Genomic DNA, 226,247 nt, shown 5'->3' on the forward strand with positions numbered 1-226,247 from the left:
GGGTTTTTCGACCTGCGGGGCCCCCTACGCCCACCCCCCCCCCGGGTGGGGGGCGCCTACCCCCCCCCCCCCCCCCCCCGCGGCGGCCGCGGGGGGGCCCCCCCCCCCCCCCCCCCCCACCGCCGCGCAGGCGATCGGCGGCTTCGACTACTCCCGGGCGCAGGTGTCCACCACCGGCCTGCAGGTGCCGTGGGGGCTGGCCTTCCTGCCCGACGGCAGCGCGCTGGTCTCCGAGCGCGGCACCGCCAGGATTCTCCAGGTACGCCCCGGTCAGTCCCCGGTTCGGGTGGCCACCGTCAACGGGGTGGCCGCCTCCGGCGAGGGCGGGCTGCTCGGCATCGCCGTGTCGCCGACGTACGCCCAGGACCAGTGGGTCTACGCCTACTTCTCGACGAGCAACGACAACCGGCTGGTCCGGTTCCGGCTGAACGCGCCGCAGATCCAGAACGTCCTCTTCTCCGGCGTGCCGCGGGCCGCCAACCACAACGGTGGCCGCATCGCCTTCGGCCCCGACGGCCAGCTGTACGTGTCCACCGGGGACGCCGGCAACACCGCCAACGCACAGAACCTGAACACCCCGGCGGGCAAGATCCTGCGCATGACGCCGAGCGGCGGCGTCCCGCCGGACAATCCCTTCGCCGGCTCCCGGGTTTACAGCTACGGCCACCGCAACGTGCAGGGCCTGGCCTGGGACGCGCAGGGCAGGATGTACGCCTCCGAGTTCGGTCAGAACACCCGGGACGAGGTCAACCGGATCGTCGCGGGCGGCAACTACGGCTGGCCCACCTGCGAGGGCGTCTGCGGCAACCCGTCCTTCCGCGACCCGATCGTCACCTGGTCGACGGCCGAGGCGTCACCGAGCGGGCTCGCGTACGCCAACGGCACGCTGTTCGCCGCCGCCTTGGGCGGGACCCGGCTGTGGACCGTCCCCCTGACGAGTAGCGGCGGGGCCGGGACCCCGGTCGCCGAGCTGCGGGGAGCCTACGGGCGGCTGCGCGCGGTCGCGGTGGGGCCGGACGGCTGGCTGTGGGTGACGACGAGCAACCGCGACGGGCGCGGCTCCCCGGTGGCCCAGGACGACCGCATCATCCGCATTCCGCCCACCGGCACGCCCTGAGGCATGGCGGTGGGCTCGGCTCACGTGCCTGGTGGCTGACGGCGCCCTGCGGGCGATTCGCGCGGACGTCAGTGCCCGGCGTGCTCCTGAGGCTTGGCCACCACCCAGGCCCGGGCGGAGCCCACCTGCCGCTCCAGGTCGGACAGGAGGGCGGCGAGGTTCTCGTGGTCCATGTACGCGGTCTGCTCGATGCTCGATCGGTGTGCCTCCACCTGCCCCGCCAGGCTGTTGATCTTGCTCAGGGTGTCGCCGAGGTCCCGACTTTCCTGCTGACTCAGATCGCACATGCCTTAACAGTAAATACAGTCCCTCAGGCCGTACATATGTCTGACAAGTAGGTTGTGCGTGTCCGAACGCTGAAAGGATGGGCGTATGCGCCTCGCCCGAGCCATCGTCTTCGCGGTGGTGTGTGCCGCCGTGTCGGCGGCCGGGCATGCCTTCGCGGGTGGCGCGGCGGTCGCGCCCGGCGTCATGGTGGTGGGCGGGCTGGGCGCGCTCGTGCTGGCGTACGTTCTGAGCGGGCGCGAGCGTGGCCCCGCGGTGGTGCTGGGCGCCACGGTGGGGGCGCAGGTATCGCTGCACAAGCTGTTCGAGCTGACCGCGCCCGGCACCGGGCACGTGCATTTCGCCGTGGGCATGGCGCTGGTCCACCTGACGATCGCCGTGCTGACGGGCTGGTGGCTGCATCGGGGTGAGAGCGCGTTCTGGCTCATGCTGCGCCTGTCGGGGCGGCCCCGGCTCGCCCTGCCGCGGCCGTTCCGCGCGATTCCCGCGATCGACCCGGCTCCGCCACGGCCGGCGCCGGCTCGGCGGGCGCCGCTCAGGCCGTCGGTCACGGGCCGGATCGCGACCGCGGAGCCACGGAGAGGACCTCCCACGAGGGGAGACACCGCATCGCCAACAAAGCTTCCCTCGTCATGGAGTTCACCTTGTCCTTTCTTCTTCGCAGAACCCTTGTGGCGGTGATCGGGTGCGGGCTGTTCCTGGCCGCTACCGCGCCCGCCGCGCTCGCCCACGACAGTCTCAAGAGCAGTTCGCCCGCCAAGGGCGCCACCGTGTCCAGCGTCGAGACGATCGAGCTGGAGTACTCCTCTCGCGTCCGCTTCCCGCTGGTGGTGCTGCGCACCGCCGCCGGCCAGCTGATCAAGCTCGGCGAGCCGCAGGCCGACGGGCCCAAGGTGCGGACCGCCGTGCCCGGCCCGCTGGCGGGCGGCTCGTACGTCATCGCCTGGCGGGTGGTCTCGTCCGACGGCCACCCGATCGAGGGCGAGATCCCCTTCACCGTGAAGGGGACCTCGTCCGGCACGACCGCGCCCGCGGCGGCGGCTGCCACGACCGCACCCGCCGCCTCGGCGCAGACCACCCGACCTGCCGCTGCGGCGCAGGGCGGGGGCGGCATCCCCGGCTGGCTCTGGGCCGGACTCGCCGCGCTGGTCGTGCTCGGCCTGGTGATCTGGCTGCTGTCCAGACGGACGAGCGGCCCCGGCGAGCCCGCCGGGCAACCGGACGCACCAGCCGAACCGGCCGGGCAGCCGGACGGCCCGGTCGGACGTACCTGACCGGTCGAACCGGGCCAGGCCAGGCAGGCCGGGCGGATCGGCCGCCCGGCATCAGGGCACCAGCCACCCCAGCACCGGCGTCGACTGCAGGAACACCAGCACGCACAGGATGAGCAGCAACACCGCGCTCCAGCCGATCACCCGGCGGAACAGGTTGCCCTCCTCCCCCACCAGGCCGACCGCGGCCGTGCCGATGGCCAGGTTCTGCGGCGAGATCATCTTGCCCATCACCCCGCCCGAGCTGTTGGCCGCGCCGAACAGCTCCGGCGGGATGTTCAGCTGGCCCGCCGCGGTGGTCTGGAGCTTGGCGAACAGGGCGTTGGCGCCGGCGTCCGTACCGGTGATCGCGACGCCGAACCAGCCGACGACCGGTGACAGGAACGCGAAGAACGCGCCCGCGCCCGCCAGGAACAGGCCGAGCGTCTGGATCTGCCCCGAGAACTGCATCACGAAGGCCAGGGCGAAGACCGACAGGATGGTGACGATGGCCCAGCCGAACTGCCGGATCGTCGCCCCGTAGGTCGCCAGGGCCGAGGCCGGACTGATCCGCAGCACCAGGAGCGTGAGCAGCCCGGAGACGAACAGCAGCGTCCCGGGGTGCGCCGCCCAAGGCAGTTCGTAGACCACGGGCACCGCCTTGCCCGCCGGGTTCACCAGGTCGAGCCCGGGCCAAGTGGGCTTGACGGTGAAGCCGGCGAGGAAGGTCTTGATCGCGGGGATCTGCGCGATGGAGAACAGCGCGATGATGATCGCGTACGGGGCGAAGGCCGTGAGCTTGTCGCCGGTGGTGTCGCCGCCGGGGCGGCCGTGGACGCGGACGAACGCGGGGTCGTCCACGGACCCGCCCGCGATCGGCGTGGGGCTCGGCGTGAACCCGACCGTCTCGGCCGGCTTCCAGATCTTGCCGAAAGCGACCAGCACGATCGCCGAGACCAGGGCCGCCGCGATGTCCGTGAGCAGATAGTTGACCTGCGACATCAGGATCTGCGTGGCGCCGAAGCTGACCCCGGCGACGAGCGCGGCGGGCCACGCCTGGCGCAGGCCGCGCCGCCCGTCGGCGACGAAGACCAGGATGAACGGCACGAGCAGCGCGATGAACGCGGTCTGGCGGCCCGCCATCGCGCCGAACGGCTCGGGCGGCAGTTCGGTGACGCTGCCCAGGATCGTGATCGGGTTGCCCATGCCGCCGAAGGCGACGGGCGCGGTGTTGGCGATGAGCGCGACGACCGCGGCGCGCATCGGCTCGAAGCCGAGCGCGATGAGCATGACCGCGCAGATGGCGATCGGCGAGCCGCCGCCGGCCAGGGCCTCGATGAGCGCGCCGAAGGAGAACGCGATGACGATCGCGGTGATCCGCTTGTCGTCGCTGATGCCCTGGAAGGCCCGGCGCAGTACGGCGAAGTGGCCGCTGCGCTCGGTCATCTTGTAGATCCAGATGGCGTTGAAGGTGATCCACAGGATCAGTAGCACCGCCCTGGCCGCGCCGTACACGGCGGAGTCGAGTGCCTGGCCGATCGGCATGCCGTACGCGAACGGCAGGACCGCGATCAGGAAGCCGACGACCAGGCCGGAGATGCCCGCCCAGTGGGCTTTCCACTTGAAGACGCCCAGCAGCACCAGCACCGCGAGCAGGGGCAGGGCGGCAAGGAGGGCGGACAGCCATAAGGAGCCGGTGGGGTTGAAGTTCTGCTGGTACACCGCGCGCCTCCGAGGGTTAGGCGTTCCATTGGATAGAACAGTGTTCCGTGTCTAGGATCGTAGGACGCGGATCAACCGGAGGGAAGAGATGGAAATACGGCATGCCACCGCACCCGATCAGATCCACCACTTCGGCACCGCGGAGCTCCGCGCCCGCTACCTCGTCGAGGGCCTGTTCGGGCCGGAGGTGGACGGTGTCTACACGCATCAGGACCGGATGGTCGTCGCCGGGGTGCGGCCGAGCGGGAAGGCGCGGCTGACGGCGTTCGACCCGCTGCGCTCGGAGCACTTCCTGGAGCGCCGCGAGCTGGGCGTGATCAACATCGGGGAGACGGGCACCGTGGAGGTCGACGGCGTGCCGTACGAGCTGGACCCCAAGGACTGCCTGTACGTCGGCAAGGGCGCGCGCGAGGTGACGTTCGAGCGCGGCACGTTCTACCTGGTCTCCGCCCCCGCGCACGAGACGTTCCCGACCACGCACGCGCGGCTGAAGGACGTGGATCCGGTACGGCTGGGCAGCGCCGGCGGCTCGAACGACCGGACCATCTACAAGTACATCCACCTCGACGGCATCCGCAGCTGCCAGCTCGTCATGGGCGTGACGGTGCTGGAGCCGGGCAGCATGTGGAACACCATGCCGTGCCACACCCACGACCGCCGTACCGAGGTCTACCTGTACTTCGATCTGCCGCGCGACGAGCGCGTCGTGCATCTGATGGGCCGCCCCGACGAGACCCGCAACCTGATCGTGGCCAACGAGCAGGCGGTGATCTCGCCGAGCTGGTCGGTGCACTGCGGGTTCGGCACCCGCAGCTACGCGTTCGTGTGGGCGATGGCCGGGGAGAACCAGGCGTTCGACGACATGGACCAGGTCGCGATCACCGAGATGCGGTGACGGATGGAGCCGTTCTCTTTGACCGGCCGGACGGCGCTGGTCACCGGGGCGCGGTCGGGGATCGGCCAGGCGATCGCGGTCGGCCTCGCGCGGGCCGGGGCCGACCTGATCCTGCACGGCCACCGCGACGACCTCGACGAGACCGAGCGCCAGGTGAAGCCGCTCGGGAGCGACGTGCGCAAGCTCGTCCTCGATCTGAGCGACCCGGCCGCGATCAGACCCGCGCTGGAGCCGGTCCTGGCCCGGCGCGAGGTGGACATCCTGGTCAACAACGCGGGCACGATCAGCCGGGGCTCGACCAGCCTGGACGACTGGCGCCGGGTGCTGGCCGTCAACCTCGACGCCGTGTACGTGCTCAGCCAGGCGCTGCTGGAGCACGGCGCCACGAAGGTGATCTCGATCGCGTCGCTGCTGTCGTTCCAGGGCGGCATCAACGTGGCGTCCTACGCGGCGGCCAAGCACGCGGTGGCCGGGCTGACCAAGGCGCTGTCCAACGAGTGGGCGCCGCGCGGCGCGCAGATCAACGCCATCGCCCCCGGCTACATCGCCACCGACAACACCACGGCCCTGCGGGAGGACGCGCGGCGCGAGCAGGAGATCAGGTCGCGGATCCCGGCCGGGCGCTGGGGCGAGCCCGCGGACCTGGCGGGCGCGGCCGTCTTCCTCGCCTCGCGCGCCTCCGACTACGTCACGGGCCACATACTGGTCGTGGACGGCGGCTGGCTGGCCCGCTGAGTATGCTTGATCGGGTGGACAACCGGCCGAGCACCGCCATCGACAAGGCGCTCTGGGTGCTGGAGGCCCTCGCCGAGCACGAGAGCGTGACCAAGATCGCGACGGCGACGGGCCTGCCCAAGTCGACGACCCACCGCATCCTGCAGTCGCTGGCCGAGCACGGCTTCGCCCGGCCCGACGGCACCGGCGGCTACCTGCCGGGCCCCAAGATCCTCACGCTGGCCGGCCGGATGCTGGCCCGCTTCGATCCGGTACGCCAGGCGTCGCCGGTGCTGCAGCGCCTGCACGACCAGACCGGCTACACCGTGCACCTGGCCGTGCTCAACGGCGACGAGGCCGTCTACGCCGCCAAGCTGGAGGGGCGCAAGCCCTACCAGATGCCCTCGCGTGTCGGCATGTCGCTGTGGCTGCACACCAGCGCGATCGGCAAGGCGATGCTCGCGGCCATGTCCGACGACGAGGTGGCGGGCATCACCACCCGCACCGGGCTGACCAGGCGCACGCCCGCCACGATCACCACCCTGGCCGCGCTCCGCCGCCACCTGGCGCGGGTGCGGGAGTGCGGCTTCGCGATCGACGACGAGGAGAACGAGGCGGGCATCCGCTGCGTCGGCGCGGCCGTGTTCGACCACACCGGGCACGTGGTGGCCGGGGTGAGCATCTCGACGCTGACCCACGAGCTGTCGGTCGACGACGCGCAGGAGCTGGGACCACTGGTCGCGGGCACCGCCCACGAGGTCTCCCGCACCCTGGGCGCGCCGATGGAGCTGCCTACCGCCTGAGCGGCTGCCCGTACAACCGGCCTCTAAGCGGCCCGGTGCTGCTCGTACAGCTGGCCGAGGCGGTCGATGCGCCAGAGCTGGCCGAGGACGATCAGCGTCGCGCCGAACACAGCGGGCCACACCTCCAGCGCGACCAGCCCCCAGGCCAGCAGCGCGAACCCGGCCGAGCCCACGCCGATGAGCAGGCGCTGCACCTTGCGGTGGTCGCCGGACACCAGCGACCGGTCCCGCAGCCACATCTTCTCGCCATAGATGCCCTTGGCCGCCCAGCTCGACGGACGCTCGACCGCCGGGAAGGCGTGCGGGTTGACGATCAGCCAGACGACGACCAGCGCCACCGGCACCAGCGACCACCAGCCGATCCACGTCCGGCTCCAGATGGCCAGCATCATCAGCGGGATCGCGGCGAACCTGGTCCAGACGCTCCACGGGTTGGCGTGCCGCTTCCACGCCTCGTCGGTCATCCCCACGGCCCGCGCGTATCTCTTCAGCACGCTCATACGATGAGCCCCCTTGCCAGCGTGTCGATGGTGGCGTCGAGCACCTGCTCGAAGTCGGGTCCGTACCTGTCGCGGTTGACCACCAGCAGGCCCGCGGTGCGCAGCACACCCATCAGCACCTCCGGCGGGACGTCCGCGACGATGACGCCGTCGCTCTGCCCCTGGGCGAGGTAGTCGATCAGCGGCGTCACCAGGTGCGGGGTGACCCGGGCGAGCTCCTCGGGGCCGACCCTGCGGGCCACCGCCGCCAGCTCGTCGGGGCGGGTGAGCAGCCGCCGGTAGAACGGGTCAGTGGTGAGCGCCTCGACCATGCCCCGCATGAGGCCGGCCAGCGCCGCCACACTGGGCGGCTGGTCGAGCGCGGCGAGGAGCAGCTTGCCCATCAGCGGCGCCCGGCGGACCATGACCTCCTTGTAGAGCTCCTCCTTCGACTCGAAGAACGCGTAGAAGCTGCCTTTCGCGATGCCCGAGGGGGCGACCAGCTCGTCGAGCGAGGTCTTCTTCAACCCTTGGGCGGCGAAGAGCTCTTCGGCGGTGTCGAGCAGGCACGCGGTGATGCGCGCCCGGTCGTCCGCCGTGAACGCCACGGCCATGTGAATCCCTATGACTGGTTCGGATATTCAGTCATAGCTTAACACCAGGCGGGTGTGCCGCTTGGCGATGACGACCATGCCGTCCGGCGCGGGGCCGGGGTAGGCGTCTATGCGCAGGTCGCCGGCCTCCGGGCGGCCCGCCGCGTCCCACGCCTGGACGTGCGCGGCCAGCTCCGCCGCCAGCCCGGCCCCGTCCGGCCCGTATCCGCGGGCGAGCAGCTCCTGCCCGGCCGCCAGGACGGCCAGGCCGTCCGGGCCGGTGAGGCCCACCGTCATGCCGTACCCCTGGGTGGCCACCGGGGCCCACGGCAGCCGCCCGGTCAACGCGCACCAGCGGGGCTCGTGCATCGCCAGCCACAGGCCGATCCCGCCGCCCATCAGCGACATCCGCGGCAGCGGCGGCACACCGGCGGCCAGCTCGGCGGCGGGGCCGTCCAGCATCGCCAGGACGTCGCCCACCTCGCGCGGCTCCGGCAGCGTGAGCATCAGGTCGGCCTCGCCGTCCAGCATGAGCATGACCTCGGGCCCGGCGGAGGGGCCGCGCATGCGCATGAAGCCGCACGGCTCCACCGACCGGCTGGACCAGTGGTCGCCCGCGTACTCCATGGCCACCGACACCTGCACGCCGCGCAGGTCGAGCGGCACCACGAGCCGGCCGCCCGGCGCCAGCTGCGCCAGCCAGGCCGGGGACAGGTCCCACACGCCGACGGTGGCGATCACCCGGTCGTACGGCGCCGCGTCCGGGAAGCCGGCCGCGCCGTCGGCGCACGCGACGACCACCTCGGGACATCCGGCGGCGTCGAGATGCCGCCGGGCCGCCGCGACCACGTCGGCGTCGATGTCGACGCTGACCACGCGGCCCTCCGGCCCGGCCAGGTACGCGAGCAGGGCGGCGTTGTAGCCGGTGCCCGCGCCGATCTCCAGCACCCGATCGCCGGGCCGGACGTCGAGCTGGTCGAGCATGATGCCCATGATCGCGGGCTGCGAGGAGGAGCTGATCGGCCGGCCCTCCTCGTCGCGTTTGGTGACGATGGGCTCGTCCCGGTAGGCCGCCGCCGGGTCGAACTCCGGCAGGAAGAGATGGCGCGGGACCAGGCGGAAGCCCTCCGCCACCCGATCGCTCACCTCCCCGCGCTCCAGCAGCTGGGCGACCATGGCCTCGCGGTGCTCGTCGAACTCCATATCCGACATGATCCCCGCGACCACCGCAGAAATGCCGGCAAAGATTTCAGGTCAGAGGGTTTGACCCGCTCGATGAGGGAAGGGCGGGGAGTTCATGTACGTCGATCGTGAGGAGGAGCCGTAGTGCTCACCCTGACAACTAACGCAGCTCAGGCGATTCGTGACTTGACCGCGTCTGCTCCTGAGCCTGCCCAGAGCGGCATCCGCATCTCGTCGCAGGGCGAGGGCGCGAGTTCGCTGACCCTGTCTCTGGCCAACGCGCCGGAGCCGGCCGACGAGGTCGTCGAGGCCGAGGGTGCGCGTGTGTACCTCGACCCGGTGGCCGCCACCGTCCTGGAGGACAAGTCTCTGGACGCGGGAGCGGACGATCAGGGCTCCGTGTCCTTCCTGGTGACCGACCAGCCCGCCTAGACGGGCCCTATCGGCCTGGCGGCCGGCCAGGCCGACCTGAACGGACCACCGCTGGTCCGGTATGACCGGATGTATCGGACGTACCGGACCAGCGGTCTGTCAGCCGTCGGCGAGCAGCTTGTGCAGGTAGTGGATCTGCTCCTCGCCCTGGAAGCCGCCGCCGCCCTCGTGCCCGTTCCACGGCCAGACGCTGATCTCCTTGGGCCCGCGCCAGTGGTTGTAGGCCGCGAAGACCGTGGAGGGCGGGCAGACCTGATCCATCAGCGCCACCGAGTAGAGCGCGGGCACCTGTCCGCGGGCGGCGAAGTTCACGCCGTCGAAGTACGACAGCGTCCGGAACACCTGCTCGGCGCTCTCCCGCCGGGTGGACAGGAAGCGGACGATCTCCTGGTACGGGTCCTTGTCGGTGATCTCCACGGCCCGGCGGAAGTGCGTCAGGAACGGCACGTCGATCAGCGCCGCCTTGATCGACGGGTGCAGCGCGGCCGCCGCCTGGGCGATGCCGCCACCCTGGCTGCCGCCCGAGGCGACGATCCGCGAGGCGTCCACGGCCGGGTGCGCGGCGGCCACGTCGACCGCCCGGACCGCGTCGGTGAAGACCCGCCGGTAGTAGTACTGGTCGGGGTCGAGGATGCCGCGGGTCATCATGCCGGGGGCCTGGGCGTTGTCGCCGCCGTACGGGTCGCCGGTGACGCCGGGGCTGCCCGGGTTGGCGCCGCCGTGGCCCCGGGTCTCCATCACGAACACCGCGTAGCCCACGGCGGGCCAGCCCAGGTGATCCTTCGGGAAACCGCGGCCGCCGCTGTAGCCGATGTAGTGCATCACGCACGGCACCGGCCCCTCCGCGCCACGCGGCACCAGGAACCAGCCATTGATCCGATGACCGCCCCAGCCCGCGAAGGAGACGTCGTACACGTCGACCGAGGCGAGCGGCAGGTCGTAGCGAGTGAACTCGGCCGCCGGGTCGAACTCGCGCGCCTCCGCCAGTGTGCGCGTCCAGAACTCGTCGAAGTCGGCGGGCTCGTCACGGTCGGGGAGATAGGAACGGAGCTGCTCAAGCGGCAGGTCGAACAGGGCCACGTAGGTCTCCAGCCTTGTAGAAGGGTGGTGCTATTTCATCGCATTGATAGGCGTTCGCGCTATTTGGGCCCCTCTACGGGGTTGACTGTGCTTTGACGGAGTGGTCCCATCTCCAGTTGTTAGGAAGCCTTCCTAACGAATTCGGCAGAAGGGCCAGCCGTGCACTCTCCAGCCCGGGCTCGCTTACGCCCGCTGATCCTGCTTCCCCTCCTCACCCTCCTCGCCGCCGGCCTGACCGCGCTGCCCGCGCGGGCGGCCACGGTCCGCTACGAGGCCGAGAACGCCACCGTCAGCCAGGGCGTGGTCGAGGCCAACCACACCGGCTTCTCCGGCACCGGCTTCGTCAACGGCGACAACGTCGTAGGCCCGTACACCGAGTGGACGGTCAACGCACCCTCGGCGGGCACCGCGACGCTGGCCATCCGCTACTCCAACGGCACCACCTCGGCCCGCACCGCGGACGTCTCGGTGAACGGCACCGTCGTCTCGGCCGGCCGCTCCTTCGGCACCACCGCCAACTGGAACACCTGGGCCACCTCCACGCTGACCGCGACGCTGAACGCGGGTGACAACAAGATCCGCGTCACCTCGACGAACGCCGGCGGCAACCCGAACCTCGACTACCTGGAGGCCACGGTCGCCGACGCCCCCGCCACCGAGTACCAGGCGGAGGCGGCCACCCTGTCGGAGGCCAGCGTGGCGACCAACCACACCGGCTACACCGGCACCGGCTTCGTCGACTACGTCAACGCCGTCGGCGGGTACATCGAGTGGAGCGTCAGCGTCGCCGACGCCGGCACCCACACCCTGACCTTCCGCTACGCCAACGGCACCACGGTGACGCGGCCGATGGACATCGCCGTCAACGGCTCCGTGGCCGCCGCCGGCGTGAACTTCGCCAGTACCACCAACTGGGACACCTGGGCCGACGGCCAGGTCACGGTCACCCTGAACGCCGGAGTCAACACGATCCGCGCGACCGGCACCTCCGCCAACGGCGGCCCGAACGTGGACCGGCTGTCCGTCAGCGGCTCCGGCGGCCCGGACGGCCAGGCGCCGAGCGTGCCCGCCAGTCCCCGCGTGACCGGCACCTCGGCCAGCAGCATCTCGCTGGCCTGGAACGACTCCTCGGACAACGTCGGCGTGACCGGCTACAAGGTCTACGAGGGCACCACCGTGGTGGCCACCTCGCCGACGGCCAGCGCCACGATCAACGGCCTGACCTCCGGCTCCACGCACAGCTACACGGTCACCGCCGTGGACGCGGCCGGCAACGAGTCCGGCCACAGCGCCACGGTCACCGGCACCGCCACCGGCGGCACCACCGGGCCCACCGCCGACCAGCTGCTGGCCAAGGTCACGGCGTGCAGTCAGATCTCCAACGGCAAGTACAAGACCGACTCCGACGTCAGTACGGCGACGGTGGCGGTGTGCGAGAAGACCGGCGCGGTGTTCTGGAAGGGGGACATGGACATCGACTGCGACGGCGTCCGCACGACGCAGTGCAACGAGGACACCGACTGCTGCTTCCAGAACGAGACGTTCTGCCAGACCACCTCCGACGGCCCGCTCAACGCGGCGCAGCTCGCCTACATGGTGGTGCCCAGCCCCAGCAGCACCTGGGACTACCGGACCAAGGGAATCGGCTGCGGGACGGTGGTGGCGATCGTCTACAACGGCCAAGTGGAGTACGCCGTCATGGGTGATACCGGGCCGACGGGCATCATCGGTGAGGCGTCGTACCGTACGGCCGCCGACCTGGGCATCAACCCGGACCCGAGCAACGGCGGCACCGACTCCGGCGTCACCTACATCGTGTTCACCGGGTCGGGCACCAAGGTGTCGACGATCGAGAACCACACCCAGGCCGTGAACCTGGGCAGGACGCTCGCACAGCAGTTCCTCAACAACAACTGAAACCGCCCGGCCGGGGTAGGGGCGTCCGGGTGAACGACCACGTGATCCGGATCCCGGACCCCCACCTCCGTCCCGGCCTCATCCTCGACACCCCGGCCGATCCGGCCGACTTCCTGCTGATCTTCGCCGACGACTCGGAGTCGCGGGTGCAGCTCGTCACCGACGACACCGGACGTCCCATGCTCCGGGTGGGCGGATACGTGACCACCCGGGGCGACGTCGTACAGGAGCGGGTGTGGACGGTGCGGGAGATGGCGCGCCGCGACGGCCACCTCCGGCTCCGGCTGGGGCGCTCGCTCCCCTGACGGCTTCTCGATTCACCCTCCCGCGCGGGTGGTTTCAGCTAGTTTCGGCCTGTGCGTACTTTTGCCAGACGAGCCGGCCGGCTGCTGACAGGGCTCGTGATCCTGGCGCTCTCCCCGATCCCGGGCCTGGCGGCGCTGGCCGGCATGGCGATGCTCGGCGCCGGGCCGGACGTCTTCACCGTGACGGGGCTCGCGGTGTTCGCGTCGGTGTTCTTCCTCGGCCTGCTGCTGTGCGTGCCGAGACCGCGCCCGGTCTGGGGGCGCTGGCTGCGGGCCCTGGTCATCCTGTCGGTGGAGGCCGCCGTGGTCTGGCAGGTCGCGGCCGCCACCCTGCACGCGCCGCCGGGCGGCCCCGCGCCGCTGGAACCGGTGGCCGGTCAGCGGGAGTGGCGGCTGGCGACGGGCTCCCAGCTGGCCTACGTACGGCTGGCGCCCAAGCGGGTCACGCGGCCGGAGCCGGTGGTGTTCCTGCACGGCGGGCCCGGACTGCCCGACCTGGCGGGCGACTCGAAGTTCCTCGCCGGGCTCACCGCCGACGGCTACACCGTCTACGTCTACGACCAGCTCGGCGCGGGCCGGTCCGAGCGGCTGGCGGACCCGCGCGGGTACAGCCTGCCCCGCGACGTGGCCGACCTGGAGGCGGTACGGCAGGAGATCGGCGCCCAACGGCTGATCCTCATCGGCCAGGACTACGGCGCCCGGCTGGCCGCGGCCTACCTGGCGGAGCATCCCGACCAGGTCGCCAAGGCCGTCTTCGCCGCCCCCGCCGCCCTCGACCGCCCGCAGGCCGCCTCCTTCTTCACCGGCCCGGACGTTCTCTCACCCCGTCTGCTCGCGGTCTACACGCTCCTGAGATCGAGTCCCCCGGCCGCCCACGCCTTCGCCGGAGACCGCGAACTCGAGCACGACCACGCCGGCGGCTACGCCCGGCTGGCCCAGCGCACCGCCCCCACCGGCCTGCGGCAGGGCCTGGCCGACTCGGCGGTACCGGCCCTGATCGTCAAAGGGGCCCGTGACCGGCAGGAGTGGTCGGCTGTGGACGGTTACCACGCCGCCCTCCCCCAGGCAGGCATCGCCTACCTGGCGGACGGCTCGTACCGGGGCAAGCCCTACCTGAGCACCCTGCGCGCCTTCCTGGCCGGCCGCCCGGTGCGTACGTACGACGGCGCCGGCCCGCCACCCGGCTACCTGGGCCCCCGCTGACGACTCAGGCTTTGGGACTGCCCGTGGCGCAGTGTCCGGCCTTGGCCCCCGCCACCTTCCAGTCGGCGCCGGGGAACGGCGACATGAAGTGCGTCAGCAGGTCCACCGCGTAGTCGGGCACCTGCCCGCCGGGGTCGAGCAGCGAGACCATCTGCGGGCCGTCCGCGCCGCGCAGCGTGATCGAGTTCGTGCCCTTGGCGGCGTAGCCCGGCTTCGCGTCGACGGTCAGGCAGGCCAGCTGCACGCCGGCCGCGCTGATCGCCTGCTTGGCGCCGATCCGGCGCATCCGCTGGTCATAGCGGCGCATGGCGAGCGAGGTGGCCGGGCCGATGCGGACCGCGTCACTGAAGATGTCGTTGCCGAGCTTCCTGCTCAGCTTGACGTTCAGGTTGACGTCGGGGCGCAGGTTCACCCCGCTCGCGGCGAGGGCGAGACGCCCGTAGTCGCCCTCGAAGCCGGGGGCGACATAGCCCAGCGCGGGCGGCGCCTTCATGCCGAACGGGATCTTGCCCGGCCTGACGCGCAGCCACGCCATGCGGCGGACGTCCAGCGACACGTCCTTGATGGTGCTCTTGCCGAGCCCGAAGGCGCCGCCGACCTGGTAGGACAGGAAGCCCGTGGTGTACGGGATCTCCTTGCTGACCGCGATGCGCTGTGGCGCGACCGGGTCGATGGCGAGCCCGGCGTGCACCTGGATCCGCCCCGTCGGCACCGGCTTGGACACCAGGTCGAGCGACTGGTCGGGGTTGAGCCGCACGGTGGTGTCGGCGGCCAGGTCGGTGACGGCGAGCGACACATCGCCCAGCTTCCCCTGCGGGTCGATCAGCCCGCCTTCCACGCCGAGGTGGCCGTCGAGCGTGTTGACGCCGCCCAGCGCCTTGTAGGTGACGGCGGGCATCCGCAGGTTCGCGCCGGACGCGTCCGCGTCCACGCCGAACCTGGCGGGCACGTCGCCGAAGCGCAGCTCGCCGGTGCCCGCCCCGTCCACGGTGACCTTCGCGCTGAGGCGCTTGACGGCCGCGGAGTTCGTCACCCGGATGCGGGTCTGCGCGCCATAGCTGCCCTGCACGGCGACGGCGGCCGGCACCGGGTCGATGGCCACATGACCGCGTAGGTTGCCCGCTTCGGCCAGCAGGTCCAGCGAGCCGAGCGTGGCGGCCGGCTCGATCCGGTAGTTCGCCTGCACGGCGTTGCCCTGTGTCACGTCGAACGGGCCGACGGACATGCTGGTGATCTTGGAAGGCAGCCCGGTGAGCGTGGCCCGCGCCTTGATCGGCACCGGTGCCAGGATCGTACTGGCCAGGTAGACCCCCAGCGAGCGGCGCTTGGGCGCGAATCCGGCGAACGTGAACGACTTCTTGGCCAGGTCGACCGTGACCTGGTCCGGCAGTCCTTGCACGTCGAGGTAGCCCTGGACGCCGAAGCAGCCGCGGTCCGTGCAGAAGGCGCCCGGCTGGCAGCCGGGAGATCCGGCGACGCAGCCGCCGTCCACCAGCGAGATGCCGCCGGGCACGGCCGGCACGGCGGCCATGTTCTTGAGCGCGCCCGCCTTGCCGAGCCAGGCACGGGCCGTCACGTCGAGCCGGGACCCCGAGTACGTCAGCGCGCCGCCGGCCGCCGAGACCGCCAGGCGGCCGGGCAGCGGTCCGAGCCTGCCCAGCAGCCCGAAGCGCAGGTCGCCCTGGGTGACGTCGGTGTCGAGGGCGAGCGTCTGCCGAGCCGCCTTGAAGTCGGCGGTGAAGCCCTGCTCCCCCGGGCTGAACTCGACCGCCGACAGGCCCTTGACCCGCACGCTCGCGTCGAGGTCGCCGGTGGCCTGGTCGTAGTGGGCGGCCAGGTGCGGCCCGGCGGGCGCCTTGGCGCCGTCGTGGTTGGTGAACGCCACGGCCGCCGAGCCGACCGGGCCCGACAGGCCGCGGAAGCGGTAGGCGCCGCCGTTCCAGGAGGCGTCGAAGCGGGCGGGCACGCCGGTCACCTCGGCGGCGGCGGTGATGTAGCGGCCCTGCGCGTTCGCGCGGGCCAGCGCGGAGACCGAGCGCACCGGGCCGTCCGAGGTCCAGGTCAGTGTCTTGGCGGCGGTGTCGGCCACCAGTTCGACGTGCTTGCGCACGCCGGACACCGCGGCCTGGACGTCCTCGCCCTGGGGCTTGGTGACGTAGGCCTTGTTCGCGTAGATCTGCACCTGGCCCAGCGTGGAGGAGGAGGTGATGTCGACCGTCGAGCGCTCCCCCAGCTCCCAGGCGGCCTTGACGTCGTCGTGCACGCCCTGGATGGTGCCGTCGATCGTGGGCCCCGACTTGGTGTCGGTGTAGGCGGCCCTGACCTTGTCGATCACGCCGCTGGCCTGGTAGACCGCCTTCCGCGCGGCCGGGTCGAGCGTCACGTCGACCTTGGCGGGCGTGTTGGAGATCTCCAGCCTGGCCAGGCGGGTGCCGTCGATACTGGCCGCGCCGAGGAAGGACCGGCCGCTGGAGCCGACCTCCAGGCGGGCGCGAGGCACCGCGCCGTAGGTGACGTCGAAGCCGGACAGGCCCGTCAGCAGCCCGGACACGCCGACGGCGTCCCCGTTCTTGATCATCGTGACGTGGCCGCCGCGCGGGCTGGAGATGGCGCCTTCATCGCGCTGCAGCACGACCGCGAACCGGCCGATCTTCGAGCTGGAGGTGTGCGTCACGCGGTGCTCGGCCAGGTCGTTCACCAGGCGGACCTTGGCGGGCAGGCCGCTGAGCTCGGCCCGCAGCACGGTCTTGGCGGCGGCCCGGTCGAAGTAGAGCAGCTTGGCCGAACCGGCCCGCGGGCGGCCCGAGTCGACCGTGAGGATCTGCTTGCCGTTCGCGGCGGTGTACGCGGCGGTCATGGACGGCGGGACGTCGCGGGCCTCGACGCTCGCCGCCCTGGCGAGAGCGCCGTCGCTGTAGACGTAGCTGTGCAGCTCGGCGTGGCGGATCGAGCTCGGGCTGCTGAAGCGGATCCGGGCTCCGTCCTCGCCCCGGGTCAGCGCGATCTTGGCCCTGGCCGGCATCTTGTCCAGCACCGTCTGGGTGAAGCGGCTGCCGCTGACGGCCAGCGCGTCGAGCTTGGCGGAGGCCGAGCTGGTGACGTCCAGGGTGGTCGAGTCAAGGTTCACGTCGACCGAGAGCTTCTCGGTGGCCGGCGTCTGGCGCAGGCTCACCACACTGCGGCCGGTCAGCCCGGCCACGATCGCGGCCGACGCGCCGGGGTCGGTACGCTCGACGCTCGCCTTCACCCGCTTGCCCGTGAGGTCAACGGTGAAGGTGCCCCAGTCGAAGCCGGACAGCGACGCGCCCCGGTGCAGCCCGTCGAAGCCGACCGACACGCGGCCGTCATACTCCGCCCAGACCTGCGCCTTGAGGTTCGTCTCGGCGCCGGGCAGCCGCCTGACCGCGAAGCCCAGCCCGACGGCCGAGTCCTTGGGACTGGCCGTGGGCACCAGGTCGGCGGCCAGGTCGGGCATGCCGTCGCCGGTGATGTCGGCGGCGGCGGGCACCCCCACGGGCCGGGAGACCGAGCAGGAGACCGGTACCGCCGCACTCTCCACGCAGAGCCGGTAGGACAGCGACGACGCGACCTTCTGGGCGGCGAGCTTGTCGAACAGCCCCGCGACCGGATTCTTCACCGCCAGCGTGGCCGCCTGGCCGGTATCGGGCAGCACCTGCTTCGGGTCGGGCCGCTTCGCGCCGACGCGCTTGGCCGCCTCCGCGGTGATCTCGTTGACCAGCGTGGGCCCGGCGGGCGTCGTCACCTCCGGCGCCTGCGGGCCGACGCTTTCGGCGCCCGCGTCCCTGCGGGCCAGCGACGGCTCCAGCGGCACGTTCACGGCGGCGGGCGCCGGCTGCCGCACGGCGGGCACCGGGCGGATCTTGGGTCTGGCCGCCTGTCTACCGGCCGCCTGTCTTTCCGACGGCCGCTCGTACGACAGCTGCTCGTACGACGGCGCGGCCGCCTGCGCGGCGACGGGCACGGCCACCAGGGCCGCGCTGGTCATGGAAGCGGAAACGAGCACGCGCATGAGGGCGTGCCATGGATACCGCACGGAACACTTACCCCCGAAGCGGTGCGATTTACCCCATCAGAAACATAGGTCACAACCCGACCACACTTCATCACTTACCGTCAAATTAGACCCAACATGGGGCCCCAACCTCGGGAAATGACCGGACGGATGTTCTGGTTCAGGTCAGGGCTTCTCCGCCACATAGGAGCGCCGGCGGGGCCACCAGCCCGGCACGGCCGCGCGGCACCTGTCGTGCTCGGTGCCGAACAGCCTCCGCAGCGTCGGCCTCGTACCACCGGACGAACGACGCCACGGGCAGCCACGCGCAATGCTCCGAGGGCGAGGTCTGGTTCGATGAGGGAGCAAGTCCGTTCAGCGGACTGGGCCGGACGATCCGCTGACAGCGGCATCCGCCAGGCTCAAAGGACTGAAGCGTCTGTTCCAGACCTCCCCGCGCACCTATCGCCGAAAATCGCACCTCCCATTCCGGCGAACTGCGCTCAAAACGATGGGCGATGGGGTGTTGTCCGAAAACGGCGTCACAGGACGCTTGAGGGCTCACTGATCACATGGCTGACCTGGTGGGGCTCTCAAGAGCAGCGGGGACTTTCCCCACCGATGCGAGGTGTTGCCCCCAAAAAGGACATAAGCCCCGACGACGGGCGCGAGCCTGCCCATTTTCGCGCCGCTCGCGTGACGCTGTGCCATCCATGATCAGCATCGGCGGCTCGCCACGAAGCCGGTCACCCCGTCAGTCCGGGCTCACGCACATTGCGCGGACCCATCCGGTCCATACTCCAGAACCTGGAGATTCCGCGACAACCACACACCACACCGCCTGATCGTCATCATGTCGCCTTGTCTCTGTCCTGGGGGCGGGGCGATTTCTGTATGCAGGTGCTCCTCCGTCGCGCCCTGTCGCGTTGCCGTGCGCGCGGTCGGTGGGCCCACTCCCGCAGATGTCGCAGGACGAGGTGGCCGATGCCTAGGCCGGCAACATGCCGATGGCTGACATCGTCGCCCAGTTCGCGGTGTGTGACGAGACCATGCGCCGGATCGCGGATGCGGCCGATTCGGGCCGCGATCGAGCAGAAGGCGAACCAGGCGGAGATCGCCCCACCGGTGACAGTGGCTCTCTCGGCGGTGGCGCGGATGGCCGAGCGGGAAGGGCTTGAACTCTTCAGGGGAATCGGCTGTCGTGGGATGTGGACCGGGCTCGCCAGCTGCGCGCCAACAGCAACTCCTACGAGCGGATCGCTCACGAGCCTGGTGTGGCCGCGCGGAGAACACGACCAGTCGAGATGGAGGCCGAGCCCGACACCTGGCAGGCCCTGGCTGGACGGGTGATCTCTGGACAGCGGCACACGGGGCCAGCAAGATGCCCCCATGGGTGAGCTCTGGGAGTTATGGACGCGCTGGCTGGACGGTCAGCAACTCACCGGTGCCACGCTGTGGGGCCAGCCTCTCTATATCTGGGGTCGCTTGGGGAAGGCGCTCCAGTTCCTTGCGGGCCTTACCGTCGTCCTCGATCTGATCGGGCCTGAGCCGCTGCGCGCATTCGGGCGGCGGATGAATAAAATCCCGCGAGTCGATTTTCTTAAGGAGCAGGCAAAAAAGCCACTGAATATCACTGCCAACCAATTCGTGTTGGTAATCCTAGCTTCCTTGCTGATCGCGACATGGCCACTGACCCAGTATACCCGGTCCGAGATTTGGCGATTTCTTTGGACGTCTCATCTCTGGATCGCCCTTGTCGTTATATGCGCAGGTATCACTGTTTGGGCAGCTCTATACCTCTTCGACGACGTTGAGGTCGACTCCTTGCCGGACAAGCTGATCCCTGCGCTATTTGCCGGTGTTGCGCTGACACCCGTCGCGGTCGTGTCTGTCCCACTCGTTCTCGCGATGGCGATTATGTGGGTAGTTACCGTCTACGGCGTCTTACTCCCGGTAAGTTTCACCTTGGCATTCCTCTTGGATCGGGCTCGGCCGGCGCACCCCGCTCGCTGGGCCGCAGTGCTGCTTTTTCTTGCCGGATTCCACTTGGACTTCCTTTCCTCCTGAAGAGCGGGGGGCCGCCGTTGTACTTGTGATCGGGAGCTTCTTGTGGTGGCCGGCCCTTCGGCGGAGCGCTGGCGGAGGCCGTTACAAGTCCGCCTGCGGGGGAGCCCCGGCGCTCCGCATCGTGGAAACCGAACCAAGGGAGGACACATGGCAGACGCGCGATGCCGAGCAAGGACGGCTTGTTCATCATCTGCAGCCCTGAGGTACAGCACGCTGGGATCGCGCATGTTGGAGTCACCGAGAAGCGGATCAGCGCCGCCGTGCGAGGATCACCGCTGGACGGCGCTGGCAAGTCCCGGGCGTTGAGCCGGGCCATTGCGGGCCGACCTCGCATTCTGACCGGCGACTGGGGCTTCCTGATCGGCGATCAGATCGGCTCTGGCCGGTCCTGCGTCGCCCCTCGGGTAGCCCTCCTCGTAGACCTGACGAGGGGGCCATGCTGGTCGTGGCAGGCGGACCTCTCGCTCCGGCGGGTGGGTGGCCGCTCCGCCAGGCATGAGCGACTCCCAGCGGCGGGCCATGACCAGCGACCCGCCCAGGCTGAGGAAGTGCGAGCCCGACACGCCGGCCAGAGTCAGAGTGTGCACGTAGGCCAGCCGACCGACGCCGGCGGCGACGATGACGCCTCACTCTCAGAGTGGGGCTACAGGTCCGAGGTGTGGTGGTGGCGCCGGATGTGCGCTGTAAAGGCCCGCATGTAGCCGGTCAGAAATTCGGCGGTCGACGGCACCTGGATGGCTCCCTCGTCGTCGATCAGTCCCTTGGTGAACTGGATGTAGGCCTCGGGCTGACCCAGCACCGGGGAGTTGGTGAAGGACAGGATGGTCTTGAGGTGCTGCTGTGCGACCGCGGTGGAGATCGGGCCGGGTGAGGTGCCGATGATCGCGGCCGGCTTGCCGTTCAGCACGTTGGCTCCATAGGGCCGGGTCGCCCAGTCGATGGCGTTCTTCAGCGCGCCCGGGATGGACCGGTTGTACTCCGGGGTGATGAACAGGAGGGCGTCGGAGGCTTTGATCGCATCCTTGAACTCCTGGGCCACGGCGGGGTAGTCCGAGTCGTGGTCGTGGCTGTACAAGGGCAGTTCGCCGATGGGGATCTCCGTGAGGTGGAGTTCCGGCGGCGCGAGACGGGTCAAAGCCAGCGCGAGCTTCCTGTTGATCGACTTCAGGGACAGGCTCCCGACGATGTAACCAACGGTGTAAGTCATTGCGTTTTCCTTTCGAGGTGTGAACTTGCCGCCGTCACCATTGACGGTCTGGCCGGTGATGAAGCCGGCGTTGGAAGAGTCGATAAAGACGACCGTGCCGAGAGGGCTTCCGGTCGCGTCGCAGGGCGCGGGTGTCGCGCTGCGCTTCCGGCAGCGCCGCGGGGAACGTCTTGCGCGCCTGTTCGGTAATGGCGAGGCCGAAGTGATCACTTTGGCGGTGATGTTGTAGCCGCCCGGTTCACGGGCTGGCGAACGGGCGAACCCGACGACGTCGGCCTTGGCCGCGACGCAATGCGTCTGGCCGTGCGACGTTGACGACCATGCCGGCATTCAGCGCCTCGTCGGTGGCATCGGTGGCGATGGCGCTGTAGCCGATGCGCGGTAAACGTCCGGCCAGGAGAGTTCCGCCGCCTTCGGCGGTTGCGGTGATGATTTGTTCGGCGTTCAAGATCTTTCCCCTGTGGGCTAACCCTCGACGAAGGTGACCGTCTCCCCGAGCGGCGCCCGGCCCGTACGGACGTAACTCACCGTGGTGTCTTCGAACCCGATGGACATGCCACAGAAGAGGATGAGCTCGTCCGAGGGCGACAGGGCCTCCGCGACGGTCTTGCGATACATCGACCACGCCATCTGCGGGCAACTGTGCAACCCTTCGGCGCGGAGCAGCAGCATGACCGTCTGCAGGTACATGCCGAGGTCGGACCATTGAGGCAGGCCCAGGTCGCGGTCGATGTAGCAGAACAGGGCGGCGGGCGCGCCGAAACAGTCCCAGTTCGCCGAAGCGGCCCGCTGGCGCGACTCCAAGTCGTCACGCGAAATGCCGAGTGCGCCGTAGCGCTCCTGACCGAAGGCGAATCGGCGCTCGCGGTACGGGGACTTCAGTGCGAGCGGGTACGTCTCGTACTCCCGCTCGTCCCAGGGGTCGCCTGCGGCCAGGCGTTCCCCGGCGCGCTTCTTGAGCTCGGCCAGCGGCTGACCGGTCACCACGTAGGCGCGCCATGGCTGGAGGTTCGAGCCGGACGGCGACCAAGCCGCGGCGGACAGCACGCGCTCCAGCACCTCCCTCGGGACAGGCCGGTCGGTGTATCCGCGCACCGCCCGTCGGCTCGTTACCGCCTCATAGACGTCCAAGGTCGCTAGCTCCCCACCTGCTCAACGTGTCTAACTTCGCTACGTTCACGACGGTATCATTCGTGACTGTATCATTCAATACTATATGACAAGAGATGTAAGCCCCGCGCATCGCGAGGAAGCTGACTCGTGAAGGAACCGACCACGAACATCGCCGTCGTCCACTAGCGCGCTACAGGAACAACTTCACGCCGGCCGACGCGGTACGCGCCGCCGCAAGGGCCGAGGCCGAGGTCCGCCTATGGCACGTCCAGGAACCCTCGCCTTCGGCAATGTCGCGGCCCGGCTCAAGGCGTTCAGGGATACCACGTCCGACTGCCTCTGGCGCCAGAACCTGCCGCCGACAAGGTCTACAGCGACCTCACCTCGACCGCCTCGCGCCACGCCGGGCAGGGGAACCGCCGTACAACTCGGTCGCCCATTTCGGCGGCATCCTCGCCACGCCCAACTACAGGGGACACGTGGCCCCGGCAGACCGTACTGCGCCGGCTATCTCGTGGGCGCGCTTACGCCTCGCCGCCTGCGGGATAAGCAAACCGGGTCAACAGATCTCTCAGCTGCTCGGGCCCGCCGGGCTCCAGTCCGGCAACCAGCCGCTCAGCCAGCGGCTCCGCCGCCACGTGGGCCGCATCGAAAAGCTCGACGCCCTGGGGCGTGATCTCCACCGCCCGCGCCCGCCGGTCCCCCGGAACGGGCTTGCGCACGGCGAGCCCCTTGCGCTCCAGGTCGTCCACGACCCGCATGATTCCCGCCTTGTCCGACCCCGTCGCCGCCGCCAAGTCCCGCTGCATCGTGGGCCCGCGGTCGACCAGCACGATCAGCACGGCAAAATGCCGCAACTCAATGCCGAGCGGTCGAAGCGCGTCTGCCATCACCGTGGCCGCGCGCCAGTGCGCCTGCCGAAGCAGCAAGCCGAGGGCGAAAGGCGAGGCATCCCCGGGGCGGTCGGTCGCACGCGAGACGGTGGTCGCGTGCGGAACGTCAGCGCTCATGAACCTATGCTACCAGCTATCATTTCATTCAATACGGTATCATTTGAGATTACTCAGCTGGCACGCCACCGGCCCGGCGAGCCGTCAACGGCCCCGCACGCTTAGATGAGCGCGTCGAGAAGGCGTTCGGCCTGGGCGAGGACAGCGGCGAGCACAGCGGCCCGGTCGTCGGCGCGGGCGATGAGCATCCCGCCCTCGCACAGCGCTCCGAAGATCAGGTGCGCGCGGACCGTCACGTCGCCGGGCGCGATGCCGCCCTGGTCGGCCGCCACCTCCAGGCCGGTGCGCAGCAGCTTGAGCGTGTGCTCGTACTCGATCTCCCGTACCCCGTCCCAGCCCAGGACGGCGGGCCCGTCGAGCAGGACGATCCGCCGCACCTCGGGCCCGGCGCAGGCCCGCAGGAAGGCCAGCGCGCCCAGCCGGACCGCCTCCCGGGGATCGTCGGTCCCGGTGGAGGCGGCGGCGATCAGCTCGGCCAGCCGCTCCTCCTGCCGGACGAACACGGCCCTGAACACGTCGGCCTTTCCGGCGAAGTGGTGGTAGACCGCGCCCTTGGTCATGCCGCTCTCGCGCGCGATGTCGTCGATCGAGGTCGCCGCGTAGCCGTCCCTGCCGAACAGCCGCAGCGCGGTCTCGATCAGCTCGCCGGTCGTCACCCTGGTCCGCTCGGCCTGCGTCCGCCGCCTCAATCCCACCTCCTGCGCCGCCTCAAACCACACAATCACACGAGGAGTGGCGGGATCGCCGGCTGGTGTCGCAGCGCGGTGGCCAGTTTCTCGAGAGCACGGCTCAGGGACGTCTGAACCCGGTGATCTCGCGGCCCCCGATGGTGGTCGGCCGGCTGGCGTCGGCCATCCGGTACCAGGCGAGCGCTCCCGCGGCCGCCGCCGGCGCGAACTGCGCGCAGGACAGGATCACCATGGCCAGCCGGGTGCCGAGGAACTCGGTGACGGGGCGCAGGGCGGGGTTGACCCGGGCCGCGATTCCGGCGCCCGCGATGGCGGCCAGGCTGACGGCGGAGAACGCCAGCGCGATGAGGTGGATCCGGTCGAGGTCCCGAACCGTATCGGACAGCGCGGCGGACAGGCGGCGCGTCCTCTCGGTCACATGGTTGCCCGCGGCGATGAACTCGACCAGCCTCAGGTCGGCGGAGTCCTTGGCGAGCCCGTCCCAGGACGCGGCGATGGCCTCCCGGACGGCCCGGGTGTCGTGTCCGAAGATCTGTCCGCAGTAGTAGGCGAGGCTGTCCCAGCCCGCGATCGCGCGGTCGATGTCCTCGTCCGAAGGGACGATCATGGAGGCCCAGGCGAGTCCGGCGGCTGCCGCCGTATAGCAGAACGCTTTGGCGTACGTCAGGTTCCTCAGCGTGGCCTGGCTCCGCTCGGCGAGCTTCGACAAGGCCTCCGCACGAAGCGAAGGGGACCGGTAGGTGTTCCGTACCCAGGCCTGGTCATTGGCCGCACGGAGCAGTGCCTCCTCCTTCTCCCATGCCACGCCGAACCGGGCGACCAAGCCCGTCGACGCGACGCCCGCGCCGCCGGCGAACGACCACGGAAAGGGCGTATCCAGACTATAGGGATCATGGTCCATGTAGGGTTCGGGAACCTCGGCGGGCTTCGCCTCCTGGGATTTGGCCACGGCGGCGAGCACCGTGCGGGCGCTCTCACTCTCAGCCGTGTTGTAGCCGTCCTCGGTCTTCTTCAGCAGGCCGGCCAGGGTCGTGGCCTCTTTGTCGCCGTAGCGGAACTCCTGCTTGAGGTCTTCCCAGGTGTTCATGTACTCCTGCCGGGCAGGCCACTCGCAGGCCGCGCCAAGGGCGAACATGTCGAGCGAGACCCGGTGTCCCGCGTAATAGCTCGTGCCCAGACCTTCCGCCGCCGACTCCAGGCTCATCTGGGCGTTCGCGAAGCCGCCCTTCCCGAAGGCGAATCCGTCACGAGCCATGTGATCATCCCATCGCGTAGCAACCGTCCCGCAAGTGTGATCACACGCTATCGGTTCGGGAAGTTGCGTCCGGACGGGAAAAGGTGTCGAGGAGCGACAGGCCCGCTGGCTAGCGTGGGCGCGTGCACAGCTACCTGGAGACCGGCCGCCTGACCCTGCGCCGCTTCACCGAGGCCGACGCCGACGACCTCGTCGAGCTGCACAACGACCCCGACGTGATGCGCTACCTCAACGGCGGCAAGGCCACCCCGCGCGAGGTGATCGTCGGCGAGACCCTGCCCGCCTTCATCCGCGGCGGCTTCTTCGCGGCCATCGAGCGGGAGACGGGCGAGTTCCTGGGCTGGTTCCACCTGCGGGCGCCCAAGGGCGGCGCCGAGGACGAGCCCGAGCTGGGCTACCGGCTGCGCAAGTCGTCCTGGGGCAAGGGGTACGCCACGGAGGGCTCGCTGGCCCTCATCGACAAGGCGTTCGGCGAGCTGGGCGCCCGCCGGGTCTTCGCCCAGACGATGTCGGTGAACCGCGGCTCCCGGCGGGTGATGGAGAAGTGCGGGCTGCGCTTCGTCCGCACGTTCTTCGCGGACTGGCCGGACGTCATCGACGGCTCCGACCAGGGCGAGGTGGAGTACGAGCTGCTCAGGCCGGATTGGGCGACCCAGGCGAAGCGCTAGGCGCTGAGCGCGGGCGCGCCGGGGCCCCGGCCGAGCAGCAGCGCGCCCAGCCACAGCACCGCCATCCCCACCGCGACCAGCGCCGAGTCGCGGCCGACCCCGAACATCGCCACGGCCATCACCACGACCCCGGCCGCGAGCACCACGGCGCTGAGCGAGGTGGCCCGCCGCAGCACCGCCATGATCCCGGCCAGCACCAGGAGCGCCACGAAGAACAGCTGGGCCCCCACCGAGTACACGACCAGGTCCACCCCCGGATAACCCCGCACCTGGTCGAACATCGCCCGCATCGCCGCCCCGTCCGCCGAGGTGAACCCGGCCACCAGGTCGATGACGAGCTGGACCACGTTCGCCAGGACACTGAACAGCGCCACCCCGGTCGCCGTCCACACCGCCGCCTTCTGCCGGCCGGTCGCGGGCGCCGCCATCCGCCGCAGCTCCAGCACCATGACGCCGAACAGCAGGAATCCCAGCAGCCACACGGCGTGCGCGGCCGTCCACCACGGACCGGGCACGAGGTCGCCGTCGATGGGACGCATGAGGAGCCAGCCGCCGAGGAACGCGGCGGGCCCGGCCGTGAAGGAGGCCCGGGCGAGGTTGTTGGTGGGGGTCATGACACCACGATCCCGCGCCACCCTCGCCCGCCTCATCGGTGATCACCCCTGACCTGTCCCTGGGAATCACCGACGCCACCTCAGGGCAGACCTGGTGTACTGGTCAGACCAGTCGCTAGGCTGGTCGGCATGACGGCATACGACGCGTTGTTCCGCCTCGATGGGCGGCGCGCTGTGGTGATCGGGTCCGGAAGCGGGATCGGGCGGGAGTCGGCGCTGGCGCTGGCCGCGCACGGAGCTGAGGTGGTCTGCGCGGACCTCGACCTCGCCGCCGCCGAGGAGACCGCGCGGCGGTGCGGCGGGGCGGCGCGCGCAGTGGACGTCCTCGACGCCGAGGCCGTGCGGGCGCTCGCCGCCGATGTGCCGGCCGACGTGGTGGTCTTCACCGCCGCCACGAACGTGCGCAAGCGGCTGCTCGACTACTCCGGCGAGGAGTTCGAGCGCGTCGTACGCCTGAACCTGCGGGCCTCCTTCGACGTGATCCGGGCCTTCGGCGCGGGGATGGTGGAGCGCGGGCGCGGGTCGATCATCGGGTTCGCGTCGATCCGGGCCTCGGTGACAGAGCCCGGCCAGGGCGTCTACTCCGCCACCAAGGCGGGGCTGGTGCAGTTGCTGCGCACCGCCGCCGCCGAGTTCGGCCCGCATGGCGTGCGGGTCAACGCGGTCGCGCCGGGCGTGGTCGAGACGCCGCTGACCAGGCAGATCAAGGACAACCCCGCCTGGTACGACGCGTACGCCGCCAAGAGCGCGCTCGGCCGGTGGGCCCAGGCGGAGGAGATGGCGGGCGCCGTGGTCTACCTGGCGAGCGACGCGGCGAGCTTCGTCACCGGCTCCGTCCTGTACGTGGACGGCGGCTGGACCGCCGTGGACGGCCGCTTCGACCCGCCCAACTGATGCCTCGGCTGGACTTCGGCCTGCCACCCTGCTCGCATGCCGTGTACATCCGCAGGGGGTGCCACCTGCTCAGCTACTGAGCGGCTCGTCAAAAGGCGGCTGCGGCCCCGGGGATGACCAGGTGCATCACGCTCTGGGGATGGTAGACGGCGAGCTGTCTCACTTGGCCGGTCTCCACGTTCACCGCGTAGGTGATCTGACGGTTGTCCCTCCAATGGTCTGACGGGGAGGTGGCGAGCGTTACCTCGGCCGCGTTCAGCCAGACGCCGAGGGTGAGCGTGCGACTGCCCTTCGGCAGACCCCGCATGGTCGCCGTCTTCTTGACTTTGCCGGTCCTGGCATCGAGCACGGTGATCGTGTCGTCATTTGAGTCCCGGGACTGAGCCCGCCGCAGCGCGGCCACTGCGGCGCCATCGGGGGCGAGCGCGCTGAAGCGTGTGTAGCTCTCGCCCACCGCGATGGGTGAACCGCCTCCGGTCAGAGGCATCACCCAGATCCCTGGCTTCTGCCCGTACAGCCCGTTCCGGGTCAAGGTCACGGTCGTGCCGTCGATGCTCCTGGGATCCCACCCGACCGGCAGGGGCATCGTGGTTCTTGCTCGCATATCGATGATCAGGCCGTCCTCCTTTTTCGACGGATAGCCGGTGAAGGCGAGGTACCGGCCGTCGCCGGAGAGCTCCAGGTGCGCGTTGCCGCCCAGCTTCGCTTCGGCGATGGCGAGGGGCGCGGTCTGCTCGGCGCCGCTTGCCAGGTCTCGTACCATGAACGTCATGGCCGACCGGCTGTAGTAGGCGATGATGCGCCCGTCGCGGCTGATCGCCAGGGGGTAGAAGTGCGGTCCGCTCTTCATGCCCAGCGCCTGCGGCAGGTGGTATGTCCCGCCGGAGCGAGTGACCACGCGCCACTCGCCGTTCCTGCAGTCGGGCGGGATAGGGCCGCCGACGAGGCAGAAGGTCCGGTAGGCGTGGCTGAGGGGCCCGACACCTCGGCTGGGCAGATCGGCGATCTTGCCGGTCTGCACCGCGACCACGGGCTTGTCGGCCATCAACGGCCCGATGCCGGGGAATATGCCCAGCGTGACGCCGACGAGCACCACCAGCCCCATCACGGCAGCCGACCCCGCGGCCATGCGGGTCCGCCGCCTGCGCCGGCTGCTCGTGATCGCCCAGTCGGCCAGGTTGAGGGCCGGGGCGTCGGCGGCCACATCGTCCAGCGCCTCGCGCAGCCTGCTCATCGGCGCACCTCCTCGATTTGGGCGAACAACTGGGACAGCTCGGGCGCGAGCATGCGCAGGCGGCCGAGCGCGTGGTGGGTCTGGCTCTTGACCGTGCCGAGCGAACAGCCGAGGATCTCAGCGGTCGCCCGCTCGCTGAGATCCTCGTAGAAGCGCAGGACGATCACAGCGCGCTGCCGGGGCGTCAATCTGGCAAGCGCTTGACGCATGATGATGCGATCGATCGAGGCGTCATCGTGAGTGTGTCCGCGCTCCGGCGGGTCGGTGCTGGGCGTCTCCGGCTGTTTGCGCCGTCGCCACGAGATGTACTGGTTGACCATGGCCTTGCGCGTGTACGCCTCGGGAATGCCCTGCCGTACCAGTCTGGGCCAGTGGTTGGCGACCTTGAGCAGGACGCTCTGCATCAGGTCCTCGGCCAGGTGGACATCTCCCGTGAGCAGGTACGCGCTCCGCGTAAGCGCCTGCTGGCGGGCGAGCACGAACTCGCGGAAGCCTTCATAACGATCCAAGGTGGATGATCTCCTCTCACCGGTTCTCACGCCCGTGAGAGGCAGAAAGGTTGGAACCTTGGCCCAGGGACAAGCGCTGACGATGCTCTTCAGCAGGTCGGTGCGGGCCCGCAAGGTGACCGTGTCAAGGGCGGATGATCGCCATCCGGGTGACGGTGAGCTCCTCGATGGCGAACCTGGGTCCTTCCCGGCCGGCACCCGAGTCCTTGACGCCGCCATAGGGCATGTTGTCCGCCCGGAACCCCGGCACCTCGTTGACCACCACGCCACCGGCCTCGATCCGGTCGATCGCGGCGAAGGCCGTGGCCAGCGAGCGGGTGAACACCGCGGCGTGCAGGCCGTACCTGGAGGCGTTCACGGCGGCGAAGGCGGCGTCCATGCCGGGCACCGAGCGTACGCACACCACCGGGCCGAAGATCTCCTCGTCCCAGGCGACGGCCCCGTCGGGCACGTCGGCGAGCACGGTGGGCGCGATGGCCCGCCCGTCGAGTTCGCCGCCGGTGACGAGCGTGGCGCCCGAGTCGCGTACCCAGCCGAGCACCCGCTCGGTCGCGGCCGGGTCGATCAGCGGCGCGACCCGGGTCCGCGGGTCGCGGGGGTCGCCCACCACCACGTCCTTCATCCGCCCGGCCAGCAGCGACAGGAACTCCTCGCGTACCGGCTCCTCCACCAGCACCCGCTGCACCGAGATGCACGCCTGCCCGGAGGCGTAGTAGCCGCCCCGCACCACCGCCGCGGCGGCGGCCTCCAGGTCGGCGTCGGTCGCCACCACGAGCGCGGCGTTCGAGCCCAGCTCCAGCAGCACCTTGGTGGGCGCCGCGCTCTTCGCGATGGCGTGCCCGGCCGCCGCCGAGCCGGTGAACGACACGGCCCCGATCCGCCGGTCGTCGACCAGCGTCCTGCCCACCTCGACGTCGCCGGTGACGAGCTGCACCCCCGACGGGGGCAGCGCGCCCGATTCGCGGAGCAGGTGGACGAGCCAGAGCGTCGCCAGGGGCGTCGCGGGCGCGGGCTTGACGATGACCGGGCAGCCCGCGGCCACCGCCGGGGCGATCTTGTGCGCGGCCAGCAGCAGTGGGTAGTTGAAGCCGGTGATCCCGACCACCACCCCGATCGGCCGCCGCGTCCAGAACCCGATCAGCCCCTCCCCCGACGGCAGCAGGTCAAGCGGCACGGTCTCGCCGTGCAGCCGGGCCACCTCCTCGGCGGCGGTGAGGAGCGTGACGAGCGTCCGCGCCACCTCGACCTGGCAGTCCACCAGCGGTTTGCCGGTCTCGAGTACGAGCAGGCGCTCGAACTCCGCGCGCCGCGCGGCCAGGGCGTCGTGGGCGGCCATGAGCGCGGCGCGGCGGGCGTGCGAGGGGAGCGCGGCCATGCCGGGAGCGGCCGCCAGCGCGGCCTCCAGGGCCTGCCGGGCCAGCGCGACCGTGCCGACGGGCGCGGCCGTCACCACCGAGCCGTCGTACGGGAAGATCACATCGGTGGTGTCCGCGACCTCGACCCACCCGTCACCCACGGGCAGCCCGTCGGGCCAGTCTCTGGACCAGTCTTGAAATGTCACGCTAGTTCCCCCAAGCGCTTGGAAACACGTCTCGATAGGCGGGCGCGCCGTCGCGGCCGGTGGCGGCGAGCATGGCGTGCGCCACGGCCCGGCTGAACACGTCGGCCCCGGCGGCGAGCACGTCATGCAGCCCGGCGGCCCCAGGCGCGTTCCGCCCGGCACCGACAGGTTCAGGCGTGCTCCCGGCGGCGCCTTCAGGGGCCGGGTGGGGGAAGGGGCGGGCGCAGGTCGAGAGGCCGAAGATGGTGTCGCCGTCGACCATGGTGTGGGCGGGTCTGATCGCCCGGGCCAGCCCGTCGTGCGCCACACCGGCCAGCTTGCCGCACTGCGCCTTGGTGAGCGTCAGATCGGTGGCCACCACGCCGATCGTCGTGTTGAACGAGGTCACCATGGCGCCCCGCCAGGCCGCCACCTCCTCCTCGCGGGGCTCGCGCAGGTGGTCGAACTCGCCGGGCAGCCCGTAACGGGTGCCGGACAGCCGTCCGCCCGCCGGGTCGAGCACGGACCCGACGGCGTTGACGACGGCCATCGCGGCCACGGTGACCCCCGAGGGCAGGACGACACTGGCGGTACCGATGCCGCCGGCCAGCCCGCCCGCCACGGCGCCGGTACCCGCCCCGACCGACCCGCTCACCCACGGGTCCGGGCCGTCCGGCCCACTCGCCCGCAGGTCCGCACCATCCGGCCCACTCGCCCGCAGGTCCGGACCGTGCGACCGGACGGCGGCGTCGTACGCCTCGGCACCCAAGCGGCCGTCCGGGACCGCGCGGAACAAGCCGCCGCGTCCCAGGTCGTAGATGACGGCGGCGGGCACGATCGGCACCACGCCGCCCTCCACCGGGAAGCCGATCCCGGCGTCCGCCAGCCGCTCCATGACCCCGCAGGCCGCGCTGAGCCCGTACGCGCTGCCGCCCGTCAGGACGATGGCGTGCACCCGTTCCACCAGGTTGCGCGGGTCGAGGAGCTCGGTCTCCCGGGTGCCCGGCGCGGCTCCTCGCACGTCCACCCCGGCCACCATGCCGCCGGGCGGCGCGAGCACGACGGTGGTCCCCGTGCGGTACCCGTCGCCCACCCGCTGGGCGTGCCCGACCCGCAGCCCGGCGACGTCGACCAGCGAGTTCGTCGCTCCGGCCGTCACGACGCGGACCGAGTGAGGAAGAGCCGGGCCGTCACGACGCGGACCCGGTGAGGAAGAGCCGGGCCGCCTCGGCGAACACGCGGGTGCAGCGCACGATCTCCGCCACCTCGACGTACTCGTCCGCCTGGTGCGCGATCCACTTGCCGCCGGGCCCGTACACGACCGACGGGATCCCGCCCCAGTGCGTCAGCACGGTGCCGTCGGTGGACCCGGGCACGCCGCCGTAGACGGGCGCGGCGCCCGTCACCCGCTGGTGCGCGGCGGCCAGCGCCACCACCACGGGGTCGGAAACGGGCACGTCCACCGGCGGCCGGTCCACCAGGATCGACACCTCGGCGGAGATCCCGTCGAAGGCGGCCAGCGCGGCCACCCGTTCGGCCACCACCTTGTGCTCCAGGCCGGGGATCGTCCGCACGTCGATGAACACCGACGCCGTCGCCGGGATGACGTTCACCTGCTCCTCGGTCCCGGCTCGTACCACGGTCGGCGTCACGTACACCTCGCCGAGGTGCTCGTGCGCGGGGTGCAGGCCCTGCAGCTCCGTTTCCAGCGCCCGCAGCGCCACCAGCAGCGCCCCCACCGCCTGGATGGGGTTGCGGCCGTGCTGCGGCATCGCGCCGTGCGCCATCTTGCCGGTGAAGTCGGCCCGCAGCCGCAGCGCGCCCTTGGCGACCGCGCAGATCTCCCCGGCCTCGGGCTCGGCGACGATGGCGCCGTCCACGTCGGCGGCCAGGCCGGAGGCGACGAAGTGGTGGGCGCCGAGCATCAGCCCCTCCTCGTCGGCCAGCGCGCACACCTTGATCCGGCCGGGGAACGGCCCGGCGAGCTGCAGGGCGCGGGTGGCGTAGAGGGTGGCGGCCAGCCCCGACTTCATGTCCGCGCTGCCGCGCCCCCACAACCGCCCGTCGCGGATCTCCCCGCCGAACGGGTCCACGGTCCATGTCGACAGGTCGCCCTCGGTGACCACGTCGGTGTGTCCCTCGAACATCAGCGTCGGCCCGTCGCCCCCGCCGCCCTCGACCACCGCCACCACGTTGGGCCGGCCGGGCGCGGCCTCGTCCACCACCGGCTCCCAGCCCCACTCGCGCATCTTGGCCGCGACCAGCTCGGCGGCGGGCCGCTCGGCCCGGCCGCGCGCCGGGTCGTTGGTGCTCGGGATGCGGACCAGCGCCTGGGTGAAGGCCACGACCCCCTGCTCGTCGACCTCGATCACAGCAGTCCCTCCAATGTCGGTACGGCCCGCAGCAGCGTCCGCGTGTAGGAGTGCCGCGGCGCGGCCCAGACCTCGTCCACGGGCCCGGTCTCCACGATCGAGCCGTTGTTCATGACCGCGACGGTCTCGCAGACATGCCGTACGACGGACAGATCGTGCGAGACGAAGACCAGCGTGAGGCCGAGCTCGTCGACCAGGTCGGCCAGCAGGTTGAGGATCTGGCCGCGGACCGACACGTCGAGGGCGCTGACCGGCTCGTCGGCGACCAGCACCTTGGGCCTGGGCGCGAGCGCGCGGGCGATGGCGATGCGCTGCCGCTGCCCGCCGGAGAACTGGTGCGGGTAGCGGTCGGCGGCCGAGGCGGGCAGGCCGACCGCGTCGAGCAGCTCGCTCACCCGGCCGCCGACCGGCTCGCCGAGCGCGACCAGGGGCTCGGCGACGAGGTCACGCACCCGCATCCGGGGGTCGAGCGAGCTCATCGGGTCCTGGAAGACGATCTGGAGGCTGTGCCGCAGGAACTTCAGCGCCCGTTCCGGCCGGCCGGTGATCTCCTGGCCGTCGAAGCGGATCGACCCGCTGGTGGGCTGGTCGAGCGCGCACAGCAGGCGCAGCAGTGTCGACTTGCCGGAGCCCGACTCGCCGACGATGCCGAACCGCTCGCCCCGCCCCACGGTGAGCGACACCTCGCGCAGCGCGTGCACGGCCTCGCCCTGCCGGGCGAGCGAGGTGCGGGGACGGCGGTAGACGCGGGTGAGGTCGCGGGCCTCAATCAGCGGGGTGCCAGCATGCGTGGGCATGGCCGTCTCCTGTCAGCGCCGGTTCGGTCTCGCACTTCTCCGAGGCGTACGGGCAGCGATTCCTGAACACGCACCCGCCGGGGAAGCGCCCGGCGGGCGGGACGCTGCCCTTGATGGTGGGCAGCCGGGTGCCGCGCGGCGTCAGCTTGGAGGCGGCCAGCAGGCCCTCGGTGTAACGGTGGCGGGGCCTGGTGAAGACCTCGCGGATCGGGCCGCTCTCCACGACCCGCCCGCCGTACATGACCAGGACCCGCTCGCACACGGCGGCGACCACGGCGAGGTCGTGGGTGATGAACAGCAGGGCGGGGGCGACCTCGGCGATGAGCTCCAGCATCTGCTTCTGCACGGTGACGTCGAGCGCGGTGGTGGGCTCGTCGCAGATGAGCAGGCCGGGCTCGTTGGCCAGGGCGATGGCGAGCATGACGCGCTGCCGCTGGCCGCCGGAGAGCTGGTGGGGGTAGGAGCGGGCGAGCTGTTCCGGGTGCGGGAGGCGTACCCGGTCGAGGAGTTCGACCGCGCGGGCGCGGGCCTCGGCGCGTGGCCTGCCGTGCAGCGTCATGACCTCGGCGACCTGCGCGCCGACGCGCATGAGCGGATTGAGCGCGGTCATCGGCTCCTGGAAGACCATCGACACCTCGCGCCCGCGCAGGTCCTTGATCCGCCCTTCCGGCACGCCGACCAGGTCGCGCTCGCCCAGCCGGGCCGTGCCCGAGGCCCGCACGCCTTGGGGCAGCAGGCCCATCAGCGACAGCGCGGTCAGCGACTTGCCCGAGCCGGACTCACCGATCAGGCCGACCCGCTCGCCGGGCGCGATGTCGAAGGACACCTCGCGGACCAGCTCCACCGCGTCGGCGCGGACGGTGAGCCCCTCAACGCTCAGCACGGATCCTCCTGAGCTTGGGGTCGAGATAGTCACGCAGCCCGTCGCCCAGGAGATTGAACCCGAGTACGGCCAGCGCGATCGCCAGGCCCGGCCACAGGGCCAGGCGCGGGGTGGAGAAGAGCAGTTCCTGCGACTCCTGCAGCATGCGGCCCCACGACGGGATCGGCGGCCGGGTGCCGAAGCCGAGGAACGACAGCGCGGCCTCGGCCAGGATCGCGATGGCGAACGACACCGACGCCTGCACGATCAGCATCGAGCCGATGTTGGGCAGCACGTGCCGTACGGCTATCGCGGCCCGGCGGCGCCCGGCGGCCCTGGCGGCGAGGATGTAGTCGGTCACCATGACCTGCATCGTGGCAGCCCTGGCCACGCGGGCGAAGGCAGGCACGGTGGCCACGCCGATCGCGATCATGGCGGTGAGCGTCCCGGCCCCGTAGACGGCGCCGAGCATGACGGCCAGCAGCAGCGCGGGGAAGGCGAACACGAGGTCGTTGACCCGCATGATCAGCTCCGACAGCCAGCCGCGCGGCGTCATCCCGGCGATCATGCCGAGGGGCGTGCCGATCAACGCCGCGATGCCGACGGCCACGATGCCCACGTAGAGCGTGGTGCGGGCGCCGACCATGAGCTGGCTGAAGGTGTCGCGGCCGAACTTGTCGGCGCCGAGGAGGTAGCCGCCACCGGGTTCGCGCAGCTTGTTCGAGGCGTCGACGAGCGTGGGGTCGTGCGGCGTCCACACGAACGACACCAGCGCGGCCAGGACGACGATCCCGACCAGCACGCCCCCGGCGACCAGCCCGGCGTTGACCCGGCCCCTCATCGCAGCCTCGGATCGAGCACGGCGTAGGTCACGTCGACCACGAAGTTGATCAGCAGTACGGCCACCACCAGCACCATCACCACACCTTGGACGAGCAGCAGGTCGCGCCCGGCGACGCCGTTCAGCAGCAGGTCGCCCAGCCCCGGGATGACGAACACCCGCTCGACCACGACCGCGCCGACGAGCAGGGTGGCCAGTTGCAGGCCGAGCACGGTGACCACGGGGATGGAGGCGTTGCGCAGGCCGTGCCGCCACAGGGCGCCCATCCGGCCCCGGCCCTTGGCGCGGGCGGTGCGCAGGTAGTCCTCGCGCATCACGTCGAGCACGGCGCTGCGGACGTACCTGGTCAGGACCGCACCCTGCACCAGGCCGAGCGAGAGCCAGGGCAGCAGCAGGCCGAGCAGCCACGCGCGGGGGTCCTCGGCGATCGGCACGTAGCCGCCCGACGGCAGCGCCTGCGCCTTCACCGCGAAGACGAACACCAGCAGGATGCCGGCCAGGAACGCGGGGATCGCGATGCCGACCTGGCTGGCCGCGCTGATGGCCACGCCGAGCGGATTGCGGTGGTGCACGGCGGCGAACGTGCCCGCGGGAACCGCGATGAGCAGCGCGATCGCCATGCCGCCGAGCACCAGCACCGCCGTCACGCCCAGGCGGTCGCCGATCTGCGGGCCGATGGGCGAGCTGGTCACGTAGGAGGTGCCGAAGTCGCCCTGGATCAGCCCGCCGAACCAGTCGGCGAACTGGGCCAGCGGCGGCCGGTCGGTGCCGAACCGCTCGCGCAGCGCGGCCACCGCCTCGGGCGTCGCGTTGACGCCCAGCGCGATCTCGGCCGGGTCGCCGGGCAGCAGCGCCATGAAGGCGAAGACGGCCACCCCGGCGACGGCGGTGCTCGCGATGAGCACCGCCAGCCGCTTCAGCAGGTACAGGATCACTGCTTGGCGAGGGCCGTGAAGTCGAAGGCCTCCGCGATACCGTTCTTCGGCAGCCCGGTGACGCCCTTCTTCGCCACGATCAGGTTGGGGAAGAGGAACAACCAGTCGGCCGCGGCGTCGTCGGACAGCAGCTTGGCGGCCTGCTTGAGGTCGTCGACCTGCTGCTGCTCGGTGCCCTCGTCGGCGGCGGCGAGCAGCTTGCCGTACTCCGGATTGTCGTAACGGAAGTAGTACGACTTGTCCGCAAAAATCCCCATATCGCGGGGCTCTACGTGGTTGATGATGGACATGTCGTAGTCGCCTTGCTTGAACACCACGTCCAGCCACCGGGCCGGGAACTCCAGCGGCTCGATGTCGGCCGTAATGCCCACCTGGGCCAGCTGGGACTTGACCACCTGCGCGCTCGCGACCGCGTAGGGCAGGTTCGGGATGCGCATCTTGACGTTGTACGTCTTGCCGCCGAGCAGTTCCTTGGCCTTGGCGACATTGAAGGGGTAGTCGCCGGTGCGGTCCTCGTACCAGGGGTCGGTGGGCGGCACCATCGAGCCGATCAGCTGGCCGCGGCCCGCCCAGGCGGTGTCGAGCAGCGCCTTGTGGTCGATCGCGTAGCGGACGGCCTGCCGCACCTTCTTGTCGTTGAACGGCGGGCGGCCGTTGTTCATCGACAGCACCACCTCGCCGTTCGTGGTGCCCTCGACCGTCTCGAAGCGGTTGGGGTCGGCGAACTGCTGCAGCGACTCGGGCGCCTGGACGCTGGAGATGACGTCGATGCCGCCGGTCAGCAGCGCGTTGTTCATCGCCGTGGCGTCCTTGAAGTACTTCAGTGTGACGGCCGAGAGCTTCGGCTTGGTGCCCCAGTACTTGGCGTTGGCGGCGAGCTGGATGGAGTCGCCGCGCTTCCACGAGCCGAGCTGGTAAGGGCCGGTGCCGACGGGCTTGTTGGCCAGGTCGGCGACGCCGGTGCGGCTGAACATCGCGCCGAGCCTGGTCGCCATCGAGTAGAGGAAGCCGTTGCTCGGGTGCTTGAGCGTCACGATGACGGTGGACTCGTCCTCTTTCTCGACCTTGTCCACCACGTCGAGCTGCGCCTTGATCTTGAGCTGCCAGTCCTTCTTCACCCGGTCCAGCGAGAAGATCACGTCGTCGGCGGTGAACGGGGCGCCGTTGGTGAACGTGACGCCCTTGCGCAGGGTGAAGGTGTAGGTCTTGCGGTCGGCCGAGACGTCCCACTTCTCGGCGAGCAGCGGCTGGATCTTGCCGTCCTGGTCCAGCTTGACCAGGCCCTCGTAGACGTTGACCAGCAGGGCCTGCGGGATCGCGGCGCCCTCGGTGGAGGTGAAGTCGAGGTTGGCCGGCTCGGCCACGAACCCGACCGCCAGTGACTCGCTCTTGGCGGCCTGCCCGCCGGTGCCGCCCTTCGATCCACCACCGCCGCCGCACGCGGCCGTGGCCAGCAGGAGACCGCCCACGGCGATCCAGGTGCCGATTCGCCTCATGTCTTACAGCCTCCTGGCTAGTGCACTGGTCGGACCAGTAGGCTACGCAGATTGCCAGTCCACGACGGCTCAGGTCAAGGGGGCTTCATGAGTGGTCCACGGTTCGAGCCCGTGCGTACCGTACGTGCCTACGAGCGCATCGTGGAGCAGGTCGAGGAGGCCATCGAGAGCGGCGCGCTGTGTCCCGGCGAGCGGCTGCCGAGCGAGCGTGATCTCATGGTCCAGTTCTCGGTGAGCCGCTCGACCGTCCGTGAGGCGCTGCGGGTGCTGCAGGCGCGCGGCCTGGTCAGGTCGCGGCCCGGCGACCCGCACGGCGCCGAGGTGCAGCCCTTCTCCCCCGCCGCGTTGCACAAGTCGATGACCACGCTGGCCCGGGTGGACGAGCTGTCGCTCGGGGAGCTGGTGCAGTTCCGCATGGTGCTCGACGCCTCGGCCAACCTGCTGGCGGCCCGGCTGCGTACCGACGAGCAGCTCGCGGAGATGGACGCCGCCATCGCGGGCATGCGCGCGGCGGTGGAGGTGGGCTACGACGAGTTCAGCGCCGCCGACATCGCCTTCCACGACGCGGTGGCGCGGGCCAGCCGCAACAAGCTCATCCAGATCTGCACGGACGTGGTCCGCTCGATCGTCCTCGGCCTGGTCTCCGGCAAGATCGCCGCCGCCGCCGACCGGGAGGCGCTGATGCGGCAGAGCATCGGGCATCACGAGGAGGTGCTGGCCGCCGTCCGCGCCGGCGACGGCCCGCTGGCCGCCCGGCTGTCCCGGCAGACGATGTACGACTATTACCTGGGATACGTCCCGGTAGATGAGCGGCCCGCGCTGCGCGCGCTGCTGGAGTAGAGACCGGGCCTCACTTGACAATGTCGTGACGCCCAGCAGGCGAGGTGTTACATATTCCGCAGCTCGTCCCACTGCCGGCGCCCGCCCGCCAGCCAGGTGCCGTGCAGGTCGTTGAAGACGTTGGCCGCGCGCACCCCGATCCAGTTCGGGGGCAGCAGCTCCAGCGGCAGCCGGGGGTCGAGCATCGGGAAGCGCCGCCACTCGTGGACGAGCCGGACCTGCGCAAGCAGCACCGGATCGCCCGGCTCGGGCCGCAGGCCGGCGAACTCCTGGATGAACTCCTGGTAGTGCGCCGCCAGGTCCCCCAGATGCCAGGCCTGCTCCACCAGCGTCCGCTCGGAGCCGATCCCCGCAAAGGGACCGTTGAACGAGAACACGGCCACGTCGAGCCCCAGCCCCTCGACCACCTGCTTGGCCTCGGCCTCGCGGGTGGCGTGCGGGCTGACCCACACACCGGGCACAGGGCTGCCGAATCCCGCCCAGGTCAGGCCGGTGCGCAACTGGTGGCGCAGCTCGCGCCGGGACTCGGGCACGCTCGCGATCAGCACCACCCAGCGCCCGTCCCACGGCTCGCGGTCGCGGCCGAACGCGTAGATCCGCTCGGCCCCCTCGGTCAGCAGTTCGCGGCCGCGCCGCGTCAGCGACCAGCGCACCCGCCGCCCGGACCGCGCCGACACGATCCACCCGTCGGATGCCATCCGCGCCAGCGCCTGCCTGGCCGACTTCTCCTCCACCCCGAGCCCGCCCATCACGTGCAGCAGCGCGGACGTCCACGCGGGCTCGCCGGACGGCAGCACGTACTCGCCCAGCACGGTCAGCAGCATCGACCTGGCGCTCGTCTGGTGGCGGCGGGGCGGCCTGGCCATTAACGCTCCTTACGCGGCGGGAGTCTGATTCAATGCTACAAGTAGTTGACGATGCATCAATTCTCTATAGAAGATTCTCGTACGGAGTCTCCCTCCCCGTAAGGACGACCATGTCATCCGAGTCGTTCAACGCCAGTCTCTATCTTGTGGATCGTCAGGTCGAAGCCGGTCGCGGCGAGCGCACCGCTGTCGCGGGCCCGGCAGGGACCCTCACATACGCCCAGCTCGCGGCCCGGGTCGGCGAGCTCTCCTCCGGACTGCGGGTGCTCGGTGTCCGGCCCGAGGAACGGGTCGTGCTCGTCATGTCCGACCGCCCGGAGACGCTCGTCACCATCCTGGCCGTCATGCGCATGGGCGGGGTCGCCGTGCCGCTGTCCACCATGTACAACGGTGCGGAGCTGGGCACGCTCATCCGCGACTCGCGGGCCCGCGTGGTGGTGGCGACCCCCGAGTACGAGGCGACGGTCCGGGTGGCACTGGCGAACGCCCCCGAGGTCGCCCTGCTCGTCCTCACCGGCAACGTGGGCCACCGGGCCGCCGATGTCGTCCCCGGGTCCGACGCGGATGCCGGGATCCCGGTGTGCTCGCTGGCGGACGTGGTGGACGCCGGCCGTACGGTGGCCGAGCCGTACCAGAGCTGGACGGATTCGCCCGCGCTGTGGCTCTACACCTCGGGCACGACCGGCGCGCCGAAGGCCGCCATGCACCGGCACGGCGCCATCAGGGACGTCTGCGAGACCTACGGCCGTGAGGTTCTCGGCATCACGCCGGACGACCGGTGCTTCTCGGTCGCCCGGCTGTTCTTCGCCTACGGCATCGGCAACTCGCTGTTCTTCCCGCTGTCGGTGGGCGCGACCACGGTGCTCGACCCCTTCAGGCCCACCCCGCCGGGGGTGGTCGCGCGGGTGGTGGCCGAGCGGCCGACGCTGTTCTTCGCCGGGCCGACGTTCTACGCGAGCCTGCTCGCCTCCGACGCCCCCGACGACACCTTCTCCTCGGTACGGCTGGCGGTCTCGGCGGGCGAGGCGTTGCCCGCGGAGATCTACCGGCGCTTCACCGAGAGGTTCGGCGTCGACATCATCGACGGCATCGGCTCGACCGAGGCCCTGCACATCTTCATCTCCAACCGGCCCGGCCAGGTCAGACCGGGCACCACGGGCACCGTGGTGCCCGGGTATGAGGGCAAGCTGCTCGACGACTCCGGCAACCCCGTGGCGGACGGCCAGCCGGGCCACCTGTACGTACGCGGTGACTCCATCGCCACCGGTTACTGGTGCCGGACCGACACCACCCGGCAGGTGTTCCAGGGGGAGTGGTTACGCACCGGCGACACCTACCTGCGCGACGCCGACGGCGTCTACCAGTGCCTCGGCCGCTCGAACGACATGATCAAGGCGGGTGGCATCTGGGTGTCGCCGATGGAGGTCGAGTCCCGGCTGCTGCTGCACGAGTCGGTCGGGGAGGCCGCGGTCGTGGCCTACACCGACGCGAACGGGCTGGAGAAGCCGGTCGCCTGCGTGGTGCCCGCCGCCGGGAAGACGGTGGACGCGGCGGAGCTCATCGCGTTCTGCCGCGACGGGCTGGCGGCCTTCAAACGGCCGCGCGAGGTGCTGGTCCTGGAGGAACTGCCCAAGACCGCCACCGGCAAGATCCAGCGCGTGATCATCCGTCAGATCGCCACCGACCTGCTGGGCAAATAAGCGCTCAGGCCGGGCAGTGCCGTTCGAGCCAGGCCAGCCCGCGCGCGGCCACCTCTTCCAGATGGCCCTCCATGGTGTGGTCCGCCCCTGGGATGACGTCCAGCCGCGAGCCGGCCGACAGTGACGGCAGCCGCTCCCCCGCCAGCCGTGCGCGAACACCACCACTGCGCCCGCCTCCGGCCCCTCTCGCTCGGCCGCCAGCCGTACCCGGCCTCGGATGTCAGAACGCGTCACGCAGCTCTCTCTTCAGCACCTTTCCGCTGGCGTTCTTGGGCAGTGACCGCACGAAGACCACCGTCTTCGGGGTCTTGAAGGCCGCCAGGCGTTCCCGCAGGAAGGAGGTCAGCTCGTCGGCGGTCAGGGCGGCGCCCGCGCGCAGGACGACGGCGGCCGTCACCGCCTCGATCCACCGCGGGTCGGGCACCCCGAACACGGCCGCCTCCGCGACGGCCGGGTGCTGGTAGATGGCCTCCTCGACCTCCCGGCTTGCCACGTTCTCGCCGCCGGACTTGATCATGTCCTTCTTGCGGTCGACGATCGACAGGTAGCCGTCGGCGTCCAGCACGCCCAGGTCACCGCTGTGGAACCAGCCGCCGCGGAACGCCTCGGCGGTCTTGTCCGGGTCGTTCCAGTAGCCGAGCATGGCGTGCGGGCTGCGGTGCACGATCTCGCCGACCACGCCGGGCGGCACCGGCTCGTCGTCGGCGTCGACGATCCGGGTCTCGACGTTCAGGGCGGGCCGGCCCGCCGAGCCGAGCCTGGTCAGCTGCTCGTCCGGGCCCAGGATGGTGGCCACGGGCGCCATCTCGGTCTGGCCGTAGAAGTTGAACAGCCGCACCCCCGGCAGCCGCGCGGCGATCTCCTTCAGCACCTCGACCGGCATGATCGACGCGCCGTAGTAGCCCTTGCGCAGCGACGACAGGTCGCGGCGGTCGAAGTCGGGATGGCGCAGCAGCCCGATCCAGACGGTCGGCGGGCAGAACAGCTTGGTCGCGCCCTCGGCCTCGATCGCCGCCAGGATCGCCGCCGGGTCGGCGCCGGGCAGGATCACGTTCGTGGCGCCGAGGTAGAGGCCGGGGGTGAGGAAGCAGTGCAGCTGCGCGCAGTGGTAGAGCGGCAGCGCGTGCACCTCCACGTCGGTGGCGCTCATCTCGCCGTCGATCACGCAGGAGGTGTACTGGGCGATCAGGCCGCGGCTCGACAGGGTGGCGCCCTTGGGTCTGGACTCGGTGCCGCTGGTGTACATGAGCTGGATCGGGTCGTCGTCGGCGATCTCCACCGGCGGCTCGGCGTCGTCCTCGTACGCCATCCAGTCGGTGACCGGCTCCCACCCGTCGGCGTGCCCGATCACCCCGCGCACCGCGACCCCGTCGGAGACGGCCCGCTCGGCCACGGGCAGGAGCGCCTGCTCCACCAGCAGGCCCGTCGCACCCGCGTGCCCGAGGATGTAGGAGACCTCCTCGGCCCCCAGCATGAAGTTGATCGGCACGGAGATCGCGCCCAGCCGGGCCAGCGCGAAGTAGGCCACCACGAAGGCGTCGTTGTTGTGGCTGAACACGGCGAACCTGTCGCCCTTGCTCACGCTCCGGGCGGCCAGCGCGTTGGCCATGCGGTTCGCCGCGCGGTCCAGCTCGGCGTAGGTCCATCGCGCCTCGCCGTACACGATCGCGGTCTTGGCGGGAGACCGCGCGGCCGAACGCCGCAGCAGGTCGCCGATGGCATGCTGGCGAGTCGTCATGCGCACTCCTCCGAACTTTGTTCGGTGATCCTAGCGAACGCGGAGGGCGCCCGCCGCAGGGTGCGGCGGGCGCCCTCAGATCACCACCGTCAGGTCAGCGGGCGACCTCCGGGCTGGGTGACGCCGTTGACCTTGAGCGTGTACGGCGCGTACTGGCCGACCTGCTCCGTCGACTCGTCGTAGGCCACCACCGCGACCACCGTCTGGAACGGCAGCATGGTGGCCAGCTGCAGCCGGTTGAGGCTGACGCTGGTCTTGCCGTTGGACTCCAGCTGCAGCGCCACCGAGTGCTTCTCGTCCAGGCCGATCAGCCGGACGTTCCAGTTCTCGACCGGAGTCGGGAAGACCTCGGTCGGCGAGTCGAACGGGTCGAGCGACGAGCCGTCGCTGACCGCGGTGGCGCCGACCGTGATGTCGTCGATCTTCCAGCCGCCCTCGTTGACCCCCGCGTCGCTGACGTAGCGGAAGCCGAGGAGGATCTCCTTGCCGGCGTAGGCCGACAGGCTGTAGCTGTGCGGCTCGAAGCCGGTCGTGGTGCCGTTGACCGCGGGGCCGAGCGGGCCCGCGACCGTCCTGTCACCGGCGATCGAGGTGTAGGTCTTGCCGCCGTCCGTGGAGACGATCACATAGCCGTAGTCGAAGCCCTGCTCCGCGCCGTACTTGGCGAGGAAGCGCAGCGTCGGGTCGGCGGCCGGGACGGTCACCTTGGCGACGGCGGCGGCGTTGGTGTTGCTGTCGTTGCCGGAGAACAGCACCGGGTTGCCCGCGCGGTCCGGGTCGTCGGAGACGACGGTCCAGGCCAGCGGGAGGGCGGGCAGCGTCTTGGCGCCCTCGAACGACAGCGAGCGCAGGTCCACCCCGCGCAGGAACGTGCCGTCCGCCTTCTGCAGCGGCACGTAGTCGGCGCCGTTGGGGGCGGCGCCTGCGGTCTTGTAGGTGGCCGGGTTCGCCAGGTTGACGGTCGCGTTCAGGCTGGCGGTCGTGACCCGCTTCTTGGGCACGCCCAGCATGACGCCCTTGGTTCCGCCGACGATCCGGTCGACCAGGGTGGAGGTCTGGAAGTCGTGGATCACCTGGTACATGTTCGTGACGCCCTTGGCCGCCAGCGCCGCCTTCAAGCTGGCCAGGCCCTGCAGCGCGCCGTCACGGTGCAGCGTGGACATGAACGCCGTGCCGTACCTGTCGTACAGGAACAGCATGAACGAGTACGCGTTGCCGTAGTCGGCCAGCACGCCGTTGGCGTTGGCGCCCTCGCCCCAGATGTTGAGGGAGTTCTCGGGCCCGCCGCAGTCGCGCGGGTTGGTGTTGTACGGCGTCTGGACGATGCCGAAGCCCTGGAAGCAGTAGATGTGGCTGTCGGTGCCGCGCTCGGACACGGTGGCCTTGGGGTTGGAGTAGCCCGTCAGCGTCATCGCGAGGTCCGACAGGCCCTCGTTCATCCAGGTGGTCTCGAGCGGGTCGGTGTAGTAGTGCGCCAGGTGCTGCCACTCGTGCGCGAACGTGCCCTCGTACTGGCGCGGCCTGGCCGGGCGCGAGGTGCACAGGTCGGCGGTCGGCTCGTCGGGCGGGTTCGCGCCGGTGCGGTGCGTCCAGTCGAACGCGTCGATCGTCATGACGTTGCGGTCGAGCAGCTCGTTGAACTGGGCGGAGAAGAAGCCCGCGATGTACGTCGGAGCGGCCGGGAAGCTGTAGTAGTTGTCGTCCCTGACGTTGTCGACCAGGGTGACGGTCTTGTTGCCGCCGCCGGTGTAGACGCCGCCGTTGCCGTTGGCGTCGGGGCCGAGGACGGCGTTGGTGCCGTCGCGGTCCGGCGGCGTGCTGAAGGCGGCGGTCTCCTTCGGGTACATGTTCGTGTCGAACTGGGTGACCAGGTCCGCCACCTGCGCGTCGGTGACCGTCGTGGACGTGGGGATCTGCGCCCGGCAGTCACCGGCGGGGAAGGCCAGGTCGTTGGCGACCCAGACCTCGATGTTGTTGCCCACGCCGCGCAGCGTGTAGTCCTTGCGGTAGAGCCTGCCGTTGAAGTCGTCCAGGCCCAGCCACTGCCGGACGGTGCCGACCGGCGGCGTGTCGGCGGCGGCCTTCGTCCTGGCCTGCGCCTTGGCCTCGTACTTGGCGGGTACCTTGACGGGCTTGCCGTCGAGCGTGAAGTCCTTGCGGGAAAGCTCCCGGATGTCGCTTGACGGCGGAGCCTTGGGATCGGCGTGCGCCGGGATAGCGGACAAAAGGGGTAATGCGAGAATAGCGGCCGCGATTCCGATGAATCGGTTGCGCGCCATGGAGCCCCCTAAGCGTGGTCAGTGAGGGTGACAAAATGTGACTATCCGATCAAGGGACCGGCGCGCAAGTAAGTCAGTTGCCAACAAAGCAGCAATGAATTCGTGCTCAGACGGCTGTCCGAGCGAGCCGCCGGTAGGAATCGAGCCGCCGATCCAGGTCGTAGCTGTTCATGGTCACCAGGACCTCGTCGGCGCCGGTGAGCTCTATCAGAGCCCCGAGCTCGATCTCCACCTCCTGCCCGGTGCCGTGGATCTGCCCCTTGCGCGACTCCTCGAACAGCGCCCGCTCCCGCTCGGTCATCTCCGTCGCCAGCACCCGCTCGGCCGGGGAGAGCGGCGGGAAGGCGCCGCTCGTACGCGATCGCGCGGTCGCCCACGCCTCCGGCACCTGCAGCAGCGCCGCCTCGCGGGCCGTCTCGCCGACCGCGACGTTCGCCGCCAGGACGACGTACGGCCGAGCCGCCCAGGCCGACGGGCGGAACCCGGCGCGGTACCGCGAGATCGCCTCCCGCAGCCGGGCCCCGCCGCCCCCGATCACCATCGGCAGCCCGTGCTCGGCGGCGATGTCCGCCCCCGAGCCCATGGCCAGCACGAACACCTGCGGCCGCAGCCCCTCGGCGGGCAGCGCGTGCACACCGGGATGCCCCCGCTGGTCCCCGGTGAAGTAGCCGAGCAGCTCCGCCAGTTGCCCGCCGAACTCGTCGGCGTCCTCCTTGCCGTGGCCCAGTGCCTTCCTGATGCCGCCGGTGAAGCCCACCGAGCGGCCGAGCCCCATGTCGACGCGGCCCGGGTTCAGCGACTCCAGCACGCCGAACTGCTCGGCCACCACCAGCGGCCGGTGGTTGGGCAGCATCACGCCGCCGGTGCCCACCCGGATCCGGTCGGTGGCCGAGGCGACGGCGGCGGCCAGCACGGTCGGTGCCGAGCCGGCCACCCCCGGCACGCTGTGGTGCTCCGACACCCAGAACCGGTGGTAGCCGAGCTCCTCCGCCTGCCGCGCGAACCTGATGGTCTCGCGCAGCGCCGTCGCCGGGTCGTGCCCCTCGCGGACGAGGGAGCGGTCGAGAATCGAAAGCTTCGTCACATATGTCGGCAACAGAACCGAGGCGTGGCTACTTCCGGTAGAGCCCGACCGACCAGCGGACCGGGCGGTTGGTGCCGCCGCCCCGCAGCGTCCACTTGACCTTGACGGTGGTCGTCCGATCCGTGGGATAGGAGAATTCGCTGACCGCCGAGGGGAAGGCGCCACCTTTCCATACGCCGCAGGCGCCCCCGCTGGCCTCCATCTGGCCGTCCGCCTCGAAGCTGAACCACAGGTCCCCGGCCAGTTCGCCGGTGCACAAGGTGTCGAAGCCGACCTTGCCTCGGACCTTGAAGGTGGCGGAGGTGTCCTGCGGCCAGACGCCGGTCTTCGTCTCCGCGAGCCGCGCCTTCCCCACGTGGTCCGGCAGGGTTTTGAGTTTCGCCGGCTTGACCGGCCGCGCGGGCGGCGTCCATTCGTACACGGCCAGTGCCCAGACGCCGCGGGTCTTCTTCTGCGGCACGCACTTGCCGTCCCGCACCGTACAACCCCAGCCGGTCGTGGTCGTGTCGAACGTGACCTTGAGCTCCGTGCCGCTCGTGGCGGCCGGCACCTGGAGCGGCCGCAACTGCATGCGCCTTGAGCACGTGCCGAAGTGGGCCGACGCGGGCCCGTCGGCGCCGATCGACGCTCTGGCCACGCTGGTGTCCGGCCCCGCGCAGACCGCTCCGACGTCGAGCGGTTTCCCGGAGAACGGGATCGTCACCGAGACCTTGGTCGGCCCCGTCCTCTTGATCGACGCGGTGGCGATCCGCCGGTACTTCGTGCCGTCCGCGGCGGTGAAGCGCTCCGGCAGGAGGCCCGCGAGCTGGGCGGCGAAGGTGGTGGGCTCATCAGCGGTCTCGAGCCGCGGCTCCGCCATGCCAGGCAGGAGAGAGAAACCCAGCGCGACGGCCGCCGCCACCGCGACCACCCCGCCGCCGCCCAGCGCGCGCCTGCGCAGGCGGATCCGGCGGATGCGGGCCCGCACCTGCTCGGGCCGGGCCGGGTTGGCGGGGGAGGGGCCGTCGCCGTGCTCGCGCAGGACGTCCCGCAGGTCGGGCAGGGTCATCGGTGCAGCTCCTTCACGATCGACTCGTCCACGCGCAGCTTGGCCAGCGCCTTGGCGCTCTGGCTCTTGACCGTGCCGGGCTCGCAGCCCAGCAGGCGGGCCACCTCCGTCACCGGCAGGTCCTCGTAGAAGCGCAGCACGACCACCGCCCGCTGCCTGGCCGGCAGCCGGCCGAGGGCTCGCCAGAGCGCGTCGCGCTCATCGGAGACCGGGTCGCTGGTCGGAGTGTCGGGCAGGTCGTCGCTCGGCAGCTCGCGGCGCCATCTCCTGCGCCACCACGAGGTGTAGGTGGTCACCAGGACCCGGCGCACGTACGCCTCGGGCTCGTCCACGCCGGGCCAGGCGAACCACGCCTTGGCCAGCGACTCCTGCAGCAGGTCCTCCGCGGTCGCCCAGTTGCGGGTCAGCAGGTACGCCGTGCGTAACAGCCGGTCCGACCGAGTGACCACGAATTCCTGATATATCCCCCGGTCCGCCACGTACCGCCTCCTGTTATCGCCTGTCGACGACAGGGACGCATCCAGTGCGGAGTCAGGTTGCCCGGTCGGTGTGGCGGATGAGCGTGAAGGGGACCAGCTCGCCCAGCCCGCGTACGGACAGCCGGTCGACCGGGCGCAGCTCGAAGGCCCGGTCGCCCTCCAGTTCCTCGGCCATCTCGGGGCCGGCCAGGATCGTTCCCGGATGGGCCAGCGCGGTCAGCCTGCTGGCCAGGTTGACGGGGGTGCCGAACACGTCGCCCATCCGGCCGAGCACCGGCCCCACGGCCAGGCCCACGCGCAACTGCGGCATGCCCTTGTCCTTGGCGTGGGTCTCGATCAGGCGCAGGCCGATCTCGGCCGCCTCGTGCGCCTTGCCCGACACGAACAGCACCGAGTCGCCCAGTGTCTTGACGATCCGCCCGCCGCCCGAGGTCACCACGTCGGCCGAACGGCCCTCGAACCTGTCGACCAGCCCGGCCAGCTCGGTCTCGGAGATCTGCCTGCTCAGCCTGGTGAACCCGACCAGGTCGGCGAACCCCACCGCCAGCCGGGCCGCGCTCGTCTCCTGCTCGACCAGCCGGTGGGCGGAGGCCGCCAACTGGCGGCGCCACGCGTAGACCAGCAGCCGGGCCAGGTCGGGCAGCACCCGATCCGCCCGCCTGCGCCACGCCCTGGGCCGCTCGCTCAGCGGCACGCCCGCCTGGTCGAGCGCCTCGGCGCCCAGCTCGGCCTGCGACTCGGCGAGCCGGGCCGTCGCCCTGCCCAGGGACCTGGCCATCAGGAGCACGTGCTCCTCGTCGTAGACGCCGTCGCTCACCATGCCGAGCAGCGTCCGCAGGGCGTCCACGTCGGAGTCGGTGAACTCCAGGGCGTCGTCGGCGACGTTCGCGAAACCCAGCGCGCGCCAGAACCTGCGGGCACGGTAAACAGGGACGCCGGCCATGTCGGCGACCTGGTGGCTGGTGTAGCGACGGGGCTCGCGGAGGAACGCCTCCGTCAGCCCGTCCGGATCCTCGCGCGCCACGACCGCAACATACACCGTTCACCAGGGTATGGAGGCACCTAGGTGGTTCGTCCGCCCGTAGACCATCCGTACAGCGCGAACGGCTCCTCCGCCAACACCCTGGCGATGGCGGCGGCCGGGTAGCCGATCGTGTCGTCGGGCAACTCGCCGAGCGGCCGCCAGGCGAGTTCGGCGCACTTGTGCGGCTCGGCGTTGTAGGGCTCGCCTGCCCACTTCCTGGTGACGAAGAACAGGCCCACACGGTCGGGGGCGCGGTGCATGACGTGGGCGAACTTCAGATCGTCCGGCTGGATGGTGACGCCAACCTCCTCACGAGCCTCCCTGACGGCCGCGCCGACCACCGACTCACCGGGCTCCAGATGCCCCGAGGGCAGGTGCCATTGGCCGTCACCGTAGCCAGTATTGGCCCGTTTGCCGAGAAGTACGGTGCCGTCACGGACGAGCATCACGTGCACGTCGACGATGGCCCGGAACCTGTCGGGACGCGACTCCCCAGCGGCCGACCGCTCGACGCCCGCGGGGCGGCGGTCGAGTGCCTGGGCCCATTTGACGGCGACCGCGGCCACCTGGATCAGCTCGGTGCGCAGCAGCTCGGGGTCCGACTCGGCGAACGCCTCCAGGACCTCCTCGCGCAGGATGTGCCGCCAGGTCAGCTCCCCGCGCCGGCCCGCCTCATCGGTCTCCCGCCTGGCCCGGTCGGCCTCGGCCACCGCGTCCTCGGCCCCGGTGCCGTCGGGCACGGCCTGCATGCCCCACCTGGCGTCCTGCGCCGCCCGTTCGGCCGCCACATCGCCAAGCACCCTGGCCAGCGACCCCGGCACCCCCGCGTCACCGTCGCGCGCAACTCCATCGCCATCCCTCGTCATGAACGACGAGTCTGCCGGATCCAGCGGGAAGGCGGGCGCGCGATCGTCAGGCCGGGCGGTCGTCGATCTCCTCCGCCGACAGGTCCACTCCGGGCAGGAGCCGCCGCCAGCTCTCCCCGGCATCCCGCTCCAGTACGGCCAGCAGGTCGCAGAACGCCTTGAACGTCGTCCGCGGCCGGCGAAAATACGTCTCCCCCACCCGCCCGAAGCAGTGGTGCATGAAGGCCACCAGCGCGTCGTCGTCCACGAGGTACCGCCCGCCCTCGCCGGAGGCGTACACGAACCGGATCTTGGCCAGCACCACGTACACCTCCTCGGCCGTCAGCGCGGCCAGCCGGAGCACCGGCCCCGAGTGATCCACCGGCCCGACCGCGGCGAAGGCACCGGCGCCCAGCCGCCTGCGCAGCGCGGGATGGCTGAAAAGCCCGCTGTGCCCGTCTCTGAGGAACACGGGGGTGCCCCCGAACACGAAACCCAGATGGGCGACCCCGCTGCTGACGAGGCCCAGGATCTGGTCGTAGTTGGCGTCCCGGGCCAGGGGATCGGCCAGCGTGTACAGGTTGACCATCTCGTCCAGGCAGACGAGCAGCCCGTCGTACCCGGCCAGCCGGACGAACCGGCTCATCAGCGCGATGTGATCGGGCACGGTCGCGTCGTCGATGATCGACCGTACGCCGAGCGCCGACCTGGCCTCCGCCGCGGTCGGGTACTCGGCGCGCAGCCAGCGCAGCGCGGCCGACTTGAGGTGGTCGTCGCCCGTGTCGTGGCCGCGCCAGTACGCGCCGATGACCTCGGCGAAGTCGTGGCCGCCCGGCCGCGTCGCCAGGTACGCCAGGCGTTCCCCGATCGTCAGGGCCGGGTCGGTGCGCGTCTGGCGGGCCTCGTCGAGCGCGGTGGACAGGAAGCGTTCGACGATACCGGCGAGCGCGCCGCCGCCGGGGGTGCCCCGGGTGGCCATGCTGCGGGTCAGCTCGGTGTAGAGGGCGCGGGCCCGGCCCTCGTTCGAGTGCAGCAGGTGCTCGGCGGTGATGTCGGCGTGCATGGTGACCAGCCGCTTCTCCAGCGCCAGCGAGCGCGTCAGGCGCAGCAGGAACGTCTTGCCCGCGCCGTGCTCGCCGATGACGAACCGGACGGCCGTGCCGCCTACGGCGACGCGTTCGACATCGGCGTTCAGCGCCGCCACCTCGGCGGTACGGCCGGCCTGGATGTGGTGCTGGCCGATCAGCGGGACCACCCCTGCCCGCAGCGCCTTGAGGAGGGCGTCGCGTTCGCGGGCGCGAACGGTCACTTCAGCATCTCCCCCAGCACTCGCCGGTCGACCAGGATCGGGTCGTCACCGTCGAGCAGCGGATCGCCCACGGTCTCGTAGGCGGCCTCGTTGACCCGGTCCATCACGCCTTCCGGCAGCAGGTTCCAGGCGTCCGCGAGAGTCTCGAACTGGCCCCGGCCGATGTGCGGCTCATCGACGGCGGCCAGGGCGCGGACCAGGCCGGAGTGGCGGCCGTCCAGGCCCGCCAGCGGGGTGACCTCGGGCGGCGGGGCGGGCGGGGGGACCGGCTCTTCGCCGGCGAGCAGCGAATCGAGCCGCGTCCCCAACTGGGCCGTCTCGGCCAGCCTGGCGACCGCCCCCCAGACGGGCACCGTCGGAGCACCGAAGACGTGCCCCAGGGGTACCCCCTGCGACACGGAGACGTGCGGCACCGGCGACGACACGGCGAGGTCCTGCGGAATGGGGTGCTCCTGCGCGGATAAGTAGGACGCGGGCCCGTAGGGCGTGGAGGCATCGGGCACGGGCCCGTTGGGCGTGGAGGGGTAAGGCGCGGACCCGTTGGGCGTGGTGCTGTAAGGCGTAGAGGTGTAAGGCGCCGGCCCGTTGGGGGTGGACGTGTTGGGCACCGGCCCGAAGGGCGGAGAGGTGAAAGGCCCTGACGGGTGGTGCGGCATGATGACGCGTGGCGGCGGCACCGGCTGGGCGGGGGCGTGCGGCACGTACGCGAGCTGGATCGGCGCATGCCGCACGGCGGCGTACGACCCGGCTCCCAATTGCCCGCCCCCCGCCGTGTCCTGGTCGAGCCCGAGCAGCCAGTGGATCCGGGCGAGGATCTGGGCCTCCTCCGGCGCGATGTGCCCGTCGGCGGCGGCCACGTCCCTCAGAAACTCCGCCACGTGGGCGCGCTGGGCCGCGCCGATCTCCTGGACCCGTTCGATCAGCCCGATCAGCGGCACCTCCGCACCGAGCAGCCACTCCAGATGCGCCCGCAGGCGGGCCCGCTCGCCGGCCGTCAGATGCAGCGCCCGCTCAAGATGCTCGCCCAACCGGCGGTAGGCGACCTCGGGCGTCTGGCCGTCCGCCGTGCTCGCGGCGCCCAGGTGCAGCAGCGCGGTAGCCGCCCGGTACGCGTCGGACGCCGCGGCCGTCGGCCCGTCCGGCGCGGCGAACAAGGCCATCACCCCCGCGGCCGGCACCGGACCTCCCAGTCGCGGGTCCGGTTCGATCCCGACCCCGGCCCGGCCGAGGATCTGGGCGAGCGCGATGACGTCCTTCCTGGCGGGAACGGGCGTGGACAGCAGGGCGACGAACTCCTCGGCGGGCACGAGCGCGGTCTGCTGCTGCCCGAGCCGGCGCAGCGCCCACCGCACCGCCCCGCCCGCCCCGCCGGAGCCCAGGTCGAGCAGCTCCGCGGGCAGCAGCGCCTGGGCGCGCACGCTCTGCCTGGCGCCGGGCAGCCGGCCGAGGAAGCGGCTGTACGCCTCCAGCTCGGAGCCGCACTCCTCGGCCAGCCCGAACAGCTCCCGGGTGGGCGCCGCGAGCGTCAGCACATCGGGTACGCCCGGCAGCACCGGCGGGGCCCCGGCGAACCCTGAGCTCGCGGGCCGGTAGTCGAAGGCCAGCTCCTTGGCGCCGGGCTGGACGACGAGCCCTTCACCGTGACGTGCCGTGTACCTCCGCTGGAACAGCGCGCCGAACTCCTCCGGGCAGCGCGTCGCGGGCGTGCCCGGCCGGTAGGCGGGGTGGCCGTGCAGCCAGGCCAGCGCCCAGTCGGCGGGCACCGGGCGGCCCTGCGCGGCGAGCTCCCCCAGCCGGGCTCGCAACGCGAACACCGCGCCGGTCACCTCGGGCTCGCGGAGGGCCGCCAGCAGCGCCTCGAACGGCGCCGCGTGCCGCTGGAAGGCGTCGTGCCCGGCGTACAGGCCGATGAGGCGCCGCACCTCCTCGTGGATCACCGGCAGTTCCTCTTGGGCCATGGAGCGGTCCAAGTGCAGGTCGTGTAGCACGCGACGTTCGAGGCCGTAGAAATAAAGGAACACGTAGCCGAGGGGCGTTCGCGGATAGCATCGCCCGTCGGCGAGCCAGCTCAGATAGGCCGCCCGCGACGGCGGCGGGAGCGCGGCATAGCTCGGCCACCGGTCGAGCCCCTGACCGTCCCAGTCCGGCTGCGTCATGTCCACGGGCAGTTCGGGGTCGATCAGCGCCGGCTCCACCGACATCCCGGACGCGGAAGGCAGCTCGGAACCCACATAGAGCAGACCGCCGATGATGGTCAGCCCGGCGAGATGGATACCGCTGCCCGGGGGCAGCCACGGCCCCTCCGAGGACAAGGGCAGGGCGGGCTTGGCCTGGCCGGATGACGCATGACGGCCACGCGCGCGGTACACCAGCGGCCCTCCCTCCGCCTCACCACGGATTTGATGAGGATTGCACCCTAGCGCTCCTCCGATTGCACGACATATCGCTCAACACCCTCGTTACAATCTTGAATCCCGACTCAGCCGACCATTTAGCGGTCCGCCCGAAAATCTTTTTCTCACCGAACCGATGACCGGGGTCCGCTGCCATCGGTAAGGCAGCCGCGACGACCAGGCGCTTCCCCCGCCGGACCGGCTTACACCCGACGACGGCCGGACCCGCACGGGAGCCCTTCCGACCTGCGACGCACTCGCCCGGCTCGTGCCGAACGGCCGCCTTTATAGTGGCTGCGTGATCGACGACCAGCACGGGCTGGCGATGAGCGGCGCGGGCGGCGCCGCCGCCCGCCACTACGACCAGGCGATCGACGAACTGCTGCACTTCCGTGCGGAGGTCGACGCCGAGGCCACGGCCGCCCTGTCCGAGTCGCCCGACTTCCCGATGGGCCAGGTCCTGACCGCCTACCTCGGGCTCCTGACCACGGAGGTGGAGGACGCGCGCACGGCCAGGCAGCGGTTCGCGGCCTGGCGCGCCCGCACCGGCGGCTCCGGCGGACTGCTGCCCCGCGAACGCGCGCACGTCGAGGCCGTCCAGGCACTGCTCGACGGTGACTTCCTGACCTGCGGCAGTCTCCTCGGCGCGATCATCGAGCAGTATCCCCGCGACGCCCTGGCGCTGGCGGCCGGGCACCAGGTCGACTTCTTCACCGGCGACGCCCGCTCGCTGCGCGACCGGATCGGCGGCGCGCTCAACGCCTGGCACGAGGACGACCGGCATTACGGCCACGTGCTGGGGATGTACGCGTTCGGGCTGGAGGAGTCCGGCCACTACGACCGGTCGGAGGACGTGGGACTGCGCGCGGTCGAGCTGAACGCGCGCGACGTCTGGGGCATCCACGCGGTCGTGCACACGTACGAGATGCAGGGCCGCTTCGGCGACGGCATCCGCTACCTCGACGCCCGGCTCGGCGACTGGTCGACCGGGACGTTCTTCAACGTGCACACCTGGTGGCACTACGCCCTGTACGCGCTGGAGTCCGGCGACACCGGCCGCGCCCTGGCCATCTACGACGCGGCGCTGGCGGGCGGCCAGGGCTCGATGGAGCTGCTCGACGCCGCCGCGCTGCTGTGGCGGCTCCTCCTGGAGGGCTCCCGCCAGGATGAACGCTGGCGGGAGCTCGCCGACGCGTGGCCGGCCAAGATCGCGGAGCCGTACTACGCCTTCAACGACATGCACGCCGTCATGTCGTACGTGGGCGCGGGCCGCGTCGCGGAGGCCGAGAAGCTCATCGCGAGCCGGGAGGCGTACCTCACCGAACCCCACCCGGACATCACCAACCACGCCATGACCGCCCGGGTCGGCCTGCCGGTCTGCCGGTCGCTGGTGGCCTTCGGCCGGGGCGACTTCGACACGGTCGTGGACCTGCTGTATCCGATCAGGCATCGGATCAACGAGTTCGGCGGCAGCCACGCGCAACGCGACGCCGTGCAGAAGACGCTCCTGGAGGCCGCCCTGCGTGGTGGCCGCCGGGACCTGGCGCGGGTGCTGATCAGCGAGCGGATCAGCGTACGGCCGTGCAGCCCGTTCAACTGGCTCAAGCAGGGCGCACTCGCCGAGGCCCTGGGCGACCGCGCGGCGGCCGCGACGGCCCGCCACCGAGCCGACCAGCTGGCCCGCCAGACCTGACCCCTGTTCCAAAAGCCTCGGTTCCAGAAGTGTCGGTTCCGCCCAGTAGGGTCGGCAGCATGGATCGGCAACTCACCCTGATGGCGGTGCACGCTCACCCCGACGACGAATGCCTGAGCACCGGCGGCATCCTCGCCCGCTACTCCGACGAGGGCATCCGCACGGTCCTGGTCACCTGCACCAACGGCGAGCAGGGCGACGGACCCGGCGGCGTCAAGCCCGGCGACCCCGGCCACAACGACGCCGAGGTGGCGGAGCGGAGGCTGGCGGAGCTGCAGGAGTCGGTGCAGCACCTGGGCGTCGACCACCTGGAGCTGCTCGGCTACCGCGACTCCGGCATGGACGGCTGGGACACCAACAAGCACCCCGACGCGTTCGCCAACGTGCCCGTCGACGTGGCCGCCACCCGCCTCGGCGAGCTGATCAAGCAGTATCGCCCGCAGGTTGTGGTCACCTACGACGAAACAGGCGGCAGCGGCTACAACCACCCCGACCACGTCCAGGCCCACCGCATCACGGTCGCGGCCGTCGAGGCGACCGGCATCCCCGACAAGTTCTACTACACGGCCATCCCCCGGGCCGCGATCAAGCGCATGTTCGAGTTCATGCGCAGCAGCGGTGTCGACCTGGGCGACTTCCAGCCCTCCGACGACTTCGGCACCCCCGACGAGCTGGTGACGGCCGTCGTCGACGTCGCCCCCTATGTCGAGCGCAAGCTCAAGGCCCTGCAGTCACACGAGAGCCAGGGCGAGAACATCTTCCTGCTCCGCATGCCCGAGGAGGCCCAGCAGCAGGCATTCTCCGCCGAGTCCTTCACTCGGGTGGTCAACCGCGTCACCGCACCGGACCACGAGGACGACCTGTTCGCGGGACTCCGCTGACAGACGGGCCCCGCGCATGCGCGGGGCCTTTCACAGCTCAAGAAGCCGGGGACAATTCCCCCGATCCCCTGACGATCAATCGCGTGGGCACCAGGGTGCGCCGGGCCCGGGAGCGGTCGCCGTCCAACCGGGACAGCACGAGCTCCGCCGCCACCTCCCCGATGGCCGCCGGATCCTGCGCCACGACGGTCAGCGGCGGATCCAGCACCTCCGCCAGCGGCAGATCGTCGAAGCCCACCAGCGCCACATCCCGCCGCCCCGCCCGGGCCAGCGCCACCACCGCCCCCATGGAGGCGAAGTTGTTGGCCGCGAACAGCGCGGTGGGCGGGTCTTCGAGGGCCAGGAGCCGCAGGGTGGCCGCGCGGGCCGCCTCCTGGTCGTGGCCCGTCTCCACCAGGGCACGGTCGAAGGGCAGGCCCGCCTCCTCCAGGGCGTCACGGTAGCCCTGGAAACGTTCGCGGCGGGTGTAGAGGGTGGCGGGCAGGTCACCGATGAAGCCGATCCGCCGGTGACCGTACCCGATCAGGTGGGCGATGCCCGCCTGAGCGCCGGAACGGTTGCCGCTGACCACGCTGTCGGCGGTCAGGCCGACGGCGGGCCGGTCGAGGAAGACGATGGGCAGGCCGGCGACGCGTTCCGACCGCAGGTAGCGGTGGTCTCCGGTGGCCGAGGGGACCACGATGAGGGCGCTGACCCGGCGGGCCAGGAAGGTGGCGATCAGGGACTGCTCCAGGTCGGCGGTCTCGCTGGAGGAGCCGACGATGAGGGTCAGGCCGCGGGCCCTGACGGCGCTCTCGATGCCGCCCGCCACCGTGCCGAAGAACGGGTTGCCCATCTCGGGGATGACCAGCCCGATCGCGGCGTCCCTGGCCCCGACCCGCATGTTGCGTGCCATCAGGTTGGGTTGGTAGCCCAGTTTGCGGACCGCGGCCATGACGCGTTCGCGCGTCTCGATGGCCACGGGTCCGTCGTCGTTGAGCACCCGTGAGACGGTCTTGGCGGTGACACCCACCTCACGGGCCACGTCTGTCATGGTGGGACGCCGCATTTCGACCATGCTAGAGGCCGATCGCCTCCGCCGCGTCCTTGTCCGTCACGACCGACTTGCCTTCCGAAACCTGGAGAGCACCGGTCATGATGGCGACGACCTCGGCCATGCTGTGGTCGCCCGGCTTGATCTGGGCGACGCGGCGGCCGAGCCGCTGGACGTGGATCCGGTCGGCGATCTCGAAGACGTGGGGCATGTTGTGACTGATCAGTACGACGGGCATGCCGCGGTCGCGGACCCGCTTGATCATGTCGAGCACCTGTCCCGACTCCTTGACCCCGAGAGCGGCGGTCGGCTCGTCCATCACGACGACGTGCCGGGCCCACGCCACGGCCCTGGCCACGGCCACACCCTGCCGCTGGCCGCCGGACAGCGACTCGACGGGCTGGGTGAGCGAGCGCAGGCCGATCTTCAGGTCGGCCATGTGCTTGGCCGACTCCTCGCGCATCCGCTTCTTGTCGAGCTTGCGGAAGATCGCGCCGAGCGGTCCCGGCTTGCGGAGCTCGCGGCCGAGGAACAGGTTCGTCGCGATGTCGAGCGAGGCGGCGACGGCGAGCTCCTGGTAGACGGTCTCGATGCCGAGCCTGCGCGCTTCCAGGGGGTCGCGGATGCGGACGGGCTTGCCATCGAGCAGGATCTCGCCCTCGTCCGGTTGCAGCGCGCCGGTCAGCGCCTTGATCAGGCTGGTCTTGCCGGCGCCGTTGTCACCGATGACGGCGAGCACCTCGCCGGGCATCAGGTCGAAGTCGGCGCCGTCGAGCGCGACCACGTGGCCGTAGCGCTTCACCAGGCCGCGGGCCTGGAGTACGGGGGTCATCGGGTCCTCCTCCGGGAGAGCTGGTCGACGGTGACGGCGAGGATCACCAGGATGCCGGTGATGAGCGTCTGATAAATCGACGGTACGCCCATGAGCTGCAGGCCGTTACGGAAGACTCCGACGATGAGCGCGCCGATCAGCGTGCCGATCACCAGGCCGCGGCCGCCGAACAGGCTGGTCCCGCCGAGGACGACGGCGGTGATGCTGTCGAGGTTGTCGGTCTGCCCGGCCTGCGGGTCGCCCACACCGGTCCTGGAGACGAGCAGCAGGGCGGCGATGCCGTACACGAGGCCCGCGATGGTGTACACGCTGATCGTCAGCCGCTGCGTGCGGATGCCGGTCAGCCGGGCGACCTCCTGGCTGTTGCCGAGCGCGTACACGTGGCGGCCCCAGGCGGTCTGCCCGAGCACGTACGCGAAGAACAGGAACAGCAGGATCGTGAGCAGTGACCCGTAGGTCACGTTCGTCTCGCCGAGCTTGAACGTCTGCCCGAGGAAGGTCAGCGCGGGCGGCAGGTCGGTGACCGTCTGGTCCTCGGAGTAGATGTGGGTCAGCGCGAACACCACGTTCAGCATGCCGAGCGTGACGATGAACGGCGGCAGCGAGATCTTCGTCACCAGCAGCCCGTTCGCCAGCCCGAACGCCGCGCAGACGGCCAATCCGGCGGCGACGGCGAGCAGCGGCGGCAGGCCGCTGCCGACGGCCAGCTTGGTCATCACGATGCCGCCGAACGCCATGATCGCGCCGTTGGACAGGTCGATGCCGGCCGTCAGGATGATCAGCGTCTGCCCGATGGCGAGCGTGCCGACGACCATCACCTGCTGGATGATCAGCGAGAAGTTGCCGCCGGTGAGGAACTGGTCGCTGTTGACCGCGAAGAACACGCAGGCCAGCAGGAGCGCGCCCAGCGGCCCCGCGGTCGGTGTGGAGATGATGCGGCGCGGCAGCGTCGCTTCCATGACAGCCATGTCAGCCCCAGCAGTTCGCCAGGCCGAAGGCGGTGTCCTTGGCCTCGACACCCTGGACGGCCTTGTCGGTGATCAGGGTGACGCCGGTGTCGGTGTACCCCTTGGGCTTGGCGCCGCCCTTGGCGAAGGCGGCGACGGCCTTGACGCCGTCCTCGGCCATCTTCAGCGGGTACTGCTGCGAGGTCGCGGCGATCTCCCCGCTCTTCACGGCCTTGACGCCGGTGCAACCGCCGTCGACCGAGACGATCAGCACCTCCTTCTCGCGGCCCTTGGCCTTGAGCGCGGTGTAGGCGCCGAGGGCGGCCGGCTCGTTGATGGTGTAGACGAGGTTGATGTCGGGCGCCTTCTGCAGGCAGTTCTCCATCGCCTCCTGGCCCTTGGCCTGGTCGCCGCGCGTGTCCTGGGAGCAGACGACCGACGGGTCGCCCTCGGCGATGCCGAAGCCCTTCAGGAAGCCGTCGTGGCGGAGCTGCCCGACCGTGATGCCGGGGGCCAGGTCGAGGGTGGCGATCTTCGCGGTCTTGCCGGCCATCGCGCCCTTGGCGTACTGGCCGATCAGCTCGCCCGCCTTGAGGTTGTCGGTGGCGAACAGCGCGTCGGTGGCGTCCTGCGGGTCCGTCGGCGTGTCCAGCGCGATCACCACGACGCCGGCGTCCCGGGCCTTCTTGATCGCGGGCACGATCGCCTTGGTGTCGTTGGGCGTGATGAGGATGCCCTTCACCCCGGCCGCGACCATGTTCTCGATGGCGGTGAGCTGGGAGGCGTTGTCCCCGTCGAACTTGCCGGCGGCGGTCATCAACTCCATGCCCGCTGCCTTGGCGGCGGTCTGCGCGCCTTCCTTCATCTTGACGAAGAACGGGTTGGTCTCCGTCTTCGTGATCAGCCCGACCTTGGCGGAGCTGGTGGAGGCCTTTTGCTCGCCACCGCCGCAGCCGGTGACGAGGAGAGCGGCGGCCAGCAGTCCGGCCGAGAGCCTAGCAATCATGGTGGCTTCCTATCAGGGATGATTCAATGTCATCGTTGACATATGTCAACGTTGACATTCGCCGTGCTGCGATGATGGACTCCGTTTCTAGAAACGTCAATGCCCCCGCGACGTAACAAATCTGCAAACATGGCAGAAAGGTTGACCCTGATGATCGCTGTCCTGGGCGAATGCGTCGCTGACGCCTTCGCTGACCGGCGTCCCGGTGAGCTGGAGCTCCGGGTGCTGCCGGGCGGGGGGCCCGCGAACACGGCAGTGGCTCTGGCCCGCCTCGGCACCTCGACCCGGTTCCTGGGGCGGGTGTCCGGGGACGTGTTCGGGGAGCTGTTCCGCGAGCACCTCGCCTCCTCCGGGGTGGACCTGTCGGCCTGCGTGTCCGCCGGTGAGCCGAGCACGCTGGCGGTGGCCTCGCTCGACGAGCGGGGTCAGGCGGCCTACAGCTTCCACGCCGAGGGCACCGCCGACTGGCAGTGGACGCCCGAGGAGCTCGCCGCCGTCGACCCACGCGGCTGGTCCTGCCTGCACACGGGATCTCTCGCGCTGGTCAGGCGGCCGGGCGGCGCCGCGGTGGAGGCGTTCGCGGCGGACGCCCGCGAGCACGCGACGATCTCGATCGACCCCAACGTACGGCCCAGCCTGGCCGGCCGGGAGGACTACCCGGTGGAGCGCTGGTGCGCGGTGGCCGACATACTCAAGCTCAGCGACGACGACCTGTCCTTCCTGGCGCCGGACGTGCCGGTGGAACGTGCCTGCGACGCCTGGCACACGGCGGGCGCCCGGCTCATCGTGATCACCCGGGGCGCGGCGGGCGCGCTGGTGTCACTGGACGGGAAACGGACATCGGTGCCGGCGCCGCAGATCAAGGTCGTCGACACCGTGGGGGCCGGTGACTCCTTCACCGCCGGGCTGCTGCACCGGCTGGGCGTGCGGGGACTGCTCGGGGGCCGCCTTGCGGGGCTCGACCTGGAGACGGCCGCCGACGCCGCCGGCTTCGCGGCCCGGGTGGCGGCGCGGACGTGCTCGGTCGCGGGAGCGAACCCGCCGTGGGCGCACCAGCTCAACGAGCCCGCGGGACTGTGACGCGATACGCGACCCAGCGCTACGAGAGCCGGCCGCGCAGGACCCAGCGCTACCGAACGGAAGCCCCGCCCAGGAGCCGGGCCTGCTCCTCCTCGACGATCTGGCGGGCCAGCGCCTGCTCGGAGACGTCGATCGCGTCGGGCGCGGACTCGGCCAGATCGCTGCGCCGGGCGTACGCGTCGAACAGCGCCGTCTTGGCGTGCAGGATCTTCAGCAGCCGCTCGTCCACCCCGCCGGGCGAGAGCAGCCGGTGCACCTGGACCCGGCGCACCTGCCCCATACGGTGCGCGCGGGCCACGGCCTGGCTCTCCATGGTGGGCTTGACCTGCGGTTCGCAGATGATCACGACGGAGGCGGCCTGCAGGTTGAGCCCGACCCCGCCGGCCTGGATCTGGGCGAGCAGCACGGCGTGCCCCGGCACCGCGCTGAAGGCGTCCACGGTCTCCTGGCGGCGCTCCGGCCGCAGGTCACCGGTGAGCGGCCCGTGGACCGCCGGGCCGAGGGCGTCCCGCACCGCGGTCAGGACGTCGCGGAAGTAGGAGAAGACCACCACCTTCAGCCCGCTGTCCGCCGCCTCGTCGACCAGTTCGCGCAGCCGTTCGAGCTTGGCCGACTTGTCCGGCACCGCGTAGGCGGCGCGGCGCATGGCCATGAAGTTGCCCGCTGCGACCGCCTCCCGGTAGGCGTCGGCGTCCGCGGCACTGAGCTCCTCCCACTCGTCGACGCGCACGAGATCGGGCAGCTCGGTGAGCACGTCCTCCTGGTTGCGGCGCAGGTAGACGGGCGCCACCGCGCGCCGGAACGCCTGCGCGCCGGCCGCGGCGTCGCTGCCACGCACCTGGGCGAGCAGCTCGGGCTGGAGGGGGCGAACCAGGTTGCGGAACTCCTCCACCCGGTTCTCCATCGGCGTGCCCGTCATGAACAGCACCCGCTCGACCCGCCCGCACCATGCGGCGACGGTCCTGGACCTGCGGGCCTCGGGGTTCTTGGCGTAGTGGGCCTCGTCGACCACCAGCATGCCCACCTCGACGGGCACGTCGTCGAGCCGATGCAGCCCGTCGAAGGTGGTCACGGCCACGCCGCCGCGCTCCAGCCACTCCGCCAGGGCGGTGTCCCGCTCGCCGCCGTGCAGCCGGTAGGCGGGCAGCGTGCTGCGGGTCTCGATCTCGCGAATCCAGTTGATCAGTACGCTGGCCGGACAGACCACCAGGAAGTGGCTTCTACCGCGCGCCTTGAGGTGCGCGAGCGCGGCGATGGCCTGCACGGTCTTGCCGAGCCCCATCTCGTCGCCGAGGATCACCCGGCGCTGCGCCAGCGCGAACCGGGCCCCGAACGCCTGGTAGCCACGGAGCGAGACCCGGCGGTGGGTGTCGTCGAGCTCCTGGTTCCTGACCCGCTCGGCCAGGTCGTCGGGCAGGAACCCCTCGGCGGCGACCCGGTCGCCCGGCTCCAGGGCGGCGATCTCGGCCAGCAGGTTGTAGTAGTCGGCCGCGCGGATCTCGAAGTCGATCCACACCTCCGCCCCGGAGGGCGCCGGCCGCAGCAGGTCCACGGTCGCCTGCGTGATGAGCAGCCGCGTCTCGGTCTCCCCGGCGAGGATCTCGGAGATCCCGGCGACGGCCTCCTCCGCCCGCCGCCGCTTCTCCTCGCCGGACAGCAGCCGGCGCCACCAGCCGCTCACCGCCCGGGCCACCGGCATCAGCGCGGCGAGCCGCTCCTCGACCGCGCCGGCCGTCCGGCGGGCGCGCGGCAACTCGGGCCCCGCGGCCACCAACGGGTGCAGGGCGGCGAGCAGCGCCGTGGTCTCGGCGTCCTGGCGCTCGACGTCGATCTGGACGGCGGTGACCTCCCGCGCGGCGCGCTCGATCTGCTTGGCCGCCGCGTGCACCTGCCGCTGCGTCTGCGGCCCGATCCCCGGCAACCGCTGCAGCTCGTACGGCGTGGCGTCCAGAACGTCGAGCACCGTCGTGTAGCCCATGCGCTCCAGCATCCCGAGCCGCAGCCGCCCGCCGGTCACGTCCTTGAGCCGGCCCACCGGGATGCCCGCGAGCTCGGCCCTGGCCTGCGGCTTGCGCAGCGCGGACATGGCCGCCACGACCCGGGTCAGCGCGCGCTCGTGCTCCGCACGCAGCTCCCGCGCCCCGGCATGCAGCCGCGCCGCCTGCCGCAGCACGGCCCGCACTTCCCTGGCACCGCTCACGAGCCTGAACGGTACCGTCCCGGCGGCGCGATCAGCTCAGGAACCGGCGGGCCAGGCAATCTGCCCGGAGTGGTAGTAATTCACGCCCATGACGCGCCAGCGCGGCCCCTGCGCCCCGAGGCGCTTCTTGAAGGCGGTCCAGTCGTGCTTGCCGTACGGGGACCAGGCCAGTTCGGCCAGGGCGGGCAGGCGCGGGAAGGCCATGTACTCGATGTCGGCCGACGTCCTGATCGTCTCGGTCCACAGCGGCGCCTCCACGCCCAGGACCTGCTGGGACGGCAGGCCGGTCAGGTAGGAGCCGGGGTTCCAGCCGTAGGCGTCCTTGACCTCGATCAGCCCGGCCCAGTCCTGGCCTAGCTGGGTGCGCGAGTTGTACTTCATGTCGAGGTAGGCGCGGCTGGCCGGGGACATGATGACCTTCCGCCCGGCACCGGCGACGGCGCTGTCGTCCGGCGTGGTGCCCCAGTACTGGGCGACCGTGGAGGGCAGCGGCGTGGCCTTGACGATGTCGTGCCAGCCGATGACGGTCTTGCCGTGCGCGGCGGCGATGGCCTGCGCCCGGTTCATGAACGCGGCGTAGTCGGCCGGCTTGGTGGAGCTGGCCTCGTCGCCGCCGAGGTGCAGGTAGGGGCCGGGGGTGATCGCGGCCAGCTCGCCCACCACCTGGTCGATGAAGGTGTAGGTGATCTCCTTCGACGTGCACAGCGAGCTGAACCCGACATCGGTCCCGGTGTAGAGGGGCGGCGCGACGCCGCCGCAGTTCAGCTCGGCGTACGAGGCCAGGGCGGCGTTCGTGTGCCCGGGCATGTCGATCTCGGGCACGATCGTGATGTTGCGGGCCGCGGCGTAGGCGACGAGCTCCTGGTACTGGGCCTTGGTGTAGTAGCCGCCCGGGTCGCCGCCGACGGCGGTGCTGCCGCCGTACGTGGCCAGCCTGGGCCAGGAGTCGATGACGATGCGCCAGCCCTGGTCGTCGGAGAGGTGGAGATGCAGGTAGTTGATCTTGTACAGGGCGATCTGGTCGATGTACCGCTGGACGGCGGCCACCGGGAAGAAGTGGCGGGCGACGTCGAGCATGGCGCCCCGGTAGGCGTACCGCGGCGCGTCGGTGATCCGCCCGCCCTGCACGGGCCATGGTCCCGGCTGGACGGTCGCGGCGTCGGCCGCGTACGGCAGGAGCTGGCGCAGCGTCTGCACCCCGTTGAACAGCCCGGCGGCCCGGTTGGCCAGCACGGTGATCCCGGTGGCGGTCACGTCGAGCTGATAGGCCTCCTCCCCGCCGCTCACGCTGCCCAGCCGCAGCGAGATGCCGCCGGCGGCCGGCGCCGCGACGATGGGCACGGGGTAGCCGGTCGAGCGCCGCAACTGCCGCGCGAGCTGGTCGCCCACGGCGGGTACGTCGGTGTAGAGGCTCGTGGACGAGGTGATCCGGTAGGTGACCCCGGCCGCGGGCGTCGCGCTGACCGGCACGGGGACCACGCCACCGAAGCTCAGGGGCGCGGCGGCGGGCGCGCTGGGGGATGCCGACACCGAAGTGGCCACGAGGGCCGCCACCAGGACCAGCACTGTGCGCAGGCTCATGGCATCACCATACGGATGCGATCAGCACTAGTAAAGAAACTTTCCAAATACGCTTGCACGCCGCTTGGCCAGTGGCCTTAAAGAGCCTCGCAAGCAGTAGCCCCAACCATCGGAGAGTCAGCTAAGCGATATCCACTCGGCCGCCAGACGAGGACAGAGATATGCGACGCCTACTCGGGATCATCACCCCGTTAGTCATCGGCCTGCTGTCAGCAGGTTTCGTCACCGCCGGCCCGGCGGCGGCCCAGCCCGCACAGGCGTCCGACGGCGGCCTGAGTGCCTACTACGGCCAGCGGCTTGCCTGGACCCCCTGCAAGGGCGGTTTCCAGTGCGCGAAGCTCAAGGTTCCGCTCGACTACACCAAGCCGTCGGGCAAGCGGATCGAGATCGCGGTGATCAAGCTGCCGGCCAGGGGCGGCAAGCGGCTCGGCTCCGTGGTGACCAACTTCGGCGGCCCCGGCGGGTCGGGCATCGACCTCCTGAGAGCCACCGCGAAGACGAAGTTCACCGCCACCCTCCGCTCGCGGTTCGACCTGGTCAGCTTCGATCCGCGTGGCGTGGGCGCCTCCGCCCCCGTGCGGTGCATGCCCACCGCGGTGGCCGACTGGTACCACTCCGTCGACGACACCCCGGACTCGCGGGCCGAAGTGAAGATGTACAACTACGCGCAGCTGCGGCTCGCGCAGGCCTGCCAGGCCAACTCCGGCGCGCTCCTGCCGTTCGTGGGCACGCCGAACGCCGCACGGGACATGGACGTGCTCAGAGCCGCTCTCGGCGAGTCGCGCCTGACCTACATCGGCTTCTCCTACGGCACCCTGCTCGGCGCCACCTACGCGGACCTGTTCCCGGCCAGGGTGCGCGCGCTGGTGCTCGACGGCGCGGAGGACCCCTCCGTGAAGGCGGGCGACTTCGGCGCCGACCAGAGCGCCGGTTTCGGGGTGGCGTTCGACTCGTTCGCGCGTGACTGCTTCAAGCACAAGGACTGCCCCTTCACCAAGCGCACGGCCGTCAAGCGGATGCGGGCCCTGCACGACCGGACCGAGAAGGCGCCGCTGGTCAACACCTACGACGGCAGGCAGGCCACCCAGGCCATCGTGTACACCGGCATCCAGGGTCTCCTGTACGACCAGGGGGCATGGCCGGCCCTCCGGCAGGCGCTCGGCCAGGCCTTCAAGGGCGACGGCACGCTCCTGCTGCGGTACGCCGACGGTTACAACGAGCGGGGACCCGACGCGACCTACACCAACCTGATGGAGGCACACACGGCCATCGACTGCCTCGACCACCCGACCTGGAGGCAGGCGGTGCGCCACGCCAAGGCGATCAGGTCCGGCAAGCGCATGGCCGGCCCGTGCGACTTCTGGCCGGTCAGGAGCAAGACCGTCAACAAGGCGATCCACGCCAAGGGCGCGCCGCCCATCCTGGTGGTCGGCACCCTGCGCGACCCCGCCACGCCGTACAAGTGGGCCAAGGCGCTGGCCGCCCAGCTCTCGTCGGGCGTGCTGCTGAGCTTCGACGGCGACGGCCACACCGCCTACGGCACCGGCTCGGCCTGCGTCGACAGGACGGTGGACCGCTACCTGATCACCCGGGTCCCGCCGCGTGCCGGGAAGATGTGCCCGAAGATCTGATCCTCGGCTCCACCTGACCCTGGTCGCCCACGCGGCCGGGGTCAGCCGTTGTCGTCGTCCCCGTTGGCCGAGCGGTCGATCGCCGGTTGCACGAACCAGCTCCACACGGCCAGCAGGGCGATGAAGACGGCCGTGATCACCGCCATCGTGTTGTGGAACAGGTAGTCGACCACCAGCATGGTGGCCGCGGTCATCGAGACGGCCAGGGCCAGCGCCCCCGCGATGCCGTACAGGTTGGACCGGCGGACCAGCGTCTCCTTCAGCCCTTGCCGGAACAGCACCCGGTGCTGGGCGGCCGGGGCGATGTAGCAGATCGACGCGATCGCGGCACTGACCAGCGCCACGTAGAACAGCCGCCGATCGGCCAGGCTCAGCCTGTCGAACCCCGGCGAGAACGGGACCGTCAGCAGGAACGCGAACAGCACCTGAACCCCGGTCACCGCCACACGGGCGCTCTGCAGCAGCTCCACGAAGTTGCGGTCGGCCCGCTCTTTACGGGTCTCCTTGTCCGGTTCCATGTGCCTTCATCTACCGAAGACAGGGCATTTCATACCAAAAGCACGATCTATCAGCGCATTCCCGGGTCAGGCGAGCAGGCGGGCGGGGGTGATGGGCAGGTCGCGGACCCGGATGCCGGTGGCGTGGTAGACGGCGTTGCCGATGGCCGCGGCGGTGCCGACGATGCCGATCTCACCGATGCCCTTGGCGCCCAGCGGGTTGAGGTGCCGGTCGTCCTCCTCGATCCAGGCCGCGTCGATCCGCTCGATGTCCGCGCACACCGGGACGTGGTACTGGGCCAGGTCGCGGTTGCTGAATCCGCCGAACTCGTCGTCGGTGACGGTCGCCTCCATGAGCGCCATGCCCAGGCCCATCGTCATGCCGCCGACGAACTGCGACCTGGCCAGCTGCTCGTCGATGATCCGCCCGGCGGCGAATATGCCCAGCAGATGCGACACGCGTACCTCGCCGGTGTCCATGTCCACCCGGACCCGGGCGAACTGGGCGCCGAAGGCGTGCCTGGCAAGGTCCTCCTGCGCCTTGACGGCGTCGGTGGTGTCGGCGGCCCCGTGCTTGCCGTCGCGCAGCGCCTCCTCGCAGGCGGCCACGACGGCCGAGCCCCAGGAGGCCGTGCCCATGGAGCCGCCGGCCAGCGGGGCGGCGGGCAGATCGCTGTCGCCCAGCTCGACCCTTACCTGCTCGGGCGGGACGCCGAGCGCGGTCGCGGCGATCCTGGTCAGCGCGGTACGGGCGCCGGTGCCGAGGTCGACGGCGGCCACGCGGACCACGTAGCCGCCGTTCTCGACGGTGGCGGTGGCCTGGGACGGGCGCCGCATGGCCGGGTAGGTCGAGGAGGCGACGCCGGTGCCGATGAGCCAGCGCCCCTGGCGGCGGACGCCGGGTGTGGGATCGCGTCCCTCCCAGCCGAACCGGCGGGCGCCTTCCAGCAGGCAGGCCACCAGGTTGCGGGAGCTGAACGGCCGGCCGCCCGCCGGCTCGGCCTCCGGGTCGTTGAGCACGCGCAGCTCGACGGGGTCCATACCGGCGGCGATGGCCAGCTCGTCCATGGCCGATTCCAGCGCGTACATGCCGGGGCATTCGCCCGGAGCACGCATCCACGACGGGGTGGCGACGTCCAGCCGGACCAGCCGGTGGGCCGTGCGCAGCGCGGGTGTCTCGTACATGGTGCGGGCCGGGACGGCGGTCTGCTCGGCGAACTCGACCAGCGTCGAGCTCTGCTCGGCGACCTCGTGTTCGACGGCGGTCAGGCGCCCGTCGGCGTCGGCGCCGAGCCGCACCCGCTGGATCGTCGGCGTGCGGTAGCCGGTCACGTCGAACAATTGCTGGCGGGTCAGCGCCACCTTCACCGGCCGCCCGGCGGCGCGCGCCGCGAGGACGGCGAGCATGGTGCCGGGCCGGATGGTGCCCTTGGACCCGAAGCCGCCGCCGACGTGCCGGCACACCACGCGCACCCGCTCGGCAGGCAGACCGAGTGTCTTGGCGATCATGTCGCGAGCGGTGGACACGCCCTGCGTCGCGTCGTAGACGGTCAGGTCTCCGTCACCGCTCCAGACGGCGAGCGTGGCGTGCGGCTCCATCGGGTTGTTGTGCATGGCCGGCGTCGTGTACGTGACGTCCACGGTGAAGGCCGCCGCGGCCAGCCCGGCCGCCACGTCGCCCTTCTCGGTGTCGGCGGGATACCACGGGTTCACCTTCTCCGGCCGATAGAGCCCGGGATGGTCGCTACGCAGCCGTACGTCGTGCGGATCCTCCTGGTAGGTGACCCGCACCGCCCGCGCGGCCGCGCGGGCGTTGTCGTAGGTGTCGGCGACGACCGCGGCGACGATCTGCCCCCGGTAGGCGACCTCGCGGCGCTGGAACAGCCCGAGCTCGGGATCCACGTCGGGCGCCAGCTCGGGGGGATCCTCGCTGGACAGTACGCTCAGCACGCCCGGCATGGCGAGCGCCTCCGCCGCGTCGATCGAGGTGATGCGGCCCCTGGCGATCTCGGCCTGGACCGGGTAGGCGTAGGTGACGCCCTCGACGGGGTATTCGGCCGCGTAGGTCGCGCGGCCGGTGACCTTGTCGTGCCCCTCGATCCGGTTCATGGCGCCAGCTCCAGCAGGGTGCGGACGATGAGGTTGCGGGCCAGCGGCACCTTGTGCGCGTTGCGCGGCAGCGGACGGGCCTGGGCGAGCTCGGCGTCGGCGGCCCGGCCGAAGCTCTCCTCGCCCGCCCGGACGCCGCGCAGCGCCTGTTCGGCGCGCTCGCACCGCCACGGCGCGTGCGCCACTCCCCCGAGCGCGATCCGGCACTCGCGCACGGTCCCGTCCCCGTCGACGTCGAGGACGGCGGCGATGGACACCAGCGCGAACGCGAACGAGGCACGCTCGCGGACCTTGCGGTAGCGGGAGGCGCCCGGCGGCGGGGCGGGCAGGTGCACGGCGGTGACCAGCTCGCCGGGCTCCAGCACGGTGTCCCTGCCGGGCTCGTCGCCGGGCAGCCGGTGCAGCCCCGGCATCGGGATCACCCGGTCGCCGCCGGGCCCCGTGACGTGCACGCGGGCGTCGAGCGCGGCCAGCGCCACCGCCATGTCGGACGGATGGGTCGCCACGCAGGCGGTGGAATGCCCCAGGACCGCCAGGTTGCTGTGGTCGCCGTCGATCGCCGGGCAGCCGGATCCGGGCCGCCGCTTGTTGCACGGCTTGGAGACGTCCTGGAAGTACGGGCAGCGGGTGCGTTGCAGCAGGTTGCCGCCGACGGTCGCCATGTTGCGGATCTGCCCGGACGCCCCGGACAGCACCGCCCGCGCCAGCATCGGGTAGCGCTCGCGGACCAGCGGGTGGGCGCCGAGGTCGCTGTTGCGCACGGCGGCGCCGATCCGCAGCCCGTCGCCGTCGGGCTCGACGCGGTCGAGCGGCAGCCGGCTCACGTCCACCAGGAACTCGGGCTCGGCCACGCCCAGGCGCATGAGATCGACGAGGTTGGTGCCACCGCCCAGGTACATCGTGCCGGGCCGGAACCTGGCCACGGCGTCGGCGGGGTCGCCGGCCCGCGCGTACTCGAAGGATCTCACCGCGCCACCTCCACGATCGCGGTGACGATGTTCGGGTAGGCGCCGCACCGGCACAGGTTGCCGCTCATCCGCTCGCGGATCTCCTCGGCCGTCAGCGCCGGGTCGGTGGCCAGGTCGTCGGTGATGGCGCTCGGACCGCCCTCGGCCAGCATCCCGGCGGCCGAGCAGAGCTGGCCGGGGGTGCAGTAGCCGCACTGGAAGGCGTCGTGCTCGATGAAGGCCACCTGGAGCGGGTGCGGCCGGTCGCCGTCCGCCAGACCCTCGACGGTGGTGATGTTCGACCCGTCCTGCGCCACGGCCAGCGCCAGGCAGGCAAGGGCCCGCCGGCCGTCGATCAGCACGGTGCACGCGCCGCACTGACCGTGATCGCAGCCCTTCTTCGAGCCGGTCAGCCCGAGCCGTTCGCGCAGCAGATCCAGCAGCGAGACCCGCGGGTCCACGTCCACCGTCCGCCGCGTGCCGTTGACCTGCAGGGAGACCTCCATGGCGCTCGCCTACCCGGTGCGCGAACGGCTCAACCCGCCTCCGCCTTGTCCGGAGGAATGGGCGGTGAAAGACTTGACTATGACGAAGGGGGATCGTCATGATCGAAGTCAAGAGCATCGACAAGCCCGACGAACGCCGCGACTTCCCGATGGGGCATCTCGAGGTATGCAACCTGACGGGCCTGGCCTTCGGTGTCGCCACGTTCGAACCCGGATGGCGCTGGTCGGCGTCCATCAAACCGATCGTGGGCACCGATTCGTGCCAGGTCCACCACAACGGGTTCGTCGTCCGCGGCCGGCTCCGCATCCGGATGGACGACGGCACCGAGGCCGAGATCGGGCCGGGAGAGGTCTTCGTCGCCCCGCCCGGACACGATGCCTGGGTGGTCGGTAACGAGCAGGTCGAGGTGTACGACTTCGCGGGCGGCGCCGCGGAATACGCCAAGGCACGCAGCTTCTAGACAGCGGCTTGCCGCGGGGGTGACGCTTCGCGGCGAGCCCATAAGCGTTAATCCCGTTGCCGGGTCTGGACCCTGTTCGCCAGGCTGAGCGGCATGAACGTGCCCTACCGCCAGATTCGCGCCGCCTACACCGAGGAGTCGATCACCGTCTACCAGGCGTACGACCCGGCCATCGCCGCTCCCGCGGTCGCCGCGCAGCGGTTCGTGGCGCCCTTCAAACGGGACCGGATGACCTGGATCAAGCCGTCGTTCCTGTGGATGATGTACCGCTGCGGCTACGCGACCAAGCCCGGCCAGACCCGCGTCCTGGCCATCGACCTCACCCGTGACGGTTTCGCCTGGGCGCTGGCCCACGCCTGCCTCAGCCACCCTGACCGGGACGGCGATCAGGAGAGCTGGAAGGAACGCCTGCGGCGCAGCCCGGTCCGCGTCCAATGGGATCCCGAGCGCGGCCCGCGCCACAACGCCCTCCCCCACCGATCCATCCAGATCGGCCTGTCGGGCCGGGCCGTCGACCACTACCTCGACGACTGGACGGTCGCGATCACCGACATCACCGACCGGGTCCGCGATCTCCACACCGCGCTCCGCGACCGCCGGGACGTGACCGGCCTGCTCCCGCTGGAACGCCCCTACCCGCTGCCGGAAGACCTCGCGCAGACCATCGGCGCGACCACCGCCTGACCCACGCGCCCCACGATCGGCCCCGCACCGCACACGCGATCCACGCGCCCCACGATCGGCCCCGCACCGCACACGCGATCCACGCGCCCCACGATCGGCCCCGCACCGCACACGCGATCCACGCGCCCCGCGATCGGCCCCGCACCGCACACGCGATCCACGCGCCCCGCGATCGGCCCCGCACCACTCACGTGATCCCCGTGCCCCGCGATCGACCCACACCGCTTACGTGATGCGACCGCGGCCCCGGATGGCCCGTGGCGACGCGCCGAGTTCGCGACGGCAGGCCTTGTTGAACGCCTGCAGGTCGGGGATCCCGACCACCGCGGCGATGGCCGAGATCGACAGCGTCGACTCCCGGAGCAGGTGGCGGGCCCGTTCCATGCGGCGGCGCCGGATGTAGGCGATCACCGTGTCTCCGGTCTCGGCGCGGAGCAGCCGGGTGAGCTGGTTGTGCGACATTCCGGCCGCGGCGGCGACCTCCGGAACCGTCAACGGCCCGGCCAGGTTGGCCTCGATGTGGGCGACGGCGGCCGAGACGGCGGCGTGCGAGCGGCCGCCCTCCCGGTCGGGAGAGAGCTGGGCGATGCGCCAGAGCACCGCCCACACTTCGGCGACGGCCCGCGACGGCGTTCCCGGCCACGCTGCGACGGCCTGCCGGAGCATCCCGGCCAGCAGCGGCGCCTCGGCACCGGCGTCCTGCATCACCGGCACCGTATGCGCCTGGCCTGCCTCCGCCGGGCGCAGGTGCGCGTACAGGTGCTCCGAGCGGCCCCGATAGCGGTAACGCACCTGTGTGCCCGGCGGTATCAGGCTCACGCGGCCCGGCCTGATCGGATGCGGCGTGCCGTCGATCTCCACCTCGGCCGGGTAACCGTACAGGTGCAACTGCCACAGGTCGGGCAGCCGGAACACGTCTGTCAGGCTGCGGATCCCATGCACGCCCACCCCGACGTTCGCCACCGACGGCGGCTCGTCCAGCCTGATGAGCACTCGATCCATGGTGAAACTTAACCACAAGTCGGTGAATGCATCCCATTACAAGGATGTGTGGTGTCTTTAGGTTCGACGTATGCAAACCACCTTGCTGACCTCAGTACAGATGGCCCGCTTCGTGGCACATGGCGCCCTGCGGATGGACGCGGTCGTGCCCGCGGAGATGAACGAGCAGGCGATCGACGTGCTGGAGGCGGGAATCCCGGCCGTGCCGTACGGCACGCCCGTGACCGAAGCCTTTCCGGCGGGCTCCTTCGCCCGCCGGCTCGTCGAACTGCCCGCCGTCGCGGGCGCGCTGCGGAGCCTGGTCGGGCCGGACCCGACCGTCGACCATCACGCCGTGCACATCCGTGAGCCGCACGGAGGAAGCGCCCAGCCGCTGCACGGCGACGCGATCATCGACACCCGGATGGACGCCTTCGACGTGCAGCTCATGTACTACCCGCACGAGGTGACCGCCGACATGGGCGGCACCCTGAGCGTGCCGGGCAGCCATCTGCGCCGCACCAACGAGAGCGACACCGGCCGCTACCAGAACCTGCGTGGTCAGACCCGGCTGACCTGCCCCGCGGGCACCGTCGTCATCCTGCACCACGGCCTCTGGCACGGCGGGCGGCGCAACGACGGTGACGTCCGCAGGTACATGTTCAAGATCCGGTTCAATCCCACCGTGCCGCAGGTCCGCCTGTGGGACACCTCCGACCTCGACAAGCCGGACGTGCTCACCGAGCTGAGCCGTCGTTTCCCCTGGTACGAGCCGGCCACCGGGCGTCTGGAGGTCTACAACCGGGTCAGGCTCTGGCGGGCGCTGACCGGCGACGCCACCTTCGACATCGACTACTTCATGACCCGCGTCAGCAACCGCCCTGGGAGGGTCGCGTGAAGCAGCAGGTTCTCGTTCTCTATCTGGCCACTTCGGCGCTCGACGCCGCTGTCGTCGGCTGGTCCCAATACGACGGCACCGGTGCGACCAACCCCACGACGGGCGACGGCGACGAGCCGCCCTATGAGACGGGTGTCGAGGCGCTGCGTGACGGCTGGCGGCTGTTCCAGGCCTCCCAGCTGATCCCGCCGTACCCCGGCCACGAGTACGACACCTCGTTCCTCAAGCACGAGTTCTTCTTCGAGAAGCTGTCCTGAGCCCGCTCAGACCGCTATGACGACCTTGCCCGGGACGTGCCCCTCTTCCTGGTATTTGACGGCCGCCGGGATCTCCTCGAACGGGTAGCTGCGGTCGATGACCGGAGTGACCTTGCCGGCTTCGATGAACTGGGTCAGCGTCATCAGGTTCTGTCGGTTCTCGGTGCATCTGACCACGTCTGTCATGACCATTCTCTGGGACACGAACGGCGACACCGCCAGCGCCGCGAACACGTGACCAGCCGGTTGGAGCCATCGGCTGGGCGCCCCGCCGATGGCGACGTAGGTCCCCTTGGGCGTCAGCACCCGCCGGCAGGCCGTTCCTGAGCGGCCTCCGGCGATGTCCAGCAGGAGATCGTAACGCCGGCCGTTCCGTGTGAAGTCCTCTTTGGTGTAGTCGATGATCTCGTCCGCGCCGATGGATCGGACCAGGTCGGCGTTCCGGGTGCTGCAGACGCCGGTGACCTCCGCGCCGAACGCCTTGGCGAGCTGCACGGCGAAGGTCCCCACACCCCCCGAAGCCCCGTTGATGAGGACCTTCTGCCCCGGCTGGATCCGCCCCTGGTCGCGCAGGCCCAGCAGGGCGGTGTTGGCCGCCATCGGCACCGCCGCCGCCTGCTCGAAGGTGAGGTTCTTCGGCTTCGGCGCCAGTTCGCCCTCCCGGACGCAGACGTAATCGGCGAAGCCGCCCTGGTTGACCTGCGCGAACACCTCATCACCGGGGCTGAACCCCGTCACGTCCGCGCCGACCGCCTCGACCTGTCCCGCCATGTCGGCGCCCAGGATGCTGATCTTCGGCCCGCGTAGCCCGAGGCTGCCGGGCATGAGGCGCGCGATGTACGGCTCGCCTCTGAGGTGGTGCCAGTCGTAGGGCTGGACGGAGGTGGCCCGCACCCGGACCAGCACCTCGTCGTCGCGGGGCACGGGCTTGTCGATCTCGGTGACGGCCAGGTCATCGGGTGAGCCGTACGAGCGTAAGACGATCGCCTTCATCACGCCTCCTTGGTTTCGTACAACGTAAGTCGTACGTCGTAAGGTACTCTTACGGCGTAAGGCAGTCAAGGAGGGCTGTCCATGAGAAGTACCGGCGATCGGTGTCGCGAAGGTCAGGCGGTCTCGCGCATCCTGTCGAGCCCGTCGAGGATCAGATCGAGCCCGAACTCGAACTCGGTCTGGTCGTCGCACCAGCCCAACGTGGAGTCGGGGTCGTCATGGGCGATCTCCCTGAGCATGCCGACGAGGTGAGGCAGTTTCTCCGCCATGCTTTCGAGCATGGCCGTGGATTCCTCGTCACCGGCCCCGTCACCCGGATCGAACATCTCCTGGGTGAACCCCAGAGCCCGGCTCCCCAGGGCGTGCAGCGCGTGGTGGGCCAGGTCGTAGGAGAAGCCGCCGTCTCGCATGAGCCCGATCAGGGCATCGAAATACTGCACGACGGGTGGACTCACGTCGGCACGTGTCTCGAAGACGCGCGGCGCCCAGGGGTGGCGCAGGAAGACCTCGCGGGCGGTCAGAACTCTCTGACGCACGGCCGTCTTCCAGGCCGCGCCCTTGGAAGGCACGTCGATCCGGCCGACGGCCTCGTTGATCTCCCCGGCGATCACCTCGACGATGCCGTCCAGCACGTCTTCCTTCTTGGCCACGTGGTAGTAGAGCGACATCGCCTCGGCGCCGACCTCTTCCGCGAGGCGGCGCATCGTGAGCGACTCGATGCCGCTCTCGTCGGCGAGCTTGACCGCGGCCCGTAGCACCCGATCTCTGCTCAACGGGATGCGGGGTTCGGTCCTTGGTTCGTTCCGGGTGGCCACCTAGATCAACCCTCCTCCGCGCCCCATCGTACAAGGTAAGTTTGCGCCCCGAACTGCTGTCGGATCAGCGCTCGCCGGCGTAGCGACCGGCCAGCTCGGCGCCGATCCGCGCCAGCTCGGCCCGGACGGATCGCGGCTCGACCACCTCGATCATCGCACCCCAACCGGCGAGGTTCCGGGCGATGTCCAGTGGGGTCGGTGCGGCGAGGCGGACCCGGACCCGGCCGTCATCGAACTCGCCGTCGGTGTGGCAGTGGCGTCCGAAGTGGGTGCGCAGCACCGGGACGAACCTGGCCTCGATGAGCACGGTCGCCCAGGTATGTGACCGCCGCCGCTCCACCTCGCCGACGACCTGCTGCCAGGCCGTGTCGAGCGCGAAGTCGTCCGGGCGCTCGGCGGGCTGGTCGGTCGGCTCGGCCTCGATGATCCGGTCGACGCGGAAGGTGCGCTGCCCGCGTTCGGTCCCGGCGATCAGGTACCAGATGTCGTCCTTGTCGACCAGGCCCCACGGGTCGACCAGCCGTTCGCTCCGTTCGCGGGCGCCGCTGGTGTAGGTCAGGCGGACCTTCCGCCGGCGGATCACCGCGGCCTGCAGCAGATCGACCATCTCGGGCCGGCGACGATCCCGCTCGCCCCACCGGGTCGGGTCGATCATCGTGGCACTGGCGGCCGCCTCGGCGTCGGCCCGGAAAGTCTGCGGCAGCGCCCGTACGAGCTTGCGCAGCGCCGCCTTGGCCTCGCCCGAAACGGCCGCGGCCGGGCCGACCAGCAGGAACAGCGCCTGCGCCTCGGTCGCCGACAAGCCACTGAGGTCGGTACGGGCCCCGCCGACGAGCGACCAGCCGCCACCGCGTCCGGCCTGCGGATATACCGGGATGCCCGCCGCGGACAGCGCCTCCAGGTCGCGGCGCGCGGTGGCGACGGACACCTCGAGCTCGTCGGCCAACTCGGCGGCGGTCACCCGGCCACGGCTCTGCATGAGCAGGAGGGCGGCGACGAGTCGATCAGCGCGCATATCCCTCCAGAAAAGTGCTCAATTGGTGAGCACTTTAGCTTGGAAGATAGTCCTTGTCACCGACCCTCGACCGAAAGAAGGAACCACCGATGCTGCGAGGACTCACCACCGTCAGCTTCTTCGCCGACGACATCAAGGCCGCCCAGGAGTGGTACACGGAGCTGCTCGGCATCGAGCCGTACTTCGTCCGCCCGATCGAGGGGCCGCCCGCGTACGTGGAGTTCCGCATCGGCGACTACCAGCACGAGCTCGGCATCGTCGACAGCCGATTCGCCCCCCACGGCCGGTCAGGCCAGGCCGGCGGCGCGGTGACCTACTGGCACGTGGACGATGTCCAGGCCGCCTTCGACCGGCTGCTCTCCCTGGGCGCCACAGAGCACGAGAAGCCGGTCGAGCGCGGCCCCGGATTCGTCACCGCGTCCGTGGTCGACCCCTTCGGGAACCTCCTCGGCGTGATGTACAACCAGCACTACCTGGACGTTCTCGGCTCGCGGGCGGAGGCGTGATCTTCTACGCGAGCACCACCGCCGAGCTCGCTACGGGGTCCACCTGATGCTCGGGTTGATGCTGCCGGTCCAGTTGAAGGTGGCCATGTTGTCCCACTGGTCGCCGGTGCCGTTGATGTTGGCCGGGTCCCAGCCGTTGCCGGAGATGGCGTACCAGGTCGGTTCCCAGTAGAAGACGCCGATCGCGCCCGCGCCGCGGGCGGTGTTCTGGACCGCGGTGAACTCGCTCGCCTGCCCCGCCCATGTGGCCGGGTAGCCCGAGCACGGCGCCGATCCGGTCACGACGTTCCCCTCGCTGTCGGCGTTGGCCGCGGTGAACGGGTAGGCGGTCTCCGCCACGATGACCGGCTTGCCGTACCGGGACCTCGCGTCGGTGATCACGCTGGACAGAGTGGACAGCGAGCCGTGCCACATGCAGTAGTACGACAGGGCGGTGATGTCCCACGGCACGCCCTTGGCCTTGATGCCGTCGTAGAACCAGCGTGCGTTCGCGAGGCTGTCGGCGTCCGCGGTGTGGATGATCACCTGGGTGCCGCTGTTGCAGGCCTTGGTCGCGTTGTAGCCGGCCTTCAGCAGCAGGCTCAGGTTGGTGAAATCGTTGTTGATGACCTTGCCGTCGTTCCAGAGCATCCCGACGTTGATCTCGTTGCCGATCTGCACGCTGTCCGGTGTGGTGCCCTGCGCCTTCAGGCTGTTGCAGATGTCGTAGGTGTAGTTGTAGACGTCGGTCTGGAGTTGGCTGATGCCGTGACTCGCCCACGCCGCCGGCTTGAACTGCTTGCCCGGGTCGGCCCAGGTGTCCGAATAGTGGAAGTCGATCATCAGGCCGAGCCCCCTGGCCTTGACCGTCTTGGCGTAGGCCAGGACCTTCGCCTTGTTGTTGTAGCCGCTTGCCGGGTTGTTCCAGATGCGTAAGCGGACGTAGTTGACGCCGACACCGGCGAGGATGTCCAGCGGGTCGGCGGCCGTACCGGCGGCGTTGTAGTACTTGGCGCCGAGGTCCAGGCTCCGCTGGACCGACGAGATGTCGGCGCCGCGCATGGTCAGCGTGGCGGCCGAGGCGGGCGCGGGGTTCACCAGGACGACCGCGAGCAGCGTCGCCAGTGTCAGCAGCAGCGCGCCCCCGATCCTCCGAACGCGGTACGCGGTCATGGGCTCTCCTTGATCGGCGGGGTGGTCCTGTGAACGTTCACGGACTACTGCCAGGCCATAAATCTAGATAATTCGCCCATTTAGGTCAGCTTCATGCTGTGAACGTTCACAGACGGTCTTGAGGTTGAGGATAAAGAAGGACCCCGCACTGGGGAAGAGCGAGTTTCGACTTCGTTTGCCAGAGGCGGCCGAGCCGTCATCCCTCGAAATAGGCCATCCGCACCCCGGAGACAGTGCGCTGGACGGCGGCGAACCCGTCCAGATGGATGTGCTCGCGCAGAGCCTCGCTCAGATAGACGCGACCGGGCGCGCCGAGATCCTGCGCCATCTTGGAGGCGAGATTCACCGGCGCACCGGCGATGTCCCAGCCGCCCCCAGGCGTCTGTCCGGCCAGCACCGGCCCGTCGGCCACCCCGATCCGGCAACTGATCTCGTGCTCGGCCAGTCCCGCGCGCAGGCTCTGCGCGAACCGTACGGCCGGCCCCGGATCCTCGAACAAGTAGATGGCCAGCGGACCGGCGATCTTGATCTCGACGGCGCCCCGCGCGGGCATGAGACGGAGTCCGGTCTCCTTCATCACGGCCGACAGGCTCAGCCCTCTCAGCAACCCGAGCTCAGGCGTCTCGGCCGGGGCGACGCTCCGTTCGACCAGGACCACGGTCCGGTGCTGAAGATGCTCGGCGGTGAGTTGTTCGGCCAACTCGGCGTCTTCGGGACTGTGCTCCAGCCGCAGCAGGTCGGCGTAGAAGGCCGCGGAGTAGGGAATGGGGTACGGCTGGCCCTCGACCGGTCGCACATCATCCAGCCTGGGGCCGTCGAGCACCTGGTACACGGCGCCGACCGGACTCTCGGGGCCGTCTTTGCGCCGTATGACGAAGGAATGGTCACCGGGCAGCCGGTCGACGACCGCCGCCGTGACCGCGAGCTCCCCGCCTTCGGTGTGGTTCTCGGCGATCTCCTCGATCGCGTCCGCCTCCGCGCCGTACAGCCCACCGGACAGGTCGTAGAAACTCCCGTGATGCACGCCGATGCCGACCCGGGCCCGGCAACAGCGTTCGATCTCGTCCTGAACCTTCAACAGGGCCGACAGCAGCACCCGCGCGTCTGTCGCGTCCGAATGGAACATCTGGGCGTTGTCGGCCGCCCAGACGCCCACCGCCTCTCCCCCGATCGCCTTGGCGTAGGCGTACAGGATTCGCTTGGGCCGGTCGATGACCGCGAGCACCTCCAGCAGGCCCAACCGCTGACTGAGCTTCGTCAGCCCGGCCGAGTCGGACACCACGTTGTAACCGCGAGTGGCATGCCGGCTCAGGAGACGCCGCGCGTCAGTGGCGCTCTGACCGCTGTCCCGCCACTGCTCGATCACCGCCAGCGGCAGGCCGGTGGCGGCGCCTTGCGCGGTGTCGAAACGGCCTGGGATGTACGCGCCCGTGGGGGGTTCGGAAGCCACCCGACCAGCGTATATCACTTAATGAAATCGCATGAACACTTTATGTGACTGGCTTTTCTGTCGGAGGGCCTCGGCAAGATCCTCACATGCGCGAATTCACCGTGGATGAGACGGTCACGGCCGCCTTCGCCTCCGCGAGCTGGGTCATGGAGACGATCGAACGGGAACGTGATCTGCAGGGACGATCCCACGCCGCGCTCAGACAGGATGACCGAGACGAGCGGCGGGCCATGAAGCTACGGCATGAGGCCGAGCAGGTCCGGCGGGAACTGGGGCGGCGGCTGCGCCGCGCGGAGGGCGCCGAGCGCCGGGCCGCCGCGATCTGCCTGGCGCGACCCGAGCTGGCCGACCACCCCCAGGAACTGGAGTGGGCCCTGTCCGACTCCAGCGGCTGGACCGCCACCGACGTGGCCGCGCTGATCTCGGTCCTGGACTGCCGGGAGCCCTACGACTGGGACGACACCTGGGTGTCCCGGGTCGTGGATCTGGCGCTGGAGTTCGACATCACCGGGCGGCATCCCCTGCGGGAACCGCTCACCCGGCTGATCGAAGGCATGGCCGACAGCTGCCTGCCCGCCGACGACCGGCGACGCCTGCAGCGCCGGATCGCGCTGGCCCTGCGCGACGATCCGGCGGCACTGCCGCTGTCGGCGCTGGTACGGGCCGACGCCTGGGCCTCGTCCGTGCGCGAGTATCTCGGTGACGCGCCCGCGCCCCACCTGGTCGAGCTGGTCGAGCATCTGTGCGAGCTGCGAACGCCGCGGCCCGGTCAGAAGTGGCGTGCCCGATGCCTGACCCTGCTGGCGCCCGCCGGTGCGCGTGAGCTCGTGCGGTTCGCGCTGGCGGCCTTCGTCTGCGAGCCGTCCTTCGGCAGGTACCGGCGCGTGGTGTCCGATTCGAACACCGAGGTGGCCCGTGGAGCAATCTGGGCGGCGACGCTGGCCCGGGTCGACGCTCTGGTGGCCGGTTTGACGTGGTTGGCCGACCAGCTCGGTGGTGACCGTACCGGATTCGTGCAGGACCTGGCCGTCGCGGGTGCCGCGATCAACGCGCTCGGCGAGTGCGAAGACCCACAGCCACTCTGGCGGCTGCGGACCTCGCTCAAGAACCGGGCACTGCGCAAGCAGGTCGACGCCGCGCTCGCCACGGCCGCCGGACACGTCGGGACGACACCGGCCCGCATGCTGGAGCGGGGGGTGCCGACACACGGACTCGCCGCCGACGGGACCCGGTCGTGGCGCCTGGGCGACCACACCGTGGTGCTGACCGTCCAGGACGCGGTCACCGTACGGCTCGGCTTCACCGCCCCCGACGACACCGCGATCCGTGCTCTGCCCCCGGCGGTCAGCGAAAGGCATGCCAAGGAGCTCAAGGCCATCAAGTCCGTCCAGCAAGAGGTCCGCCAGACACTGGCCGCCGAGCGCGTCCGCTTGGAGGAGCTGTTCACCGTCGACCGGACCTGGTCGCATGAGGACTGGATCCGTCACTACCTGGACCATCCGATCACCGCGGTGGTGGCGCGCGGGCTGATCTGGGAGGCGGATGGGAAGGCCTTCCTTCCCGGCGACGCCCCGCCCGGGGCCGAGGTCCGGCTGTGGCATCCCGCGCGCGCCCCGCTGGGAGAAGTGACGGCCTGGCGGGAGATGATGACCGGACGACGGCTGCGCCAGCCGTACAAGCAGGCCTTCCGGGAGGTCTACCTGCTCACCCCCGCCGAGGAGACCACCGGCGTCTACTCCAACCGGTTCGCCGCCCACATAGTCGACCACCCGCGGTTGTACGCGCTGCTCAAGAAGCGCGGCTGGCAGACCACCTGGCTGCGGGCCTCCGGCGACGATGCCGTGGCCAAGAAGGAACTGGCCGAGGGCGCCTGGCGGGCCCGCTTCCGGTATGAGACCGCAGCCGTGGCCGACCACGCGGTGACGCTGGCCGCCACCGACCAGGTCCGCTTCGACCGGCGCCACGGGCGTGCCTGGCGGGAGACACCCCTGGCGCAGGTGCCGCCGCTGGTGTTCAGCGAGGCGATGCGGGACGTGGACCTGTTCGTCGCGGTCACCTCGATCGCCGCCGACCCGGACTGGATCGACCGGGGCGAGGAGCGTTTCGGCGGCTACTGGCGCGAGGTCGCCGCCGGCGCGCTGGCTCCGTCGGCCGAGGTCCGCCGCGACGCGCTGGCCCGGATCCTCCCCCGTACGGCGATCGCCGACCGCTGCACGCTCACCGACCGCTACCTGGTCGTCCGCGGCGACCTACGCGCCTACAGGATCCACCTGGGCAGCGGCAACATCCTCATGAGCCCCGGCGACGTCTACCTCTGCATCGTCACCGCCCGCAAGCGCGACGCCAAGCTGTTCCTGCCCTTCGAGGAGGACGGCCAACTGGCTCTCATCCTCAGCAAGGCCTTCCTCCTCGCCCACGACAACAAGATCACCGACGAGACCATCCTCCGGCAGATCCAGGCCGCGTCCATACCGCTGCGCTAATACCGTCCACCAACGCAATTGTTCACGGGATCAGCCTGCGGGCTCGTCTCCTTCGATCAGGATCCCAGCCGGCCGTGCGGGCAGGAGCGAGACGGCGCCCAGCAACCAGTCGGCCAGCCGGTCGCGTTCGACCAGGATCAACGGCTCCCGGGCGCCGAGCGCTTCCAGCCGGGCCTGCCGGGTCAGCCGTCCCGAGGTGACCAGGACTCCGGTGTGCCCGGCGAAGGTGTTGGCGAGCGCTCCCAGGAAGTTGCGGACCTCGGGCGCACCCACTGTCCTGCTGTAGCGCTTGCACTGGACGGCGTACTTCCCGCATCCCGAGGCGATGGCGGTGATGTCCACCCCGCCGTCGCCACTGCGGCCTCGTTCCCGGACCTGGCGGAAGCCGTCGGCGATCATCCGCTCGGCGACCAGGTGTTCGAACTGCGATCCGGACATCCGGTCGACCTTCTCCAACTCGACGTTGGCCGCCAGGAAGCGTCGTCTCCGTGCCTCGATGACCCGGTATCGGAGGAGGAGCCCGCCGCCGAACACCGCCAGGGCCAGGCAGGCGATCACGGCCGCCCATCCTGGGTAGTGGCGGACGAACTGCACCACGACCGCCCCTGCGATGACCACACCCACAGCTCCCAGGACCCATATGTCCTGTCTGCTCCGTGGCCTTCTCTTGCCGGTTCCCCGCCTGGATCCCCTCGCCATGGGTTCCTCCTGAATGGGTGACGTCATGGCGAGTGTGAGCCGACGGTCCGACAGAATCGCCATACTCGCCGGACGAACGAGCTCCGACGGACCGCACAAGACTCCCGGCTACAGTCCCGTCACCAGCGCGTCGCGGGCGGCCATCAGGGCGAAGCCCAGCAGGTTCAGGCCCCGCCAGGTTGCCGGGGAGGCGGCGCGCTCGTCGTGGGCGGTCAGGCCGATGCCCCAGACGCGGTCCACCGGGCTGGCCTCGACCAGGACCCGGTCGCGGGTGGCCAGCAGGAACTCCCGGAGGTCGGGGTGCTGCCCGAACTTGGCGGAGTTGCCGCGGACCACGATGTCGAACCGGCGAGCATCCCAGACCGCTTCGTCGAAGCCACCCACGGTCCGGCCGAGCGCCTTGGCCTCCCCCGGGTGACCCGCGGCGAGGATCTGGGCGGCGGTGGCGTGGTCGTCGAACAGCCAGGCCTTGTGAGCCATCATGTAGTGCTCGGCCGAGGCGAAGACGTGCCCGTCCTCGGTGAAAGAGACCGGCCACCACTGCGACAAGCACCCAGGACCGACGCTCCCATCACGAGTGGGCCGGTGCCCCCAGAAGAACAGGTAGCGCAGGATCTGGCCCGCCTGCTCGGCGGCGATCGCCTCGTCCACGGTGTACGGGAGTCGCTTGACCACGTCGACACCGTCCCACAGACACCCTGACCTCGGCCAACCGGTTTTCGGCTGGATCGGCGACCACACGTGGTCGATGATGGCCGAACAGCACCAAAGGGGGAACGGCATGGCTACCACGGACCCCAGCAGCGACCAGGGCGACGACGGCTCGCGACCGGTACACCAAAGGACGGCGAGCGTGGCCTTTCGCCGGGCCGGCGCGGCCTGCGCGGTGGTGCTGGTCATCGCATATCTCGCTTATCTGGTGGTGATTCCTTTCGGGCTGGTTGACGGTGGTGACCGGCTGGGGCTTCCAGAGATCGTGCTGGCCATCGCGCTGCTCGTCGGTGCGAGTTTCTCGGCTTCTTCCTACTCCATCACCGACTTCACGATCGGACCCGGCGGATTCAGCGCGCGGCTCGCCCAGTATGAGAAGCGCCAGAACTCACTCGAAGCCGACGTGAACGCGTTACGGATCGCGCTGACCGGCTTGGTGACCAAATTCGAGTGGGATCATCTGCGGCGGCTGACGGAACAGCCGATGGTGATGGTCAGATTCCGCGAAGACCGGAAACTCCAGCTCGAACTCGAGCGGCTCGACGCGATGGGCTTCATCAAACCCAAGGACAACGTACGCGGCCTCAACGCCATAGTGGATGACCACGCGGGCGATTCCGATGAATTCGACCTGAAGAACTACGTGGAGATCACTGATGACGGCGCGGACTATCTGGAACTCCGCAAGCGCCTGAAGGACGGCGAAAGCGGCTCCACCCCCGATTGACGCTCAGCCGGCCGGGGGCGGATCGACGTCGCCGCCGACGCCGGAACGTCCCGCGGGAACGCCGACGACGTACACGGTCACCTGCTGCCGGACGGACTCGCCGAAGACTTCGACCACGGCATCGGTGATGGACGCGATCAGCCGCGTGGGGGCGGCGTCGACGCCCGGAAGGTTCAACGCCACTTCTCGTAGGTTCAGCGAGACGATCGGGGCGTTCACCGTGGCGGGTACGCCGCCGATGCCCCAGCGGTGGCGTGGGATGCCGAACAGCTCGACGACCGCCATGGAGCGCGCTCGCTCCCCGTATACCTTGACCAGCGCGTCGGTCAGAGCGGCGATGAGTTTCGGCTCGACTTTGCCGTCAAGCTCTTCTTCGTGGATCCGTACCTCGAAATGCGGCATCACAGCTCCGTTTCGTTACCATGAAGTCAGTTTTGCTTTGCAAGGTAAATATCTTTGCTATCAAAGCTAAATGGAAGGGTGGCCGATGTCAACCGAGGGCCAGGACCGGGCCGGATCCGAGCCGGGGGTCGACGAGGCGATCAGGGCACTGTTGCTGCTCATGCCCCGCATGGTGGGGCGGGCGAAGCGGATCCGGGTGCCCGAAGAGCTCCAGTCGCTCGCGCTGGCGCCGCGGCACCTGTCACTGCTGTCCTACCTGCTGTTCGACGGCCCGATGACCGTGAACGAGCTGGCCACCCGCTTGGAGGTCGCCCCGACCACCGTCAGCCTCATGGTCGGCGAGCTGAGCCGGAAGGGCATCCTGGAGCGGCGCGAGGACGAGTCGGATCGGCGTCGGCGCATCGTCAGCATCACCGACAGCAAACGACCGTCCATCGACGGCTGGCTGGCGCGGGGGGCGCATGCCTGGCGTCAGGCACTGAGTCCGCTGGCCCCCGAGGAGCGGCAGCTGTTCGTCCGAACTCTGCGGGCTTATGAGGCAGCCATGACCGTCGACGAAGACGACTAGTTTCAGGGTTCGCCGAGGTCCGTACAGTGGGCGATCGTCGCATCGTCCGCCGCCACCGCGTGGTGCGCCTCCGCCTGCCGGACACGACGGATGATCTCGGCCGGCCCGCTCGACGCCAGGACGGCCATGACCCCTGGCCAGTCGGCGAGCTGGAACCGGTCCACGATGCGACTGGCTCCGTTGCTGAGCAGGACGGCGCCGGTCAGCTCGGAGATCGGGCAGCTTCCGGTGATCGCCTCGTCCGCCGCCCGCGGGTCGTCCTTGGCCAGCCAGAAGCCGCCCGGCTGGTTCCGGTTGGCGCGCAGCTCTCCCAGGACTCGGCGGTACTCCTCGCTACCATTGGCGACGGCCTCGAGCGCGGGCTCGTACGACCGGCTGATGATCACCTCCCGGGGATCGGAGACGACGAGCGGCGCCCCCTCCGCCGTGTCGAGCACGAGGAACGAGTCACCGAGCACCAGGTACTCGATGAGGCCGTCGGACAGGCGCAGCATGGCCACGGTCGCCGACGGACTGATGGGGTCGGCGACGTCGCAGGTGTCCCGGTGATCGTCCGTCACCTGCTCGATGGCCTCGGCGAGCACCGCCGAAAGGCCGCGGTCCCGCTCACATGACACGAGGCTGAGGAGGCTGCCTCCCAGACTCCTGGCGTACCAGGCCACGCCGTGCCGGCAGATCGATTCGGTGCCGGAGATGCCGGCGCCGTCGATCAACACCGCCGCCGTCGGTACGGCACCGGTGAAGTCCTCGTTCGCCCGGCCGGACCGTGCCGCCGCACTCGTCATCGTCACCCGCATGTCCTGCCGCCCCCTCCCGCCGATCAAGGCGCCCAACTCTAACCACCGCCGGGGCGCGGCGCTGTGCGATGCTGGCCGGGTGACGTTGGAGGACCTCGTACGGCTGCGCCGGGCCCGTGACCGAATGGACCGCGACTACGCGAAGCCGCTCGACGTTCCCGCACTGGCACGCGGCGCCTTCATGTCGCCAGGCCATTTCTCCCGCAGCTTCCGCGCCGCCTTCGGCGAGACGCCGTACAGCTACCTGATGACGCGCCGGATCGAACGGGCCAAGGCGCTGCTGCGGCGGGGTGACCTGACGGTGACGGAGGTCTGCTTCGCGGTCGGATGTACGTCGCTGGGGTCGTTCAGCTCGCGGTTCACCGACCTGGTCGGCGAGAGCCCGAGCTCATATCGGGCCCGTCCCCATGACGATGGCGCCGCCATCCCGGCATGCGTCGCCAAGATCCACACGCGACCGGTCAGGAACGGAGAAGCGAAAACTGCTCCCCGCTCCCTATCGTGAAATGCATGGACATCAAGCTTTCACAGAGCTTCATCGCGGTAGACGACCATGACAAGGCGCTCGCTTTTTACCGGGACGTTCTCGGCCTCGAGGTGCGCAACGATGCCGGGTTCGAGGGGATGCGCTGGGTGACCGTCGGGGCGCCGTCGCAGCCCGACGTGGACATCGTCCTCGAACCGCCCGTCGCGAACCCGAACGCCTCACCCGCCGACAAGCAGGCCATGGCCGAACTCCTGGCGAAGGGCCTGCTGAGCGGCGTCATCTTCAGGACCGACGACTGCGACGCCACCTTCGAACGCATCCGCGCCGCGGGTGCCGAGGTGCTGCAGGAGCCGATCGACCAGCCGTACGGCGTCCGCGACTGCGCCTTCCGCGACCCCTCCGGCAACCTGCTGCGTTTCAGCCAGACCCGGGGGCAGTGAGCTCCGCTCCCGCGAACCGGCCGCCCCTGTCGAACACGCCCCGTTCCCGGTTCACGGGGACGGGGCGTGAAGGGTTCGGTCAGGTGCCGACGTAGGCCGCGAGGTGCTCGCCGGTGAGGGTGGAGCGGGCGGCGACGAGGTCGGCGGGGGTGCCTTCGAAGACGATCCGGCCGCCGTCGTGGCCGGCGCCGGGGCCCAGGTCGATGATCCAGTCGGCGTGTGCCATGACCGCCTGGTGGTGCTCGATGACGATGACCGACTTGCCGGCGTCGACGAGCCGGTCGAGCAGGCCGAGCAACTGCTCGACGTCGGCCAGGTGCAGGCCGGTGGTCGGCTCGTCCAGGACGTAGACGCCGCCCTTGGCGGCCATGTGGGTGGCCAGCTTGAGGCGCTGCCGCTCGCCGCCGGACAGCGTGGTCAGCGGCTGGCCGAGGCTGAGATAGCCGAGCCCGACGTCGGCCAGCCGGCCGAGGATCGTGTGCGCGGCCGGCGTACGCGCCTCGCCGGCGCCGAAGAACTCCCCGGCCTCGCTCACCGACATCGCGAGCACCTCACTGATGTCACGGCCACCGAGGTGGTATTCCAGCACCGAGGCCTGGAACCGCTTCCCCTCGCAGTCCTCGCAGGTGCTGGCCACGCCGGCCATCATCGCCAGGTCGGTGAAGATGACGCCGGCGCCGTTGCAGGTGGGGCAGGCGCCCTCGGAGTTGGCGCTGAACAGCGCCGGCTTCACCCCGTTGGCCTTCGCGAACGCCTTGCGGATCGGGTCGAGCAGCCCGGTGTAGGTCGCCGGGTTGCTCCGTCGCGAGCCGCGGATCGCGCCCTGGTCGACCGACACCACACCCGCCCCGGCGGGGATCGATCCGTGGATCAGCGAGCTCTTGCCGGAGCCGGCGACCCCGGTGACGACGACCAGCACCCCGAGCGGGATGTCGACGTCGACGTCGCGCAGGTTGTTCGCGGTGGCGCCGCGGATGTCCAGCGTGCCGGTGGACTTCCGCACCGTCTTCTTGACGGCGGCCCGGTCGTCGAAATGACGGCCGGTGATGGTGCCGCTGGCTCGCAGCCCCTCGACGGTCCCCTCGTAGCAGACGGCGCCGCCCGCCGTACCGGCGCCGGGGCCGAGGTCGACGACGTGGTCGGCGATCCCGATCGTCTCCGGCTTGTGCTCCACGACGAGCACCGTGTTGCCCTTGTCCCGCAGTCGCAGCAGCAGGTCGTTCATCCGCTGGATGTCATGCGGGTGCAGGCCCGCGGTGGGCTCGTCGAAGACGTAGGTCGTGTCGGTGAGCGAGGAGCCGAGGTGGCGGATCATCTTGACGCGCTGCGCCTCGCCGCCCGACAGCGTGCCGGCCGGCCGTTCGAGCGAGAGGTAGCCCAGCCCGATCTCCACGAACGAGCCGAGGGTGCGCTCCAGCGTCACGAGCAGCGGCGCCACCGACGGCTCGTCGAGGCCGCGGACCCATTCGGCCAGGTCGCTGATCTGCATCGCGCAGGCGTCCGCGATGTTGATCCCCTTGATCTTCGACGACCGGGCCGCCTCGGCGAGCCGGGTGCCGTCGCATTCGGGACAGGTTGTGAACGTCACCGCCCGCTCCACGAAGGCGCGGATGTGCGGTTGTAGCGCGTCGACGTCCTTGGACAGGAACGACTTCTGGATCTTCGGGATCAGCCCCTCGTAGGTCAGGTTGATCCCGTCGACCTTGATCTTGGTCGGCTCCTTGTGGAGCAGGTCGTACAGTTCCTGCTTGGTGTACTTGCGCAGGGGCTTGTCCGGGTCGAAGAAGCCGCTGCCGCGGTAGATGCGGCCGTACCAGCCGTCCATGCTGTAGCCGGGGATCGTGAGCGCGCCCTCGTTGAGCGACAGGCTGTCGTCGTACAGCACGGTCAGGTCGAAGTCGGTGACCGAGCCCATGCCCTCGCAGCGCGGGCACATGCCGCCGAGCCGGTTGAAGGTCGCCTTCTCGGTCTTCGTCTTGCCGTCGCCGCGCTCGATGGTGATCCCGCCGCTGGCCCGCACCGAGGGGACGTTGAACGAGTACGCGTTGGGCGAGCCGATGTGCGGCTGCCCGAGCCTGCTGAACAGGATGCGCAGCATCGCGTTGGCGTCGGTGGCGGTGCCGACCGTGGAGCGGACGTTGGCCCCCATCCGCTCCTGGTCGACGAGGATCGCGGTGGTCAGCCCGTCGAGCACGTCGACCTCGGGCCGGGCCAGCGTCGGCATGAAACCCTGTACGAAGGCGCTGTACGTCTCGTTGATCAGCCGCTGCGACTCCGCGGCGATCGTGCCGAACACCAGCGAGCTCTTGCCCGAGCCGGAGACACCGGTGAACACCGTCAGCCGGCGCTTGGGGATCTCGACGCTGACGTCCTTGAGGTTGTTCACCCGCGCGCCGTGCACGCGGATCAGATCGTGACTGTCGGCGATGTGCGGCGCAGGCGACTGCGTGTCCGTCCTCGTGGTGGTGCTCATTGTGTCTCCATATCTGTTACCGCGGGGGCCGCCGTCACGACGTCATTTGGGTCGATCTAACCAGCTTCGAGCAGTACGCCCGGTCTTCGGTGCTTCTCATTGGTCCTGAAGCAGCCCGAGGACGTTGCCGTCGGGGTCGGTGACGGTGGCCACCAGGCGGCCGCCGCCGACGTCGTGCGCGGGCTCCTTCACCGTGGCACCCGCGGCGGTCACCTCGGCCAGCTTCGCCTCGATGTCCGGTACGTGCCAGTAGGCCACCGGCGAGGTCATGCCCTGCGGTCCACCGCCCGGCACCAGCCCGATGTGCTGGCCCTCGGCCTCGAAGCCGACATAGTAGGGCCCGTCGGCCTGCGGCTGTACGCCGCGCAGCGCGGCGTACACCTTCTTGGCCGCCGCCAGGTCGGAAACGGGATGCAGCACGGTCTTGATTCCCTGGGTGGAAGAGCTGGTCATGGTCACTCCTGACGTCGTGGTGGTGAGGTCCATGACGGTTAGGCTAGGTGCGGTTCGAGGGTGCGCGCTTCTCGATTCCTGACCGGTACGGCGCCGCGGACGACGCGCAGTCGATCGCGACGCTGCGCCACGCCCTCGACCTCGGGGTGACCCTCCTCGACACCGCCTACGCGCGGCAGGCGTGCGAGGCGTCGCTGCGCCGGCTCGGGGTCGACCACATCGACCTCTACTACCAGCACCGGGTCGATCCGCAGGTGCCGATTGCGGTGCACCCGATCGCCGCGCTGCAGAGCGAGTGGTCGCTGTGGACCCGCGACCTGGAGGCGGAGATCGCCCCGGTCTGCCGGGAGCTCGGCATCGGCTGGTCCCGTTCTCCCCGCTCGGGCGCCGCTTCCTGACCGGCCGGTACAGCCCGGTCGAAGGGCTGGCGGAGACGGACCTGCGGCGCGGCCAGCCGCGTTTCGGCGACGGCAACCTCGCCCGGAACCTGGCGATCGTCGCGAAGCTGAACGAGCTGGCGGCGGCGAAGGACCTCGCCGCCATCGAGGCCGCCGCCCCGCCCGAGCAGGTCGCGGACACCCGCTACGACGCGACCAGCCTCACCTTCGTCAACGGCTGAGAGCGCCGTCAGGTGAGCTGGATGTAGTCCAGTTCGGCGTAGCCGGTGCCGCCCGCGAAGTACGGCGAGCCCTTGGCCAGGCGGATCACGTTGTAACCGGCCGCGAGCGTGACGGTGGTGGCGATCGTGGCGCCGAACTGGCCCCAGGCCGGGGTGGGCGGGTAACTGACCGTGCTCCAGGCTCCGCCGTTGTACGCCAGGCCCTGGGTGGCGGTGGCGCCGGTGGCGTTGGCGTAGCCGATGGTCATCGTGTACGCGCGGGCGCTCGGCACGTTCACCACGAAGTCGACGTAGCTGTCGGTACGCGGCGTGCCCGAGTTGTCGATCCGGCCCACGTAGCCGCCGCCCGACGCGCTGGAGGCGCTCAGCCGCTGGGCGCGGAACACCGAGGCGTTCTCGGCCTCGTACCGCTGCTGGTAGGCGGGCACTCCGCTGACCGGTTCGACGACGAGCTGGTAGGCGCTGGTGACGGACATGTTGGGCACCGACACGCTGAGCTGCCCGCCACTGACCGTCCGGGTCGTCGTGGAGATCGTGGTGGGCGCGGTCACGGCGGTGAAGCGGCCACTGGACGGGGTGGACAGCAGCGTGACGCGGACGCTGGAGCCCAAGGCGCCGATGCCGGTCAGGTTGACGGTGTTGGTGCCCGCCTCGTTGCCGAACACCACGTTGACGATCTTGCGGGTGCCGTCGTAGGAGGCGAATCCGTCCAGGCCGGTCTGCGTGTTCGGCGTCGTCGTGACCATGGTGCCGGCCATGTCGCCGTACCACTTGTACAGCCACCAGGTGCCGGTCGGCTGGTTGTTGTTGACGACCAGGCCGTTCATGGTGCCGTACTCGTACCAGAAGGCCCGGTGCGCGGACTCCACGCCGCCGCGCTCGAACTTGGCGACGTAGCTGGCGATCCGGCCGGGTACGTCCACCTCGGTGGTGGCGGCGTACTCGTTGATGGAGACGCGGCGCGGGCTGATGCCCAGCGAGGACTCCAGGTTCCGGTAGTCGGCGAGGTCGGCGGCGATCCGGTCGGGGTTCACCAGCTCGTGCCAGCAGATGATGTCGGGCAGCGTGCCGGTGTCCCTGGCCCGGGTCAGGAACGACTGCATCCAGGAGCGGTTGTACGTGGCGGTGCTGGGGCCGACGATCGGCGTCAGCGTGTCGAGCGCGCGTACCGCCCGGAACGTACGTACCCAGCCGTCGTTGAAGGCGCCCGCGGCGGCGGTGTTCCAGGTCCAGTCGGGTTCGTTCCAGAGCTCCCAGCCGAGCACGTTCGTGACCGTCGAGGCAGAGAGACGGGCGTTGACCATGGTGTTCACCTTGGCCAGCCAGTCGTCCCAGCTCACCCACCGATAGGGGAAGTCCGGGTAGATGTCGGGCATCCGGATGAACTCGCCCGCGCCGACGCGGGTGGCCTGCGGGGCCACCAGCAGGGAGTCGCCGCCGGGCGGCTGGCCGTTGGGGCGCTGGCCCACGCCGGGCGCGGGCTGGGTCAGCGAGTTCACCTTGATCGGTAACAGGGTGGAGTCGGCCGGCCTGCCGTTCTCCGCGAGGCCGTACAGGCCGCCCGAGGCGACGTGGGTCACCGGCCGGAACGGCTGGGCGACGTTGACGGTCAGTGTCGCGCCCGCCGCCTCGGCCGGGGGTGCGAAGGTCGCCAGGATCGCGGCCGCGGTGATCATGGCTAAGAGGGGTTTACGCACGTTGCTCTCCTTCGGGGGGTAGGGATGCGGGCAACCAGATGCGCATGCTCGACGGCCCGCGATGAGCCCATGAGTGGTAGGGCCGCAGCGGCACGTCGAACCATTCGGTGTCGTCGACGGAATCGGTGGCGGAGGGATAGGGCCATGGCCTGTCGGGGTGTCCGGGCAGCCGGCCGCGGACCCGGACGCCGCCGGCGTCCGCGCGCGGGCCGGACAGGGGGTCGATCGCCAGAGCGTCGAGCCCGCCAGCGTGCGGGAGGTCGCGGGACTCGACGCACAGGACCTCCGGACCGCGCTCGACGGCGACGCAGCCGCGCACGGCGTCGATGCGGGGGTCCGGCCATGTGACGCGCGGCGCCATCGGCAGTTCGAGGGTGATGACGTCGCCCGCGCGGAAGGCGCGCCGCACCTCGACCATGCCGGGTTCGACGGGCCGGGCCCACCCGTCGGTGATCAGTGTGGCTCCGGCGGCCCAGGCCGGAACCCGCAGCGCGAGCGTCCAGGGCGACGGCTCGTCGGCCGCTATCCGGACGCGGATGGTCCCGGTCTCGGGGTAACCGGTCTCGACGTCCACGGCCACCCGCCTGCCGTCCGGCAGTTCGGTGTTGATGGCGCACGGCGCGTACTGGTGGATCTGGAGGCCGTCGCCGTCCGCGGTGGCGAGGTAGCCGCCGAGGCTCGCCAGCGTCCGCGCGACGTTGGTGGGGCAGCAGGAGACGTCGAACCAGGCGGCCCGGCTGCCTCCCTCGGCACGCGGGCTCACCTCGGTCCCGTCCGCCGGCCGGCCCGGCGCCCGCTGGTGCAGGGGGTTGGCGTAGAAGAAGGCCCGGCCGTCGGGGCTCGGGGAGGTCGCGATGATGTTGTAGAGCGTGCGCTCGATCAGGTCGGTGTAGCGGACGTCGGCGGTGGCCAGGTAGAGCCGCCACGAGACCATGATCGAGGCGACCCCCGCGCACGTCTCGCAGTACGCCCGGTCCGGCGGCAGCTCCCAGTCCTCGCCGAACCCCTCGTCCTGGTGGCGCGAGCCCATGCCTCCGGTGATGTACGTCCGGCGGGCGACCGAGCGCTCCCATTGCCGTTCCACGGCGCGCAGCAGCTCGTCGTCGCCGCGCTCGACGGCGACGTCCACCGCCGCGGCGGTGAGGTAGAGCGCGCGGACCGCGTGACCGCGCCACACCTCGGCCTCCCGGATCGGGAGGTCGTCCTGGAAGTAGGCGCGTCCCAGCGGGATGTCCCGGAGCGTGCCGTGCCCGCGGCGGTCGAGGAACAGGCGGGCCTGCTCGACGTAGCGCTCCTCGCCCAGGGCCCGGCCGAACTCCGCCAGGCCCACTTCGATCTCCGGGTGCCCGCAGATCTTGGGCAGGCCGTCCGCGCCGAAGGTCCGGCACACGTGGTCGGCGGCCCGCCGCGCGACCCGTACCAGGTCGTCCTCCCCCGCCGTGCGCAGCCGCGCGACCGCGGCCTGCAGGAGGTGGCCGAGGTTGTAGAGCTCGTGCCCGCCTTCGAGGTCGCTGTAGCGCGGCCGCTGCTCGCCGTGCCCGAAGCAGGTGTTGAGGTATCCGTCCGGGTCCTGCGCCCGGGTGACGCGCGCGGTGAGCCGCTTGATCGCGACCTCCGCCTCCGGGTCGCCGGTACGGCCCGTCTCCCAGGCCAGAGCCTCCAGGAGCTTGTAGACCTCCGAGTCGGAGAACGGCCAGCCGGGCCGGTCGGGCGCGGTCGTCCCGTCGGCGACCCGATCGAAGTTCGCCAGCCAGCCCAGGCGCTCCATCCACGACTCGCAGTGGGCCAGCGTCGCCGTGGCGTTGACGGCCTGGCGGGTGGCCCAGAAGCCGCCGGTGATGGAGACCTGCGCGACAGGGCGTACCCGTCCGTGGGACGGCAGCACGGGGCAGACGCCCTCCGGCGTGCCTTCGGTCATGTCGTGAGCCTTTCGATCAGTCTTTGACGGCCCCCGCGGTGACCCCGGCGGCGATGTAGCGCTGCGCGAGGACCAGCAGGAAGGCCGCCGGGATGGACGCGATCACGGCAGTCGCCATGATCGAGTTCCACTGCGTGGTGTTGTTGCCGATGTAGCGGTAGATGCCGAGGGTGATCGGGATGGTGTCGCTGTTGCGGTTGAGGGTCGAGGCGAAGATGAAGTCCGACCAGGCCCACAGAAAGGCGAAGAGCGAGACCGTGATCACCGAGTTGCGGCTCAGCGGCAGGATGATGGAGCGGAACGTACGCCAGGTGCTCGCCCCGTCGATCTGGGCCGCGGCCATGAGCTCGCGGGGGATGCTCGCCATGAACGCCCGGAAGAGCAGCACCGCGAACGGCACGGCCAGCGTCGAGTCGGCGACGATCAGGCCCGCCACGGTGTTCAGCATCCCGAGCTTGATGTAGATCGTGTAGAAGCCCATGGCCATGACGACGGCGGGGATCATCTGGGCGACGAGCAGCACGAAGTCGATCCCGCGGGCGCCGCGCGGCCGGAGTTTCGCCAGCGAGTAGCCCGCGGGCAGGGCCACGACCAGCGTGAGCGCGACGGTGCCGAGGCCGATGAAGAGGCTGGTGGCGAGGGCGGGCAACTGCTGGCCGAGCGCCGCGGTGTAGCCCTCGAAGGTGGGGTTCCAGGGGAACCAGTGGGGCGGATCGGCCCGCATGTCGCTCGTCCTGGTGAGCGAGACGTTGAACATCCAGTAGACCGGGAAGAGCATCACCCCCACCAGGACGACCCCGACCGCGCTTTTCATGGTTCCTCCTTGCGCTGCAGGCGCACGTACGCGAGTCCGGCGGTGAACGCGATGAGGATGAGCAGGTTGCCGACGGCCGCCGCCGGGGAGAAGTCGGGCTGGCCGGTGCCGAACGCCTCCCGGTAGGACCAGATCGCCAGCGTCGTGGACGCGTCCGCCGGACCCCCCTTCGTCATGATCCAGATGATGTCGACGGCCTTGAGCGTGTAGATCAGCCCGAGCAGCAGGGTGATCGCCGACACCGGGCGCAGCAGGGGGAAGGTGATGCGCCAGAACCGCTGCCACGAGTCCGCCCCGTCCAGGCCGGCGGCCTCGTACAGGTCGGCCGGGATGTTCTGCAGCCCGGCGTAGAGGATCACCAGGTTGAAGGGAACCCCGAGCCAGATGTTGGCGACCGTGACGGACAGCAGCGAGGTGTCGGGGGACGTCAGCCAGTTGATCTGGCCGATGCCGAACGCCTGCAGGACCGTGTTGACGATGCCGTTGTCGCTGTTGAGCATCCACGACCAGGTCGAGGCCGAGACGATCAGCGGCAGCAGCCACGGCACGAGGAACATCGCCCGCAGCACCACGGACAGGCGGAAGTGGCGGTGGAAGAAGACCGCGAGGGCCAGGCCGAGGGCGTACTGGACGGCGATGGACCCCAGGGTGAACAGGGCCGTGTTGCGCAGGGCCGCCAGGAACGTGTCGTCGGTGACGACGTCCAGGTAGTTGGTCAGCCCGGTGAACTCCGGGTCGCCCCGCACGAAGGCGCGCGGCGTGTAGTCGTGCACGCTGAGGTCGATGTTGCGGTAGAGCGGATAGGCGTAGAAGACGGCCAGGTAGACGACGAGCGGCGCGAGGAAGGCGAAGGCGGTCCACTGCCGCGAGCGGCGCCGGGCGGTGAAGTCCGCCGCCCGGCTCGCCGCGCTGTCGTCGAAGGCCGCCACCGCGCGCGTCCTCGTGAGCACCGCTCAGCCGCCGATCGCCCGCTTGGCCTGGGCTTGGGCCGCCTTGAGCGCGTCAGCCGGGCTCGCCGTGCCGCTCAGCGCCTTCTGCACCGCCGTCCACATGGCCTCGGAGATCTTCGGGTACTTGGTGCCGAGGTTGTCGCTCGTACGACCCTTGGCCGACCGCACCGCTTCGACCCATGGCCGCAGGCTGGGCTCCTTGGCCAGGATCGCCTTCTGCCCGTCCGCGGTGGAGGGGATGTAGTACGCGAAGGTCGTACCGGTCTCCACCAGACCCTCGGGCGTCGTCATGCAGTCGAGGATCTTCTTGGTGGTGGTGTAGCGCTGGGTGTCCTTCTGCACCGGGACCGTGATGAACTCGCCGCCCGTGGGTGTGGGGGCGGCCCCGCCGTCCTTGCCCGGGATCTGCACGATGCCGGTGGGGAAGCCGGCCTTGGCGGCGCTGTTGATCTGCCAGGTGCCGTTCTCGGCGAACGCGAACTCGCCGGTGAGGAACTCCTCCCAGGTGGTGTTCTGGGAGTTGCTGATGACCGAGTTGGGCGCCGTGCCGTCCTTGATCCACGTGTTCCACAGAGTGAGCGCCTCGACGGCCTGGGGCGAGTCGAGCTGGGTGAGCTGCGCGCCGGCGCCCCAGAACCACGGCAGGAACTGGAACGAGCCCTCCTCCGTGCCGATGGCCGAGAAGGTGATCGGCTTCTTGCCCGCGGCCTTGACCTTCTTCAGCGCCGCGTTGAGCGAGGCCCAGTCCTTGATCGATTTCGGGTCGACGCCGGCGGCGTCGAGGATCTTCTTGTTGTAGTACAGGGCGAGGGTGTTCGCGCCGATGGGGATGCCGTACGTCTTGCCGTCCAGCTCTCCGGCGGCGATGAGGTTCTTGTCGAATTTCGCCGTGTCGAGGCCGAACTCGTCCATCGAGGTGAGCATCCCCGCGTCCGCCAGGGTGGAGACGGCGGGGTTGTCGAGGAGGATGACGTCGGGCGCGTTGCCTTCCTGGCCCGCGAGCAGGGCCTGGTTCGTCAGGGCGGTCGTGTCGTACGCGGTGCGCTGGATGGTGACACCGGCCTGCTGCCCGCAGGCGTTCACCCGCTTGGCCCAGGCGGAGGCCGGGTCGTGCTGCGGGTACGGGTCCCACCACGTGTAGGCGCCGCCGGCGGACGCGCTGCTGGTGGCGGCGCCGCCCTGGGGAGCGGATGAGCAGGCGGCCAGGGCGGACAGTGCCAGGACGGCGGCACCGAGCTTCGTGGACGTGGACGGACGGGGCATTGGATTCCTCCAATGTTAGCGCTCACATTTTACTGTGGCCGGACGGTCGCGGGGCTGTGGGCCGCATTCAGCGGGTGGGCGGGGCTTTCGGGGGTGCGGTGCTTCCCCGGGAGACGAGTTCGGGAGAGATGAAGCGCACGACGAACGGCTCGGTCCGGGCCGTCGGCGATTCCACGCGGCGTACGAGCTGGCGTACCGCCATGGCGCCCAACCGGTCGGGTGCGCTCTCGATGAACGAATAGGGCAGAGAGAAGGTGGCGGCGAACTCGGCGGAGTAGCGCCCGATGACCGACAGGTCCTCGGGCACCCGGAGTCCCCGCTCGTAGGTGACGGAGGGCAGGGCCGCGGCGGCCGCCTCGTTGTTGATCAGCAGGCCCGTCGCCGAGGGGTGCGCGTCGAGCAAGGCGTTGAGCAGGCGTCCGACGGCCGGCTGCCGGGACTCGCCGTACACCGCGTGCAGGGTGACGCCGAGCTGCCGCGCGCGTTCGAGGGCGGCGTCCCTCAGCCGCCACACGTACGCGCCGCCGCGCTCGACGACGTGTTCCGGCTGCGAGACCAGGATGAGCTCGCGGTGGCCGAGCCGGTGGAGGTGCTCCACCATGCCCCTTCCGGCCTCCTCGAAGTCGAGGTCGAACACGTCGAGCCCCGAACAGTCGCCCGGCAGGCCGACCAGCGCGCCCGGCTGCGGCGCCGCACGCAGGATGGGCAGCCGCGAGTCCTCCTGCGCGATGTTCATCAGGACGACGCCGTCCACCATCCGGGAGTCGGTGATGCGCCGCAGCGCCCGCGCGCCGTCGGCCTCGGTGACCAGCAGCGTGTCGTAGCCCAGGTCACGGGCGGTGTCCGTGACACCCAGGATGTACTGCATCATCGCGGGCGCGAACTCGTCTTCGTGGAACTGGGCGAGCAGACCGAGGACCTTGGTCTGGGAGGTGGCCAGGGCGCGAGCGCCGGCGTTCGGCGTGTACGCGAGCGCCTCGGCCGCCGCCAGCACGCGCAGGCGGACCTCTTCCGAGATGGGCCGCTTGCCCGACAGCGCGTAAGACGCCGTGCTGCGGCTCACCCCGGCCTCCCGGGCCACGTCTCCGATCGTCGCCACATTCACCTCCTCTTATCGTCGAACCGGTTCGACGATAATGTCCAGAATCCCTACGTCGAAGACCGGAAAGCCGGGCAGAAAGCGCTATTACCTCGGGTTTTTCCATGCTGACGCCCCCGCGACACGGGAGCATCCGCCTACGGCTTCTCGGAATCGAGCGAACCGGTTCAACGATGTGGCTTGACTTTCACCCACGAGACGGCGGACGTCAAGGGTGCGATATCGAATCGTGACATGCTGGAAACAACCAGGCGCGCCTAACGCCCCTGGTAGCTCTCGCGGGCGCAGGTGACCTGGGGCATGCGGTCCTCCAGCCAGGAGATGAGGGGGACCAGGTGCTCGGCGGCTTCGCGGCCGAGCGGGGTGAGGCTGTATTCGACCCGGGGCGGGATCGTGTGCTCGGCCACGCGCAGCACCATGCCGTCGCGTTCGAGGGCCTGGAGGGTCTGGGACAGCATCTTCTCGCTCACCCCGTCGACGCGGCGGCGCAGCGCGTTGAACCGGTAAGACCCCTCATACAGGGCCACCAGCGCCAGGATCGCCCAGCGGCCGGTGATGGTCTCCAGCACCGTGCGGGAGGTGCAGTTGCGTGCGAAGACATCGGCCACCAGGTTCTCGAACTCCTCCATACGTGCTAGCTTACGCCCTAGCAGGCACTAACCTTTCGAAAGTACTAACTTCTAGGGAGCACAACAATGATCGTGGTGACCGGAGCCAGCGGACAGCTGGGCCGACTGGTGATCGAGGACCTGAAGCAGCGCGTGGCGGCATCGGAGATCGTCGCGGCCGCACGCACCCCGGAGAAGGCCGCCGACCTGGGCGTCGAGGTCCGGGAGCTCGACTACGACCGGCCGGAGACGTTCAAGAGCGCGCTCCAGGGCGCCACCAAGGTGCTGCTCATCTCGGGCATCGACGCCAACCGGGTCCAGCAGCACGCGGCGGTCGTGGACGCGGCCAAGGAGGCCGGCGCCACGCTCGTCTACACCAGCGCGGCCAAGGCCGACACCACCGAGGCCGGCCTCGCCGCCGATCACCGGGCCACCGAGGAATACATCAAGGCGTCCGGCGTGACGTACACGATCCTGCGCAACAACTGGTATCACGAGAACTACCAGCAGTCGATCACGACGGCCCCCCAGCTCGGCGCCGTCTACGGTGCCGCCGGCGACGGCCGGATCGCGTCGGCCTCCCGCGCGGACTATGCTGCGGGAGCGGCCGCCGTGCTGACCGCGACGGGCCACGAAGGCAGGGTGTACGAGCTGGCGGGTGACACCGCCTGGACCCTCGCCGACCTGGCCGCCGAGATCTCCCAGGTCACCGGCAAGGAGGTCACCTATCAGAACCTGCCGAAGGACGACTATGCGGGTGTCCTGGCCGGCGCCGGCCTCCCGGCTCCGTTCGCGGAGCTCATGGCCGACGTGGACGTCAACGTCTCCCGTGGCTGGCTCGCCGACACCCCCGGCACGCTGAGCGACCTCATCGGCCGCCCGACCGGGACGGTCGGCGAGTACGTCCGCTCCCTGCTCGGCTGACCACCTATGGGCATACCTGCCGGAATTCCTCCCCGGCCACATAGCGCTGCCATTCGGCGCGGGTGAAGGAGCGGCCCGCGTTGGCGCAGACCGTGGCCGCGGGGTCGGCGGGGGCGGCGACGTTCCACAACCGCAGGGTCCTGTCGGCGCTCACCGTGGCGAGCGTGGTCCCGTCCGGGCTGTAGGCGACCCCGACCACGGTCTTCGTATGGTCGGTCAGCGGAGGGCCGATCTGACGAAGAGTCGGCACGTCCCAGAGCCGTACGGTGTGATCCGCGGAGGCGGTGACAAGGGTGCTGCCGTCGGGGCTGAACGCCATCGCGGCGACGATGTCGGTGTGACCGGTCAGGATGGCTCCGATCTCACGTTGACCGGCCACGTCCCACAGTCGTACGGTGCCGTCCTCCGCCGTGGTGGCGAGGGTCTTGCCGTCGAGGCTGAACGTCAGAGCGATGCGGAAGCTCGTGACGCCGGCGGGCAAGGGGGCGCCGATCTGGCGGTGCGTGGCCACGTCGAAAAGCCGCACGGTACGGTCGTTGCCCGCCAGGGCGAGGGTGGCGCCGTCAGGGCTGAACGCCATCGCGTGAACGAGGTCGGTGTGGCCGGGAACGGTGATGCGGGGCCCGATCTCGCGGTGGCCCACGACGTCCCAGAATCCGATGGAACCACCACGTATCGAGATGGCGAGCAGCCCGCCGTCGGGGCTCAGCTCCGCGTTGGGACCGAGAAGGGCGGCGTCGCCGATCTGACGGTGGGTCGCGGTGTCCCACAGCCGGACGGTGCCGTCGGTGCTCGCCGTGCTGAGTGTCCTCCCGTCGCGGCTGAATCTGATCGAGTGGACGACGGCGTTGGCGTCGGGCGCGGGGTCGCCTTCGGGGCGCGGGCGACGGCCCGCTTCGCGCTGGGTGGCCACATCGTAGAACCGGACGCCGCGATCGGCCTCGCCGGTGCCCAGGGCGACCACGGGGTCGGAGGCGGCCAGGGTCTTTCCGTCCGGGCTGAAGACGACCTCCAACGTGGCGGGCATCCCGGTGCCGATCTGGCGGTCCACCCTCGGGTCCCATAACCACACCTTGCCGTCCCCGCCGACGGCCGCGAGGGTCCTCCCGTCCGGGCTGAAGGCCACTCTCTCGACGTTCGATCGCCTGCTCGTCAGCGGCGGGCCCACCGGTTGGCGGCCGGAGGTGTCCCACAGCCTGGTCAAGCCGTCTCCTCCGGTGGTGGCGAGCCTCTTCCCGTCCGGGCTGAAGGCGATTCCACGGAAGCCTCCGGGTTCGCGCAGGGCGCCGCCGATCTGCTTGTGGGTGGTGAGGTCCCACAGCCGGAGGGTCCGGTCCACGCTGATCGTCGCGAGCGTGAATCCGTCCGGGCTGAGGGACATGCCGGTGATGTCGCCGGTGTGCCCGGTGAGCGCCTTGCCGACCTGGCGGTGGGTGGCGACATCCCAGATCCGCGCCGTGTCGTCGGCCCCGGCGGTGATCAGGCGTTTCCCGTCCGGGCTGAAGGCCACCTCCTTGACGGCCTTTCGGACGGACCCGTGGTCGGCGCGTCCGATGTCGGCTCCGAGCTGGCGGCGGGTGGCCACGTCCCACAACCGTACGGTGCCCTCGGGGGTCGAGGTCGCGAGGGTCCTGCCGTCCGGGCTGAACGCCATCGCCGTCACCCCGTCCTTGGCGTCCAGCGGGCCGCCCAGCGGCCGGCGCGTGGACACGTCCCAGAACAGGACGCCGGTGAAGCAGGCCGTGGCCAGGACCTTCCCATCCGGGCTGAAGGCCGCCTGGAAGGCCAGGACGCACAAGTTCTCCTTGTGGACGATCGGGGCGCCGAGCTGCCGGTGCGACACCGTGTCCCACAGCCGCACGACGCCGTCGTCGCCTCCGGTCGCGATGATCGAGCCGTCGCGGTTGAACAGCAGCTCGGTGACGGAGCCGTGCTGCGCCGCGAAAACCCCCCGGTCCGCATGAGCCGCCGCGTCCAGCATGCGGTGGCGGGCGTCGGGGGTGCGGTCGATCCGCCATGCCGTCACGGCCAGCAGCGCGGACGTCACCGGGTCGTCGGCGACCTCGCTCTTCGCGGCCAGCTCGCGCGAGAGCGCCAGCCGCCGCTGCCGGTCGGCCCTGTCCGCCTGCCGGTCGGCGTTGCTGGCCGCGTTGACGGCGGCCCCGGCCGCGATCAGGGCGAGCACCGACAGCGCCGCGAGACCGGCCATGACGAAGGCACGGCGGCGACCCGCCCGCCGCGCCGCCCCTGTCGAGGCCGTGACGAAGCGCTCCACCGTGAGGCCGGGCGGCGGGAAGCTGTCGGGGTCGCGGTCCCAGCGGGGCCGGCTGTCCTGGACCGCCAGCAGCCGGGCACCCCGGTAGAGGTAGGCGGGGTCGCGGTGGTGCCCGGCCCATTGCGTGGCGTCCTCGACGAGCTGGTCGTACACCGCCTGCGCGGTCATGTCGGGTTCGAGCCACTGCCGCAGCGTGGGCCAGGCGGTCAGTAAGGCGTCGTGGGCGATCTCGGCGCCGTCCTCGTGCAGCGTGAGCAGCCGCCGGTCGGCGAACGCCGAGAGCAGTTCCTCGACCTGGGCACGCCGCTCCGCCGAGTGCGCGGACCCGGCGGCGTGGATCTCGGAAAGCGTCACCCTGCGCCGCGCCAGCCGCCCGCCCGCGGTGATCAGCGCCATCCGCCGGAAGATCCGGAGCGCGGCCTTGCGGTCCTCGGCCGGCAGCCGCTCCAGGACCTCGTCGGCCGTACGCCGCACGGAGTCGCGGACCCGGCCGGACTCCTCATAACCCCGGACGGTCAGCCGGCCCTTCTCGCGCCTCTCCCAGGTGTTGAGCAGGGCCTGTGACAGCAGCGGCAGGGAGGCGGCCTCGAACCCTTCGACATACCCCTGCGCGCTGTCGGGGCGATCGCCGGCGCGCAGCTCACTCAGGATGATCTCCACCAGGCCGGGTTCGATCTCGAGGCCCACCGCGGCGGCGGGGCCGGTGATGGCCAGCCGCAGATCCGGCTCCGTCATCGGCTCGACGATGACCTGGCCGTCCTGGATGGCCCCGGCGAACTGCGGGTATGCCGCGCAGCGGTCCCAGTAGTCCGCGCGCACCCCGATGATCACCCCTGCGCGCGGCGCGCCTTCGGCCATGGCCTGCAGGGCCCGTACGTACGCCTGGCGCTCCTGCTCGTCGGTCACCAGGGTGAACAGTTCCTCGAACTGATCGACGACCAGGACGAAGCGGCCGGCCGCCGCGAGAGCCGCCCGCGGATCGTCCCGGAGCGTCTCGTACACCGTCTCGACGTGCCCGCCGTACGTCTCCGCCCACGCCTCGGCCAGCGCGCGCAAGGGGTCGGCGGTGGGTGTGAGCAGCAGCCGGGGCCACTCCCCCGAGCCGGGCACCGGCAACATGCCCTCGCCCAGCGCGGGCATCAGACCGGCCCGTAACAGCGACGACTTGCCCACACCCGAGGCACCCGACACCAGCAGGACGCACCCGTCCTCGGTCAGCCTCGGCCCGAGCCGCTCCAGCAGGTTGCGGATCGCCCGCCGGCGCCCGAAGAACAGCTCGCTCCTGTCGCTCTCGAACGGCGCCAGCCCTTGGTACGGGCACACCCCATCCCACTCCCGGGACTCCCGCCGGGTGCCAGGGGCCTCCCGCCGCCGAAGCGCTTCCCCTACCCGCGCACGCGCCCAGGCCAGCGCTCGACGGAGGCCGCCCGCATTCCCCATGATCTCATTCTGACCACGCACGGCCTCACCGATCAACGTCGCTCATGGGTGCGGGGGGGCCGGCCTCAGCCTCCTTCACGGCCGCTCGGGCGATTGATCTTCAGCCACGCGGACAGGGACAGCGGCTCGCCGAACCGGGCCCAGACCGCGCTGGAGTCGACGATCTGCGGCTGGGTGTCCAGCAGTGCCCCCATCTGCATCCGCCGGGCGAGGACCTCGTTGAACGGCCTGGTCAGCGGGCTCATCGCCCGGAGCATCCCGACCGGCATCTTGTTCTCGCCGTTGATCCGCAGGCCCAGCGAGGTCGCGATGAGTTCGTTGACCTTCGTGAGCGACAGCGCTTCGGGGCCGCCGAGGTCGGCGGACCAGCCTTCGCCGGGGCGGACGGCGAGCGCGGCGGCGACCCTGGCGACGTCCTTCCCGGCCACCCACGAGACGGGGCTGGCGCCCGATCCGAATACGGTGGCCTTCCCCTTCTCGGTGATCGACCCGGCGAGCAGCTCCACCCAGGTGTCCATCAGGTGGGTGGGCCGGAGGATCGAGTACGGCAGGCCGCTGGTGCGCAGAAGGCGCTCGACCTCGAACTTGAGCCGGAAGAACCCGACGGGGCTGTCGGCGCGGGCGCTTGCGGACGAGACGTACACGAAGTTCTGGACCGCGGTGTCGCGTGCGACGCCGATGAGGCTCGGGATCCCCGCGCCCTCGATGCCCTTGGGGCCGTTGTTCCCCTTGCCGTCGCCGCCCTGGACGGTGCAGACGATCGCTTCCGCGCCGGACGCGGCCCGCACCAGCGTGCGCTGGTCGTGGAGGTCGCCCGCGACGACCTCGACGCCCTGAACAGCGTGCGCCGAGGTCGGATCGCGGGTGACGACGCGCACCGCCTTTCCCTCATGGCGGAGCTGCTCCACGATCTGACGGCCCACCCTGCCTGTCCCGCCGAACACAACGATCACGTTTCTCTCCTAACAATGTTCATTGATCTAACAATGTTAGACATTAGACCGGCGATAGGATGACGGCGTCAATGGGAGGACGCATCGTGACGACGAAGGCCCAGCCCGAACCGAGCGCCAGCCAGAAGCGGCGCGAGCGGGAGCGACGGGAAATGCGGGTCCGGCTGCTGGAGGCCGCCCGGACCATCGCCTCCGAGGAGGGCTGGAACGCGGTCACGATCCGCCGCATCGCCGGCAAGCTCGAATACAGCGCGCCGATCCTCTACCAGCACTTCTCGAACAAGGAGGAACTGTTCGTCGAGCTGATGATGGTCGGCTTCGCCGAGCTGGCCGAGCGCCTGCGCCTGGCCGCGGCGGGCTCCCCTGAGGGGCGGCTGGTCGCGATGGCCGAGGCGTACTGGGCGTTCGCGTTCGCCTCGCCGGAGCTCTACCAGGCGATGAACGGCATGGACGGGGTGCCGTTCGGCACGGCCGAGACACCGTGGGAAGCCAAGAACGCCTTCCGGGTCTTTCGCAGCGCGTTGCAGGACATCGCGGAAGCGCGGGGCACCGAACTGGCCGATCCCCCTGGCGCGGTCGACACGATCTGGGCGTTCCTGCACGGCTGCGTGTCACTGGCGATGGCGGGCAGGGTCGCCGGCGGAACCGAGCGCTCCAGAACGCTCATGTTGAACGCCCTGGAGCCATTGTTCGCCGCCCAGCTGAGGGATCAGCCAGGAGGTTAGCGGGTGAGCGTGGCCACCAGCTCGCTACGGTCACGCCCGCAACGTGAGGGGGGCGAAGGTGTGGCCGGCCCACAACGCACGGGAGGCCTCCTCCGGATACGCCGCTGTGCCGGGCTCGGCGTCGATGACCCAGGTATGCCTGTTCTGCGGCTCGTACGCCGGCCAGCCCGGATCCCCGGTCGTGGCGAAGGCGATCCAGGCCGCGCGGACCCGGGCCGACAGCTCGGCCGCGGCTGGTGGCGGCTCCTGTCCCAGCAGTAGTCCTCCCGCTCCAGCGGTCAGGTTGCCGAACGTCAGTGGCAGGCCGAGCCCGTGGCAGGCACCGAGCACATCGCCGCCCATGCCGGGAGCCGGCCAGGTCAGCTCGTACAGGTGGGCCCGGCCGTGCCGTTGGTGGGTCTCGGCCAGCCGGACGGAAGGCATCCGGAACACCCAGTCGGAGTGCACCAGCTCGTACAGCCGCTCTTCGTCGGCCCCGGGGTAGGCGGCCCGGTAGGCCGCCGCGTCCGGGGCGAGCTCCCGCAGCGCGGTGGCCGCCCGCTCGGCGGTGATCTGACCGATGTCGCCCTTGATGGCCATGAACAGCCGATACTCGTCGCGGGTGTGCCCCACGATCAGCTCGACATCGCGCGCGGCCCCGTCCGCCAGTGACCGCCACGGCACCGCGGGCAGCACCTCGCCGTCCACGACCGGCGCGAACGGCGACTGGATGTACGCGGCCAGTCCCCACTGCGAGCGGTCGCCCATCTTGTCCGCCACCGCGTCCCCGGCGTCGATCAGCTGCTCCGGCGACAGGCGGGCGAGCTCGCCGGCGAGCGGGGCCACGCCCAGCTCACCGGCTACGGCGGCGGCGATGTCGGCGGCCAGCTCAGCGGAGAAGAACAGGCTTGGCACGCTCTGCGCGATCGCCCTGCGGAACAGACCGGCGGCTTGGGGCATCACCATCAGCGCCGCGATGCTCCCGGCTCCGGCGGACTCCCCGAACACGGTGACCCGGTCCGGATCTCCGCCGAAAGCCGCGATGTTGTCGTGCACCCAGCGCAGGGCGGCCACCTGGTCCAGTAACCCGCGGTTGGCCGGTGCCCCCTGGAAGTGTCCGAAGCCCTCGGCGGAGAGCCGGTAGTTGAAGGTGACCACGATGACGCCGTCCCGGGCGAGCACACGGCCGTCGAAGACCGGGTCCCCGGACCACCCGTACATGTAGCCCCCGCCCTGGATCCACACCATCACCGGCAGCCGGGCGGCGCCCAGGTCGGGGGACCAGACATTGACGGTCAGCCAGTCGCCGTCCGCGCCGTCCGCGCCTGACCTGCCCAGCAACCTGGACTGGGGCGGCGGCGGACCGAAGGCGCCGGCCTCGCGCACCCCGTCCCACGGCTCGGCCGGCACCGGTGCGGCCAGCCGCAGGTCGCCCACCGGCGGGCGCGCGAACGGTACGCCGCGGAAGACGGTCACGCCATCCTCCATCCGCCCGCGCACCCTTCCCGTGGTCACCCGGGCCTCCGGGCCCGCGGATCCGATGGCGCTCATGGCACACTCCTCTTCCGGGGGTGCCGGCTCCCATAGCCGGGCGCGGCCATCCTCGCCCAAACCGCGGGCCCGCCGCACCTCGTTATCGAGCGGACGCGCAGGATCTCGGGGTCCGCGGTGTGGTCGTCTCAGTCGCTGCCGATCGCCGCGAACACCGACGTGGGTGGCTCCCAGTAGGTGACGCGGACCTGCCGCAGCCATTCCTCCACCGCGGCACGGTGGGGCTGGGCGGGCAGCGGTGTGTGCGCGGTGTCGAAGGCCTCCTCCGTGGCAGCCAGTAGCGTGCGCGCTTCCTCGGTGTCGCCGGCGGCGATCCGCTCACCGAACGCGCGGATGGCGTCGGGGTCAGGCAGCCGGATCGGCAGGTGCCCGGTCTCGTACAGTTCGCGGCCCTGATACAGGAGCCGGGCGAGATGGCGGGCATGCTTCGCGGTGCGCTTACGGGTGTCGGCCGAGAACGAGCCGTCGCCGCGCTGGTCGAGGCGGCGGAACTGCTGGGTGGCGTAACCCAGGTAGGCGTCGCGGACGCGCGGCGCCGACAGGAACGCGTCCCTGATCGATATGAGCCGGTCACCGAGCGGGGTGCGGGTCTCGTACAGGTCGTCCGGCAGCCACAGCAGCTCCATCACGGTCGGGTTGCCGCCCAAGGTGAGCGCGCACCACTTGCCGGCCTCGTGCAGCGTCCGGTCCGGGCCGGTGGAGACGATGCTCTCCTTGGGGCGGGCCAGGCCGACCAGGTCGAAGGTGGGGGCGGCGTAGATGCCCAGCCGGTCAACGTCGCTGTCGGGCCCCGCCAGGCCGTACGCGGTCGAGCCAACGATGCCGGCGAGTAACACGTTCGCGGGGGTGGTGGTCATAGTGTGTCCTCCGGAGGGCAGCACTGGCGAGCAGGTGCGCGAAAACTACCAGTAACCCGAAGTCGCCCATGATCTGCCGACATTCGGCCCGAATCCGAAGCCCACCGATGGCCCTACGCCGACAGAGGTCGAACCGGCCGAGCTTCCGTCACCCTTGTACCACTCTGTGCCGATATCGACCTTGCCCACGCCCAGGCTTGGACTCCGCGGCATGACATAGGTCCCCGTGCCGCCTTGGTTGGCGACGTTGGCATTGGAGCCCTTGACCGACACGTTGGCGTTCGCGCCCACGCCGAGCCCGGGCCGCCGGGGCCGCCGTCTGCGTGATCGCCACCGGCACCAGGAACCTGCAGCTCAGGACCGCCGCGAGTGACAGTCTCCACGTGTTGCCGCGCATGAGTGGATTCCCTTTCCCGCCGCCCCGCCGACGATCTACGAGCGAGAGTCTGCGCTCAGAAGGAGCACGGGACCAGGCAATCAACCGGACATTGACCGGACACTTTCCGCGGCCGCTACCCTTCCGGCCACCCGGCCGTCAGTCCCGGCTTGGGAGGCGGTGAAACGGTCAACCGAGCCGGGCGGCCACCTCCTGGGCGCGGCGCAGGTCGTACGGTGCCGACAGGCGTTCGGCCGCCCGTACCGCCTGCCCGGCGGCCTTCGCCGCCGCCCGCCGTTCGCCCGCCGCGGCCAGGACGAGCGCGCGGGCCCAGCCGATGCGGGCGGCGGCTCCCGGATGGCGGGCCTGGTACTCGGCGAGGTGCCGGTGGAGCCTCCGGGCCGTCGCGGGGTCCGGGGACCTGCGGCAGAGCAGCTCGGCCAGGCCCGACCAGCACTCCAGCATGCCGCGCTGGGCCTTCGGCAGGCGGGCGGCCAGATCCAGCGCCCGGGCCAGCGCCTCCCGCGGGCCGTCCGCGATCCTCGGGTCGGCTGATCGCGGATCGTCCGCGATCAGCCGGGCCGAGGCCGTGAGCAGGCGCAGCTCCTGGATCACCGGCATGACCGCGCCGTCCCGCAGGCCGAGCCGCTGCTCGTGGGCGCGGCGGCGCTCGGTCGAGGCGCGGGCCGCCGCCAGCACCCCGGCGACACGATCGGGGCTGGTCCCCTCGATCCGCAGCAGGGCCTCGGCCTGGCCCGTCAGGCACCAGTGGCGGCCGATGTCGTCGCCGCCGACCCGGCTCGCCGCCTGTTCCGCCGTGGCGGCGTACAGGTTCGCGGCCTGCTCGAAGTCGCCCCGCCAGAGCGCCGTCTCCGCGAGCATGCCCGCGCAGTTCTCGGCCACCCGCGGGTCCAGCGTCCTGGCCCGGCACTCGGCGAACGACTCCCGGGCCGCCTCGAACTCCCCGGCCGAGAGCTGGTCCAGGCCCCGGGCCAGGCGGGCGCGGCTCGCGGGCTCCGTGGGATGCGCGATGCCGGTCAGGGCTCTGTCGGCGAGCGCGCCGTAGCGACCGGCCAGGCGGTGGCGGCCGGCGACGCGGGCGATGGTGGCGAAGTTCGCGTACGCCTCCGCGCGCAGGTCCGGGGCGGAGGTGCGGTCGGCGGCGTTGAGCTGGCGCAACGAGACCGCCAGCATCGTCGGCACATCCTGCCGGTGGTAGGCCAGCCGCGCCAGGAACGTCAGCGCCTGCGCCACCTCGGCGTCCCGCTCGGACCGGGGCACCGGCAGGACCCGATGGAGGACCTGGCGCGCGGCGGCCGTCAGGATGGCGGCGACCAGGCCGGGCCGGGAGGCCGGCAGCGGCCTGCCGACCGTGTCGAGCGCCGCCCGGACCAGCCGGTACGCCTCCCGCTCCCGGGCAAGCTGATGCTCGCTCACGCACGCCATCCGCAACCACCGCGCCCGCAGGCGGGGAGCCTCGGGCGTACGGGCGAGATGCCACCGCACGACGGCCCCCGACTCCTCGTACAGCCGCAGCCGCAGGCACAACACCCAGTAGTTGTCCAGGAACCCGGGCTCCCGGGACACCGCCCAGGCCAGCCGGATGTTGTCCATCTCGGCCCCCAGCACGCGGGTCACCTCCGCGTCCGAGGCATCCTGCAGGGCGGCCGCGTGCCTGTCGAGCAGGCGCGAGAAGTATGCGGCGTGCCGCTCCCGCACCGCCCGCCGCTCGCCCGGCGACAACCGCTCGACGGCGAACTGCTGGATGAGCGGGTGGATGACGTACCGCCCGGCCGGGGTGAGCTCGATCATGCTCTGGTCGATCAGGCGGACCAGCACGGGCGGCGCGGTCCTGGCCACCTCCAGCGCCGCGGGCAGCGTGCAGCCGCCGCCGAACACCGCCAGCGCCGCCAGCGTCTTCTGCCCGGCCGGGTCGAGGAGCCGCCAGGAGGTCTCGAACACCGTACGCATGCAGGCGTGCCGCGACCGGGCCGCCGGTCCCGCGGCCGACAGCAGGCCGGGGTCCACGCCGAGGCGGCGGCCCAGCTCGGCGGGCGGCACGGCCCGCAGCAGCCCGGCCGCCAGCTCGATGGCCAGCGGCAGACCGCCTGTGGCGGCGCAGATCGCGGCCACGGCGGCGGCGTTCCGGTCGGCGTCGAACGCCGGTTGCGCCCGCGTCGCCCTGGCCGCGAACAGGGCCTCGGCCGCCGGTCCCGGCAGGCCCGCCACCTCGAACGTCACCTGACCGGGCAGGTCGAGCCGTCGCCTGCTCGTCGCCAGGACCCGCGTGCCCGGGGCCGTACTCAGGATGCGCCCGATGACCGCGTCGAAGGCGGGCAGGTGCTCGATGTTGTCCAGCACCAGGAGGTCCTCCTGCCGGGCCAGCGCCGCCAGGAGCAGGTCCAGGGCGGGGCGCTGCGGCGTGAGGTCCACGCCGAGGCGGCGGGCGAGCGTGGTGACGGCCGCCTCCGGACGTACCCCGGCGAAGGAGACGAAACGGGCCGAGCCCGAGGCGGCCGCGATGGCCAGGCGGGTCTTGCCGACGCCGCCCGGGCCCAGCAGGGTGACCAGGCGTTCGGCGGCCAGCAGCGTGCGCAGCCGCCCAAGCTCCTCCTCCCGGCCGAACAGCTCCGTGCCGGGCACCGGCGGGGCCGCGCGCCGGACGGCCGTCCGCTGGGTGAGCAGGCGCCGCCTGGCCGCCGCTGTCTCCGGCGCGGGCTCGACGCCCAGGTCGGCGGCCAGCCGCCGCCGCAGGTCGTCGTAGCAGGCCAGGGCCGCCGCCCGGTTGCCCGCCGCGGCCAGGCCCGCCATCAGCAGCCGGTGCGCCTCCTCGTCGTACGGGTCCAGCCCGGCCACCAGGCGCGCCAGCCGTACGAGATCGGCCGGTGGCGCGGAGCCGGAGCGCAACAGCTCGCGCAGCCGCAGCCGGGCTTGCCCGCGCTCCGACTCCAGCCATCCGCCGAAGGCCGGGGCGTCGCAGAACCACACCCCGTCCATGAAGTCGCCCCGCCACAACCGCAGCGCCTCCGCCACGGTCGCCGTCTCAGCCAGGCGTCCGTGGTCCACGTAGCAGCCGCCGGGGCGGAACCGTACGTGGTCGCGGGTGATGTCCAGCCACCCGCCCACCTCCTTGCGCAGCTCCGACAGCGCCAGGCGCAGACTGCCGCGGGCGTTGGCGTCCGGCCGCTCGCCCCACAGCAGCGCGGCCAGCTCGGAGCGCGGGCGCGGGCCCGGCATGGTGGCGAGATAGCAGAGCAGGGCGCGGGTCTTGGCGGAGCGGATGCCCACCGGCCGCCCCCCGACGGCCAGCTCAGGCGGGCCGAGCAGCAGCAGGATCAGCGAGTCTCCCATAGCCACAGCAGGGTAGGCGCGTCCCCGCCGCGCGACTGTGAAAAAGGGCGTGCACGGAACGTGCCCTGCGCCACTGACCAGCGCTCTCACGATGTGCTCACGCTGACTGCCCCACTCTGATGCCACGTTTCGCGAGAACCGCGAGACGCGATCCTCTCCAAAGGAGAAGCAGTATGCGCTCTCAGAAGCTGATCCCCGCACTCGCCCTGGCGGCGGGACTGGCCGTCCCTGCAGTGCTGGCCGCGGCCCCGCCAGCCGGCGCGACCGCCTTGGCCGCGAACTGCTCGGTCGCGTTCTACGACCTCGACGCGTCCGCCGTGGACGAGGTCGACGGCAAGGACGAGCTCAGGCTCGAGGTCGGATCCAGGATCTTCCCCACCTCCTGGGTCAACATGCAAGCCGGCGACGACGCCGACCCGGTGGACTTCGACTACGCGAGCGTCAACGTCAGCAGTACCTCGTCGTTGGCCTTCAACCTGCGCGAGGTCCAGCCGCCGATCGTCAAGTCCGGCTTCAACCTCGGCACGATCATCGTGGACGGCGCCGACTGCTCCGGGCTCTCCACCGGCCAGTACGCCATCGTCGGAGGCATCGTCTCCGGCACCCATGACAGCTACTACGAATACAACCTCAGGTTCAAGATGACCGGGCTGTAACCCGCCCGAACGTGAAGGCCCCGCCGTGGTCCCGAGGCGGGGTCTTCACCTTGGATCAGCCACGCCGCCCTGGCTCGTAGCGGGACCCTCGCCGCCGTCAGGCTCGATGTGGTCGATCAGCTGCTCGCTCCAGGTCCGGATAGCGGCGGCCTGCTCGGGCGTGAGCGAGTCGAGAAAGTAACGGCGGACGTTGCCGGCGTGCACGAGGATGGCGTTCTGCGCGGCGCGGCGGCCATCGGCGGTCAGTCCGATCCCCGTGCGGCGGCCGTCGGCTCCGCTCTGGGTCCGCTCCACGAAGCCGCGGTTCTCCATGCGCGTCAGCAGGTGCGAGACACGGCTCTTCTCCCAGTCGAGCGACTCGGAGAGCTCGCCGACGCGCATCTCGCGACCGAGCGCCTGCCACAGCGTCACCAGCATGCTGAACTCAGCCTTCGAGATGCCGCAGTCGCGCTGCAGAGCACGGTCGAGCTCCCGCGCGAGCAGGCGCTGCGCGCGCATCCAGGTGTCCCAGAACTCCCACTCCTCGGGTTCCAGCGCATGGGTTTCCGCCATGGCGGGAATCATACCGAGTTGACGCGTCAACTCAGCTTCCTTAGAGTTGACGCGTCAACTCTTTCGAAAGGACGCCATGGCATTCCGCATCGGCACCATCACCGGCCGCACGCGCCCCGGACAACGGGCATTCGGGGAGGTGCCTCCCCGATGAGGACGCTGTTACGTGGCGGCATGGTGATCAGCATGGACCCGGCCGTCGGCGATCTCCCGCAGGGCGACGTGCTCATCGAGGACGGCCTGATCGCCGCGGTCGCCGCCACCGTCGACGCGGCCGACGCCGAGGTCGTGGACGCCACGGGCAAGATCGTGATGCCCGGTTTCGTGGACACCCACCGGCACACCTGGCAGACCGCGTTCCGCGGCATCGGCGCGGACTGGACGTTCGACCAGTACCGCGTCGGCATGCACGGCACGATCCGGCCGCACTACCAGCCGGAAGACGTCTACCTGGGCAACCTGCTCGGCCGGATCGAGGCGCTCAGCTCGGGCGTCACGACCATGCTCGACTGGTTCCACTGCTCCCACCGCCCGGAGAACGCCGACGCCGCGATCCAGGCACTGCGCGCGGCACCCGGCCGCTCGGTGTTCTGCTATTGCGCGGGCTTCACCGACGACCCGATCGCACCCGAGATCACGCGCGTACGGTCGCAGTTGTCCGACGGCGACATGATGCTGGGCCTGCGCGGGCCACAACTGACCACGATGGACACCACCGCCGCCGACGTCGCGCTGGCGCGGGAACTCGGGCTGCGGGTGAGCGTGCACGTGCACGGCGCTACGGGCTGGCCTCGTGGTCGCCGCCCGATCGCCGACATGCGTGACCGCGGGCTGCTCGACGACCGCACGACCTTCGTGCACGGCAACGGCATCTCCGACGACCAGGTGGCGATGATGGCCGATGCGGGTTGCTCGGTGTCGATCAGCCCGGACGTCGAGCTGAACATGGGCCTCGGCTGGCCCGAGACCGGCCGTATGCTGGCCGCCGGAATCCGCCCGTCGCTGTCCATCGACAACTGCCCGTCCGTCGGCGGCGACATGTTCACCACCATGCGCACGGCGCTCGCCACCCAGCGCGGCCTGGACGGCGGCCTCACAGCGCGCGACGTCGCCGAGTTCGCCACGGTGGACGGCGCCCGCGCGTGCGGACTCGACTCCCGAACCGGCAGCATCTCCATCGGCAAGGACGCCGACCTGATCCTGCTCGACGCCGAGGACCTCTCGGTCTTCCCCGTCGGCAACCCCGTCGGCACGATCGTCGCTTCCGGCCATCCCGGCCTGGTGGACAGCGTCTTCGTCGCCGGCAGAGCGGTCAAGCGGCACGGTCGGCTGCTCGGCGTGGACCTGGCGGCGTTGCGGGGCCGGCTGCTGGAGTCCCGCGATCGGATCGCCGCGGCCGCCGGCATCGCGGTCGACGGATCATGGACACCGCCGACACGATGAGCGCCTCGAAACACCGGCCAGGAGCGATCAGGGCCGCCGTCATCAGAGCAGGAAGACCGGGCTGGGGGCGGTCAGCCGCGCGCCCGCTCGACGAGGGCGGCCATGGTGGCAGGCCAGTCGGCGGTGACCGCGGGGCCGATCTGTGGCCCGAGTTCATCGGCCGCGGCACCCGTGATCTCCATCCGGTACACCACCCGAGTGCGGAGTCGCTCGCCCCGGTCCAGCCGGTGGACAGTGCGCAGGAGCAGGCCGTCGATACGAGCCTCGTCCACGAACAACTCGTCGACCGTCGCCTCGGCGACGCGCAGGTGCACCGGGTCCTCCCCGGCCGGAGTCATCACGATCTCAGCACCCGCCGCGAACGTGCCGCTGATCTGGATGCTCTCGATGTCGGCGTTCCAGGCTCCCCAGTTCTCGACATCGGCCCACAGACGCCAGATCGCCTCGGGCATGGCATTGGTCTCGACGCTGTGCTCGTACGTCCACATGAGTGACTCCCCCGCTCTCGGCAGACAATCTATGCGAAGACTATCTACGCGAAGACTATCTGTCCACCGGTCATCCTCGGACGTCAGGGATGGTGCGGATGAGATCCGTGCGCGAACCACACGGTGATGGACAGGCCGCCTTCGGGGCGTGCGCTGGTGGTGAGAATGGCGTGGTGAGCTTGCGTGACGGCATTGACGATGGCCAGGCCGAGACCGTAGCCGTCGCGGCCGTGACGATCAGGCGCCAGTTTCTGGAAGGGTTGAAAGAGGCGCTGGATCTGGTCGTCGGGGATGACCGGCCCGCTGTTGGTGACCGTAAGGGCCACCTGGGTGCCGGAGGTCCGCACAGTGACATGGACGTGCCCGCCTGGGTGATTGTGACGGACGGCGTTGTCGATGAGGTTGGCGACGAGACTCTCGATCAGTCTCGGGTCCCCGGCCGTCATGGCGGGCGTCAGGTGTTCGGTGAGGTCGATGCCTGCTTCCGTTGCCCGGTCGCGGCGGGAGGCGAGCACTCCTTCGACGACGTGGGCGAGGTCGAGGGCGTCCCAGCGGGTGACGCCGCGCTCGCTGGTGGCCAGGGCGAGCAGTGCTTGGACGAGCCGCTCCTGGTGTCCGCCCAGGGCGAGGGCCTCCTGGCAGGCCGCGCGCAGGGCGTCGGCGTCGGCGTCGGGGTCGGCGAGCGCGACTTCGAGCAGGGTACGCAGGCCGGCCAGAGGGGTGCGCAGCTCGTGGGAGGCGTTGGCGATGAAATGTCGTTGGGCGTCGAAGGATGCCTGCAGGCGGGCGAACAGGTCGTCGAGGATGTGACCGAGCTCGGTCAGCTCGTCGCCGGGCTCACCGAGGCCGAGGCGCTGGTGGAGGTTTCCGGCGGAGATGATCTGGGCGGTGGCGGTGATGGCGCGTAGCGGGCGCAGGAACCGGCCGGCGACGAACCAGCCCAGAGCCAGGGCGACGGGAATCAGAATGACCAGGGCGACGGCGGATCCGGCGAGGAGTTGGGGCAGGCTGATCCCGGGCCCGGTTTCGGTGATCGCGCTCGATGAGGGGTGGCCCTTGGGGGTGGTCGCCTGGACGCTGGCGAGCGGGACGGCGACGAAGAGGACCACCAAGACCCCGGCGGCGTAGATGCCCGCCGCGTAGGCGAGCGCGAGCCGCGTCTGCAGGGACCTTCTGGCCGGCTGCTTGGGAGTCATGACGGTCCGATGCGGTGGCGGCGCAACCCGGTGCCGATGGAGCGGCCCGGGCGAGGAGAGCGGCGGAACGGGCCGCCGATTTGACGCGTCACGCACCCAACATTGCCAGGTCGCAGGTTCCAACCGGGTCGCAGCAACTGAGACCGGGCTGGAACCGGGAGCGATGTACACCTGTCCCGCATGAGACCACACCGAACCGACTGCTCACCCCGATGAGCGCCCCAGGGATTGTCGTCGCCGGGCTGCGTAAGCGGTACGGGGCGACCCAAGCCCTCGACGGCATGTCCTTTTCCGTCCATCCGGGGCGGGTGACCGGCTTCGTGGGGCCGAACGGGGCCGGGAAGTCGACCACGATGCGCGTGATCCTGGGCCTGGACGCGGTGGACGAGGGCACCGCGCTGATCGAGGGGAGGCCGTACCGCAGCCTTCGGCCGCCGCTGAGCCACCTCGGTTCGCTGCTGGACGCGGCGGCGTTGCACCCGAGCCGGAGTGCCCGCAACCACCTGCTCTGGCTGGCGCATTCGCAGGGCCTGGCGGCGCGGCGGGTGGACCAGGTGATCGAGCAGGTCGGCCTGGCCTCGGCCGCCCGGCGCAAGGCCGGAGGCTACTCGCTCGGCATGCGGCAACGGCTCGGGATCGCCGCGGCCCTGCTGGGCGACCCGCCGATCGTCATGCTCGATGAGCCGTTCAACGGCATGGATCCCGACGGCATCATCTGGATGCGTGGGTTCCTGCGGTCACTGGCCGCTCAGGGCCGTGCCGTGCTGGTGTCCAGCCACCTGATGAGCGAGTTGCAGGACATGGCCGATCATCTCGTCCTGGTCGGGCGGGGCAAGGTCATCGCCGACGCCGGCGTGGCCGACCTGCTCGCGGCCGCGTCCAGGAACCGGGTGGTCCTGCGCACCACGGCCCGCCAGGAGGCGATGAGGGTGCTCGCGCGGGCCGGCGCGACCGTGGCGGCCACCGGCCTGGACGCCGTCACCGTCTCCGGTCTGCCTTCGGATCGGGTCGTGACGCTGCTGCGCGAGAGCGCGGTCGCGTTCTCCGAGGTGTCAGCGCACCGCGCCACGTTGGAGGACGTCTATCTGGAGCTCACCCGCGAGGCGGTCGAGTTCCGCGCCGCGACGCCCGCGCGGGTGCGGCGGTGACCCCCACCATGACGCGGCATCCATCGGCCCAGCGGGCCGGGCGCGACGGCTTCCCCCAGGTGCTGCACGCGGAGTGGACCAAGTTCCGCTCTGTCCGGGCGTGGATGCTCGGTATGGTGGCCGCGGCGCTGATGATGGTGCTGGTCGCCCTGCTCGCCGGGATCAGCAGCGATCAGCGCGGCTCGCCGGCCGTCCCGGTCGGACCCGATGGCGGACCGGTTACCGACAGCTTCTCCTTCGTGCACCGGCCGCTGACCGGAGACGGCAGCATCACCGTCTCCGTTTCCGCGCTCAGGAGCAGCATCGCCACGGGTCTGGCGAACCTGCGGCCTGGCAGCGTGCCGTGGGCGAAGGCCGGGCTCATCCTCAAGGGGGACACCCGCCAGGGATCACCGTACGCGGCGATCATGATCACCGGCGCCCACGGCGTGCGGATGCAGCACAACTACGTCAACGACACGGCCGGCCCTTCCGGCTCCGTCTCCTGGCTGCGGCTGGACCGCTCCGGGGACGCGATCACCGGCTATGCCTCCGCCGACGGCACGCACTGGACCAAGGTGAGCACCGTGCAGGTGAAGGGCCTCGGACCGACCGCGCAAGGCGGGTTGTTCGTCGCGTCTCCGTCCTCCGTGGACGGCATGGGCACGGTCCCCAGTGTGTCCACGGCCGTCTTCGGGGATCTTCGTAGCCAGGGGCGCTGGGCCGGGGGAAACTGGACAGGCGACCAGGTGGGACCCGAATCCCCCAGCTTCCCCGGCTACCCGCGGAACACCTCGGGTTCGTTCCCGGGATCTGACGGCCGCTTCACGGTGACCGGCTCCGGCGACATAGCACCCGCCGTACGCCTGGCTCTGGCAACCGGCGGCACTCTCGGAGAAATCCTCACCGGCACGTTCGCCGCGCTGATCACGGTGATCGTCGTGGGCACGCGGTTCATCACCGCCGAATACCGGGAAGGCATGATCCACGTCACTCTGGCCGCCAGCCCGAGGCGGAGCCGGGTGCTGGCGGCCAAGGCCATCGTCCTGGGCGCCGTCACCTTCGTCGCCGGGCTGGCGGGATCGGCCGTCGCGATTCCACTCGGCGAGAGGCTCGCGCGGGCCAACGGCGTGTACCTGTTCCCGGTGACGTTCTCGGCCCAGCTCCGGATCGCGTTCGGGACCGCGGCCCTGCTCGCGGCCGCCTCGATTCTGGCTCTCGCCGTCGGCACCATATTCCGGCGCGGTGCCGGGGCGGTCACCAGCGTGGTCGCGGCCATCGTGCTGCCCTACATCCTGTTCGCCCAGGTCCCGTTCCTGCCCGCGGGCGTGTCGAACGTGCTGGCCCGGGTGACACCGGCCGCGGCCTTCGCCGTCCAGCAGACGCTGGTGCCATATCGCCAGGTCACGAGCGTCTATACGCCGTACAACGGCTATTACCCGCTGACGCCGTGGGCGGGGTTCGCCGTCCTGGCCGGTTACGCGGTGGTGAGCCTGGCCGTGGCAGCCGTCGTTCTCCGCAGGAGGGACGCATGAGGCCGGCCCTGCACGCGGAGTGGACGAAGCTGCGGACCGTCGCCGGCTCCCTGTGGCTGCTGCTCGGCACCATCGCGCTGACCGTGGCCGTGAGCGTCGCGGTGACCTCGGTGATGACCTGTGGCGCCGCCGGCTGCGGCTACGACACGACCAGACTCAGCCTCACCGGCGTCATGCTGGGCCAGGCGCTGGTCGCCATCCTGGCCGTGCTGGTCATCAGCCGCGAGTACAGCTCGGGCTTCATCCGTACCACCCTGGCGGCGATGCCGCATCGGGGCACCGTCCTCGCGGCCAAAGCCGTCACCCTCACCGGCGTCGTGGCCGCGGCCGGGACCGTCGCCGTCCTCGGGTCGCTGCTGGCGGGGCGGCTCATCCTGCCCGGCCACGGTTTCACCGCTGACCGCGGCTACCCGGCCTTGACCCTGACCGACGGGCCCACGCTGCGTGCGACCGTCGGATCGATCCTCTATCTGGCGCTGATCGCCCTGCTCAGCCTCGGCGTCGCCACAGTCGTACGGGACTCCGCGACCAGTATCGGGATTGTCCTCGGCCTGCTCTACCTGTTCCCCATCCTCTCCCAGGCGATCGGCGATCCGCACTGGCAGCGCCTGCTTCAGCGGATCGGGCCCATGAGCGCCGGGCTGGCCATCCAGGCCACCACCGATCTCCGCAGCCTGCCCGTCAGCCCGTGGGCGGGCCTCGGCATCCTCGCCGCCTGGGCCGCTGCCGCGCTGGTGGCCGGAGCACTGGTGCTGCGGCTGCGTGACGCCTGACGGCACCGTCAAGGCAGGGTGTGCGATCACCCTGCCTTGAGCCGGGCACCTATGACGGGGTCAGGACGGTCCGATGCGGTAGCCGCCTTCGCGGATGGTCTCGATCACGGGCGGGTCACCGAGCTTGGCCCGCAACCGGTGCATGGTGTGCTTGACGGCGCTGCTGAAGGGGTCGGCGGCCTCGTCCCAGACGCGCTCCAGCAGTTCTTCGGCGGAGATGACCAGGCCGGGTACGGCGAGCAGGCATTCGAGCAGGGCGAATTCCCTGGGGCTCAGCTCAAGGCGCCGCCCGGCCCGGAACGCGGTGCGGCGGGCCGGATCGAGGGTGATGTCCCCGCAGGCCAGCGTGGGCGGCAGCGGCGGGGTGGCGCGGCGGGCCAGAGCACGGACGCGGGCGACCAGTTCGGCGAACGCGAACGGCTTGGGCAGGTAGTCGTCGGCACCGAGGCTGAGCCCGTGGACGCGATCCTCGATGGTGCCGGAGGCGGTGAGCATCAGTACGCGGGTCTCGCAGCGGCCGTGGGCCAGGCGCCGGCAGATCTCGTCCCCATGCACGCCGGGCAGGTCGCGATCGAGGATCACCACGTCGTAGCGGGTGACGGCCAGGCGGTCGAGGGCGGCGGTGCCATCCAGGACGACGTCGACGGCCATGCCCTCGCGGCGCAGCCCGGTGCCGATGGAGCGGGCGAGGACCTCGAAGTCCTCGACGACGAGGACCCTCACCGCCACTCACCGCCGGTCGTCGCGCGGGCGGGGCGGCCGGACCGGCCGCCGGGTCGAGGTGCCATGGGTCAACGATGCCAGATCCCCGGTTCCAGCCGGGTCGCAGCCGCTGCGACCCGGCTGGAACCGGGGGCCGCGTACAACCGTCGGCATGAGTTCATTCACGCCGTACCGATCCAGTCAACGGGTCGACTTCCTCCAGGTGCTCCGCACGGAGTGGACCAAGTTCCGCTCCGCGCGCGGCTGGGTGCTCACCATGGCGGCCTCCGTGCTGGTCACCGTGTCGCTCGGACTGCTGATCGCCGGGGGCTCCCGCACCACCTGCGTGACGGGGAAGGGCGAGGGCGCCTGCCCCGCGCCCTTGGTGGGACCCGATGGTACGGCGGTGAGCGACAGGTACTACTTCGTGCACCAGCCGCTCAAGGGGAACGGCAGCATCACCGCCCGGGTGTCGGACATGACCGGGCAGATGCGACTGCCGGACGTCGTACCCGGGTTGCGTAACGTCAAGGAGGGAGTGGTGCCGTGGGCGAAGGCCGGGCTCCTGATCAGGCAGAGCCTCACGCAGGGCACGCCGTACGCCGCCGTCATGCTCACCGGAGATCACGGCGTACGGATGCAGTACAACTTCACCCACGACGTGCCCGGCGGTCCGCACAACGGCCCCCAGTGGCTGCGGCTGACCAGGTCGGGCGACACCATCACCGGTTACGAGTCAGACGACGGCAAGGCGTGGACCGAGGTCAGCACGGTCGAGCTGACCGGGCTGCCGGAGTCGGTCGAGATCGGGATGTTCGCCGCCTCGCCGGGCGCCTTGTGGGAGATGGCGAAAGCCTTCGCCCAGGCCACCGCCACCTTCGACCGGATCACGCTGCAGGGCGCGAACGGTTCGTGGCGCCGCGACGACGTCGGTGTCTCCATGGAGTCCGACGGCAAGACCCCGCATCACCCGGGCGGGGTCGTCGAGTCCGGCGACAAGCTCATCGTGACCGGGGGCGGTGACATCGGGCCCGCCACGGTGGAGGGCGGTGTGCGCGCTGACCTCATGCTGATCGGCGGCGCCCTGGGGCTGGTCCTGGTGCTCGTGGTGGCGGTCCTGTTCTTCACGGCGGAACACCGGCGCGGGCTGATCGGGACCGGCCCGCCGGTCGAGCCGCAGCCGGCGCTGCTGCTGGCGGCCAAGGCCGTGGTGGTCGGCGCGGTCGCGTTCGTGGCGGGGCTGGTGACCTCGGGAGTCGTCATCCCTGTCGGCCTGGCGATGTTGCGTGCCCATCAGAACCCGGTTCAGCCGATCACCTTGGCGACCGAGCTCCGGGTGATCGTCGGCTACGCGGCGCTGACCGCGGCCGCCGCCGTGCTGGCTCTGGGCCTGGCCGCGCTGGTCAAGCGGGCCGTGATCGCCATCGGGCTGGCCATCGGGCTGGTCGTCGTGCCGTACGTGCTGGCGACCGCGGGTCTGGTGCCATGGCTACTGATGATCACTCCTGCCGCCGGGTTCGCGATCACGCAGAGCATCCCCACGTTCGCGCATGTGGACGTGGACCAGTCGCTGCTCGGGGGCTACTACCCGCTCCCGCCTTGGGCAGGTTTGGCGGTGACCTGCGGATATGCCGCCCTCGCCCTTGGGGCGGCGATAGCCGTACACCGCAGGAAGACTTCACGTCAGGCTCCGCTCACCTAAAAGTGCGGAGGCCCGCGTTGCCATCCCCAAGCCAGTCTTCTACGCTATATCGTAATTCTGGAAAAGCGTAGGAGAGTGCGATGAGTGAGGAAAGATTCGCCGAGCTCGAGGCCCGGATCGCCCGCCTGGAGGGGCTGGCCGACACCGCCGACCCACCGCGACGTTCACCGGAGTCGCCGTCCCTCATGGGTGTGATTCATGAGATGCGCCGCCAGGCGGAGAAAGACAACGGATCCGGGACGGTCGGCTACGTCGGAGCCGTACGGCTGCCCGACGGTGAGAGGTTCTGGGCCAGGGAACTCCCTCTGTCAGAGTTGCTGTCGGCCGACTGGGCGCGGGTCGCCGACATCCTGGAGTCTCTCGGCAGCCAACCGCGACTGGCGCTGCTCGGCGCACTCGTCCGACAGGGCCGGTGCACCCGAGCCGATCTCCAGGAAGCCCTCGGCGGAGACGGCGAGCAGACCACGAGTGGCCAGCTCTATCACCACCTGCGCGCGCTGCAGAGCGCCAGGCTGATCAAACAACGGCGGCGTGGCGACTACGAGTTCGCGCCCGAGGCCGTGAGCCAGGTCCTCACCATCCTCACCGCCGCACTCAACCTCGCCACCGACCCCCCGCTCGGCCCCCCGTTCGATCTCCCCGAACCGGAATGACCAAGCGGGCGACAAAGGGCGTCCTGGGCGAGGTTTGATCAGCTCGTCGATGCGCCGTACGACAAGACGCCGACGAAGCACCTCCCTTGCGGATTTGGGGGTGTCGCATGACCACTCATAGCGATGCCGAGGCTCATCCGAGGTGTTCTGTCGCCGCGTCGAGGAGCCACTCAGCCAGGTACGCCGCGAAGGACGAGCGGACGAGTACGAGGAAGCCATCGGGCCGGGCCAGGAGCACGACCTGGGCCCGTGCCAGCATGGTCTGCGCGCAACTCCCCGGCCCGAAAACGCTGGGGTGCAGGTCGAGCGCGCAGCCATGGGCCAGCAGGTCGCGCGCGCGGGGGCCTGACACCAGCAGCGTGGTGCGCTGGGCCGACACGTCCACGATCGACCCGTGCCGGTCGCCGAGCGCCTTGCGCAGCAGCTCGTGCCGGTAGCCCTCGGGTCCGATCACCAGCCACTCGTCCGGACCGAGCCAGGCCACCGTAATGTCCTCGGCCCCGGAGCCGGTCTGTACGGCGGTGCACGGCTCGACGGGCAGCGGCACCCCCAGCACGGCGCCGAGGTCCTCGGCCGGCGGGCTCGCCGGGTCGACGCGTACGTTGACGTGGGTGAGGAACGGCAGCTCCGCGAGCCGCAGTCCTCCACCTTCGGACGCGGCGGCGAACCGGCCGGCGAAGGCCGCGGCCGGGCTCCTGCGCTCAGCCATCACGGCGCGCTCCTTCCGGGTCGTACAGGACGTGAGAGGCGACGGTCACCGGCACGAACGTGCCCGCGACAGGCGCGTACAGCCGCTCTCCGAGCCGGCCCTGCCCGCCGCTGACCAGCGCCAGCGCGAACGTGCGGCCCAGGACCGCGCTGCGATAACTGGAGGTGACGTGGCCGAGCGCGGGCACGGGCGGCTGCGGCAGCGAGTCCGTGGCGACCAGGTGCGCCCCTTCGGGCAGCAGGAAGTCCGGGTCCTCCGGAAGCAGACCGACGAGTTGCTTGCGGTCCGCCCGCGAGGTGTCGGCCCGCGCGAACGATCGCTTGCCGATGAAGTCGGGTTTCTTCTTCGACACCACCCAGGACATGCCCAGGTCCTGCGGGGTTACCGTGCCGTCGGTGTCCTGGCCCACGATCGGGTAGCCCTTCTCGGCTCGCAGCACGTGCATGGTCTCGGTCCCGTACGGGGTCACGCGACCGCTATCCATGATCGCCGTCCACAGGCGCAGGCCGTCCCAGGACGTCACGTTGATCTCGAAGGCCAGCTCGCCGGAGAAACTGATCCGGCACACCCGCGCCGGGATCCCGGCCACGTCCGCGTCCCGCCAGGTCATGAACGGGAAGCCCGCCGCGTCCACCGCGAGCCCCGGCGCGAGCTCGGCGAGTACCTCACGCGACGCCGGCCCGACGAGGGCGACCGTGGCCCACTGCTCGGTGACCGACGTGCAGTGCACCCGCAGCCACGGCCACTCGGTCTGCAGCCACTCCTCCATCCAGTCCAGGACGGTCGCCGCGTTGCCCGTCGTGGTGGTGATGAGGAAGTGGTCCTCGGCGATGCGGATGACCGTGCCGTCGTCGAAGACCATCCCGTCGGGGCGGCACATGACGCCGTAGCGGATGGCGCCGGCCTTCAGCGAGCTCATCAGGTTGGTGTAGAGCCGGTCGAGGAACTCCCCCGCGTCGGGCCCGATCACGTCGATCTTGCCGAGGGTGGAGGCGTCCATCGCCGCCACCCCCTCGCGGGCCGCCCGGCACTCGCGCAGCACGGCGGCCTCCATGTCCTCGCCGGGACGCGGGTAGTACCACGGCCGCTTCCACTGGCCGACGTTCTCGAAGAGCGCGCCGTGGGCGACGTGCCACTCGTGCAGCGCCGTCACTCTGACGGGATCGTGCAGCAGGCCGCGGTCACGGCCGGCCAGCGCCGCGAAGCTCACGGGCAGGTACGGCGCGCGGAACGTGGTGATGCCCAGCTCGGCCACCGGGGCGCCCAGCGCGTGGGCCACGACCGCCGAGGTGAGCAGCCCGGAGGTCTTGCCCTGGTCGTGGGCCGTCGCGGCGGTGGTGTAGCGCTTGACGTGCTCGACGGAGCGCAGGCCGGCGCCGGTCGCCCGCTGGATGTCGGCGACGGTCACGTCCCGCTGCAGGTCGACGAAGTGCGCCGAGTAGTCGCTCGCGGGGACCAGCCAGTACGCCTCCCCCGCCGCCTCCAGGTCTCCCGCCGCCGCCCCGGCGACGTCGACGGCCTGCCGGGACCGGTCGGGGACCAGCGTGCCGAGCGCCTCGTCGTAGCGGAGCGTGCCGCCCGACTGGCTGAACAGGTGGACGACCGGGTTCCAGCCGCCCGACACGAGCAGCAGATCGGCGTCGAGCGCCCGCTCCCCTGCCGCGGGAGCGGTCGGAGCAGCGTCCGTTCCTGCCGCGGAAGCGGTGGGAACGGCGTCCGGCGCCTCGGCGACCAGCACCGACAAGACCTGGCCGTCGCCACGGGCCGCGGTGACCACGTGGCCGGGCAGCAGCGAGATGCCGCGCTCGCGTGCCCGTTCGGCCCAGCCCGCGCCGGGAGCGGGCCGGACGTCGATGATGGCCGCCACCTCCACACCCGCCTCGGCGAGGTCGAGGGCGGCGGCGTAGGCGCTGTCGTTCGCGGTGAACACCACCGCGCGGCGGCCCGGCAGCACGCCGTACCTGTTGGCGTAGGTGCGAGCGGCGCCGGCCAGCATCACGCCGGGCAGGTCGTTGCCGGCGAAGGCGATCGGCCGCTCGTGCGCGCCGGTGGCCAGGACCACCCGTCGCGCCCTGATGCGCCAGACCCGCTCGCGCGCCACCGCGGCGGGCGCCGCCCCGCCGAGATGGTTGGTGCGCCGCTCGACGGCGACCAGGTAGTTGTCGTCGTAGTAGCCGAAGACGGTGGTGCGCCGCAGCACCCGCACCTCGGGCAGCCCCTCCAGCGCGGCCGCCGTCGCGGCGGCCCACGCGGCGCCCGGCACGCCGTCCACGAGGTCGGTGGTGCCCAGCAGGCTGCCGCCCGGCTCGGGCTGCTCGTCGGCGAGGATCACCCGCGCGCCGGTGCTCGCCGCCTCGCGGGCGGCGGCCAGCCCGGCCGGCCCGGCGCCGACCACCAGGACGTCGCAGTGGGCGTGGACGGCGTCGTACCGGGCCGGGTCGGGCTCGGTCGCCAGCCGGCCCTGGCCGGCGAGGCTGTTCGCGACCAGGCCGTCGTACAGCTCGACCGTGGTGGCGGGCAGCATCGGCTCGGGGAACGGCTCCACGATCTGGACGACCGCGTTGGGCTCCTCGCTGCCCGCGGCGAAGATCCCGCGCGGGCGGCCCAGCCTGACACTGGTGGCGACCTGGCGTACGCCGTTGGCCAGCAGTGCGGAGGCGAGGGTGTCACCGGGGTGGCCGGTGTACACCTGCCCGTCGAACCGGAAGCGCAGGACGCGGGAGCGGTCGATCCGGCCGCCGCTCTCCCGCCTCATGAGGTCACCGGCCGTGGCTCGCCCGCACGGTAGACGGCGTGGATCTCGTTGGTCGCGGTGTCGCGCAGGGCGTTGAACCACCGGCGGCAGCCCGCGGAGTGGCTCCAGCGCTCGGCGAAGACGCCCTTGGGGTTGTCGCGGAAGAACAGGTAGCGGGCCCACTCCTCATCGGAGAGCGCGGCCGGGTTCTCCGGGTAGGCGACGTGTGCCTGCCCGCCGTAGTGGAACTCGGCCTCCTCGCGTGGGCCGCACCAGGGGCATGGGATCAGCAGCATGTGACGTCCTCAGTGGGCGACCGCGGCGGCACCGTGCTCGTCGACGAGCGCCCCGGTGACGAATCGGTCAAGGGAGAAGGGAGCGTTGAGCGGGTGCGGCTCGTCGTTGGCCACCGTGTGGGCGAAACACCAGCCCACGCCGGGGGTGGCCTTGAAGCCGCCGGTGCCCCACCCGCAGTTGAGGTAGAGGCCGCCGACCGGGGTCAGCCCGACGATCGGCGAGGCGTCCGGCGAGACGTCCACGACGCCGCCCCAGGTCCGCAGCACGTGCGCCCTGGCGAAGATCGGGAACAGCTCCAGCGCCGCGGCCATCTGCCGCTCGATGATGTGGAAGGCGCCGCGCTGGCGGTAGGAGTTGGCCGCGTCGATGCCCGCCCCCATCACCAGCTCGCCTTTGTGCGCCTGGCTGACGTACACGTGGACGGCGTTGGACATGACGACCGTCGGGTGCACGGGCTCCAGCAGCTCGGAGACCAGCGCCTGCAGCGGATGGCTCTGCAGCGGCAGGTCGATGCCGGCGGTGGCGGCGACGATCGAGCTGTGCCCGGCCGCGCACAGCGCCACCCGGCCCGCCGAGATCGTGCCGCGGGTGGTGTCCACGCCGGTGACCCGGCCGTCGCTCACCCGCAGCCCCGTGACCTCGCAGTGCTCGATGAAGTCGACCCCGAGCGCCGCGGCCGCCCGGGCCAGCCCCCACGCGACGTAGTCGTGCTTGGCGATGCCCGCGCGGGGCTGGAAGGTGGCCCCCAGCACCGGATAGCGCACGTCGGGTGAGATGTTGACGATCGGGCAGACCTCCTTGACCTGCTGGGGGTCCAGCCATTCCGCGTCCACGCCGTTGAGCCGGTTCGCCTCCACCCGGCGGACGCTGTCACGCACGTCCTGCAGGCTGTGCGCGAGGTTGAGCACGCCGCGCTGGCTGAACAGCAGCGGGTAGTCGAGCTCCTCCTCCAAGCCCTCCCAGAGCTTGAGCGCGTGCTCGTAGATGCCCGCGCTCTCGTCCCACAGGTAGTTGGAGCGGATGATGGTGGTGTTGCGCGCCATGTTGCCGCCGGCCAGCCAGCCTCGCTCCAAGACCGCGACGTTGGTGATGCCGTGGTTCTTGGCCAGATAGTAGGCGGTGGCGAGGCCGTGGCCGCCCCCGCCGACGATCACCACGTCGTAGGAGGCTTTCGGCTCGGCTGCGCTCCACAGCCGGTCGGGGTGCTCGGGCAGGTCTGCTCCGGGGGGCCGCGGGGTCATCGGACCTCTCCGTAGAGCGGGTGCTTGCCGGCGAGGGCCTCGACCCTGCCGCGCAGGAACGCCAGGTCGGCGTCCGGTGTCAGGGCGCTCGCGATGATGTCGGCGACCTCCGTGAAGTCCGCCGCGCCGAACCCGCGCGTCGCCAGGGCGGGCGTGCCGATCCGCAGCCCGGAGGTGACCATGGGCGGGCGCGGGTCGAAGGGCACGGCGTTGCGGTTCACCGTGATGCCCGCCGTGTGCAGCCGGTCCTCGGCCTGCTTGCCGTCCAGCTCGGAGTCGCGCAGATCGACCAGCACGAGGTGTACGTCGGTGCCGCCGGTGAGCACCCTGACCCCGGCGGCCACCGCGTCGGGAGCGAGCAACCGGTCGGCGAGGATGCGCGCGCCCTCCAGCGTGCGCCGCTGCCGGTCGCGGAACTCCTCCTCGGCCGCGACCTTGAACGCGACGGCCTTGGCCGCGATGACGTGCTCCAGCGGCCCACCCTGCTGACCGGGGAACACCGCCGAGTTGATCTTCTTGCTGAGGTCCGCGATGGACAGGATGACCCCGCCGCGCGGGCCGCCGAGGGTCTTGTGCGTGGTCGTGGTGACCACGTGGGCGTGCGGCACGGGCGAGGGGTGCAGACCCGCCGCCACCAGGCCGGCGAAGTGCGCCATGTCGACCATGAGGTAGGCGCCCACCTCGTCGGCGATCCGGCGGAAGGCCGCGAAGTCGAGCTGACGGGGATAGGCCGACCAGCCGGCGATGACGAGCTTCGGCCGGTGCTCGCGGGCCAGTCGCTCGACCTCCTCCATGTCCACCAGGTGGTCGCTCTCGCGCACGTGGTAGGCGACCACGTTGTAGAGCCGGCCGGAGAAGTTGATGCGCATGCCGTGCGTGAGGTGGCCGCCGTGGGCCAGGTCGAGGCCGAGAATGGTGTCGCCCGGCTCCAGCAGGGCCGCCATGGCCGCGGCGTTGGCCTGCGCGCCCGAGTGGGGCTGCACGTTGGCCGCCTCGGCGCCGAACAGCGCCCGCACCCGGTCGATGGCGAGCCGCTCGATCACGTCGACATGCTCGCAGCCGCCGTAGTAACGCCTGCCCGGGTAGCCTTCGGCGTACTTGTTGGTGAGCACCGAGCCCTGGGCGGCCATGACGGCCACGGGCGCGAAGTTCTCCGAGGCGATCATCTCCAGCGTCGATCGCTGTCGGGCCAGCTCCGCGCCGATGGCGGCGTGAACCTCCGGATCTACCACGTCCAGCGGGGTGTCGATCATCTGATGTCCTCTCCTAACCGCGCAGCCGGGTCATCGCCGGGTCGAACAAGGGCTCCTCGGCCACGACGGCGGCCACCCGCCGGTCGAAGTAGCCGACGTGGACGGTATGGCCGGGGTTCGCGAGCGAGGCGGGCAGCCACGCGTAGGCGATCCCTCTGCCGATCGTGTATCCGTAGGCGGCGCTGGTGACGTAACCGACCGGCCGCTCGCCGTCGTACACCGGCTCCCTGCCCATGACGACCTCGTCGGTGAGCAGGCAGGTGAGGCGGCGGCCGACCGACTCCTTGCGGGCGAGCAGCGCCTCGCGGCCGATGAAGTCGCCCTTGTCCAGCTTGACGGCGAACCCCACGCCCGCCTCGTACGGGTCGTGCTCGAAGGTCATGTCGGTGCCGAAGGAGCGGTAGCCCTTCTCCAGGCGCAGGCTGGTGAAGGCGCCCCGGCCGGCGGCGATGACGCCATGGTCCTGGCCGGCCTCCCACAGGGTGTCCCACAGCTTGAGGCCCATGTCCGCGGTGGTGTAGATCTCCCAGCCGAGCTCGCCGACGTAGGACAGGCGGAGCATGGTGACCGGCACGTTGCCGAGGTGGGCGCGGGTGCCGCGGAAGTAGCGCAGCGCGGTCAGGTCGGCGGTGGCCAGCGGCTGGACGAGGTCGCGGGCCCTGGGCCCCCAGAGGCCGATGCAGCAGGTCCCCGGGGTGAGGTCGCGGAGGTACACGTCGGCGGGCCGGTGCCGGTCGAACCAGTCGAGGTCGAGGTTGCCGTTGGCACCGACCTGGAACTCCTGCGGGCCGAGGCGGGCCACGGTGACGTCGCTGCGGATGCCGCCGTCGGCGTTGAGCAGCAGGCAGTACGTCACGGAGCCGACAGACTTGTCGACGTTGCCGGTGGTGAGGCGCTGCAGGAAGGCGACGGCTCCCGGGCCGCTGACCTCCAGGCGCTTGAGCGCGGTCATGTCGTACATGGCGACGCTCTCGCGGGTGGCCTGGGCCTCCGCGCCGACGATGGGCGACCAGTACCGCGCCGCCCAGTCTCCCGGCGTGGGGATGTCGCGGCCCTCCAGCAGCGGGGCGTTGGCGTCGTACCACTGCGGGCGTTCCCAGCCCGACGCCTCCAGGAAGGTCGCGCGAAGCTCCCGCTGCCGGGGGTGGAACGGGCTGGTACGCAGCGGGCGGGGGTCCTCCATCGGCTGGAGCGGGTGGATGATGTCGTAGACCTCGACGTAGTTCTGGCAGCCGCGGGCCAGCACGTAGTCGGGCGCGAGCTGGTGCGGCTCGAACCGGTTGACGTCGCACTCATGCAGGTCGAACGTCGTGCAGTGGCCGTCGACGAGCCATTCGGCCATCGCCCGGCCGACTCCGGCGGAGTGGGTGACCCAGACGGCCTCGGCCACCCAGAAGCCCTCGACCTCGCGGGACTCGCCCATCAGCGGCAGGTGGTCGGTGGTGAACGAGAACAGCCCGTTGATGCCGTCCTCCACCTTGGCGGAGCGGGTGGACGGGAGCAGGTCCCGGGTCTGCGTCCAGGCTTCGGCGAAGTCGTCGGGGGTGAAGGTGAGCACGGACGGCATCACCTCGGCGGCATCGACGGGCAGGATGTCGTCGGAGTTGATCGGCATGGGCCGGTGACCGTAGTAGCCGATGCCGAGCGTGTCGTAGCGCTCGCGGTAGTACAGGTCGGCGTCCTGGTGGCGGAGGATCGGCCGGGACGCCTCGACGGTCTGACCCGCCAGGTCGGGCACCTGCCCGGTCCAGGCGAGCTGGTGCGCGAGCGGGGTGAGCGGCAGCTCCATGCCGACCATGCGGGCGACCCGCGGGCCCCAGATCCCGGCGCAGCACACCACGATGTCGGCGGGGATCTCGCCCTGGTCGGTCACCACCGCGCTGACCCGGCCGTCCTCACTCCTGATGTCCAGCACCTCGTGCCTGCCGAGCACCCGTACGCCGCGCTCCTGTGCCCGCGCGAGCTGCGCGTCGACCGCCTTGACCGCCTTGGCCAGCCCGTCGGTGGGGATGAACAGGCCGCCGAGCACTTTGTCGCGGTCGAGGAGGGAGTGCTTGGCCACGCTCTCCTCCGGCGAGAGCAGGTGGGCCTCGATCCCCCAGGAGGTGGCCCAGCCGTGGCGGCGCCGCAGCTCGGCGAGCCGCTCGGGGGTGGTGGCCACCTCGAGCCCGCCCACCTGGAGGAAGCTGTCCAGCTCGACGAACTTCTCGATGGTGTAGCGGGCCATCTCGGTCATGGTCTTCGATCCGTTGATCTGGAACACCAGACCTGGAGCATGGGAGGAGGAGCCGCCGGTGGCGGGCACGTCTCCCTGATCGACGACCGTGACGCCGGTCCAGCCGCGGGCGGACAGCTCGTCGGCCAGAGCCGCGCCGACCACACCCGCGCCGATGATGACGACGCTCGGGCCCGTCATAGCCACCTCCGTTGTTGCCTAATATGCAACCAAGCGCACTTTCCGCAACAAGCGTCGCTCGCCGCGTTCGGGGTGTCAAGAGTGCGTCGCGCCTTATTCCCTACGGTTTGCACGGCCGCCGAATCTGGCCGCCCGCCACCCCCGGACACGCATGCGCCCGGCCCGGTCGCCGAACGTCGACCGGGCCGGGCGCATGCGGATCTCAGCCGGCGGGCAGCCAGGCCTTGACCTTGTCGGGGTTGTCGGCCACCCACTTGGCGGCCGCCTCATCGGCCGTCATCTTGTCCTCGGCGATGTACTTGGCCACGAGGTTCTGGTCGTCGTTCGTCCAGGTGAAGTTCTTGACCAGCGTGTACGCGGGACTGCCGGAATCGGCGAACTTCTTGCTCACGATCTTGTCCAGCTCGTACGGCGGATAGTCGCACGCCACCTTGGCCGCGTCGGTGTCGCAGCCCTTGGTGTAGGCAGGCAGGTTGACCTTGACCAGCCTGAGCTCCGACAGGAACCACTGCGGCTCGTAGAAGTAGCCGAGGATCGGCTGCTGTTGTTTCTCCGACTGGCGGAAGGCGGTGATGAGCGCGGTCTCGCTGCCCGCGTACACGACCTTGTAGTCGAGCTTGAGGTTCTTCACCAGCGCGGCGTCGTTGGTGACGAACGACGGGTCGCCGTCGAGGAACTGGCCCTTGCCGTCGGACTCGGAGGTCTTGAACAGCGAGGCGTACTTGTTGAGGTTCTTCCAGTCGGTGATGTCCGGGTACTTCTTGGCCATCCACGGCGCCACGTACCAGCCGATGACGCCCTTGTTGCCGGTCGGCCCTGCTGACACGGCGACCTTCTGGTCATCGATGTACTTCTTCTTGAGATCGTCGTGGGCCCAGTTCTCCACGACGGCGTCGACCTCACCGGTGGCGAAGCCCTGCCAGGCAACCTCCTCCTTCAGGTCCTTCTTGACCACCTTGCAACCGAGCTGTTTCTCGGCCACCTGCGCGATCACCGCCGCGTTGGCCTCGTAGCCCACCCACGGGTTCACCGCGAGATTGACGGTTCCGCAGCTCTTCGCACCGCCGGCACTGCTGCTCGCGGCAGTCTCGACCTGCCCGACCTTAGCCCCTCCGCACGCGGTGAGCAGGAGGCCGGCGCCGGTCACGAACACGACGGCCCGGACCTTTCCACTCCTGGTTACTGACACCTGGTCCTCCTGTAAGTTCCGCCGGCCTGAACCGGCCGGTAAACGTTCATCTCTGATGAAGCCCGCCGTGCGCGGCGGCGTCCGCCCGCTCGGTGGCGGCCCGCGTCACGCGGTCGAGCACGATGCCGAGCACGACGATCGCGAGCCCGGCGGCCAACCCCTTGCCTCGCAGCTGGTGCTGCGAGAACCCGGCGACGACGTCGTAGCCGAGCGCTCCCGCGCCGACCAGACCGCCGACGACCACCATGGAGAGCACGTAGATCAGCCCCTGGCTCGTCGCCAGGGTCACGGCGGCGCGGGCCATCGGCAGCTGCACCTTGGAGATGAGCTGCCAGGTGCTGGCCCCCGCCGAGGTCGCCGCCTCGACGGTGGTGGCCGAAACCCCCCTGATGCCCTCCGCGACCAGCTTGATCGCGACCGGCGCGGCGAACACCACGGCCGCGATGATCGCGGTGAACCGCGTCGGCCCGAACAGGCCGAGGATGGGCACCAGGTAGACGAAGGCCGGCATGGTCTGGCCGGCGTCCAGCACGGGGCGCAGCAGGGTGTCGACCCGGTCGCTGCGGCCCATCCACACCCCGACGACCACGCCCAGCAGCATGACCAGGACCGTCGCGACGAGCGTCGAGGCCAGCGTGACCATGCCGTCCTGCCAGAGCCCGAGCAGCACCAGCAGCAGCAGCCCGGTCGTGGTGACCAGCGCGGCCCGCACGCTGCCCACCAGCAGGACGACGGCCACGGCCACGGCGGCGACCAGCCACCAGGGCGAGCCCGTCAGCAGCTTCTCGAAGGGGTTGAGCAGCCCGTTGGTGAGCAGGTTCTTCAGCGCGTTCGTGTAGGTGACCAGACTGTCCTGCACCCACATGCTCGCGGCGTCGGCCGCGCGGCGTACGTACGAGCCGAGGTTGGCGTCGGCGGGGAACTCCGCCGCCCAGATGTAGGTGTAGGACAGGTAGCCGAGCACGGCGGCGATCCCGAGCACGCCCGCCACCTCGACGCGGCGCCCCCGCACGGTGCGCAGCCGCCCGGCCCGGCGCGCGACCTCCACGCGGCGGCTGGCCGCCGAGGTCACCCGGTCGAGCACCACGGCCATGATGACGATGGCCAGCCCGGCGTTGAACGCGGTGCCCACATCGAGCGTCTGCAGCGCCTTCAGGACCGTCTGCCCCAGGCCGGGGGCGTCGATGAGCGCCGCGATGGTGGCCATGGACAGGGCGGCCATGATGGTCTGGTTCACCCCGACGATGATCGTCTGCTTGGCCATGGGGAGCCGTACGAGCCTCAGCGCCTGCGCGGGCGTGGCACCCAGCGAGGCGCCGGCCTCCAGCGTCTCGGGTGAGACCTGCCGGATGCCGAGCGAGGTGATCCGGATGGCCGGCGGGATCGCGTAGATCATCGTGGCGATCGTCGCGCTGGCCGGGCCGATCAGGAAGAACAGCGTGAGCGGCGCCAGGTAGACGAAGGTCGGCATGGTCTGCATGAAGTCCAGCACCGGGGTCACCAGCCGGTTGAACCGGTCGCTCAGCCCGGCCCACACCCCGAGCGGGATGCCCACGGCCAGCGACAGCACCACGGCGGTCAGCGTGAGCGCCAGCGTGTCCATGCTCTCCTGCCAGAGGCCCAGGACGCCGAAGGAGAGGAATCCGGCGGCGGTGAGCAGCGCCACTTTCCTGTTGCCGTACAGCAGGGCGACGGCGGTCGCCAGGCCGGTCACGCCGAGCCAGCCGAGCACCGGCACCGGCCGGTCGAAGGACGGCTGGCTGATCAGGGCCTGGACGAACCGCACGGCCTCGTCGATGAAGAGCCGGATGTAGTTGATGAAGTAGAGGAAGAACGGGTTGCTGTTGCGGCTGTCGTCGATGGCGTCCATGCCGGTGTTCAGCCCGCCGTGCAGCGGGGTCAGCTCCGCGCCGCCGAGCGCCAGCGTGTCCCGCCCGCGCAGCAATGCCCAGCCCAGCACCCACACCGCGAGCGTCGCCACGACCAGGTAGCCGCGGGCCGGCAGCCTGGCAGCCACCCGCGACGCCACCACGGACAGCGTGCCCTCCTTCGCCGGTTTCATGGCCACGGCGCCGCGGCTCTTGATGACGTCACCGCGCCCGGTCATGCCTGCGGCCCTCCGGCGATCACTTCGAGGATCTCCGCGCTGGTGACCACGCCGAGCAGCGTCTCCCCGTCCATCACGCGCACCGGCCGCTCGGCCGAGAGCACGGCGTGCACGGCGTCCCTGATGACCACGTCGGGACCGAGCGCGGGACCGTCGAGCGGGTCGTCGGGCCGGGCCGGGCGCATGATCCAGCGGAGTGTCAGCACGTGCGAGCGCGGGATGTCACTGACGAAGTCTCTGACGTAGTCGTCGGCCGGCGCGCCTACCACCTGGTCGGGCGTGCCCACCTGGACGAGCTCGCCGTCGCGCATGATGAGGATCCGGTCGCCCAGCTTGAGCGCCTCGCTGAGATCGTGGGTGATGAAGATCATGGTCTTGCCGACCTCGTGGTGCAGCCGGATGACCTCGTTCTGCATCTCGCGCCGGATCAGCGGGTCCAGCGCGGAGAACGGCTCGTCGAACAGGAGCACCTCGGGGTCGGCCGCGAGCGCCCGCGCCAGGCCCACCCGCTGCTGCATGCCGCCGGAGAGCTGGTCGGGGTAGGAGTCCTCGAAGCCGTCGAGGCCGACGAGCTCGATCACCTCACGGGCCCGCGAGTAGCGCTCCCGCTTGGAGACCCCGCGGATCTCCAGCCCGAAGGCGACGTTGTGCAGGACGCACCGGTGCGGCAGCAGCCCGAAGTGCTGGAAGACCATGGCCATGCGGTGCCTGCGCAGCTCGCGCAGGCTGCGGTCGTCGGCCTTGCGCACGTCCTCGCCGTCCAGCAGGATCTCGCCCGCCGTGGGTTCGATCAGCCGGGTCAGGCAGCGGACCAGGGTGGACTTGCCCGAACCGGACAGGCCCATGACGACGAACACCTCGCCCCGCCGCACCTCGAAGGAGACGTCGCGGACGGCGGCGACGCAGCCGCTCTGCTGCTTGAGCTCGTCGCGGGTGAGCGTGCTGCCGACGACGCTCTCGGCCTTGGGGCCGAACACCTTCCACAGGCCGCGCACGGCGAGGATGGGAGGGGCGTCGATGTCGGGCGCACTACGTTCGGCCACTGACGGCACAGTCATGACCACCTCTTGGTCGTCGGAGCGTCAGTTCGCTGGGAACCACCGCTGGGGTCGCGGACGGGTGTTCTGCCACACATGTTTGATCTCGCGATATTCGTCCAGGCCGGTCGGTCCGAGCTCGCGGCCGATACCCGACTGTTTGAAGCCACCCCATTCGGCCTGCGGGACGTAGGGGTGGTAGTCGTTGATCCATACCGTGCCGTGCCGCAGCCGCCCCGCGACCCGCTGCGCCTTGCCGGCGTCCTGGGTCCACACGGCGCCCGCCAGGCCGTACTCGGTGTCGTTGGCGAGGCTGACGGCCTCGTCCTCGGTGGTGAAGCGCTCCACGGTCAGCACGGGGCCGAACGACTCCTCGCGCACCACCCGCATGCCCTGCTTGCACGCGTCGAGCACGGTCGGCCGGTAGTAGAAGCCGTCACCGGCCGGCCGGTGGCCACCGCAGCGCAGCACGGCGCCCTCGGCGAGCCCGGCCGCCACGTACTCCTCCACCTTGGCCAGGTGCGCGGCGGAGATGAGCGGACCGGTCTGGGCCTCCGGATCGAAGGGGCCGCCGAGGCGGATCGACTCGGCCCGCCGGACGACCTCGTCCACGAACGAGTCGTGCAGCGAGTCCTCCACCAGGAGCCGGGCGCCGGCCGAGCACACCTGCCCGGAGTGCAGGAAGACGGCCGTGAGCGCGAAGTCCACCGCCGTGTCGAAGTCGGCGTCGGCGAAGACGATGTTGGGGTTCTTGCCGCCGAGCTCCAGCGCGACCCGCTTGACCGTGGCGGCCGCCGCGGCCATGATCCGCCGCCCGGTGGCCGCGCCGCCGGTGAAGGAGACCAGGTCCACGTCAGGGTGCTCGGCGAGCGGCGCGCCCGCGGCCGGTCCGGCGCCGAGCACGAGGTTGGCGACGCCCGCCGGCAGGCCCGCCTCCTCCAGCGCGCGGATCAGCAGGATCGCGGTGCTCGGGGTCAGCTCGCTCGGCTTGAGCACGAAGGTGTTGCCCGCGGCGAGCGCGGGCGCCACCTTCCACGTCGCCTGCAGCAAGGGGTAGTTCCACGGCGTGATCAGGCCGCATACGCCGACCGGCTCATAGACGACCCGGCTGATCGCGTCGTCACGGCCGGTGTCGATCACCCGCCCGGCGTCGGTGCCGGCGACGCCGGCGAAGTAGCGCAGGCTCGCCACGGAGTCGTCGACGTCGTACTCGCTCTCCACGAGCCGCTTGCCGGTGTCGGACGACTCCGCGTGGGCGAAGACCGCTTTGTCCCGCTCCAGCAGCTCGGCCACCCGATACAGCAGCGCGCCGCGCTCGCGAGCCGGCGTGCCGGGCCACTCGCCCCGGTCGAAGGCGTGCCGGGCCGCCAGGATCGCGGCCACCGTGTCGGCCGCGGTAGCCTCCGCGACCGTGGTGACGAGGCTGCCGTCGGCAGGGCAGCGGATGTCGCGTCGTCCACCGTCGGCCGGCTTGGTCCACGTGCCGCCGATGTAGAGATCGATCATCGGCACACCCCTGATCGTTGCGTATCGCGCAAGACAATGCTTAGTGGGGAACAGCATTGACGGGCTTACTCGGATAAGTCAAGGGGTGGCCGAAATCACATCCGGAATCCTTGCCACGTGATTTCCGCAGGCTCTCTTGACTGAACGGCCTCCAGACCTCACTCTGTTGCGCATACATCACCGCTTTGCGCTATACGCAACACTAGGAGGTGTGATGTCTCCCAGGCCCGATCCTGGACGCGAGTTCATCCTCACGGTCTCCTGCTCCGACAAGCCGGGCATCGTGTACGCCGTGACCAGCTTCCTGGTGCAGCACGGCGGCAACATGCTGCAGAGCAAGCAGTTCAACGACCGCCAGGGCGGCGGTTTCTTCATGCGCGTGCACTTCGCGGCCCAGCACGGGCTGGAGGAGCTGCGCGTCGGCTTCACCTACGTCGCCGAGTCCTTCCAGATGACCTGGCAGCTCAAGGACGCCGCGACCCCCACCAGGTCGCTCATCATGGTGTCGAAGTTCGCCCACTGCGTGAACGACCTGCTCTTCCGCCGCCAGGTGGGCGGGCTGAACATCGACATCCCCGCGATCGTCTCCAACCACCCCGACCTCGAACCGCTGGCCGCCTCCTACGGCGTGCCCTTCCACCACGTGCCGGTCACGCCCCAGAGCAAGGCCGAGGCCGAGGCCAGGGTGCTGGAACTGGTGGCGGAGTACGAGGCGGACCTGGTGGTGCTCGCCCGCTACATGCAGGTCCTGTCGGACGACATGTGCAAGCGGCTCGAAGGCCGGGCCATCAACATCCACCACTCGTTCCTGCCGGGGTTCAAGGGCGCCAAGCCGTACCACCAGGCGCACGAGCGCGGGGTGAAGCTCATCGGCGCGACCGCGCACTACGTCACGGCCGACCTCGACGAGGGGCCGATCATCGAGCAGGACGTGGCCAGGGTGGACCACGAGCTGGACCCCGAGGACCTGATCGCGGCGGGCCGCGACGTCGAGGCCCAGGTGCTCGCCCGGGCCGTGAAGTGGCACAGCGAGCAGCGCGTGCTGCTCAACGGCGACCGCACGGTCGTCTTCCGCTGAGGAGCCGCACATGAGGGGCCGCGCGTGAGGGGCGCGCGGCCCCTTTCACCTGCCGGCGGGGGCCGCGCCGCCTCTCCTCACGCGCGGTGCCGGTAGAACTCGGTCGTCTCGGCCGGGAGCGGGGTGTTGCCGAGGATCAGGTCGGCCGCCTTCTCCGCCAGCATCATGACCGGCGCGTAGATGTTGCCGTTGGTCACGTAGGGCATGGCCGAGGCGTCCACCACGCGCAGCCCCTCCAGGCCGTGTACGCGCATGGTCTCCGGGTCGACCACCGACAGCTCGTCGGTGCCCATCCGGGCCGTGCACGAGGGGTGCAGAGCCGTCTCGGCGTCCTTGGCGACCCAGTCCAGGATCTCCTCGTCGGTCTCGACGGACGGCCCGGGTGACAGCTCTCCGGTGCTGAACTCGGCCAGGGCGGGCGCGCCGAGAATGGCGCGGGTCACCCTGATGGCCTCCACCCACTCCCGCCGGTCCTGCTCTGTGGACAGGTAGTTGAACCGCAGGGCGGGGTGCTGCCGCGGGTCGACACTCTTGATCTTGACCGAACCGCGGGCGTCGGAGTACATCGGCCCGACGTGCACCTGGTACCCGTGCCCGGCCGCCGGCGCCGAGCCGTCGTAGCGCACGGCGATGGGCAGGAAGTGGAACATCAGGTTGGGGTAGTCGACGTCGTCGTTGGACCGCACGAAGCCGCCCGCCTCGAAGTGGTTGGTCGCCCCCGGCCCACTGCGCGCGAACAGCCACTGGGCGCCGATCCAGGGATGGCGCCACTTCTGCAGGTTCGGCTGCATGGTGACCGGCTGGGCGCAGCCGTGCTGGATGTAGACCTCGAGGTGGTCCTGCAGGTTCTCGCCGACGCCCGGCAGGTCGTGCACCACGTCGACGCCGAGGGCGGCCAGCTCCCCCGCGTTGCCGACGCCGGACAACTGCAGCAACTGGGGCGAGTTGATGGCGCCGCCGGAGAGGATGACCTCCTTGGCGCGTACGGTGCCGCCGTCGTACTCCACCCCGACCGCTCGCGTGCCCTCGAAGAGGATCCTCCTCACGAACGCCCGGGTCTTGACCGTGAGGTTCGGGCGCTTCAGCACCGGGTGCAGGTAGGCCCGCGCGGCGCTGAGCCGCCGGCCGCGCCGGATGTTGCGGTCGAAGCGGGCGAAGCCCTCCTGGCGGTAGCCGTTGACGTCGTCCGTGAGCGGGTAGCCGGCCTGCTGGACGGCCTCGAAGAACGCCCCGAACAGAGGGCTGCTCGCGGCCCCGCGCTCCAGCGCCAGCGGCCCGTCGTGGCCGCGGAAGGGGGTGCCGGGGTCGGCCAGGCAGTTCTCCATCCGCTTGAAGTACGGCAGGCAGTGCGCGTAGTCCCAGCTCTTCATTCCCGGGTCGGCGCCCCAGCGCTCGTAGTCGAGGGGGTTGCCGCGCTGGAAGATCATGCCGTTGATGCTGCTGGAGCCGCCGAGCACCTTCCCGCGGGCGTGGTGGATCCGCCTGCCGTGCATGTACGGCTCCGGCTCGGACTCGTAGCGCCAGTCATAGAAACGGTTGCCGCAGGGAAAGGGCAGAGCCGCGGGCATGTGGATGAACACGTCCCACGGATAGTCCGGCCGGCCGGCCTCCAGGACCAGCACCTGCGTAGCGGGGTCCGCGGAGAGCCGGTTCGCCAGGGCGCACCCCGCCGAGCCGCCGCCGACGATGACGAAGTCGTACTGCTGTGGCGTCATAGTGCCTCGTCTCATCACACGTTTCACCAAATCGTAGCGCTATACGCATCGCGTTTCACTAGTCGCAACAACAGATCTTTTTGCCTGGCAGATCGACGGAGTTCCCCGTAGCACTTACAGTTTCGCTATGAGCAACGATTCGGGCAGTGGAGGCGTACAGTCAGTCGACAGAGCGATCAGCGTGCTGGAGATCCTCTCCCAGCGCGGCGAGGCCGGCGTGAGCGAGGTAGCCGCCGAGATCGACGTGCACAAGTCGACGGCCTTCCGGCTGCTCGGCGCGCTCGAGGCCCGCGGCCTGGTCGAGCAGGCCGAGGATCGCGGCAAATACCGTCTGGGCTTCGGCATCATCCGGCTGGCCGGCGGGGTCAGCACGCAGATGGACATCACCGGGCGGGCCCGGCCGATCTGCCAGGAGCTGGCCGGGGAGATCGGCGAGACGGTGAACATCGCCGTGCTCCGCTCCGCCCACGCGGTCAACCTCGACCAGGTGCGCGGCCCCTCGACGATCACCACCTACAACTGGGTCGGCCAGATCACCCCGCTGCACGCCACGTCCAGCGGCAAGGTGCTGCTCGCCTACCTGGACGACGGCGAACGCGCCCGGCTGCTGTCGGACGGCGAGCTGGAGAGCTTCACCCCCAAGACGATGGTCGACGCCGACGCGCTGGAGCTGCAGCTCGCGCGGACGCGGGAGACGGGCTACGCCTACTGCCTGGAGGAGCTCGAAGAGGGACTGAACGCCATGGCCGCGCCCATCCGCTCCTATCACGGCGAGGTCGTGGCCGCGGTCAGCGTCTCGGGGCCGGCCTACCGCTTCACCGTCGAGCGCATCCACGAACTCGCCCCCATGCTCATCAGCGGAGCCGACGAGATCAGCCGCCGGCTGGGCTACGCGGACCGGTCCTGAGCAGCCGGATCACCACGCTCTTCGAGGTCGGGGTGTTGGACGTCTCGGCCACCGAGTCGAGTGGCACCAGCACGTTCGTCTCCGGGAAGTAGGCCGCGCAGCAGCCTCGTGCCGTGGGGTAGGCGATCACTCTGAACCCCCCGGCCGTGCGCTCGCCGTCGGGCCACTCGCTGACCAGGTCCACCAGGTCGCCGTCGGCCAGCTCGCGCTCGGCGAGGTCGTCCGGGTGAACGAAGATCACCCGGCGGCCCGCCTTGACCCCTCGGTAGCGGTCGTCGAGCCCGTAGATCGTCGTGTTGTACTGGTCGTGGCTGCGGACGGTCTGCAGCAGCAGCCGGCCGGGAGGCACCCGCAGCACCTCCAGCTCGTTGACGGTGAAGTTGGCCTTGCCCGTCGCGGTCGGGAAGCGGCGCTCGTCCCTCGGCGCGTTGGGCAGCGCGAACCCGGCGGGCGCCCGCGCGTTGAAGTCCTCGAAACCGGGGACGACCCGCGCGATGCGGTCCCTGATCGCGCCGTAGTCGCGCTCGAACTCCGCCCACGGCACGTGCGGGTCGTCGGGGAAGAGCTCGCGCGCCAGCCGGCTGACCACGGCCACCTCCGGCAGCAGGTCCGGGGAGCCGGGCTTGAGCCTGCCCCGGGAGGCGTGGACGAGCCCCATCGAGTCCTCGACGGTCACGTAGCCGCCGGGATCGCGCTCGGTGCGCCCGAGCACCGGCAGGATCAGCGCCTCCTCGCCGCACACCGCGTGGGAGCGGTTCAGCTTGGTGGACACCTGCACGGTCAGCCTGGTATGGCGCAGCGCGGCCTCCGTCACGTCGCTGTCGGGCGTGGCCCGGACGAAGTTGCCGCCCATGCCGAAGAAGACCTTGGCGGCCCCGTCACGCATGGCACGGATCGCGTCGACCGTGTCGAGCCCGTGGCGGCGGGGCGGCTCGAACCCGAACTCCGCGCGCAGCGCGTCGAGAAAGGCCGCGGCCGGCTTCTCGTAGATGCCCATCGTCCGGTCGCCCTGCACGTTCGAGTGGCCGCGCACCGGGCACACGCCCGCCCCGCTCCGGCCGACGTTGCCGCGCAGCAGCAGGAAGTTGACCACCTCCCTGATCGTCGCCACGGAGTTGCGGTGCTGGGTGAGGCCCATGGCCCAGCAGACGACGACCGAGCGGGCCGTACGGACCTCGCGCGCCGTCTCCTCCAGCTCCGCCCGGGTCAGGCCGGTCGCCTGGCGGACCTTCTCCCAGTCGAGCGCGCGCAGGTGCTTCTCCCACGCCTCGAACCCGTACGTGTGCTCGTCGATGAAGGCCCGGTCGGCGCTGTCGAGAAGAAGGAGGGACAGCGCCTGGAACAGCGCCATGTCGCCGTTGAGCCGGATCTGCAGGAACCGGTCGGCGAGCGCGGTGCCGCGGCCCGCCCCGGAGGGGCGCTGCGGGTTCTTGAAGCGCAGCAGGCCCGCCTCGGGCAGCGGGTTGACCGCGATGATCCGCGCCCCGCCGCGCTTGGCCCGCTCCAGCGCGGTGAGCATGCGGGGATGGTTGGTGCCGGGGTTCTGGCCCACCACGAAGATGAGCTCGGCCCGGTGCAGGTCCTCCAGCGACACCGTGCCCTTGCCGATTCCCAGCGTCTCGGTCAGGGCCGAGCCGCTGGACTCGTGGCACATGTTGGAGCAGTCGGGCAGGTTGTTGGTGCCCAGCCTGCGCACGAGGAGCTGGTAGGCGAAGGCCGCCTCGTTGGAGGTGCGGCCGGAGGTGTAGAAGACGGCCTCGTCAGGGCTGTCGAGGGCGCGCAACTCCCTGGCGATGATCTCGAACGCCCGCGACCAGGTGATCGGCTGGTAGTGCTCCGCGCCGGGCGGCTTGTGCATCGGCTCGGTCAGCCGGCCCTGCCCGCCGAGCCAGTGGTCGCTGCGGACGGCCAGGTCCGCCACCGGGTGCGCGGCGAAGAACTCCCGCCCGACCCGGCGCGTGGTGGCCTCCTCGGCGACGGCCTTCGCGCCGTTCTCACAGAACTCGGCGGGGCTGCGGTGCTCGCCCTCGGGCCAGGCGCAGCCGGGACAGTCGAAGCCGTCCTTCTGGTTGACCCGCAGCAGCGTGCGCACGGTGCGAGCGGCGCCCATCTCGCGATGGGCGATCTCCAGCGCGTGCCCCACGGCGGGCAGGCCGCCCGCCCACTCCTTGGGCGGGCCGACCCTCAGCCCTTCGTCTTCGTTCTCGCCCGTCCCCATCAGCCGATCCGGTCCTGGACCCACTCGTGGAAGGCGCCGATGTGGTGTTCGCTGGGCACCAGCACGCCGCCTTCACGGTACGTACGCGAGCTCATGGCGGGCTGGCAGCGTTCACAGGCGTCGAAGTCCTGCTCGTTGACCCGGTGGAAGAGCTCGACCGACTTGTCCAGGTCCTTGCCCGCGGCCACCACGTCGGGCAGGTAGAGCCAGTCGCATTCGACCACCGTGCGATCGACCGCGAGCGGGAACATGCGGTGCAGGATCACGTGATCGGGCACCAGGTTGATGAAGACCTGTGGCTTGATGGTGATGGCGTAGTAGCGCCGGTCCTGGTCCTCGGTCACGCCCGGGATGCGGCTGAGCCCGGCCGAGCCGTCGACGGTGAAGCCCTCGATCCGCTCGCCGAACTCCGCGCCGTGGCCGACGAAGTACTGGGCGGCGAACCCGTCGGCGAACTCGGGCAGCACCTCGGTCAGCTCGGGGTGGATCGTGGCGCAGTGGTAGCACTCCATGAAGTTCTCGACGATGAGCTTCCAGTTGGCCTTGACGTCGTAGACGATCCGCCGGCCCACCGACAGTCCGGCCACGTCGTAGTTGTCGATCAGGTCCAGCGCGCCCAGCCGCTCGGCCACCGCGCCCTGCACGTCCCGCTCGAACGGCGGCGGCTCGTCGGCCAGGCAGATCCACACGTAGCCGAGCCACTCGCGCACATGCGCCTTGACCAGCCCGTACCGCACCCGGTCCAGGTCGGCCATCTTGGTCAGGTTGGGCGCCGCGATCAGCTTGCCGTCGAGGTCGTAGGTCCACGCGTGATACGGGCACTGGAAGGACCGCTTGACCTCGCCCGACTCCTCCGTGCGCAAGGTGGCGCCCCGGTGCCGGCAGACGTTGAAGAAGGCGCGGACCGACCCGTCGCGTGCCCGGCTGATGAGCATGCTCTCGGTGCCGACCTGCACCGTCTTGAAGGCACCCGGCTTGGGCAGGTCGGACGAGCGCACCGCGCAGAACCACATCGTCTCGAAGATGTTCCGCTGCTCCAGCGCGAAGATCTCCGGATCGGTGTAGTAGCGGCCCGGGAGGGTGGGGATCACGCTGGAGGTGGTTGAAGTGGTCACAGGACTACTCCTCTGTGTAACGGGCCGGGTCAGTGTCCTCGGCGGATCCAGTCCTCGAGCTGCGGAGCCTCGGCTCCGATGCTGGTGTCGTCGCCGTGCCCCGTGTGCACCACCGTCTCCGGGGGCAGCGTGAGCAGGGACCGGCTGATCGACGCGATGATCGTGGGGAAGTCGCTGTACGACCTGCCCGTGGCTCCCGGTCCGCCCTGGAAGAGGGTGTCACCGGAGAACAGTACGCCGTGCTCGGGCACGTACAGGCACACCGCTCCCGGGGCGTGCCCGGGGGTGTGCAGGACGTGCACGGCCGAGTCGCCGATCCGGAGGATCTGCCCGTTCTCCAGCGTCCGGTCCGGCACCGCGCCGGGGTGCGCGAGCTTCCACAGCGGCTCGTCGTCCGGGTGCAGGAGCACCGGCGCCCCGGTGCGCGCGGCCAGTTCGGGGGCGGCGTTCACGTGGTCGTCGTGGGCGTGCGTGCACACGATCCCGGCCACCCGGCGATCGCCCACGGCCCGCGCGATCGCCTCGGCGTCGTGCGCCGCGTCGATCACGAGGACCTGGTCGTCGTCACCCAGCAGCCAGACGTTGTTGTCGACCTCCCACGTCCCGCCGTCCAGGCTGAACGTGCCCGAGGTGACCAGGCGCTCGATCCGCATCACAGCACCACCACAGAGCGAAGTACCTCGCCGTGGTGCATCTTGGTGAAGGCGTCCTCGACGTCGTCCAGCCCGATGGTCTCGGTGACGAACGCGTCGAGGTCGAAGCGGCCCTGGAGGTAGAGGGAGATGAGCGTGGGGAAGTCGCGGCTCGGCAGGCAGTCGCCGTACCAGCTCGACTTCAGCGCGCCGCCGCGGCCGAACACGTCGAGCAGCGGCAGCTCCAGCGTCATCTCCGGGGTGGGCACGCCCACGAGGACGGCGGTCCCGGCCAGGTCCCGGGCGTAGAACGCCTGCTTGAACGTCTCCGGCCGGCCCACGGCGTCGATCACCACGTCGGCGCCGAAGCCGCCGGTGAGCTCCCTGATCCGCTCGACGGGGTCGGTCTGCCCGGCGTTCACGGTGTGGGTCGCGCCGATGCCGCGCGCCCAGTCGAGCTTCCGGTCGTCCACGTCGACGGCGATGATCGTCGTGGCGCCGGCCAGCCGCGCTCCGGCGATCGCCGCGTTGCCGACGCCGCCGCAGCCGATGACCGCGACCGAGTCGCCGCGACCGACCGCGCCGGTGTTCACGGCGGCACCCAGCCCGGCCATCACGCCGCAGCCGAGCAGCCCGGCGGCGGCCGGGGAGGCGGCCGGGTCGACCTTGGTGCACTGCCCCGCGGCCACCAGCGTCTTGTCGGCGAACGCCCCGATACCGAGCGCCGGGCTGAGCGGCGTGCCGTCGGCCAGGGTCATCTTCTGGGTGGCGTTGTGGGTGGCGAAGCAGTACTGCGGGCGGCCCCTCAAGCAGGACCGGCAGGACCCGCACACCGCCCGCCAGTTGAGGATCACGAAATCGCCGGGCGCCACGTCGCTGACATCGGGGCCGACGGCCTCGACCACTCCGGCGGCCTCGTGGCCGAGCAGGAACGGGTAGTCGTCGTTGATGCCGCCCTCGCGGTAGTGCAGATCGGTGTGGCAGACCCCGCAGGCCTGCACCTTGACCAGCGCCTCGCCGGGCCCCGGGTCCGGCACGAGGATCGTCTCCAGGCTGACCGGCTTGCCCTTGCCCATCGCGACCACGCCGCGTACTTCATGAGCCATGATTCACTCCTGTTTCAGCCGGTCTGGACCGGCGCGGTCTCCAAGTGGCGGCGCCAGCGGGTGAACAGCCGGACCTGGTTGACGCCCAGCACCGCCACGAGCCGCTCCCCCTGCCGGTAGACGGCGAGGAAGCTGTGCTCCGCCGGGTCGCCCTCCTCCACGGTCACCGTGTCGGCGTCGCCGGCGTGCCCGATGAACTGGATCTTCACGTCGAACTGGTCGGACCAGAAGTAGGCCGGACGCGCGGGCTCGGGGCGGGCGGTGCCGCCGGACAGCAGCGTCGCCGCCGCGACGGCGGCCCGCTGGCGGGCGCCGGTCCAGTGTTCGACCCGGTGGTGCCCGCCCCATGCCGGGTCGTACCAGGCCGCGCAGTCGCCGACCGCGACGATGCCCGGCGCGGAGGTGCCGCCGCCCTCGTCGCAGAGCACCCCGTCGCCCAGGTCGACACCGCTTCCGTGGAGCCAGCCGGTGCTGGGCACCGCGCCGATCCCGACGACCACGACATCGGCGGGCAGGTGCGTGCCGTCGGCCAGCCGTACGCCATCGGCCCGGTCCGTTCCGGTCACCTCGGTGACGTACGCGTGGCGTACCAGCCGGACGCCGTGCCGCTCGTGCAGGTCGGCGACGACACGCCCCATCGTGCGGCCGACGACGGAGGCCAGTGGCGCCTCCCCCGATTCGACGAGGGTCACCTCGAGGCCGAGTTCGCGGGCGGTGGCGGCGACCTCGGCGCCGATGAAGCCGCCGCCGATCACCACCAGCCTCCTGGCGGTCGCCAGGTCGGCGCGCAGCGCGCGAGCGTCGTCGAGGGTGCGCAGCGTGTGCACCCCGCGCAGCGCCTCCGTCCCCGGCAGCGTGCGCGCCGCCGCGCCGGTGGCGATCACGATGCCGTCCGCCACGAGCGACGTGCCGTCGCTCAGCGTGATCCGGCGGGCGATCGCGTCCAGGCCGGTGGCGGCCACACCCAGCCGCCATTCGATGTCCTGGTGCTCGGCATCGCCCTCCAGCGCCAGGTCGGCCTCATCGATCGCGCCCTTGAGGAAGTCCTTGGACAGGGGTGGCCGGTCGTAGGGCCGGTGCTCCTCGGCGCCGACGACGACCAGCCGCCCCCCATAGCCCTGGCTCCGCAGGGCCCGCGCCGTCAGCAGCCCGGCCAGCGAGGCGCCGACCACGCAGACCGTGTTCACGCCTGCCCTTTCAGGGTGACGCCCGGCGGCAGGTTGGGCGGCGCGTCCGACGGCACGACGTAGATGACGTCGTTCTCGACGACGACCTGGTGGATGCGGACCGGCCGCTTCGCGGGAGGAGCGTCCACCTCGCCGGTGCGCAGGTTGAACCGCGAGGCGTGCAGCGGGCACTCGACCTCGCAGCCCTCCAGCCAGCCGTCGGCCAGCGAGGCATCCTGATGGGTGCAGGTGTCGTCGATCGCCAGGATGTCGCCCTCGTCCGTGTGGAAGACCGCTATGGGCGGATCGATATCGAGACGGAGGGCCTCGCCTCGCGGCAGCGACGCGAGAGGGCACGCTGGGATCATCTCACACCCCGGTTTCACAACGAGCAACGTCTAGCGCTATACGCAACAGATTGAGGGTGTGGAATGCGGATGTCAAGACTGTTTGCGATGACTTCCGATGGGGTTTCCGATTAGCCCGATTGCGGCCAGTCTCGCCTAGGAACCGGCCAGCCGTCATGTCACGCCGCCCGGCGGTCTGAGCGCACGGCAAAAGGCCGGTCCCGGCAAGGGACCGGCCGTCACCAGAAGCTGTTACGACGCGATCAACGAACGGGCAGGCCGGTGACGGCGCGGCCGATGATCAACCGCTGAATCTCGGACGTCCCTTCGAAAATGGTGTAGATCTTGGCATCCCGGTGGAAACGCTCCACCGGATGCTCCCTCGTGTACCCCGCCCCGCCCAGGATCTGGATCGCCTGCTCCGTCACCCAGACCGCCGTCTCCCCCGCCACCAGCTTGGACATCGAGCCCTCTGCCTGCCCGAACTGCCTGCCCTTCCGGGCCATCCACGCCGCACGCCACGTCAGCAGCCGGGCCATGTCCACGCGGGTCGCCATGTCGGCGAGGAGGAAGGCGATCGCCTGGTTCTCGCCGATCTTCCGGCCGAACTGCTCGCGTTCCCGCGCGTAGTCCCTGGCGTACTCGAAGGCGGCCCGCGCGATGCCGACCGCCATGGCGGCCACCGAGGGGCGGGTGGTTTCGAACGTACGCATCGCCCCCTGCTCGCCGGCACGTTCGCCGTTGCGTACGCGGGCGAGACGAGCGTCGAGCTTGTCCTTGCCGCCCAGGAGGCAGGAGCCGGGGATGCGAACGTTGTCCAGGACCACCTCGGCGGTGTGGGAGGCGCGGATGCCGTGTTTGCGGAACTTCTGCCCCATCGACAGGCCGGGAGTGCCGGGCGGGATGACGAAGGTGGCCTGGCCTCGGGTGCCCAGCGACGGTTCCACCGAGGCGACCACGACGTGGACGTTCGCGATGCCGCCGTTGGTGGCCCAGGTCTTGACGCCGTTCAGGACCCAGTCGCCGCCGGAGTACACGGCGCGGGTACGGATCGACCCGACGTCGGAACCCGCGTCCGGCTCCGAGGCGCAGAAGGCGCCGAGCTTGACGTCGTTCTCCGTGCCGAACATCTGCGGCAGCCACTCCCCCATCTGCTCCGGAGTGCCGTTCGCGGACAGGGCGGCGGCGGCCAGGCCGGTGCCGACGATGGACAGGCCGATGCCCGCGTCACCCCAGAAGATCTCCTCGAAGGCCACCGGCAGCGCCAGGCCGCTCTCCTCGAACCACTGGGTGGCGAAGAAGTCGAGCGAGTACAGGCCGATCTTGGCGGCCTCCTGGATGACGGGCCAGGGGGTTTCCTCGCGTTCGTCCCACTCCGCGCCCGCCGGGCGGATCACGTCGAGGGCGAAGTCGTGCACCCAGTCGCGCACCTCGGCGACGTCATCGCTCAACTCCGGACTGAAGCCGCCCATGTCGTTACTCCCTGAAATATCGCGTTAAAGGCGCCTGACGAAGGTACGGCACGCAGACTCCCGGCCGTTACCGTTGGTAACACCGTACCGGCCAGTAGCTCCCACCGGAAGTCGGCTTCGGCGCAGTCCGCACCCCCGCCAACGCCCGCTACCGTCAGTGACCGCGCACGGCCGCCGCCTCCGCTGCGGCCGGGCGCCTGGGCAGGGTCGAGGCCAGTACGGCGACTGCGGCCAGAACCATCGCGATCGACAGGCCGTACATGAGCGGGCCGAACCCGCCGAACGCGGCGGCGACCTGGGGACCGACGCTGCCACCGACGGCGAGCGCGAAGGAGAACAGCGCCAGAGCCGTGCCCCGCGCCCGCCCCGCCCGTGCGGAGACCGCTTCATTGAGGCTCGGCAGTCCACCCGTGATCGAGGCGACATAGACGGCGAGCAGGAGCACCAGGCCCAGCGCGGCGGCTGCCGTCCAGCCGACGACGGCCAGCGCGACGGCCCCCGCGAACAGCAGCGACACCGCCCGAGTGGTCGCCGAGACCCGGCCCAGCCAGGGCATGAGCAGCGGCATGAGCACGATCGAGGGAAGGCCACCGGCGCGCAGCAGGAGCAGTTCGCGCGGCGTCGCCATGCCGTAGATCTGCAATCCGGTGTAGACGGCCACGAAGCCAACCATCAACACGATCGTCGCGACGTACCGCAGCAGCAGCACCCGGTCGAACAGCAACCCCGGCACCGACCGGTACACCGACAGCAGCGACCCCGTCCCCTCACCCGGCAGGTCTGGCAGCATGACGGCCCGCAAGCCGAGCGCGGCCAGCGCGAACCCGGCCGCCGACAGCCCGAACAGGCCCCGCCAGCCGATCACCTCCACCAGCACCTGCGCGGCTACCTGCAGCAGTACGGCCGAGGCGAGGAACGCGCCGGTCACCGCGGCGATCGCCACCACCCTGCGCCTCGGCTCGATGCGCTCGACCAGGTACGCCATACCCGCCGGCGGGAACATCGCCACGACCACCCCCTGCACCGCCCGCAGCACGAAGGCCACCTCGGGAGAGGGACTCACGGCCACCAGCGCGGTGGCGACGGCGGCCAGCGGCAGGCCCAGCATGAGCAGTCGCCTGCGCCCGAACCGGTCGGACAACGGACCGAACACCAGGAAACCGACGCCATACCCGATACCGAAGGCGGTGACCAGCCAGGTCAAGGCACTGGTGGATGCGCCCCACCCGCTCGCCATGTCGTGCAAAAGCGGGATCACGACGTACAACTGACCGCTGACGAGGACGGCGGTGAGCACGAAGGCCACCATCGTCCGCCCGAACGCCGCCGCACCTCCGGCGGTCTCAACACGCGCCCGTTCGCCGACGCCGGCCGGAATGGAACCCACACCATCGCGAGCAGCGGCCGTGGGAGCCGCCCCATCACGGATCGCCGAGGCCGGACGCAGGCCTTTGCGGGCGGCGCGCCGGCCGCGGGCCATACGAGGAGAGGAAATAGTCATGTGCCGGGACGGTAGCCAACCAACTAGTTGGATGTCAACCGTTCGGTTGGGTTACAACCAACCAGTTGGTCGTGGCAAGATGGACACCATGGCACCCAAGGTCTCGACCGCCGCCACCCGGGCCGCTCTCCTGGAGGCCGCGCGGGAGGAGTTCGCCGCGTACGGCATCGCGGGCGCCCGCGTGGATCGCATCGCCGAGCGCGCAGGCGTCAACAAGGAGCGCATCTACGGCCACTTCGGCAACAAGGAGAAGCTGTTCGACGCGGTCATCACCGAGGCGCTCGACGACCTGACCGCGCAGATCGCACTACCGGGTGCCGACCCGGCCGCCTACGTGGCCAGACTGACCGACTACTACCGCGAACACCCCGACCTGGTGCGCCTGCTGATGTGGGAGGCGCTCAACTACCGCGGCCAGGACCTGCTCCCCGGCCAGGAGGCCCGCGTCGCGCGGTGCGCGCGCAAGACGGCCTCGCTCGCCGAGGGCCGGGGCGAGGAGCCGGACGCGGCGACGGCGCGCAGGTTGTTCCTGCTGACGGGGCTGGCGTTGTTCCAGTCGATGATGCCGCAGCTCGCGCGCATCATGTTGGGCGACGACGCAGACTCCCCCGAGACCCGCCTCGCCCTCCGCGACCAAGCCGCCGCCCTGGCAGCGCCCGATTCTTAATGGACCGCGCGTTCCTTAGGGACGGCCCGTTTCTTAAGGCCTGCGGGTTTCATAAGGGCCGCGCGGACCTTCCCGTTTTTTAGCGACATTCCTCTTGTACGGCAAGCCCGGGAAGACCCACCCGCCGACCAAGGCTGAGGACCTCCAGGAATACGGCCGCTGAGCCCGCACAGGGCCGGGCGCCGCAACAAGACGGCGAAAAGCCCCGCTGAACCAGAACGCCGAAGTGACCGGAGGCGAACAACCCCCGGCCACCTTCGATCATCGTTACCTGAACCGGCGCAGCCGCAAGCTGTTGCTGACCACGAAGACGCTGGAGAACGCCATCGCGGCTCCGGCGATCATCGGGTTGAGCAGGCCGAGCGCGGCCAGCGGCAGGGCGGCCACGTTGTAGGCGAAGGCCCAGAACAGGTTCGTCTTGATCGTCCCAAGTGTCCGGCGGGACAGCCGGAGGGCGTCGGCCGTCACCCGCAGGTCGCCGCGGACCAGCGTCAGGTCGGCGGCCTCGATGGCCGCGTCGGTGCCGGTGCCCATGGCGAGGCCGAGATCGGCCTGGGCCAGCGCGGCGGCGTCGTTGACGCCGTCGCCGACCATGGCCACCACCTTGCCCTCGCCCTGGAGCCGCTTGACCACGTCCACCTTGTCGGCGGGCAGCACCTCCGCGATCACCTCGTCGATGCCCACCTCGGCCGCGACCGTCCTGGCCACGGCCTCGTTGTCACCGGTCAGCAGCACCGGGGTCAGGCCCAGGCCACGTAGTTGCCCGATGGCCTCCTTGCTGGTCGGCTTGATCACGTCGGCCACCACGAGCACCGCGCGCGCCTGACCGTCCCAGCCCACCGCCACCGCCGTGCGGCCGGCGGCCTGCTCGTCGGCCAGCTTGCGTTCCAGGTCCACGGGCAGGTGCTGCGACCATTCCGTGAGCAGCTTCGGGCGGCCGACCAGCACCGCGTGCCCGTCGACGATGCCCTGCACGCCGAGACCCTCGATGTTGGCGAAGTCCTCGACCACGGCGTCGGAGCCGGCCGCCCTGGCGATGGCCTGGGCGATCGGGTGCTCGGAGGCGTGTTCCAGCGCGCCGGCGAGTCTGAGGACCTCGTCTCGGTTCTCGCCGTCGGCCAGGTGCACGCTGGTGAGGGTCATCTTGCCCTCGGTGACCGTGCCGGTCTTGTCCAGCACGATCGTGTCGATCCGGCGGGTGGATTCCAGCACCTCCGGCCCCTTGATCAGGATGCCGAGCTGGGCGCCCCTGCCGGTGCCGACCAGCAGCGCCGTCGGAGTGGCCAGGCCGAGGGCGCACGGGCAGGCGATGATCAGTACGGCCACCGCCGCGGTGAACGCCGCCCCGGCCCCGCCGCCGGTGCCGAGCCAGAAGCCCAGGGTGGCGACCGCGAGGCCGATCACGATGGGCACGAAGATGCCGGAGATGCGGTCGGCCAGCCGCTGGACCTGCGCCTTGCCGGTCTGCGCCTCTTCCACGAGCTTGGCCATCTGGGCGAGCTGGGTGTCGGTGCCGACCCGGGTCGCGCGGACCACGAGCCGACCGCCCGCGTTCACGGTGGCGCCGGTGACCGCGTCGCCGGGCCGTACCTCCACGGGCACCGACTCGCCGGTCAGCATCGAGGCGTCGACGGCCGAGGCGCCCTCCTCGATCACGCCGTCAGTGGCGATCTTCTCGCCGGGCCGCACGACGAACGTGTCGCCGGCCTGGAGCTGGTCGGCGGGGATGCGGGTCTCGACGCCGTCGCGCAGCACCGAGACCTCCTTGGCGCCCAGTTCCAGCAGGGCGCGCAGGGCCGCTCCGGCGCGGCGCTTGGAGCGCGCCTCGAAGTAGCGGCCGGCCAGGATGAACGCGGTGACCCCCGCGGCGGCCTCCAGGTAGATGTTGCCGGAGCCGTCGGTGCGCTGGATCGTGAACTCGAAGGGATGCGTCATGCCGGGGGTCCCGGCCGTACCGAAGAACAGGGCCCACAGCGACCAGCCGAGCGCGGCGATGGTGCCGACCGAGATCAGCGTGTCCATCGTCGCCGCGCCATGGCGCAGGTTGGTCCAGGCGGCCTTGTGGAACGGCCAGCCCGCGTAGACCACCACCGGCGCGGCCAGCGTCAGCGACAGCCACTGCCAGTTGGTGAACTGCAGCGGCGGGATCATCGCCATCGCGATCACCGGCACGGCCAGCACCACCGAGGTGACCAGCCGCTCGCGCAGCGGCCGGAGCTCGTCCTGCGGCTCCTGGTCGGCGGTCTCCGCATCGGTCTTGGGTGGTGCGGGCAGCGCGGCGGTGTAGCCGGCCTTCTCCACTTCCGAGATGAGCTGCTGCGCATCGACGTCGCTGGAGAAAGTGACTTTCGCCTTCTCCGTCGCGTAGTTGACCGTCGCCGTCACGCCGTCCATCTTGTTGAGCTTGCGCTCGATCCGGTTGGCGCAGGACGCGCAGGTCATGCCACCGATCGAGAGTTCGACCGCGTTGTGTGGCCGGTCATCGGTGAGGGGAGACATCACCTTTCTCCTTTCTCGCGTCGCGTCCTGGTCAGTGTTCGCCGTGGGTGGTCGCTGGTGCGGGGGTCGCCGGTGCGGAGGCCGGTGCGGAGGCCGGTGCGGAGGCCGGCGTGCCCGCCGGGGCGGGGGCCGCCTTGGCGGTGAAGTCGGCGGTCCGTACGGTGCCCTCGTGCTGGAAGTCGAGGAACAGCCGGTAGTCGCCGCCGCTGGGCACCTCGGCATAGAAGGTTATCTCCGGACCCGCGGCGGTCTTGCCGTCGCCGGGGGCGCCGTCGGGGTGTACGTGCAGGTAGGCCAGGTCCCCGCCGCGCAGTGCGACCAGGTGGCCGTAGGCGCCGAGGTAGGGCTGCAGGTCGGTGACGGGCTTGCCGTCCTTGCTGACCTTGAGGGTGAGCTTGCTGGCCTGGCCGGGGATCAGGTCGCCGTCGAGGGTGACGGTGTAGCCGTCCACGGTGGACGTACGGCCGACCGGCGGGAGCGCCTTGGGCGCGTAGTCACCGGCGACGAGCACGTCCGTGCCCAGCGTCAGCCCGTCGGCGCCCGTGGGGGCGAAGTCGGCGAAGGCGCGGTAGGCGCCCGGCTCGGGCAGCGTCAGCTTGATCGTCCAGACGCCGCCGCCGGCTTCGGCCGGGTGCACGTGCTGGAAGCTCGTCAGGTCGCGGGAGACCACGATGAAGTGCAGCTTCTTGTCGTGCTTCACCTGGTAGTCGGTCACCGGCCCGCCGCCGGGGCCGGTCACCTTGAACTGGAAGTCGGTGGGCTCGCCGGGGCGGATCGTGGAGGTCAGAGGGGTGAGCGTGTAGCCGTTCTCGGACATCTGAAGCCCTCCGGGGGTATCCGCTTGCGCCACGGCCGCCGTCTCGGTGGAGTGGGCGGCACCGTGGCCCTCCTCGGCCGGAGCCGGGGCCACTTCGCCGACCGCGCTGCCCACGCCCAGGGCGCCGCCGAAGATGACGGCCAGCCCCAGGACGTAGGCGCCGAGCTTGGCTGCGGCGTTCACGAGGGAATCGCCACTTCGTATCCGGCCTCCTCGACCGCGGCGACGATCTTCGCCTCGTCGATCGGGCTCTCACTTCCGACGGTCAGCAGGCCGCTGGCCAGATCGACCTCGACGCCCGTGACGCCGGGGACCTCGCCGACCTCTTCCTTGACCGAGCTGACGCAGTGGCCGCAGGTCATGCCCTTGACGGTGTAGGTGGCGGTGCTCATATCGATCAACCTTTCAAGTCAGGAACGTACAAGACGGGCGATGGCGTCACTGGCCTCTTTGACCTTGGCCTGGGCCTCGGGGCCGCCCTTGAGCGTGGCCTCGGCGACGCAGTGACTCAGGTGCTCTTCGAGCAGGGAGAGGGCGAACGACTGCAGCGCGCTGGTCGCCGCGGAGACCTGGGTGAGGATGTCGATGCAGTATTTGTCCTCGTCCACCATCCGCTGCAAGCCACGGATCTGACCCTCCACCCGGCGCAGTCGTCGTTGGTGGTCTTGCTTGCTGTGGGTGTAGCCGGCCATCCGCTTCTCCCCTCCCGCGCTTCTTTGATGGACATTACCATACCCCCCTACCCTATACAAAGCGCGGCCCATGAGCTCGCCTCTGTCTGCGGATGCGGGGGACGACTCGACAACCCGACCCAGGCAACCCGCAGGTCAGCGGCGGGATCGCGGGGGTCGCGAGGGGGATCGCGAGAGGATCGCAGGGGACCGAAGTGAGCCGAGACCAGCCGCAGCCAGTCGGGCGCGGTCGACCCGGCGGCCGGTAGGCAGGCCGCAGCCGGCCAGGCGGGGTCGACAGCGCGGTCGATCAGGCCACAGCCGGGCAGGCGATGGCGAGCTTCCCCGGCCGGGACGAGCCAGCGGCCAAGCTACGTCCTTGGCGGGCGGCGTGCCTCCATCTGCAGCATCATCGGGCGAAGGTCTTGGCGGCGCTGGGCATCAGGAGCGGCCGATCTCACAAGCCGGTCCCACAAGCCAGCCCCGCAGGCCCGCCGCCACGTGCAGGGCAGGCAAGGCGGTCTCACCAGGCCAAGGGCGAAGCAGCGCCGAATGCATACCGCACGCCGCTGCCGGGTGCACTGACCATGGCGGCCCAAGCCCAGCGGCGCCCACTCCTGAGTCGGCCGAGCGCCGAGGCGGCGTTGCGCGATCTCTCCGGCGTACGAGGACGACGTCAGGAAGCGGTCGCGGCCGCGTGCCGTTCCAGGAAGGTGTAGACGTCGGCCTCGTCTACCCCCGGGAACGACCCCGGCGGCAGGGCGGCCAGAACGTGCGAGTTGGCGCGGGCCGACGGCCAGGCGTAGCCCTCCCAGCGTTCGGCCAGTTCAGTGGGCGGGCGGCGGCAGCAGTCGCCGGTCGGGCAGTTGGATTTGGTGCGGTTGGTGGTCTCCCTGCCCCGGAACCACCGCGACTCCCTGAACGGCACCCCGAGCGTGATCGCGAAGTCCCGCTCCCGCGACGGGTCCACGTGCGCGACGCAGAAATAGGTGCCCGTGGGCGAATCCGAGTACTGGTAGAACACCGAGAACCGGTCCGGCGAGGAGAACACCTGGCGCCCCGACCACTGCAGGCACATCCGCTGCCCCTCGATCGCCCCCTGCTCGTCGGCGGGGAAGACGATCCCGTCGTTCTCGTACGCCTTGTAGATCGTGCCGCCCGCGTCGTTGCGGACGAAGTGGCAGACCAGGTCGAGGTGGTGGGTGGCCAGGTTCGTGAAGCGGTGGGCGGCCATCTCATACGACACGGCGAACACGTCGCGCAGGTCCTCCACCGACAGCGCCCGGTTCGACTTGGCCTCCTGCAGGTAGAGGGCGGCGGCCTTCTCCGGTACGAGCACGGCGGCGGCGAAGTAGTTGGCCTCGGTGCGCTGGCGCAGGAAGTCGGCGAAGTCGCGTGGCTTGCCGTGGCCGAGCGCGAGGTGGCCGAGGGTCTGCAGCAGGATCGTCCGGGGGGTATGCATGCCGAGCTGCTCGTGCTTGACGTAGATGCGGCGGTTGCGGAGGTCCGTGATGGAACGTACGGACCTGGGGAGGTCCTGGGCGGTGTGCACCGTGAAGCCGAAATGGGTGACCAGGCCCTGGATCATGCTCTGCGACAGGGCGCCGGTGCGGTAGCCGACCGAGGTCAGCGCCTCGGCGGCGGCCTTCTCGATCTCGGGGAAGTAGTTGCCGACCTCGCGCTGGCGGCGCCTCAGCTCGGCGTTCGCGGCTCTGGCCTCTTCCGGGGTGGCGGTGCCCCGTGCTTGCCTCGCGCGCAGCTCGCCGTACAGGCCGAGGAGGTGTTCGAGGACGTCGTTCGGGACGCGTGCGGAGACCTTGAGCCGGGGCAGGCCTAGGCTCGCGTAGATCGGGTCACGCTGGGCCTCTTCCAGCGCGATCTCGAGCTGGGCGCGGCGGTTCGGCGGCTGGCGGCGCAGCAGCTCCTCGACGGGGACGCCCAGCGCGGCCGCCAGGGATTTGAGCAGCGTGAGCTTCGGTTCGCGCTTGCCGTTCTCCAGCAGCGACAGCTGGCTGGGCGCCCTGCTGACCCGCGACCCCAGGTCGGAAAGGGTCAGACCACGCTGTTTGCGCAGGTGGCGAAGGCGTTGCCCAAACGCGATGAGATCGAGCTCCTGCGTCAAAGACAGCGGTTCTTCGCCTAGCAAGGACGCCATGTGAGCATCTTAGACAGAAATTCCAGCCATTTTCTAGACATCGGAGGACCAGGGCCGGAGGTGTCTTGGGACCACGGAGGGGAGCCGTCGCCTCATGACATTGGTCTAGTCCATTGGGAAAACTTGGCTTTTATTCTCGGCTGAATACCCGTGAGTATTCATATCAGCAGAAATTTGCCGCTTCTTCTGGCCAGAGCAGGCTATTGGCCCCTACCCGCCCGGGCACAGACTCGGCACAGGCCCCAGGGGACGACAAAGGAGTGCAAAATGAACGATCGCCTCAAGGGAGCTGCTGAGCAGCTGCAGGACGAATGGGACAGCGACCCTCGCTGGGCGGGCGTCGAACGGACTTATCGCGCCGAGGACGTGATCAGGCTGCGCGGAAGCGTCCAGGAGGAGCACACGCTGGCCCGGCGCGGCGCCGAGCGGCTGTGGAACCTCCTGCAGACCGAGGACTACGTGCACGCGCTCGGCGCGCTCACCGGAAACCAGGCGGTCCAGCAGGTGAAGGCCGGGCTGCAGGCCATCTACCTGTCCGGCTGGCAGGTCGCGGCCGACGCGAACCTGGGCGGCCAGACCTACCCGGACCAGAGCCTCTATCCGGCGAACTCCGTGCCCGCCGTCGTGCGCCGGATCAACAACGCGTTGCTGCGTGCCGACCAGATCACCTGGTCGGAGGGCCTCCAGGACGGGCCGCACTGGCTGGCGCCGATCGTGGCGGACGCCGAGGCGGGGTTCGGCGGCGTGCTGAACGCGTACGAGCTCATGAAGGGCATGATCGCCGCAGGCGCGGCGGGCGTGCACTGGGAGGACCAACTCGCCTCCGAGAAGAAGTGCGGCCACCTGGGCGGCAAGGTGCTGATCCCGACCGGCCAGCACGTCAAGACGCTGAACGCCGCCCGCCTGGCCGCCGACGTGGCCGGTGTCCCGACTCTGATCATCGCGCGGACCGACGCCCAGGCCGCGACGCTCCTGACCAGCGACGTGGACCCCCGCGACCAGGCGTTCGCCACCGGCGAGCGGACCGCCGAGGGCTTCTACCGGGTCCGCAACGGCGTCAAGTCGTGCATCGCGCGCGGCCTGGCCTACTCGCCGCACTCCGACCTGCTCTGGATGGAGACCGGCACGCCCGACCTCGACGTGGCCCGCGAGTTCGCCGAGGCCATCAAGGCGGAGTACCCGGACCAGATGCTGGCCTACAACTGCTCACCGTCGTTCAACTGGAAGAAGCACCTGGACGACTCCACGATCGCCAAGTTCCAGCGGGAGCTGGGGCATATGGGGTACAAATTCCAGTTCATTACGCTGGCCGGCTTCCACTCGCTGAACTACTCGATGTTCAGCCTGGCGCAGGGGTACGCCAACGACGGCATGACCGCGTACGTCGACCTGCAGGAGGCCGAGTTCGCGGCCGAGTCGCGCGGCTACACCGCGACCCGCCACCAGCGCGAGGTGGGCACCGGCTACTTCGACCTGATCAGCACCGCCGTCGCCCCCGACTCCTCGACGACCGCGCTGCGCGGCTCCACCGAGGAAGAGCAGTTCAGCCACTAGATCCGCTGATCTCGCCGGCCACCTCCAGGGCATGGGATGGTTCCCCGGCGAATGGGCCGCGCCAGACTCCCCCCGGCCTGGCGCGGCCCGCTCTGGAAACCGCAGCCGCCGCACGCTTGTCAGGGGGTCAACCCATCCTCAACAGGTCCTCAACGTCCCCGCTCCTACGGTTTGCGTGACATTTCCGAGGAAGACAGGGACCCGCAAGATGAGCATGAGGAGAAAGATCCGACTCGCGGCGATGGCGGCGCTCACCTCTGTCGCTCTGGTCGCGCTGCCCGCCTACGCCGCTTCAGCCTCAACCGCGTCGGCCCTGGACGGCGCCCCAGACTGCGCCACGACCTGGACCGGAAGCGACTACAACAAGTGGGTGAAGGTCCGCAACGACTGCGGGCGCACCATACGCGTGAAGATCGTCATCCAGTACAACTTCGACAGTGAGTGCAAGGTGCTCAAGCCGGGCAAGACTTTCTTCTTCCGGCACGGCTGGGGTTCCTACCTCGACGAAGTCAGGGCCTGCTGACCTGTCGGCCAGGGGCGGGAGTGCGCGCTCCAGCACACGGCCCTTTTTTTGGGGTTTTTTGTACGGCAAGCATGGGCCAGCCCCAAACGCCGCACAGGGCTGAGGGCCTCCAGGGACACGGCCGCTGATCCCGCACGGGGTCGGCCGCCGTGACGAGACGGTGCTCATTCAGGCTGGTCGTCAGCCGATTCCCTCAGCCCAGCAGGCCTTCGATCAGGTCGGCGGCCCGTGCGATGCCGCGCTGGAGCACGTTCTTTCGACAAGCCCGCCAACCTGCCGTCCTTCACCAGGTAGCCGACCGCCACTGTGCCGTGGAACAGCAACAGATGGTGCTCGCACTGGCTCGCGAACCGGATACCCTCGACGACCTCCTGCCGAGCGTGTCGGTCCCCGATAGATCGCCGGACGGCTCACCCCAGCTTGGCGGCGATCTCCCGCACCGCTCCTTCCGGCGCGTCGTACATCGCCTTCGCCCGATGGGCGCCACGCCTTGTCCGGGCGGGCGGTGCCGCCGTCCTTCGTAGTCGTCCGGTGGAGGACGCCATCCAGGATGTCTCGGCGGACCACTTCGGCCTGATCGTGAGCATGCCGGGTGTCCAGCCTCGGTAAGACCCGCTTTTCCTCGAGACACGCCAATGGCAAAACTGCGCGAAATCGTGGGCGCGTCCGGTAGGGCGCCGTATCGTGCGAGGTAGAGGGCCTTCTCCTACTGGATCCACCCCGGACGGCGTCCACTGCGCATCGCGCGCATGGAGCCTGCTTCGGATGGGGTTCTTCGTTGGATAGGAGTTGGTTCCTATGGACACGCAACGCGCGCTTCTTATCGCGCTCGCGATAGTCGCCTGCACCAGCATCGCGACCGCTCTCATGCTCGCGGACGGCTCCACGTGGCCCGCCGCACTCCTCACCGGACTCACCGCCGGCGGCGCCGTTCTGTGGGGACTGCTCGGCTGTTTCAACCGCCACCCATAGACGCAAGGAAGAGGCCCGGTTCTTCTCCAGGCTGGGCCCCTTCCTCGTCACCCCAGCACGGTTGGGTGCGCCGAGAACGGCCCGACGCCCTCGCCCGTCGCGCTGTTCGACGGTCGCCACCCAGCCGTGCCGCGCCGGCTCGACGAGTGCGGCCAGGACGCGGCTCACGCTCGCCTGTGTCCGAGCGCGGTTACGGCGGCTCTCGCCGAGCTGGGCTCGATGACCGGACGATGCCTGGCCGCGTCCGCGAGGACGCTCACGCCTCCGTCCGCCGTGCGGGAGCTGAGGTGAGGTGAGGTCGGCGATCAAGGCGTGCACGCGGGCCTCGATCGCGTCCCGGATCGGCCGTACGGCCTCGAGCCCTTGTCCGGCGGGGTCGTCCAGCTCCCAGTCCTCATACCGTTTGCGCACCCGGACGCGGTCGCCTGCGAGGTGGGTGAGGAAGGCGGCGGCCATCTGAGAGCAGCCGGCGTTGTGCACGCAGACGAACAACACCGCTGGTCGGACACCGTTTCTCCTATCGAGGCAGGTCGGCCGAGGCCGCCGGACACCATCAGGGACGGGCGCGGGCGGCGCGGCCCTCGGCGGATACAGGGCGGCCAGCAGCAGAGCACCGAGCGCGGCCCCAGCCACAGGTCGACGCCGCCACCCAGCACCTCAAGGACGCCGGGCTGGCCACGTTCGAGGAGAACGACACCTCCTGCTGCTACGCCCTCCAGGACAAGGTGTGGGTCCACCGGAAAGATCACTTCGTGCTGTACCAGAGGCTGATCGTCTTGAGTTGCTTCGCTGGTCCCTCGGCCAGGAGCCGCTTGATCTTGCCATCGAAACCGGCCAGGACCACGCGGGTGGTGCCGCCCTTGGTGACCAGGGCGAGGATGTGCTCGCCGTCCAGCCAGCCGCTGAACGTCGTGATCTCGCCTCCCGGCACGACGGCCTTCCTGGTGCCGGTGACCACGTCCCACAGGCAGACGTCCCTGGGCTTGCCCGGGCAGGCGGTGGAGAACACCGTGGCGGTCCCCGTGCCGATGCGCAGTGTGGCGGCGCTCCTGTGCATGAGGTCGCCCATGCCGCGGAATGAGCGGATCACCGTGCCGTCCAGCCCGACGAAGCTGATCGCACCGTCCCTCTCCTGGCGCATCAGGGTCGAGGCGTCCGGGCCCCAGGAGTAGCTGCCCTTGTACCCTCCGGCCATCAGGCGGGTGCGGACGCTCTTGGTCGCGGCGTCCACGATCACGAACCCGGCCATGGTCAGCGAGCCCGTCTTGCCCGTGTAGATCGTCATGAGCAGGTGACGGCCGTCCTCGTTCCACACCGCACCGAGCGTTTCGCCGGGTTTGTCGGCGGTGCGGAGTTCCACGTCCTCGCCGGTGACCGTGGTGACCAACCTGATCGTGTTGTAGTCGGTACGGCTCAGCGTCGTGGTGGACAGAGCGGCCACATAGGTGCCGTGCGGTGAGACCGCCGGCTGCTGGAAATTTCCGAAGTATTCGAATTTGGCGGTCTTGGCGTCGCGGACGTAGGCGGGAGCGCCATCACTCAGCGGCACGATTCCGTAGGCGGAGCTGGCCCAGACGGGGTCGGCGGGGTTCTCGTGCAAGGTGATCTTCGTGCCGGGTATCTTCGCCGTGGTCGTCGCGGTCGTGGGGATCACTTGGGCGACCGAGACCGTGGGCGTGCCGGACGACGCCGAGGATGGGATGGAGCTCGGGCCGGTGGTGGCGGTGGCGGTCCCCGCCGTGCCGGTCACGGTCGCCGTACGGGTGAGCTTGATCGTGACGGTCACCGCGACGGCGGCCACCAGCACCGCGGCGGCGCCCGCCCCGGCCCGCGCGAGCCGCCGCCCGAAGCGCCGGACAGGAACCGGCGCCGAAGCGGCAGGGGGCGGGGCGGCGGATCTGGTGCCCTCGGTGAGCAGGCCCTGTGGCGGGACCGGATGGCCGAGCAGGGTGAGCAGGGCGCGGGCGGCCGTCGGGCGGGCGGCGGGGTCCTTGGCCAGGCAGCGGGCCACCAGGTCACGCAGGTCGCCCCGCAGGTCGCCGAGGTCCGGCTCCGCGGTCAGGATCCGGTTGAGCACGGACGGCAGGTCGCCCGAGCCGAAGGGCGGCTTGCCCGTCGCGGCGCACACCACCGTGGCCGCCCAGGCGAACAGGTCCGCCGGCGGCCCGGAGCCGGCGCCGCCGAACTGCTCGGGAGCCATGTACGGCGGGGTGCCCACCAACTGGTCGCCGGTCAGCTCACTGGAGTCCAGCGCCCGCGAGATACCGAAGTCGATCACCCGGGGGCCGTCCCTGCCGAGCAGCACGTTGCCCGGTTTGAGGTCCCGGTGCACCACGCCGGCCTGGTGGATGGCGGCCAGCGCGGTCAGGCTGCCGATCGCCAGGCGGCGCAGTTCGGCCTGCCGCAGCGGGCCCCGCTCGGCCAGGACCCTGGCGAGTGAGGGGCCGTCGACGTACTCGCTGACGACGTACGGGACACCGTTCAGCTCGCCGGTCGCCAGCACGGTCGCCGTGCAGAACGCCTTGACGCGCCGCGCGAGCTCGATCTCCTTGGCGAACCCGGCCCGGTCCTCCTCCCCGGCCGCGCGCGTGAGCAGCTTGATCGCGACCCGTTCCCCTTCGGCCGACTCGCCGAGGTAGACGACCCCTTGGCCGCCAAGGCCGAGCCGGCCCGCGACACGGTACGACCCCACCTGGGCGGGATCACCCGTGAGCAAGGGGCGCGGTTCCATGGTCACGGCGCCTTGGCCGCGAACTGCCGGGCGCTGTTGTGCGGGGCGAGGTCCACGAGCACCCGCTCGACCTTGCCCAAGAAGTCGACGATCTCGACCTGGGCCCGGCCCTTCTTGGCGTTCTCCTGCACCAGGATGTGGTCCTCGTCGAACCAGCCGAGCAGGAGGGAGCCGTCCTTGACGGAGGGCACGGTGGCCTTGCGGTCACCGGTCGTGGCGTCCCAGACGCAGACCTCCTTGCCGGTGGGGCAGACCGTCATGAACTGCTTGCCCGACGGGGAGTACCAGGAGACGTCACGGGGCCTGCCCACCCAGTGCATGCTGTGCGTGACTTTTCCCGACATGTCGTACGTCTCAATGCCGTTGCTCTTGGGGCTGCTGTAGCCTCTGGCGATCTTGCCGTCCGGGGTGAACGCGAACGGCAGGCTGCTGTCGTCGGTGTACTGGGTCTTCACGACGGTGGCCGTCCGCGCCCGCACGTCGACGGCCACGAAGCCGGTGATCCGGTCCCGCTTGGCGTTCGTGATCGACAGCAGCACCCGCCCGCCGTCCCGCGACCAGGAGGGGTACCAGGTCTGCGCGGGTTTCTGCACCGTGTTGACGGTGAAGGACTCCTTGGTGTTCAGGTTGGTGAACCGCACGTGATCCATGCCGGAACTCTGGAACTTGATCCACGGGTTGAGCGCCACCCAGTCGCCCATCGGCGACACGCGCGGCTCCTCGGCCAGACCGACCTCCTGGAACTGGCCGGCCCGGTCCCTGGCGAACGCCTTGAACGGCCTCTTGACCTGGAGGTAGGCGGCCAGCCGTACGGGATCGGCGGAGTTCTCGTGCAGGACGGCGTCGATGTCGGTGAGTTTGACGTCCTTGTCGGCCTTGGGCGCGACGCTGGCGACCGGCGCGCTGGTCACGCTCGGTGTGATCGTGGGCGCGGCGGTGATGACCGAGGTGGGCAGGTTCGTACCGGCGTCGGATCGGACGGCCCCGGACGGACGGGGGGCGGACGGACCGGCGGCCACCACGATCGGCCGGCGGGTCAGCGCGTAGACGCCGACGCCGGACACCAGGGCCCCCGCGACGAACGCCACCACGGCGATCAGCACCCCGCGACCCCGCCGAACCGGCACAGTGGCCGCGACGCCGGCCGGCTCCTGCCCGTCCTGCGGTGACGGCTGCGGCGAATCCGACGAAAACGACGGCGACTGCGATGGCTGCCACCGCAGCGGTGGGGAATCCAGCGATGAAGGCGGCTGCGAGTCCGGGGGTAATCGCGGCGGCGGCAGGCTGTACGGCAGCCCGGACGGCGGTGGCAGCCGCGCGGTCAGGAAGTTGGTCTCCCCGACCAGCCGCAGCAGCACGTCGCTCGACGTGGGACGCAGCGCGGGATCCTTCGCCAGGCAGGCCACCACCAGCTCGCGCAGGTCCCCGAGGTCGGGCAGGTCCGGCTCGCCGTTGGTGATCCGGTTGACCGTGCCCGCCATCGAGCCGCCGTCGAAGGGAGAGCGGCCGGACGCCGCGGCCACCAACGTCGCCGCCCAGGAGAACAGGTCGGCCGGCGGTTCCGCCGTGGCCCCGCCGAGCCGTTCTGGCGGGGTGAAGGCGGGAACGTCCACCTTGCGGGTCGTGGCGGAGGCCGTGCCCGCCATCGCCCGGCCGATGCCGAAATTGATCAGCCTGGGCCCGTCAGGGCCGAGCACCACGTTGCCGGGCCGGATGTCGCCGTGCACGACGTTCGCCTGGTGGATGGCCACCAGCGCGGTCGCGGTCCCGACCGCGAGCCGGTGCAGCGCCGCGTTCCGCAGCCGCGTGCCCGCCGCGGTCGCCCGCTCCAGCGTGGGGCCGTCGATGTACTCGCTCACCACGTACGGCCGGTCGTCCAGCAGCCCCGACCCGAGCACCTGGGCCGTGCAGAACGCGGAGACCTCCTGGAAGGGCTCGATCATGCGCAGGAAGCGCTCCTGGTCGACCTCCGGGTCCAGCAGCTTCACCACGACGAGCTCCGGGGCGCCCTCTTCCGGTTCAGCGTTCACCCGTCCGACGAACACGTCCGGGCTCAGCCGTCCGATCAGCCGGTACTCACCCACCTGGATGGGGTCATGCTCGCGCAGCGGTTCGAATTCCGGCATGCGGATTTCTCCTCCCGGCACAACCAGGCCGTAGATCACCAATTATGGTGACTCGTCGCCGGGAATTGGAGAGGTTGCCCGTGATCCCGCGATCAGGTGAGCGTCGCGCTGGGCGTCTCCTAGCCGAGTGCCGCGGCCTCCTCGGCTTCGACCTGGCGGTTCCAGTCGCGCTTCACGGCTCGCCAGCCCTCGTCGTCGGCCCCGAGCCGCCAGTAGCCGGAGATCGACAGCCGCTCCATCGGCACCTTGCGATCGACCCGGAGGTGCCGCCGCAGCTCCTTGACGAACCCCGCCTCGCCGTGGACGAACGCGTGCACGTCACCCTCGGGGAACTCCAGCTCACGCACCGCCTTCACCAGCGCCTCGCCGACGGGCGCGCCGCCGCGGTGCAGCCAGACCAGCCGCGTGTCACCGGCGACCCGCAGCTTCTGCTCCTCCTCCGGCCCGTCCACCTCGATGAAGGCGTGGGCGAGGGCGCCGTCGGGCAGCGCCTCCAGCGAGGCCGCGATCGCCGGGAGCGCGCTCTCGTCACCCACGAGCAGGTGCCAGCCGGCCTCCGGGCTCGGCACGTAGCCGCCGCCGGGGCCCAGCATGAACAGCTCGTCGCCGGGCACGGCCCGCGCGGCCCACGGCCCGGCGATGCCCTCGTCGCCATGGTAGACGAAGTCCAGCGTCATCTCCTGGGCGTCGGGGTCCCAGGCCCGCACGGTGTAAGTGCGCAGCCGCGGCCAGACCTCCCGCGGCATGGTCTCGCGTACGTGCTGGACGTTGAAGGGAACCGGGTAGTCGACACCCTCGTGCGGGAAGACGAGCTTGACGTAGTGGTCGGTGAGACCCGAGGTGGCGAAGTCACGCAGATCCTCACCACCGACCACCACGCGGATCATGTGGGGCGAGATCCGCTCCGTACGGACGACGACGCCGCGATGGTGATCTCTGGGCTTGTCAGCCATCGGTCACTCCTCGAAATATTAGGTATGCCTAACCTACACTGTCATGCTCCGGTCCGCAGGTGAGCGGCCACGGCGACCAGGCACCATTCAGGCGATACCAGCCGCGATCTCCCCAGCATGGCATCACCAAAGAGAGCCTCGGGTATCAAGGGGGCTTCAGGCCGCATCCTCCAGCGAGGACGACCGGACGGCCGCGACGGCGGCGAAGAAGCGCGCCATGTGCCGGAAGGCCAGCCGGCCCTCGGGCAGCACGTCCGCCAGGATCGGGAACACGTGCGGCATCCGCCGCCACTCCTCGTACGTCACCGGCACCCCCGCCCGCCTGGCCTTGACCGCCACGCGCCGCGCCTCGTCCCGGAGCACCTCCGTCGAACCGGTGACGATCATGAGCGGCGGCAGGCCGGTGAAGTCGCCGTGCACGGGCGACACGAGGGGATCGCGCGGGTCCAGGCCGGAGGTCCAGCGCCGGGCCAGCCAGCGGATGCGGCCGGCCGCCAGCATGGGGTCCTGCCAGCGGTTCGCGCGCTTGGGCAGGTCCGTCAGGTCGGCCCAGGGCGACAGGCAGACGGCCGCGGCCGGCAGCGGCAGGCCCCGGTCGCGCAGGGCGAGCAGGGTGGCCAGCGTGAGATGCCCGCCCGCCGAGTCGCCGGCGAACACGACGTCCTCGGGCGCGTACCCGCGGTTCAGTAAGCAGTCGTAGGCGTCCAGCGCGTCACTCAGGGAGTCGGCCAGCTTGTGGACCGGCCCCTGGCGGTAGTCGAGGGCGAGCACCGGGCGGTGGGCCGCGACGGACAGGCGCCAGGTGATCGGCCGGTGGGTCCTGGGCGAGCAGGAGAAGTAGCCGCCGCCGTGAAAGTACAGCAGCACCTTGCCCTCGTCGGGAGCGGCGCCCGCGCGCACCCACTCCCCGCCGCACGCCGAGAAGGCGGCCGGCTCGATGTCCACGTGGCCGGGCGGGCGCAGCGGCAGCAGCCGGGCCAGGTCGCCGAAGCGGGCGGCGCAGTCGATCGTGAGGGGGTGGCGCATCAGGAGGTGGGAGGCCGGCTTGAGGGTCCCGCGCATCAGACCGGTGAGCGCGCGAGCCTGCCAGCTCAACGGGTAGTCGGGAGTGTCATCCCTGTCCAGGTCCATGTGTCCTCCGATGAATATCCTTCCCCTAGAACATCGCTCTACTCGCAAGTAAGTATCTCCTCGCTTACGGGATTATTTCGGCGATGTGTCGCGCGGTGCCGCGTTCCGTTTATCGCGTTGCGGAGCCCCGACCGGAAAGCAGATAATTCAAGGCTTCCATCGGCCGACCCACGTATGGGTCCGGGCACGGCTGGTCACCGTGCCATCACTCTCCGGAGGTGCAGAACCATACCCCTCTATGCCCGGCTGGTCCGGTACGGCTTCCGCAAGCACGCCACCTACGTCTGGGCCACGGTCGCGGGCGCCTTCACCAACAGCGTCTTCGGCATCCTTCGCGCCTACATCCTCATCGCCCTCTGGCAGGCCAGGCCCGGTCTGGCCGGCTACGACGTCACCCAGGCCGTCACGTTCTGCTTCATCACCCAGGCCTGCATCGGCCCGATGCAGCTGTTCGGCACCGGTCTCACCATCCCCGAGCGGATCCGCAGCGGCGACATCGCGCTCGACCTCGTCCGCCCCGCCTCGCTCCAGCTCTGGTCCCTCGCCGAGGACCTGGGCAGGGCCGCCTACCTGTTCTTCGCTCGCGGCATCCCGCCGATGCTGCTGGGCGCCGCGCTGTTCGGCATCGCCCATCCCGCGGAGCCGGGGCAGTGGCTCGCCTTCCTCGCCGGCTTCCTGGCCGGGGTGATCGTCAGCTTCGCCTGGCGCTACCTGGTCGCGCTGTCGGTCTGCTGGCTGATCGACGACCGTGGCGTGGGGGCGTTCTCACTGGTGCTCACCACGCTCTTCAGCGGGATGCTGCTGCCGCTCAGCCTGTTCCCGGGCATCGTCGGCGAGCTGGCCAGGGCGCTGCCGTGGGCCGCGATGGTCCAGGCCCCCACCGACCTCTACCTCGGCAAGGCGCCCGTCCTGGAGACCCTGGCGTTCCAGGGCTGCTGGGCGGCGGTGCTGCTCGCCGCCGGCGCGCTCGGCACGCGGGCCATCCGCCACAAGGTGGTGATCCAGGGTGGTTAGCGCTTATTTCCGGCTGGCCTGGACCTGGACCCGCGCCGCGATGGCCTACCCGGCCTCGTTCGCCCTGATGTCCGTGCTCGGTCTCATCGTGGCGGGCACCGACGTGGCGGTGATCCTCATCATCTTCGCCAACACCACCTCTCTGGCCGGCTTCTCCCGCGCGGAGACGCTCTTCCTGTACGGCACGGCGAACGTGGCCTTCTGCCTCTGCGACATGTTCGTCAGCAACATCGACCGGATCAGCCAGCACGTCAAGGCGGGCACGTTCGACACCATGCTGATCAGGCCTGTGAGCACCTGGATCCAGATGGCGGCCGACCGTTTCCTGCCCACCCGCATCGGCCGCGTCCTGCAGGCGGCGCTCGTGCTCGGCTACTCGATCAGCGCCCTCGACCTCGACTCCGGGCGGCTCTGGATGATCCCCGTCATGATCGCGACGGGGGTGGTCATCTTCGCGGCACTGTGGACGCTGGCCGGGGCGGTGCAGTTCGTGCTGACGGACGCGTCCGAGGTGACCAACGCCTTCACCTACGGCTCCGGCCAGCTCACCCAGTACCCGTTCGCGATCTACGGCCGCGAGCTGGTGCGCGGGGTGACCTACGGGCTGCCGCTGGCCTTCGTCAACTGGCAGCCGGCCCTCTACGTGCTGGACAGGGACGACCCGTTCGGCACCCCGGGCTTCATGCGCTTTCTCGGGCCGGTCGCGGCCCTGGTCCTCGCCCTGCTCGCCGGGTTCGCCTGGCGGCTGGGCATCCGGCACTACCGATCCACGGGGAGTTAGGGATGATCGAGCTCGACCGGGCCGGGCGCTCGTTCAAGGTGAAGAGGAGCCTCAAGCTCGAAGGGAACCTCGTCCACGCCGTACGCGACCTGTCGTTCACCGTGGCGCCGGGAGAGTTCGTCGGCTACCTCGGCCCCAACGGCGCCGGCAAGTCCACCACGATCAAGATGCTCTGCGGCATCCTGACGCCCACCTCGGGCCGGGTGCGGGTGGCCGGGCTCGACCCCTCGCGCAAGCGCACGACGCTGGCGCGGCGCATCGGCGTGGTGTTCGGGCAGCGGACGACGCTGTGGTGGGACCTGCCGCTGCGGGACAGCTTCGAACTGATCCGGCACCTTTACAAAGTAGATCGCCATGTCTTCAAGACGCGGCTCGACGAGCTGACCGAGACGCTCGACCTGGGCGGTTTCACCCGCACGCCGGTGCGCCAGCTCAGCCTGGGCCAGCGCATGCGCGGCGACCTGGCCGCCGCGCTGCTGCACGCGCCCGACGTGCTGGTGCTCGACGAGCCGACGATCGGGCTCGACGTGGTCAGCAAGGCGAGCATCCGGGCGTTCCTGCGCCGGCTCAACACCGAGCAGGGCACGACCGTGCTGCTGACCACGCACGACCTGGGCGACATCGAACGGCTCTGCCGCCGGGTCATGCTGATCGACCACGGGCGGCTGGCGTTCGACGGCACACTCGACGAGCTGATGGCCACGGCGCCCGAGCAGTCCACGATCGAGGACGTGGTCACCCGCCTCTACACCGGCAGCCGCTGAGCCCGAACGCCAAGGATCAGTAGTAGCTGCCCTGGGGGCTCTCCTCGTAGTCCTCGTCCAGGTCCTCGTCCCGTCGCGCCCAGCGGGACGGGATCAGCACCGGGATGAACATCGCCACGCCGAGCAGGGCGAAGAAGCCCGTGGTCAGCATGGTCTTGTCACCGAACCCGATGTCTCTGATGATCTGGTTCACCGACGGCTCGTCAGGGATCAGGGAGATCGCCCGGTTCATGTCGAGGGAGTAGACCACCGTCCAGGCCAGGAGCACCATCGAGGGCACGAACGTGGCCAGCGGAGACACCCGTCCCGCCACCACGAGTCCGACGACCAGTCCCACCGCCGCCATCGCGCCGAGCGCGATCCACATCTTCTGCCCGCCCGCCGGGTTGCCCGCCGCGCTCGTTAACGCCTGCTGCACGGCCCATCCGCCACCGCCCAGCACTGCTGCGGTCACCACAACTCCGATGAGCAATCCCGCAAAGTGCCGCAACGTTCTCACCTCAATGTCTACGTGGTTCGGCACGACCCTAGCGACAATTGCCGCAAATCGACCAGGCCTTGCGCAGCATGGGAGTAGAGGTCTCCCTGGACCCTGCCCCCGTGAGAGCATGTGACACACTCATGCGCGCGCAACTTCCCCTCAGGCTCGCGCGGACGGCCGCCTTCGCCGCCGTCTGCGTGGGACTCGCCGCGCTCGCGCACGCGATGGGCGGCGGCTCGGTCCCCGCGCCGCACACGGCCGCGCTCGGCCTCGGCGCCGTGCTGCTGGCGGCCCTGGCGCTGGGCGGCCGGGAGCGCTCGGCCCCGACGATCAACGTCGCGCTGATGTGCGCCCAGCTCGGGCTGCACGAGTGGTTCGGCACCGACGGCACCGCCTACGTCGTCACGCACCCCCACGGCCGCGGGCTCAGCGAGGGCATCGGCATGCTGCTGGCCCACCTGACGGCCACGCTGATCACGGGGTGGTGGCTGGCGCGCGGCGAGAGCGCGCTCTGGGCGCTGCTGCACCGCCTCGGCCACCGTCTGGTGCTGCTGCGCCCGGTCGCCGTCGCGGCTGTGGGACAGATTGTCCCGATGGTGATCGTCAGGATCGTCCCGGTCGATCCGTTTCTCCTCCACTGTGTCGCCAGGCGTGGTCCTCCACTGCCCGCCTGAACCTCTGACACCTTTTTCGATTCTTCGATCATTCCCAGTGGAGTTTCCCCATGTCCTTCACGCGTCGTGCCGCGACCGTTCTCGCCGCCGCCACCGCGATCACCGCCGGCCTCGCCCTTCCCGCGCTGGCCCATGTCACGATCAACCCGGGCACCGCCGAGCAGGGCGGCTTCTCCAAGGTCGCCTTCCGGGTGCCGAACGAGCGCGACGACGCCTCGACCGTCAAGGTCGAGGTCGCCTTCCCCACCGATCACCCGCTGGCGTTCGTCTCGGTCAAGCCGCTGCCGGGATGGAGCGTCAAAGTCACCGAGGGCAAGCTGCCCAAGCCGGTCAAGACCGAGTACGGCGAGCTGAAGGAGGCCGTCACCAAGGTCGTCTGGTCGGGCGGGAAGATCGGCAAGGGTGAGTTCCAGGAGTTCGAGGTGTCCATGGGACAGTTGCCCGAGGACGTCGATGAGCTCACGTTCCCGACCACGCAGACCTACAGCGGCGGCGAAGTGGTCAAGTGGGCCGACGCCCCGAAGGCGGACGGCAGCGAGGCGGAACACCCGGTTCCGACGCTCAAGCTGACGCCCGCGACCGCGGCCGATTCACACCACGCCGGGGCGTCAACCCCCGCGGCCTCGGCCTCCGCGAGCAACGTGGCGGCCCCGTCCGTCACCCAGGTGTCCGCTGGCTCGTCCTCGGACGGCACCGCGCGGCTGCTGGGTGGCGCGGGGCTCGTGGTGGGCGTCATCGGCATCGTGGTCGCCATCCTGGCCCTGCGCCGCCGCCCGTCCTGACGTCCGGGAGGGCGACGCTCTCCTAAGGGGCCCGGGTCGGATCTCACCGGCCCGGGCCGGTCAGGACGTGATGTCCTTGCCCGAGAAGCGGGCCCACGCGATGGAGCCGAACAGCAGGATGTACGCGCCGAAGACCAGCAGCCCCTGACCGAGGTTCGCGAAGTCGACCGGACTGCGCAGCACCGCGTCGAACCGGGTCCACCAGGTGGGTAGCAGGTAGGGCATGATCCCGTCGAGCTGCGGGATGGCCCGCAGCACCTGGGTGACGATGACCAGGACCATCGTCGCCGCGATCGCGCCGATGGACACCTCGGTGAACGTCGACAGGGCCACCGCCACGGCCGCCAGCGCCGCCATGCCCGCGCCCACGTACCCCATGCTGATCAGGATCCGCAGCAGGCCGTCGGCCACCGAGACCGTGCTGCCCGACAGCAGCGTCACCGGCCCCACCGGGAACAGGATCAACCCGGTGACGAGCGCCGACAGCGCCACCACCGCGGTGACCGCGTAGGCGAACACCACCACGTTGAGGTACTTCACGACCAGCAGCCTCGTCCGGCCGGCCGGCGCGGCGAGCAGGTACCGCAGCGTCCCCGCGCCCGCCTCACCGGCGATCGAGTCGCCGCCCACCACACTCACCGCGATCGGCATCAGCAGCAGCACCAGGAAGGAGAACGAGGCGAAGGTCAGCATGAGGCTGTTGCCCGCCACGGCGCCGATGAGCCCGCCGACGGCGTCGTCGCCGCTGGCGATGCGCAGCCCGATGCCGATCAGCACCGGCACGCTCGCCAGTACGGCCAGCATCACCTGGTTGCGCGGGCGCCGGAACGTCAGGCCCAGCTCGGAGCCGAGCAGCCGCCAGAACGCCGACGGCAGACGGGCCGGTGGCTCCGCGCTGCCGGGCGGCTCGGGCGGGCGCCGCTCGGCGGTGCGCATCGTCTCGGTCACCGGCACCAGCCCCGGCGTCCGGCGCTCCCGTGTCCCCGCCGCCGGACCGTCCGATGGCTCGCCCGGCGTCTGACGGGTCTGCGTCTCAGCCGTCGACATCGAATCCCTCCCCTGTCAGTCCGACGAACACGTCCTCCAGGCTCGGCCGCACGACGGCCAGCCCCCGTACGGCGACGCCCTCGCGTACCAGCGCCGCGTTGATGGCCTCGGGCGCCTGCGCGCCCAGCTCCGCCGTCACCGAGGCGGCGCCCTCGTCGGAGATGCGCACGTCGGCCAGGCCGAGCGTGCCGAGCACCCGCGCGGCGTCGGCGACGTCCGGCGTCTCGACCCTGACGCGGGTGGCGAGGCCGCCGTTGAGCGAGGCGATCGTGCCCTGGGCGACCAGGTTGCCGGTCCGCATGATCGCGGCGTGCGTGCACATCTGCTCGACCTCGGTCAGCAGGTGCGAGGAGACGAAGACCGTGGTGCCGTCGGCGGCGATCTCCTTGACCAGCGCGCGCACCTCGCGGGTGCCCTGCGGGTCGAGCCCGTTGGTGGGCTCGTCGAGTATGAGCAGCTCACGCGGCCCGAGCAGGGCGGCGGCGATGGCCAGGCGCTGGCGCATGCCGAGGGAGTAGTTGCGGAAGCGCTTCCCCGCCGCCGCGGACAGGCCGACCCGCTCCAGCGCCTCGCCGACCCGCCGCTTGGCGGTGCCGCCGGGAGCGGTGGGGTCGGCGGCATCGAAGCGGAACAGGTTCGCCTCGCCCGACAGGTACGGGTAGAACGCCGGCCCCTCGACCAGCGCCCCGACGCGGGGCAGCGCGTCCGCCAGGGGCAGGCCGAGCACCGAGTACTCGCCGGCCGTGGGCGTCACCAGGCCGAGCAGCATGCGGATCGTGGTGGTCTTGCCTGAGCCGTTGGGCCCGAGGAAGCCGAAGACCGATCCGCGCGGCACGGTCAGGTCCAGTGCGTCGACCGCGACCTGGCCCCCGCGAAACTGCTTGGTCAGGCCCCGGGTGACGATCGCCGAGTCGCCGGAGGGCGGGGCCGCCCCGAAGGGCGCCCCCGCTTCCTGTGTGACGACGGTCACTTGGTGCCCGCCGCTTTGGTGATCTCCTCCGGCGTGACCGCGCCGACCAGCAGCCGGCCGTCGTCGGTCAGCAGCGCGGTGACGAGCTTGGTCTTGATCAGCTTGCCCGAGCCCCACGTGCCGCTGACCGGGGTGGCCGACTTGAGCACGTTGTCGACCAGCGCCTTCGTGTCGGTGCCGTCCGCGCCGTCCTTCCACGGCTTGTGCGACTGGCCGTCGGCCGGGGTCTGCTCCGGCTTGGCCGTCAGGTCCTCCAGCGAGGCGGGCAGGACGGCGACGCTGGTCCAGCCGGCGCCGACGACCTTCACGCCCTCGGCCCTCTCCTTGGCCTTCTCCGCCTGCTGCTCGCTGTGGTCGCCGCCGCCACCGATCGTCTGCTCCTTCACCTTGGCCCCGGCGGGCGGGGTGAAGGTGAAGTTCTCGGCCGCCGGCGGCGTGAACGTCACCTGGGTGAAGCCGACCTGGAAGGCCGGTTCGGCCGAGCCCTTGGCGTAGACCTGGACCTGCAACGGCACGTACGTCTCACCGTCGAGCGCCAGCCGCACCTCCTGGACCAGCGAGCCCTCGTCCTTGGGGGCGAGCACGAGCTGGTAGGCGGACCGGCCGGCCACCTGGGCGGTGTTGGTCACCCGGATGGCGGTGTGCTCGTCGGCCTTGGCCAGCAGCTTCTCCGCCACCTGCTGCGGGGTCACATCCGCCGGCCCCGGCGTGGGCGTGGCGTGCCGTGCCGTGGCGTCACCCGCCATCTTGATCTTGGTGGCGGTGTTGTCGCCGCTGTCCCAGTACCAGGCCTGGTCGCCGTTGACGATCAGGTTGGACTCGTCGAACTGCGTCGGCATGGCGACCCGCATCTTGCCGTCGCCGCCGTACCAGAGCTTCACCTCGTGCGAGCCGGACAGCAGGCTCAGCGGTGACGCCCCGCCCATGTCGGGCAGCGCGGGCAGACCCAGCGACGCGGTCTGCTGCACGGTGCCGGACATGGGCGGCGGCGCCTTGTCCTTGGTGGCCGCCACGGCGTCGGCGAGCAACTGCTGCGCCGTACGCTCGGGTAGCACGGGATCGCCGCTCACCGCGGCGATGACCGGGCCGGCCCCCATCGCTCCGGCGATCACGGCCGCGGCCGCGATCGGAACTCCCCATCTCACGAACGTGCCTCTGCGCATCTCACTCCTTAACGGTATGTCGATGACCAGAGCCTGCGTCATGCATGCTTAGGCGAGCCTGAGACCGGCTGAGACGGCTCTCAGCCTTCTCAGCGTGGTCTCAGGGCAGAAAATGGAGAATCGCCACATGAGAGTACTTGTCGTCGAGGACGAGCGGCGGATGGCGGCCGCGCTGCAGCGGGGGCTGCAGGCCGAGGGTTTCGCCGTGGACCTCGCCCATGACGGCGAGCAAGGGTTGCACGAGGCCAGGCACGGCGACTACGACATCGTGGTGCTCGACATCATGCTGCCGCGCCTGTCGGGCTACAACGTGTGCAAGCAGTTGCGCGCCGAGGAGAACTGGGTGCCGATCCTGATGCTCTCCGCCAAGGACGGCGAGTACGACATGGCCGACGGGCTCGACCTGGGCGCCGACGACTACCTGACCAAGCCCTTCTCGTACGTGGTGCTGGTGGCCAGGCTGCGCGCGCTGCTGCGGCGCGACTCCGGGCGGCGGCCCGCCGTGCTGGCGGCGGGCGACCTGTCGCTGGATCCGGCGCGGCGCCGGGTGCAGCGGGGCGAGAGCTCGATCGAGCTGACGCCCAGGGAGTTCGCGCTGCTGGAATACCTGCTGCGCCGGCGCGACGAGGTGGTGTCGAAGTCGGAGATCCTGGAGCACGTGTGGGACACCTTCGACACCGACCCGAACGTGGTCGAGGTGTACGTGGGCTACCTGCGGCGCAAGGTCGACTCCCCGTTCGGCAGGAACGCGATCCAGACCGTGCGAGGAGCGGGCTACCGGCTGGCGGGCGACGGTGGCTGACTCGCCGTTGACCTGGTGGCGGCGCCAGGGGCTGCGCTTCCGGCTGACGGTCGTGGCCGCCGCGGTGCTCGCGCTGGCGCTGGCGATCTCGGCGTCGGTGCTGCTGACCGTGCTCGACCGGGCGCTGATCGGCACCGTGGACGACTCGACGCGGCAGCAGGCCCAGACCGTCCGGGTGCAGGCCGACGCGGGCACGCTGACCAGCCCGATCGCCACCCACGACGGCACGATCGTGCAGGTGATCGACGCGCAGGGGCGCATCACGGACGTCACCTACGGCGCCGACCGGCTGGTCCCGCTGCTGGACGCGCGGGCGCGGGCCGAGGTGCTGCGCGAGGGCCAGGCCACGTTCCTGGACGGCCGGCCGTACGCGATCTCGGGGCCGCTGCGCGTGGTGGTCATCAGCGCCGACCACGGCAGGACGGTGATCGCGGCCCGGCCCATCGGCGAGATCCAGACCAGCCTCGGTACGGCCGGCCGGATCCTGCTGGTCGGCACGCCGATGCTCATCGTGCTGCTGGCCGTGGCCAGCTGGCTGATCATCGGCCGGACACTGCGGCCGATCGCCGCGCTGCGCAGGGGCGCCGCCGAGATCACGCACACCGCCAGGTCACGCAGGCTGCCGGTGCCCGAGTCGCGCGACGAGGTGCACTCGCTGGCCACCACGCTCAACGACATGCTGGCCCGGCTGGAGGAGGCCGAGCAGCGGCAGCGGGCGCTGGTCTCCGACGCCGCCCACGAGCTGCGCAGCCCGCTCGCCAGCATCCGGCTGCAGCTGGAGGTGGCGCTCGGCCATCCGGAGGGCCAGGACTGGCCCGAGACAGCCGAGGGCGTGATGGAGGACGCGATGCGGCTGTCCAGGCTCGCCGAGGACCTGCTGGCGCTGGCCCGCCTCGACGAGCGCGGCGGCGTGCCCGCCAGGAGCGAGCCGGTCGACCTCGACGAGGTGGTGCGTCAGACCGTCGACAGGTACGGCGAGGCGCGGCTGACCGTGTGCGATCCCGTCGTGGTCCGCGGCGACGCGCTGGACCTGAGCCGGGTGCTGACGAACCTGGTGGACAACGCCGTACGCCACACCTCGTCGAAAGTGGAGGTGGCGCTGACCGCCGACGGGATGCTGACGGTGACCGACGACGGGCCCGGCATTCCCGAGCAGGATCGCGAGCGGGTCTTCAACCGGTTCACGCGGCTCGACTCCGGTCGCAGTCGCGACGAGGGCGGCGCTGGGCTGGGCCTGGCCATCGTGCGAGAGACCGTGCGGGCCCACGGGGGCGGGGTCCATCTGGAGGATGCCTCACCGGGGCTGCGGGCGGTCGTGCGGCTGCCGGTGGTGAGGTGAGTTGAGGGGTGAGGGTCTCGCATCCGGCCGGGCGCGGTAGCGGCCGAAAGCGATGTGCGCAGGACGGGGTCAGGCCGCCGTGCCTTTCTCGGCGGTGGCCAGGAAGTCCTGGGCGATCAGCGGCAGGCGGCGACGGGCGTGCACGACGGCGATGACCCGGCGGACCGCGGGTTCCAGCGAACGGACCACGAGGCCCGCCCGGCCGGCCTGGTCGGCCATGCCGCGGTACCACAGCAGTGACGCCTGGCCGGTGCGTACGGCGTTGAGCCAGCCGTTGCGCTCGTCGGTTTCGAGCACCACGACCGGGCTGACGGCGTACTTGCCGAACATCGCGTCGAGCTCCCTGCGCCGGACGCTGCCCCGTGCGGGCAGGGCCAGGCGCATGCCGTCGAGCTTGCCCATGGGTACGGGGTTGGGCAGGTCGAGGCCGGGCGGGGAGATCAGCACGATCTCCTGGCGTTCGAGCGGATGGGTGATCAGATCGGTGGGTACGGGGAGATCGGTCAGGCCGAGGTCGGCCCGCTGATCCCTGATGGCGTTGACGACGGCGTCACGGCCGTCGCAACGGACGATGTGCACGCGGACACCTGGGTGCTCGGCGGTGTAGGCGGGCAGCAGCCGTCCGGCCAGGCCGGGTTCGAGGCTGGGCGTGGCGGCGATGCGGAGCTCCGCCTCCCCTGTGCTGCCCTGATGGGTGAGGCTCTCGATCTCGTGTACGGCGCCGAGTGCCTCCCTTGCCAGTTTGACCACTCGCCGGCCTTGTGCGGTGACGACGACACCGCGTCCGGACCTGGCGAAGAGCGTCATGCCGAGTTCCCGTTCCAGATCGCGGATCGCGCGCGAAAGCGCAGGTTGCGCGATATACAGCGATCTGGCCGCGTCGGTCATGGTGCGGTGCTCCGCCGTCGCGACCACGTAGCGGAGCTGCTGGAGGTTCATGTCAAAGAAGCTAGGACACCACCTGCCGCGCGGTCCGGGACATAGCGGAGATCACCTCGAATGATTTCGGACCGTAGCCGGGTACTGCGACTTCTGTGACGGGTGATAAATCGGTATGCTTCTGCCCAAAATTCGGCAAATGCCAGAGGGGTGACGCCCCAAGTCACTCATTACGGACAACCGGAGTAAAGGGGGATACACGGTGACAGGCAACGGGCAGCATCCACCCCCGCCTCAAGGGCCAGGTCAGCCTCAGCGGCCTCCTTCTCGGCCGTGGCCGCCGCAGGGGCACCGGGAGCCGCAGCCTCAGGGTTACGGCCATCCGCACCCGGTGCCGGGACAGCAACCGCCACCCCCGGCATATCCGCCTCCCCCGCAGGGGCCCGTGTATCCGCCGCAGGGGCCCGCGTATCCCCCGCAGGGGCAGCCGTACCCGCCTCCACCGCAGTACCCGCCTCAGGGGCAGCCGTATCAGCAGGGTGGGCCGTACGGGCCGCCGCAGGGTGGGCCGTGGCATCCCCAGCAGCCCCCGCCGCGTCCGCCGATGCCGCCGGGGCAGTGGGGGCCGCCGCCGAGGAAGAAGTCGGGCATGGGGGTGGCCGGCGTCCTCGGGGCGGTGTTCGGGTCCCTGGCGGCGTTGTTCGTGTTACTGGTGATCGGCGCGGCCATGTTCAAGGGCTCGTCCAGGCATGACACGACCACGCCGGTCGCGATCCCCTCCTCGTACACGTATGACGACGACGAGACGCCCTCCCCGGACGAATCGGAGAGCCATACGCGGTCGAGCGAGCCGACCGCGACGCGGTCCGCCGAGCCCGAGACGCCGACCCGGGCCACGCTCAACACGAGCACGAAGAACAACACCCTGTACCGGGCCGGCGCCCTGCCGAGGGTGAGCTGCCCGGCCGGCGGCGCGAACATCTTCAGCCACAGCCAGCTCAAGGCGCTGATCCTGAAGACCGGCAGGTGCATGGACCGGGCATGGGGGCCGATCATGCAGAGGCAGGGCATCCAGTTCTCGCCGCCGAGCTACTCGATCGTGGCCACGCGCGGCAGGGGCGCCTGCGGCGACTACCCGTCGCCGGGGAGCATGGTGCCGTACTACTGCCCGCGCAACAACACCATCTACGCCTCCACCTCGGCCATGGCCAAGGGCAACGGCAACGCGCGCGGCTACGGCGAGATCATCTCCTGGCACGGCGGGATCATCAGCATGCTGGCCCACGAGTACGGGCACCACGTCCAGAACATCTCGGGCGTGATGGACTCCTGGTGGAAGCAGACGGTCGACTCGGGCAGCAGGAGCGGCAAGCTGGCACTCAGCAGAAAACTGGAGCTCCAGGCGACCTGCTTCGGCGGCATGTGGATGAGGTCCGTGGCCGCCTCCTATCCGGTCAGCACCTCGAACCGCGCCCGCCTCTTCTGGTTCTACGGGCAGGTGGGCGACTATCCCGGATATCCCCGCGACCACGGGAACAGAGTGAACAACAACCGGTGGTTCCGGCAGGGCTGGGAGAAGAACCAGGCCTTCCAGTGCAACACCTGGATGGCCGCTTCGTCGACGACCTCGTGAAGTCACGGCATGTTCATCTCAGGTTGGGTACATGTCTTGGATGTCCCTATATGGGGGCTAGACTCCTGGCAATCTTGTGCCCTACGGGGCGCTAAAACCCATGGGTTTCGCCAGGTAGGCGTGTGAAGGAGCCGGTGTGAGCAAGCGCGATGGGGTGGACACCGCGCCCGAGGGCAGAAAACGGCGCGCTCCCCGCCGCTCGGGCACAGCATCCGAAGCCGGACCGGGAAACGGTCCGGGCACCAGTCCCACGGGCGAGACGGCGGACGCGGACGACGTACCGCTGGACGGCTCCCCCACGGACGGTCCCCCAGTCGCGGGCACCCACGGCACCCATCCGGCCGGCGCCCATCCGACCGGTCCGAGCGGCACCGGCCCGAGCGGCACAGGTCCGGGCGAGAAGGCTCCAGGCGGGAAGGGCCCCGGCGGTAAGGGCCCTGGTGGTAAGGCTCCGAGCGGCAAGGGCGGCCGCGGTTCCGGGTCTCCCGGTGCCGGGCGGCCCAAGCCGCGGTCCCGGCCGGGCTCGGGGGCGCCGCAGTTCGCCAAGCCGCTCACCCTGGGCTCCGTGCTCGGCTGGACCCTGCTGTCCGCCCTCGCGCCCGGCGTCGGCCACCTACGCGCCGGGCGCCGCCGAACCGGTCTGATCCTGCTCGGCATCTACGTGGTGCTGCTGGCGGCCGGGGCGGCGTACGGGCTGACGCGCGACTCGTCCAACATCGCCGTGTTCGCCGGCGCCGACGCGCAGATGACGGTCATTGTCATCGCCTCGGTGCTCGCGCTGTGCTGGTTCGCCGTCATCGTGACGTCGTACGTGGCACTCGGCCCGAACCGGCTGAACCAGCAGGGCCAGATCATCTCCGGCATCGTGGTCGGCGTGCTCTGCGTCTCGGTCATGGCCCCCTTCGCTCTCACCGCGACCGCCGTCCAGACCGTACGCGACGCGTCCCAGAAGATCTTCAAGCCCATCGCCGAGAGCACGGACCCGAATATCGCGCCGGTCAAGGAGGACGATCCCTGGAACGGCAAGGACCGGGTGAACTTCCTGCTGATCGGCGGCGACGCGGCCGGCGACCGTACCGGCGTGCGTACCGACAGCATGACGATCGCCAGCGTGGACACCCATACCGGCAACACGGTCCTGTTCAGCCTGCCGCGCAACCTGCAGCACGTGCACTTCCCGACGACCTCTCCGCTGCGCAAGCAGTTCCCCAACGGCTTCATGGCGGAGCTGCCCAACGGCGGCCTGCTCAACGAGGTCTGGCAGTACGCCACTGACAACCCGCAGGTCATGGGCGGCAAGAGCAGGGGGCCGCGCGCGCTGATGGACGCCATCGGCTACACGCTCAACCTGAAGATCGACTACTACGCCATGATGAACATGTACGGCTTCGCGGACCTGGTCGACGCCATCGGCGGCCTCAAGATCCGGGTGGAGCGCGACATCAAGTGGGGTGGCCACTACGGCACCGCGGGCACGATCAAGGCGGGCTACAAGAAGCTGACCGGCGAACAGGCCCTGTGGTACGGCCGGTCGCGGGTGGACAGCGACGACTTCTCGCGCATGGCCCGCCAGCGCTGCGTCATCGGCGCGTTCGCGCAGCAGGCGACGCCCGACAAGATCATTCTCAACTTCGGCAAGATCGCCAATGCGACGAAGCGACTCGCGCAGACGAACATCCCGCAGGAGCTGGTGGAGCCGCTCGTGGGGCTGGCCGTCAAGGTGAAGAGCGCCAAGATCACCAGCTTGCAGTTCGTGCCGCCGGAGTTCCTGTCGGGGCGTCCTGACTGGCTGAAGATCCGCCACGCCGCGGCCAAGGCGATCGCCGACTCGACCCGGACGGCTCGGACCGCGCAGGCGGCGGACGTCACGTCCTCCCCCGGAACGCCCACGGTCAAGCCCTCGCGCTCGTACGCCGCCAAGCCGACCCAGACGCCCACCCAGAACAGCCAGAAGTCCGCCAAGAGCCTCTCGGAGCTCTGCGGCCTGTAAGCCCCGCCGCCTCCCGGCCGCACCAGGTGCGGCCGGGACCGTGCTACTGGGTCGCGAGGGAGACGAGCTTGCGCAGGTAGGCGGCATGGCCGGGGTCACCGGTGACCGACACCTCACCGCCCCTGCCCCACACCCAGCGCAACAGCTCGTCGGGTGACCCGGACACGACGGTCTCGGCCTGCTCGACCGCCCTGTCGGCGGTCTCGTCCTCGACGACGACCTCGGTGGGCGACGGCCGGACGAGCCAGGCCCGCTCCCCGCCGACGACCGCGATGACCGCCCCCTTCGGGTCGTCGGGCACGGCCTCGGCGAAGTCCTCGGGATAGCGGGCGAAGTCGTACGCGAGCATCACCTTGAGCCCTTCGTCCACCCCGTCGAGGGCCAGGTCACCGGCGGCGGGCGTCACGGGCAGGCCGGCCGCGAGCTCGGCGTCGACGCGGTGGATCACCGTCTCCTGCGCCATGCGCCTGATCCAGAACCCGACGCTCTGGTCGGGCTCGTACCAGGTGAGCGCGTGCTCGTCCGGGGTTCGCGCGGCGAACTCCGCCACCAGCTCGGCATAGGACCGCTCAAGCGCCGCCAGCGGCTCCTCACCGGACAGATCGGGCGGCCACGGCTCCGGCCACTCCCCGCGCAGCATCGTCTCGGCCTTGTGCAGATAGACCTCGGTGACGTGCGCGACCAGATCGGCGGTGGTCCACCCGGGACAGCTCGGCACCGGCGCCGCGTCCGGCGCGGCGCGGACCGCGGCTCTGAGCAACGCGTATTCTTCGGCCAGGCAGGCCATCAAGCGAGTGGCGTCCATATGACATCCAACCACGCGGCCTCGGGCCTGGCATCGCATTAATTCCGCGTCTCGACCAGCGGATCGAACAGGCGCCCCCACAGCGCCCGTTCCTCTCCCGCTCCAGCGCTAGGCGGCGCTACCGGGCCCGCTCGCCACGGACATCCCGCCCCGCCGTACGGCCGGCATCCCGGGACGCCGGTACGGCAAGGCGAACCACGTCGCCTTCCCGATGCGCCCGGGACTGGTGACGTGTTTCTGGGGATGGCATCCCCAGAAGCCCTCGGAGAGCGCGGCGACGATGCACAGTCCCCGCCCACGCTCGCTGTCGGCCTCGACGACACGGGCCACCGGCAGCGGCGAACCGCAGTCCACCACCATGCACACGATCTCCTCGGGATCGGTGTGGAGCACCAGCTCATAGGGTGCCTCTCCATACAGGAAGGCATTTGTCACCAATTCGCTGGCCATCAGCACGGCGTCATCGACGAGATCGGGACTCAGTTCCAGTCCGGTCAGAGCGTCACGGACGACCGTTCGGGCATACCGGACGGCCTGCGCGTCGTCGCACAGGGGCCAGGCATGCTGGGTGTGTGTTCGCGGGACGGATCGCAGTGGGGTCATGGCTTCTCCTTCCGCGTTCAACTGTCGAAACGTGTACGGAAGAGAGGCCGAAAAGGGCGGATCTTGAAAAAATCAGGTTTCAGCGGTCCTCGGCGATGATCGTACGGGCTAGCCAGCCTCGGCGCGCAGGCGCTCGGCCACGTGGAGGTCGGTGATGAGGACGTTGACCCAGCCGCCGTCCAGCGCGGCCTTGATCGCCGAGTATTTGCGCAGGCCGCCCGCCACCGCGACCCGCCGCTCGACGGCCCGGAAGGCCCCTACGTCGATGCCGACCACCCGCCGGTCGAAGGCCGAGTCGACCGCGCTGCCCTTGGCGTCGAAGAAGTGCAGGCAGACGTCGCCGACGGCGCCCAGCGAGCGCAGCTCTTCCTGGTCGGCCTGCTTGACCGCGTTGCCACTGCTCAGCAGCAGGGGCGAGGGTTCGAGGCTGCCGATGCCGACCAGCACGACGGTCAGCTCGCGCCACTGGGCCATGACGTCGACCACGCCGGGGTCCTCCAGCAGCGCGTCGCGGATCGCGGCGGTGCCGACGACGCCGGGCGAGGGGACGAAGACGGGGCGGGCGCGGGTGATGTCGGCCAGGCGGCCGATGAGCCGGGTGGCGTGCACCTGCGCCTCGGGGCTGCCCACGCCGCCGACGAGTTGCATGACCCGGTCGGCGACCTGGGTGTTCTTGGGCTGCATGCGTTCGACGGTGGCCAGCAGCGTCTCGCTCCAGGAGGAGATGCCGATCACGTCGCCGCCGGTGAAGGTGGCGTCGAAGTAGGCGGCGGCGGCCGAGGCGAGCGACGGGATGGCGTCTTCGCGGGCGTCCTCGATGTCGACGACCACGACGTCGCGCAGGCCGTAGCGGCGCTGCAGCTCCTCTTCCAGCTCGGTGTGCACGCCATCGGGCAGGACGACGATCGTGCGCACGATGCCGCGCGTGACCGCCTCCTTGAGCAGGCGGGAGACGCGCGGCTGGGAGATGCTGAGCGCCGCGGCTATCTCGGGCTGCCGCATGCTCTGCTCGTGGTACATGCGGGCCACCCTGGCCAGGAGCCGCAGATGCTCCGTGCTCACACCGCGCCCCCGTCCCAGACTCGGGACCACCGGCCACCGCCTCCCCGTACCCCGTGAATCGATGTTTCAGCCTACCGTTCGGCCTGTCCGAGGGGGACTCTCGCGCGTCCCCCTCGCGGCCGCTACTTCCTGGCGAAAACGCCGTAGTCGTCGGCGTTCTCGGCGGTCACCAGCTCGCAGTCGATGGACTGCTTCTCCTCCTTGCTCGCCTTGCCGGTCTTGATGTACTGGTCGGCCTGCTCGACGGCGCTCTGCGCGCCGAGCGCGGCGGGCTGGAGCGCGGTCGCGTGCATCTGACCGGCCTTGACGGCGGCGATGGCGTCGGGGCTGCCGTCGAAGCCGACGACCGTCACCTTGCCGAGCAGCCCCGCGGCCTTGAGCGCGGCGACCGCGCCGAGCGCCATGGTGTCGTTGCCGGCGATGACGCCCTGGATGTCACGGCTCTTCTGGATGATGGTCTCCATCTTGGTGAAGGCCTCCTGCTGGTCCCAGTTCGCGCTCTCCTTGGCCACCTGCTTGAGGTCCGGGTACTGGGAGATCACGTCGGCGAAGCCCTTGGAGCGGACGCTGGCGTTCGTGTCGGACTCCTTGCCCACCAGCTCGACGTAGTTGCCCTTGTTCTTCATCTTCTCCACGAACGACTGGGCGACCAGCTGCGCGCCCTGGGCGTTGTTGGAGACGATCTGGGCGGTCGCGACGCCGGTGGCGTTGATCTCGCGGTCGATCAGGAAGACGGGGATGCCGCCGGTGACGGCCTTGCGGACCGGGCCGATCGAGGCGTCCGCGCCGGCGTTGTCGAGGATGATCGCCTTCGCCTTGCGGGAGATGGCGGCGTCGATCAGCTCGCTCTGCTTGTTGGGGTCGTCGTCGTGGGAGGCCACGGACGTCTCGTAGCCGAGCGCCTCGGCCTTGGCCTTGGCGGCGTCGGCTTCGGCCTTGAAGAAGGGGTTGTCGTGGGAGGGGGTGATGATGGCGACGAGCCCACCGGCCGTGCCGGCGCTGGTCGCGGACGGCGCGGTGGCGGCCTTCTGCTCACCGCCACCGCCGCCACCGCACGCCGCCAGCAGGGAGCCGGTGGCGAGGAGCGACACTACGACGAGCAGGCGGCGGGTCGGTCTTGGTGCAGCGGACATGGACGACCTCCAGATGGGGTGGGCGGGCTAGGTGGGCCGGGCGCTCGCGGCGACCGCCGATGCGGCGGCGCCCCTGCGCTTGAACCGCTGCTGGCCCTGGTCGAGCATCACAGCGAGGATGATCACGGCGCCCTTGATGAGGATCTGCCAGAACGTCGAGACGCCCAGGATCACCAGGCCGTCGGCGAGGAAACCGATCACGAAGGCGCCGACGAGCGTTCCGCGCACGGTGCCCCGGCCGCCGCTCAGCGCCGCGCCGCCGATGACCACCGCGGCGATCGCGTTCAGCTCGTACGTCTCACCCGCCTGCGGGGCGGCCGAGGTGAGCTCCGAGGCGATGATGAGGCCGGCGATCGCGGCGCAGGCGCCGGAGACCACGTACACGATGGTCTTGACCCGGCGGATCGGCACGCCGGACAGGTCCGCGGCCCGCTCGTTGCCGCCCGTCGCGTACAGCCACCGGCCGAAGGGCGACTTGGCCAGCAGCAGCACGGCCGCCGCCGCGAGCACGATCATGATCCAGATCGAGGTGGGCAGCCCGAGCGGCCGCCCGCTGCCGAGCAGGTCGAAGCCGGTGTTGCCGAGGGCGGGGTTGCCGCCCAGGTTGGGATAGGTGGCGCCGTTGGAGATGAGCATCGCCGCGCCGCGGGCCACGTACAGCATGCCGAGCGTGGCGATGAACGGCGCGACGTTGAACCGCGTGACCAGCACGCCGTTGAGCAGCCCGACCCCCATGCCCACCGCGACGCACAGCACGATCACCACCCACACGGGCGGGTAGGCGATCACGCCGCCGAGCGCGACGCCCTGCAGCAGCTCTCCGGCGACGACCCCGGACAGGCCCACGATGGAGCCCACCGACAGGTCGATGCCGCCCTTGAGGATGACCAGCAGCATGCCCAGGGCGATGACGCCGTTGATGGCGACGTGCTTGGTCATCGTGATCAGGTTGTCCACCGTGAGGAAGGAGTCCGACAGCAGGCCGAAGACCACGATGAGGACGGCCAGCGCGATGAAGGCACGCAGCTCGAAGGCGACGTTCAGCAGCGACAGCCGCCGGGCCCTGGCGGCCGCCTCGGGCGGCTGGGGCGGGTCCGGGGCGACGCGGGCGGTGGTGGTTCCCTGGCTGCTCATACGGCGCCGCCGTCGGACACGCTCATCAGTTCCTCCCGGGCCAGCTCGCCGCGTCGGTACTCCCCTGCGACGGCGCCGCGGGCGAGCACCAGCAGCCGATCGGGGATGTGCAGGGCCTCTTCGGCGTCGGAGGTGGTGAACAGGACGGCGAGACCCTGCCGGGCCTGGGCCGCCATGAGCTCGAAGATGTCGGCCTTGGCGCCCACGTCGACGCCGCGCGAGGGCTCGTCGAGCAGTAGCACCCTGGGGCCGGTGAGCAGGGCCTTGCCGATCACCACCTTCTGCTGGTTGCCGCCGCTGAGCGAGCCGATGGCCGCCTTCGGGCCGCTGGCCTTGACGGTGATGTCGGCGATGGTCCGCTCGACCGCGCCGCGTTCGAGGTCGGCCGAGACGAACAGCCCGCGGACGAACGAGCGCAGGCCCGCCAGGGACAGGTTCTCCCCCACCGACATGGTCTGGACCAGGCCGTCGCGCTGCCGGTCCTCGGGGACCAGCACCACTCCCCTGCCGATGCGCTCGCGGATGCCGCTCCCGTCGAGCGCCTCGCCGGCCAGCTCCACCTGCCCGGACGCGGGCGCGATCCGGCCCGCGAGCGCTTCGAGCAGTTCGGTACGGCCCGAGCCCATCAGGCCGTACACACCGACGATCTCGCCGGCGCGCACGGTCAGCGAGACGTCGTCGATCGCCAGCCGGTCGGGGTTCGCGGGGTCGGCGACCATGAGGTCGCGCACGGTCAGCAGGTCCTCGCCGAGCACCGGCTCGCGCCGCGGGAACAGGGCGTCCTGGTCACGGCCGACCATCCGCTCGACGATCCAGCGGATGTCCACCTCGGCGGCGTCGGCCGTGGCGACCAGGCGACCGTCACGCAGGACCACCACGTCGTCGGCGATGTCGAGTGCCTCGTCCAGGTGGTGGGAGATGTAGACGACGGCGACGCCGCCGCCCGTCAGCTCCCTGATGACCCGGAACAGCACCTCCACCTCGGGCGCGGTGAGCGCCGACGTGGGCTCGTCCATGATCAGCACGCGGGCGTCCTGGAGCAGGGCCCGCGCGATCTCGACGACCTGCTGCTGCCCGAGCCGCAGGTCGCCGACGAGCCCGTCGGGATCGACGTTCTCCTCCAGGCGGCGCAGGACCGCCGTGGTGGCCTCGCGCTGGGCCTTCCTGTCGACCGCGCCGAACCGGCCGGGCAGCTCACGGGCCAGGAACAGGTTGTCCTGGACGCTGAGGTTCGGGCAGAGGCTCAGCTCCTGGTGGATGATCGAGATGCCGTGGTCGGCGGCGTCGCGCGAGGAGACGAGCTCGACCGGGTGGCCGTCGAGCTCCACGCGGCCCGTGGTGGGGTGCTCGATGCCCGCGAGGATCTTCATGAGCGTGGACTTGCCGGCGCCGTTCTCGCCGAACAGCGCGGTCACCCGCCCGGCGGCGACGCCGAAATCGACCCCCTTGAGGGCGTGCGTCCCGCCGTACACCTTGGTGACGTCGCAGGCCCGCAGCACGTGCCCGGTCACGAGATCGCCACCGGGGTGATCGTCACGGTGGCGGGCGTGAGCAGGGTGAACGCGCCGGTGAAGGCGATCTTCTTGCCCTTCAGGCCGGCGGCGTCGAGGCCGGTCAGCAGCTTCTGCCGCATCTGGTTGTTGAGCGCGGTCGCGGCGTCGGCGTACTCGACCTGGTTCACGAACTGGCCGAAGGTGATGTAACCGGCGGCGTCGCGCAGGGCCGTGCCGTTGACGGCCGGGCCGATCTGGATCGACACCCGGGTGCCGTCGGGCAGCCCGTCCACGGTCACCGGCAGCAGGCCCGACTTCGCCTCGCCGGCCACGCCCGTGGCCTTCACCGCGAAGTTGTAGGGGCTGGTGCCCTGGCGCTTGCCGTACCTGGCGCCGGCCGCGTCCTTGTCGGCGGTGATCGCCTTCAGCAGGACGGGCAGGTCGACGGCGCTCTTCTGGATGGCGGGGACGACCTTGGCCTCGTAGTTCTGGGCGCCGAACGTGGCGGGGTCGAACTTCTTCGGCGCCGCCGCGCTCGCCGACTCCGCGGAGCGGTACTCGGTGCTCAGCGCCATGGCCACCACGAGGGCGGCGACGGCCCCGGCGGCGATCCACCGCGTCGGCCATCGGCGGCGCGCGGCTGGCGATGTGCCCGTCATGTGCTGCTCCTCTCCCCGTGGGCTGACCTGTTCTCCCCGCGTGCCGACCCGTTCTCGCCGCGGGCCGGTCTGTCCTCGCCGCGGGCCGGTCTGTCTCCTGCCGGGCGGGCGCGGTCGACGGCCTCGTGCCAGGCGGCCAGGCGCGCGGCGCGTTCGCCCGGGTCGCCTTCCGGGCGGAACTCCTCCGCCGGCCGTGGCCGTGCCTCCAGCTCGTCGTACGTGCACAGCCCGGCCGACAGCGCGGCGGCGTCGGCGGCGCCCAGGCAGGACAGGTCGTGCTCGCCGGACCGGACGACCACGCGGCCGGAGATCTCGGCCTGCGACCGCATCAACCGGGCGCTGCGGGTCAGACCGCCGTCGGCCAGGAGCACCCGTACCTGCCCGGTGGCCCGCTCGACGGCCGCCACCACGTCCTCCACCTGGAACGCGACGGACTCCAGCGCGGCGGCCACGAGCTGCCCGCGCCGGGTGCCCGCTGTCAGGCCGGTGAGCACCGCCGTCGCGTCGGGCTCCCACCAGGGCGCGCCCAGCCCGCCGAACGCCGGCACGAGGTGCACGCCGCCCGGTTCGTCGTCCCCGGTCTCGGCCAGCAGCCGCTCGGAGGTCACGCCGAACAGCTCGGCCAGCCAGCTGACCGCGCGCCCGGTGGCGCGGATGTTGCCCTCCACGGCGAGCACCCGGCCGCCGAGGTCCCAGGCGATGCTCCGGCACAGCCCGGGAGCGTCACCGCCGTCGCCGATGGCCATCACCGACGAACCGGTGCCGTACGTGGCCTTCACCACCCCCGGCCGCCACCCCGCGTGCGCGAACATCGCCGCGTGCGAGTCGCCCAGCACGGCCAGCACCGGCACCCCGTCGGGCACCGGGTCCAGCCCGCGTACCGCCGGGAAGTCACCGTCCGAGGCGACCACCCGGGGCAGCACCTGCCGCGGCACCCCGAACAGTTCCAGGAGCTGCTCGTCCCACTGCCCGGCCCGCACGTCGAGGAGCTGGGTGCGGGAGGCGTTCCCGGCCTCGATGACATGGTCGCCGCCGAAGCGGCTGAGCAGCCAGGAGTCGACCGTGCCCAGGCACAGCTCGCCCGCCAGGCTGCGGCTCCGGTCAGGGTCGTAGGCGTCCAGCAGCCAGCGGGCCTTCAGCGCCGAGAACATCGGGTCGAGCGGCATCCCGCTGACCGAGCGCACCAGGTCACCGGCGCCCGTGGCGGCCAGTTCCCGGCACTGGGCGACGGTCCGCTGGTCCTGCCAGCTGATCAGCGGGCCGGCGGGGCGGCCGGTGGAGCGTTCCCAGAGCACCAGCGACTCGCGCTGGTTGCTGATGCCGACCCCGGCGATCCTGCCCGCCTCCGACGGGTCGACGCACGCGCGTACCGCCAGCCGTACGCTCTCCCAGAGCTCGTCCGGCGACTGCTCCACCCAGCCGGGCCGAGGCTGCCGCTCGGTGAGCGGCGCGGTGCCGCGCGCGACCACCCGGCCGCCCGCGTCCACGAGCAGCGCCTTGGTGGAGCTGGTGCCCTGGTCGATGGCCAGGACGAGCGGTCCGCTAGACATGGCCGAGCACGTCCTTCACCGCCGCGATGATCCCGTCGGCCGACAGCCGGAAGTGATCCAGCAGGAACGCCGTGTCCCCCGTGGGGGCGAACACGCGCGGCACACCGAGGATCCGCATCGGGCACGGCTGATGGGTGACGACCGTGGCCGCGACGGCGGCGCCCAGGCCGCCGCTGGTGGTGGCCTCCTCGGCGGTGACGATCCCGCGCGTCTCCCTGGCCGCCGCGATGACGGCGTCCTCGTCGATCGGGTCGAGGAAGGGCGTGTTCAGTACGCGTACGGACACGCCCTCGTCCCGCAGCCGGTCCGCGGCCTCAAGTGCGCGCGAGGTGAGCGAGCCGATGGCGATCACCGTGACGTCGTTCCCGTCCCGCAGCAGTACGGCCCGGCGCGGCGCGAAGGGCGCGTCAGGAGGCGTCACCTCCGGCACCTTGAAGCGGGGAACGCGCAGGTAGACGGGCCGTCGCGCCGACGCGGCCCAGCGGACGGCGGCGCGGGTCTGCACCGGGTCCGAGGGGACGATGACGTCGAGGTTGGCGACCGCGCGGAGCCAGGACAGGTCCTCGATCGAGTGGTGGGTGGGCCCGAGCTCGCCGTACGCCATGCCGGGGCTCTGACCGCACAGAACGACGTGTGCCTCGCTGTAGGCGACGTCGGCCTTGATCTGCTCCATGGCGCGGCCGGTGAGGAACGGCGCCGCGGCGCAGACGAAGGGGATCTTCCCGGCGTTGGCCAGTCCGGCCGCCACCCCGACGAGGTCCTGCTCGGCGATGCCGACGTTGATGAGGCGGTCGGGGAAGCGTTCGCGGAAGCCGACGAGGTTGCTGGAGCCGACGGAGTCGTTGCAGACGGCGACGATCCGCTCGTCCTGGCTCGCCAGGGAGATGAGCTCCTCGGCGAAGGCCTGACGGCAGTCGAACGTCGCCCGCTGGTCGGTCACGGTCATCCGGCCAGCTCCGCCAGCGCCGTCTCGACCTGCTCGGCGGTGGGCACCTTGTGATGCCACTCCACCCGGTCCTCCATGAACGACACGCCCTTTCCCTTGATCGTGTTGGCGATGACCGCGACCGGACGCCCGGTGGACGAGCCGCTCAGGGCCTCCAGCAGGGCGAGGTGGTCGTGGCCGTCGACCTCGCGTACCTCCCAGCCGAAGCTGCGCCATTTGTCGGGCAGCGAGTCCAGGGCGTTGGTGTCCTCGGTCCTGGCCCCCTGCTGGAGGCGGTTGCGGTCGACGACGGCCGTCAGGGACGACAGCCCGTGGTGCGCGGCCGCCATCGCCGCCTCCCAGTTGCTGCCCTCCTGCAGCTCACCGTCACCCAGCACCACGAACGTGCGCCAGGACGCGCCGTCCATCTTGGCGGCGATCGCGCAGCCGGTGGCCACGGGCAGGCCGTGACCCAGGGCGCCGGTGTTGGTCTCCACGCCGGGCACCTTGACCTTGTTGGGGTGCCCGTTGAGCGCCGACAGCGGGGCCATGAAGGTGTCCAGCTCGGCGGTGTCGAAGAAGCCGCAGTGGGCGAGGGTGGAGTACAGGGCGGCGGCGCAGTGGCCCTTGCTCAGCACGAAACGGTCGCGTCCCGGCCAGTGGGGGTGTTCGGGGTCTACTGACATGACGCCGTAGAAGCAGGTCACCAGGATGTCGGTGACCGACAGGTCGCCGCCGATGTGACCCATGCGGGCGCGGTCGATCATGCGGACGACGCTCCGGCGCACGTCGGTGGCCACCCGGGCGAGCTCCGCCTCGCGGTCGGGCCGGGCGGCCCGCCGGATCCGGGCGGTCAGCTCGCGGTAGCCGGCCGACCGCGCGGCGTCGGGGGGAAGCAGGGCCATCACTGATCCGCCATGACGCTCAGCAGCGCCCGCTGGACGATCCGCTGGGCCGCCAGCGCGTCCTGTGCCCGCTGCGCGGCGGCCAGGGCCTCACGGTCGACGAGGCCGAGGGCGCGGTGAATGGCCTTCATCACGCGGATCCCCGCGCGGGCCGCCTCGACCGAGTCCTCACGGAACGGGAACTGGTCGAGCTGCCACACCCCGTCCCAGCCGGCCTCACGCAAGGCGTAGAAGAACTCGAAGGTCTCGGTCAGGTGCACCGAGCCGACGACCATGTCGTCGTCCCAGCCCCGGTAGTTGTCGTTGACGTCGATCGCGAACAGCCGCCCGCGCGAGATCGCCAGCCGCGCCGCGTCGGCGGGCGACTCGCCGCCGTAGAGCGAGTGGCCGAAGTCGAGCAGGATGCCGACGTTGGGCAGGCCGATCTCCTCGATCCCCAGCAACGTCTTGGCCACCGAGGAGAACACCATCGTGTTACGCGGCTCGCGCGGCTTGTACTCGATGGCGAACCGCAGGTCGGGGAAGTTCGTCGCCAGCTCGCGCACCGCGTCCAGCGACAGGCGCCACAGCTCGGCGTGGTCGGCCTGGAACGGGTAGTCCCAGCCGTCCTGCCCTGGCCACAGCTTCACGTAATCGCAGCCCAGCCGCCTGGCCACCTCGGCGGCCTCGGACACCAACTCGATCGCCTGGCGGCGTACTCCCTCGTCGGGGTTGGTGAACGCGCCACGGGAGAAACGCCGGGTATAGATCTCCGGGGTCACCGCGATGGCCCGCAGCCCGTTGCCCTTGAGCGCCTCCTCCACCCGCTCGACCGGGAGGTCCACCGGGTCGAACGGGTAGGTCAGGTCCACGACGGACAGCTCGCCCACCTGCCCGGCCAGGTCGATGGCGCCAAGGGTGTCCACCGGCGGGCCGTAGCCGTCGGTCGCGTAGCGGTCGACGTACCGGCCGAAGTGCCAGATGCCGGCACCGAACAAGGGCATTTGAATATCTATTCGCGACTGACTAGACATACGACAGACCGTACGATTACGCCCGCGCCATGTCAATGAAATCCGCGCGCAACCTGAGACTTGCCGCCTTGGACCCCTGCCAGGCGTCAGGAACGCTTGGCTTGCTTGACCAGGCCGAGGTCGAGCAGGCTTTGCGCGGTCGCGGTGACGCTGTCCTCGCTGGAGCGCGGCCGCCAGTCCAGGACGGTGCGGGCCTTGGCGTTGTCGACGTGCCGGACGAGGCCGAGGTCGCCGGCGATCCCGCGCATCGCGGGCGCGAAGCGGGCGACGAAGCGGATTAACCAGCTCGGCAGCCTGCGGGCCGGGACCTTCCGGGCGCCCTCGCCGAGCCGCCGCCGCAGGGTCAGGCAGACCTGGTGGAGGGAGACGGTGTCCCCGGCGGTGGCGATGAACCGCTGGCCGGCCGCGCCGGGATCGGTCATCGCCCGCAGGTGCAGGTCGGCGGCGTCACGGACGTCGACCACCGCGAAGGACAGGTCCGGCGCTCCCGGCAACCGCCCGTCCATCAGGCTCTTGATCAGACCGACGGAGCTGGCCAGGTGCGGGCCGATTACGGGCCCGAAGATGCCGACCGGGTTGACCACGGCCAGCTCCAGCGAGCCGCCCTCACGGTCCATGAAGTCCCAGGCGGCCCGTTCGGCCAGCACCTTGGACTTGACGTACGGGGTGACGCCCGGGCCGTCGGTGTCGGTCCAGTCCTCTTCGGTGAACGCGCGGTCGGTGGCGGGGTGTCCGTAGCCGATCGCGACGAAGGAGGAGGTGACCACGATGCGCCGCACTCCGGCGTCCCGCGCCGCGCGCAGCACCCGCAGCGTCCCCTCCACGGCGGGGACGAGCACCTCGTTCTCGTCCTTCGGGGCGATGGCGGGCAACGGCGAGGCGACGTGCAGCACGTAGGCACAGCCTTCGACGGCCTCGGCCCAGTGCGCGTCCGAGGTCAGATCCGCGACCACGAACGACAACGAGTCCCCCGCCACCACTCCGGCGACCTCCATGGCCTCGCGGACCTCCCGCTCCCGGGCGGCGGAACGCACGGTGGTCCGCACGCGGTAGCCCTCCTGGAGCAGCCGAGCGACGCAGAAGCCCGCCAGGAAGCCCGACCCTCCGGTCACCAGCACGGTGTCGCCGTTCATCGCATCCCCTGCCCTCATCGGATTGCGGATCTGACGGCCGTTCGGTTTTTTCCGGCTTAAGACACCATTTCATCGCATAAGCAGTCGGCGCCAGGCCCATGTCAGTAATACGCCAGCACAACGACAGTCAGAACAGCGACCATGATTTCGACAAGCGGCCCCGGAATGGCCACCCCATAAGAAATCCTGGAGAGATCCGCGACGAAAGGACGGCCCGCCTTGAGAATGACAGCCCGGTTACTCGCGATGACAGCACTGGCCGCAGGCATTGCGCTCTTCGCGGCACCCGCGGACGCCGCCACGGGAACGCTGATTCTTTCCTCCGGTCCGACCGGACCAAGAATAGTGTTCAACAATCCAACGGCCGGCTGCCACAGCACCACGTCGGCCTTCACCACGGTCACCAATCGTACGGACGTCTTCGTCACCGTCTACCAAGGAGCGCAATGCCAGGGATCATCGCTGGTCGTCGCGCCGGGAACGATTCCCATGCAGGTAGGAGATCGCCTGAGCGTCTCTATTCCGAGCTGACCGAAAAAAGGGAGAAAACATGCTCGATCGCATGGCAAGACGAGTAGTCACCGGTGCGGCCGGCCTGGCCCTGGCGTTGACTCCCATGGTCCCGGCATTCGCCACGCAGAGCGACCCGGCGAGCCGGCAGTCGGCGGGTCCCGCGCAGGTGGCCAGCCATCAAGAATTTGGCGGCTGGTATTCCAGCGCGCAGAGCTGCGCCGAAGTCGGCCGGGACTACGTGCACGGGAACGGCGCGATCGGATTCACCTGCCGGCCACTCGACGGCCGGTGGGCGCTCTGGGTCATCTACGACCCTTCGCCCTGACGTACGACGCGACAATCCAGGAGAGAACTATGCAGAAAACCAAGAAAGCCGCGACGACGCTCGCCATCATGGTCGCGCTGGGAGCCGGCGGCCTGACCCTGGCGGCGCCCACATGGGCGGACACCACTCCGTCCGTCGTAAGTTCGAACGCGACACCAGGAGTCTGGTACATCTTCAATTTCTACCCGGATGAGGGGACCTGCGAGGCGCAGCGTCGATGGGGCGCCAGTCAGGGCTGGTGGACCTGGGACCATTCGGCCTGCGCCACCAACGGGCGGGACTGGGCGCTCTTCCTTTACTACGACGCGGCGCCCAGCCAGCAGCGAACGACCCTTCCGGGCCTTCCTGAGGGCTGGCAGCGAGCTTGATCGCCGGACGAATGTGAGATAGCAGGAAAAGGTGCCTTCTATGCCTGCCTGGCGTAGGAGGCACCTTTTCCGCGCACATGCGATACCGCTACCTCACCGGCATTCCCATCAGCTGCAGCATCGGGGCCTGATTCCTCTCAGTTGGTAAGGTCGTCGTACCAATGGGGAGCGGCGACCTTCAGCGGGTCAGGGGCCGGCCCGGCGCCAGGACCGGGGACGACGTAGAGATCGACCGTGTCCGAGCTGTGGTCGCGGGAGCCGTCGACGATCCAGTCGTCCTTGACGCGGTCCACGGTGACGGGCTGCTGGAAGAAGCTGCCCTCGCGATAGTTCCACAGCAGGCGGTAGCCGACCTTCAGGCCGCGCCGGCGCAGCTCGGCACGGACCGCCGCGACCGTCTTGCCGTGGACCTTGTAGCCGTCCAGCGCCTCGTCGGCGGGAGCGTAGTCATCGTTGTCGGCGTAAGACTCTCCCGCTCTGGCGGGGCGACCCACCCCGAGGACGACCCGGCCGGGGAAGTCGGCGGGCATCCAGACCTTGCCGCAGAAGACCGACGCGCACGGCCGCACCGCCTGTACTCCAATGCTTCCGTGCCATTTGAAGCCCTCCGGAACGATCGGGCCGATCAGCGTGCCCACCTCGTCCGGTGCCACGGGGATGACCTTCACCCTGACGTTCAGCCCGACCGCGCGGAACGCCTCCTCGAAGCGCCGGTAGTCGGCCGCGGGGTCGGTGATGGTGACGCTGAAATGATCGTCGGCCTTCTTGATGGAGACGGCCGCGTTGGCGTACTCGGTGGCCGGACCGCCGGACGGCAGACCGACGCCGATGGCGACGGCCACGGCCAGGGCGGTGACCGCCGAGATCAATACGGGCCAGCGGCCAAGGACCCCTACTCCTGGGAGCCAGGACAGCCGGCGACGCGGGGGTGCGGTCGCCATGATCGCCGCACGCAGCTCGCGCGCGCCGGGCCCCTGATCCGGCGCGTACGGTGTGGGATCGATGGCCTTCACCAGGTGGTCGATGTCCTTCATGCTTCCCCCATCACGATCGTCGAGGACGGCTGCCGCTCCAGCGTCGCCGCCAGCCGTTTGCGCGCCCGGTGCAGACGGGTCCGGGCGGTGATCGCCGTACATCCCACGACTTTGGCGATCTGCTCGCTGGTCAGCTCCTCCCAGCAGGCCAGCGCCAGGACCTCCCGGTCCCGCTCGGACAGGTCGTCGAAGGCGGTTCGGACGTACTCCAGATCGACCGGTGTGCCCGTCCGGTCGGCGGCCAGCTCGTCACGGAGCCGCTCGGCGAGCACGGCCCGGCGTGAGGCACCGCGTTTCTGGTTGGCCAGGACGCGGCGGGCCACGCCGTACAGCCACAGCAACGCCCGCTCCCCCTCGGGCACGTCGCCGATACGCCGCCAGGCGGTGAGGAACGTCTCGGAGATGACGTCGGCGGTGTCGTCGGGGGAGCCGGTACGGCGGGCGGCGTACTGATATATCGCCGGGTAGTACGCGTCATAGACCGCTTCGAAGCGATCTCGGTGTGTCACAGAGTCTCCTTGCCACAAGGTGCCGGACACCCTGGTTAGTGTCCGGCATCCTTCGGGGCGTTGCAGATCGCCTGAGCGGTTCGCGCCGGGGTCACTTCCTGTCGTTCAATCACCGGCTACGGCGTGTCACTGATCTGCTGGTGGGCGGCAGGAATCTCGGCTGGGGACGCGTCGATGGCGACCTGGTAGATCGACGGCTGGGCCGTGACGACAGCGAGAAGACGCCTTCCGGCTTGCGCTTACGCCGGGCTGTTCTGCGACGGCAGGTCAGGCGCGGGTGCGGGCGTGGGGGTAGAGAGTGGAGAGCCAGCGGCCGAGTAGGCCCGCGAACGCCTGGGGGCGTTCCAGATGCAGGAAATGCCCCGTGCCGTCCCACGTGACCATCTGTGACCCGGAAGGCGCGGGGATCGAGGACTCCCAGGCGGCCGGCTCGCTCAGTGAGCGGACGCAGAGCACCGGGCGGGTGCGCCTGGCCAGGTACCGGCGCGTCGCGGGGCGGGCGCCGAACGCGTCCGGGCCCAGGTACATGCCCTCGTAGCAGGCGGCCAGCACATGGCCGGGAGTGGCGAGCAGTTGGTCGCGTACCGCGGCGGGCAAGGAGCCGAGCTGGCGGACGGCGGCCCGCGCACCGTCGGCCCGCAGGGCGGCCAGCCGTTTGGCGAACAGTCGCTCCTCGGCGGCGTCGGCCCCGTAGGCGGGATCGACGACCACCAGCGCCGAGACGTGTTCGGGGTGCTCCACGGCCATGGCGGTGACGACCTGGGCGCCCATCGAGTGCCCCACCGCCACGACCGGCCCGGCGCCGAGGCGGTCGAGCAGGGCGACGAGGTCGCCCGCCAGGTCGGCGGGCCGGTAGCCGTCCAGGGTCACGGGCGACTTCCCGTGCCCGCGCAGGTCGGCGGCGATCACGCGGTGGCCGGGCTGGAGCGCGTCGGCGATGGGATCCCAGGTACGGGCGTGCCCGCCCCAGCCGTGCACGAGCAGCAGGGTCTCGCCCTCGCCGCGATCGGTGTGGCACAGCGTTACGGGGGCCATCAGTGTGAGCCCTGGCGGATCATGGGACGCCCTCCTTGAAAGCGCTTTCCCGCCATACTAGCGGTCACCCGTCCGAGGAGCCCGACACCGAGCCCGGCCGATCGCCGAGATCGGTCCCCAGTCGAGGTCATCAGGCGAGGAGAAAGGGAGCAGGCTCACCAATGCTGCACGCTTATGGCCTGACATGCAGCAAAATGTGACCGAGGCGGGTGTCCGTCCTATCGGGGTGAAGGTGAGGATCTTGGCAATCTCGGCGCCGTCGGCTCCGGAGTCCGCTGGGACGTTGCGCTATCCGGCCGGATCCCTGGTGATCCTGACCGGCCTGCCCGGTGCGGGCAAGACCACATTGCTGCGCCGCCTGTACGCCCTGGACGGCACGGAGAGCCGCCCGGTCGTGGCGGGCTCGGTGGTGGTGATCGACTCGTCGCAGTCGCGGCTGCGGTGGAGCGTCAGCCTGGGCTGGGCGCCCAAGCCGGTACGTACGGCGGTGGTGTTCACGACGCACGTGTGGCGCATCGGCCGGGCGTTGCGGGGCGGGTCCGCGGTGATCGCGCACAATCGCGGCTGCGGGCCGGCCGTGCTGCACGGGTTCGCCTGGCTGGCACGACGGTCGGCGGTGCCGTTCCACCTGCTGTTGCTGGACGCTCCTCCCGAGGACGCGCTGGCCGGTCAGCAGGCCAGAGGGCGGGTCGTGGCGACGCGGACGTTCGCGCAGCACCATCGCCGCTGGGAGGCGCTGCTGGCGCGGGTCCGTGGCGGTCAGGCCGGTCCGGCCACCGGCGCGTACGTCCTGGACCGGCCCGCCGCCGACCTCCTCGAAGGCATCCACTTCGACGTCCACTGACGGGATCCCGCCGATCGGCTGACGAGGTTCCCCCGCCGACCTCCATGTGAGGCGGCGGAGTGGCAGGAACGCGGCGCCACCCCGGCTACGCCAAGGGCTCCGGTCAGGCGATGGGGCTGTGGAACACGTTCGTGACCACGACGCTGCGGCGAACAGGACAGAACTACTACGAGGTGGTCGGCTCGGCATGCTGACCGGGCCCCAGTACGCGAGCGAGGAAGCCGGACAGCGAGCTCTCGTAGCGGGCGCGGTCGGTGTTCCACTCCTGCGTGTGCCCGGCGCCCGGGAACTCCACGTACTGGATGGCCCACCCCAGCCGAGCCCCCGCCGCGGCGAAGTCCCGTGACGTCTGGACGGGGACCTCGACGTCGGCGTCCCCCTGGAGCACCAGCGCCGGCGGCTTCACCCTCGGCGGATGACGGAGCAGGTCGATCTGGCTGACGTCGATCCCGGCCCGCCACCCGGCGATCAGGTCGCCGGCCCGGGCCATCATCGTCGGCATGTGCATCAGACCGACCTGGAAGTCACTCGTCAGGGGCGCGCTGAGCAGCGGGTTCTCCAGGACGACGGCGGCGACGACCTCGGCCGACCGCGAGTGGGTGAGGAACTGGCCGACGACGGCCCCGCCCATGGACCCCCCGAACAGCACCACCCGGCGGGCGCCCCTGCCCTGCGCGGTGCGGACCGCGGACTCCAGGTCGCGCCATTCGGACGCGCCGAGGTGGATGAGCCCGTCGGGAGAGGCCGGAGCCCCCAAGTCGTTGCGGTAGGTGATGTCGAGCACCGGCAGCCCGAAGCGGTGCATCGCGGGGATGGCGTGCAGGGTCGCCTGGCGCCGGCCGTTGCTGCCGTGCACCATGATGGCCCAGGTCGTGGCGGCGGGGTCGGCGGCGGGGATGTACCAGGCGGGGGCGTCGCCGAGTTCGGTGGGCACGGCGATCTCGGTGAAGCCGAGGCCGAGCGAGGTCTTCGGGTCGCCCTGGAAGGTCGACGTCACGCTCACCGGCTGGCCGGTCGGCGGGGCGGTACCGCCGAGCAGTTCGCGCTCCACGCGCCCCGGCGCCTGGCCGACGATGTCGCCGAGCATGGCCGCGCCTCCGTCCCAGACCAGCCCCCACGCGCCGGGGCGCGCGGTGGCGGCGGACGAGGTGAGCGCGACGACCTTCCCGCCGCCGGCCGTCCGTACGCCGAGCACGCGTTCGGCGTGGTCACCGCCGGTCGGGTGAACGGGGTCGAGCATGACGCCGCTGCCGTACCAGCCGCCACCGAGCGTCCCACCCACCAGGACCACGGCCAGGACGACGACCACCAGCACGATCCGCCGCCACCGGGGGCTGCGGCGAACCACCTTGTCTACACCGTAAACGTTCACGTTTACACCGTATACACGAGGGCGGCGGCCGTACAGCCGATCAGGTGGAGCCGCGCCAGGCCGAGGGCGTGCGTCCGCGGGCGCGCTTGAACGCCACGCTGAACGCGAACGGATCCTGGTAGCCGACCTGACGGGCCACGATGGCGACGGTCTGCCGGGTGTCGCGGAGCAGGTCGGCCGCGAGGGTCATGCGCCAGTCGGTGAGATAGCCGAGCGGCGGCTGACCGGCCAGGGCGGCGAAGCGCTGGGCGAAGGCGGCGCGGGACATGCCGACCTTGGCGGCCAGCGAGGCGACCGTCCACCGGTGGGCGGGTTCCTCGTGCATGAGGCGCAGCGCCTCGCCGATCGCCGGGTCGGTCAGCGCCCGGTACCAAGCGGGCGGCGTCGCCTCCGGCCTGGTGCACCAGGCCCGCAACGCGATCACGAAGACCAGATCCAGGAGCCGGGCCAGAACCGCGTCCTGGCCCGGCTCGTCGCGGGCGGCCTCGGCGGAGAGCAGATCGAGGGCGGCCCGGGTACGCGGCCCCGCGGGCACGACCGCCAGCGGCGGAAGCAGGCCCAGCAGACGGGAGGCCGCATCGCCGTGCAGCTCGTACGCGCCACGGAGCATGATGGTGGCCCCGGACACGTCGGCGCCGTACGTGCGGGGGGCCGGCATCGGGCGGGGGGCCGCCGGTGCGCCGGTGGGGAGATACTTGCGCCCGTCCCGGATCACGAACTGGGGCGCGGTCGCCGGGGCGTCCGAGATCGTGTACCCGCCCGGGTCGGTGATCAGGGCGATGTCACCCGCGGCAAGGCGCGTGGGAGCGGAATCCCCGAGCCGGATCGAGGCATGGCCGCCGAGCGTGGCCGCGACCGTGAGCGGCGGCGCGTCGGCGTACGTCATCCCCCACGGAGGCCGCTGGATCAGCCGTCTGACCAGGGCGTTCTGCGCGCGGGCCCGGTGCAGCAAGTCCGTCAGCACATCCACCCGCTCAGCGTAGACGATCACAAAGGTATTGCAGATGTTCTCCCATGGATCGTCTCGGCACCGGTGAGGTTGGCTGGACGGCATGACGAAATCCATCGCAGTGTTCGGAACCGGTCCAGGTGTCGGCCAGGCAGTCGCCCGCCGATACGGAAAGGAAGGGTACGACGTCGTCCTGGTCGCCCGCCGCCGGGGACCCTTGGACCTGCTCGCCCGGGATCTGTCCGCCGATGGCATCACCGCCCACGTGATCACCGCCGACCTCGACCAGACCAGCGCCGTCCCGGCGCTCGCCGAGCAGATCCGCGCGAGCGTCAGGAACCCCACGGCCCTCTATTACGGCCCGGTCCCCACGGACCCGGGCTTCGTTCCCGCCGTCGACCTCACCCCGGAGCGGCTTCAGGACCGCATGCCGATCACGATGTACACACTCCTGGCCCTGGTCCGGGAGTTCCTCCCCGCCATGGTCGAGCAGCGCGACGGCGCCATCCTCAGCGCCCAAGGGGCCGCCGCCGTCCGTGGCCGGCCGAACATGAGCGGCTGGCCCACGGTCCTGGCCGCCCAGCGGAACTACCTTCAGTCGCTCGCGGCCGAGGTCTCCGGCAAGGGCGTCTATGTCGGCATGCTCTACATCGGCGCACGCATCGCGGGCACCCCCTTCGACGCCGACTATGAGCGACGCCGGGCCCAGGGCGAACCCATGCCCGACATGGCCGCCGCCGACCCCGCCGAACTGGCCGACATCCTCTGGGACATGCACGCCCAGCGGAATCGGCACGAAACCGTCGTCCCCACCGGCCTCCTGGACGGATAACGCCGAACGCCATCAGCAAGCGGCTGGCAGGCAGAGCGTCGGCTGGTTCTGTTCCGCGACGGGCCCCGCTCCCCATCCGGTGGAAGGTCCGTACGCGCTGGAGAATGTGCCGGGAGAGCTGCTGTTGTGGGGCGTTCTCCTGCAGCCGGTCGTCGTGGCCGGCCTTCTTCTGCGCGGGTCACGCCGGGCCACGCTCACCGCTGTCGTCGTGGTCGGCACCGTGCTCGCGTTCGGGCTGGTCACCGCGCTTCTCCTGCCGGGCCCCGACCCGTGCACCGGACAGGAACGTGCGTCCTACCGCCCTGGCCCTTGATCGTCTGTTACCCGGTGGCTGCGGGGCCGCTGCTCCTGACGGCTCGGTCACCCCTGAACCGGAGACCGTACGGGCTCATCCTGTGGGCAGGGGCCGTGGGCACGGCGGCGTGGGCGGCGATCCCCGGGTGTGAATCTCCTGGGCTGGGATCGTCCGCCTGGCACGAAGCATGATCCGCGGACGGGCCAAGGATCTCGCCGTCGCAGTTGTACTCGTGGCCGGCAGCGTCTGGCTGATCGCCTCGTCCTTCACACCGACGCGGTAGGAGGGCAAGCGCCCACGGCGTCCCCGCGCGTGATCGGGTGGTGACTGATTACGGATCTTGACCGGACGTGGGTTCTCTGGCTCGATCATGGCGTTCTCGTTTCGTTCTCGTCTTGCTCGGAGTGGAGTACACGTGCGCTTCTCACCCTCGAAATGGTCGGACGTCGTCCGGCCCATACGCCGATTAGGCGCCCTTCTGAGCACCATGACCATGACGGCCGGCCTCGTCGTCGCCGTGGCGCCTGTGGCCTCGGCCGCCGACTCGATAACAGACCTCGGCGTGTCCGTCGGCATCACCGCGCGTAGTGATGTGGTCGCGGGAGGAGGCAAGGTCTTCGTGGCCGCCGAGGACCGCATCGTGGTCACGGACACCGCTGGTGTGCTGATCGGCGCGGTCACCGATCTGTCGGGTGTGGCAGGTCTCGCGGTGGCACCGGATGGCGCCCACGTGTTCGCGGCGCTGCATGACTCGCACGAGGTCGTCGAGATCGACACAACGACCCTCGTGGTCACCCGGCGGATCGACCTCGCGGCGTACCCGTGCCCGACCGACCTGGCGCTGTCCGGCGAGGTGCTGTGGACCGCCTATGGGTGCGAACCGGACCTGCTGCCGTCGAACGTGACCTGACGGCGCGAACAGCCGCAGACGGTACGTGCATCATCGCCCGCGCTGCCCGCGTTGAGCTGCGGGGACCGGTTCCCAGGGAGTTCACAGGCGGAGTTTGTAGCACTTTCGACTGAGATTTATGAATATGGGGCGATGGAGCGCGTGCCGCAGGAGGCTGGTGCGGCCGAGGCTCAGGGAGTCGAAGCCGGAAGGGCTCGGCGGTTTGCCATCGGGGGCGGCGTACTTGTCGTCGTGGCGGTGCTGGCGTACTGGCTGGGAAGCAGCGGTGGGAACGGCGAAGCAGCCGCGCCCAGGCCGAGCGCGACGCCGACGCCCAGTGCGACGCTCACGGTGCCCGACGTCTACAAGAGGGTCGGGCCGTCGGTGGTGGTCATCCGGGCCGGGAAGTCGTTCGGTACCGGGGTGATCGCGGCCGAGGATGGGACGGTTCTGACCGCGCACCACGTCATCAAGGGCACGAAGGACATCAATCTGACGTTCGCCGACGGCACCAAGGCGAAGGCCGTTGTCGTGTCGTCGAATCCCAAGCTCGACGTCGCGACCCTCAAGCCCGCCAAGCTGCCGGAGATCGTCGTGCCGGCGACGATCGGCGGCGCCGTGGCCGTGGGCGCGCCCGTCGTGGCGATCGGCAATCCGCTGGGCCTGACCTACAGCGTCTCCACCGGCGTCGTGTCGGGCCTGAACCGGACCACCGGCCGGACCGCCGATGACGGCGAACTGGGCGGGCTCATCCAGTTCGACGCCTCCGTCAACCCGGGCAGCTCCGGCGGTCCCCTGCTCGACGCTCGCGGCCTGGTCATCGGGATCGTCATCTCGATGGCCGACCCGGGAGGCGACGACGCGTTCGCCGGCATCGCGTTCGCGGTGCCGATCGGCGTGGCCCTGGGCAGCGAAGGCGACGGCCCCGACGGGCCCCAGATTTGACCGACGAGAAGGAACACCAGATGACCTCGACCAGATCCCCCGAGTCGGCCCATCCGCTCGAACATGTGCTGTTCGAGGTCAAACGTACGATCGTCGGGCAGGACGTGCTGCTGGAGCGCATGGCCGTCGCGCTGATCGCCGACGGTCACCTGCTCGTCGAGGGCGTGCCGGGCCTGGCCAAGACGCTCGCGGTGCGGTCGCTGGCCGCCGCGATCGCCGGGAGTTTCCAGCGCGTGCAGTTCACCCCCGACCTGGTGCCCGCCGACCTCGTGGGCACGCGGGTCTACCACCAGCACTCCGGGGAGTTCCGGACCGAGCTCGGCCCGGTGTTCGCGAACCTGCTGCTGGCCGACGAGATCAACCGCGCCCCCGCCAAGGTGCAGAGCGCCCTGCTGGAAGTGATGCAGGAGCATCAGGTGACGATCGGCCGGGAGACGTTCCGGGTGCCCGAGCCGTTCCTGGTCATGGCGACGGAGAACCCGATCGAGTCGGAGGGCACCTATCCCCTGCCGGAGGCGCAGGTCGATCGTTTCATGATGAAGGTGGTCGTCGACTATCCGACGCAGGCCGAAGAGCAGGCGATCGTCGACCGGGCGCTGCGTCCGCCGGAGCCGCCGCAGCCGATGGTGACCGCCGAGGACCTGATCGCGATGCGCGCCCGCGCTCAGGAGGTGTACGTCGATCCGGCGATCGTCGACTACGCGGTACGGCTGGTCGCCGTGACGCGCTCCCCCGCGACGGCCGGGCTCGGCGAGCTGGAACGGTACGTCACCTACGGGGCGAGCCCGCGAGCATCCATCGCGCTCGTCAAGGGCGCCCAGGCGCTGGCGTTCCTGCGCGGCCGCGACTACACCCTGCCGCATGACCTGTCCGAGCTCGCGCTCGACGTGCTGCGCCACCGCCTCGTGCTGTCGTACGAGGCCCTGGCGGACGACGTCGACGCCGACACGATCATCACCAGGGTGCTCGGGGCCGTCCGGGCGCCCGACGTCGTCCTGCAGAATCGCTGAGCCATGGCCACCGCCCCCGACAGGCTCCTGCTCCGCCTGGAGTGGAAGGTCGTCCGCAGACTCGACGGCCGGCTCCAGGGCGCCCACCGCACCGCGCACCGCGGCTCCGGGATCGACTTCACCGGATTGCGCGCCTACAGCGACGGCGACGACGCCCGGCACATCGACTGGAACGTGACCGCACGGCTGGACGAGCCGCACCTGCGCGTGTTCACCGAGGACCGCGAGCTGACGGTGTGGCTCGTACTCGACCGGTCGGCGTCGATGGCGGCCGGTCGGCCGGGGCGTGGCAAACACGACGTGCTCGCCGACCTCGCGCTCGTCCTGGCCCGGCTGTTCGGCCGGGGCGGCAACCGCGTCGGCGCCCTGCTGTTCGACACCGGGATCGTGCGCGTCGTCCCCCCCGGCACCTCCCGGCGGCACGCGCTGCGGATCGGCGCCGAGCTGGAACGCACCTCCACGGTACGCGGCGGCGCCACCACCGACCTGGCGGAGATGCTCGACGCGGCCGGACGGATCGCGCGCCGCCGCGCGCTCATCGTCGTACTGTCGGACTTCATCGGCGACGGCGACTGGGAACGCTCGCTCCAGCGCCTGGCCCGGCGGCACGAGGTGGTCGCCCTGCGGATCGTGGACACCGCCGACGACGTCCTGCCCGAAGCCGGGCTGATCGTGGTCGAGGACGCCGAGACCGGCGAGCAACTCGTCGTCGACTCCGCCGACCCGCTGCTCCGGGTCCGCTTCCGCGAGGCCGTCGACGCCCGCGACGCCCGGCTCGAAGCGGGCATGCGCCGGGCCGGGGTGCCCGTCCACCGCATCGACACCGAACGCGATCTGGCCGAGGCGCTCGTCGAGGTCGTCGCCCGAACCCGGGACCGGTCGTCATGACCGGGTCCGTCGCCCGTATCTGGGAGCGGTCGCCATGACCGAGTTCGTCGCCCGTACCTGGGACCGGTCGTCATGACCGAATTCGTGCTCCGGACCTGGGAGCGGTCACCATGACCCTGTCATCCCCGCTGCTGCTGGCCGTCGGGCTGCTCGTCACGGCGGCGCTCGCCTGGGCGGTCGTCGTCTCGGCACGCCGCCGGACGGCCGCCCTCGCCGCGGCCGGCGTCGCCGTGCCGGGCGGCCGGCGTACGCAGCTCGGCGTCGGCCTGACGGTCGCCGGCGTCGCGGTGCTCGCGATCGCCACCGCCGGACCGACGGCCATGCTGCCGGTCCCGCGGGCCGCGGGCACCGTCATCCTCGCCATGGACGTCTCCAACAGCATGGGTGCCGACGACGTGGCGCCCACCCGGCTGGCGGCGGCGCAGCGGGCGGCCCGCGCGTTCGTGGCGGCGCAGCCCGGCAGCGTCGACATCGGGGTCGTCGCGTTCGAGCGGGGCGCGCTCACAGTCGCACGGCCCGACGCCGACCACTCCCTCGCGCTCAAGGCCATCGACCGGCTGAAGATCACCGGCAGTACCTCGCTGGGGACGGCCATCACGGCCTCGCTGTCGGCGATCACCGGCAAGCCGGTGGCCATCGGCCGCGACGGCACCGCGCCCGACATCGGCTACTGGCCGTCGGCGACGATCGTGATGTTCTCCGACGGCCAGAACCAGGGCCCGAACATCGAACAGGCCGCGGCCGTGGCTCAGAAGGCGGGCGTACACATCCACACCGTCGGCGTCGGCACCACGGCCGGGGCGACGGTGAAGGTCGACGGCTATCTCCTGCAGACCTCGCTCGAGGAGGACACCCTCACCTTGATCGCGCAGACCACCGGCGGCGCCTACCACCCCGCCGCCGACGCCGCGCGGCTCGACGGGATCGCCGACACGATCAATCTGCGGCTCACCGTCTCCGACGAGCCGCTGCCCCTCGCCGGCGGGCTGATCGGCCTCGCCCTCGCGCTGCTCACCGGCGGCGCGGCGCTCACCGTGCTCCGGTCTGGACGGGTGATCTGAATGTCGTTCTCATGGCCGTGGGCGCTGTTGTCGGTCTTGGTCATCCCGCTGATCTTCGCCATCCGCGAGTGGGCGCGGCGCCGCCGCCGGCGGGCCGCCGTACGCGTCACCTCGATCGCGCTCGTACGGACTGCCCTGCCCGGCCGTACGCGCTGGACCCGGAAGATCCCCCCGGCGCTGTTCATCGCCGGGCTCACCCTGCTCGTGGTCGGCGCCGCGCGACCGCAGGCCTCGGTGCCGGTGCCGCAGACGTCGGCGACGATCCTGCTCGCGCTCGACACCTCCGGCTCCATGTGTTCCACGGACGTCGACCCCAACCGCATCACCGCCGCGAAGAAGGCCGCCACGGACTTCATCGAGTCACAGCGGGGCGGACCGCACATCGGCCTGGTCACCTTCGCAGGCACCGCAGGGTTGCTCGTCCCTCCCACCGACGACACCGACTCGCTGATCAAGGCGCTGGACAACCTCACCGTGTCCCGCGGCACCGCGATCGGGCAGGCGATGCTCGCCTCGATCGACGCGATCGCGGAGGTCGACCCCTCGGTCGCCCCCACCGGGGCGAAGCCCGGCGGCGGGGCCGGGTACGCCGGTGCCGCGATCGTCGTGCTCACCGACGGCGCCAACACCCAGGGCGTCGACCCGCAACTCGCCGCACAGGAGGCGGCCCTGCGCCGCGTCCGGGTCTTCCCCATCGGCTTCGGCACCACGAACCCCGCCCCGATGGTCTGCGACAACTCACAGTTCGACGGCGGCTGGGGCGGCGGCGGCTTCGGTGGCCGCGGCGGATTCGACAGGGGCCGCAACCCCCGTACCATCGACGAACCCGCACTCAAACAGATCGCCCAGACCACCGGCGGCTCCTACCACCGCGCGGAGAACGCCGACCAGCTCCAAAGCGCCCTCAACGCCCTGCCCGGCAGCTTCACCGTCATCCGCCAGCAGGTCGACACAGCTGCCGCCTTCGCCGCCGGCGGCGCCATCCTCATCGCCGCGGCCCTGTCCCTTTCCCTCTGGTGGAACCGCCCCCGGACCCCGACCCGCTGACGGTACCTGTAGCCGGTCCGGTGGAACCGCCCCGGAGCCTGGCCCGCTGACGGTACCCGTAGCCGGTCCGGTGGAACCGCCCCGGAGCCTGGCCCGCTTATGGCACCTGTAGCCGGAACGCCTCAGCGGTCCCCGGCCGGTTCGCGGCCGTTCACGTCCACTGGTGGGATCTGGACCGCATGACCGGACACGGGCGGCATCGGCCCAGGAGGTCGGCGGGCACACAGCCATCTCCAGCTGATTTCCTGGCACCGGCCCTGCTGACGGCCGCCCCGCAGGGGTGATCGGCCTGTCCATCTACCGCACTGACCACGGTCTGGATCCCGGTACGGGTCGCCGGTCAGCCGCGTGTGCCGAGCGGGGCGGTCAGCGGGTCGGTCAGCGAGAGATGCGCGGACAGGGCGCGGAGGAAGTCCGGGGCGTCGAAGATCGCGCCAGCGGAGGCGACGCCGGTGGTCCTGGTCCGGCCGGTGAGGATGCGGTCGACGGCCTCCACCGCGAGCGGCGCACTGATGGCGTAGATGTCCTGACCGGCGGCGACCACGCGGCGTTCCGTACCGCCGGAGCGGACGAGGACGTCGATGACGAAGGTCTGCGCGGAGCGGCCGCGCTCGTCCACGGCGGTCGGCGCCGAGGCGCCAGGAGCGGACAGGTCCGCGGCCGCCTTGGCGGTCATGTAGGTACGCACCTCCGGAATGGCCAGGTGGCTGGGAACGGTGACGACGTCGGCCATGGTGAACTCTCCGATGACGCTCTGGGGGCCGAGCGGAGCCGGGAAGGGCCACTCCAGGGTCGGCAGGGCGTCGTCGTGGTACTCCAGCCGTCCGCCGGTGAAGCGGACGCGGCGGCCACCCCGTCGCTGCCCCGAGACCACGCCCGCGGCGAGCGTTCCGGCAGTGGGGTGCCAACTGCTCAGGCCGTAGGCGATGTGCGCCTCGTCCGCCGCCGTCCAATCGCCCATCGCGGTGGTGACCAACAGGTCGCCGAGCCCGCCGTAGAAGGCCATCGCCGGGAGCACCACAGTGCCCGCGGCGCGGGCGCGCTCCGCGAAGTGCGCGAACGTGTCGATGTTCGCCTCGATCTCCGCCGCCACGTCCACATACGGGATGCCGGCCCGCAGCGCCGCCTCGACCAGCGGTGCGGCGGTCGCGGCGAAGGGCCCGGCGCAGTTGATCACGGCGACGGCGCCGTTCAGCGCCCGGTCGAGCGCGGCCGGATCGTCGACCGACGCCTGCCGCGCCTCGAGCCCCGGCTGGGCGTGCGCCAGCGCCAGCAACTTGTCCTGGTCGCGCCCGAGGAGCAGCGGAACGTATCCGCGCTCGCGCAACTCCGCGACCACGAACCGCCCGGTGTGCCCGTACGCGCCGAACACCGCCACGTTCCGACCCGATCCCATGCCTGCTCCTTGCGTACTCGAAGTGCTCGAAGTGCTTCAGTGCGTAAATCCTGTCCCGTTGAAGCATCGATGCCCAGCGTCCGGAACGACACGATCCGTACAATTCCCGACATGAGTTCCTTCCCGCGCTCCGTCGCGGTCGCCGCCACCGACGGGATGCTGCACTTCGAGCTGGCCCTGGCCTACGAGGTCTTCGGCTCCGCCCCGGACGCCGTGCCGGGCCCCTGGTACGACGTCAAGGTGTGCGGCACGCACGCCGTCCGGGTCGGCCGGTGGCTGATGGAGCCGGACTGCGGCCTCGACCGGCTGGCGCACGCCGACACCGTGATCGTCCCCGCCTTGGCGGACGTCGACCAGGACCCACCGGCCGACCTGGTCGAGGCGGTGCGCGCGGCCCACGAGTCGGGCGCGCGGGTGGTCTCCCTATGCACGGGCGTGTTCGTGCTCGCCGCCGGCGGCCTGCTGGACGGGCTGCGCGCGACCACGCACTGGGCCCACACCGAACAACTGGCCGCGCGCTATCCCCGGGTGGAGGTCGACCCGGACGTGCTCTACGTCGACAACGGCAGCGTGCTCACCTCCGCGGGCAAGGCCGCGGCGATGGACCTGTGCCTGCATCTGGTCCGCCGCGACCACGGCTCGGCGATCGCCAACGTGGTCGCCCGCCGCCTGGTCGTGCCACCCCACCGTGCCGGTGGCCAGGCCCAGTTCGTCACCACACCGGTGCCCGCCCAGGACGGCCACCCCCTGGCCGAGCTGCTCCCCTGGGTGATGCGACGACTGGACCAGCCACTCACCGTGGAGGACCTGGCCCGCCAGGCGAACATGAGCTCACGCCACCTGGCCCGCCATTTCCACGCGGTCACCGGCACCACCCCGCTGCAATGGCTGCTGACGCAGCGGATCCGCCGCGCGCAAGAACTGCTGGAGACCACGGATGACAGCGTCGACGCCATCGCTTCGGCTGCGGGTATGGGCACGGGGACGACGCTGCGCCGCCATTTCCAGCGCACCGTCGGCGTACCGCCGGACGCCTATCGCCGCACGTTCCGGGTGTGAGGCCGCGGTCCTCGGTTTCCGGGAACGCAACATCTGCTGTCGCATGTCCCAGGCCGTCGAGACGGCCGTATGAGGGCTTCAAGCAGGTCAGGAGACGCGATGTCGCTTGCCCTGCGTGCTGAGTCATCCAGATATGCAGGCGCCGCCATACCGCTGCTGCGGAAGTCGTAAATATAGCCATGACGCCATCTCAAGGTGGCAATCCCAGCACTATTCCTTACGCCGCATTACCCGTATCAGGAGAAGTGACACAAGTGCGCATCGGGGTGAGACGATCGGCATCCGCATTAAGGTGGCGTCACGTGGGGATTTTTGACCGGACTCTTGAGTGTCCTTTCTGTGTCCTGATAGCAGAGGGGCGATCGCCCGTTTGGAACCATTTATTTCATGCCGAAAATGGCGATGAGGTCATCTTCCAAACTGAATCCTTCTTGGTCGTCCTCGACACCGCGCCGCTGGCGGAAGGGCACCTGCTCATCATCACCGATCGTCACATGCCCTCACTCGCGGGCCTGTCGAAAACCGAACGCGATGAACTCCACGCGGTCAAGCGCGACGCGGAATCGAAACTCAGAGAGGTTTACGGCCCGATCACCTACTTCGAGCATGGGGCGGAGAGTTTCACCCGGCACGCCGGGGCGTGCATCGACCATGCCCATCTGCACCTGGTCCCGGGGGACATCGACATGCTCCCCCGCGTCGCTCGCGACTACCCGAATATCGAATCGTTCGTCTCGCACAAGGACGCGCTCGACAACCTCGCCGGCCAGGCCTACCTCATGTTCGGACGGGAGGCGGGCCCAGCATACGGAGCGCACGCCCCCGCCTGCATCACACAATACCTCCGACGTCTGGTCTCTGAAGCGGCCGAGTCCAAAGTCATGTGGAACTGGCGTGACTGCGTTCGCTGGGCCGATGCCCTCTCGGTCCGCGAGCAGCTTCTCAATGCCAGGAACAAACTACGTGCTTAGCCCCTGCGAACGGTGCGCGGAGCACTGCACTACACTTGCGCGATGATTGTAGATGAGCTCGTCGCACAGCGTAAGGCTGTCGACCGTGAAGCGTCCTTCAGCGGAGAGGACGTGCCGTGTGTACTCCTCGCTGAAGAAATGCCTGATCTGGCCTTGGCTCAGGAAGAGGTCAGGACCGAGATCGTCGCCTTCACCGTAGAGTGGGTCGTCGGTTGACCTGCAGGTGAACAGGATCTTTCCGGCAGGGCGTAGCACGCGATGTATCTCACGGAAGATCTCCCGGGTCACGGTGTCGGAGAAATAATGCAACGAAAGTCGTGCGTAGACCGTGTCGAAGGCTCCGTCCGGGAAAGCCAGGGACGCTCGCAGATCCTGGACGGAAAAGTGGACCCCGGACACTTCTTGGAAGCGCGTGTTCTCATGGATGGCGAACTCTGAGAAGTCCGTCGCGGTGACCGCATGCCCCTGTTTCTGCAGGAAGACGGCATCACTTCCGCTACCGCACCCCAGTTCGAGCACCCGCTGACTACGGCTGAGACTGTCGGCGAGAAGGCGAGCGAGCGGAGTCGGGCTCATTCGCTCCGCGCTGTTCCAGTATTTGCGATGGTACTCATTCCAGAGGTGCAGCTGATCGACGTCGACGCTCAACGGGAGCGGCGTCCCGTTCGGTGGATAGATGTCGTCGATGTCCTGAATGCCTACCGCTTGGTCCTTGATCAGGGAGGCCATAGCTGACCCTACCAAGGGCAGGCCAAGTCCGAGCGAGATTGGTCGCAGATTTAGCTTTCTTTACACATACCGGTCCGCTGCTACACTCAAGATTGATTGCACGGTCGGAAGTAACGCCGGGCTGGCTGGAAGGCCTGAATGCTCAGGACGACGCATGTCTAGCGAACCAACGGCGACGTGGAGCCCTGTTGAGCATGAGCGGGTCTTTCGGGTGCCCGGCCGCCGCGATCTGGCACCCCAAGCCGATATTCGTTCCAGTGCCGACCTAATTACCGCCTGTCCATTCTGCACCGGGGCAGGGAGTGCGCCGGCAGGGGGCGGCGTCCGGCTGGTGCCGAGCAAGCATCCCATGATTGCCTTGACGGAGCCAGGTTCCCTGACACAGGAACAGTTGCACTGGGTGCTCGTCTACGGCAGCTCTCATTCCCGACGGTTAGGCGACCTTCCGGCCACGGTCACCCAGGAATTCCTGGAACTTGTCTCTCACAAGACCTCGCGCCTTTTCGCCCACCCTTCGGTGAAGGCCGTTTTCGCCTTCGAGTCCGTGGGGGACCACTTCGGGCCCACGGTCGCGCATCCACACGGTCAGGTCGTCGGACTGCCCTTCGTCCCAAGACGTTTGACTCTCGCGCAAGCCGCTGAATCGTGTGCGGTTTGCGACTCCGTCATCAGACAAGACCTCACAGTGATGATCACGAGCCACGCACTGGTTCAGGTGCCCGCATGGTCGAGGCTGCCCTTTGAGATGATCATCTTGCCGAGAGTGCATCGGCCGGATCTCACGTCGCTGTCCGCCGAGGAGACCACGGCGATGGCGGACTGCTTGCACACGGGCCTGCGGCTGTGCCGGTTGACCCATGGGGGCGAGATGCCGCCCTACCTGATCAACGTAATGCAGGCCCCCAGGGGCGACACATCTCATCACCTGCGGATTGAACTGGTTCCGCTGCACAAGGACGAAAGGACGCTCAAGCGGCCGGGTGGCATGGAGCTGGGCCTGGGAATCTACCTCAACCCACTTCTCCCCGAGGTCGCTGCCGGGATTCTTCGCGAGGTGCTGCCGGGCGCGCGGAGGTGCCCGCCATGAAGCGTGTCCAGATCGTCGGGACCCAGCGTTCCGGATCGAACTTACTTCGCCTGCTGTTGGGGTCGCTCCCGAGCGTCTTCGCTCCGCCTTCGGCGCACAAGCTGCGGGACTTCCAAGACTTGGTCTCCCGGTATGGCTCGTTAGAGGCACCTTCGAACAAGAGGCGCCTGGCTGAGGACATGGGCCGGCTCGTCGATCTGAATGCCCTCGCATGGCCTCGCATCCCGGATCGGAGCCAAGCGGTTCTGGCAAATATGGGCGGATCTAGCCTTGCCCACGCCGTTTTAGCCTTTTACCAGGCTCACGCCAGATATTTTGGCAAGGAGGTATGGGTCAGCAAGTGTCTGGAGAACATCCACTTCATTGATCAGCTTATCGACACCGGCCTGCCAATCCTGTATCTGCACCTCGTGAGAGATCCACGCGACGTCGCCGTTTCGTTCTCCCGAGCGCCTATTGGTCCGAAGGATCCGCAGGCGATAGCTTTACGCTGGTTAGAGGACCAAGAGACGGCCTTGAAGGCGCATGAAAGGGTCGGTGACGATCATTGGCTGACCCTGCGTTACGAGGATCTTGTTACAGATCCGGAGATTGCCCTGGCTCCACTGTGTGACCGCATGGAGGTGCGGTGGTCGGCCACCGCCCTCGAATTCCATCGCCAGGAAGAAGCCCGATTCGCTGCGTCGATATCTGAGCTGTGGAACAATCTCGACCAGCCGATTCGGCGCGATCGCGTGTCCGCGTACAAAAGGTCGGCGACCACCGAGCTGATGACGGCGGTCGAGGACATCACCTGCGAGATTATGTCCACATTCGGCTATGCCGCTGAGCATGTCGCTGTATCGACCGAGGTCAGCGCTGACGAGAAAGAGGTCATTGTCATTCGTGATCGTGAGATACGCGCAGAATTAGCGGCCGCCCGCGATCCGGAGGCAGAAGCCGTCCACCTCGGGAGACTGCGTTTCCTGGAGGATCTCGAGGCCATGAGCCCGCCGGAGGGTTTTGGGGAGGATCTTATGTATGTGCAGTTCGCACAGAAAGCCGTGATCGAGTGGCAGGGAAGGCTACTCCTGATCAGGAAGAGCTGCGATGATCCGCACCAGCCTGGAAGATGGGAGTTGCCGGGTGGACGCATAAAGCAGGACGAATCACCGGATGAGGCGCTTGTTCGCGAGGTCCGTGAGGAAGTGGGCCTGGAAGTGCGTCCCGGGCGCCCGCTGGCTCTCTGGTCATGGCGGCTGGGCAGCGAACAGGGCGCCCCGACCGTGATCGCGGTCGCCAGGCTCTGTAAGGCCTGCGATGGGGAGGTGGACATGAGCCGGAATGACAAAGAGGATTTCATTGAAAAGTACGGTTGGTTCAAGAGAGACGAGGTCCTCGACCTAGACCTCATCCCCAGCGCCAGAGGCCCTATCGCGACGGTTCTCGCAAATCTCTAGCAGTTTGGTACAAATGAATGAAGCGCGTACGTGCGGGCAAGTCAGGGATGAGCTAGTTGCTGACGCGGCAGGTCCTGAGGGATGCTCAGTCCGAGATTGAGCGGCGGATCGAGTTGCGTCTGCAAGAGGAGGCCGGGCGACTTCCGGACTATGCCCTGGCTTCGGGCCAGTATCTCGACCATCCCGAGTACGAACAGCGCGGGCTCTACGGAACCGCGGCCACCATCCACATACTCGCTCGGCGCGCCACGACAGACCCCGCGGTCAAGGACCAGGTGGCGAAGTTAATCTACTACGTCGTCAACCGCAGTCAGGTGGAAAAGGCCACGGTAAGCCCTGCCGTGTACCGGGACCTGGTCGCGCGAAGAATCCGGCTGCAGAAGGCGGACATCTTCCGGATGGCGGACATCGGCTTCGCCCTTTCCTCTGTGAGCCCTGCCATCGCGCTGAGATCCGATGCGCTGACCTTGGTGCAGAGAGCTTTCGAGGGCGCACAGGCCGAGCCCGCTGGATATGCGGTGGGCAGCGAAGGAGGAGAGCCGGATCCCTTGGCCACGGCGCATGCCGTGCGCTGCCTGGCGGCGAACAACCTGCCCATCAGGCCGGAGGACTGGCGGTATCTTCGAGAATACCTGAGCATCGGTAACAACAACTTCATCCGGTGTTTCGTGCTTCTGGTGCTCGCCACCCATGATTTACAGATGGAGCGGAGGCAACTGCAGCACTCATGGAAGGAGATCTTCACCGCGCTTTCCGCCGGGTTCGACGGGCACTCGGAGGCGAACCACGAGTACACCCGGTTCGGGGCGCAGGACTATGTTCGGATCCCCTGGCAGATCTACTTGGTCCAATCGTGTGCCAAGCTGTTTCCCCTGACGAGATTCAATGGGTTCCCGATCCAGCGGAAGATGCTCGATGTAGCCCAGGAGGTCTGCGCTCCGACCGGGTTCAGGTACGAAGCATCGGGGAGCTATCTCTCCACCCGTACCTATGCGTGTGTCTGGCAGGCGATTGAAGAGCTCCTGACCGTCCACTTCAGACAGCCTCTTCCACGCATCGTCGTCCGCACAGTATCCGGAGTGACCCGTGTGCTGTCGAGCCGGCTCGCCGGGGTGTTCACGTACCTGCTGCTTGTCGCTGTCGCGGTCGGGTCGCTGGTCGAGTGGCTCAACTCCCCTAGCCGCTCTGTCGGCGAACTGGCCCCCAATCTGCTGGCCGAGGTCATGCTCATCATCACCGCGAGGCTGGAGCTTCAGGTGAGGCGGGCGAAGTATCGCCGCTGAGCCCTCGATCGGCGGTCGCGTATCCAGGCCCACCCGCGTATCCGGGCAGAAGGGCACGCGGACCTGTCAGAGGACCTCACAGTATGAAACGGCACATCGGCTCGCAGACCTGGTCGCCGCCGCAGCGCGGGATCTGCGTGGCGCCCGGCTCCACGACGTTTCGCCAGAGAACACGACAGTGGGCTATATGACTAACGACAACTGGTCAGCGGGCCAGATGTCTGCTGATCACCAGGCGCTGGATCTGGTTCGTACCCTCGAAGATTTGCATGATCTTCGCCTCGCGCATGTACCGCTCGACCCGGAACTCCCGCGTGTACCCGTACCCCCCGAACACCTGCACCGCATCGGTGGTGACCTTCATCGCGGCATCGGTCGCCACCAGTTTCGCGACGCTGGCCTGTCGCGCGTACGGACGGCCGGCGTCGCGGCGGCGGGCGGCGTCCAGGTACGTGGCGCGGGCGGTGTCGACGGCGGCGGCCATGTCCGCGAGCAGGAAGCCCAATCCCTGGTGGTCGATGATCTTGCGGCCGAACGTCTGGCGCTCCTTGGCGTAGGCGACGGACGCGTCGAGTGCGGCCTGGGCGAGGCCGGTCGCGCAGGCGGCGATGCCGAGGCGGCCGGAGTCGAGCGCGCTGAAGGCGATGGGCAGCCCTTGCCCCTCCTCGCCGAGCAGCCGGTCGGCCTCGATGACGGTGCCGTCCCAGTGGGCGCTGGTCGTGGGGATGGCGTGCAGGCCCATCTTCTCCTCCGGGCGGCCGAAGGTCAGGCCGTCGGCGGCGCCGGGGGCCAGGAAGCAGGAGATGCCGCGGCTGCCCTCACCGGTGCGGGCGAACAGGGCGTAGAAGTCGGCCTTGCCGCCGTGGGTGATCCATGCCTTGTTGCCGGTGATCCGGTAGCCGTGCTCGACCTTCTCCGCCTTGCAGGTGAGGGCGGCGGCGTCGGATCCGGCCTGCGGTTCGGACAGGCTGTAGCCACCGATGAGCCGGCCCGCCAGCATGTCGGGCAGCCAGCGTTCGCGCTGCTCGGGCGTGCCGTAGGTGGCTACTGGGAAGCAGGCGAGCGTGTGCACGCTGGTCGCGACCGCGACGGCGGCCCAGCGGGCCGCCAGTTCCTCCAGAACCTGCAGGTAGACCTCGTACGGCTGGCCGCCGCCGCCGAACTCCTCCGGGTACGGCAGACCGAGCAGCCCGGCGGCGCCGAGCGTGGCGAACAGGCCCTCGGGATAGGTCTCGGCGCGCTCGTGCTCGTCGACCCGGCTCGCCAGCTCCTTGTCGGCGATGTCCCGGGTGAGGGCGATAAGGTCCTCGGCGTCCTCGGTGGGCAACAGGCGATCGACGGTCACATTCTCTCCAGGGTTCCGGTGGGCTCGCTCGACTTCGCGGGGGGCTCGCTCGACTCCGCAAGAGCGGGCTCGCTCGACTCCGCAAGGACGGGCTCGCTCGACTCTACGAGAGCGGCCTCGCTCGGCTCCGCAAGGACGGGCTCGCTCAGCTTCGCGAGGGCGGTGCTGGCTCGGTCGCGGAACTTCGCGACCGATGCGAGCTTGATGTCCTCATACCCGCGAATCGTCTCCGGCAGCGCCGCGATCGTGGCCACGGCGCCGGCGGTGGCCGGGCTCAGCCGGGCGAGAGCGTCACGCATCAGGTCACGGTACTCGGTGACGAGCGCCCGCTCGACTCGGCGTACTTCGGCGTACCCGAACACGTCGAACGGCGTGCCGCGCAGGAATCTGGCGGCGCGCAGCACGCGGAACACGACGTCCGCCGAGCGGCGTAGCCTGATCTTGCGCTTCATGCCCATCGCCCGCAGCAGCGGCGGGTGCAGCAGCACCGACACGACCGCGTCCGCGCCGAACTCCCGCTCCCGCCTGGCCCGCTCGGCCGGGTCCAGGTGCAGCCGGGCGACCTCGTACTCGTCCTTGTAGGCCATGAGCTTGTGCAGCCCCTTGGCGTACGCGAGGGCGATCGGCGCGGCGCCCTCCTCCCCCGCGCGGTCGGCGGCGAGCGCGGCCACGCGGCGCACGTCCTCGGCGTACTGGGCGCCGTAGGCCGCGTTACGGTAGCCGGTCAGGTCGGCGACCCTCGTGGCCAGGGCCTCCTCGAAGGATTCGGCCCCCGGAGCCAAGCGCCCGACGGATCCGGCCTCCGGAACCGAGCGCCCGACGGATGCGGCTTCCAGAGCCGGGGCCTCGATGGCCGCCAGCACCGCGCGACGGTCGGCGGCGGCGGCCCGGCCCCAGCGGAAGGCCGCGAGGTTCTGCTCGACCGAGGCCCCGTTGAGCCGGATCGCCCGTTCGACTGCCTCGGCCGAGAGCGGCAGGCAGCCGTGCTGGAAGGCGGCGCCGATGAGCAGCATGTTCGCGGGCATGTGGTCGCCGAACAGCGCTTCGGCGAGGCCGTGGGCGTCGAGGTAGAGGTTGTCGGCGCTCCGGGTGACCGACTCGACACGGGTGATCGCGTCGCCGGGCGAGTTCGGCACGGCGACGCGGCCGGTGACCATGGCGGCGGTCGGTACGACGGTGGTGCTGACCACGGCGATGGTACGGTCCGGCGCGGCGGTGGCCAGGTTGGCGTCGGCCGCCGCCCCGAGCAGGTCGAATCCGATCAGCACGTCGGCGGTGCCGCGCGACGCCTTCGGGGAGCCGGTGACCGGGTGCGGTGAGATGCGGACGTCGCTGACGACGGGTCCGCCCTTCTGGGCCAGCCCGGTCTGTTCGAGGCCCGCCGCGTGCAGGCCGTCGAGGTGGGCGGCCATCTGCAGGATCTGCGAGACGGTGACGACGCCCGTGCCGCCGATGCCGGGCATCCGCAGCAGCACCTCGCGGCCGGGAAACCTGGTGACCGGCTCGGCGGGCTCCACCGGCGGCGCCTGCCGGGTTCCCGGCTCAAGCGATGACACCGGCCCCGCCTGCCCTGTGCCCGACCCGACCAATAGAGCCGACCGCGTGCCCGGCCTGGCCAAGAGCCCCGACCGCGTGCCCGGCTTGACCAGCAGGAACGACGGGCAGTCGCCCTTGAGGCAGCTCAGGTCGGAATTGCACGACGACTGGTGGATCCGGGTCTTGCGGCCGTACACGGTCTCGACGGGCTGTACGGACAGGCAGGTCGACGCCTCGCCGCAGTCTCCGCAGCCCTCGCACACCCGCTCGTTGACCACGACCCTCTCCACCGGGACAGGCAGTTTGCCGCGCTTGCGCAGGCGGCGTTCCTCGGCCGCGCACCGGTCGTCGTGGATCAGCACGGTCACCCCGCCGAGCTCGGCCAGCTCCTGCTCGGCCGCCGCGAGACCGTCGCGGTGCCGTACGGTGGCGATCGGCGCGAGCCGGACGCCCCGGTAAGTCTCCGGCTCGGGGGTGGTGATCACGATCCGGCGGACCCCCTCGGCGGCCAGTGACCGCGTCAGCGCGGGCACGTCGAGGCGGCCCTCCGCGCGCTGGCCGCCCGTCATGGCGACGGCGTCGTTGTAGAGCAGCTTGTACGTGATCGACACCCCGGCCGCGACGGCGGCGCGGACGGCCAGTGAGCCGGAGTGGTGGAAGGTGCCGTCGCCGAGGTTCTGCACGAAGTGCCGGTCGCCGGTGAAGGGGGCGAGGCCGATCCACTGGGCGCCCTCGCCGCCCATCTGGGTGATGCCGACCTGGTTGCCGCGTCCGTCGCCGTCCAGGGCGATCATGGCGTGGCAGCCGATGCCGACGCCGACCAGCGTGCTGTCCGAGGTGCGGGTGGAGATGTTGTGCGGGCAGCCCGAGCAGAAGTACGGCGTGCGCGCGGCGACCATCGGCAGCAGGCGGCGCGGCTTCGGGGCAGGCGCCAAGGTAACGGCAGTCTGCGGGAGCGGGCCCGCGGACGCCAGGGTGACGGCGGTCCGTGGGAGTGGGCCGGCGAAGGTGGTGAGCGCCTTGGCCACGTCCTCCGCGCCGAGTGTGCCGCGGGCGGTGAGCAGTTCGCGGCCGACGACGGCGGGGGTGCGTTCGCCGCCGTAGAGCGCCTGCTTCAGCTGGCCCTCCAGGAACGGGACCTTGTCCTCCACCACGAGCACCCGGTCGAGGTCCGCGGTCATGGCGGCCAGGTCGCCGGGCGCCAGCGGGTACGGCATGCCGAGCCGGATGAGCCGCAGGCCCAGGTCCTCGATCGCGGTCTCGTCCAGCCCGAGGTCGGCCAGCGCCCGCTGGACCACCGCGAAGGAGGCGCCGGAGGCCAGGATGCCGAGGCGGGCCCGCGGGGAGCCGGACATGACCCGGTTCAGGCCGTGCGCGCGGGCGTAGTCGCGGGCCAGGTCGAGGCGCCGGGTCAGCATGTCGTGCTCGGCGTCCAGCGCGGCCGGGCCGACCAGGGCGGCCGGCGTGACGCGGGCCGCGTGGTCCGGGGCCGGGATGCCGTCGCGCAGCGAGCCGAGGTCTACGGTGGCCGACGCGTCGGCGAGGTCCGCGACGATCTTCAGGCCCGTCCACAGGCCGGTGACGCGCGAGAGGGCGACCGCGTGCAGCCCGAACTCGATGATCTCCGCGACCGAGCCCGGCGCGAGCAGCGGCACGCACAGGCTCTGGCACATCGGCTCGCAGGAGCTGGGCACGGTCGAGGACTTGCTGCCGGGGTCGTCGCCGATCCAGGCCACCGCGCCGCCGAGCGCGGCGGTGCCGGCCAGGTTGCCGTGCCGGATGGCGTCGGCGGCCCGGTCGAGGCCGGGGCTCTTGCCGTACCAGAAGCCGGCCACGCCGTCGTGGCGCCGGCCGGGCAGGCGGTCGAGGAGCTGTGTTCCGGCCACGGCGGTGGCCGCCAGTTCCTCGTTGAGCGCCGGCTGGAAGACCACGCCCGCCGGTTCGAGCAGCCGGGCGGCGCGGCCCATCTCCAGGTCGACGCCGGCCAGCGGCGAGCCGGGGTAGCCGGAGACGAACACGCGCGTGTCCAGCCCGCGTTCGCGGTCCAGGCGGCGCTGTTCGAGCGTCAGCCGGACGAGGGCCTGGAGGCCCGAGATGAGCACGCGGCCGTCCGTGGCCGTGTACTTGTCGTCGAGAGCGACGCTCACGCGGGCCTCCCTGAGGTTCGTGGGGAACCCCAGCACAGCAACGTGGGCGGGCATCGCGCAAGTATCACCCAAGAAGGCGCGAGAAAGACGCAAAACCTTTGCGGCTTCGGCCTCATTCGCTAAGGTTCTTTCCACCAAAAGCCAAGGAGTGCCCGCATGCCGGAAATAGACGAGATTGATCATCGGCTGTTGCGGCTGTTGCGCGAGGACGGGCGCCGGACCTTCTCGGAGATGGCGGGCACGATCGGCCTTTCCGTGGCCGCGGTCAAACGGCGGGTGGACCGGCTCAAAGAGCTCGGCGTCATCACCGGTTTCACCGTGCAGATCGACTACGGCAAGCTCGGGTGGGGCATCGAGGCGTTCACCGAGCTGCATTACGCGGGTGCGACACCGGTGAGCGAGATCGTCCGTACGGCCACCGACGTGGCGGAGGTCCAGACGGTGTTCACCATCGCCGGCGACCCCGACGCGCTGATCCACGTCCGCGTCCGCGACCTCGGCCATCTCCAGCAGGTCATTGATCATCTGCGCCATGCCGGGAACGTCACGGGCACCAAAACGCTGTTGGTGCTGGGCTCGTGGACCCGTGACGCGCTCGCGCCGCGAGTGTCCCGGATAGCGGGAATGAAATAGCTCCGCTAACAATTAGGCGAGCTTTCTTTGTCCTGGCCACCCGCCGTCCCGGGGGTGCGCCGAACAACGACGCCATACGCTACAGTACTGATTGTCTTCTCGCCTCTGAATTCGGAGCACCAGCATGGCCAAGCAAATTCAAGAGATCTTCCTTGACGACCTCGACGGAAGCGCCTTGTCGTCCGAGAACACAATCAGGTTCGGGCTCGACGGCTTTGCCTACGAGATCGACCTGTCGGATAAGAACGAGGAGAAGTTGCGCAAAGCGCTTGCCCCGTTCCTGGTCAAGGCCCGTCAGGTCCGCAAGGAGCGCGGCGGCAAGGTCCGCCGCGGAGTGGGCTCGGCGCGCTCGGTGAGCCGCGACAAGTCCACCGAAATTCGCCAGTGGGCGAAGCAGGCGGGACTACCCGTGAGCGAGCGCGGCCGTATCGCCGCGACCATCGTGGAGCAGTACGAGGCAGCCCACTGAGATTGCCGCTCCGGCAATCATGACGGCGATAATGACCGTCACCTCCTGAATTCGAAATGCGGCCCGCCCACCGGCCTTTGGCCGCCGCGATGGCGGGTTCGCGGCAGGTTCCGCGGCTTCGCCGCCGGAGCCGTATCGGGAGGATGACGATCAGAATCGGCCGGCTGCCTTCGAGGCCCGAACGGCCCGCCGGTCCAGGCGAGGGGACCGGTGGCGCAGCCGTTGTCCGACGGTGCCCAGACACGCCCAGATCAGCTCCGAAACGTCAGCTTCGAAACGCGGAGCCCGCGAGACGACGACGACTGACTCAGACGCGGGTCGACTCCCGCAGCACCAGGCTGCACGGCATGCGCCGTACTCCGCCCTGGTGCGGCACACCGCCGATCACGTCCAGCAGGTGCGTGGCGGCGGCGCGGCCGATCTCTCCGAGGTTCAGGTCGACCGTGGTGAGCGGCGGCCGGGAGCCGAGCGCCATCGGCGCCCAGTTGTCGAAACCCACCAGCGCCACGTCATCGGGAATGCGCCGGCCACGATCCCGGAGCGTCTCGGCGACCCCCCTGGCGATCTGGTCGCTGCCGCAGAACACCGCGTCGACGTCCGGCTGAGTGCGGAGCAGGATGTCGGCTCCCTGGCGTCCCCACTCCTCCGACCACTCCCCGAACAGCGGGTCGCCCGCGGCCGTCGCCCCAGCCTCCGCCAGCGCGTCGGCGAACCCCGCGGCCCGGGTCCGCGCGGCCAGGAACCGCTGCGGCCCGGTGATGTGGCCGATCCGCCGCCGCCCGGTGGCCAGCAGATGCCGTACGGCGAGCATGCTCCCGCCCAGATCATCGGGGATCACCGAGAAGTCGGCGGGCTCCGTCGACTGGGTCATGGCGTAGACGACCGGGACCGGCAGGCCGGTGCCGATGCTCGGCCGGGGCTCGGTGCGGCGGCCCGTGACGATGATGCCCTCGACCCGCCTGGCCAGCAGGCGCTCGACGTAGTGCCGCTCCCTGATCGGGTCGTCTCGGGTGTCGCACATGAACACCGAGATCTGGCCGGCGCCCAGCGCGTCCTCGGCGCCGAGCATGACGGGGATGCTGAACCGGCCGAAACTGTCGCACGTCACCAGCCCGACGGTGAACGTGCGGCCGTGCAACAACCCTTGGGCGAGCTTGTTCGGCCGGAACTCCAGGCGTTCGGCGGCGGCCATCACCCGCGCCCTGGTCTCCTCGCGCAGCCGGCCTTGGCCGTTGAGCGCCTTGGACGCCGTGCCGATCGACACTCCGGCGGCCGCGGCGACCTCGCGGATGGTCACGGCTCGCCGGGAAAACTCAGACAAACGGTTTCCCTTCTCTTAGGTCCTGGTCAGGATACAACTCCATGGAGGCTTGACCAGTGATGTGTAACACCTTACTGTTCGCGGAGGAAAGCCTATTCCCTGTGCAAGGAGTTCGATGGACCAGGCCTGCGGCCCCGCCGTACCGACCGCAGAATCGAAGGCCGTGCAGCGGCCGCTGGGCATCCATGACGTGGTGATCACCGGTGGGCCGTTCGGACGCTGGCAGAGCGTCAACCGCGCGGCCAGCATCCCGCTCGGGCTGGAGCAGATGGAGCAGGCGGGCAGCCTGCCGAACCTGCGCCTGGCCGGAGCCGGAGCGGGCGGCGAGGAAGGGGGTGAGTTCCGGGGATACCGCTTCCAGGACTCGGACCTGTACAAGCAGCTGGAGGCCATCGCCTGGGAGCACGCCAGGAGACCGTCGGCGGAGTACACCGACTTCGTCGAGCAGGCGTCCGAGGTGCTCAAGCGGGCTCAGCGGCCCGACGGCTACCTCAACTCCCACTACCAGATCGTCAAGCCGGACAAGATCTACGCCGAGCTCGAGTACAGCCATGAGATGTACTGCGCGGGCCACCTGTTCCAGGCCGCGGTCGCCGCCACCCGCGCGGGCACCGGCACGGAGCTGCTCGACGTCGCCCGGAAGTTCGCCGACCAGCTGGCGGACGTCTTCCTGCGCGGCGGAAACGACGGCATCGACGGGCACGCCGAGGTCGAGACCGCGCTGGTGGAGCTCTACCGGGTCACCGGCGAGCGCTCCTACCTGGACCTGGCCGCCAAGCTGATCGAGGGCAGGGGCAGGGGGCACATCCGCGACAGCGGGCTCGGCATCCTGTACGCCCAGGACCACCTGCCGGTCAGGGAGGCGGACACGGCGGTCGGGCACGCGGTGCGCCAGCTGTACCTGGAGGCGGGCATCGTCGACGTCTACCTGGAGACCGGCGACGAGTCGCTGCTGGAGTGCTCGGTGCGGCGCTGGGAGGACCTGGTCGCCACCAAGACCCACCTGACCGGGGGCATGGGCAGCCGCCACTCCGACGAGGCGTTCGGCGACCGCTGGGAGCTGCCGCCGGACCGCGCCTACAACGAGAGCTGCGCGGCCATCGCCAGCATCCACTGGAACTGGCGGCTGCTCCTGGCCACCGGCCACGGCCGCTACGCCGACCTGATCGAGCGCACGCTCTACAACGCCTTCGCCGCCTCGACCTCGGCCGACGGCATCCGCTTCTTCTACGTCAACCCGCTTCAGCGCCGGGACGACCACGTCGAGGGAGCCTACGCCGGTCGCCGGCGCGAGTGGTTCGCCTGCGCCTGCTGCCCGCCGAACATCATGCGGCTCGTCTCCTCCCTCGGCGGGTTCGTCGCGACCTCCGCCGAGAACACCCTGCTCGTCCACCAGTACGTGCCGGGCACCATCTCCGACGGCGACCTCACGCTGGCCGTCGCCACCGACTACCCCTGGCACGGCCGCGTCACGTTCACCGTGGAGCGCGCGCCCGGGACCCCGTGGTCGCTGGCGCTGCGGGTGCCCGCGTGGAGCGCCGCCACCACGGTGACGATCGACGGCGAGTCGGCGCCCGCCGTACCGGACGAGCGCGGCTATGTCGTGCTGACCCGCGAGTGGCGGGCGGGCGACACCGTCGAGCTGGAGCTGGACATGGCGCCCCGGCTGGTCCACCCGCACCGCAATGTCGACGCCGTCAGGGGATGCGTCGCCGTCGAGCGGGGGCCGCTCGTCTACGCCTTCGAGCAGGCCGACCAGCCCGAAGGCGTGCACCTCCCGGACCTGGCGCTGGCCGCGGGGGCCGAGCTCCGCGTCCTGGACAAGGACGACCTCGACGGCATCGGGCGCACCGTGCTGATCGAGACCGACGCCCTGGCCGTCTCCCAGCCGGTGGGCGGCCTGCCGTACACCACCACACCCCCCTCGGAACTCGCGACCGGCTCCCCCGTGACCGCCACGGCGATCCCCTACTACCAGTGGGACAACCGCGACGGCCGCGGAATGCGGGTCTGGATCCCCCTCGCGTAAAGGAAGCACCCCCCATGAATAGACGTGACCTCTTCAAGATCGGCGGTCTCGCGGCCCTCGGCGCGGCGGCGTCCGCGTGCGGGAGCGGCGGCGGATCGAGCGCCGCGACGCAGCTGCAGTTCATGTACTGGGGCTCCACCTTCGAGCAGAAGGCCGTGGAGAAGATGCTCAGGCAGTTCGAGCAGAAGAAGCCGGGCATCAAGGTCAAGGCGCTGTTCACCCCCGACGAGTACGACGTCAAGCTCAACACCCTGGTGGCCAGCGGCCGGGTGCCGGACGTCGGCTACGTGCCGATGGCCATGTCGTTCCGCCTGGCCGAGCAGGGCAAGCTGGTCAACCTGTTCCCCTATTTGAAGAAGTATCCGCAGCTGGCCGGCTATCTGCCGGACGCCTACCTCTGGTACGGCCAGGACAAGCTGCACGGCCTGGCCACGGCCAACGAGGTCGAGCTGCTCTGGTACGGCAAGCAGGCCATCGCGGATGCCGGCATCGCTCCCCCGCCGGCCGACGCGGCCTCTGCCTGGACCTGGGACCAGCTTGTCCAGAACGCCTACAAGCTGACCATCGACCAGAACGGCAAGCATCCCGACGAGTCGGGCTTCGACCCCAAGCAGATCAAGCAGTTCGGCATCTCCAGCAGCATCACTTACGGCGCGGCCTGGTACGGCTTCCTGCGCAGCAACGGCGGCGACTTCGCCGACGAGAGCGGCAAGCGGTGCCTGCTCGACTCGCCCGAGGCGATCAAGGTGTTCCAGAACCTGCAGGACCTCATCTACAAGCACCGGGTCATGCCCGGCCCCGGCCAGCTCGCGGCCACCGGCGACGACGTGCCCGGCACGAACATCCTGCTGAAGACCAAGCGCGTGGCCATGGTGGTCGACGGCCACTGGTCACTGCTCGACATGAACGAGAGCAAGGCCGACTACGGCATCGGCGTGCTGCCCAAGTACGGAGAGCCGTTCACGGCGACCCAGGTGGCGGGCGCGTCGGCGGTGTTCGCCGGGACCAAGCACGTGGAGGAGGCGGTGGAGCTGTTCGCCTTCCACAACGACCCGCGCTACGTCGACCTCTACAAGCAGGGCCTGTGGATGCCGCAGGAGAAGAAGTACTACGAGGACCAGGCGTCCGTCGACTCCTGGACCAAGAACGACCTGCATCCGCCGGAGTTCAGGACCGCGGTCGTCGACTTCGCGCGCGACCACGGGGTGCCGACTTTCGGCAACCGGATCAAGAACATGTCCGTGATCAGCACCGACGTGCTCACCCCCGCCTTGCAGGAGATCGAGTCCG

207 protein-coding genes and 1 pseudogene (1 of these 208 only partly in view) are annotated in these 226,247 nt (G+C 70.4%); 78 read left to right on the top strand and 130 right to left on the bottom strand.

Going from position 1 to position 226,247, the window contains the following annotated elements; genetic code table 11:
- Positions 1 to 163 precede the first annotated feature (163 nt).
- Entirely contained in the window at positions 164 to 1,117 is a 954-nt protein-coding gene (locus tag ACGFNP_RS04425; RefSeq protein WP_393314703.1) for a PQQ-dependent sugar dehydrogenase, read from the top strand.
- Positions 1,118 to 1,185: 68 nt separating this feature from the next.
- Here ACGFNP_RS04425 and ACGFNP_RS04430 read toward each other — a convergent pair whose 3' ends face one another.
- Positions 1,186 to 1,404, bottom strand: coding sequence for a hypothetical protein (locus ACGFNP_RS04430; RefSeq protein WP_358329480.1), 219 nt, complete (start codon positions 1,402 to 1,404; stop codon positions 1,186 to 1,188).
- Positions 1,405 to 1,489: 85 nt separating this feature from the next.
- On the opposite strand from ACGFNP_RS04430, the gene ACGFNP_RS04435 reads away from it, so the two are divergent.
- Complete coding sequence (locus tag ACGFNP_RS04435) at positions 1,490 to 2,083, top strand: MFS transporter (protein ID WP_358329477.1); 594 nt, start codon at positions 1,490 to 1,492, stop codon at positions 2,081 to 2,083.
- A complete protein-coding gene (locus ACGFNP_RS04440; RefSeq protein ID WP_358329474.1) occupies positions 2,047 to 2,676 on the top strand; it encodes a copper resistance CopC family protein in 630 nt (209 codons plus the stop codon). Before ACGFNP_RS04435 ends, ACGFNP_RS04440 begins: the two co-directional genes overlap by 37 nt.
- Positions 2,677 to 2,727: 51 nt before the next feature.
- Here ACGFNP_RS04440 and ACGFNP_RS04445 read toward each other — a convergent pair whose 3' ends face one another.
- Positions 2,728 to 4,374 (bottom strand): L-lactate permease, encoded by a 1,647-nt coding sequence (locus ACGFNP_RS04445; RefSeq protein WP_393314707.1) that lies wholly within the window; start codon positions 4,372 to 4,374, stop codon positions 2,728 to 2,730.
- An 88-nt stretch (positions 4,375 to 4,462) separates the two neighbouring features.
- Between ACGFNP_RS04445 and kduI the strand changes: the two genes are divergently transcribed.
- From kduI to ACGFNP_RS04460, 3 genes are read left to right on the top strand one after another with little or no spacing between them, the layout of a single operon-like run.
- Positions 4,463 to 5,269, top strand: a complete 807-nt coding sequence (gene kduI, locus ACGFNP_RS04450) for a 5-dehydro-4-deoxy-D-glucuronate isomerase (protein ID WP_393314710.1) — start codon at positions 4,463 to 4,465, stop codon at positions 5,267 to 5,269.
- 18 nt (positions 5,270 to 5,287) lie between these two features.
- Positions 5,288 to 6,004 (top strand): SDR family oxidoreductase, encoded by a 717-nt coding sequence (locus ACGFNP_RS04455; RefSeq protein ID WP_393314713.1) that lies wholly within the window; start codon positions 5,288 to 5,290, stop codon positions 6,002 to 6,004.
- Positions 6,005 to 6,018: 14 nt separating this feature from the next.
- Positions 6,019 to 6,786 (top strand): IclR family transcriptional regulator, encoded by a 768-nt coding sequence (locus ACGFNP_RS04460; protein ID WP_358329462.1) that lies wholly within the window; start codon positions 6,019 to 6,021, stop codon positions 6,784 to 6,786.
- Between the two features lie 23 nt (positions 6,787 to 6,809).
- Here the strand turns inward: ACGFNP_RS04460 and ACGFNP_RS04465 are convergent, their stop codons facing one another.
- The 3 genes from ACGFNP_RS04465 to fxlM are packed head-to-tail and all read right to left on the bottom strand — an operon-like array spanning position 6,810 to position 9,061.
- A complete protein-coding gene (locus ACGFNP_RS04465) occupies positions 6,810 to 7,280 on the bottom strand; it encodes a DUF6653 family protein (protein WP_358329459.1) in 471 nt (156 codons plus the stop codon).
- A 2-nt stretch (positions 7,281 to 7,282) separates the two neighbouring features.
- On the bottom strand, positions 7,283 to 7,879 hold the full coding sequence (locus ACGFNP_RS04470; protein ID WP_358329456.1) for a TetR/AcrR family transcriptional regulator: 597 nt from the start codon (positions 7,877 to 7,879) through the stop codon (positions 7,283 to 7,285).
- A 27-nt stretch (positions 7,880 to 7,906) separates the two neighbouring features.
- A complete protein-coding gene (fxlM, locus tag ACGFNP_RS04475; RefSeq protein WP_393314718.1) occupies positions 7,907 to 9,061 on the bottom strand; it encodes a methyltransferase, FxLD system in 1,155 nt (384 codons plus the stop codon).
- Positions 9,062 to 9,226: 165 nt separating this feature from the next.
- Between fxlM and ACGFNP_RS04480 the strand changes: the two genes are divergently transcribed.
- Entirely contained in the window at positions 9,227 to 9,472 is a 246-nt protein-coding gene (locus ACGFNP_RS04480) for a Fe-S cluster assembly protein HesB (protein WP_358329450.1), read from the top strand.
- 99 nt (positions 9,473 to 9,571) lie between these two features.
- Here the strand turns inward: ACGFNP_RS04480 and ACGFNP_RS04485 are convergent, their stop codons facing one another.
- Positions 9,572 to 10,552: an acetylxylan esterase gene (locus tag ACGFNP_RS04485; RefSeq protein WP_358329447.1), complete on the bottom strand. Its 981-nt coding sequence runs from the start codon at positions 10,550 to 10,552 to the stop codon at positions 9,572 to 9,574.
- A 159-nt stretch (positions 10,553 to 10,711) separates the two neighbouring features.
- Between ACGFNP_RS04485 and ACGFNP_RS04490 the strand changes: the two genes are divergently transcribed.
- Genes ACGFNP_RS04490 through ACGFNP_RS04500 form a run of 3 tightly spaced genes read left to right on the top strand, consistent with a single transcriptional unit; the run spans position 10,712 to position 13,977 of the window.
- The gene (locus ACGFNP_RS04490; protein ID WP_393314721.1) at positions 10,712 to 12,469 is read left to right on the top strand and encodes a glycoside hydrolase family 75 protein; all 1,758 of its coding nucleotides are present in this window, start codon (positions 10,712 to 10,714) and stop codon (positions 12,467 to 12,469) included.
- 29 nt (positions 12,470 to 12,498) lie between these two features.
- The gene (locus ACGFNP_RS04495) at positions 12,499 to 12,774 is read left to right on the top strand and encodes a hypothetical protein (RefSeq protein ID WP_393314724.1); all 276 of its coding nucleotides are present in this window, start codon (positions 12,499 to 12,501) and stop codon (positions 12,772 to 12,774) included.
- Positions 12,775 to 12,825: 51 nt separating this feature from the next.
- The gene (locus tag ACGFNP_RS04500) at positions 12,826 to 13,977 is read left to right on the top strand and encodes an alpha/beta fold hydrolase (RefSeq protein ID WP_393314727.1); all 1,152 of its coding nucleotides are present in this window, start codon (positions 12,826 to 12,828) and stop codon (positions 13,975 to 13,977) included.
- A 4-nt stretch (positions 13,978 to 13,981) separates the two neighbouring features.
- On the opposite strand, the gene ACGFNP_RS04505 is transcribed toward ACGFNP_RS04500, so the two are convergent.
- Positions 13,982 to 18,001 (bottom strand): hypothetical protein, encoded by a 4,020-nt coding sequence (locus ACGFNP_RS04505; RefSeq protein WP_393314730.1) that lies wholly within the window; start codon positions 17,999 to 18,001, stop codon positions 13,982 to 13,984.
- Between the two features lie 1,377 nt (positions 18,002 to 19,378).
- On the opposite strand from ACGFNP_RS04505, the gene ACGFNP_RS04510 reads away from it, so the two are divergent.
- Positions 19,379 to 20,056 carry a hypothetical protein gene (locus ACGFNP_RS04510; RefSeq protein WP_358329432.1) on the top strand — a complete coding sequence of 226 codons (678 nt, stop codon included), beginning with the start codon at positions 19,379 to 19,381 and terminating at the stop codon, positions 20,054 to 20,056.
- 269 nt (positions 20,057 to 20,325) lie between these two features.
- Here the strand turns inward: ACGFNP_RS04510 and ACGFNP_RS04515 are convergent, their stop codons facing one another.
- Positions 20,326 to 20,643: a hypothetical protein gene (locus ACGFNP_RS04515; protein ID WP_358329428.1), complete on the bottom strand. Its 318-nt coding sequence runs from the start codon at positions 20,641 to 20,643 to the stop codon at positions 20,326 to 20,328.
- A 56-nt stretch (positions 20,644 to 20,699) separates the two neighbouring features.
- On the bottom strand, positions 20,700 to 21,263 hold the full coding sequence (locus ACGFNP_RS04520; protein ID WP_358329425.1) for an NADPH-dependent FMN reductase: 564 nt from the start codon (positions 21,261 to 21,263) through the stop codon (positions 20,700 to 20,702).
- 19 nt (positions 21,264 to 21,282) lie between these two features.
- On the opposite strand from ACGFNP_RS04520, the gene ACGFNP_RS04525 reads away from it, so the two are divergent.
- Complete coding sequence (locus tag ACGFNP_RS04525; protein ID WP_393314735.1) at positions 21,283 to 21,492, top strand: hypothetical protein; 210 nt, start codon at positions 21,283 to 21,285, stop codon at positions 21,490 to 21,492.
- Between the two features lie 9 nt (positions 21,493 to 21,501).
- Here ACGFNP_RS04525 and ACGFNP_RS04530 read toward each other — a convergent pair whose 3' ends face one another.
- From ACGFNP_RS04530 to ACGFNP_RS04550, 5 genes are all read right to left on the bottom strand, one after another.
- A complete protein-coding gene (locus ACGFNP_RS04530; protein ID WP_393314738.1) occupies positions 21,502 to 21,711 on the bottom strand; it encodes a hypothetical protein in 210 nt (69 codons plus the stop codon).
- Positions 21,712 to 21,728: 17 nt separating this feature from the next.
- The gene (locus tag ACGFNP_RS04535) at positions 21,729 to 22,394 is read right to left on the bottom strand and encodes a nitroreductase (RefSeq protein ID WP_393314741.1); all 666 of its coding nucleotides are present in this window, start codon (positions 22,392 to 22,394) and stop codon (positions 21,729 to 21,731) included.
- Positions 22,395 to 22,900: 506 nt separating this feature from the next.
- Positions 22,901 to 23,386 carry a MarR family winged helix-turn-helix transcriptional regulator gene (locus tag ACGFNP_RS04540; RefSeq protein ID WP_393314744.1) on the bottom strand — a complete coding sequence of 162 codons (486 nt, stop codon included), beginning with the start codon at positions 23,384 to 23,386 and terminating at the stop codon, positions 22,901 to 22,903.
- Between the two features lie 101 nt (positions 23,387 to 23,487).
- The gene (locus tag ACGFNP_RS04545) at positions 23,488 to 24,075 is read right to left on the bottom strand and encodes a TetR/AcrR family transcriptional regulator (protein WP_393314747.1); all 588 of its coding nucleotides are present in this window, start codon (positions 24,073 to 24,075) and stop codon (positions 23,488 to 23,490) included.
- 100 nt (positions 24,076 to 24,175) lie between these two features.
- Positions 24,176 to 25,330 carry a hypothetical protein gene (locus ACGFNP_RS04550; RefSeq protein ID WP_393314750.1) on the bottom strand — a complete coding sequence of 385 codons (1,155 nt, stop codon included), beginning with the start codon at positions 25,328 to 25,330 and terminating at the stop codon, positions 24,176 to 24,178.
- Positions 25,331 to 25,452: 122 nt separating this feature from the next.
- On the opposite strand from ACGFNP_RS04550, the gene ACGFNP_RS04555 reads away from it, so the two are divergent.
- Positions 25,453 to 25,998, top strand: coding sequence for a GNAT family N-acetyltransferase (locus tag ACGFNP_RS04555; RefSeq protein ID WP_393314753.1), 546 nt, complete (start codon positions 25,453 to 25,455; stop codon positions 25,996 to 25,998).
- On the opposite strand, the gene ACGFNP_RS04560 is transcribed toward ACGFNP_RS04555, so the two are convergent.
- Positions 25,995 to 26,612: a hypothetical protein gene (locus ACGFNP_RS04560; protein WP_393314756.1), complete on the bottom strand. Its 618-nt coding sequence runs from the start codon at positions 26,610 to 26,612 to the stop codon at positions 25,995 to 25,997. The genes ACGFNP_RS04555 and ACGFNP_RS04560 overlap by 4 nt on opposite strands.
- 129 nt (positions 26,613 to 26,741) lie before the next feature.
- On the opposite strand from ACGFNP_RS04560, the gene ACGFNP_RS04565 reads away from it, so the two are divergent.
- On the top strand, positions 26,742 to 27,506 hold the full coding sequence (locus ACGFNP_RS04565; protein ID WP_393314759.1) for an SDR family NAD(P)-dependent oxidoreductase: 765 nt from the start codon (positions 26,742 to 26,744) through the stop codon (positions 27,504 to 27,506).
- 88 nt (positions 27,507 to 27,594) lie between these two features.
- Here ACGFNP_RS04565 and ACGFNP_RS04570 read toward each other — a convergent pair whose 3' ends face one another.
- The 10 genes from ACGFNP_RS04570 to ACGFNP_RS04615 all read right to left on the bottom strand — a co-directional run bounded on the left by ACGFNP_RS04570 (position 27,595) and on the right by ACGFNP_RS04615 (position 38,092).
- Entirely contained in the window at positions 27,595 to 28,740 is a 1,146-nt protein-coding gene (locus ACGFNP_RS04570; RefSeq protein ID WP_393314762.1) for a hypothetical protein, read from the bottom strand.
- The gene (locus ACGFNP_RS04575) at positions 28,737 to 29,249 is read right to left on the bottom strand and encodes a SigE family RNA polymerase sigma factor (RefSeq protein ID WP_358329390.1); all 513 of its coding nucleotides are present in this window, start codon (positions 29,247 to 29,249) and stop codon (positions 28,737 to 28,739) included. The genes ACGFNP_RS04570 and ACGFNP_RS04575 overlap by 4 nt, the downstream gene beginning before the upstream one ends.
- Positions 29,250 to 29,373: 124 nt before the next feature.
- Positions 29,374 to 30,810, bottom strand: a complete 1,437-nt coding sequence (locus tag ACGFNP_RS04580; RefSeq protein WP_393314766.1) for an aldehyde dehydrogenase family protein — start codon at positions 30,808 to 30,810, stop codon at positions 29,374 to 29,376.
- Position 30,811: 1 nt separating this feature from the next.
- A complete protein-coding gene (locus tag ACGFNP_RS04585) occupies positions 30,812 to 31,948 on the bottom strand; it encodes a P1 family peptidase (RefSeq protein WP_393314769.1) in 1,137 nt (378 codons plus the stop codon).
- Positions 31,949 to 31,979: 31 nt separating this feature from the next.
- Positions 31,980 to 33,161 (bottom strand): M20 family metallopeptidase, encoded by a 1,182-nt coding sequence (locus ACGFNP_RS04590; RefSeq protein WP_393314772.1) that lies wholly within the window; start codon positions 33,159 to 33,161, stop codon positions 31,980 to 31,982.
- A complete protein-coding gene (locus tag ACGFNP_RS04595; protein WP_393314775.1) occupies positions 33,158 to 33,958 on the bottom strand; it encodes an ATP-binding cassette domain-containing protein in 801 nt (266 codons plus the stop codon). Before ACGFNP_RS04595 ends, ACGFNP_RS04590 begins: the two co-directional genes overlap by 4 nt.
- On the bottom strand, positions 33,927 to 34,841 hold the full coding sequence (locus ACGFNP_RS04600) for an ABC transporter ATP-binding protein (protein WP_393314778.1): 915 nt from the start codon (positions 34,839 to 34,841) through the stop codon (positions 33,927 to 33,929). Before ACGFNP_RS04600 ends, ACGFNP_RS04595 begins: the two co-directional genes overlap by 32 nt.
- On the bottom strand, positions 34,828 to 35,661 hold the full coding sequence (locus ACGFNP_RS04605; protein ID WP_358329372.1) for an ABC transporter permease: 834 nt from the start codon (positions 35,659 to 35,661) through the stop codon (positions 34,828 to 34,830). Before ACGFNP_RS04605 ends, ACGFNP_RS04600 begins: the two co-directional genes overlap by 14 nt.
- Complete coding sequence (locus tag ACGFNP_RS04610) at positions 35,658 to 36,596, bottom strand: ABC transporter permease (protein WP_393314782.1); 939 nt, start codon at positions 36,594 to 36,596, stop codon at positions 35,658 to 35,660. Before ACGFNP_RS04610 ends, ACGFNP_RS04605 begins: the two co-directional genes overlap by 4 nt.
- Positions 36,593 to 38,092 carry an ABC transporter substrate-binding protein gene (locus ACGFNP_RS04615; protein WP_358329366.1) on the bottom strand — a complete coding sequence of 500 codons (1,500 nt, stop codon included), beginning with the start codon at positions 38,090 to 38,092 and terminating at the stop codon, positions 36,593 to 36,595. Before ACGFNP_RS04615 ends, ACGFNP_RS04610 begins: the two co-directional genes overlap by 4 nt.
- Positions 38,093 to 38,179: 87 nt before the next feature.
- On the opposite strand from ACGFNP_RS04615, the gene ACGFNP_RS04620 reads away from it, so the two are divergent.
- Complete coding sequence (locus ACGFNP_RS04620) at positions 38,180 to 38,932, top strand: FadR/GntR family transcriptional regulator (protein WP_358329363.1); 753 nt, start codon at positions 38,180 to 38,182, stop codon at positions 38,930 to 38,932.
- 47 nt (positions 38,933 to 38,979) lie between these two features.
- On the opposite strand, the gene ACGFNP_RS04625 is transcribed toward ACGFNP_RS04620, so the two are convergent.
- Entirely contained in the window at positions 38,980 to 39,798 is an 819-nt protein-coding gene (locus tag ACGFNP_RS04625; RefSeq protein ID WP_393314786.1) for a PaaX family transcriptional regulator C-terminal domain-containing protein, read from the bottom strand.
- 110 nt (positions 39,799 to 39,908) lie between these two features.
- Between ACGFNP_RS04625 and ACGFNP_RS04630 the strand changes: the two genes are divergently transcribed.
- Positions 39,909 to 41,498, top strand: coding sequence for a benzoate-CoA ligase family protein (locus tag ACGFNP_RS04630; protein ID WP_358329357.1), 1,590 nt, complete (start codon positions 39,909 to 39,911; stop codon positions 41,496 to 41,498).
- 220 nt (positions 41,499 to 41,718) lie between these two features.
- Here the strand turns inward: ACGFNP_RS04630 and ACGFNP_RS04635 are convergent, their stop codons facing one another.
- From ACGFNP_RS04635 to ACGFNP_RS04675, 9 genes are all read right to left on the bottom strand, one after another.
- The gene (locus ACGFNP_RS04635; RefSeq protein WP_393314789.1) at positions 41,719 to 43,236 is read right to left on the bottom strand and encodes an acyl-CoA synthetase; all 1,518 of its coding nucleotides are present in this window, start codon (positions 43,234 to 43,236) and stop codon (positions 41,719 to 41,721) included.
- An 89-nt stretch (positions 43,237 to 43,325) separates the two neighbouring features.
- Positions 43,326 to 45,461 carry a choice-of-anchor J domain-containing protein gene (locus tag ACGFNP_RS04640; protein WP_393314792.1) on the bottom strand — a complete coding sequence of 712 codons (2,136 nt, stop codon included), beginning with the start codon at positions 45,459 to 45,461 and terminating at the stop codon, positions 43,326 to 43,328.
- Between the two features lie 160 nt (positions 45,462 to 45,621).
- Positions 45,622 to 46,599: an LLM class flavin-dependent oxidoreductase gene (locus ACGFNP_RS04645; RefSeq protein WP_358329348.1), complete on the bottom strand. Its 978-nt coding sequence runs from the start codon at positions 46,597 to 46,599 to the stop codon at positions 45,622 to 45,624.
- Between the two features lie 28 nt (positions 46,600 to 46,627).
- Positions 46,628 to 47,647 (bottom strand): hypothetical protein, encoded by a 1,020-nt coding sequence (locus ACGFNP_RS04650; RefSeq protein WP_393314795.1) that lies wholly within the window; start codon positions 47,645 to 47,647, stop codon positions 46,628 to 46,630.
- The gene (locus ACGFNP_RS04655; protein ID WP_393314798.1) at positions 47,644 to 48,126 is read right to left on the bottom strand and encodes a SigE family RNA polymerase sigma factor; all 483 of its coding nucleotides are present in this window, start codon (positions 48,124 to 48,126) and stop codon (positions 47,644 to 47,646) included. Before ACGFNP_RS04655 ends, ACGFNP_RS04650 begins: the two co-directional genes overlap by 4 nt.
- 52 nt (positions 48,127 to 48,178) lie before the next feature.
- Positions 48,179 to 49,150, bottom strand: coding sequence for an adenylate/guanylate cyclase domain-containing protein (locus tag ACGFNP_RS04660; RefSeq protein WP_358329339.1), 972 nt, complete (start codon positions 49,148 to 49,150; stop codon positions 48,179 to 48,181).
- 38 nt (positions 49,151 to 49,188) lie between these two features.
- Positions 49,189 to 50,016 carry an NUDIX domain-containing protein gene (locus ACGFNP_RS04665; protein ID WP_393314801.1) on the bottom strand — a complete coding sequence of 276 codons (828 nt, stop codon included), beginning with the start codon at positions 50,014 to 50,016 and terminating at the stop codon, positions 49,189 to 49,191.
- A 46-nt stretch (positions 50,017 to 50,062) separates the two neighbouring features.
- Positions 50,063 to 51,304 (bottom strand): ATP-binding protein, encoded by a 1,242-nt coding sequence (locus ACGFNP_RS04670; protein WP_393314804.1) that lies wholly within the window; start codon positions 51,302 to 51,304, stop codon positions 50,063 to 50,065.
- Positions 51,301 to 53,673: a TerB N-terminal domain-containing protein gene (locus ACGFNP_RS04675; protein WP_393314807.1), complete on the bottom strand. Its 2,373-nt coding sequence runs from the start codon at positions 53,671 to 53,673 to the stop codon at positions 51,301 to 51,303. Before ACGFNP_RS04675 ends, ACGFNP_RS04670 begins: the two co-directional genes overlap by 4 nt.
- 322 nt (positions 53,674 to 53,995) lie before the next feature.
- On the opposite strand from ACGFNP_RS04675, the gene ACGFNP_RS04680 reads away from it, so the two are divergent.
- On the top strand, positions 53,996 to 55,390 hold the full coding sequence (locus ACGFNP_RS04680) for a tetratricopeptide repeat protein (protein ID WP_393314810.1): 1,395 nt from the start codon (positions 53,996 to 53,998) through the stop codon (positions 55,388 to 55,390).
- 59 nt (positions 55,391 to 55,449) lie between these two features.
- The gene (locus tag ACGFNP_RS04685) at positions 55,450 to 56,271 is read left to right on the top strand and encodes a PIG-L family deacetylase (protein ID WP_358329324.1); all 822 of its coding nucleotides are present in this window, start codon (positions 55,450 to 55,452) and stop codon (positions 56,269 to 56,271) included.
- 37 nt (positions 56,272 to 56,308) lie between these two features.
- Here the strand turns inward: ACGFNP_RS04685 and ACGFNP_RS04690 are convergent, their stop codons facing one another.
- From ACGFNP_RS04690 to ACGFNP_RS04705, 4 genes are read right to left on the bottom strand one after another with little or no spacing between them, the layout of a single operon-like run.
- Entirely contained in the window at positions 56,309 to 57,319 is a 1,011-nt protein-coding gene (locus ACGFNP_RS04690; protein ID WP_393314813.1) for a LacI family DNA-binding transcriptional regulator, read from the bottom strand.
- A gap of 10 nt (positions 57,320 to 57,329) precedes the next feature.
- A complete protein-coding gene (locus tag ACGFNP_RS04695; protein ID WP_358329318.1) occupies positions 57,330 to 58,136 on the bottom strand; it encodes an ATP-binding cassette domain-containing protein in 807 nt (268 codons plus the stop codon).
- Positions 58,133 to 59,104: an ABC transporter permease gene (locus ACGFNP_RS04700; protein WP_393314817.1), complete on the bottom strand. Its 972-nt coding sequence runs from the start codon at positions 59,102 to 59,104 to the stop codon at positions 58,133 to 58,135. Before ACGFNP_RS04700 ends, ACGFNP_RS04695 begins: the two co-directional genes overlap by 4 nt.
- A gap of 1 nt (position 59,105) precedes the next feature.
- On the bottom strand, positions 59,106 to 60,089 hold the full coding sequence (locus tag ACGFNP_RS04705; RefSeq protein ID WP_358329312.1) for a sugar ABC transporter substrate-binding protein: 984 nt from the start codon (positions 60,087 to 60,089) through the stop codon (positions 59,106 to 59,108).
- 150 nt (positions 60,090 to 60,239) lie between these two features.
- On the opposite strand from ACGFNP_RS04705, the gene ACGFNP_RS04710 reads away from it, so the two are divergent.
- Positions 60,240 to 61,169, top strand: coding sequence for a carbohydrate kinase (locus ACGFNP_RS04710; RefSeq protein ID WP_358329309.1), 930 nt, complete (start codon positions 60,240 to 60,242; stop codon positions 61,167 to 61,169).
- A gap of 49 nt (positions 61,170 to 61,218) precedes the next feature.
- Here ACGFNP_RS04710 and ACGFNP_RS04715 read toward each other — a convergent pair whose 3' ends face one another.
- A complete protein-coding gene (locus ACGFNP_RS04715; RefSeq protein ID WP_393314821.1) occupies positions 61,219 to 63,369 on the bottom strand; it encodes a DEAD/DEAH box helicase in 2,151 nt (716 codons plus the stop codon).
- Positions 63,370 to 63,405: 36 nt separating this feature from the next.
- Positions 63,406 to 64,950, bottom strand: a complete 1,545-nt coding sequence (locus tag ACGFNP_RS04720; protein ID WP_393314824.1) for a beta-N-acetylhexosaminidase — start codon at positions 64,948 to 64,950, stop codon at positions 63,406 to 63,408.
- A 161-nt stretch (positions 64,951 to 65,111) separates the two neighbouring features.
- Between ACGFNP_RS04720 and ACGFNP_RS04725 the strand changes: the two genes are divergently transcribed.
- Positions 65,112 to 66,581, top strand: a complete 1,470-nt coding sequence (locus tag ACGFNP_RS04725; protein WP_393314827.1) for an alpha/beta fold hydrolase — start codon at positions 65,112 to 65,114, stop codon at positions 66,579 to 66,581.
- Positions 66,582 to 66,622: 41 nt separating this feature from the next.
- Here the strand turns inward: ACGFNP_RS04725 and ACGFNP_RS04730 are convergent, their stop codons facing one another.
- From ACGFNP_RS04730 to ACGFNP_RS04745, 4 genes are all read right to left on the bottom strand, one after another.
- The gene (locus tag ACGFNP_RS04730) at positions 66,623 to 67,099 is read right to left on the bottom strand and encodes a DUF6328 family protein (protein WP_393314830.1); all 477 of its coding nucleotides are present in this window, start codon (positions 67,097 to 67,099) and stop codon (positions 66,623 to 66,625) included.
- 66 nt (positions 67,100 to 67,165) lie between these two features.
- On the bottom strand, positions 67,166 to 69,187 hold the full coding sequence (locus ACGFNP_RS04735) for a xanthine dehydrogenase family protein molybdopterin-binding subunit (protein ID WP_393314833.1): 2,022 nt from the start codon (positions 69,185 to 69,187) through the stop codon (positions 67,166 to 67,168).
- A complete protein-coding gene (locus tag ACGFNP_RS04740; RefSeq protein ID WP_393314836.1) occupies positions 69,184 to 70,155 on the bottom strand; it encodes an FAD binding domain-containing protein in 972 nt (323 codons plus the stop codon). The genes ACGFNP_RS04735 and ACGFNP_RS04740 overlap by 4 nt, the downstream gene beginning before the upstream one ends.
- Positions 70,152 to 70,640 carry a (2Fe-2S)-binding protein gene (locus ACGFNP_RS04745; protein WP_393314839.1) on the bottom strand — a complete coding sequence of 163 codons (489 nt, stop codon included), beginning with the start codon at positions 70,638 to 70,640 and terminating at the stop codon, positions 70,152 to 70,154. The genes ACGFNP_RS04740 and ACGFNP_RS04745 overlap by 4 nt, the downstream gene beginning before the upstream one ends.
- 98 nt (positions 70,641 to 70,738) lie before the next feature.
- On the opposite strand from ACGFNP_RS04745, the gene ACGFNP_RS04750 reads away from it, so the two are divergent.
- Together ACGFNP_RS04750 and ACGFNP_RS04755 are read left to right on the top strand one after the other, a co-directional pair.
- Positions 70,739 to 71,101, top strand: a complete 363-nt coding sequence (locus tag ACGFNP_RS04750) for a cupin domain-containing protein (RefSeq protein ID WP_219539445.1) — start codon at positions 70,739 to 70,741, stop codon at positions 71,099 to 71,101.
- A 93-nt stretch (positions 71,102 to 71,194) separates the two neighbouring features.
- Complete coding sequence (locus ACGFNP_RS04755; protein ID WP_358329286.1) at positions 71,195 to 71,785, top strand: DUF4291 domain-containing protein; 591 nt, start codon at positions 71,195 to 71,197, stop codon at positions 71,783 to 71,785.
- Positions 71,786 to 72,010: 225 nt separating this feature from the next.
- On the opposite strand, the gene ACGFNP_RS04760 is transcribed toward ACGFNP_RS04755, so the two are convergent.
- Positions 72,011 to 72,787: a helix-turn-helix domain-containing protein gene (locus ACGFNP_RS04760; RefSeq protein WP_393314843.1), complete on the bottom strand. Its 777-nt coding sequence runs from the start codon at positions 72,785 to 72,787 to the stop codon at positions 72,011 to 72,013.
- Positions 72,788 to 72,857: 70 nt separating this feature from the next.
- Here ACGFNP_RS04760 and ACGFNP_RS04765 point away from each other — a divergent pair, with 70 nt between their 5' ends.
- A complete protein-coding gene (locus tag ACGFNP_RS04765) occupies positions 72,858 to 73,664 on the top strand; it encodes a phytanoyl-CoA dioxygenase family protein (protein WP_358329280.1) in 807 nt (268 codons plus the stop codon).
- Entirely contained in the window at positions 73,661 to 73,921 is a 261-nt protein-coding gene (locus ACGFNP_RS04770; RefSeq protein ID WP_393314847.1) for a hypothetical protein, read from the top strand. Before ACGFNP_RS04765 ends, ACGFNP_RS04770 begins: the two co-directional genes overlap by 4 nt.
- A gap of 6 nt (positions 73,922 to 73,927) precedes the next feature.
- On the opposite strand, the gene ACGFNP_RS04775 is transcribed toward ACGFNP_RS04770, so the two are convergent.
- The 3 genes from ACGFNP_RS04775 to ACGFNP_RS04785 form a co-directional block, all read right to left on the bottom strand.
- Positions 73,928 to 74,914: an NAD(P)-dependent alcohol dehydrogenase gene (locus ACGFNP_RS04775; RefSeq protein ID WP_358329274.1), complete on the bottom strand. Its 987-nt coding sequence runs from the start codon at positions 74,912 to 74,914 to the stop codon at positions 73,928 to 73,930.
- A 113-nt stretch (positions 74,915 to 75,027) separates the two neighbouring features.
- Entirely contained in the window at positions 75,028 to 75,729 is a 702-nt protein-coding gene (locus tag ACGFNP_RS04780; protein ID WP_358329271.1) for a TetR/AcrR family transcriptional regulator C-terminal domain-containing protein, read from the bottom strand.
- Positions 75,730 to 75,793: 64 nt separating this feature from the next.
- Complete coding sequence (locus tag ACGFNP_RS04785) at positions 75,794 to 76,744, bottom strand: helix-turn-helix transcriptional regulator (protein ID WP_393314851.1); 951 nt, start codon at positions 76,742 to 76,744, stop codon at positions 75,794 to 75,796.
- 89 nt (positions 76,745 to 76,833) lie between these two features.
- On the opposite strand from ACGFNP_RS04785, the gene ACGFNP_RS04790 reads away from it, so the two are divergent.
- Positions 76,834 to 77,250: a VOC family protein gene (locus tag ACGFNP_RS04790; RefSeq protein ID WP_358329266.1), complete on the top strand. Its 417-nt coding sequence runs from the start codon at positions 76,834 to 76,836 to the stop codon at positions 77,248 to 77,250.
- A gap of 30 nt (positions 77,251 to 77,280) precedes the next feature.
- Here ACGFNP_RS04790 and ACGFNP_RS04795 read toward each other — a convergent pair whose 3' ends face one another.
- A complete protein-coding gene (locus tag ACGFNP_RS04795) occupies positions 77,281 to 78,402 on the bottom strand; it encodes an arabinogalactan endo-beta-1,4-galactanase (RefSeq protein ID WP_393314854.1) in 1,122 nt (373 codons plus the stop codon).
- Positions 78,403 to 78,598: 196 nt separating this feature from the next.
- On the bottom strand, positions 78,599 to 79,852 hold the full coding sequence (locus ACGFNP_RS04800; protein ID WP_393314857.1) for an adenylate/guanylate cyclase domain-containing protein: 1,254 nt from the start codon (positions 79,850 to 79,852) through the stop codon (positions 78,599 to 78,601).
- Between the two features lie 86 nt (positions 79,853 to 79,938).
- Between ACGFNP_RS04800 and ACGFNP_RS04805 the strand changes: the two genes are divergently transcribed.
- Complete coding sequence (locus tag ACGFNP_RS04805; protein ID WP_393314860.1) at positions 79,939 to 82,335, top strand: DUF4132 domain-containing protein; 2,397 nt, start codon at positions 79,939 to 79,941, stop codon at positions 82,333 to 82,335.
- Positions 82,336 to 82,365: 30 nt separating this feature from the next.
- Here ACGFNP_RS04805 and ACGFNP_RS04810 read toward each other — a convergent pair whose 3' ends face one another.
- Complete coding sequence (locus tag ACGFNP_RS04810; protein WP_393314863.1) at positions 82,366 to 82,953, bottom strand: restriction endonuclease; 588 nt, start codon at positions 82,951 to 82,953, stop codon at positions 82,366 to 82,368.
- 189 nt (positions 82,954 to 83,142) lie between these two features.
- Positions 83,143 to 83,709, bottom strand: coding sequence for an NADAR family protein (locus ACGFNP_RS04815; protein WP_393314866.1), 567 nt, complete (start codon positions 83,707 to 83,709; stop codon positions 83,143 to 83,145).
- A gap of 106 nt (positions 83,710 to 83,815) precedes the next feature.
- Here ACGFNP_RS04815 and ACGFNP_RS04820 point away from each other — a divergent pair, with 106 nt between their 5' ends.
- Complete coding sequence (locus ACGFNP_RS04820; protein ID WP_358329248.1) at positions 83,816 to 84,472, top strand: hypothetical protein; 657 nt, start codon at positions 83,816 to 83,818, stop codon at positions 84,470 to 84,472.
- A 3-nt stretch (positions 84,473 to 84,475) separates the two neighbouring features.
- Here ACGFNP_RS04820 and ACGFNP_RS04825 read toward each other — a convergent pair whose 3' ends face one another.
- On the bottom strand, positions 84,476 to 84,874 hold the full coding sequence (locus ACGFNP_RS04825; protein ID WP_393314869.1) for a 4-oxalocrotonate tautomerase family protein: 399 nt from the start codon (positions 84,872 to 84,874) through the stop codon (positions 84,476 to 84,478).
- Positions 84,875 to 84,959: 85 nt separating this feature from the next.
- Here ACGFNP_RS04825 and ACGFNP_RS04830 point away from each other — a divergent pair, with 85 nt between their 5' ends.
- Positions 84,960 to 85,442: a MarR family winged helix-turn-helix transcriptional regulator gene (locus tag ACGFNP_RS04830; protein ID WP_358329243.1), complete on the top strand. Its 483-nt coding sequence runs from the start codon at positions 84,960 to 84,962 to the stop codon at positions 85,440 to 85,442.
- A gap of 2 nt (positions 85,443 to 85,444) precedes the next feature.
- Here ACGFNP_RS04830 and ACGFNP_RS04835 read toward each other — a convergent pair whose 3' ends face one another.
- Positions 85,445 to 86,266 (bottom strand): integrase, encoded by an 822-nt coding sequence (locus ACGFNP_RS04835; protein WP_393314872.1) that lies wholly within the window; start codon positions 86,264 to 86,266, stop codon positions 85,445 to 85,447.
- Between the two features lie 97 nt (positions 86,267 to 86,363).
- On the opposite strand from ACGFNP_RS04835, the gene ACGFNP_RS04840 reads away from it, so the two are divergent.
- Positions 86,364 to 86,744 carry a helix-turn-helix transcriptional regulator gene (locus tag ACGFNP_RS04840; protein ID WP_358329820.1) on the top strand — a complete coding sequence of 127 codons (381 nt, stop codon included), beginning with the start codon at positions 86,364 to 86,366 and terminating at the stop codon, positions 86,742 to 86,744.
- Positions 86,745 to 86,749: 5 nt separating this feature from the next.
- Positions 86,750 to 87,166 carry a VOC family protein gene (locus tag ACGFNP_RS04845; protein ID WP_393314875.1) on the top strand — a complete coding sequence of 139 codons (417 nt, stop codon included), beginning with the start codon at positions 86,750 to 86,752 and terminating at the stop codon, positions 87,164 to 87,166.
- Between the two features lie 79 nt (positions 87,167 to 87,245).
- Here the strand turns inward: ACGFNP_RS04845 and ACGFNP_RS04850 are convergent, their stop codons facing one another.
- Positions 87,246 to 89,639: an excinuclease ABC subunit UvrA gene (locus ACGFNP_RS04850; RefSeq protein ID WP_358329234.1), complete on the bottom strand. Its 2,394-nt coding sequence runs from the start codon at positions 89,637 to 89,639 to the stop codon at positions 87,246 to 87,248.
- Between the two features lie 96 nt (positions 89,640 to 89,735).
- Positions 89,736 to 90,125 carry a VOC family protein gene (locus ACGFNP_RS04855; protein WP_393314878.1) on the bottom strand — a complete coding sequence of 130 codons (390 nt, stop codon included), beginning with the start codon at positions 90,123 to 90,125 and terminating at the stop codon, positions 89,736 to 89,738.
- A gap of 14 nt (positions 90,126 to 90,139) precedes the next feature.
- Between ACGFNP_RS04855 and ACGFNP_RS04860 the strand changes: the two genes are divergently transcribed.
- On the top strand, positions 90,140 to 90,490 hold the full coding sequence (locus ACGFNP_RS04860; protein WP_393314881.1) for an aldo/keto reductase: 351 nt from the start codon (positions 90,140 to 90,142) through the stop codon (positions 90,488 to 90,490).
- Positions 90,397 to 90,711 carry a hypothetical protein gene (locus ACGFNP_RS04865; protein WP_393314884.1) on the top strand — a complete coding sequence of 105 codons (315 nt, stop codon included), beginning with the start codon at positions 90,397 to 90,399 and terminating at the stop codon, positions 90,709 to 90,711. The genes ACGFNP_RS04860 and ACGFNP_RS04865 overlap by 94 nt, the downstream gene beginning before the upstream one ends.
- Before the next feature lie 8 nt (positions 90,712 to 90,719).
- Here ACGFNP_RS04865 and ACGFNP_RS04870 read toward each other — a convergent pair whose 3' ends face one another.
- The 7 genes from ACGFNP_RS04870 to ACGFNP_RS04900 all read right to left on the bottom strand — a co-directional run bounded on the left by ACGFNP_RS04870 (position 90,720) and on the right by ACGFNP_RS04900 (position 99,081).
- The gene (locus ACGFNP_RS04870; protein ID WP_393314887.1) at positions 90,720 to 92,408 is read right to left on the bottom strand and encodes a hypothetical protein; all 1,689 of its coding nucleotides are present in this window, start codon (positions 92,406 to 92,408) and stop codon (positions 90,720 to 90,722) included.
- Positions 92,401 to 94,326, bottom strand: a complete 1,926-nt coding sequence (locus ACGFNP_RS04875) for a glycoside hydrolase family 127 protein (protein WP_393314890.1) — start codon at positions 94,324 to 94,326, stop codon at positions 92,401 to 92,403. Before ACGFNP_RS04875 ends, ACGFNP_RS04870 begins: the two co-directional genes overlap by 8 nt.
- Before the next feature lie 16 nt (positions 94,327 to 94,342).
- Positions 94,343 to 95,140, bottom strand: a complete 798-nt coding sequence (locus tag ACGFNP_RS04880; protein WP_358329217.1) for a carbohydrate ABC transporter permease — start codon at positions 95,138 to 95,140, stop codon at positions 94,343 to 94,345.
- Positions 95,137 to 96,069: a carbohydrate ABC transporter permease gene (locus tag ACGFNP_RS04885; protein ID WP_393314893.1), complete on the bottom strand. Its 933-nt coding sequence runs from the start codon at positions 96,067 to 96,069 to the stop codon at positions 95,137 to 95,139. Before ACGFNP_RS04885 ends, ACGFNP_RS04880 begins: the two co-directional genes overlap by 4 nt.
- A 24-nt stretch (positions 96,070 to 96,093) precedes the next feature.
- On the bottom strand, positions 96,094 to 97,353 hold the full coding sequence (locus ACGFNP_RS04890; RefSeq protein WP_393314896.1) for an extracellular solute-binding protein: 1,260 nt from the start codon (positions 97,351 to 97,353) through the stop codon (positions 96,094 to 96,096).
- 67 nt (positions 97,354 to 97,420) lie between these two features.
- On the bottom strand, positions 97,421 to 98,452 hold the full coding sequence (locus tag ACGFNP_RS04895) for a LacI family DNA-binding transcriptional regulator (protein ID WP_358329208.1): 1,032 nt from the start codon (positions 98,450 to 98,452) through the stop codon (positions 97,421 to 97,423).
- A gap of 257 nt (positions 98,453 to 98,709) precedes the next feature.
- Positions 98,710 to 99,081, bottom strand: a complete 372-nt coding sequence (locus ACGFNP_RS04900; RefSeq protein WP_358329205.1) for a helix-turn-helix domain-containing protein — start codon at positions 99,079 to 99,081, stop codon at positions 98,710 to 98,712.
- Positions 99,082 to 99,147: 66 nt separating this feature from the next.
- On the opposite strand from ACGFNP_RS04900, the gene ACGFNP_RS04905 reads away from it, so the two are divergent.
- Positions 99,148 to 99,984, top strand: coding sequence for an SDR family oxidoreductase (locus tag ACGFNP_RS04905; protein ID WP_358329202.1), 837 nt, complete (start codon positions 99,148 to 99,150; stop codon positions 99,982 to 99,984).
- Positions 99,985 to 99,988: 4 nt separating this feature from the next.
- Here ACGFNP_RS04905 and ACGFNP_RS04910 read toward each other — a convergent pair whose 3' ends face one another.
- Both ACGFNP_RS04910 and ACGFNP_RS04915 read right to left on the bottom strand, forming a co-directional pair.
- Positions 99,989 to 103,699, bottom strand: a complete 3,711-nt coding sequence (locus tag ACGFNP_RS04910) for an NACHT and WD repeat domain-containing protein (RefSeq protein WP_393314901.1) — start codon at positions 103,697 to 103,699, stop codon at positions 99,989 to 99,991.
- A 65-nt stretch (positions 103,700 to 103,764) separates the two neighbouring features.
- A complete protein-coding gene (locus ACGFNP_RS04915; protein WP_393314904.1) occupies positions 103,765 to 104,652 on the bottom strand; it encodes an SDR family oxidoreductase in 888 nt (295 codons plus the stop codon).
- An 86-nt stretch (positions 104,653 to 104,738) separates the two neighbouring features.
- Here ACGFNP_RS04915 and ACGFNP_RS04920 point away from each other — a divergent pair, with 86 nt between their 5' ends.
- The gene (locus ACGFNP_RS04920; RefSeq protein WP_358329193.1) at positions 104,739 to 105,377 is read left to right on the top strand and encodes a TetR/AcrR family transcriptional regulator; all 639 of its coding nucleotides are present in this window, start codon (positions 104,739 to 104,741) and stop codon (positions 105,375 to 105,377) included.
- 30 nt (positions 105,378 to 105,407) lie between these two features.
- On the opposite strand, the gene ACGFNP_RS04925 is transcribed toward ACGFNP_RS04920, so the two are convergent.
- The 3 genes from ACGFNP_RS04925 to ACGFNP_RS04935 all read right to left on the bottom strand — a co-directional run bounded on the left by ACGFNP_RS04925 (position 105,408) and on the right by ACGFNP_RS04935 (position 111,491).
- Positions 105,408 to 106,907 (bottom strand): carboxylesterase/lipase family protein, encoded by a 1,500-nt coding sequence (locus ACGFNP_RS04925; protein ID WP_393314907.1) that lies wholly within the window; start codon positions 106,905 to 106,907, stop codon positions 105,408 to 105,410.
- Positions 106,908 to 107,035: 128 nt separating this feature from the next.
- On the bottom strand, positions 107,036 to 107,764 hold the full coding sequence (locus ACGFNP_RS04930; RefSeq protein ID WP_393314910.1) for a DNA polymerase beta superfamily protein: 729 nt from the start codon (positions 107,762 to 107,764) through the stop codon (positions 107,036 to 107,038).
- A gap of 565 nt (positions 107,765 to 108,329) precedes the next feature.
- Positions 108,330 to 111,491 carry an ATP-binding protein gene (locus ACGFNP_RS04935; protein ID WP_393314913.1) on the bottom strand — a complete coding sequence of 1,054 codons (3,162 nt, stop codon included), beginning with the start codon at positions 111,489 to 111,491 and terminating at the stop codon, positions 108,330 to 108,332.
- A 173-nt stretch (positions 111,492 to 111,664) separates the two neighbouring features.
- Here ACGFNP_RS04935 and ACGFNP_RS04940 point away from each other — a divergent pair, with 173 nt between their 5' ends.
- Positions 111,665 to 112,147 carry a hypothetical protein gene (locus ACGFNP_RS04940; protein WP_358329180.1) on the top strand — a complete coding sequence of 161 codons (483 nt, stop codon included), beginning with the start codon at positions 111,665 to 111,667 and terminating at the stop codon, positions 112,145 to 112,147.
- Positions 112,148 to 112,192: 45 nt separating this feature from the next.
- Here the strand turns inward: ACGFNP_RS04940 and ACGFNP_RS04945 are convergent, their stop codons facing one another.
- Positions 112,193 to 112,699, bottom strand: coding sequence for a MarR family winged helix-turn-helix transcriptional regulator (locus ACGFNP_RS04945; RefSeq protein ID WP_393314916.1), 507 nt, complete (start codon positions 112,697 to 112,699; stop codon positions 112,193 to 112,195).
- Positions 112,700 to 112,849: 150 nt separating this feature from the next.
- On the opposite strand from ACGFNP_RS04945, the gene ACGFNP_RS04950 reads away from it, so the two are divergent.
- Positions 112,850 to 114,142, top strand: coding sequence for an amidohydrolase family protein (locus ACGFNP_RS04950; RefSeq protein WP_358329174.1), 1,293 nt, complete (start codon positions 112,850 to 112,852; stop codon positions 114,140 to 114,142).
- 71 nt (positions 114,143 to 114,213) lie between these two features.
- Here the strand turns inward: ACGFNP_RS04950 and ACGFNP_RS04955 are convergent, their stop codons facing one another.
- On the bottom strand, positions 114,214 to 114,630 hold the full coding sequence (locus ACGFNP_RS04955; protein WP_358329171.1) for a hypothetical protein: 417 nt from the start codon (positions 114,628 to 114,630) through the stop codon (positions 114,214 to 114,216).
- An 83-nt stretch (positions 114,631 to 114,713) separates the two neighbouring features.
- Positions 114,714 to 115,826, bottom strand: coding sequence for a sensor histidine kinase (locus ACGFNP_RS04960; RefSeq protein WP_393314920.1), 1,113 nt, complete (start codon positions 115,824 to 115,826; stop codon positions 114,714 to 114,716).
- 212 nt (positions 115,827 to 116,038) lie between these two features.
- Here ACGFNP_RS04960 and ACGFNP_RS04965 point away from each other — a divergent pair, with 212 nt between their 5' ends.
- Genes ACGFNP_RS04965 through ACGFNP_RS04975 form a run of 3 tightly spaced genes read left to right on the top strand, consistent with a single transcriptional unit; the run spans position 116,039 to position 119,261 of the window.
- The gene (locus tag ACGFNP_RS04965; RefSeq protein WP_393314923.1) at positions 116,039 to 116,974 is read left to right on the top strand and encodes an ATP-binding cassette domain-containing protein; all 936 of its coding nucleotides are present in this window, start codon (positions 116,039 to 116,041) and stop codon (positions 116,972 to 116,974) included.
- On the top strand, positions 116,971 to 118,488 hold the full coding sequence (locus ACGFNP_RS04970; protein ID WP_393314926.1) for an ABC transporter permease subunit: 1,518 nt from the start codon (positions 116,971 to 116,973) through the stop codon (positions 118,486 to 118,488). The genes ACGFNP_RS04965 and ACGFNP_RS04970 overlap by 4 nt, the downstream gene beginning before the upstream one ends.
- Positions 118,485 to 119,261 carry an ABC transporter permease subunit gene (locus ACGFNP_RS04975; RefSeq protein WP_393314929.1) on the top strand — a complete coding sequence of 259 codons (777 nt, stop codon included), beginning with the start codon at positions 118,485 to 118,487 and terminating at the stop codon, positions 119,259 to 119,261. The genes ACGFNP_RS04970 and ACGFNP_RS04975 overlap by 4 nt, the downstream gene beginning before the upstream one ends.
- Positions 119,262 to 119,321: 60 nt before the next feature.
- Here ACGFNP_RS04975 and ACGFNP_RS04980 read toward each other — a convergent pair whose 3' ends face one another.
- Positions 119,322 to 119,984: a response regulator transcription factor gene (locus ACGFNP_RS04980; protein WP_358329155.1), complete on the bottom strand. Its 663-nt coding sequence runs from the start codon at positions 119,982 to 119,984 to the stop codon at positions 119,322 to 119,324.
- A 151-nt stretch (positions 119,985 to 120,135) separates the two neighbouring features.
- Between ACGFNP_RS04980 and ACGFNP_RS04985 the strand changes: the two genes are divergently transcribed.
- Together ACGFNP_RS04985 and ACGFNP_RS04990 are read left to right on the top strand one after the other, a co-directional pair.
- Complete coding sequence (locus tag ACGFNP_RS04985) at positions 120,136 to 121,665, top strand: hypothetical protein (protein WP_393314932.1); 1,530 nt, start codon at positions 120,136 to 120,138, stop codon at positions 121,663 to 121,665.
- 80 nt (positions 121,666 to 121,745) lie between these two features.
- Entirely contained in the window at positions 121,746 to 122,318 is a 573-nt protein-coding gene (locus ACGFNP_RS04990; RefSeq protein WP_393314935.1) for an ArsR/SmtB family transcription factor, read from the top strand.
- A gap of 133 nt (positions 122,319 to 122,451) precedes the next feature.
- Here the strand turns inward: ACGFNP_RS04990 and ACGFNP_RS04995 are convergent, their stop codons facing one another.
- The 10 genes from ACGFNP_RS04995 to ACGFNP_RS05040 all read right to left on the bottom strand — a co-directional run bounded on the left by ACGFNP_RS04995 (position 122,452) and on the right by ACGFNP_RS05040 (position 136,807).
- Positions 122,452 to 123,027, bottom strand: a complete 576-nt coding sequence (locus ACGFNP_RS04995; protein ID WP_393314938.1) for a sarcosine oxidase subunit gamma — start codon at positions 123,025 to 123,027, stop codon at positions 122,452 to 122,454.
- A complete protein-coding gene (locus tag ACGFNP_RS05000; RefSeq protein WP_393314941.1) occupies positions 123,020 to 125,782 on the bottom strand; it encodes a 2Fe-2S iron-sulfur cluster-binding protein in 2,763 nt (920 codons plus the stop codon). Before ACGFNP_RS05000 ends, ACGFNP_RS04995 begins: the two co-directional genes overlap by 8 nt.
- On the bottom strand, positions 125,779 to 126,057 hold the full coding sequence (locus ACGFNP_RS05005; RefSeq protein ID WP_358329142.1) for a sarcosine oxidase subunit delta: 279 nt from the start codon (positions 126,055 to 126,057) through the stop codon (positions 125,779 to 125,781). The genes ACGFNP_RS05000 and ACGFNP_RS05005 overlap by 4 nt, the downstream gene beginning before the upstream one ends.
- A gap of 9 nt (positions 126,058 to 126,066) precedes the next feature.
- Positions 126,067 to 127,299: a sarcosine oxidase subunit beta family protein gene (locus ACGFNP_RS05010; RefSeq protein WP_358329139.1), complete on the bottom strand. Its 1,233-nt coding sequence runs from the start codon at positions 127,297 to 127,299 to the stop codon at positions 126,067 to 126,069.
- Positions 127,296 to 128,552, bottom strand: coding sequence for a serine hydroxymethyltransferase (glyA, locus tag ACGFNP_RS05015; protein ID WP_393314945.1), 1,257 nt, complete (start codon positions 128,550 to 128,552; stop codon positions 127,296 to 127,298). The genes ACGFNP_RS05010 and glyA overlap by 4 nt, the downstream gene beginning before the upstream one ends.
- Before the next feature lie 13 nt (positions 128,553 to 128,565).
- Positions 128,566 to 130,968: an FAD-dependent oxidoreductase gene (locus ACGFNP_RS05020; RefSeq protein ID WP_393314948.1), complete on the bottom strand. Its 2,403-nt coding sequence runs from the start codon at positions 130,966 to 130,968 to the stop codon at positions 128,566 to 128,568.
- Between the two features lie 202 nt (positions 130,969 to 131,170).
- Positions 131,171 to 132,157, bottom strand: a complete 987-nt coding sequence (locus tag ACGFNP_RS05025) for an ABC transporter substrate-binding protein (RefSeq protein ID WP_358329132.1) — start codon at positions 132,155 to 132,157, stop codon at positions 131,171 to 131,173.
- A 46-nt stretch (positions 132,158 to 132,203) separates the two neighbouring features.
- Complete coding sequence (locus tag ACGFNP_RS05030; protein WP_393314951.1) at positions 132,204 to 134,264, bottom strand: ABC transporter permease subunit; 2,061 nt, start codon at positions 134,262 to 134,264, stop codon at positions 132,204 to 132,206.
- Positions 134,261 to 135,322 carry a glycine betaine/L-proline ABC transporter ATP-binding protein gene (locus ACGFNP_RS05035; RefSeq protein ID WP_393314954.1) on the bottom strand — a complete coding sequence of 354 codons (1,062 nt, stop codon included), beginning with the start codon at positions 135,320 to 135,322 and terminating at the stop codon, positions 134,261 to 134,263. Before ACGFNP_RS05035 ends, ACGFNP_RS05030 begins: the two co-directional genes overlap by 4 nt.
- 24 nt (positions 135,323 to 135,346) lie before the next feature.
- The gene (locus ACGFNP_RS05040; protein WP_358329125.1) at positions 135,347 to 136,807 is read right to left on the bottom strand and encodes an aldehyde dehydrogenase family protein; all 1,461 of its coding nucleotides are present in this window, start codon (positions 136,805 to 136,807) and stop codon (positions 135,347 to 135,349) included.
- A 214-nt stretch (positions 136,808 to 137,021) separates the two neighbouring features.
- Between ACGFNP_RS05040 and purU the strand changes: the two genes are divergently transcribed.
- Complete coding sequence (gene purU, locus ACGFNP_RS05045; RefSeq protein WP_393314958.1) at positions 137,022 to 137,885, top strand: formyltetrahydrofolate deformylase; 864 nt, start codon at positions 137,022 to 137,024, stop codon at positions 137,883 to 137,885.
- 77 nt (positions 137,886 to 137,962) lie between these two features.
- On the opposite strand, the gene betA is transcribed toward purU, so the two are convergent.
- Complete coding sequence (betA, locus tag ACGFNP_RS05050; RefSeq protein WP_393314961.1) at positions 137,963 to 139,600, bottom strand: choline dehydrogenase; 1,638 nt, start codon at positions 139,598 to 139,600, stop codon at positions 137,963 to 137,965.
- Positions 139,601 to 139,727: 127 nt separating this feature from the next.
- On the opposite strand from betA, the gene ACGFNP_RS05055 reads away from it, so the two are divergent.
- Complete coding sequence (locus tag ACGFNP_RS05055; RefSeq protein WP_358329116.1) at positions 139,728 to 140,507, top strand: IclR family transcriptional regulator; 780 nt, start codon at positions 139,728 to 139,730, stop codon at positions 140,505 to 140,507.
- Here ACGFNP_RS05055 and ACGFNP_RS05060 read toward each other — a convergent pair.
- From ACGFNP_RS05060 to ACGFNP_RS05095, 8 genes are all read right to left on the bottom strand, one after another.
- Entirely contained in the window at positions 140,473 to 142,725 is a 2,253-nt protein-coding gene (locus ACGFNP_RS05060) for an FdhF/YdeP family oxidoreductase (RefSeq protein ID WP_393314965.1), read from the bottom strand. The two genes, ACGFNP_RS05055 and ACGFNP_RS05060, sit on opposite strands and share 35 nt — an antisense overlap.
- On the bottom strand, positions 142,725 to 143,840 hold the full coding sequence (locus ACGFNP_RS05065; RefSeq protein ID WP_393314968.1) for an aromatic ring-hydroxylating dioxygenase subunit alpha: 1,116 nt from the start codon (positions 143,838 to 143,840) through the stop codon (positions 142,725 to 142,727). The genes ACGFNP_RS05060 and ACGFNP_RS05065 overlap by 1 nt, the downstream gene beginning before the upstream one ends.
- Before the next feature lie 29 nt (positions 143,841 to 143,869).
- Entirely contained in the window at positions 143,870 to 144,493 is a 624-nt protein-coding gene (locus ACGFNP_RS05070; RefSeq protein ID WP_358329108.1) for an MBL fold metallo-hydrolase, read from the bottom strand.
- Positions 144,493 to 145,578, bottom strand: coding sequence for an S-(hydroxymethyl)mycothiol dehydrogenase (locus tag ACGFNP_RS05075; protein ID WP_393314971.1), 1,086 nt, complete (start codon positions 145,576 to 145,578; stop codon positions 144,493 to 144,495). Before ACGFNP_RS05075 ends, ACGFNP_RS05070 begins: the two co-directional genes overlap by 1 nt.
- Before the next feature lie 14 nt (positions 145,579 to 145,592).
- Positions 145,593 to 146,765: an FAD-dependent oxidoreductase gene (locus ACGFNP_RS05080; RefSeq protein WP_358329102.1), complete on the bottom strand. Its 1,173-nt coding sequence runs from the start codon at positions 146,763 to 146,765 to the stop codon at positions 145,593 to 145,595.
- Positions 146,762 to 147,112: a bifunctional 3-phenylpropionate/cinnamic acid dioxygenase ferredoxin subunit gene (locus ACGFNP_RS05085; RefSeq protein ID WP_358329099.1), complete on the bottom strand. Its 351-nt coding sequence runs from the start codon at positions 147,110 to 147,112 to the stop codon at positions 146,762 to 146,764. The genes ACGFNP_RS05080 and ACGFNP_RS05085 overlap by 4 nt, the downstream gene beginning before the upstream one ends.
- 242 nt (positions 147,113 to 147,354) lie before the next feature.
- Positions 147,355 to 148,563 carry an acyl-CoA dehydrogenase family protein gene (locus tag ACGFNP_RS05090; RefSeq protein WP_358329096.1) on the bottom strand — a complete coding sequence of 403 codons (1,209 nt, stop codon included), beginning with the start codon at positions 148,561 to 148,563 and terminating at the stop codon, positions 147,355 to 147,357.
- Between the two features lie 154 nt (positions 148,564 to 148,717).
- Positions 148,718 to 150,064 (bottom strand): MFS transporter, encoded by a 1,347-nt coding sequence (locus tag ACGFNP_RS05095; protein ID WP_358329093.1) that lies wholly within the window; start codon positions 150,062 to 150,064, stop codon positions 148,718 to 148,720.
- Positions 150,065 to 150,152: 88 nt separating this feature from the next.
- Between ACGFNP_RS05095 and ACGFNP_RS05100 the strand changes: the two genes are divergently transcribed.
- Positions 150,153 to 150,731: a TetR family transcriptional regulator gene (locus tag ACGFNP_RS05100; protein ID WP_358329090.1), complete on the top strand. Its 579-nt coding sequence runs from the start codon at positions 150,153 to 150,155 to the stop codon at positions 150,729 to 150,731.
- Positions 150,732 to 150,998: 267 nt separating this feature from the next.
- On the opposite strand, the gene ACGFNP_RS05105 is transcribed toward ACGFNP_RS05100, so the two are convergent.
- From ACGFNP_RS05105 to ACGFNP_RS05125, 5 genes are all read right to left on the bottom strand, one after another.
- Entirely contained in the window at positions 150,999 to 153,230 is a 2,232-nt protein-coding gene (locus ACGFNP_RS05105; RefSeq protein ID WP_393314976.1) for a heavy metal translocating P-type ATPase, read from the bottom strand.
- A 31-nt stretch (positions 153,231 to 153,261) separates the two neighbouring features.
- On the bottom strand, positions 153,262 to 154,230 hold the full coding sequence (locus tag ACGFNP_RS05110) for a hypothetical protein (protein ID WP_393314979.1): 969 nt from the start codon (positions 154,228 to 154,230) through the stop codon (positions 153,262 to 153,264).
- Positions 154,227 to 154,439 carry a cation transporter gene (locus ACGFNP_RS05115; RefSeq protein WP_358329081.1) on the bottom strand — a complete coding sequence of 71 codons (213 nt, stop codon included), beginning with the start codon at positions 154,437 to 154,439 and terminating at the stop codon, positions 154,227 to 154,229. Before ACGFNP_RS05115 ends, ACGFNP_RS05110 begins: the two co-directional genes overlap by 4 nt.
- An 18-nt stretch (positions 154,440 to 154,457) precedes the next feature.
- Positions 154,458 to 154,739, bottom strand: coding sequence for a metal-sensitive transcriptional regulator (locus ACGFNP_RS05120; protein ID WP_393314982.1), 282 nt, complete (start codon positions 154,737 to 154,739; stop codon positions 154,458 to 154,460).
- Positions 154,740 to 155,394: 655 nt separating this feature from the next.
- Positions 155,395 to 156,873 carry a helix-turn-helix domain-containing protein gene (locus ACGFNP_RS05125; protein WP_393314985.1) on the bottom strand — a complete coding sequence of 493 codons (1,479 nt, stop codon included), beginning with the start codon at positions 156,871 to 156,873 and terminating at the stop codon, positions 155,395 to 155,397.
- A gap of 267 nt (positions 156,874 to 157,140) precedes the next feature.
- Here ACGFNP_RS05125 and aceA point away from each other — a divergent pair, with 267 nt between their 5' ends.
- Together aceA and ACGFNP_RS05135 are read left to right on the top strand one after the other, a co-directional pair.
- Positions 157,141 to 158,427: an isocitrate lyase gene (aceA, locus tag ACGFNP_RS05130; protein WP_358329075.1), complete on the top strand. Its 1,287-nt coding sequence runs from the start codon at positions 157,141 to 157,143 to the stop codon at positions 158,425 to 158,427.
- A gap of 214 nt (positions 158,428 to 158,641) precedes the next feature.
- The gene (locus tag ACGFNP_RS05135) at positions 158,642 to 158,950 is read left to right on the top strand and encodes a hypothetical protein (RefSeq protein WP_358329072.1); all 309 of its coding nucleotides are present in this window, start codon (positions 158,642 to 158,644) and stop codon (positions 158,948 to 158,950) included.
- A 164-nt stretch (positions 158,951 to 159,114) separates the two neighbouring features.
- Here ACGFNP_RS05135 and ACGFNP_RS05140 read toward each other — a convergent pair whose 3' ends face one another.
- Positions 159,115 to 159,345, bottom strand: a complete 231-nt coding sequence (locus ACGFNP_RS05140) for a GTP cyclohydrolase I (RefSeq protein WP_358329815.1) — start codon at positions 159,343 to 159,345, stop codon at positions 159,115 to 159,117.
- Between the two features lie 403 nt (positions 159,346 to 159,748).
- On the opposite strand from ACGFNP_RS05140, the gene ACGFNP_RS05145 reads away from it, so the two are divergent.
- Both ACGFNP_RS05145 and ACGFNP_RS05150 read left to right on the top strand, forming a co-directional pair.
- Positions 159,749 to 159,922 (top strand): hypothetical protein, encoded by a 174-nt coding sequence (locus tag ACGFNP_RS05145; RefSeq protein WP_358329836.1) that lies wholly within the window; start codon positions 159,749 to 159,751, stop codon positions 159,920 to 159,922.
- Positions 159,923 to 160,554: 632 nt separating this feature from the next.
- A pseudogene (locus ACGFNP_RS05150) lies at positions 160,555 to 160,659 on the top strand (glyoxalase/bleomycin resistance/dioxygenase family protein); the annotation flags it as partial.
- An 8-nt stretch (positions 160,660 to 160,667) separates the two neighbouring features.
- Here ACGFNP_RS05150 and ACGFNP_RS05155 read toward each other — a convergent pair.
- From ACGFNP_RS05155 to ACGFNP_RS05170, 4 genes are all read right to left on the bottom strand, one after another.
- Complete coding sequence (locus ACGFNP_RS05155) at positions 160,668 to 162,653, bottom strand: protein kinase (RefSeq protein ID WP_393314989.1); 1,986 nt, start codon at positions 162,651 to 162,653, stop codon at positions 160,668 to 160,670.
- A gap of 2 nt (positions 162,654 to 162,655) precedes the next feature.
- A complete protein-coding gene (locus ACGFNP_RS05160) occupies positions 162,656 to 164,779 on the bottom strand; it encodes a protein kinase (protein WP_393314992.1) in 2,124 nt (707 codons plus the stop codon).
- A gap of 119 nt (positions 164,780 to 164,898) precedes the next feature.
- The gene (locus tag ACGFNP_RS05165) at positions 164,899 to 165,732 is read right to left on the bottom strand and encodes a siderophore-interacting protein (protein WP_393314995.1); all 834 of its coding nucleotides are present in this window, start codon (positions 165,730 to 165,732) and stop codon (positions 164,899 to 164,901) included.
- A 156-nt stretch (positions 165,733 to 165,888) separates the two neighbouring features.
- Complete coding sequence (locus tag ACGFNP_RS05170; RefSeq protein ID WP_358329060.1) at positions 165,889 to 166,863, bottom strand: alpha/beta hydrolase; 975 nt, start codon at positions 166,861 to 166,863, stop codon at positions 165,889 to 165,891.
- Positions 166,864 to 167,037: 174 nt separating this feature from the next.
- Between ACGFNP_RS05170 and ACGFNP_RS05175 the strand changes: the two genes are divergently transcribed.
- From ACGFNP_RS05175 to ACGFNP_RS05185, 3 genes are read left to right on the top strand one after another with little or no spacing between them, the layout of a single operon-like run.
- Complete coding sequence (locus ACGFNP_RS05175) at positions 167,038 to 167,877, top strand: ABC transporter permease (RefSeq protein WP_393314999.1); 840 nt, start codon at positions 167,038 to 167,040, stop codon at positions 167,875 to 167,877.
- Entirely contained in the window at positions 167,870 to 168,658 is a 789-nt protein-coding gene (locus tag ACGFNP_RS05180) for an ABC transporter permease (protein ID WP_393315002.1), read from the top strand. The genes ACGFNP_RS05175 and ACGFNP_RS05180 overlap by 8 nt, the downstream gene beginning before the upstream one ends.
- 2 nt (positions 168,659 to 168,660) lie before the next feature.
- A complete protein-coding gene (locus ACGFNP_RS05185) occupies positions 168,661 to 169,422 on the top strand; it encodes an ATP-binding cassette domain-containing protein (protein WP_393315005.1) in 762 nt (253 codons plus the stop codon).
- A gap of 16 nt (positions 169,423 to 169,438) precedes the next feature.
- Here the strand turns inward: ACGFNP_RS05185 and ACGFNP_RS05190 are convergent, their stop codons facing one another.
- Positions 169,439 to 169,876 (bottom strand): hypothetical protein, encoded by a 438-nt coding sequence (locus ACGFNP_RS05190; protein WP_358329049.1) that lies wholly within the window; start codon positions 169,874 to 169,876, stop codon positions 169,439 to 169,441.
- Positions 169,877 to 170,022: 146 nt separating this feature from the next.
- Between ACGFNP_RS05190 and ACGFNP_RS05195 the strand changes: the two genes are divergently transcribed.
- Both ACGFNP_RS05195 and ACGFNP_RS05200 read left to right on the top strand, forming a co-directional pair.
- Positions 170,023 to 170,577 carry an MFS transporter gene (locus tag ACGFNP_RS05195; RefSeq protein ID WP_393315008.1) on the top strand — a complete coding sequence of 185 codons (555 nt, stop codon included), beginning with the start codon at positions 170,023 to 170,025 and terminating at the stop codon, positions 170,575 to 170,577.
- A gap of 50 nt (positions 170,578 to 170,627) precedes the next feature.
- On the top strand, positions 170,628 to 171,359 hold the full coding sequence (locus tag ACGFNP_RS05200; protein ID WP_393315011.1) for a YcnI family protein: 732 nt from the start codon (positions 170,628 to 170,630) through the stop codon (positions 171,357 to 171,359).
- Positions 171,360 to 171,419: 60 nt separating this feature from the next.
- On the opposite strand, the gene ACGFNP_RS05205 is transcribed toward ACGFNP_RS05200, so the two are convergent.
- The 3 genes from ACGFNP_RS05205 to ACGFNP_RS05215 are packed head-to-tail and all read right to left on the bottom strand — an operon-like array spanning position 171,420 to position 174,539.
- On the bottom strand, positions 171,420 to 172,406 hold the full coding sequence (locus tag ACGFNP_RS05205) for an ABC transporter permease (RefSeq protein WP_358329040.1): 987 nt from the start codon (positions 172,404 to 172,406) through the stop codon (positions 171,420 to 171,422).
- Positions 172,393 to 173,376 (bottom strand): ABC transporter ATP-binding protein, encoded by a 984-nt coding sequence (locus ACGFNP_RS05210; RefSeq protein WP_358329037.1) that lies wholly within the window; start codon positions 173,374 to 173,376, stop codon positions 172,393 to 172,395. Before ACGFNP_RS05210 ends, ACGFNP_RS05205 begins: the two co-directional genes overlap by 14 nt.
- The gene (locus tag ACGFNP_RS05215; protein ID WP_393315015.1) at positions 173,373 to 174,539 is read right to left on the bottom strand and encodes an outer membrane lipoprotein carrier protein LolA; all 1,167 of its coding nucleotides are present in this window, start codon (positions 174,537 to 174,539) and stop codon (positions 173,373 to 173,375) included. The genes ACGFNP_RS05210 and ACGFNP_RS05215 overlap by 4 nt, the downstream gene beginning before the upstream one ends.
- Before the next feature lie 127 nt (positions 174,540 to 174,666).
- On the opposite strand from ACGFNP_RS05215, the gene ACGFNP_RS05220 reads away from it, so the two are divergent.
- Positions 174,667 to 175,341, top strand: coding sequence for a response regulator transcription factor (locus ACGFNP_RS05220; protein WP_358329032.1), 675 nt, complete (start codon positions 174,667 to 174,669; stop codon positions 175,339 to 175,341).
- Positions 175,334 to 176,680, top strand: a complete 1,347-nt coding sequence (locus ACGFNP_RS05225) for a sensor histidine kinase (RefSeq protein WP_393315018.1) — start codon at positions 175,334 to 175,336, stop codon at positions 176,678 to 176,680. The genes ACGFNP_RS05220 and ACGFNP_RS05225 overlap by 8 nt, the downstream gene beginning before the upstream one ends.
- A gap of 69 nt (positions 176,681 to 176,749) precedes the next feature.
- On the opposite strand, the gene ACGFNP_RS05230 is transcribed toward ACGFNP_RS05225, so the two are convergent.
- Complete coding sequence (locus ACGFNP_RS05230; RefSeq protein ID WP_393315021.1) at positions 176,750 to 177,619, bottom strand: LysR family transcriptional regulator; 870 nt, start codon at positions 177,617 to 177,619, stop codon at positions 176,750 to 176,752.
- 589 nt (positions 177,620 to 178,208) lie between these two features.
- Here ACGFNP_RS05230 and ACGFNP_RS05235 point away from each other — a divergent pair.
- A complete protein-coding gene (locus ACGFNP_RS05235) occupies positions 178,209 to 179,192 on the top strand; it encodes a neutral zinc metallopeptidase (RefSeq protein ID WP_358329023.1) in 984 nt (327 codons plus the stop codon).
- Positions 179,193 to 179,328: 136 nt separating this feature from the next.
- Positions 179,329 to 181,182 carry an LCP family protein gene (locus ACGFNP_RS05240; protein ID WP_393315024.1) on the top strand — a complete coding sequence of 618 codons (1,854 nt, stop codon included), beginning with the start codon at positions 179,329 to 179,331 and terminating at the stop codon, positions 181,180 to 181,182.
- Between the two features lie 43 nt (positions 181,183 to 181,225).
- Here ACGFNP_RS05240 and ACGFNP_RS05245 read toward each other — a convergent pair whose 3' ends face one another.
- From ACGFNP_RS05245 to ACGFNP_RS05305, 13 genes are all read right to left on the bottom strand, one after another.
- Complete coding sequence (locus ACGFNP_RS05245) at positions 181,226 to 181,987, bottom strand: maleylpyruvate isomerase family mycothiol-dependent enzyme (protein WP_393315027.1); 762 nt, start codon at positions 181,985 to 181,987, stop codon at positions 181,226 to 181,228.
- Positions 181,988 to 182,095: 108 nt separating this feature from the next.
- Positions 182,096 to 182,590: an ATP-binding protein gene (locus tag ACGFNP_RS05250; RefSeq protein WP_358329014.1), complete on the bottom strand. Its 495-nt coding sequence runs from the start codon at positions 182,588 to 182,590 to the stop codon at positions 182,096 to 182,098.
- A gap of 108 nt (positions 182,591 to 182,698) precedes the next feature.
- Positions 182,699 to 183,652 carry a sugar-binding transcriptional regulator gene (locus tag ACGFNP_RS05255; RefSeq protein ID WP_393315030.1) on the bottom strand — a complete coding sequence of 318 codons (954 nt, stop codon included), beginning with the start codon at positions 183,650 to 183,652 and terminating at the stop codon, positions 182,699 to 182,701.
- 122 nt (positions 183,653 to 183,774) lie between these two features.
- Positions 183,775 to 184,785: a D-ribose ABC transporter substrate-binding protein gene (locus ACGFNP_RS05260; protein ID WP_393315033.1), complete on the bottom strand. Its 1,011-nt coding sequence runs from the start codon at positions 184,783 to 184,785 to the stop codon at positions 183,775 to 183,777.
- Positions 184,786 to 184,812: 27 nt separating this feature from the next.
- Positions 184,813 to 185,919 (bottom strand): ABC transporter permease, encoded by a 1,107-nt coding sequence (locus ACGFNP_RS05265; RefSeq protein ID WP_358329005.1) that lies wholly within the window; start codon positions 185,917 to 185,919, stop codon positions 184,813 to 184,815.
- The gene (locus ACGFNP_RS05270) at positions 185,916 to 187,430 is read right to left on the bottom strand and encodes a sugar ABC transporter ATP-binding protein (RefSeq protein ID WP_393315036.1); all 1,515 of its coding nucleotides are present in this window, start codon (positions 187,428 to 187,430) and stop codon (positions 185,916 to 185,918) included. The genes ACGFNP_RS05265 and ACGFNP_RS05270 overlap by 4 nt, the downstream gene beginning before the upstream one ends.
- Positions 187,427 to 188,071, bottom strand: a complete 645-nt coding sequence (locus ACGFNP_RS05275; RefSeq protein ID WP_393315039.1) for a DUF2291 family protein — start codon at positions 188,069 to 188,071, stop codon at positions 187,427 to 187,429. The genes ACGFNP_RS05270 and ACGFNP_RS05275 overlap by 4 nt, the downstream gene beginning before the upstream one ends.
- Positions 188,068 to 189,621: an FGGY family carbohydrate kinase gene (locus ACGFNP_RS05280; protein ID WP_393315040.1), complete on the bottom strand. Its 1,554-nt coding sequence runs from the start codon at positions 189,619 to 189,621 to the stop codon at positions 188,068 to 188,070. Before ACGFNP_RS05280 ends, ACGFNP_RS05275 begins: the two co-directional genes overlap by 4 nt.
- Positions 189,614 to 190,567 carry a transketolase C-terminal domain-containing protein gene (locus ACGFNP_RS05285; protein ID WP_358328993.1) on the bottom strand — a complete coding sequence of 318 codons (954 nt, stop codon included), beginning with the start codon at positions 190,565 to 190,567 and terminating at the stop codon, positions 189,614 to 189,616. Before ACGFNP_RS05285 ends, ACGFNP_RS05280 begins: the two co-directional genes overlap by 8 nt.
- The gene (locus ACGFNP_RS05290) at positions 190,564 to 191,451 is read right to left on the bottom strand and encodes a transketolase (protein WP_393315042.1); all 888 of its coding nucleotides are present in this window, start codon (positions 191,449 to 191,451) and stop codon (positions 190,564 to 190,566) included. Before ACGFNP_RS05290 ends, ACGFNP_RS05285 begins: the two co-directional genes overlap by 4 nt.
- On the bottom strand, positions 191,451 to 192,434 hold the full coding sequence (locus ACGFNP_RS05295; protein WP_358328987.1) for a TIM barrel protein: 984 nt from the start codon (positions 192,432 to 192,434) through the stop codon (positions 191,451 to 191,453). The genes ACGFNP_RS05290 and ACGFNP_RS05295 overlap by 1 nt, the downstream gene beginning before the upstream one ends.
- A 116-nt stretch (positions 192,435 to 192,550) precedes the next feature.
- A complete protein-coding gene (locus ACGFNP_RS05300) occupies positions 192,551 to 193,597 on the bottom strand; it encodes an SDR family oxidoreductase (protein ID WP_393315045.1) in 1,047 nt (348 codons plus the stop codon).
- 101 nt (positions 193,598 to 193,698) lie between these two features.
- Positions 193,699 to 193,995, bottom strand: coding sequence for a hypothetical protein (locus ACGFNP_RS05305; protein ID WP_393315048.1), 297 nt, complete (start codon positions 193,993 to 193,995; stop codon positions 193,699 to 193,701).
- Positions 193,996 to 194,159: 164 nt separating this feature from the next.
- Here ACGFNP_RS05305 and ACGFNP_RS05310 point away from each other — a divergent pair, with 164 nt between their 5' ends.
- Positions 194,160 to 194,435, top strand: coding sequence for a hypothetical protein (locus ACGFNP_RS05310; RefSeq protein WP_393315050.1), 276 nt, complete (start codon positions 194,160 to 194,162; stop codon positions 194,433 to 194,435).
- A gap of 29 nt (positions 194,436 to 194,464) precedes the next feature.
- Positions 194,465 to 194,803 (top strand): hypothetical protein, encoded by a 339-nt coding sequence (locus ACGFNP_RS05315; protein ID WP_393315053.1) that lies wholly within the window; start codon positions 194,465 to 194,467, stop codon positions 194,801 to 194,803.
- Positions 194,804 to 194,940: 137 nt separating this feature from the next.
- Here the strand turns inward: ACGFNP_RS05315 and ACGFNP_RS05320 are convergent, their stop codons facing one another.
- The 3 genes from ACGFNP_RS05320 to ACGFNP_RS05330 all read right to left on the bottom strand — a co-directional run bounded on the left by ACGFNP_RS05320 (position 194,941) and on the right by ACGFNP_RS05330 (position 197,381).
- The gene (locus tag ACGFNP_RS05320) at positions 194,941 to 195,837 is read right to left on the bottom strand and encodes a hypothetical protein (RefSeq protein ID WP_393315056.1); all 897 of its coding nucleotides are present in this window, start codon (positions 195,835 to 195,837) and stop codon (positions 194,941 to 194,943) included.
- Positions 195,834 to 196,346, bottom strand: coding sequence for an RNA polymerase sigma factor (locus ACGFNP_RS05325; RefSeq protein ID WP_393315059.1), 513 nt, complete (start codon positions 196,344 to 196,346; stop codon positions 195,834 to 195,836). Before ACGFNP_RS05325 ends, ACGFNP_RS05320 begins: the two co-directional genes overlap by 4 nt.
- A gap of 267 nt (positions 196,347 to 196,613) precedes the next feature.
- The gene (locus ACGFNP_RS05330; protein ID WP_358328968.1) at positions 196,614 to 197,381 is read right to left on the bottom strand and encodes an alpha/beta hydrolase; all 768 of its coding nucleotides are present in this window, start codon (positions 197,379 to 197,381) and stop codon (positions 196,614 to 196,616) included.
- A gap of 241 nt (positions 197,382 to 197,622) precedes the next feature.
- Between ACGFNP_RS05330 and ACGFNP_RS05335 the strand changes: the two genes are divergently transcribed.
- The gene (locus tag ACGFNP_RS05335; RefSeq protein ID WP_358328964.1) at positions 197,623 to 198,225 is read left to right on the top strand and encodes an AAA family ATPase; all 603 of its coding nucleotides are present in this window, start codon (positions 197,623 to 197,625) and stop codon (positions 198,223 to 198,225) included.
- Positions 198,226 to 198,284: 59 nt separating this feature from the next.
- Positions 198,285 to 198,419, top strand: coding sequence for a hypothetical protein (locus ACGFNP_RS05340; RefSeq protein WP_393315063.1), 135 nt, complete (start codon positions 198,285 to 198,287; stop codon positions 198,417 to 198,419).
- On the opposite strand, the gene ACGFNP_RS05345 is transcribed toward ACGFNP_RS05340, so the two are convergent.
- Positions 198,392 to 199,597 carry an alpha/beta hydrolase family protein gene (locus ACGFNP_RS05345; RefSeq protein ID WP_393315066.1) on the bottom strand — a complete coding sequence of 402 codons (1,206 nt, stop codon included), beginning with the start codon at positions 199,595 to 199,597 and terminating at the stop codon, positions 198,392 to 198,394. The genes ACGFNP_RS05340 and ACGFNP_RS05345 overlap by 28 nt on opposite strands.
- Before the next feature lie 40 nt (positions 199,598 to 199,637).
- A complete protein-coding gene (locus ACGFNP_RS05350) occupies positions 199,638 to 200,588 on the bottom strand; it encodes an AraC family transcriptional regulator (RefSeq protein ID WP_358328958.1) in 951 nt (316 codons plus the stop codon).
- A gap of 61 nt (positions 200,589 to 200,649) precedes the next feature.
- On the opposite strand from ACGFNP_RS05350, the gene ACGFNP_RS05355 reads away from it, so the two are divergent.
- From ACGFNP_RS05355 to ACGFNP_RS05390, 8 genes are all read left to right on the top strand, one after another.
- Positions 200,650 to 201,378 (top strand): SDR family NAD(P)-dependent oxidoreductase, encoded by a 729-nt coding sequence (locus ACGFNP_RS05355; RefSeq protein WP_393315069.1) that lies wholly within the window; start codon positions 200,650 to 200,652, stop codon positions 201,376 to 201,378.
- Between the two features lie 79 nt (positions 201,379 to 201,457).
- Complete coding sequence (locus ACGFNP_RS05360) at positions 201,458 to 201,691, top strand: hypothetical protein (RefSeq protein ID WP_393315072.1); 234 nt, start codon at positions 201,458 to 201,460, stop codon at positions 201,689 to 201,691.
- A gap of 469 nt (positions 201,692 to 202,160) precedes the next feature.
- On the top strand, positions 202,161 to 202,583 hold the full coding sequence (locus ACGFNP_RS05365) for a YncE family protein (RefSeq protein ID WP_393315075.1): 423 nt from the start codon (positions 202,161 to 202,163) through the stop codon (positions 202,581 to 202,583).
- A 132-nt stretch (positions 202,584 to 202,715) separates the two neighbouring features.
- Positions 202,716 to 203,507 (top strand): S1C family serine protease, encoded by a 792-nt coding sequence (locus ACGFNP_RS05370; RefSeq protein WP_393315078.1) that lies wholly within the window; start codon positions 202,716 to 202,718, stop codon positions 203,505 to 203,507.
- Positions 203,508 to 203,527: 20 nt separating this feature from the next.
- Entirely contained in the window at positions 203,528 to 204,517 is a 990-nt protein-coding gene (locus ACGFNP_RS05375; RefSeq protein WP_358328943.1) for a MoxR family ATPase, read from the top strand.
- A gap of 3 nt (positions 204,518 to 204,520) precedes the next feature.
- Complete coding sequence (locus tag ACGFNP_RS05380; protein ID WP_358328941.1) at positions 204,521 to 205,405, top strand: DUF58 domain-containing protein; 885 nt, start codon at positions 204,521 to 204,523, stop codon at positions 205,403 to 205,405.
- 110 nt (positions 205,406 to 205,515) lie between these two features.
- A complete protein-coding gene (locus ACGFNP_RS05385; protein WP_358328939.1) occupies positions 205,516 to 206,466 on the top strand; it encodes a VWA domain-containing protein in 951 nt (316 codons plus the stop codon).
- Positions 206,467 to 207,513, top strand: a complete 1,047-nt coding sequence (locus ACGFNP_RS05390) for a VWA domain-containing protein (RefSeq protein ID WP_393315083.1) — start codon at positions 206,467 to 206,469, stop codon at positions 207,511 to 207,513. It abuts the gene before it with no gap.
- Positions 207,514 to 207,853: 340 nt separating this feature from the next.
- Here ACGFNP_RS05390 and ACGFNP_RS05395 read toward each other — a convergent pair whose 3' ends face one another.
- Positions 207,854 to 208,909, bottom strand: coding sequence for a saccharopine dehydrogenase family protein (locus ACGFNP_RS05395; protein WP_393315086.1), 1,056 nt, complete (start codon positions 208,907 to 208,909; stop codon positions 207,854 to 207,856).
- A gap of 111 nt (positions 208,910 to 209,020) precedes the next feature.
- On the opposite strand from ACGFNP_RS05395, the gene ACGFNP_RS05400 reads away from it, so the two are divergent.
- Complete coding sequence (locus ACGFNP_RS05400; protein WP_358328930.1) at positions 209,021 to 209,968, top strand: helix-turn-helix domain-containing protein; 948 nt, start codon at positions 209,021 to 209,023, stop codon at positions 209,966 to 209,968.
- A gap of 302 nt (positions 209,969 to 210,270) precedes the next feature.
- Positions 210,271 to 210,939 carry an HIT family protein gene (locus ACGFNP_RS05405; RefSeq protein ID WP_393315089.1) on the top strand — a complete coding sequence of 223 codons (669 nt, stop codon included), beginning with the start codon at positions 210,271 to 210,273 and terminating at the stop codon, positions 210,937 to 210,939.
- Here the strand turns inward: ACGFNP_RS05405 and ACGFNP_RS05410 are convergent.
- Complete coding sequence (locus ACGFNP_RS05410) at positions 210,928 to 211,668, bottom strand: methyltransferase domain-containing protein (RefSeq protein ID WP_393315092.1); 741 nt, start codon at positions 211,666 to 211,668, stop codon at positions 210,928 to 210,930. The two genes, ACGFNP_RS05405 and ACGFNP_RS05410, sit on opposite strands and share 12 nt — an antisense overlap.
- Positions 211,669 to 211,822: 154 nt before the next feature.
- Here ACGFNP_RS05410 and ACGFNP_RS05415 point away from each other — a divergent pair, with 154 nt between their 5' ends.
- Genes ACGFNP_RS05415 through ACGFNP_RS05425 form a run of 3 tightly spaced genes read left to right on the top strand, consistent with a single transcriptional unit; the run spans position 211,823 to position 215,477 of the window.
- Positions 211,823 to 212,755 (top strand): hypothetical protein, encoded by a 933-nt coding sequence (locus ACGFNP_RS05415; protein ID WP_393315095.1) that lies wholly within the window; start codon positions 211,823 to 211,825, stop codon positions 212,753 to 212,755.
- On the top strand, positions 212,752 to 214,194 hold the full coding sequence (locus ACGFNP_RS05420) for a sulfotransferase (RefSeq protein ID WP_393315098.1): 1,443 nt from the start codon (positions 212,752 to 212,754) through the stop codon (positions 214,192 to 214,194). The genes ACGFNP_RS05415 and ACGFNP_RS05420 overlap by 4 nt, the downstream gene beginning before the upstream one ends.
- Before the next feature lie 56 nt (positions 214,195 to 214,250).
- On the top strand, positions 214,251 to 215,477 hold the full coding sequence (locus ACGFNP_RS05425; protein WP_358327071.1) for a hypothetical protein: 1,227 nt from the start codon (positions 214,251 to 214,253) through the stop codon (positions 215,475 to 215,477).
- A 205-nt stretch (positions 215,478 to 215,682) separates the two neighbouring features.
- Here the strand turns inward: ACGFNP_RS05425 and ACGFNP_RS05430 are convergent, their stop codons facing one another.
- Both ACGFNP_RS05430 and ACGFNP_RS05435 read right to left on the bottom strand, forming a co-directional pair.
- On the bottom strand, positions 215,683 to 216,822 hold the full coding sequence (locus ACGFNP_RS05430; protein WP_393315101.1) for an acyl-CoA dehydrogenase family protein: 1,140 nt from the start codon (positions 216,820 to 216,822) through the stop codon (positions 215,683 to 215,685).
- Positions 216,819 to 220,505 carry an indolepyruvate ferredoxin oxidoreductase family protein gene (locus ACGFNP_RS05435; RefSeq protein ID WP_393315104.1) on the bottom strand — a complete coding sequence of 1,229 codons (3,687 nt, stop codon included), beginning with the start codon at positions 220,503 to 220,505 and terminating at the stop codon, positions 216,819 to 216,821. Before ACGFNP_RS05435 ends, ACGFNP_RS05430 begins: the two co-directional genes overlap by 4 nt.
- 156 nt (positions 220,506 to 220,661) lie before the next feature.
- Here ACGFNP_RS05435 and ACGFNP_RS05440 point away from each other — a divergent pair, with 156 nt between their 5' ends.
- Positions 220,662 to 221,138, top strand: coding sequence for an Lrp/AsnC family transcriptional regulator (locus tag ACGFNP_RS05440; RefSeq protein WP_358327065.1), 477 nt, complete (start codon positions 220,662 to 220,664; stop codon positions 221,136 to 221,138).
- Between the two features lie 124 nt (positions 221,139 to 221,262).
- Positions 221,263 to 221,607, top strand: coding sequence for an Lsr2 family protein (locus tag ACGFNP_RS05445; RefSeq protein ID WP_214643165.1), 345 nt, complete (start codon positions 221,263 to 221,265; stop codon positions 221,605 to 221,607).
- A gap of 307 nt (positions 221,608 to 221,914) precedes the next feature.
- Here the strand turns inward: ACGFNP_RS05445 and ACGFNP_RS05450 are convergent, their stop codons facing one another.
- Positions 221,915 to 222,928, bottom strand: coding sequence for a LacI family DNA-binding transcriptional regulator (locus tag ACGFNP_RS05450; protein ID WP_358327063.1), 1,014 nt, complete (start codon positions 222,926 to 222,928; stop codon positions 221,915 to 221,917).
- Between the two features lie 115 nt (positions 222,929 to 223,043).
- Between ACGFNP_RS05450 and ACGFNP_RS05455 the strand changes: the two genes are divergently transcribed.
- Together ACGFNP_RS05455 and ACGFNP_RS05460 are read left to right on the top strand one after the other, a co-directional pair.
- Positions 223,044 to 224,957, top strand: coding sequence for a glycoside hydrolase family 127 protein (locus ACGFNP_RS05455; protein ID WP_393315109.1), 1,914 nt, complete (start codon positions 223,044 to 223,046; stop codon positions 224,955 to 224,957).
- 14 nt (positions 224,958 to 224,971) lie between these two features.
- Positions 224,972 to 226,247, top strand: partial view of an extracellular solute-binding protein gene (locus ACGFNP_RS05460; protein ID WP_358327059.1) — the 5' portion only. It continues 89 nt past the right edge of the window; 1,276 of the gene's 1,365 nt are visible here — the first part of the coding sequence; its start codon is at positions 224,972 to 224,974; its stop codon lies off the right edge, out of view.

The sequence above is a fragment of the Nonomuraea sp. NPDC049269 genome, from assembly GCF_043197155.1.
GTDB lineage: Bacteria > Actinomycetota > Actinomycetes > Streptosporangiales > Streptosporangiaceae > Nonomuraea.

Coding starts and splice junctions, on each gene's coding strand:
- ACGFNP_RS04430 (WP_358329480.1), bottom strand. CDS start 1,404: ATGTGCGATCTGAGTCAGCAGGAAAGTCGGGACCTCGGCGACACCCTG.
- ACGFNP_RS04435 (WP_358329477.1), top strand. CDS start 1,490: ATGCGCCTCGCCCGAGCCATCGTCTTCGCGGTGGTGTGTGCCGCCGTG.
- kduI (WP_393314710.1), top strand. CDS start 4,463: ATGGAAATACGGCATGCCACCGCACCCGATCAGATCCACCACTTCGGC.
- ACGFNP_RS04470 (WP_358329456.1), bottom strand. CDS start 7,879: ATGGCCGTGGCGTTCACGGCGGACGACCGGGCGCGCATCACCGCGTGC.
- fxlM (WP_393314718.1), bottom strand. CDS start 9,061: ATGGAGTTCGACGAGCACCGCGAGGCCATGGTCGCCCAGCTGCTGGAG.
- ACGFNP_RS04510 (WP_358329432.1), top strand. CDS start 19,379: ATGGGTGAGCTCTGGGAGTTATGGACGCGCTGGCTGGACGGTCAGCAA.
- ACGFNP_RS04520 (WP_358329425.1), bottom strand. CDS start 21,263: ATGACTTACACCGTTGGTTACATCGTCGGGAGCCTGTCCCTGAAGTCG.
- ACGFNP_RS04540 (WP_393314744.1), bottom strand. CDS start 23,386: ATGAGCGCTGACGTTCCGCACGCGACCACCGTCTCGCGTGCGACCGAC.
- ACGFNP_RS04550 (WP_393314750.1), bottom strand. CDS start 25,330: ATGGCTCGTGACGGATTCGCCTTCGGGAAGGGCGGCTTCGCGAACGCC.
- ACGFNP_RS04560 (WP_393314756.1), bottom strand. CDS start 26,612: ATGACCCCCACCAACAACCTCGCCCGGGCCTCCTTCACGGCCGGGCCC.
- ACGFNP_RS04565 (WP_393314759.1), top strand. CDS start 26,742: ATGACGGCATACGACGCGTTGTTCCGCCTCGATGGGCGGCGCGCTGTG.
- ACGFNP_RS04570 (WP_393314762.1), bottom strand. CDS start 28,740: ATGAGCAGGCTGCGCGAGGCGCTGGACGATGTGGCCGCCGACGCCCCG.
- ACGFNP_RS04595 (WP_393314775.1), bottom strand. CDS start 33,958: ATGCCCACGCATGCTGGCACCCCGCTGATTGAGGCCCGCGACCTCACC.
- ACGFNP_RS04605 (WP_358329372.1), bottom strand. CDS start 35,661: ATGAGGGGCCGGGTCAACGCCGGGCTGGTCGCCGGGGGCGTGCTGGTC.
- ACGFNP_RS04615 (WP_358329366.1), bottom strand. CDS start 38,092: ATGAGGCGAATCGGCACCTGGATCGCCGTGGGCGGTCTCCTGCTGGCC.
- ACGFNP_RS04620 (WP_358329363.1), top strand. CDS start 38,180: ATGAGTGGTCCACGGTTCGAGCCCGTGCGTACCGTACGTGCCTACGAG.
- ACGFNP_RS04625 (WP_393314786.1), bottom strand. CDS start 39,798: ATGGCCAGGCCGCCCCGCCGCCACCAGACGAGCGCCAGGTCGATGCTG.
- ACGFNP_RS04630 (WP_358329357.1), top strand. CDS start 39,909: ATGTCATCCGAGTCGTTCAACGCCAGTCTCTATCTTGTGGATCGTCAG.
- ACGFNP_RS04635 (WP_393314789.1), bottom strand. CDS start 43,236: ATGACGACTCGCCAGCATGCCATCGGCGACCTGCTGCGGCGTTCGGCC.
- ACGFNP_RS04650 (WP_393314795.1), bottom strand. CDS start 47,647: ATGACCCTGCCCGACCTGCGGGACGTCCTGCGCGAGCACGGCGACGGC.
- ACGFNP_RS04665 (WP_393314801.1), bottom strand. CDS start 50,016: ATGACGAGGGATGGCGATGGAGTTGCGCGCGACGGTGACGCGGGGGTG.
- ACGFNP_RS04685 (WP_358329324.1), top strand. CDS start 55,450: ATGGATCGGCAACTCACCCTGATGGCGGTGCACGCTCACCCCGACGAC.
- ACGFNP_RS04690 (WP_393314813.1), bottom strand. CDS start 57,319: ATGCGGCGTCCCACCATGACAGACGTGGCCCGTGAGGTGGGTGTCACC.
- ACGFNP_RS04695 (WP_358329318.1), bottom strand. CDS start 58,136: ATGACCCCCGTACTCCAGGCCCGCGGCCTGGTGAAGCGCTACGGCCAC.
- ACGFNP_RS04700 (WP_393314817.1), bottom strand. CDS start 59,104: ATGGCTGTCATGGAAGCGACGCTGCCGCGCCGCATCATCTCCACACCG.
- ACGFNP_RS04705 (WP_358329312.1), bottom strand. CDS start 60,089: ATGATTGCTAGGCTCTCGGCCGGACTGCTGGCCGCCGCTCTCCTCGTC.
- ACGFNP_RS04710 (WP_358329309.1), top strand. CDS start 60,240: ATGATCGCTGTCCTGGGCGAATGCGTCGCTGACGCCTTCGCTGACCGG.
- ACGFNP_RS04720 (WP_393314824.1), bottom strand. CDS start 64,950: ATGAGCCTGCGCACAGTGCTGGTCCTGGTGGCGGCCCTCGTGGCCACT.
- ACGFNP_RS04725 (WP_393314827.1), top strand. CDS start 65,112: ATGCGACGCCTACTCGGGATCATCACCCCGTTAGTCATCGGCCTGCTG.
- ACGFNP_RS04730 (WP_393314830.1), bottom strand. CDS start 67,099: ATGGAACCGGACAAGGAGACCCGTAAAGAGCGGGCCGACCGCAACTTC.
- ACGFNP_RS04735 (WP_393314833.1), bottom strand. CDS start 69,187: ATGAACCGGATCGAGGGGCACGACAAGGTCACCGGCCGCGCGACCTAC.
- ACGFNP_RS04745 (WP_393314839.1), bottom strand. CDS start 70,640: ATGGAGGTCTCCCTGCAGGTCAACGGCACGCGGCGGACGGTGGACGTG.
- ACGFNP_RS04750 (WP_219539445.1), top strand. CDS start 70,739: ATGATCGAAGTCAAGAGCATCGACAAGCCCGACGAACGCCGCGACTTC.
- ACGFNP_RS04755 (WP_358329286.1), top strand. CDS start 71,195: ATGAACGTGCCCTACCGCCAGATTCGCGCCGCCTACACCGAGGAGTCG.
- ACGFNP_RS04760 (WP_393314843.1), bottom strand. CDS start 72,787: ATGGATCGAGTGCTCATCAGGCTGGACGAGCCGCCGTCGGTGGCGAAC.
- ACGFNP_RS04765 (WP_358329280.1), top strand. CDS start 72,858: ATGCAAACCACCTTGCTGACCTCAGTACAGATGGCCCGCTTCGTGGCA.
- ACGFNP_RS04775 (WP_358329274.1), bottom strand. CDS start 74,914: ATGAAGGCGATCGTCTTACGCTCGTACGGCTCACCCGATGACCTGGCC.
- ACGFNP_RS04785 (WP_393314851.1), bottom strand. CDS start 76,744: ATGCGCGCTGATCGACTCGTCGCCGCCCTCCTGCTCATGCAGAGCCGT.
- ACGFNP_RS04790 (WP_358329266.1), top strand. CDS start 76,834: ATGCTGCGAGGACTCACCACCGTCAGCTTCTTCGCCGACGACATCAAG.
- ACGFNP_RS04795 (WP_393314854.1), bottom strand. CDS start 78,402: ATGACCGCGTACCGCGTTCGGAGGATCGGGGGCGCGCTGCTGCTGACA.
- ACGFNP_RS04805 (WP_393314860.1), top strand. CDS start 79,939: ATGCGCGAATTCACCGTGGATGAGACGGTCACGGCCGCCTTCGCCTCC.
- ACGFNP_RS04820 (WP_358329248.1), top strand. CDS start 83,816: ATGGCTACCACGGACCCCAGCAGCGACCAGGGCGACGACGGCTCGCGA.
- ACGFNP_RS04825 (WP_393314869.1), bottom strand. CDS start 84,874: ATGCCGCATTTCGAGGTACGGATCCACGAAGAAGAGCTTGACGGCAAA.
- ACGFNP_RS04830 (WP_358329243.1), top strand. CDS start 84,960: ATGTCAACCGAGGGCCAGGACCGGGCCGGATCCGAGCCGGGGGTCGAC.
- ACGFNP_RS04840 (WP_358329820.1), top strand. CDS start 86,364: ATGGACCGCGACTACGCGAAGCCGCTCGACGTTCCCGCACTGGCACGC.
- ACGFNP_RS04845 (WP_393314875.1), top strand. CDS start 86,750: ATGGACATCAAGCTTTCACAGAGCTTCATCGCGGTAGACGACCATGAC.
- ACGFNP_RS04850 (WP_358329234.1), bottom strand. CDS start 89,639: ATGAGCACCACCACGAGGACGGACACGCAGTCGCCTGCGCCGCACATC.
- ACGFNP_RS04855 (WP_393314878.1), bottom strand. CDS start 90,125: ATGGACCTCACCACCACGACGTCAGGAGTGACCATGACCAGCTCTTCC.
- ACGFNP_RS04875 (WP_393314890.1), bottom strand. CDS start 94,326: ATGACCGAAGGCACGCCGGAGGGCGTCTGCCCCGTGCTGCCGTCCCAC.
- ACGFNP_RS04880 (WP_358329217.1), bottom strand. CDS start 95,140: ATGAAAAGCGCGGTCGGGGTCGTCCTGGTGGGGGTGATGCTCTTCCCG.
- ACGFNP_RS04890 (WP_393314896.1), bottom strand. CDS start 97,353: ATGCCCCGTCCGTCCACGTCCACGAAGCTCGGTGCCGCCGTCCTGGCA.
- ACGFNP_RS04900 (WP_358329205.1), bottom strand. CDS start 99,081: ATGGAGGAGTTCGAGAACCTGGTGGCCGATGTCTTCGCACGCAACTGC.
- ACGFNP_RS04905 (WP_358329202.1), top strand. CDS start 99,148: ATGATCGTGGTGACCGGAGCCAGCGGACAGCTGGGCCGACTGGTGATC.
- ACGFNP_RS04910 (WP_393314901.1), bottom strand. CDS start 103,699: ATGGGGAATGCGGGCGGCCTCCGTCGAGCGCTGGCCTGGGCGCGTGCG.
- ACGFNP_RS04925 (WP_393314907.1), bottom strand. CDS start 106,907: ATGAGCGCCATCGGATCCGCGGGCCCGGAGGCCCGGGTGACCACGGGA.
- ACGFNP_RS04930 (WP_393314910.1), bottom strand. CDS start 107,764: ATGACCACCACCCCCGCGAACGTGTTACTCGCCGGCATCGTTGGCTCG.
- ACGFNP_RS04935 (WP_393314913.1), bottom strand. CDS start 111,491: ATGGGAGACTCGCTGATCCTGCTGCTGCTCGGCCCGCCTGAGCTGGCC.
- ACGFNP_RS04940 (WP_358329180.1), top strand. CDS start 111,665: ATGCGCTCTCAGAAGCTGATCCCCGCACTCGCCCTGGCGGCGGGACTG.
- ACGFNP_RS04945 (WP_393314916.1), bottom strand. CDS start 112,699: ATGGCGGAAACCCATGCGCTGGAACCCGAGGAGTGGGAGTTCTGGGAC.
- ACGFNP_RS04950 (WP_358329174.1), top strand. CDS start 112,850: ATGAGGACGCTGTTACGTGGCGGCATGGTGATCAGCATGGACCCGGCC.
- ACGFNP_RS04955 (WP_358329171.1), bottom strand. CDS start 114,630: ATGTGGACGTACGAGCACAGCGTCGAGACCAATGCCATGCCCGAGGCG.
- ACGFNP_RS04960 (WP_393314920.1), bottom strand. CDS start 115,826: ATGACTCCCAAGCAGCCGGCCAGAAGGTCCCTGCAGACGCGGCTCGCG.
- ACGFNP_RS04965 (WP_393314923.1), top strand. CDS start 116,039: ATGAGCGCCCCAGGGATTGTCGTCGCCGGGCTGCGTAAGCGGTACGGG.
- ACGFNP_RS04975 (WP_393314929.1), top strand. CDS start 118,485: ATGAGGCCGGCCCTGCACGCGGAGTGGACGAAGCTGCGGACCGTCGCC.
- ACGFNP_RS04985 (WP_393314932.1), top strand. CDS start 120,136: ATGAGTTCATTCACGCCGTACCGATCCAGTCAACGGGTCGACTTCCTC.
- ACGFNP_RS04990 (WP_393314935.1), top strand. CDS start 121,746: ATGAGTGAGGAAAGATTCGCCGAGCTCGAGGCCCGGATCGCCCGCCTG.
- ACGFNP_RS04995 (WP_393314938.1), bottom strand. CDS start 123,027: ATGGCTGAGCGCAGGAGCCCGGCCGCGGCCTTCGCCGGCCGGTTCGCC.
- ACGFNP_RS05000 (WP_393314941.1), bottom strand. CDS start 125,782: ATGAGGCGGGAGAGCGGCGGCCGGATCGACCGCTCCCGCGTCCTGCGC.
- ACGFNP_RS05005 (WP_358329142.1), bottom strand. CDS start 126,057: ATGCTGCTGATCCCATGCCCCTGGTGCGGCCCACGCGAGGAGGCCGAG.
- ACGFNP_RS05010 (WP_358329139.1), bottom strand. CDS start 127,299: ATGACCCCGCGGCCCCCCGGAGCAGACCTGCCCGAGCACCCCGACCGG.
- glyA (WP_393314945.1), bottom strand. CDS start 128,552: ATGATCGACACCCCGCTGGACGTGGTAGATCCGGAGGTTCACGCCGCC.
- ACGFNP_RS05020 (WP_393314948.1), bottom strand. CDS start 130,968: ATGACGGGCCCGAGCGTCGTCATCATCGGCGCGGGTGTGGTCGGCGCG.
- ACGFNP_RS05030 (WP_393314951.1), bottom strand. CDS start 134,264: ATGACCGGGCGCGGTGACGTCATCAAGAGCCGCGGCGCCGTGGCCATG.
- ACGFNP_RS05035 (WP_393314954.1), bottom strand. CDS start 135,322: ATGACTGTGCCGTCAGTGGCCGAACGTAGTGCGCCCGACATCGACGCC.
- ACGFNP_RS05040 (WP_358329125.1), bottom strand. CDS start 136,807: ATGATCGATCTCTACATCGGCGGCACGTGGACCAAGCCGGCCGACGGT.
- purU (WP_393314958.1), top strand. CDS start 137,022: ATGTCTCCCAGGCCCGATCCTGGACGCGAGTTCATCCTCACGGTCTCC.
- betA (WP_393314961.1), bottom strand. CDS start 139,600: ATGACGCCACAGCAGTACGACTTCGTCATCGTCGGCGGCGGCTCGGCG.
- ACGFNP_RS05055 (WP_358329116.1), top strand. CDS start 139,728: ATGAGCAACGATTCGGGCAGTGGAGGCGTACAGTCAGTCGACAGAGCG.
- ACGFNP_RS05060 (WP_393314965.1), bottom strand. CDS start 142,725: ATGGGGACGGGCGAGAACGAAGACGAAGGGCTGAGGGTCGGCCCGCCC.
- ACGFNP_RS05070 (WP_358329108.1), bottom strand. CDS start 144,493: ATGCGGATCGAGCGCCTGGTCACCTCGGGCACGTTCAGCCTGGACGGC.
- ACGFNP_RS05075 (WP_393314971.1), bottom strand. CDS start 145,578: ATGGCTCATGAAGTACGCGGCGTGGTCGCGATGGGCAAGGGCAAGCCG.
- ACGFNP_RS05085 (WP_358329099.1), bottom strand. CDS start 147,112: ATGATCCCAGCGTGCCCTCTCGCGTCGCTGCCGCGAGGCGAGGCCCTC.
- ACGFNP_RS05090 (WP_358329096.1), bottom strand. CDS start 148,563: ATGGGCGGCTTCAGTCCGGAGTTGAGCGATGACGTCGCCGAGGTGCGC.
- ACGFNP_RS05095 (WP_358329093.1), bottom strand. CDS start 150,064: ATGACTATTTCCTCTCCTCGTATGGCCCGCGGCCGGCGCGCCGCCCGC.
- ACGFNP_RS05100 (WP_358329090.1), top strand. CDS start 150,153: ATGGCACCCAAGGTCTCGACCGCCGCCACCCGGGCCGCTCTCCTGGAG.
- ACGFNP_RS05105 (WP_393314976.1), bottom strand. CDS start 153,230: ATGTCTCCCCTCACCGATGACCGGCCACACAACGCGGTCGAACTCTCG.
- ACGFNP_RS05115 (WP_358329081.1), bottom strand. CDS start 154,439: ATGAGCACCGCCACCTACACCGTCAAGGGCATGACCTGCGGCCACTGC.
- ACGFNP_RS05120 (WP_393314982.1), bottom strand. CDS start 154,739: ATGGCCGGCTACACCCACAGCAAGCAAGACCACCAACGACGACTGCGC.
- ACGFNP_RS05125 (WP_393314985.1), bottom strand. CDS start 156,873: ATGGCGTCCTTGCTAGGCGAAGAACCGCTGTCTTTGACGCAGGAGCTC.
- aceA (WP_358329075.1), top strand. CDS start 157,141: ATGAACGATCGCCTCAAGGGAGCTGCTGAGCAGCTGCAGGACGAATGG.
- ACGFNP_RS05135 (WP_358329072.1), top strand. CDS start 158,642: ATGAGGAGAAAGATCCGACTCGCGGCGATGGCGGCGCTCACCTCTGTC.
- ACGFNP_RS05145 (WP_358329836.1), top strand. CDS start 159,749: ATGGACACGCAACGCGCGCTTCTTATCGCGCTCGCGATAGTCGCCTGC.
- ACGFNP_RS05155 (WP_393314989.1), bottom strand. CDS start 162,653: ATGGAACCGCGCCCCTTGCTCACGGGTGATCCCGCCCAGGTGGGGTCG.
- ACGFNP_RS05160 (WP_393314992.1), bottom strand. CDS start 164,779: ATGCCGGAATTCGAACCGCTGCGCGAGCATGACCCCATCCAGGTGGGT.
- ACGFNP_RS05165 (WP_393314995.1), bottom strand. CDS start 165,732: ATGGCTGACAAGCCCAGAGATCACCATCGCGGCGTCGTCGTCCGTACG.
- ACGFNP_RS05170 (WP_358329060.1), bottom strand. CDS start 166,863: ATGGACCTGGACAGGGATGACACTCCCGACTACCCGTTGAGCTGGCAG.
- ACGFNP_RS05175 (WP_393314999.1), top strand. CDS start 167,038: ATGGGTCCGGGCACGGCTGGTCACCGTGCCATCACTCTCCGGAGGTGC.
- ACGFNP_RS05185 (WP_393315005.1), top strand. CDS start 168,661: ATGATCGAGCTCGACCGGGCCGGGCGCTCGTTCAAGGTGAAGAGGAGC.
- ACGFNP_RS05200 (WP_393315011.1), top strand. CDS start 170,628: ATGTCCTTCACGCGTCGTGCCGCGACCGTTCTCGCCGCCGCCACCGCG.
- ACGFNP_RS05205 (WP_358329040.1), bottom strand. CDS start 172,406: ATGTCGACGGCTGAGACGCAGACCCGTCAGACGCCGGGCGAGCCATCG.
- ACGFNP_RS05215 (WP_393315015.1), bottom strand. CDS start 174,539: ATGCGCAGAGGCACGTTCGTGAGATGGGGAGTTCCGATCGCGGCCGCG.
- ACGFNP_RS05220 (WP_358329032.1), top strand. CDS start 174,667: ATGAGAGTACTTGTCGTCGAGGACGAGCGGCGGATGGCGGCCGCGCTG.
- ACGFNP_RS05230 (WP_393315021.1), bottom strand. CDS start 177,619: ATGAACCTCCAGCAGCTCCGCTACGTGGTCGCGACGGCGGAGCACCGC.
- ACGFNP_RS05235 (WP_358329023.1), top strand. CDS start 178,209: ATGGGGGTGGCCGGCGTCCTCGGGGCGGTGTTCGGGTCCCTGGCGGCG.
- ACGFNP_RS05245 (WP_393315027.1), bottom strand. CDS start 181,987: ATGGACGCCACTCGCTTGATGGCCTGCCTGGCCGAAGAATACGCGTTG.
- ACGFNP_RS05250 (WP_358329014.1), bottom strand. CDS start 182,590: ATGACCCCACTGCGATCCGTCCCGCGAACACACACCCAGCATGCCTGG.
- ACGFNP_RS05260 (WP_393315033.1), bottom strand. CDS start 184,785: ATGTCCGCTGCACCAAGACCGACCCGCCGCCTGCTCGTCGTAGTGTCG.
- ACGFNP_RS05265 (WP_358329005.1), bottom strand. CDS start 185,919: ATGAGCAGCCAGGGAACCACCACCGCCCGCGTCGCCCCGGACCCGCCC.
- ACGFNP_RS05275 (WP_393315039.1), bottom strand. CDS start 188,071: ATGACGGGCACATCGCCAGCCGCGCGCCGCCGATGGCCGACGCGGTGG.
- ACGFNP_RS05280 (WP_393315040.1), bottom strand. CDS start 189,621: ATGTCTAGCGGACCGCTCGTCCTGGCCATCGACCAGGGCACCAGCTCC.
- ACGFNP_RS05285 (WP_358328993.1), bottom strand. CDS start 190,567: ATGACCGTGACCGACCAGCGGGCGACGTTCGACTGCCGTCAGGCCTTC.
- ACGFNP_RS05290 (WP_393315042.1), bottom strand. CDS start 191,451: ATGGCCCTGCTTCCCCCCGACGCCGCGCGGTCGGCCGGCTACCGCGAG.
- ACGFNP_RS05295 (WP_358328987.1), bottom strand. CDS start 192,434: ATGCCCTTGTTCGGTGCCGGCATCTGGCACTTCGGCCGGTACGTCGAC.
- ACGFNP_RS05300 (WP_393315045.1), bottom strand. CDS start 193,597: ATGAACGGCGACACCGTGCTGGTGACCGGAGGGTCGGGCTTCCTGGCG.
- ACGFNP_RS05310 (WP_393315050.1), top strand. CDS start 194,160: ATGGCAAGACGAGTAGTCACCGGTGCGGCCGGCCTGGCCCTGGCGTTG.
- ACGFNP_RS05315 (WP_393315053.1), top strand. CDS start 194,465: ATGCAGAAAACCAAGAAAGCCGCGACGACGCTCGCCATCATGGTCGCG.
- ACGFNP_RS05320 (WP_393315056.1), bottom strand. CDS start 195,837: ATGAAGGACATCGACCACCTGGTGAAGGCCATCGATCCCACACCGTAC.
- ACGFNP_RS05330 (WP_358328968.1), bottom strand. CDS start 197,381: ATGGCCCCCGTAACGCTGTGCCACACCGATCGCGGCGAGGGCGAGACC.
- ACGFNP_RS05355 (WP_393315069.1), top strand. CDS start 200,650: ATGACGAAATCCATCGCAGTGTTCGGAACCGGTCCAGGTGTCGGCCAG.
- ACGFNP_RS05365 (WP_393315075.1), top strand. CDS start 202,161: ATGACCATGACGGCCGGCCTCGTCGTCGCCGTGGCGCCTGTGGCCTCG.
- ACGFNP_RS05370 (WP_393315078.1), top strand. CDS start 202,716: ATGGAGCGCGTGCCGCAGGAGGCTGGTGCGGCCGAGGCTCAGGGAGTC.
- ACGFNP_RS05375 (WP_358328943.1), top strand. CDS start 203,528: ATGACCTCGACCAGATCCCCCGAGTCGGCCCATCCGCTCGAACATGTG.
- ACGFNP_RS05380 (WP_358328941.1), top strand. CDS start 204,521: ATGGCCACCGCCCCCGACAGGCTCCTGCTCCGCCTGGAGTGGAAGGTC.
- ACGFNP_RS05385 (WP_358328939.1), top strand. CDS start 205,516: ATGACCCTGTCATCCCCGCTGCTGCTGGCCGTCGGGCTGCTCGTCACG.
- ACGFNP_RS05390 (WP_393315083.1), top strand. CDS start 206,467: ATGTCGTTCTCATGGCCGTGGGCGCTGTTGTCGGTCTTGGTCATCCCG.
- ACGFNP_RS05395 (WP_393315086.1), bottom strand. CDS start 208,909: ATGGGATCGGGTCGGAACGTGGCGGTGTTCGGCGCGTACGGGCACACC.
- ACGFNP_RS05400 (WP_358328930.1), top strand. CDS start 209,021: ATGAGTTCCTTCCCGCGCTCCGTCGCGGTCGCCGCCACCGACGGGATG.
- ACGFNP_RS05410 (WP_393315092.1), bottom strand. CDS start 211,668: ATGGCCTCCCTGATCAAGGACCAAGCGGTAGGCATTCAGGACATCGAC.
- ACGFNP_RS05415 (WP_393315095.1), top strand. CDS start 211,823: ATGTCTAGCGAACCAACGGCGACGTGGAGCCCTGTTGAGCATGAGCGG.
- ACGFNP_RS05420 (WP_393315098.1), top strand. CDS start 212,752: ATGAAGCGTGTCCAGATCGTCGGGACCCAGCGTTCCGGATCGAACTTA.
- ACGFNP_RS05440 (WP_358327065.1), top strand. CDS start 220,662: ATGCCGGAAATAGACGAGATTGATCATCGGCTGTTGCGGCTGTTGCGC.
- ACGFNP_RS05445 (WP_214643165.1), top strand. CDS start 221,263: ATGGCCAAGCAAATTCAAGAGATCTTCCTTGACGACCTCGACGGAAGC.
- ACGFNP_RS05455 (WP_393315109.1), top strand. CDS start 223,044: ATGGACCAGGCCTGCGGCCCCGCCGTACCGACCGCAGAATCGAAGGCC.